Raw genomic sequence first — 230,686 nt, forward strand, 5'->3', positions numbered from 1 at the left:
CGCCCTACGACTGAGCATATTGTTTAGCATCGTACTGGCTGCGCTCGCTTTCTATTTATACTTTTCTTGGTCAAAAGTAGATTCAGTAGCGCAAGTGCAAAGTGCCCCACTGCTCATACAAGCTCAGAAGCTTAATCAGACCATCGAACAAGATATTCAAACTCTGCAGCAGTGCTTAAGTACCGACACTTGTGGTACTAACGAGTTCAATCTAGTTAACTTGAAGCGTGAAATAGATGAATTTCGATCTTTAGCCTCTTTGAACAAAACTGAGTTCAGTTTGGTTGGAGCAACTGAATACACGCAACTGGAATTAGCGATTAACCGCTTCTCCGATAGCGCTAAAGCACGTACCGATGTACTCGATTTATATCTATCACTGACCAACAACTATCTACAGATGGATGACAACTACCGCACCATGTTTAACAACCATGCGAGCGATTTGATGTCTGAGAAAAACGAGTTCTTTGTTTGGTTGTTTATGGTGGTCGTAATACTGGCCGTGATAACGGTTCTATCTAACGCAGTCGCCATGTTGAAGCTGAAAAAATCCAGCTCTAACGAACGCGAAATCGACTACGAGTTCGATGCACTGTATCAAGAACTAAAACAGTTAGATTTACAAAGGCTTGAAGAGCTTCTTAATGAAGTGAGTATCAATCCCAAACAGCGTCAGATCTACTCCCATCTAAAACTGATCTTCAGTAAACTGGAAGACCAAAAGCGCAATAACGATCTCTACAAACAGTTGTATGCACTCATCGGCTATGAGATTCGCGGAATCACCAATACGATTAACGGTGGTGTCCAGTATCTCGTTCAAGAAACCGATGAAAACGGCGTGTTGATGGCGAAGGACATTACCTCTGCATGTAGCACCCTATCTGAGCTAGCAGAAAACTATAATCGATTGATTTCACAGGGTACGGAAAGTAAGTCGAAGGAATTCTCTTTACTTAGCGTGTTGTCTGAATTGATGATTCATATCAGCGCCAAAGTTCAGAGGAACGAAGGTCAACTTGACTGCTTTATCTCTGACAATTTGCCGAATCGAGTGGAAGGCCAATCCACCAGCTTGTTCTGGATATTGTTCCTGCAGCTTTCTAACGCCATCCAACTAAAATCAAACAAGAAGTTGTTCGTGACAATAGAGTCTGGCGCCGCTTCGGATATGGAAAATACACGTGTCACCATCAACCTTAATTTCCTTTCAACGTTAGATGTCTCTGTTGCAAAGCTCAATAAGCTCCATTGGAGCGATCATAAACACCATACCGCTAACACAGACGACTTAGCGAAAAGCGTATTAAAAGATTACGGGTATTACGAAAGTCACTGGTTCCAATCGGGTACACAGGAACGTTTTCAGATCGAGCTTGATCTCAAGGCGAAGAATTTCCATACAGAGAAAACTCGCTTCGACGGCAAGCGTTTACTGCTTTGCGCCAATACACAAGTTCGTATCGATGTAATGAAGAAAATGCTCAGTAACTTGGGGCTTGATATCACTGAAATCCGCACTGCAAATGAGTTATTTTCAGCGGCGAAGACCTTTGGTGAGTACGATGCCATCATGCTGACCGATACATTTGAACCCAACAAGCTGCCATCACTGAGCAAAACGGTGAAATCTCAACTTAAGAATCATCCAAATACCAAGCTGTTGCTGTCTGTAACCAATACTCAGCATGCACAAGAGTGTCACAGCTTCGTCGATAAGATCATCAACTCCCCTGCGATTCCTTATGAGTTTATTCCGAACTTACTCACCATTATGGAAGCAGAAGCATCAGAAGAGCAGATGGAAAACAGTTCATTCCTTATCGTAGAGGATGACCGAGTTCAACAGATCTTACTTAAACGAATTTTGACCAAACAAGAGTATGAACCAGACACGGTTGGCGATGGTGCCGACGCAGTTGAGCACTTCATGAATAAACGTTCTGACATCATCTTCATGGACTGCATTATGCCGGGTATGGGCGGCATTGAAGCGACCAAACGCATTCGCCAGTTTGAACAAGAGAACGAGAAAAACCCTTGTACCATCATAGGGGCAACCGCATTGACCAGCAGTAACGAACACCAGGCTTGTATTGAAGCCGGAATGGATTACGTGATCAGCAAACCTTACAAAAGCGACCAAATCATCAAGGTGATCAACAAGTATGTGGCTGTACAGAAACTTAACTAGCAGCATTATGGCTGCGCTTGCATTCAGCACGATACCTTCAGCATCGGCGACGACCCTGCTTGAGGCGGTCGAACTCGGCCTACAAAACAGCCTGTCTCTTCGCGCCAGTGATAAAGGTGTGGAAGAGAACGAATACAACATTGGGATCAGCCGATCTAAGTTTCTACCTTCGCTTAATGGCGCTGCCGACACGACATGGAATGAGAATGAAACCTTGTTATCAAGTGTGCCTGATGAAACCTCAAGCTATAACTCAAACAGCTACAGCCTTTCTCTTTCCCAATCCATATTCAATCTTGGCGACATTTTTAAATACGGGACGGCAAAGCTCGATTTCAATATCGAAGAAGTGAAGCATGAGAACAAAATTCAAAGCACTATTTCGGAAATCGGTTCACAGTATTTTGAATACCTGAAAAACAACGCTCAAATCAAAGCGACTAAGGTTGAGCTTAAATCGTCTGAGACTCGTGAACATCAGATGCGACGTAACGTAGAGCTAGGAAATACAGCGGCCAGTGAACTGTACGAAGTTATTGCTCAAAAAGAAGGTGTGTCGAATCGATTAAGAACCTTGCAGAAAGATCGCCGTGTCATTCTCAACGGGCTATCCATTCAGATTCAGTACCCTATCACTCCATCACAAGATATATACGAAAGTGTGCCTTTAAAAGAGATAAACGAAAGCGAACAACACTCAATCATGGATCAAGCATTAAAGCTCAACAACGACTTGTTAGTGGCGAAGAAAAACGTCGAGAGAAGCCGTAGAAGCTTAAAAGAGAGCGGTACAAACTTCTTACCTACCGTGTCGCTTTCAGCCAGCTATCGTCATGATGACACCAATAACTACAGCACGGCGAGTGATCCAACACAAACTGGTGAAAGCAACTCTACCAGTGTTGGCTTGAATCTAGCATTGCCTATCTTATCTGGTGGCTCTGATTACTATGGATATCAAAAATCATCGACGGCGATTGAACGCACCGAACTGCTTTATCAAGATTCGCTTTACACCACCCGTAACAGCGTGAACACCTCTGTGCTCAACATTAACGATTTTTCGCAATCGATAAGCAGTTACGAGAACATCATTCGCGCCAACTATGCGTCTTACAAAGGTATTCAAAGGGCATACCAGTTAGGCACCCGTACAATCACCGATTTACTTGCCGCAGAAAGTAAGCTTTTCAGCGCCTTAAGAGATTATGAAAGCGCACGATACGACTACATCATCGAAACCATCAAGCTTGAGCAAGTTAAGGGCGTGCTCTCGATTCAATCGATAGAAAGCATCATGCAATTGATGAGTGATATCGAAGGACGAAACAATCAAGAATTAGTGCCTAAACACCTTCTCTCAACGGAGTCGTTGAAAACAGGAGGTCGCAATGCAAACTGAGCAGTTTTCTCAAAAAATCAATATGGCAGATAAGTGTTATCTGACTTTCTCTACGATAATTTCCACTCTATTTGGCTTGGTACTGCCCTTCTCTATTCTGATCATTTTCGACCGAGTATTACCCAACCAAGCACAGGATACTCTGTTCTTATTATTCGCGATTATCTTGATTTCCGTCTTCCTCGACTATCACTTAAAAAATCAGGAGGAAAAGATATCTTCCGTCATCATGAGGCAGTTTGAGACCAACTTAACCAACAAGGTCTTCCAATCCATCTGTTTGGCTGAGATCTCCAAATTCCGCCGTTTAGAACCGGGGGAATACCTAGAACGGATCTCAACCATTCCTGAGCTGAAAACCTTCTTTGGTGGCGAGTCGGTTCGAGCGCTGATCAACCTTGCCGTCAGCGTAATAACCATCCTTATTATTGGCCTCATCAACATATGGGCTGGCGTGACGCTTCTGATTGCCTCGCTCATTTTAGCTATTTTCGCTTGGAGCCTTTCTAAACAAAAGATTGGCAGCTTACAGAACAAGTCCGATATAGAGGGCTTAACGACGTCCAAAATCATTGAAATCATTTCAAGCCCGCTGGATATCAAAGCGCGAAACATGGAATACCGCGTTGAAAGCCTGATGACACAAATGGTCGAGGAACGTGAAGTTGAAAACATCAAATACGAACAGATTGAATCGAATTTTGGCTTGATCTTAGCGCTCATCCAACAACTCTCAATTGCTTGTGTTGTTGTGGTATTGGCAACAGCCGTGATCAATATGGAGTCAAGTCAAGGCATAATGGCCGCAATAATCATGCTGACCAACCGTTACTTTGCGCCCTACCAACAAGTGATGCGTACCGCGAGCCGTTGGGAATTGAACAAGCTTCACATACAGCGTATCGCCGAGCTTCTTGAACTGGCCGCGTCTGTTGAACATCAACATGAGACAACGGAAGTAGAACGTATTTCTGTTAAATATTCTGAAAATCAGCGTATTGAATTTGAACTCGGACAAGCTTATTTACTGACAGGGAAAAGTGGCACAGGCAAGACCCATCTCGCCAACTGTATTACGCGGCAGAATAGCGATAACAAACTGGATATCATGATTAATGACACGCCTCTGGATGACTTGAACTACAACGTATGGCGTAACAGCGTGCTGATGGTCGATAAAACAAGCTCGTTCGTGGAAGGAACCATTATTGATAACCTAACCTGCTTCCGACCAAGTTTGAATAATACGGCGTTTGCACTGTGCGAGACCATGAACATCAAGGCACAAATCGATGGGCTTCCTGCTGGTTTTTACACAGAACTCAAAGGCCACATGCGCAATCCATTCTCACGCCAAGTAGGTTACGCTTTATTATTGGTTCGCGCCCTGCTCGCCAGTAAGCGTGTATTGATATTTGATGATATCGATTGTGTCTATGATGAGGAATTTGCACGAGTGGTGCTCACCAGTACCGCCTATCGTGCCAATGACAAAATCCTAATCATCGCCAGTAATAAGATGGACAAACTAAACCACCGCCTCAAACGCGTAAAACTTACCGGAGGTGATCAATGAGCATCCTAGTTGACTTCAACAATGTTCCGCAGCGGGTGTTGGACTTTGAAGCAAGTGGTTATGATGAACGCTACAGTCAGTCACCGCTGATTCGTGGCTTAGCTTACACCCTGATAGCACTGGAATGGGAAGGCACGCCGTCTATTCTCAGTGACGCTTTTATTCCTAAACAAAAAGACAGCGACAGTTTTACTGCGACTATAGAGCGTCTTGGATACCGTTGTGATGTGACCAAGCTAAAAACTCTCGAGAATATCGATCAGTACCCTCACCCATGCTTTATTGAGATAGAGAACCTTAGCGCCATTTTCTTAGGTACTAAGGATGGAAAGTTGCTCCTGTTTGATTACACGAACAACAACACCATTGAATACCCAATGTGTAAAAAGCCCTGTTTGCTGATTTCGATTAGCGAATATTCTCGTCTATTCCGCGAACCACCGCCGGAATCGCAAGACAGAAGCAATTGGATAAAATACGCTTTCTATCGTTATAACAACGAACTTAAAAGCTTGATCATACTGAGCTTCGTCATCAGTATACTGGGCGCGTTACAGCCCTTCTTTATTATGAGTGTGTATAACTTCGCGCTAACTTCGAGTTCTCAAGCAACACTCTATTGGCTAACTTTATTTGCCATCATTGTTGGCTTCTCTGAATACTTTTTTAAGAAAATGCGCGTCAACATTATTGCGACCTCCGGTAAAGATCTCGCGGTGCACATCTCACAAGCCGTAATATCGAAACTTCTATGGCTGCCCTACGCGATGACATCAACCGCTGGGGTTTCGTCTCAGTTGGCTCGTTTGAAAGATATCGACACCTTCCGACGCTTAGTGACCGCAGAATCAACGCTTAGCTATTTTGATATGCCGTTTGTAATTGTATTTATCATCGCCATTGCCCTTATGTCGGGTACGGCAGCGCTTGTAGTGATGGGTGGCTTAATCTTGATGTTGGTGTTCTGTGTGTATTCTCGCTATATCTACTCGCAAGCCACATCCAAAAGCTCGCGCGCCAATGCGATGGTCTCGTATCAATGGAATGAAATCCTTCGTGGTATCAAAACTATCCAAGGCCTTCCTTTACTTCGTGTCGTTCAATCTCGTTTCAGTGCTTCACATATGCAAAGCACCAGTGATGCCGAGAACGTTGCCGTGACTAACAGTAAGATTCAGGCTGCTGGCGGCAGTTTGATTCAGGTGATTGGTACTGCAAGTATCGTGACCGCAGTAATCGGAGTAATGGAAGGGACTTCTGATGCTGGTGCGATGCTCGCGACAGTGATATTGGTTTGGAAGGCGTTAGGTCCGATCATGGGTATCTACAACTCAATTTCTAAATTCCAGTCGATTAAGGCTTCATCAGCACAGATAAACAATTTGATGTCGATGAATGACGACAAGCTGACTTTAGAAAAAAGCCCGCCTATTCGCCTGTTCCAAGGTAGCATTGTGGGCAGTGGTGTGAGCCACCGTTACACAGGCGCAGCAACAGGCTTAACCAACCTTGGTTTCAAGGTGCCTCCTAGTGCAAAAGTCGTTATTTGCGGCCCTACTGGCTGTGGGAAGACAACACTCATCTCTATTATTGCTGGCTTAGAAGATCGTTATCAGGGTGCCGTATCTGTCGATGGTTATAACATTAAGCAGTTCAACAGCTATCGCTACCGCACATCGATCAATTACATCCCTTTCAATCTGCACATTTTCGAAGGCTCTTTAGAGACCAACTTCATTTTGCACAATGGGTTGATTCCGAAAGAGAAAATGCAGGAAATGGTGAGCTTCTTCGAACTAGACGAATGGCTACCAGAAGGATTGGCAACGCAATTGAGTGTCGATAAATGCAAAGGCCTTCCCAATGGTATTCAGCAAAAGCTGCGTTTGGCGCTTGGTTTAGGCAACTGTGAGCAATCTCTGATCATCATTGATGAACCCTTTAATGGGGCTGAAAATGAAAACGCGCAGTATTTTAACCGGTTGTTCAGCGATAAGTTGTTGAACAAAACAGTCATTTTTTCAACCAATGATCCCGGTTTGATCGCCACTTCCAATATGAGTTTGGTTCTAGAGCCTGACGGGAATCTTAAATATTTTGGCTTAACAGACAAATACTTAAACAGTTTAAGTTAAACACAGCGATGCTTACTCACAGATTACTCGTTCGATAAATGGATGTAATTGACAAAAACATAAGTGAGAGAGATGATTCGCTCTAAAATCACCGATAACAAGGAAGCAAATGTACACATTCGTTGCAGACAAGCTTGATGTAGCTTACTTATCCGCAATTCCTGAAAACCATCAACTTCAGGACTGCGATGTTCCTGAAGAGGAAATCGAACTTCGAGAGATCGTTGAGGTTTGGTATGAGTGTGCCTTTCTCCCTGCTTTCAACCTTCAGAAAATCGATATCGAGAACAAAGCTGAGCTAACCGTCGTACAAACACATGTTTTGAGCAACGATACGAGTACGCTCGCTTTCCTACTCAAAAACAGAGTGTACCGCGCTGCACTGAATAGAATGCTTGGTATTTGGGCGTTAGAGCCCTCTGCAAAAACGGTGTTAGAGCAACTTCTGTTTGAACTAAGTCTCGATAAAAAGCGTCCTCATTAACTCGCTTTATAAGCTATTCATCAATAAGCATAAAAATTAAACCGACTGACAATCGCTATAAGTTGCTAGTAAGAGAAGATATTTCAAAATAAGCTGTGGAATCACAAGAACTTATACCCCTCCCACACTTCCATTAAATTTACCGTTTCAAGGTTTCCATATCCGCATTTTTATTCTACTGTTTTTATATAAAAACAGTTGGATGGATCCTTATATGGCGATTACGGTCTGGAATAACCTTTCAGTCAAACATAAACTCTTTGGCTTAGTTCTACTTCCCATTTCACTACTGCTCTTTCTAGCAGGCAGACAAGCGTATATTTTAACGACTCAGTTAACCGATTTTGAACGAACCAATCAGTTATCTGTGTATCTTCAAGATATTTCGGTCTTATATCGGAGCACTCTGGCTTCTAGCCCTGAAGAATTCGCGACACAAAGCAGCCAAGTAAAGGCAGAACTAAAAACGCTTTCTCCAGCTATATTTTTAAACACCTCTGATGAAATGAACCAATTGGTTGCAGACTTCAGCGAAGCGACTCTATCAACGATGGAAGCGACTGATAGTTACGATAAATTGGATGCACTTGAATGGCAGAGTGATTTGTACAAACAGTTGCTCCTTGAGATAGAAAAAGTCCCTTTCGAAAACACCAAGCGTGAAATTCAACAGCACCTCACCGCGTTACAACAGCTTGAATGGCTGATGTTTTGGTCAAATGAAGAATTTAAACTGGGTACCTCATTGATTGAGATATTCCAAAATAGCCAAGAATACGATCCAGAACTCGCTGAACAGATCGAAACTCTGAGTGAAAGACAACAACTGTTCCTAGAACGCTTTGTGTCATTGAATGCCAACGAACATCAAGTGTCATTGATGGTTGAAGTGTTTAGAAACGATGTATTTGCTCAAAGCCAAGAGATCCGCAGCGCCCTACTCGACCTAAACGCAATCAGCCAACTGACGCCACAAGAGATTTCAGTCGGATTAGAGGCTATGAGTGCTCGACTCAGCTTATTGCAAAGCCTCGGTAATGTTATCAAGCAAGAGTTCCAACAGGAAGTTGAGCAAGCCATCTATGAAGCGCAAATCCAACGAACACTGTTTATCTCCATCGTTGCTTTGCTCGCGACCATTGTAATGGGATTAACCCTAAGCTTGGCACGACAAGTCACCAACAATCTGAATTTGGTGTTAGCTTTCTTGAAAAGCGAAAATGATGAAACTCGACCTTCTTTGGATAAGCTGATTCAAGGCAAAGACGAACTCAGCCTATTTGCTCAGCAAGTTGAACGGTTGACCATCGAGCGAGAACTTGCAAAAGACAGGCTTACGATAGCGAAAGAAGACGCTGAGCGAGCCAAAGAAGACGCTGAAGAAGCGAAAGATCATGCAATACAAGCTAGCAAAGCGAAAAGCAGCTTCTTAGCCAATATGTCTCATGAAATTCGTACCCCACTCAATGGCGTTATTGGTATTTCCGAGATTCTTGCAGATACCCCACTCACACCCACACAGCGTGATTATGTGGATACGATTGAAACTTCATCCCAACTGCTACTGAGCTTGATCAACGATATCTTAGACTTCTCGAAGATTGAATCTGGCATGCTGTTAATCAGCCCGCACTCGGCGTCGATTAGAGAATCGATATACGACATAGCCTCTATTGTTGCGCCAAAAGCGAAAGAGCAAAAAATATCGGTTAACGTTGATATCAGCCCAGACACACCTGCACGCGTGATGATCGACGATCACCGCTTAAGACAGATCCTAATGAACTTTATGTCGAATGCAGTGAAGTTCACGGCAGAAGGTGGCGTCACATTATCAATCCAAACGCTCGAACAATCTGACGATAATGTCACCATTCGATTTGCCGTTCGCGACACAGGTATTGGTATCGGCAAGCAACAACAGAAACAAATATTCGAGCCCTTTGCTCAAGAAGATGACTCAACTACACGTCAGTTTGGCGGTACTGGTCTTGGCCTCGCCATCAGTACACAGTTGGTCGAACTGATGGGTGGCCAGATTCAGCTCGATTCAGTTAAGGGTAAAGGCAGCTGTTTCTACTTCGACTTAGAATTACCCGTTGACATAATGCTACCTAAACCAAGCACGGCAACCGCTGACATTTATATTCTGGGTAACGAGAGCATGCTTTCTACACGAATAGAATGCGACCTTAACCTTTATGGCTTAAAGGTAACTCAGCGAACGAATAACTCTTCCGCGATGACCGAACAACTCGCGACTCAGAAACACAATAAACCGATTACTGTCGTTTTCGCTGAAGATGATGCATTCCTAGCTAATACCCACGCAGATAACTTAGCTAAGCTGCACCAAAATGGCATCACTATCTGTTTGATACGTTCTTTCTTAAGTGAGCCTGCGGATCTTGGCGACAGCGTTACTGCACAAGTCGCACAACCCCTACTAGGCTTACGTTTAATTAAAGCTATTGAGCTCTGTGATACGCAGGGTTTGGCTGAGCTTTCAGAGGCAAGCCAACTACCTCTAGAGATCCAACACAAAATCCTCATCGTCGAAGACAACAAGATCAACCAAAAAATTGCTGGGCTTCATGTCGGTAAAAGTGGGTTTGAATTCGAGTTCGCTAATAATGGTCAGGAAGCGGTGGACATGTTCACCGCAAACCCTCATTACGCAGTGATACTGATGGACTGTATGATGCCCGTCATGGATGGCTTTGAAGCGACAAGCAACATTCGACGCGTTGAAAAAGAGACCAATGCCACGCGTCGTATCCCTATCATCGCCTTAACCGCCAGTGTGATTGATGATGATATTCAAAAGTGTTTCGACGTAGGTATGGATGACTATGTACCAAAGCCATTCAAATTTGAAATGCTAAAAGAAAAAGTACTTGCCGCCGTTGAAGCGATGCCACTTCCTGCTGCCTACAAAACTAAATCTACGAAAAAACCCACGACCGTAACACCGATTCTTAATGCTGCGGCTAAGCGAACATTGCCAGAAGAAAGAGTACAAAACACGGTTCCGAGTAAATCTGAAAGAATACTGCTCGTCGAAGACAATCGAGTTAACCAAAAAGTCGCTTCTGTGATGTTAACAAAGGCGGGCTACGCGTTTGAAATCGCCGACAACGGGCAAATCGCCGTCGACATGTACCAAAACGACAGTAGCTTCGACATTATTTTAATGGATTGCATGATGCCCGTTATGGACGGCTTCACTGCGACCAAAGAGATCAGAGAGCATGAGAAAAACCTAGGCTTAAGCAAAACTCCTATCATCGCGTTAACCGCCAGTGTTATCGACGATGATATTCAAAAGTGCTTTGATTCAGGCATGGATGGTTATGTAGCGAAGCCCGTAAGAAAAGAAAAGCTATTCCATCAAATAGAAAGTGCGACTTGTTAGGAGATACCCATGGATTGGATTAGAACAATAAAAACACTTCCCCGCAGAGTCATGTTGCCAGTCGCGGTAGGGCTATTAGGAAGCTTGCTTCTTCTCAGCCCTGCTCACGCCGCTGAAGATTATGCCATATTTTCTTTAGATTCTGGTTTTGAAGAGATATCAATAAACAAAGCCAGAAAGCTGTATCGAGGAAAAACCAAACGCCTTAACGGCAAGCGTGTAGAACTATCAGATTGGCCTGAAAACAGCACCGAAAGAGAAGATTTTTATCAGCTGTTACTTGGGAAAAATGCAGCTCAAATGAACGCGCACTGGGCTGGCTTATCTTTCTCAGGGAAAGCGCGTTATCCAAGAGAGATCAAACAGGCCTCAGCTGACAGCTTAGTTAATTGGCTGGACGACAAACCAAATCGTATTGGCTACTCACCACTCTCTTCGGTTCCTCAAAATGCCAACGTCCTATACGTTATAAGTTCGGAGAAATAACATGAAAAAAATAATCACGTCAGTGCTATGTGCTTCAATCGCCTCTCCGGCCTTTGCCATTATTGAACTTACCGATAATTTGTCATTAAGCGGATTTGGCTCTACGTCTTGGGCAAAATCAGATAACGACAATCCTTTAATCATTAACCGCGGTTTTACTGATGAAAACTGTTATGACTGTGATACCACGTTTGGGGTTCAGTTAGACTACTTCTACAACTCATTCAAAGCTTCTGTGCAAGTTGTCAAACCACCTCAGTATGATTGGAGTGATCCTCAATTAGAGTGGGCTTACGTCGGTTACGAGTTTAATGACTTCGATGTCAGTGTTGGACGCTTAAGGCTGCCACTGTTCCTTGCCTCTGAATACTACTATGTCGGTCAAGCCTATATGACGGCGAGACCCCCTACAGAGGTATATAACGCCGTATTAGGTATCACTGCCTTCAATGGTATCAAAGTGAGCTGGACTCATGATGTAAGCGATGAAGCTACCCTACTACTCTCTCCGTTTTTCGGAATTAAAGATAACAATGAAGTCGACTTCAATTCGACAACTGAGCTTGAATTTGAAACCAATCGAATGTTCGGAGCGAACCTGCAGCTTAGTGGTGAAGATTACCGTTGGAACTTATCTTTCCTAGATTCAAATTTTGATCAAACGGTTAAAATCAAAAACATTGGCTCTCTTCCAACAGATGACAATCAGCATATCCAACTTTGGTCTTTGGGTGCAGAATATGAATTTGGTCAAGCTGTGCTTTCAAGTGAGGGGCAAATTAGCGACTTCTCATCATCGATGTATGCAAGCCTTGGTTATCATTTGGGTCAATTTACCCCCTACCTTGTATACGGGGCGCAATTCGACGCCAATGAACACTTAAATGGTAACAGTTATCTTATTGGTGTGGACTACGATGTACTACCAAATGTATCTATCAATGGTGAAATTCAGTACTTTGAAGCTCGTAAATCAAGAGGTGCCTTTATCGAAGATTTCAGTTCACTCAATACTTTTGATGACAAAGACACGATGCTTTACACCGTCATGTTGAGCTTCGTGTTTTAACCCACGATAAAACATCGTGTCCATTCAGAACATTGGTCAGCGCTACTATTAGTCATCAAGAACAATAGTGATTAAAAACAAAAGCCCAAGGTAATCAAATCACCTTGGGCTTTTTAATGCTGGTAAGTAAGCAACGCTTAGTATTTAAATAACACTTTCACGTCACCTGTTACAGCGGTTTCGTCGACATAACCAATTGCGTTGGTTTTTGAAGCAACCGTTGTGATTGCTTCGTTGTAGTCTGCAACCTGGATTGGCGCTTCAGCTTTACCAGTAAAAACGAGTCGAGACCACGCTGATTGAAGTTGTGATTCGCTGCGTCCAGTTGCCACCTCATGAAAGGCTAATCTACCTTCAGAGCCATCAGCCAGCTCGATGACCTGTGCTTTAGTACCATTCGATAGCTTGCTTTTCTTACCCATGAATAACTTTTTAACGTCAGATTTAGATAAAGAATCAACGCCAGCATTATTACCAATCACTACCATTCCAGCAGAAGCGTTAAATGAAAGAACCGCTATGGTTATTGCTGTCAGTAAACTTTTCATGTGGCCTCCTTAGAATACGAAATCAAGACGTGCTGAATAGACAATAGAGCTGTCTTCAAGGTAGTTACCCGTTGCAATATATGGGTTTACTGTTGTTTCAACGTTGCTTTGGAATCCACCACTAGTATCGCGGTAATCCACATACGTCACATCCGCTTTTAAAGACATGTTCTTAGCAAAATCCCAACGGCTACCAACAGAGTAAGAAAGACGCTCGTAATTCATCGACTCTTTAATAGCCGTCGTAGTCATGTTTTCACGTTCTTCGTTGTCTGTTGTTTCAACCCAGCTAACGGAAACGTAAGGTGTAAATTCATTGATTCGGTAACCGACCAAGCCAGAAACCGATTGATAGTCATAAAACTGCCCTTCCAATTGAACATCCGCAGCTTCTACATTAACTAAGAGATCACCATTGTCATATTGAGCACCCAAAGAAATGAACTGACCATCTTGGCTATCTAGCATCGCACCCAATTGACAATACGGGTCTTGTGAATTTTGGAAATCACAAGAAGGGTTTGACTCAGCAACAAAATACGAACCTCGGAAAGTAAAATCATCTACATTCCAGTTAGCGCTAATACCAAACAATTTATCCAGTTTCACTTCACCAACGATTGAATCATCTTCATCGATAGTACCAATCCCAATGACTGGCTGAAGAAGAATACTTGAGTCTTCAAATTCAATTGGAATTAACAGATCTACACCTGTATAGCCTTTCAAGACGATATTTTCATACAGCTCCTGAGAAGGTCTGATCATTGGATACGCATAGCCAAGGTCGGTGTAATCTGAGTAGAAAAACAAAGGTAAACGCAACTTACCTGCTCGAGCTGTGAAAGCCTCAAAATCATAAGAGGCATACGCCATTTCAATTTTTGGCTCATAATCATAACGGCTGTTTGCAACGATTTGCGTCACGAACTTAGCACGTTCATTTACTTGAAAATCAAATTGTAAGCCTGCTAATGTCTCTTGCTCCCAATCTAATTTTTCATCTGTGTAACCCGCATAACCGATCGCGTTATCTGACTTACCGATGCCTACAGAACCAAATCCACTAATTCGAAGATCATCCATGTTTGCAGCATTTGCTCCAAACGCCATACTTACTAGGGCAGCAACCACTGTCTTCTTCATAACTAACTCCAATTGTTATGTGATTTTTCGTTTTTTATATAATTGTTTTTGTATAATCAGCCCATATTTGGGCATACTCCCGCCCTCCTTAAGGCGTAGCCAAAAGGAAGAGGGAATGATTCTAGGGAACTTAACTGACTTTAAAGTGGCCAGTTAGTGTTGAAAGATTACGAGTCACTTTTTGAATATCTTGCGCCACGGCGTCCACTTGCTGAACACTGTTACTGGTGCCTTCTGCCATCTTACGAATTTCTTCGACAAACGTTTCGATACGAGTGGAGGTTTGCTCTTGCTCTTCAGTCGCAGCAGCAATACTTTCGTTTCGTTGGCTAATTTCAGTGATATCTGATGTGATTTTTTGTAGCGAGTTCTCAGCTACCAGGGATTTCTCAACGCAAGTTTCAGCTTTTTTAACACTATCTGAAATAATAGACGATGCAGTTTTAGCTTGGTCTTGCAACTGTAAGAGTACAGATTGAATTTCTTGTGTAGATGATTGAGTTCTTGATGCTAACGTTCTTACTTCATCAGCAACGACAGCGAAACCACGGCCTTGTTCACCAGCGCGTGCAGCTTCAATTGCCGCATTGAGCGCAAGTAAATTGGTTTGCTCTGCAATCGCGCTAATCGACTCAAGTATTGACCCAGCACTTTGTGTGTTGTCATTTAACTGTTTAACCACTTGCGATGCATTACTTACATCATGCGTTAATTCTTGTACGGCTAAAATCGTACTCTTGACTTGCTGTTCTCCTAAGCTTGCTTGCTCGCTCGCACTGGAAGCTGAAGTCGAAGCATCATTAGCGTTCGTAGCGATTTCTCTAGCGGCAAGAAACAATTGGTTTAATGAGCTTGATACTTCTTCAATAGAGAGGTGCTGCTTAGTCGACAACTCACTTGTTACTTGACTTGATTTCACAAGTGAACCAGAGATCGTGTCCAGCTGAGTAACGTTACCTATAGTGTGTGTGACGTTCTGCTGTAAGTGAGAGACAAAGCTATTGAACGACTCTACTAAAGGTTTCAGTTCGTCATTTTTTTCATGCTGCAGACGAACCGTTAAGTCTCCATCTCCTTCAGCAATATCACGCATTTTGTCACTGATATTCGCGAGATCTCTACGTATACCTTTCACCACAAACCAACCAAAGATACACATCGCAAGCATGGCTACAGCACCAGACACGCTCATGATTTGGTTAGCTTTTTTATTGTTTGATTCTAAATCTTGTACCGCGCTTTCAAACTCTGATTGACGAGCCAAAGAAAACTCATGCATACCCAAAGTAAGCTCATCTAAGATTGCGGTGCTCTGTTTTGCAAGACGCCCGGCTTCGCTAAGGCTGATCTCTTCATCTATCATGCCTTGAGCAATTCGGTAAGCTAACTCAAAATATTGATTGGTTTGATTTTGCAGAAGTGCAGATGAGCTCTGTAACGAAGGATCGAGAGAGATTTGAATGTTGAAGTTATTTTGAATCTCAGCAAGAGTTTGCTTGTTCATCTCCAAAATCTCTTCATCGCCTAGAGTCACTGCCAAATTAAAGCGCTCAGCTAATTGAGAAATTAATACACTATTCAATGAAGCCGCATTCATAACCGGATAAGTAACTTGGTCAATTCGATTAACCTGCTGGGTGTTACTGGTTAACGTATCCCCTCCGACAAATAGAATACTAGTAAATCCTACTAGCGACACTAAACATAAAGCCAAAATCCTATTTTTGATCGATAGTGTAAACATAAGCTCCCTTTGCTAAACAGTATGGCGAACCGCACATATATTTTGAACAATAACAGATCTGACCAGTATATCAATCTGTTACAACGAAAATAGTGACAGAAATGTTAATACTATTTATAAACCATCACATAAACGAGAATAACCATATAAATCAGTGGGTATAATTGAGTGCTTTATTAAAAACAAGTTCAACATCAAACTGCACACCTCATCATAAGACTGAAATTCATCATGTTCCAAACTCGCTTTAGTTATTCATGAGTGGGGATTTCACGATAGTTAAATCAATATTAAGAACCCAAGTTTCCTCTTACATTTAGCTTCGTAATAAATTTGAACCACAAAACCCTCTACTATTTAATGGTTCTGTCAGCAGCGTCAGCATTGTGTAAGAAGGCTGAAAACTCACGAACTTCACCGCCTTTATTCAATCAACCTAAGAGCGAATAAACAGATACCTTAAACGGAGAACGCATGCGAATAGCGACTTTATCTTTAAGTTTGGTTTCAGCGGTCGGTTTCGCGGCTGAGCCAAATCCTTTTCCAATTACGCCAGATGAAACTGGCGAAGAGTTTATGGTAAGTGCAACGAATCCATATGTAAGCAGCACTGGGTATTCGGTACTCAAGCAAGGCGGTAATGCGGTCGATGCGATGGTGGCGATGCAGATGACCATGTCGGTGGTTGAACCGGATATGACAGGGATTGGCGGTGGTACTTTTGCGCTGTTTTATCAAAAAGACAAAGATCAATTTCTCGCACTGGATGGGCGTGATGAAGCGCCCTCAAGTGCGACTCCAAATATGTTTATGGAAGATGGTAAAGCACTCAGTCGAAATGAGATTTTAGGACCAAGATCTGTTGCCGTTCCCGGCACGCTTCGTTTGCTCTATAGCACTCATCAACAATACGGAAAGCTACCATGGTCTGAGCTTGTTCAACCCGCGATTGAACTGGCAAGCAAGGGTTACGCGATGAACAGCTACACCTACGACATCGTGGTTCGTGAACAAGAACGATTGATTGAAGATCCAGAAATCGAAGCCCTGTATTGGAGTGACGACCAAATCAAACCAACCGGCACATTGATGAAGAACCCAAAGCTTGCTGACACTCTTAGCAACATTGCTCAACAAGGCGATAAGTACCTTTATGGTGGCGAGTTTGGTAAGCACATCGTTGAAACTGTGAACAGCAGAATCGATGCCGACCACGCAAAGCTCTCTATAGAAGATTTTGCACAATACCAAGTCAAACAGCGTGAGGTTATTGAAAGCGACTACCGAGGCAACAAGATTGTCTCGTTCGGTTATCCAGCCTCTGGTGGCGTGATGGTTGCTCAAAGCCTTGAAATGTTAGAAGCTTATGACTTAGCCGCCATGTCTAAAACTGATGTTGAACCTTGGCGCTTGATGACTGAAGCCATGAGAATCGCCAAAGCCGATCGCATTGCGTATGCAGGTGACTCAGATTACATTGAAGCGCCAATTGCTGCCCTACTCGACAAAACCTACATCGACGAGCGACGTAAGCTCATTCCGGAGAGTGGCATTGCGAAAACAAAACCGAAAGCAGGCAAGCTATCTGATACCGATTACGCTCAATATCAAGGTTTTGAGAGCCAAGATACAGGGCACATATCTATCATCGACAAAGACGGTAATGCCATTGCAATGACCAGTACCGTCGGCACAGGCATGGGGTCAGGGGTAATGGTCGACGGCGTGATTCTTAATGCCCAAATGGCAAATTTCTCCACCAAACCCACAATAAACGGTAAACCGACTCAAAACTCTATTGAAGCAGGTAAGCGACCTCGTTCCGCGATCACCCCGTTAATGGTTATGGATAAAAAAGACGACCTGCGTTTAGTGGTAGGTTCTCCTGGTAGCTCACAAATTCCGGGGTATGTGTTAAAAACCGTGGTTGGTGTTTTAGATTGGGATCTGTCTGCGCAGGAAGCAATTGACCTTCCAAACATCCAATACGGCACCAAGATAGATCGCACCAAACCTTATGACCCAACGGGTTTATTGGTCGAGAAGAAGACTTACGCTGAAATGTTGGTTCCAGAATTTATGCAGCTCGGTTATCCAGTACATGTTATTCCTGTGGTCAGCGGCTTGAACGCCATTGAAATCAAAGATGGCAAAATTCATGGAGCAACAGACAGACGTCGTGCATCTAGCTCTATGGGTGAATAATTAGGCGAAATGAGCCAAGTAATATAGGTGACTAACGATATAGGTGACTAACAATATAAGTGGACAGCAATAGAGATGGGTAAGTAATGAACTTGCCCACTTTTTTCTTTTCCAACCTTTGTTTTGTCTAAGCATTACGTGAATACAAAAAAGCCAGTCGAATATATCGACTGGCTTTAAAGTTTATGCGCTCAGATAATCTAAGTTTATGTACGCGGTTAATCTAAACTTACGAGCTTGAGCTCACTCGTTTTTCTTCTAATTGCTCAATAACATAGTCTGGTGCGACTTTACCTAGCTCTGTCAGGCAATCATCAGTTTTTTCATTACCGTAACGTACGTAGATATCACATACCGCGTATAACTGCTCTGGAGAACCAGAGATCAAATACGCTTTCTCAAAAGATTTAGTCGACTTGTCGATATCCAACTCTTCTTGTAGTACCCCATTCAGATACCAGTAGTAGCTGTTATCTTTTGCAAGTTCTGCTGCCACTTCAATCTCTTTGGCTGCTGCTGCCTTGTCTTCAAGGCGAACCAAAGTTAATGATTTAGAATAGTGCATCGCTGCATTGTCCGGCACGTTCTTCAAACCACGATCCAACACCTCGACCGCTTGTTGATCTTTATTCTGAGCTCGGAAGTTATCCGCGTAGCTCAGCCAAACTTGAGGGTCTTTCCGGTGAGTATTAATCAACTCAAGATAAATCGTTTCCGCTTTATCCCATTCATTGTGCCAACGGAGCACGTCAGCGAACAACAATTGAAACTTTTCAGATTCTTGTGATTCCAAGAATGTGATTAACTCAGCGACGGGTTGTTCAATTTGTGCTTTCTGTTCTTTATCTAACGTATTGTAATCACGTACTAAGTTCGATGTTGCTGAATGACGAACCATAGAATCTGTATCGCTCAGCAAAGGCGAAACTAACGCCCAACGGTGCTCAAGTTGATATGGTGAAGAACCGATAATCGAAGCCTCACGAACTTCAGGGTTTTGATCTTTCAAACCTCTTGCCACCGCCACCAGCGCATTCTGACTTGGGTATGAAGCAAGCTCTTGCAGTGCACCAGTACGATTTTCAACAGATTGGTTCTGATCTTGTGCCATGTAAGACAACTGTTGAATACGGGTTTGAGTGTCCGTCATTTCGAGCACTTGATTGATATTTTTTGCCGGTGCGTCAACAGTTTGCTGAACGCTATTCGCTGCCATTGCTGACGTTGAAATCAATGCGGACGTTGAAACTAATAGAGCAACAGCCGTCGCTAAACTCTTCTTCATCATAGTATTACCTTAAACTGGAGAACTTAGCCTGTCCTTAGACTCGTATCTGATTAAATTTGTCTTGGACCTGTTGTCCCAAAAAACGAGTTAAAACTTGGTCTCGAACGTAGTTTGTTGCGCCTGTTTTGCACGATGTGCCATCAATATTGAGTCACTGAATTTGCCATGAGCAACCGGATGCCCCATCGCACGAGCGATATAAGCCATCGACTTGTCGACATGAGAAAAGAACTTATGCCAACCTGCACATAAGTAGTTCAAGCCCGGTTCACCGGCACGAGTTTTGATAAAGCGGTTTTTAGGACATTCACCATGACAAGCAAACTTGTAGTCACATTGCTGGCACTGACTGGTCAATGTGCGTGATTTAGCGAAACCAAATTTCTGTTGTGGCGCGCTATACGCCAACTCATCAAGATTGTCGTGGTGGATGTTGCCGATTTTGTATTCTGGGTAGACATAGTGGTCGCATGAGAAAACGTCGCCATTTGGCTCCATTGCTAAGCCCTTTCCACATATCTCATTCAGAGTACAAAGCGGGTTAGGACGCCCTATCCATGTTTCTAGACTGGCTTCAAAATACTGAACGAACACTTTACCGATGTCGTTCTTCGCCCACTCATCAAATACAGAAATAAGGAAGTTACCCCAAGCCAAGTCCGACACACACCACGATTCCATGATCGAGTCTTTATGGCCGGGGATCAGGCGTTTATCGCCTTGTTTGAGCTGCTCGCTCACTTGGGATGTTTGTGGCGCAACCGTTCGGAACGTTTTCTGTTCAACGATAGGAATAAACTGCATTTGCGGTGACTTCACCACATCACGTAGGAAGCGATACACCTCAAGTGCATTTTGACTGGTGAGGTTATTCACACAAGTCAGCGTTGCGAACTTCACTTGGTGTTTGTGGAGTAGCTCCACAGCCGCCATCACTTGTTTGAATGTGCCACGGCCTGCTCTGTTAACACGATACGCATTGTGCAGCATTTCAGGGCCATCAATACTCAAGCCGATTAGAAAATTGTTATTTGCTAAGAATCGGCCCCAGTCGTCATTCAATAATGTGCCATTGGTTTGCAAATCGTTTGAGATCAACACACCTTGAGGTCGGTACTTTTTCTGTAGCTCAACCACTCTTTCGAAGTACGCTAAACCTAGCATGGTCGGTTCACCGCCCTGCCATGAAAAGATAATTTCAGGCGTATTTTGACCTTCGATGTATTGTCGGATGTAGGTTTCTAACGTCTCATCATCCATTCTTGGAGAACTGCCTTTCTTGTACTCCAACAAATCTTGCTTACTTAGGTAATAACAATATTTACAGTCAATGTTGCACGCTGCGCCAATTGGCTTAGCCATAACATGCAAGCGTTTAGACGCTTTACCATTGTATTGTGGACCTTGAGTAATGTGCATGATTTACCTACCTATCTTAGTGTCTGTAGCCATCATAATGCCTATTTCAGTCAGTGGCATGTTATACCCTTTATAACCAATAGGAATGACCTTAAACGTTAAAATTGCCCTCTATTTCGAACATTCGAGGCACGTGATGAAATTTTTCAATTACAAACAATTAGCGGCGATCAGCAGCGTCACCATGACTATTTTCCTAAGCGGCTGTGCGAGCGTGCCTACACACCCTATCGCTCAACAAATCGACCAAGAAATGGTGCTAGTTGAAGGTGGTACATTCACCATGGGTTCGAACGATCCTGAAGCGACCAAAGCAGAACGACCAGCGCGAAATATAACTGTAGATAGTTTCTACATTGCGAAGTTTGAGGTAACTCAAGAATTGTTCGAATCGGTGATGGGTTCATCTCTCAGTTATTTCCAAAACCCACAAGTTCCGGTCAATAACTTAAGTTGGCAACAGGCGAACTACTTCGTTGAACAATTGAACGAACTTACGGGTGAAGAATATCGTCTGCCGACTGAAGCTGAATGGGAATTTGCAGCGAAAGGTGGCAACAAGAGCAAAGGCTATACTTACAGTGGTTCCAATAACTTAGATGATGTTGCGTGGTACTCAGCAAATTCTAAAAATAGCGCACATCCAGTCGGGCTAAAGAAGCCAAATGAACTAGGCTTATATGACATGACCGGAAACGTGGGTGAGTTTGTGATTGATGCCTTCGATGACACCTTCTACCGATTCGGTCCAACAGACAATCCTAACAATGCAAAACACAGCGACGTTGGTTTATCACATAAATCGGTTCGCGGTGGCAGCTTTGCTTATGACGAAAATGAATCTGAAAGTTACCGTCGCGACTTCGCAAGCCAATCGATCACTATGTCAGATATGGGCCTGCGTTTAGTTAAGGATACGAACTAACTAAAGATGCCGACGGTTATGACTCAATAATCTTCACAAACAATCCTAAAAATACGATTCGCACTGTACAAACATTAGAAATCTAACCAAATGTTGGAAATCTGACCAAACCTTAGAACTCTGCTGCAATACTGAATAAGGAAACTCTATGCAATACACCAAGCTTTCAGGACTTACACTCGCGTTACTCTGTGCCTTCCCTGTTTCGGCTGCGGAAAAGCCAGATCTAGTCCTTCAAATCACGGTAGATGGCCTGCGCGCAGACCTAATCGAACGATATAAGCACAACTTCGGTGAAGGCGGTTTCCGGTACTTAATGGATGATGGTACTTACTACACCAATGCGAATTACCAACATGGCAACACGGAAACGATCGTGGGGCACGTGTCGCTCGCAACAGGTGCGCCACCGAGCGTACACGGCATGGTAGGTAACGTTTGGTATGACCGTAGCGAAGAGCGTTTGGTGTATAACGTAGAAGACGGTAACTACCAAATGTTGACCTCTGGCGCGGGTGTCGACAAAGCAACAGAGATCGACCCAACGCAGAAGACAGCACAGGGCGATGGACGTTCTCCTGAGCCAATACTTTCCACCACGTTTGGTGACGAGTTGACGATTTCCAATAGTGGCAAATCAAAAGTGTTCGGTGTATCAGTGAAAGATCGCGGCGCCATCTCACTCGCAGGCCATAGCGGCAAAGCGTTTTGGTTTTCGAAAGCACAATCTGAATTTGTTACCAGTAACTATTACTACGACGAATATCCAGACTGGGTATCACGTTGGAATGAGAAAGCCATTGCGAGCCAGTACTCTAAACAAAGTTGGGAACTTTCTTTACCACGTGAGAAATACACCCTTCAAGAACACAATACTGACCACAAGGTGAAGTTAGGTAATTTTGAACGCACCTTCCCTCACCCTTATGGCCCTGCAAGTTACAAGTACTACAGCACAACGTTAACCGTTAGCCCGGCTGGTGATGAGATCACGGAAAACTTTGCAAGCACACTGTTGCTGCAAGAGAAGCTAGGCCAAGGTGACGTGACTGATTACCTGTCTGTGAGTTTCTCATCAAACGACTACGTGGTGCACCTGTATGGCCCTGAAAGCTTAGAAACAGAAGACAACCTAATTCGACTTGATAAGACGATCGCCAAGCTTCTTAAAACCGTTGATAACCAAGTCGGGCTAAAAAATACATTAATTGTATTGTCTGCCGATCATGGTGTCCCTGAATCTTCACCTGCGGCAAATGCGCTTGGCTTCAATCAAGCTCAATACTTCAATAAAGACACACTGCTCTCGAGTGGCGTAGAAAAAAGATTGAAGGATCAATTTGGTTTATCCAAAGACGCCATTCGCTTGTATGCACAGCCTTATATCTATCTGAATCACGATTTAATCGCAGAGAAGAAACTTGACCTAGCTAAAGTGCAGGAAGCGATCGCCGATGAAATAGCGAAAGTGAAAGGTGTGGCGTTTGCAGTATCAAGCAGCGATATTGCAGCCAACCGAGTGCCTGATACTCACGTGATGCAGCTAATCAAAAACAACTACCATCCTGCTCGTTCTGGTGACGTGTATGTGGTATTTGCACCGCGTAGTTACATTAACGACATGGAAGGCCTTCAAATCGCGTCTACACATGGCTCGCCATGGAAGTACGATACGCACGTCCCTGTAATCTTCGCAGGCTACGACGTTGAAGCTCAGAAGATCTCGCGTGCAATCACGCCATACGACATTGCGCCAACACTTTCGAACAAACTGGGTATAACCCAACCAAGTGGCTCTATTGGAGAGGTGTTACAAGAGCTCACTGAGTAGACTATATCCCTAAGGTTTCGTGATCTAGATTTCGAATCCAGAACCCACTCAATAAAAGAGCCGCTTATTATATTCAGACTGATTCAGTCGAAACAGATAAGCGGCTCTTTTTGATTGATAAAGGACAGATCGAATCGAACCTAGTTCTTACCAGAATATCGAAACGCTTCTCTGGTCAGCTGATCCAACTGGTCATCATTCATCTTGTTGTGCACAACCGTGATACGGCCTAAATAAACCAGTGGGACTTCTGCCTCACGCTCTTCCAAGTGAAACTTGATCGCCTCGGCAGTTGCCACACCAAGGTCATCACTCATTCTCATTGGAGTCGCATCCAGTTCATCCGTACGAATCTTTTCAATCTCTTTCGCTGTACCGCCCCAACCTGTCACATAAATTTCAGACAACATGTCGGCATTGTTTAATGCATCCACCGCTCCCATGGTCATCGCAGTATTGGCATTGTGAACCATGGTCACCTCAGGGAAATTACCGAGCACTAAACGGATTCCATCGGCACCGCCTATCTTCTGGTATTGCCCAAAATGCTCATACACTGTTAGCCAATCACCTTTCTCTTCTACGCAATCAATGAAACCTTGCGAGCGTTGAGTATCGGTTATTCCCGGTATCCCACGATTCGCAGAAAATTCCACGTCGTTGCCGAGCTCTTTCACCACATGGTCACACAGAACATCGGCCCCCATCGCGCTTGAAAAATCGAACCAGCTATCCGGTTGATGTTTCCATTGTTCATTAGGCGTGTGAAAAGCCCAAATAAAGGTTTTGAACTCTGTCGAAGCAGACAGTTTTTGAATATTCTCAGCTTGAATACCCAGCTCAGAAGGGCCGAAAATAACGAAGTCGTAAGGGGTTTCAGAGTTCAACACTTGTTCGGTGTATTGGGTCTGCAGTGAGTGCTCAATTTGCCTTGAGGTAAACTCGCTGATCTCAAATGGTAACTCCAAAGCGACGAGCCTTTGCTTCAATGCTGTGTAATTTCTTGTCCAAAAGTCAGAAATATCTGCACTTGGGTAAATTAATGCAATTCTTACCGGTTTTTCTACCGACATTGGAGCCAAAAGAATCGGTTCGCCACTCACAGTCTCTTGAAATTTTTCGAGTTTCTGAGCATCAGCCTCCACCCTTATACGGTCGGACTTGGCGTACAAAGGGAGGGAAAAACACGCTGTCAGTAGGGTTAGCAAGACGTTTTTACAAATTTGACCCGGCATAACTGTTACCAAATGTTTGAATGTTTATTAACATTATTATAAATATAGAGCGATTATAAATTAAAGCGTTTTATAAGCCATATGAATAAGAGATTAAATTTTGCGAGTTTGTTGCTCGCTATTACTTGCTACTCTCAGAGTTTTGCGGGTAATCATGAAGACGATTTCTTCCAATATGCTGAAGAAAAAGTGATGCGTGCGGTTTCCAACCAGCGAACGTGGAATGGCCCCACACAAGGCCCTGCTGTGTGCCATGAAAAGAACGTTATTTTTGTCGCGTCTGATTTACGTAATGGTGGCGTTTATGGCGTTGGGAAAGGCATATCTGAAGCCATTTCTAACATCAATTGGCACCTTAGATTCATCGATGGATTAGGCTCAGAAGTGCGCCAAGGTGCAGCTATCAGGAAAGCGATTGGTTTTGAACCCGATGCCATTGTTTTGGGCGGCATTGACGCTGTCCGACACAAAACCATTTTGAAACAAGCAGAAGATCTGGGAATTGTAGTCATTGGATGGCACGCGACTGAACTTGTCGGTGGTAATCCAGAAATAGGTTTATACACCAACATCACCACCGACCCTCTCGATGTGGCGGAAGTGGCCGCGCTACTCGCGATTGTAAACTCAAACGGTCGAGCGAGAACCGTGGTGTTCACCGACCCTAACTATGAAATCGCGATGATCAAAGCCAACGCGATGGTCAATACCATCAAGCGTTGCAGCACTTGTGATGTACTTGAGCTTAACTATTTACCGCTCGATAAAATTGCCGAGCAAATGCCTGCGACATTAAAGAACCTAGATGAGAAGTACGGCGAGAAAGTCACTCATCTTCTGGCAATCAACGACCTGTACATTGACTATGCTATCCCGTCTTTGGAGTCAAACCTCGAGGAGTACCGGTTAATACCACAAAATATCTCAGCGGGTGATGGTAGCAAGGCCGCGTACAAAAGAATCAATAGCGGTCAATTCCAACTGGCAACAGTACCTGAGCCCTTATATCTACAAGGCTGGCAAATAGTCGACGAACTCAACCGAGCATTTAATCACATGCCGCCAAGTGGCTACTCTGCCCCTGTGCATCTCGTCACGCCCGATAATGTTGAAGAGCTCATCAGCCAGTCAGACAAAGGCATCTACGACCCTAAAAATGGCTACCGTGAAGCGTATCTGAAAATTTGGAAGCCACAATGAAATTACCTCAGATAAACATCACCCAACGACTCATTATTTCGAACCTGCTTTCGCTTTTGATTGTCAGCTTTGCTGTCATCATGGTGATTCGATCTCTGTATTACGTCGAGTCGACGCTTAAAAACGAAACTTCTACACACGTATCAGACTTGATTGTTAACTCTGAAATCAGCCGACGCGTATTTACGCTCACCTCTCGAGTTAAGCTACTTGAACAAACTTTTTTATTCAGTGAAACCACACTGTCGGAAGAAGCATTTAATGTGGATTTCCAGCTTCAACGACTCAGAGACCTATCAACTAACGAAGGTTTCTCGCAAAAAATTGATGCCTTTATCGATAACTTCCACCGTTTCTTAGGCAGTTCGCTCGCATTGAATCGAATTCTAAAACAGACCAATCAGATTGACGCCACCTTAGCCGAACAGCTTGATCAGCTCGAATTTGCGATAGCCGACAGCAAGCTTAGGCACTTAGACCAACCCAATTTCATTCGTTATAACAATGAATTAGATCTTATCAACATGTTGAGAGAGTCGTTCCTCACCTCAGGAAAAATGGTTGGAGACATTCACAGTCGCATCACGCCAGAAACGGAGAAAGTACTGCTTATCGAAGTCGAGAAAGAACTCGATATATTCTTACTCCACTTAGAAAACGTTGATATCGAAACGACGGCGGTTATTGCTGAGAAGAAAAGAATCAATCGAACGGTGAAACGATACAACGCCGCTTTGAAGCGCATTAGAGCTAATCTGGAGCAGCGTTGGTTGGTGATGGCTTCACTCTTAGTCGCTCAAAGCGACCTATTGGAGATGGTAGAAAAAACCGAGTCACGCGTACAAAGCCAAGCCTTAGAATTAACCGACCAGCTTGAAAAAGAGATCGGTTTATCAAGACTAAACGCCATTATTATCAGTTTTTCAGCCGTTGTATTATCGATGTTGTTGGTTCACCACGTTGTTCGACATCACATTCGAAAGCCACTCAATGCACTGAGACATGGCTTCGATCGTCTAGAGTCTGGAAGCCTAAAAAACCCCATTAACTTGGGCCGAAGTGACGAATGGTCTCACTTAGAGAAAGCCTATAATGATATGGCTTCAAGGCTATCTAAAGCATACCTAGACCTCACTGAAGAAAAAAAGAATTTCGACTTCCTCGCCCACCACGATCCACTGACCAGTTTGGCAAATCGACTATTGGCAACGAAACAGTTAGATGAAGAGATCAGGAAATCCTATGAGAACAACGCCTCTTTCTTGCTGTTCTACCTCGACATTGACGAGTTTAAGACCATTAATGATTCTTTAGGGCATGCACCAGGTGACAACTTATTAGTCAATGTCGGGCACATATTGAATAACTTAGTGGGTGATAAAGGCTTTGTTGCGCGAATGGGCGGAGACGAGTTCTTGGTTGTTTACTCAAACATTGGGTTAGACGAAGGCGAACCTATCGCAGACCGCTTAAATCAAGCGTTAAGAAAGCCTTATTACATAGATGATAATTCTATCTTTGTATCGGCGAGTATTGGTGTGTGTGAGTACCCTACTCATGGTTTAGATCGTGAAACTCTAATCAGAAATGCGGACACAGCAATGTATCACGCAAAGCGAAACGGCCGAGATCAATATCGCGTCTACGCGGACGAAATGACTCACGAGGTAAATGACTTGATTGAAACCAACATGGGGCTTCATCAAGCCATTGCCAATGACGAGCTTGAAGTCTTCTTCCAACCCAAAGTCAACTTAGACTCGCAAGACATCATTGGTGCCGAGGCTCTAATACGTTGGCGTCACCCTAAACTGGGCTTATTGCCGCCCGTCGATTTCCTTGAGGTTGCAGAAAAAAGTGATCTCATTATCGACATTGATAAATGGGTATTTAAGAAAGTAGCGAATCTGATTACCGAATGGCAACGCGCGGGAATGGACCTACAGGGCGTAATTTTTTCCATCAACTTCTCAGCGAGAATGTTCTATATGACCGATCTCGCAGACCAGTTACAAGTAATACTCGACGAAACAGATTGTCAGCCTCATCAACTGCTTCTGGAAATCACAGAAAGGGATATGATGCGAGATTTCGATACCTGTTCAAGGACCATCGAGGTACTTCATTCTAAGGGTTACAAGATCGCTATCGATGATTTTGGAACGGGTTATTCTTCGTTGTCGGTGTTGAAGAATCTTTCCGCCGATTGCGTAAAATTAGATCGAAGCTTTATTGAAGATATTAACTCGTCAAAAGTAGATTATGAGATTACTTGCGCGGTTCTGAAGCTCGCGCAAATACTTGATTTCTCAGTAATTGCAGAAGGCCTTGAAACCCAGAATCATGTAACGACTCTGCGCCAGATCGGTTGCAAATACGCTCAAGGCTATTTCTTCGCGCGACCTCTGCCTATTGATGATTGGGTGTCCTACTTCTTGCTTAACTCAGAACAGAGCCCAAAAGAGGCTTAGTATCCGTTATTTAAATTAAACAGTTCAGTAAGTTAAGTTCCTTCACTGATTTATGATTAAACAAGGGCTGCCTTCGGGCAGCACCAAGCGAAACATATCTTACGAGTCCCACCAGACTCTAACTTGTAGGTCAATATCCCGTCCCCTTGTAGTAAACACCGCTTACCTCAGCTCAGGGATACTGGCTTTCTTTCTATTTAAAATTGCGCGAATGCTTTCTATGACCATGCCCTTTAGAAGCTAACTTGATAACTCTTTTGCTGCCGCTTTGAGCTTAGTGCGCAGCCACTTATGGCTAGGTTCGTTAGTGCGACTGGGGTGCCAAATCATACACATATCAAGGTCTTCCAATTCGAATGGCAAAGGCAGAGTTTTAACGTCATATTTTTCAGAAAAGCAACGCACCGATGACATAGGTAGCACTCCAATGTAATCAGAGCCCTCAATAACAGGCAGCATCTCAACAACGCCAGCAGCTCGATAGACTATTCTGCGTTTTTCAAGGTCACTGTAGTGTTCAGAACTCAATAAGCTTCTACGTGCATGCCATCTTGAAACAACCACATGATCAAGTGATAAAAACTGTTCCATATCGATAGTGTCACCAATCGTGGGATGGTCTTTACGGCACACCACCACCAGTTCCTCTTTAGAGATCACCTCATGCTTGAGCATGGTTCTTCCTCTTGGCGTCATATCGATAATGACATCATGTCTTTGAAGCCTTAAATCAGACTCGTAATCTTCCGTAAATAGAGGATGAATTTCTAATGCGATACCAGGTGCGACTTGACTGATTAACTGCATGACTCTTGGCATCATTTCATAACTCGCAGCTGAAACACAGGCAATTGAAAACACGCGGCCAGAGGTTTTAGGGTCAAAATCTCTTGATGCGGATAAGGTAGAAGTAAAGTTTTTAAGCGCAGCAGCCATTGCTGGATAGATATCAATAGCGAATGTGGTTGGCTCTACGCCAGAAGTAGTTCGATGAAACAGTGGCTCGTCATAGATATCTCTCAACCTTGCAAGCGCTTTGCTCACAGCTGGCTGGCTTATATCCATGCGATTAGCAGCCCTAGATAAGTTCTGCTCTTCATAAATAGCGACAAATATAGGAATTAGATTGAGTTCGGTACTTTTCATACAGTTCCATATTAAAGAAGCAGGTCCCCTATAGTAGAGAACCTGCCGATTTTGTTCGATGCGAATAACTAAAGTTTGCTACTTAGTTCTATCTTTTAAGTCTGGCAAGGCTTTAGGGATTTTCAAGCGGTCGAAAATTGAACGAGAATTGCTTGAGTTTGATGTGTCATTGGTTAAGTTACGTAACCCTCTCCACAAACGAGTAAAAACGTTTTTGTCTTCTCGCCCTTGTTGGAGGGATTCACTGTCTTCTAGCCAACGTTTCTGTCCATTCAATTTACCAAGTTGCGCTTTATTCAGTTGTGCTTTATCCAGCTCTAACTGAGAGGTTTCGTTTCGTAATTGACGATAGATAAAGGTTCTTAATGCAGGCCAATTACCTTGCTTAAGTAAACGACGTAGTACCAACCAACTTGGTGTTGGGCGGTTCGCGTAATAACGTTTAACAGAAACAAAGCACGCTACACCGAACAGCAAAGCCAGACCAACGCTAATAAACACTGACATGTAAGCCTTAATGAAAGATTGGACTGTGTGTTTGGCTTCAAACACATTCCCTTTTATCACTACATTTTCAAGGCGTTGATTCTTGCTGTCCCACCACTGAAATGAAAACTCTGGCAACGTAAATTCACCGCCCTGCTGAATAACATAAACCGTCTCCTCAATTCGACTGGAACGGTAGTTACCACGATCTTGAGTATCATCTAAACGATTAGGCTGCGGGTAAGCTTGGTACTGCTGGGTCGATTCATTGTTCAACACGTCCGGAAGTAATACAGAAAGGCTGTCTTTGGCCTTGATGGTTACCGTTCGAGTAATGGCATCGCCTACTTTTAAGTTTTCACTCGAGCGTTGCCATTGTTGCTCTGTATCTACTTCTGTTGCAGAAAACCAAGGCGATTCATTATCAAGTAAACCTGAAGGCAACGAAGCTTCAAACTTAATTGGCTGCGTGTAAAGCGTACCGCCAACGTTAGAACCATCAGGAGCAGAAACTTGGACGCGAACCGGCACGGTTGGAATGACAAACTCGCCAGAAGTCATCGGATAGAGTGTTACTTCCCATCGTTGACGCGACCATGTAGTGCCATTGACCCGTTCCGTGTAGTTCGTCGCGAGTTGGTTACGTTGCTTAGCGATCACGTTAGCGATTTCGATACTGCCGATTCGAGTCCCTCCCGTTAACCAACGCGGCGTCGCCACCTCAATATTCAGAATTACCTGCTCATTAACGCTCACTTTAGTCGGCGTTATCTTATCGCCTGACTTTGGCTTTTCCCCTACCCAAGCGATAAGCTCAACGTCACCACTTTTTTGGAGATCGAAGATATCGGCAGCAGAAGCAACAAAAGGAGAAAACCAACTCAATATAAGAGTCATCGACAGTAACCACTTATGGGTTCTGAATCGCACTCTCTTTGATTGAATGGCTTCAAGAGCTAAATCATATCGACTCATTGGGTTTGCTCCTGTTTTGATGCCTGTTCCGGTTTTGACGCTTGTTCGATGGAAGGTGCAGGGTCTCGTAGCTGAATTTGGAATTTAGATTTTAAGAAGAACTTAGGGTCCGCTTCTACTCGTTTTAACCACTTATCGGCAAGCTCTTGGCTACCCAAAATTTCATTGGCATTAAGCGTTTCCTTGAGCATCAATTCCGCTACCGTTTCTTCTTCAGCGCCATCACCCGTTCGTGGCTGATCGTCTTCGAGTTCTAACGACTCTTCAGGGCCATCTGTGGTTCCGGACTGGCTTTCACTGGTTCGGTTTACCTCTTCGACAATTCCACTAAGTACAGCAAGATTGTTCTCCACATCCGTTCTTAGTTCTGGTGACAGATCCTCTTTCTCGCTTAATGATTTCAAAAGATCTCGCGCGGCAAGGTATTCACGCTGCCTGGCTAACGCGCTCGCCGCGTTGTATAAACCAAGGTCAGTTTTGGTTTGCAGGAATGCACTGTGAGCGAGCTTAAAATCACGAGCATAGTAATAAGCCGCGCCCTTTCGCATTGGGTCAGTAAAATGTTTGGCAGCTTGAAGATATTCTTTCTGATTCAACAGGCGTTGACCTTGCTGATCGGGCGTTAACCATAAGTCCCACCACCATTGAGCTGTTTTGTCCCAAGTAGTAACCGACTCCACCACAACTGGTTTCTCAGCGGTTAAGTTGACTGTTTTCGCCAAAGTGTCTGGTGAATACATGCTGCTTGTGATCATCAAACCAACGACACACCACTGCACCAACCACCCTTTTCTGAACCATAGCAACATAATGAAAGCCATTGGAATAAGCAGTCCATAGCCCATGTCTTTCCAAGGCATTGAAGATTCGCCGTTGAGCTGCATGTTTCTTTCAACCGCTCTGTTCAGTTGTTGGATATCCGAATCATCAACGGTCACTTCAATCACTCGTCCACCCGTCTTACTCGCTAAGTTACGCAGTGAATCTAGGTCGACAGGGTTATCGCTCACCACATTACTGTTTCCTGCGGCGAGAATGAGCAACTGATACGGATTGTCGTTAAAGAAACTCTCGTACGCCCTAATGGTGCTTGGGTTTACACCATCTGATACCAACAGTACAGAAGAGCCTAACTCACCAGACAGTTGCTGATTAATCAGTGGCAGTGCTTCTTCTGCTGACTTACCTGATACCGGCATGATATCGGGCGTGATAGCCGCTAGAAACGGTTCGAATACTTTGCTGTCTTGAGTAACGGGCATCGCGACGTGTGCGCTGCCTGCATAAACCACTAAGCCCGTATTACCGCCTTTCCGAGCTGCCAATAAGTCTCTAATCTTCTGCTTAGATCGTTCCAAGCGACTCGGTGGTAAGTCTTTAGCGAGCATAGATTCACTGTTATCAAGCACAACCAACATCGACGCTTTGTCTTCACCAAAAGGCGAAGCCTCACGCTGCCATGTTGGGCCAGAACAGATAATGATGGCGATAGTTACAATCACCACCAATAGCTTCAATGGCAGCTGCTTACGCCAGCCTGTTTCGCCAATCGTCAATGCATCACGTAAGTGTGCAGGTAGAATGTCTTTCCACGTTGGTTTGGTCTCTTCTCTCCAACGAACCCATAACAGGAAGAACATCGGAATAAAGGCCAACAACCACAAAGGTCGGATAAAATGAAACTGGGTGAATAACTGTTGTAGAGTGAGAGAATCAGGCATCATCCTCTCCTTTCAATTTTTTAGTTTTAGAAGCCAAAAGCGACCTTCTACGTAAAGTCGCCAGACTAAAGGCCGTCAAATACATCACAACAACAATCGCCATTAAGTAATGGTGCAGTCCCTGTTTAGGACGATAAGTGGTACTTTCATATAACTGTGGTTCTAGTTCACCGATTTGAGCGTAAGCTTTGGTAAGTTCGTCGCGGTTAAGTGCCTCAAAGGCTTCGCCACCAGACTCTTGAGCCACTCGTTTGATGGTTTCCATATCCAAAGCCACTTCACCAACGGTTTGTGGGTCACCCATGGCGATCACGTGAATACGAACGCCTTTCGCCTTCGCAACTTTGGCTGCATCAATCGGTTCAACAAAGCTTCCCGTATCATTACCGTCGGTTAGTACGATCACGACCTTCTCTTTTTCGTTGGCATCAACACTTGAATCTTGAACGGCAGCACTTTGCTTTTCGCTTTGTTCAAACACCTTAATCGCCAAGCCAATTGCATCACCTAAGTGCGTGCTTTGCCCTGCCATAGCGACATCGGTTTGATTAAGCAGTTCAAGCCACACATCTTGGTCAGCTGTAAACGGTGTTTGTACAAACGCTGCATCACCAAAAAGAATCAAACCGAGTCGGTCCCCTTTTCGGGTAGTCGCAAAATCAGCCAGCACTTCTTTGGTCGCGTCCAAACGAGATATTTTATCGCCCCGCTTAGAGGTAAAGTCTTGTTCTGCCATTGAGCCAGATAAATCGACCACTACCATCACATCACGACCTAATTGTTCGCGAACTTGCGGCTCACCAAGAATGGTTGGTTTAGCGAGCGCGCACACGACCAATGCCCAAGTAATAATGAGCGTGGTTCGTTGCCACCAGCTTGGTGTTAGCTGGCTTGCCCCTTCAGACGGCGCTTCACCAATAGCTTCAACCAATTCACTGAAAAACGGCACCTTTATGGCCATTTGCTTGGTTCGATAAGCTGGCACAGCGAAGTAGACCAACAAAGGCAGAGGTAACGCAATAAACCACAGCGGATGCGCAAATTCAAAGCTGGAAGATAAAACATCAAACATTGTCTTGCCCCTCAACCGTTACCTGTACATTCGGCTTGTGAAGTTTTAGCCACATCATCGCGGTTTGAATCACCTCTAAACGCTGTTCAAAGCTCAAACGCACATTAGGGTCAATTAGGCTTTGCATCCATAATTCCGAAACTTCATAGGCAAAGAACGCATTGCTGTTTTCACTTGTGTTAGCGCTACCAGGTAGATAAGCGTTTAGACAGTTTACATAGTCTTGTCCAAACAGCTTTGCATTACTGCTGTCTAGGTAACGAAGCACCACTTTCAGTACTTTGAAGGTTCGTTCTGTTGAATTTTTGTCTCGTGCATCCAGTACTATGAGCTCTTGAAGCGCTTCTTTGCGATAACGGTTATTCCACCATTTCTGCGCCAAACGATAAACCAGATAGATAGCGACCAATAACAGAATAACGCCAAAGATCTTCCAGCCGATCGTTTGAGGAGCCCAGCTCACACTGTCAGGAATCGCTACATCGTGCAGTTCGCGGAGGATATAGGTACTTGGAGGCGTATGTTCAACGGCCATTTAGCGCCCTCCCACTAGCTTCTGCAGCTGTGATATGTGATTGCCCGACGTGTCTAATTCTATATAAGGGAGGTTTTTCATCGCCATCAATTTAGCAAGGGACTGTTTCTGAAGTGCCGCTTTCTGAGCAAGACTTTCACTCGCGAGGTTTACCTTAAATTGACTATCCAGATTAAGTTGAAAGCGACCATCACCCACCACCCAGTTTGCGCTTGCAAGATCTTGAGGCAATGACTGTTCTAATGGGTCGGTGACCATAATGGCCAAGATATCGTTGTGTTGCTGTAACTGCTTTAGTCGATCGAGATGTTGTTCTCGGCAATCTCGCCAGTCACTAATGAATATCAAGGTTGATTGCTTGAGTCTCATTCGCTTGATCAGTTCAATCCACTGGCTAAAACCAACACCATCATTGTCACTGACACTCACCCCTAAGCTTTGATTGGCTTTTGCTAGGTGCTTGAGCTGTGCCAGTAAATCAGACTGAGAACGCTGTGCTTTGCTGTGAAATAGCTTTTGGTGTGAAGCTAAAACAAAGCCGACACGGTCGCCGTCTTTAAGCACTCGCCATCCACACAATGCCGCCACTTCGGCAGCCACAACAGATTTCATGGTATTTTGAGAAGCGAAAAACATCGAACTGCGCTGATCAACACAGATCATCACATTTCGGTCTTTCTCTTCGGTGTAACTACGAACATGCGGCTTGCCTGTTCGCATTGTCACTTTCCAATCGAGGTTGCGGATATCATCACCCAATTGATAATGACGCAGTTCCTCGAAATTCAAACCTCGACCGCGAAACAAAGAATTATGTCGTCCTGACAATACGCTGCCTGCCTTTAAATGAGGTAACAGAGAAAACGACTCCGCTTGAGCCTGTATTCGCACTAGCCTTGAATAGTCACAATACAGTCGTGGATCAAGGCCTTGCGATTCGGGAGCTTGTGTTGGCTTCGCCATAACGCCCCCTAGTTATCCGATCTCAACATTATCAAGCAGCTCTTCAACTACTCGTTGATGGTTCACACCATCAGCCAATGCGTCATAAGATAGCGAAAATCGATGGCCTAATACGGTCGGTAGCATTGCTCGCACATCGTCTAACATGACGTGGTCACGCCCTTGTAGCCACGCATAAGCGCGTGCACATTTATCCAAGGAGATTGACGCTCGTGGGCTTGAACCTATCTCAATCCATTTCGATAAGTCTGATTCTGGATAACGCTCAGGTTTTCGTGTCGCCATTACCAAAGCCACGATGTAGTTCTCAACTAAATCGGAAACGGCAATGTCTGGAAGTTGGCGGCGCGCTTCAAGCACCAATTCAGGTTCAATATGCTGTGGAGTTACAAGTTCCGAACTCGTCTCGCTACCAAGTTCCTCACTGCGCACCAGTCGAATGATGTCACGTTCAGCTTCATCTTCTGGATAGTCGACCGTCACTTTCATGATAAAACGGTCCATTTGGGCTTCAGGTAGTGGATACGTACCTTCTTGCTCTACTGGGTTTTGAGTGGCTAGCACCATGAATAGATCTGGCAGAATATGAGTTTGACCGCCCACCGTAATCGTTCCTTCCGCCATGGCTTCAAGCAGAGCCGCTTGTACCTTTGCAGGAGCACGGTTCACTTCATCGGCTAAAACAATACTGTTGAAAATAGGACCCGGTTGAAAGTGCAACTGAGGCTTTCCATCAAGCTCTTGATACACTTCAGTACCCGTTACATCTGATGGCAGGAGATCGGGCGTAAACTGAATACGGCCAAAGCTTGTATTAAGTAAATTCGCCAACGACTTCACCGAACGCGTTTTCGCAGTACCGGGAAGCCCTTCTAGAAGCACATGGCCATTGGTCAATAATCCGATTACCAGAGCCCGAACGACGTGACTCTGACCGATAACACTTTTCTCTGTCTGTTCAATCAGTTGGTTTATTGCTTGTTGCGCATGGTTCATAGGTCTTCCCTTAATTCAATCTGGCTGCGTACATCCTACTCACAAGCCCCATAACTATTAGTTATAAGCACCATAAATTATAAGCGCATAGCCACGTCAATGTTGGCGCTTTATTTCAGCTCAGCTTTCTACTGACTAATTGCTTTCAATTGGTTAATGGCCTCCGGCGGTGCCACTTTGCTCAATGATGAAATACATTGCTCAAACGCCTTTGGTACGCCCGGTATATGGCTGTTTCGCGCCAACACTTCACACTGGGCATACAGGTGCTGTGGGTTGCGGCTAAATTGGTAAGCCTTGTGCAGTGATTGACTTGCCGCAAGCACATCAGATTTCTCCAAAGCCAATCCGTACACATACCAATATTGTGGGTCGGTTTGCGCAGTTTCAGCGGCTTGTTTAAGGTAGTCCGTTGCTTGTTCGTAATCTTTCACTCGAAGCAGAGATAACCCTGTGCTGTATGGCAATACACTCGATTTAGGCTGAGCTTCAATACCTTGCTTCAAGGTCGACAACGCTTTTGCTTCGTTACCTTGCGCTCGATACAAATCCGCCAAGTTGGCGTAGCTGTTCTCGAAATAAGGCTCTATCTCGATAGCACCTAGATAAAACTCAATCGCTTTGTCGTGCTGACCTAAATCTCGGTAAACGTTGCCTAGGTTAGTACGTCCAAACCCTCTATCGGAATTAAATTGCTGTATCTCAATGTACTCTTCCAATGCAGGCTTGATTTGGTCTTTCTGCAGAGGATTCATTTCTCCCCAATAACGCACCAATGCGCCTGCGGTTTCTGAACGAATCGATAATACAGGGTCTTTCAGTAGCGGCTCTAGAATCTGCCAACGGTCAGAGAATGGGAAACCAGACGAGCCTTGCACAACTCCCAAACGGATCATTTCATCATCATGTTTCACCGCTCTTGCTAACGAGATAAGCGTATTCTTACCCATATTACCGCCCAAACGTTCTAAGCTCGATGCACGAATGATATTGCTTAAGCTGGAGTCCTGAGCCGAGTATGCCAACGCATCCTCTGCACCTCGGTGTCCTATTGAATCAGCATAAAAGGCAACGGCAAAATGCTGCTGATTACGATACTTAGAATCTGGGAACCACTCACCGATTTGCTTATCTGCCCACTGGTCGGTTTGATCTTCATGACAGCTAGTACACACGTTCGGCGTTTTAATGTGTTGGCTAATATCAGGACGCGGGATATGCCAACTGTGGTCGCGTCTTGGGTCGACCTCCATGTAAGTCGTCTCAGGCATGTGACAAGTCGTACATTGTGAAGCTTCGGTATTCGCCTCGTGGAAGGTGTGCTTTTCAGGCGTGTACTCTGATGCAATGTGACATTGGCTACACACCGCTTCTTCGGCAATTTTTAGTTCAGCGGTATGTGGATCGTGACAGTTAGTACATGTGACGCCTTTTTCAGCCATCACTGATTGCAAGAAAGATCCGTAAACATAATCTTCATCGTAGATTTGACCATCGTTATGGTAAAGCTCAGGAGTAATCAAGCTCAAACGATACTTATCGAAGAATGAACCGTTCACGTGGTCACCCGTTTCATTTAACTGAGTACGTCGGCTGTGGCATTGAGCACAGGTTTGAACTTGGTTAGTATGGATGATGTCTTTTGGTTGCAGGGTTGAGTTGCCCTCTTGGTAAACCCATTCTTTCACCGACTTCGACAAGTCACGATCAAAGCCATAATGTGACGAGACTTGAGCATCCTTTCCGCCGTTGGCTTTTGCTAGCTGGGCTTGTTTAACGTGCTCGCTTGCAGGGCCATGACAGGCTTCACAACCGACATTAATCTCAGACCAAGTAGTGTTATAGGTATTACTCGCGCTGTCGTAGTTTTTCTCTAGATTCGTTGAGTGGCAATCGGCACACATGAAGTTCCAGTTTTGACCGCTATTGGTCCAGTAGAATTCATCAGTGTTGGTGGTATCCGGGTAGAGGTTAAACCAGCGTTGGCCGCCTTCGCCCTCAGTGCGAGAGTCCCAAGCGAAAGGAATCAACTGTACACGGCCGTCTTCAAACTCAACCATGTACTGTTGTAATGGTTCAAAGGCAAAGGTATAGCTGATTTTGTAATCTTTGAATTGCCCATCTGGGCCTTCGATATTGACCCAGAACTCTTCACCCTTGCGGAAAAATCGGTTGGGTTTACCGCCATGAGTGACCGTTTGATCGTTGAAATTGCCTAATACAGATTCATCTGTAGCGTGTTTCATCGCCATGTCATGATGAGAGCCCTGCCACGCTTCGACTTCTTCACTATGACAATCAACACAAGCTTCCGATCCAACATAGGTGGCTTTAGAGCCGATAGGTAAAACATCAGAGCTAGCGTGTGAAGCTACAGAACTGAGCTTTGAAGTCTCAGTGTTGCTATTAGGAGCTTGCTCGTTGGCATAGGTGCTCAAACTGAACAGCGACAACATAAGTGGAGACAAGATTACGGATAATACTGCGGCTCTCTGGTGTTTCAATCCGTTCACTAGCGAGCACAACCATGCAGACATAACATTCCTTGTTTTTATACATCCTTATGCTTACTAAGGTAGACGTAAAAACGACTAAAATACAATTATTTAGTGGCAATGAGCACGATAGTTGTGATTCATATTCACGACCGGGATTTACTCATCGATATGCGCATAAAAAAAGAGCTCCTAGGAGCTCTTTCGTGTTATCAGTTTAGCTAGGGCAATAGTTTACTTATTATGGTTCTCTTGAAGTTTCTCCATAACCTGATCCAAACTAAAGCTTGCTGCTTTTTGGCGTGGTGGGTATTCGGCAAACGTTTCTAAGAACTCGCCTACATACGCTTGCGCAGGAACGAACATATAAGCATGGTCTAGCAACCAGTCATAATAGGTATTCGACGTAATATCTGCGTTTTCATATGGGTCCATACGCAGGTTAAACAGCTTAGGAAGACGTAACGTCACGAACGGTTCTGACCAAATCTGCATGGTACCCGTTGCACGTTGCTCCATGAACACCGCTTTCCATTGGTTGTAACGAAGCGCCGCTAAATCGCCATCATCGGTAAAGTAGAAGATCTCTGAACGACGGCCTTTTTCTTCTTCACCCGTTAGGTAAGGAAGGAAGTTATAACCATCTAAGTGAACCTTAAACGTTTTATCACCTGCAGTATGACCTTTAAGTAGTTTCTCTTTGATTTGGTCATCACCAGCAGCGGCAACGAAGGTTGGCATCCAGTCCATGTGGTGCATGATTTCATTGGATACTGTTCCAGATTCAATCTTACCAGGCCAACGGACCATTGCTGGTACACGGTATGCGCCTTCCCAGTTAGTGTTTTTCTCACCACGGAATGGGGTTGTACCCGCATCTGGCCAAGAGTTCATGTGTGGGCCGTTATCCGTTGAGTAGAAAACAATCGTGTTGTCTTTGATTCCCAACTCATCCACTTGCTTCAATAGTTGCCCAACGTGTCGATCGTGCTCAACCATACCATCAGCGTAGTTACCGACACCGGTCACACCTTTACTGTCGGCTTTCACGTGCGTTCTAAAGTGCATACGTGTCGCGTTCCACCAAACGAAGAATGGCTTGTCCGCTTTCACTGCGCGATCCATGAAATCAAGTGCCGCGTCTAGTGTTTCTTCATCGACCGTTTCCATACGCTTACGCGTAAGTGGACCCGTATCTTCAATCTTGCCATCAGCGAATGACTTAATGACACCACGCGGACCGAACTTCTTACGAAACTCAGGATCGGTTGGGTAATCTTCATTTTCTGGTTCTTCTTCAGCATTCAGGTGGTAAAGGTTGCCAAAAAATTCGTCAAACCCGTGTGCTGTTGGAAGGAATTCATCTTTATCGCCAAGGTGATTTTTACCAAATTGGCCTGTCATGTAGCCCATAGGTTTCAGCATTTCTGCGATTGTCGCGTCTTCTGCTTGTAAGCCAATGTCTGCGCCCGGCAAGCCTACTTTACTCAAACCCGTTCGTAATACACTTTGTCCCGTAATAAAAGTAGAGCGACCCGCAGTACACGATTGTTCAGCGTAATAATCGGTAAACATCATCCCTTCTTTGGCGATGCTATCAATATTAGGCGTTTTGTAACCCATTAAACCAAAGGTGTATGCACTAACATTAGACTGTCCAATATCATCCCCCCAAATCACGAGAATATTTGGTTTTTCAGCTGCGAATGTGGTGGTGGAAGCCGCCATCATCGCCGTACCCAAAATCGCTAAACGACGTTTAACGCCATATTTCGCTGTCATAGAAACCTCTTCGTAAGTTATTTGCATCCTGCCCTACAACGTATAGTCCATTTTTTAAGCATGCGCGAGGTTCGCTAAGCTATTAATCTTTTTGTCATTTTTATTCAGATACAGGTGCAGAAGTTATCGATAAGGTTTACGGCGACAAACATGATAAGGATCACACATGTTATCTAAGGGTTTCTGGTAACCATCAGCCTAAATTCAATTTAATCAGCAAGTTAACCACACATCATAACGATTGGTTATAAGCACTATAAAAGGACGTAACGGAATTTTGAGAATAACATTTGCTCATCGATGTGTTGTTCTAACGCATTAATCTTAAAAGTGAATCGGAGTCCTTATGGGTACTAAAATTAATAAACTAGCATTAGGTGTTGGCTTATTAGCAGCTTCTTCAGCGGCAACAGCAGCAGAAAAACCAAACATTCTTGCTATCTGGGGTGATGACATTGGTGTATTCAACATCAGTGCATACAACAACGGTATGATGGGGTACGAAACACCTAACATCGACCGTATTGCTAACGAAGGCGCACTATTTACTGACCACTACGGTCAACAATCGTGTACTGCTGGTCGTGCTGCATTCCTAACAGGTCAAGAACCTTTCCGTACTGGTCTATTGACTATCGGCATGCCAGGTTCGGACCACGGTATCCCTGATTGGGCTCCAACGATCGCAGACCTTCTTAAAGAACAAGGCTACATGACAGCTCAGTTCGGTAAGAACCACATGGGTGACCAAGACAAACACCTTCCAACGAACCACGGTTTTGACCAGTTCTTCGGTAACCTGTACCACCTAAACGCAGAAGAAGAGCCAGAGACATACTACTACCCTAAAGACCCTGAGTTCCGTAAAAACTTTGGCCCTCGTGGTGTAATCAAATCGACTTCTGACGGTAAGATTGAAGATACAGGCCCTATGACGCGTAAGCGTATGGAGCATGCGGATGAAGAGTTCCTAGAAGAATCTCTAGCCTTCATGGAAAAAGCCGTGAAAGCTGACAAACCATTCTTCATCTGGCACAACACAACTCGTATGCACGTGTGGACTCGTCTACAAGAAAAATACCAAGGCGCATCTGGTATCAGCATCTACGCTGATGGCATGTTAGAGCACGATGACCAAGTGGGTATCCTTTTAGACAAGCTTGATGAGCTTAAAATCGCAGACAACACTATCGTAATCTACTCTACCGATAACGGTGCAGAAACCGTATCTTGGCCTGATGGTGGTGCTACTTACTTCCACGGTGAGAAAGGTACAACTTACGAAGGTGGCATGCGTGTTCCTCAGCTAGTTCGCTGGCCTGGTACTATCAAACCGGGAACTAAGATCAACGATATCATGGGGCACCAAGACTGGATCCCTACTCTACTAGCAGCCGCTGGTGATGATAAAGTAGTTGATAAGCTAGCGTCTGATAAAGGTGCAACTTACAACGGTAAAAACTGGCGTGTTCACCTAGATGGTTACAACTTCCTACCTTACTTCCAAGGTAAAGAAGAAAAAGGACCTCGTGACAGCATGCTTTACTTCTCTGCTAACGCCGAGCTAAACGCAGTTCGCTGGAATGACTTCAAGATTTCGTTCGCAGTAATGGACGGTAACATTGTTGATGCAGTTCGCTTCCAACCAAACTGGCCTCAAGTTGTTCACCTACGTGCTGACCCATTCGAAAAAGCACCACACGAATCGGGCATGTACCTACGCTGGATGGCAGACAACATGTGGCTATTCGTACCAGTAGGCGGCAAAGTACAAGAGTTCATGAACACGCTATCTGACTACCCAATGCAGCAAAGCCAAGTGTTGAACCCTGGTAACTTCAACCAAAATGCTTACATGCTTCAAGGTAAACTTAAGCAATTAGAAGCGGCAGCAGCGCAAGCTAAATAAGTCCTTCTAGATCATGTAATTCAAGCAGTTTAGAAAGTACATGATGCAATACCAAAGCCGTGGTCACTCTATGCAGTTACCACGGCTTTTCTACGTCTGGCACTTGTTTTCTGTATCTGTATCTTAAAAATCCGAGTTTTATACAACAAGGTCTTTTCGAATTCACCGTTAGGTCACTAACTTGCCCTACGTAACGCGTTGTTTCTAACGATCCCTGTTCCTTGTCATTTAACGATTCAATGACTTCATCTTGCTCCTCTCCTCTTGTTACACCATCTTCTTGCAACATCACCACTATGAAACTAAGTTTATAAATATACACCTCTCATCCACAGGGTGACTAAGGTTTAAATCAGAAGGATTCTGACTTGCCAAAATTATCTAAACTAGATGGAACTAATACTATGAAAACGCCATATTTAGCAGTAATAAGCATCACTGTCATTTGCGTTTCAATAGGCCTACTGGTTTATGACGCCGCTTCTTTAAAGATACACGGCTCAATTGAGCACCAAGAAAATCACTCTCATGCAAACGACCATGATGATTCATACTCTTCAGAACACGACTCAAATACAAACTCACAAGATGCCCAACAAGCGGCATTTCCAGATCAACAAATCTTCCCAATTCCAAATTCGACCGAGATTAACAATGAACTTGCCAAGATAGGTTGGGCGCTATTCAAAGACCCTAACTTATCGTCGAACCGAAGTGTCAGCTGTGAAAGTTGTCATAGCTTAAAAACTAATGGCGCTGAAGTGATTCCTGTTTCCATTGGCGTAAATGGAGCGGGAATGCGAAATTCACTCACCGTTTTTAACGCTGCCTTTAACTACCGATTTTTTTGGGATGGTCGGGTGAATAACCTTGGCGATCAAATCGATGGTCCAGTACACAACGTTGACGAAATGGATTCAAACTGGAAACACATTACGGACTATGTATCTAAATCGAAGACTTACATCAGCCTATTCAAAGAACAATCGACAACCATCAACGAAGCTTCGATTAAGGCTGCACTTATTGAGTTCATGCAAGGGCTAACCACGCCTGATTCTCCTTTCGACCAGTACTTGCGAGGCGATCTTTCAGCGCTGTCTGATAAGGCCAAGCGAGGCTGGGAGGCCTTTCAAGAACAAGGTTGCATTCGCTGTCACCAAGGTACCAATATTGGTGGAGGCATGGTGATGCGATTTGGCTATTTTGGGTTATCAAAAACGGGTTCAGAACGAAGTGAAGACCAAGGTCGATTTATGTTTACAGGACAACCACAAGACAAGCACCTTTTCCGTGTCGCCAGTTTAAGAAACGTGGCGATCACTGCACCTTATTTTCATGATGGTCAAACTGAAACGTTAGAAGAAGCCATCAAAATCATGGGTGAAAGCCAACTCGGTAAAACGTTTGAAAAGCAAACCATTAGTGAGATTAAAACATTTCTAGAAACCTTAACGGGCAGCCGCCCTCAGATGTTAGTGGAGTTTGAAAATGAATAAAATCAGACTCATCTTTTTGCTGTTTTTCTCGCTATTATTGGCTTTGGTTAGCTTAATTATACTGACCTATTCTGAGCACGGGAAAGTATCGGAATATGGAGAATCTGTTCGAGAGCTGGGGCATGAAGTTTTAGAAATGCGCGATCAGATAACCAACGCTGCTCTCGCTGATATTTCGAACCCTTACCAAATTTCGGCTGAGTTAGTCAGCCTAGAAATAGAACTGCAAGAATTAAAGGGTAGCTATCAGGGTGAAAGCATCCACTCAACGTTCTTTCAAGACTTACAAACCACTCAATTACTTGAACGTTTCCACAAAGCCTCGATATCCAATGTCGATACGCTCGACAAGCTCGTAGGGTTGAGTGTCGCTCGTCAGTTCATACTGCAATCCCTAACGCTACAACTCATTGATAGTCATTCAGCAAACCATCGTGAAGCAGCAAGCGAGCTTAATTCAGAAGAGTTAAATGCTCTCTCTACACCGGATATCAATATTCAAAGTGAGCTGCTCGCTAGCGTGTTATTTACAGGCACCCAAATTCAACATCAAGAGATAAGCTCAGAGTTGGCGAACCTGTCTAAAACGTTCACTGAACTCAATCAGCAACAAAGCCAGCTGTTATCTCAAGTTCTTTCGGTACATAGCATGGAGTACCTTGAGCAAATTGAACATCAATTTACCGACCTTCAAGACCAATTAGAAGGCGTCATGGTTAAACTCACCATCACACTAGCACTACTAACCTTCGTGTTCTCGTTCGCCATATTTATCTTCCGGGTCTTTGAATTAAAACGAAACAACCTTGCCTATCAAGAAGCAGCAGACAAAGCAGAAAAAGCCAACGAAGCGAAGTCCTTATTCCTTGCCACCATGAGTCACGAATTAAGAACGCCGATGAATGGCGTACTAGGTATTGCTCAAATTATCAAAGAGGAATCGCAAAACACAGACACTCGTAAGCAAGCACAGATCATCATCGACTCAGGTCAGCACCTCGTCACCATATTGAATGACATTCTTGACTTCTCTAAGGTTGAACAAGGAAAAATGGAACTTGAATACAGCCCATTCTCAGTCACAGACGTGGTTACACATCTTGATAAAACCTTGACGCCTCTTGCAGAGGACAAAGGGCTCACTTTTGCCATCAAGGACAACATACCGACCAATATTCAGTTGGTGGGAGACTCCGCGCGTACGCGTCAGATCTTGTTTAATTTAGCAGGCAATGCAGTTAAATTTACTGAATCAGGTAAAGTCGAAGTTGAATTTTTGATTGCACAGACAATCCCACCAAGCGTTAATATTTTGGTGACTGATACTGGTATTGGCATTGCAGCAGACAAGATAGACCATATATTCACAGCCTTTGAACAAGCCGAGCTTTCCACGACCCGTAAGTTTGGTGGCACAGGATTAGGGCTTTCCATTGTTAAGCAGTTAGTCGAACTGATGGGTGGTACAATTACGGTTACCAGTGAACTTAATCTCGGCACTCGATTTACCATTTCGCTTCCGCTTGAAATGCACGAACTCGAAGAAAAAGTCGTCGTTAAAACACCAACAAAAAACAATCAGGCACTCGACAACTTCTCGGTATTGTTAGTAGAAGACAATAAGATCAACGCAATGGTGATTAGGAAGTTTTGTGAGTCTATAGACTTAACCGTTGAGAACGCCTACGACGGTTTACAAGCCTTAGATAAATTGGCTTCAAACCAATATGACCTAATCATAATGGACAACCACATGCCGAACATGAGCGGTGTTGAAGCGATTCAAAAAATCCGCAAGGAACTCAAGCTGACTACCGTAGTTTTCGCGTGTACAGCCGATGTGTTTAAAGAAGCGCATGACGAATTTATCATGTCCGGGGCTGATTTCGTGCTCACCAAACCATTACAGAAAAACAGCTTACAAAACGCCATCAATGAGTTTCATCATCAGTTTGAGAGCAACCGACATAACTTGGTTAACGTACATAACTTTCCAGACAAAGATGAAAGCAACATCACTATATTAACGCGCCCACCCAAGAACAAACTTCCACTGACGGAAGAAGAGCTTTCTCGAAGCCATTTATTAGCCACTGGTAAGCTTAAATTAGATGAAAAGCTCAAATGCTTAACGTCTCTCGTTGATGACCTAGAAAACGAAATTGATGAATTGATAGAGCTGTTCTCGAGCGCCAGACCCGATGACTTAAATAAAACTTTAAACGCAGTAATAAGCATTGCGTCAAAGTTTGAAATGACGGAAGTACTGGAACTTGCCACTTTCGCTGAACAGATAGCAGAGCGTCAAATCATGCCAGAAGCCGAATTAATCCAACAACTGATCAACCGTTTAATGGTCAACAGCCACCAAGCAACACGCCTAATAAACAAACTCAATCAACAACGTAAAACAGGCTCAATCAACCACGTAAAACGGGCTAAGTGAGATATCACATGACATGGAACTTCAATTTACCCAATACGCGATCAAACGTGCTCTTAGCCCTTGGTGCGACCATTATTTTCGCCGTCGATTACCATGTTCCTTTGGGTGTTGCTATGGCAGTCCCTTACATTACGATTGTGATACTCGCATCGACAACAAGAGACCCATTTTCCACAATCATGTGGGCAATCATCTGCACTTTACTCACCCTATTCGGTTACTACTTGTCTCAATCGGGTAGCGAGACATGGTTTGTCGCTTTCAACCGAGTGATTACTATTTATGCCATTTGGGTTGCTGCTATTGTTCCTATGTACGTCACTCTTCAGCCGCCTCGAAACTCTCCTGAGAGCAATTTAGAAAATCCAGCAGAGGAAACGTTAAGACCGCACCATCGCGCGAACGAAAAAAACACGATTAATACGTTCAAAAATTAGGCTTAGGTTAAGTTTCGGTGAATTTTACCAAATCGAGACAAGACAACTTGAAATACTTCGTTCTGCATGAGATTGTAAAAATATCTCATTAAAATAACTGTATGATTATGAAGACATTACAATCCATTGCACTGCTTTCCACAATTATCGTAGCACCGCACGTGTTAGCTGACGTTGAAATCCAAGTTCCATCAAGTGTTGATATTCTAGCTGTCAACGAAGCTAAGCCAGATCTCGATGGTAGCTTATTCTCTTCTTATAAAACGCTAACCGTTCCGGACGGTCAAAATCAAATCGTATTCCAATATCAACTTGCTTTTGATAAAGGCAACGATCGTGAGTTCATTGATAGCGACGCTATTATTGCAACCTTTAGCGCGACTGACGCCGTATTAACGTTTGATATGCCTAAATACCGTAATACAGCTGAAGCGAAAAAAAGCCTTCAAAACTTAGATTGGAAACTGGTTGATGAAAACCAAAATGCAATCAGTGTTAAGCAAGATAAGCTGATCAAAGATGGCATGCAGATTGGTCGTAAGTACCCGCAAGAAGCGAAGGAATACAACCAAAAAGGCGGCATCGCTGCACTTACACTAGGTACTAGCGCGGGCGCAGCAGCAGTAGCACAACCCGTAACGCTTCCAGCAAAGATTGACGGAAATGCGGCGAATACAGCTGAAGAAATGTTGTATTTCTGGTACGAAAAAGCGGATGCTGAAACGAAGCAGAAATTCAAAGACTACGTGAACAAGTAGCTCAATGGTCTTAATTTAAAAACGAAAGAAGTTGGCGCACTGCCAGCTTCTTTTTTGTCTTCATCTAGATGATTTAGGCTTATATAGATTAAGCAGACTCAGTCGATAACACTTTTCCATCTACTTTTGTTGGCCACCCTAGCGCTTTGTATTCTGCAGCCAGTAAGTGCGCACAGCGGCTAGAAACTCTTGTTTTAATCCAATCACCAAGCCCCAATACTTTATATTCCAATACAGCCATTTTCATAACAATTCTATTCCGCTCTAATTCAATTTATAAATCTAGAGTGAACATTATAGATGTTCTCTTGTAATGTATGTTCCTAAAAGAACACTGTGCATAATTTTTTGAAATATCTAATAAACACTGAAAATCTAGTAATCCAAACGTTAGCTCGTAGTGTTAAAGATTCATGCCTTAATTTCAGCAACAGGATCTCGTATCATCAAATTCATCGGTGAGATATGCTCATACAAGCCCTTAACATCGGTGATAAACACCTTTCCTCTTTGTATCTTAACCAAGCCTTGTTGCTCTATCCCTTTAAGAACTTCGTTTAGCCTAGGTCTTGATATGCCTGTTATCGAACTCAGTTGAATTTGTGAAATATTAATGCTGACGGTTGCCCCCGCGATATTGGTCTGGCGTGCCGCAAGTTCCAACAAGACGTAAATGGTTTTCTGCTCTTTTTCATGAATCGAGGATAAGTAAGCCTGCATCCAAATAGATTGCGCTTTGGTTCCACAGTGAAGTAGCCATTTGTAAACCATGCACTTCCGCTCTGCGAGCTCTAATACCTTACTTGCAGGAAAAAGTACCATAGTGATAGGCTCGACTTCTTCTGCCACTGCAAAGAGGTTGTAGTCAGCATGTATAGACAAAGCACCCATCCAATCTCCCCTTCCAATAACACCACCAGATAAGCTTTTCATGTTTTCCGTAGAAAAACAGATTCCAGCGGAGCCACTTAAAATATAAAAGACACCGGGCAAATTCTGAAACTTTTTTGTAATCTCAAAGCTGTCGACACCCGTTTTAAAAACGGCAATATCAATCAAGCTTTCTATCAAGTCCGCTGACAATTCACACGGCCATTGTATTTGTTCACTGATTGTTGGCTCTAACAACAGTTTGTTCCTCCTCAGACAATCCCTGTGTCTGCTTTTATATGCTTATGCTTATGCTTATGCCTAAGTTGATCTCTATATCAATACAGCGTGACACTGTATATCTACACCTCGTTTAAATGTAGTTCATTAAAGCTTAAGGCAAGATGTTTTTACCTAAATAAAATCATATTTCTTAATGTCTTAAGCCACTTATCTAGCTTAAATCCCGCTTGAGAACCAAAATAAAAACGACCAACATTTGTTGGCCGTTTAAGCTTTCTAAGTCGCTGAATCCTGAGAGTTCGTTCGCATTCACCTTTACCCTAAACTTCGCCTTTAGCTTCAGACTGAAACTTTTAACTTTTAACTTTTAACTTTTAACTTTTGATTTAAGCGAGGTACGCCAAAACAACATCACGATATTGCTGTTTCAATGATTCTTCAATAAAGCTCGCTTCTATAGCATTTAAAGTAAATTGAGCAAGCTCTTGCTCCGTCATCTCATGAGCTAAGCTCACCGCGTTAAAGTTATCCGACATATAACCACCAAAGTATGCGGGGTCGTCCGAGTTAATCGTCACCGCTACGCCTCGTCTTAACAGCTCAACAATATTGTGGTCTTCCATCTCATCGAATACACGCAATTTAATATTAGACAGTGGGCACACGGTCAGCGGCATTTTGGTTTCAATCAATTCGGCTATCAGAGCTTCGTCGGTCATACACTGCACACCATGATCCACTCGGCTCACGCTGAGCATTTCAATCGCATCCACAATGTTTTGAGCAGGCCCTTCTTCTCCTGCATGGGCAACAGTTAAGAAGCCTGCTTGTTTTGCTTGCTGGAATACACGCTTGAACTTCTCTGGTGGGTGCCCTAATTCAGAAGAGTCTAGACCAACTCCGATGATCTTGTCTTGATGCTGCAACACCTCTGCGAACGTTTGAATGGCGCTCTCTTCAGATAAATGGCGCAGAAAACATGCGATGATTTGAGAGGTAATACCCAACTCTTTATGACTCTGTTCAAGCGCACGATGAATGCCGTTAATAACGGTGTCGAATGCAATGCCACGATCGGTATGTGTCTGAGGGTCAAAGAAAATTTCAGTATGGATAACATTGTCGGCTTTACAACGTTCTAAATACGCCCAGGTTAAATCATAGAAGTCTTGTTCAGTGCGCAATGCATCCGCACCTTGATAATAGATATCAAGAAATGACTGCAGGTCATCAAATTCGTATGCGTGTCTTAGCTGCTCTGGGGATGAATAAGGCAGATCAATGCCGTTGCGTTGAGCAAGTTGGAAAAGTAACTCAGGTTCGAGCGAACCTTCAATGTGTAAATGCAACTCTACTTTTGGGAGCCCTTGAATAAATGCGTTCATATTTCACCTACTATGGATTTTAGGTGTGCACTTACTCTGAATAATAGACAGGAGGTTTTCTTGAACGCCATTACAAAGAGTAAGAACACAATTGTGATCTAAACCCTTCGTAATCAGCACTTTGCGGGAGCTGGTAGAGACCCCCAAACCATATCATTGGGGTTATACGAAGCAAACGGTTGCCACTATACATAGTTCAGTGTGAATTTCACTAATCAATTACTCATTAACATAGTAAAAACCGATTTATATAGCAGGAACCCGTTTAGCTCGATATCAGCGATAATCCGGTCGAATTCTCGACATCAGTAACATATCGATATACTTACCCGCTTTGAATGTACTCAGCCTTTTCGCGCCTTCTAACTGAAAACCCACTCGTTCATATAAAGCAATCGCGGAGTGGTTATCTGCATGAACCTCTAACTCAAGACGCACGAGGTTTAGCCAGTTATCGGCTTGATTGATCGCTTCTAGCATTAAAGCCTTACCGACCCCTTTGCCATGCATCTCCGGATTAATCGCTATCGCAAGACCAGCGCAATGTCTGTCTCTCACCTTCGTGGTCATGAATAAAGTAATGTGACCTACGACCTTGCCAGAAACCTCCGCAACTAAAGTGAAATGGTCTGAGTGACCAAACAGTCGCTCCACTTGATCAGAGCTAAGAAAAGGCTTTTGTGAGGTATTCTCTAATACTGACGAGTGTCGATAAATATCAAAAATATCTTGGTTATCGGTGGGTTCAAGATGTCTAATTTGTATTTCCAAAGCGCTTCCTTATCATATTATTTTTGTCCATAAGCTAATTTTTATATTACGGATAGCAACGAGCACCTACAACCTTTGAAGGTGTAAGTGCTCGAAATAATTAAACAAATAGAAAGGCTGCTCTTAAGCTTCTGCTTTGATTAGTTTTGTTGACGTAGTGTGAATATCAGAATTTGTAGTCAACACCAACACTCGCTAATGCTTGTTCAGAGCTGTAAAAGTCAATCTTAGAGTCAATCGACCTTACACCGAGTAATGAAATAAACGACCAATCTTCATAACCCATTAAGCCACCGAACTCATAAGCTAAAAATGCACCGTATTCATTCTCTTCACGTACTTGCCCGTAAATTGGATTCGACTCATCATATTCACGATCACTTGCATCTAGGGTAACAACAAAACCGTGGCGACCGACTCTCTTCGCGTAGTTTAATTCAATTCCATAACTATCGAAGCTGAGTGCTCCTCCTTCTGCGTCTGAGTGGAAATACACCATTGAAGGAACAAATAGACCTGCTTGGTTTGGCAAGATAAAGCGGTACCCTGCTTTGGCGTACACATAGGTTCTTTCCCTATCCAGCAGCACAGCATTTTCCGGAGATAAGCCTTGGCTACCAGATAGCTCTTCATCAACATCAGATTGCCCAAATGCGAGATCCGTTCGAAAACCAGTTCCACCGATATTAGTGAGCTGCAGTCGTCCTACATTACCTTTCACATCCGTTTCATTTCGATTAACGCCAACAGCATACGGATCCGTCCAAGCCTTGCCCGAGATAAGCGTAGGAAGAACAGAAAAATCCAATATTGTGCCTCCAGATAGCTGATGTCGATAACCAATCTCAAAAGCAATGGTACCTGTTGCAATATCCTCTCGAGTGGTACCCGCATACACTTGATGAGTCAGTGACTCACCAAAGGTATATTGAACCGTACCCAAAAAACCGAGTAGCCCTAGATTTTCGCTGTCCCCCTCCTTGGTGTTAGTTGCTTGATTCGCGTCTTGCTCGGTGCTCAAGTTACTGCTGTCAGAAGATACACCCGTCAAGACACTGAAGTTACCACTGAAACCTTCCGTTGGTGCAAGGCCACTATAAGCTGGCATTGAAGCGAATGCCGAAAATACAACTGGTAAAACAAACCTCATATTCACATCCATTAATTGAATAATCACCCGTTAACTATATGTATTAAATTAAAATTATAACAACTATTTAACGGAGACATTCATTCAACTGACGAATTGGGTGTCTAAAAAATAGGTTCAAAGGTGCAATAAGTTGATCTATCGCTTTTAAGCTTTCGTAGAACTTCTCGAAAATAACGGACAAAACTCAAAGGAAGACAATATGTTTACCAAATTAATCAAAACCACATCAGTGCTAGTTGCGACGCTTCTTTTTACGGCTTTTGCTCACGCTAACCACCACGAGATGAAGAAAGACATCGTTGATGTTGCGGCTGAAAACGGCTCTTTCAATACTTTAGTGGCTGCAGTAAAAGCAGCGGACTTAATTGACACATTGAAAGGTGAAGGCCCTTTCACCGTATTAGCTCCCACTGATGAGGCATTTGCTGCGTTACCAGAAGGAACGGTCGACATGTTGTTGAAGCCAGAAAACAAAGACAAATTAGTTGCAGTGCTCACATACCATGTAATACCAGGTAAAATCATGGCCGCTGAAGTTATGAAGTTAAATAGCGCAGTGACGGTTCAAGGCGGTGCGGTAATGATAGCGATAGATGACGGCAACGTAATGATAAACAACGCCAAAGTTATTATGCCAGACGTTGAGGCTAGCAATGGTGTTATCCATGTGATTGACGCTGTGCTGTTGCCTAAATAAGAAATACAATATCGGTCAAAGTCTTTTAAGAGGGTGTGACAGGTCACGCCCTTTTCATCTTTTAACTAAAAAGTTAATAACGGTCTCAAGCCAACCGAGGCTGCCTTTATATCATCAAGAACTATATCAACAAGAACCCGAGTTACACAAACAAACGCCCAAATATTAGAAATGCCGCCATCGACACAACCTTAGTAAATACTACAACCCAAATGCAGTCACCAATACTCGAATGGGTCGCCTTCCCAAGTAGAAAGACAAACAGGATCAATCCTAGAACCCAACCAACGGTCGGAATCAATGACACCAAAGCAACGATTACAGCAATAGTAAGAAGGGATTTAAAGTCTGCGACCACGAAAGACATTTTGGAGGCGATATACATACAGCATGCGGTTATTAATGCGTCCATCACAAACGCTAAAGCTTCGATTCCCACGTTACTTCCTTCACTCAAATTAATTGTAGTGAATATTATCGCTAAAGTGATGATTTTTCTTTAAGAAGAGAATCAAAAGCAGGTGAAAACTGTAACAAAAATGAGATTACCGTTCGTCTGAAGGCACAACCTTTTCCATCACGTAATTGGTCAGCTTTACGCCACGCATTTCGACTTCCTGTTCATTAACCACCTTAAAGCCAAGGTGCTCATAGAAAGGCCTTGCGGTAATGCTTACTTCAGAGAAATATCTCGATATGCCACGAACTCGACCCACAGTGAAAACATGCTCCATCAACGCTTTCCCTACCCCCTTCCCTTGATATTCGTGGTGACAGAAAAAGTGATCAATCAAGCCATTGGGTTGCAGGTCAGTATAGCCAACTACGCAACCATCGAGTTCAGCCACAAAGGGTTGTAACCCATTCATACGCTTTTGCCATAACGCAAAGTCAAAGCTACTGGGTGCCCAAGCTTCTACTTGCTGTTGAGAATAATCTCGAACATTCACGTTACGTACGGTATGAAAGAAGATCTCCCACAGTGCTTTATCATCACTCGCTTGATAGTTTCGAATTCTAACCACGACATACTCCTTTTTGTCTTAAGTTCTTTCAGAGGTGCAAATTGACAGCTGAATCAGCAGGCTCAATAGTCCAAGCTCAACAGGCTCTGTAACCTGTATTCAACAGCCTCAGCTTTAGAACAAGATATCAACGATAAAACACAGCCAACCAGATCGTCACCATGTCTTTGTCCGTACCAATGACCTTGTGCTTTTCTCGTGCAGCGATGTTGATGTAATCCCCTTTTGATAAAGTCACAACGCGTCCATCTTCAAACTCGATGACACCTTTACCTTCAATCACCATCACCCATTCATTCTCATCTTGGTCATACCAACCCTCTTCTGGTGAGCTATGTCCATGCGACAATATCCTTTCGATTCGAACACTGTCGTTCGTAAGCAGGTCATTGAATATTTCATTGGGCATCGACGAAGGAACATCAGCGTAAATATTAGACATCGAACTATCCTAATCCTTGTTAACTGTAATCTGGTGCTGCGCTTTAAATCTTGCGGTTCTTTAACTTAATAAACCGTAGAAAGCCGAAACCTAGGCAGCAACACTCTTTTTGAAGTAAAAACGGTAATAGCCCACTAAGTTACTGCATATAAACAGCGCTTCCATCAGTACGGCTGTTGGAGAGCCAACTAAGTAGTTGTGAACCAACCAAAAACTGGTTCCGATGATCATCAATTCTCTTAATCGTCGGTCATCTCTATTGAAGGCTGCAAAGGTTTGAAATACGGAAGCAAAGCAACTCAATATGCTTGTCAGCCCCGAGTAAGTCACAACCGTTGCGACCACCGACATGGAACAGAACAAATATTTAAACTTAGACGATGTAGAAAACACGCTCGTTAAATAGCGAACAGTGGCAATCGTCATTAGGCTCGCCGCTGTCCATTGTTCGAGAAGAATAAAGTGGCTCGAAATAAGCACGCCAGCAAAGAACAGACAGGTGACGATTTTCTTCCTTTCCTTAAACTGGAATGACAAAAGATCGAAACAGATCGCAATCGCGACTAATACTTGAGAAAGATAAAAGGCTGACACGGTGATTCCTTCAATAATAACATTACGCCGAGCCGTTTCGTTCAACCATGAATAGCCTAAGAAAACTCACATGGTTAATTAAAAATACGGCAGCAGTGATCTAAAGCTTCAACAGAGAACTAAAGTTTCAACACACCACTAATCACAGTGATAGCAGAACCGACTAACTTTATTCGCCCGTTAGATAATAACTCTGTCGACATATAGCCACCACGACGAGACGCCTGATAAGCATTGAAACTACTTTTGTTTAGCTTTTCTGCCCAGTGCTGCGTCAATGCACAATGTGCCGAGCCAGTGACGGGGTCTTCATTAACACCCACCCATGGCGCAAAGTAGCGAGAAACAAAATCAAGTTCAGGATTTGATGGAACTGCCGTTACCACAACACCTCTACCATCCATGCGTTTCAAGGAGTCAAAGTTTGGCGACAAATCCAATAGAACGCGCTCATCAACGACTTCGATTAACTGCTTTGAATCAAACTCTCTAAATGAAACAACTTGGTTGAACTCCAAGCCAAGGTGTTCGAGCAATTCTTGATCGGGTTCCAGACTCGGCGATAAATGAGTGCTAGGAAAATCCAGCGCGATAGACGATTCACGAACCGTGGCAGATAACTCACCAGACAAAGTATCAAATACTACCTTATCACCCGTTTTCACTAACCCTTGCTCTTTCAATACGTGGACGGTTGCCAAAGTACCATGTCCACATAGTTTCACTTCTACTTCTGGCGTGAACCATTTAAGCGTCATAGTGTTAAGCACAAGAAAAGCCGTTTCTGATACCGCCATCTCTTCCGCTATTGAAAACATTAATACTTCATTCAAAGGCTCTTGAGAAATACAAACCCCAGCAGGATTTCCTTTAAAGGCTTGGGTTGTGAACGAATCTACTTGATATATATCTAAACCCACAATGGTTCCTAACTCTAATATTGGATAACTATTGTTGCCTACAATAAGCACAAACACCCTGTGCTACAAGTATTTAACAACAACTTTATTAATACCTTATTTAAGAAGTAAGGAATGATAAACAAAGAGTTATGAAAAGAATTGGTGGATTAAGTAGAAGGTTGAATATAGGGCAGACAAAAGATAAAACTTATCAGCCCTAATAGGAAACAAGCGTACATTTGCGTCTCATAGGCAACATATCTTGCCAAAAGCGTAGGTTACTCAGTAATGATAAATCTACTGACGTACCAGAGCAGATTTCACAATGGTCAAGCCAAGCAGCCCCAGCATGACTCCTGTCACTTTATCAATATAGTAAGCAACACGTGTAAACTCTCGACGAACTTTAGGTGCCGATAAAAGGAATATGATTGCTGCATCCCAGACAAATACAACTACCGTCATCCAAACTCCCAGCCCGAGCTTGAACATAAAGCTTACATCATTATTCAATACCACAGTGAATAAGCTTAAATAGAACAAGAGATTCTTGGGGTTGAGGGCTCCTGATAAGAAACCAGTGATGAACTCCTTTAGGAAAGTCGTTTGGCTCGATGCATTTTCTGGTACCACATCTATATTGTTGTAATTACATTTCTTCGCTCTTATTGCTTGAACAGCAAGATAGACAAGAAACAATCCACCAACAATTTTCAGAGCAATCATAACGGAAACGGATGCCGCTAGAATCGACCCTACTCCAACCAAGCACAAAGCAATATAAACCGCATTCGCACTGGCAATACCGAATGCAACACCTAATGCTTTTCTTCCCTTATTTCGAACGGCACTCTTCACCACTATCACAAAGTCAGGCCCGGGACTCAACAGCGCTAGAAAGTGAGCAATCGCCACGGTAACAAAAATTCCGACTAAACCTGCATCCATAAATCAATATCCTTATTGTAAAAATTAATGCATTATTATTGCATAATTATTAGAGGCTGGGTTTTATTGGTTAAGTGTTAATGTTTAGATACGAAGAGAATCAGACAGACAACACGTTTTCATCAGTCTTGTTAGGTACGAGACTTCCTAATAATAAGCTTTTCAATATTTAGATTATCAAACCACGATTTAGCTTAGTGAGCTTTTGACCAAGGCTCAATAACTCGCTTATTTGGAGTCAGAAAATTGTTGTTCACGTGCAATGCATTAGGTTGTACTAAAATAAGAGGCCTAAATTTGAACTATGTCTCAAGAATTGGGCTACGATTTAATTAATCACAGTACGAAAGGAATCCGTCAGTGAAAACATTCTATGTTTCAATTGTTGCGTCATCATCCTTTTTAACTGGCTCTGCACTTAGCCAAACCCATGAAATTTATCTCTACAATTGGGATGAGTTTTTATCTGATCGTGTCATTACTCAGTTACGCGATACTTACGATATTTCGCTGAAACAACAGTACTTCTCTGATGAGTCAATAAGAGATGAAGTTTTGTTGAGCGAACGTCGAGGCGCTTTTGAACTAGTTATTGTAGAAAGTGTAAAACTTAAAGCGTTAGCCGAACAAAATCTATTCCACAACCTCCAAGACTTGCAACAATCCATTGCAGGAAACTTTGATTCTAGATGGGTTGATGGATGTGGAGATTACGGTATCCCTTATGCTTGGGGGACATCAGGTATCTTGTATCGAAGCGATAAAGTTGCTACTCCCGAATCTTGGAATGCCATTCTTGATCCCGACACAAAAGCCAGTGGCAAAATAAGTATGTATTACGAACCAACAGATTTAGTGAGTACTGCACTGTTGGCACATCAATTTGATCCATTCACGAACAACGAACAAGAACTGCGCGTTGCGTATAAAACCCTACAAACACAGAAGCCGCATCTTGAAAGCAACGAATACGTTATCGATTATATTCACCAGCCTGAACGCCTCTCAAACATTGACCTCGCCTACGGTTATTCAGGCGATAGCTATGCACTCAATGATGCCGAGCCTGGTTCATCTTGGGCATATGTCGTGCCTCAAGAAGGAACAACTTTGTGGCTAGAGTGTATCGCAGCAATTAACAACGGAGCGTTATCTTCACAAGCCACCACAATAATGACATTCTTATCTCAACCCAATATCGCCGCTCAAAACGCGATGGATTCATGGTTTGCAACCCCTAGTACAAAAGCAAAAGAGTTGACATCTCAAGAGTATCAAAATGACCCTGAACTTTTTCCTAGTAAAGAGATATTAGATCGCAGCTACCTATATAAACAATTAGAACCTAATAGCATTCAAATTCGTAACCGTATTGTCGACAGTCTGAGATAATTGATGCCAGTATTGAAAAAGCTGTATTTCGTACTCATACCAACACTGCTATTTGTCTTTACGATAGCGGGAATGGTCACCTATAATTTCGCATCAAACCATGCGAAACATATGTACCTCGACAAAGTACAATCTGACGTTAACACTGCGTTAGTTGCTGCTGAGTATGAACAACTCGGTTTGTCTTTGTTAGTTAAAGATATCGGGTCGTCGTTACAGTTTCTTCGCTACATTCAAAACCCTAGTGATTACACCACCCTGTCTCTCCTTGAAAAACGAGTACTGCGCGTAATAAACCAGAACCACGTTAGCCAATTTGGACAACGTAATATCTACATCATAGATCCCAAGTTTAAATTAACACTGTCTACATTGAGAGCCGACCCTTTCGAAGGGTTAAAAATTCCCGATAATATTTATGAAAAAATCTTCGACATATATACTTCATTGATAAATAAGAACGAACTATCAAACGAAGGTTTTTCTTATATCTCAGTCAGTGGTGAGCTTAGGTACGCTTATGTTGCTGCAATTGATCCTTATTTACTCCCTCAGGATAAACGTGCAAATAACAGTTTAAATCGATACATATTGATTGCCGACGGGCCCTTAAAGCAACTCTCTAGCTTGTTAATCAAATACAACGATGATGACAATATGCAGCTATTGATTGAACCTTCATCAGACGTTGCCAACATCGAAAATACTCAGTTCGTCATCAAGTCCATTGAACAAACTAACGAAAGCATCAATGTACAGATGACAAGCCGTCATCTCATTGCTCAAGTTAACATTCGCGAGAAAAAGTTTAATCATGAGAAAGCCATCATCGCCAAACAGACCCTACTTGGCTGCTTAGCCACTCTATTTATAATCATGTTAATTGTCCACCTGGTTGTGCGATACCAACTTGTGCGCCCCCTCAAAGGCTTATTGCACGAGATATCTATCGGTGGGTTAAAGCTTCGTTATTTCAAGCGGTCGTCTGGGCAAAGTGAAATTGATGGCTTAAAGAACGCGTACATTGACTCGTTGACGGAATTAAAATTCGAAGCTGAGTTTGATCAACTCACTAAGTTAGCCAACCGACGTTCGTTCATACGTCACCTTGATGTACGTTTAAAAAGTTCAATGAACTCACGTTGCTATCTGGTTTGTTGGGATATCATCGATTTCAGAAAAATCAATGATTTATACGGTGCAAAAGTAGGTGATAATGTGCTAATTAGCCTAGCTAAAGCATTGAGAGAAACGCTACAGAACCAACAATCGTCTTTGGGCTTTAGTTGTAGTGATTATTCTCTTGCAAGGCTCGGGGGAAACCAGTTTATTGCCATATTGGAAATCGATGAACATCAATCGATAAGCGAAGAAATTGAGAACATCAACAACACACTGACCGGAACCACTTTCCTTGATTACTATGGATTTAGGCTCTCGGTTGCAACAGGCGTATTGCCTGTCGACACACCAAAATTTGAAGAGATTTGGCATCGATGTATTGATGAGATGTTGATCAATGCTAAGTCTCACAGTGATGGCGAAAGTCGCGTTATTTACGGCGAAGAGTTATTACACACATTAGAGAGACATGATGTCATCGAGAAAAGGCTTTTGGAATGTTGTGAAAGTGACAATTTTGAACTCCGTTTCATGCCTATTCTCAATGCCCAAACACTTCACATCGATGGCGCAGAGTGCCTTATCCGTTGCCCTGCTTTGTTTAGTATTAATGCCGGACCCGATGAATTCATTCCTGTCGCTGAAAAAAGTAATCTAATTTCAAAACTCGACATGTGGGTGATTAGTACCGCAATCAAGAGCTATAAAGAGCTTTCAGAGGTTCACAAGTACGAAGGTACCTTATCCATCAACATTTCAGCAATGGAGTTATATAACCGCAATTTTGCAAATAACATTCGTAAAGTTCTTGAACGATATCAAGTGCCTCCGGCCAAGATTATTATCGAAATTACCGAGACCAGTTATGTCAAAAGTACAAAACTTACGGTTCAAACTATTGAAAACCTCAGAGGCTTAGGACTAAAAGTGTCCCTCGATGATTTTGGTACTGGCTACACCGCATTTAATCAACTTCTCCACTACCCTGTGGATGAGTTAAAGGTGGATAAGAGTTTTATCGATAATATCGTAAACGACAAAGCCGGCCGCAAGATGGTCGAATCAATGATTAACTTAGGCCATTCTTGTGACACTTTAGTTGTCGGTGAGGGTGTGGAATCAATAGAGCAATATCGACATCTCAAAGAGGCGAATTGCGATTTGATACAAGGTTACTTATTCAGCCAACCATTAACATACCTTCAATTTATCGAGTTTGTTCGAGACCATAATCCTCAGGAAATCTTAGACCCTCAATCCACTGTAGATTCTAGTCCTGACGAAAGAATTGTTTCTCTAACTCAGAAAAAATAACCTCAATACATCGCTTCATATTTTCGAATTCGTATTGGTTGCCACTATTATCCGCAGCGCAGAGAGTTCGCCATCTCATCCATCTCATCCATCTCATCCAAGATAAGGTCCGAAGTGAACAAATCAGTTCTGACATTGCTCTTATGGTGAAAATTAAACGAACGAAGAATCCAATTAAAGCGATATCAAGTAGTCAATAGAAACGTAAAACGACTAAATAAAAGATTGGACACGAGCGATACATTGCTCAACCTAAACGCGGCTGAACGAAGAGGAACCGAGCAAAGCGATTAATGAATGGGGAGAATGAATTAAACAGCTCAGGTAAACTCAATAATGCTCTCACATGAAAGAGCATTAACCTTGCATGGTGGTGACCAACTCCATCATGTCTTTAGAACTTATATTTTTCTTATGTCTCACTACAGCGTCAATCATCAATTCTAAATTACCTGCCGAAATATAATCACTGAGCACCTCGTTAAATTTCTCCTGTATTTCACCACTCGCATGTAAGTGATCAGGGATAAAGAACAAAAACTGACTACCACTGCTACGAAACGAAATAGCACTTTCAGGGATCTTTGCCGTAAGAGACTTAGCGGCTGAACTCACGACTAAGTCGCCATATTCAAGCCCATACTTTTGATTAATCTCGCTAAGATTTCTGATTCGCACGAAGTACAGATCGAAGTTGTTGTCTCTCGAGTAATTATTTTTTACAAATTTCATTAGCGAGACTCTATTATGAAATCCTGTAATACAATCGGTCGAACGGAGTTTTCGTTTAGCGGAAAAATCGATATAAAAAATAGCTCCCGTCATCATCAATATTAAAACAAGAAACGCGCTACTGATTTGATGAACCATGACCAATTTGTCGACCATGGAGGTGTTTTCCTCTATCACTGGGCTTTGTAGGCGAAATTTTTCATTAATAAAGCCCACTAACGTGTGATAACAAATATCGATTTTTTTCTGTAACGACTCTTTAGGAAGGACGCCTTCGTTGACTAGCTTAATTGAAGACTCTAACGCCTTAAACTTTTCAAACTCTGTTGTAAAGTAAGGTCTAAAGTTGGCTGACTTAATGAAGTTAGACGATTCAGTGCTGTTTATTAAAATATCAAAACGACTCCAAGTAATATCGTACGCTAACCATAATTCATCATAATCGATGGTGTCAGAGCGACTGACCATCAAGAAGTTGGCGTATTCTTTTACTAACTGAAAAACGAACCACGTTGCTTCATTTTGTCGACTCGAAAAACTCTTATTGATGTCGTTAATACGCGTGACACTGTAGATATTTACGGCGAGCACCACCGCCGCTAAGGATAACACGACAATTTTAATGGCAGCCAATGACAGCAGCTTTTTCATAGTAATCCCTTACAAATGAATATCTCGTATCTGCCAAATCATCTTGGCATGGAAATCCGTATTGTTGATGCTTGGATTTGAAGAAAGTGGATAGATCAACCAATAAGGACCTTTATCTCTTACTGACATAAACTCACCATTTTGTTTGATAGCGATAATCGGATGATAATCATCAAAATCTTCTTTAGGTACGGTAATTTTATAATCGTTCAATGCCACAAACGTCACTTGCGACGATATTGGTAAATCAATGGTTTCAAGAATCGTTTGTAGCGTCACACCACTATAAACCGACTTACCATCAACCCAAGGTAGCAAAGTGGTGATTTCTTTTTGAGGCATTAAAAGAAGTTGGTCCCTACTTAACTCATGTTTTTGACCTAAGTGATCGAAAACCGTTAACTCTGAAGCGGCAAAATTGGAAAACGAAAAAAGCGAGAGGGCAAACAAAAGTACAGTTCTCATTCTAAACTCCATTTAAAAAGGTCACTAAATTCAGTCTAGCCTATATTGAGCATTTGACTTGCCTCGCTATTAGCTAATTTTTTCAATCACATAACTTTCATGTTAATCATATAGCTTTCACGTTAATCGTATAGCTTTCACATTAATTGAAGACTCTCCTCTGCTTTTTCATCAATACCGTATTCAAATCCGCAGTGCGACGCTTCTTACCCTTCAAACATTCTCTGTTTAACGATGTTTATTATCAATAACATTACTTTTCGAACCCGGTAAGTAATCCAATTGACCAGGTAAATACGTATCAAGTTGTAAATTTAATAATAAATATGGCTCAACAAGTAGCGGGAATGCTCAACGCTGCATAACCTTTAATCGAACGAATCTATATTTAGAGCCTTTCCAATAGCTTTCGTTCAGGTTGTCACAGCCAAGCAACACAGTTCTTAAACCAAAAATCGCTTGTTAACTTTAGAACCAAGGGAACCAGTAATGAGTTTAAATACACACAAGTTTAACCCCATAACCGCACTTTCCGTCCTTTTAATGACGCTCGTAACGCATCCAGTTTATGCAGAAGTCGACAATGAAAAATTCGAATTGGGAAAACAAAAAGCCAAGGTATGCATGACCTGTCATGGCGAAGATGGTATCTCGACACAAGATCCCTACCCTAACCTTCGAGGTCAGAAGGTCGGTTACCTCATTTCCTCTTTAAAAGATTACCAGACCAGAGAAAGAACCAGCGGTTTGGCGATACTTATGCAGCAACAAGCCGACACGCTTTCCGATCAAGACATCCGAGATATTTCGTATTTCTACTCTCAATTAGGTCACAAAGCACAAATGGATAACGACTCTCAACTAAGCAACGAATCTCAATAAAGATGCACAGACCAGTATTAAAGAACAACTAGACGACGATTCAAAACTTTAGGCAAGGAGCCTTGCTATGGAACAAGTGACAACGCAATACAGCATTAAGGTCGTGAAATACTTCATCGTCGCATCCTTAGTGTGGGCGATTGTAGGTATGATCATCGGCGTGATTCTCGCCGCGCAATTATATTGGCCAGTCTTAAACTTTGATTCTCAATATTTCCAATTTGGTCGACTGCGCCCACTACATACATCAGGAGTGATTTACGGCTTCGTCGTGAATATCTTGATGGGGACGTCGTTGTACATTGCCCAGCGAACAGGTCATTGTGACTTGTTCAATAAAAGCCTTTCATGGATGGTATTTTGGGGCTGGCAATTCATCTTGTTACTTGCGGTCATTTCCCTCCCCGCAGGCCACACCAGCTCAAAAGAATACGCAGAGCTTGAATGGCCAATCGACTTAATGATTGTACTGGTTTGGGTGCTTTATGCAGTGTTGTTCTTTGGCACCCTAGCTAAGCGGAAGGTCAGCCATATCTTCGTGGCAAACTGGTTCTTTGCTGCTTTTATTATCGTCGTTGCCATGATTTTCATCGTCAACAACCTCGCGATGCCAGTATTGGCGATGAAGTCCTACTCTGTGTTTGCCGGGGCTCAAGATGCGATTGTTCAGTGGTGGTGGGGACATAATGCCGTTGGGTTCTTATTGACAGCAGGTGTGATTGGTATGAATTACTATTTCATACCCAAGGCAGCGGATCGACCTATCTACTCCTATCGTTTATCCGTGATTCACTTCTGGGGCTTAGTCGGCTTTTACACATGGGCCGGAACGCATCACTTAGTTTATTCTTCCGTTCCTATCTGGATTCAAAACATCGGAATCGTGATGTCATTGATCCTTTGGCTCCCTTCATGGGCTGGCGCATTCAATAGCGCAATGACCCTTCTACAAAACAAAGAAAAGCTAAAGTCCGACTACATTCTTTTATTCTTTTTCTCAGCGATTCTTTACTACTGTTTGGCAACATTCGAAGGGCCCCTGCTTGCTATCCGCTGGTTCAACATGGTGGCACACAACACCGAATGGATCATCGGCCACGTACATTCCGCAGCACTAGGCTGGGTTGGAATGTCAGGGATAGCGGTTTTTTACTATTTCATTCCACGCTTATGGGGCCAAACCGATCTTTGGTCACGACGACTCATTAAATGGCACTTCTGGCTTGCTCATGCTGGTGTCGCCATTTATGCGATAGCACTTTGGGTCGCCGGTATCGGTGAGGGTTATATGTGGCTCGCTCAAAATGAAAATGGTGAACTGATTTACAGTTTTGTTGAAGCTATGGACTTTAAAGCACCTTGGTTGTTCTTACGATTCTTTGGTGGTGCATTGTTTGTTCTGGGCTTATTCCTTATGGCATTTAATTTGTTCAAAACGGTTCGTATGCCAGTCGTACATGACGCTAAACATACCGTTAATGAGGGGGCTTAAATGATGAGTAAAGACTTTACACATTCAATCGTCATTTTAATTTTGACCACCGTTGTCGTTGCCTCCTTCTCTCTGTTGGTTTGGGTAGTGCCTAGCATTGTCCGTGGAGACGATATTGCCAAAGGCAGCTTAGCAATGCCGCTCACACCTCTTGAGTTAGCAGGACGAGACATTTACATCAGTGAAGGCTGTCATGTGTGTCACACACAAATGGTTCGCCCTCTAGAGCCTGAAGTGAAACGTAATGGTCGTCCGAACAAAGAAGCAGACGATATCTATGAGTTTCCCAACTTGTGGGGTTCTAAGCGTACGGGGCCTGACCTCACTAACCTAGGTAGAAAGTATTCTGACCAGTGGCATGCTATTCATCTAATTGACCCTCGAAAAGTCGTACCGACATCGATCATGCCCGCCTACCCTTGGTTATTTGAACAGACTCTGTCAGGTGATGACATAAGCGACAAAATGGAGACCCTCCGCATACTTGGCGTTCCTTATACTGACCAAGAAATAGGCGATGCCAGATTACAAATAAGAGGAAAAACCAAAGGTGAAGCTCTGATCCGCTATCTACAAAGCCTGGGTAAAGATACGTCACAGGAGGTATCACAATGAGTGCATTTTGGAATCTATGGGCGGTAATTTTAACCTTAATCTTCTTCGTTCTTATGGTGTCTGTTATCGTTAAATATTGGCGTAGCAATCACCAAGCCGATCAAGACCACACCCTTGGTACTTTTGATGGCATTGAAGAAAAAGATGCGCCACCGCCAAAACTACTCTTTGTTAGCTATGCTATTGCCTTTCTATTGTCTGCTGGCTATTTGGTGCTCTACCCCGGGCTTGGTGAATGGGAAGGGTTAGTCGATTGGAAGCAAAGTGACGACAAACTCAGCTCACCCAGCACAACGTTAAACGAGCAATTCTCTCAAACAACGGAAACCACCCTCGAAGGATTGTCTGGCATACCCGAAATAGTAAACAGCGGACAAATCTTGTTCCAAACTCACTGTGCGGCCTGTCACCGAGATAATGCTCAGGGACAAAAGCACTTCCCTAACCTGATAGACCAAGAATGGCTATATGGTGGTAGTGATGAAGCGATCATTCATTCGATCGCCAAAGGGCGAAATGGCGCGATGCCGGGTTGGAGTGAGATAATGCGACCCGATGAAGTGGCTAAGGTTTCTTACTACTTAGCTTCGCTCAATCAACGCCATACCGATGTTCCAGAAGTGAAAGTCAAAGTCGGCAAAGAGCTGTTTGCAAAATACTGTTCGTCTTGTCACGCCGATGGTTCTATCGCGAACCCGGCGATTGGCGTCCCTGATCTTTCAGATGATATCTGGCTGCACGGAGGGAGTATTGAAGAGATACAACACACTATTAATAAAGGCTTGAACAACCTGATGCCTGCGTTTGATAAACAGCTTACGGAAAACGAGATACTCGCACTGGGTGCTTACATCCGACATGCGGGATCAGAGCAGCAGCAAAGACTCGCGAACCTAGAAGCTCAGTCTGTTGAACGTGGTGAATACCTCGCTTATGCCGGTGACTGTGTCGCGTGTCATAGTGCCGAAGGTGGCGAACCTTTTGCCGGCGGACTGCCTTTTGTGACACCTTTTGGCACCGTCTATTCAACCAATATTACTCCCCACACAACAGAAGGTATTGGTACTTATGACTTTGATAATTTCCGAGCCGCGTTAGTTGCAGGTAAAGGTAAGAATGGTTACCTGTACCCTGCAATGCCTTACACCTCTTATCAATACCTCACCGACCAAGACATGGTCGATTTGTGGGAATACATGCAGTCAATCACCGCGGTGCCTCGCCGCAATGACGACAACAGCATGATGTTCCCATCGAATATACGTCTAGGTCTGCTCGGGTGGAACATTGTGTTCATGGATACCGACCCGATTGACTATCAAGTGCCTGACGAACTTAAATCGGAAGTCGAAAACGTTGAGAAATGGCAACAAGGGAAATATTGGGTTGCTGGTCTTGGACATTGCTCTGAGTGCCATACCCCGCGAAACATTGCTCAAGCTCTGATACCTGAACGTATTTTCCAAGGTAACTTGATTGACGGTTGGAATGCGCCCGATATCACGGCCAACGAGCTGTATGTCGATGGTTGGGATGAAGCGACACTGACCGATTTCTTACACACGGGTCACTCAGACAAAGGTACTGCTTTTGCGGGCATGGCAGACGTAGTGAAAAACAGCCTCAGCTTGATGACACGTGAAGATATAGAGTCGATGTCTTATTACCTACTCAGCGGTGACATCAACAACACCATTGCCAGTGACGCGGTTCCGTTACAGCCTAAAGGGTTTGATGAAGACTCTTACGCGACTGACATTTACACTACGTATCGCCAGACATGTGGAGCTTGTCATGGTGACGATGGTAAAGGACGAGACCCAATTGCCCCTACGCTATTGAATAACGGCATTATCATGCACAGCGCCCCATTCAACACTATTGCGGTGACTGTGCGCGGCCTACAACCCACCTATCTCGACAAAGACAGAAACTTCATGCCAATGGCAAGCTTTGAAGATGTGCTGTCGGATCAAAGGTTGGCTGAGTTGATCACCTTCGTGCGATTGCATCTTGGAGATAGAGAGGAACCCGTCACAGCGGAACACGTACGAGAGGTAAGAGAAACACTTGAAGCAGCAGGTTACGCTGGAGGATTACACACCACACCTGAGATGTACGAAAATCGAGATAAGAACATTAACATTCGCTAGGTTCTCGACGTATTCGAGTAGCTCAGCAAGTAATAAGTAAGTTTTATATTGATTAATAAACCCAAAGGAGACCAGTGCGTCTCCTTTTCTTTTACCATAACCCGAGTTTTCGACACTTTGCCGCACAACACAATTGTAACTAACTGATTACACAATTAAGCAGAGCTGCACATAATGCGATCAATCTCGCAGAACAAAGATGACACCAAGTGCATAATACGCAAAATTTTCTAAAGATGTACTAAGGACAGTTATGGATACAACTACACTCATCTACGATACGTTGGAAGGCCTGTCGAGCGCAAAGCCACAGCAACACGCTCAAATCCGCCAAAATCTATATAACCAATTAGATTTATCATTTGAGAAGCAGTTGGCTTTATATTCATCAGTTCTTGGTCCAGCAAGTGCTGGTAGATTGACCGACTTGGATAGTGCAGTGATGTCTGCACGCAAGATTGTTGGCTTAGAAAACAGCTAAACAACCTTCAACCTATCTCAACTTTAACGCTGCCATTGTGCAGCGTTTTTTTATGGACGCTATTTACGATAAGGACGGTTGGTTACGATAAACGCCGTTAGTTACGATAAATACGGTTAGTTGCGATAAACGCGGTTAAGTAAGATAAGTGCAGTTAGGCCTGTTTTTCAAGTTACACGCATTCTCATTTGGTTAATCTTATGTTCCATTTTTAACAGGTGTGCAACCTCAACAATGGCGCTAATGTTAGTAGCACGTTAACCACACACCGGATGGAAGAATCATGAGAGTACTTATTGAATATACACAAACAGGCAAATATCGTGATCATGCGTGGGAAGCACTAACTATTCGTTCGAAAGGCGAAATTCAAGCTGTGACTCCCTCTTATGCGGCTCAACTTATCGAACAGAACCGCGCCAGCTTATCTACTACTGAGAATCAAGATATCGTCATCCAACCTTAATGAGTTTAGGAACTATCCCTCCCGGTTCTTAAACTCTCTGTTCTGCTAGCTTTAGTGATCAATACGATACTGAGTAAAACAGAGTTTGATGACATAAAAAAAACGCTGCACGGATGCAGCGTTTTCTTGTTTCTAGCGTATCTGATTTCTAACGTAGATAGCCTCTAACGTAGATAGCCTCTAACGTACATAGCTAACGTAGACAGCTTTTAACGTAAACCGTCTAATTATTTTGGCAGGTTCTCTAACGCTTCAACCATCGTCATTAATTTATCGACAATTCTTTCGCCATCCACTCGCAAGCCATTGTGTTCATACTCGTTGGTGACCCACGCTTTTGAATTTGGAATATTCGCCAGTGTTTCACGGCTGTAATCCAGTTCTACGTACATGTCGTCAGCGTAAACGGCGCATGCCATTGGAACAGTATTCTTGCTTAGCTGTTCTGCGTTGTACAAAGAACCCCAATCCGATTTCTCAGCCAGAAGATTGGCCGCTTCACGCAGTGGCTTCAACGTTTCTAGTTGATCGAACATCCATGGGTACACCATTTCTCCGGTAAACCAAAACTCGCTGCCCGTTTGGTAGTTAAAGTGTGGGTACTGCTCGCGCACTCTGTGTGCAGACCAGTTAGACGCTGCACCTTGGCAGTAAATCGATTCATGCAAAATAGCGTAGATTGGGTTCGTTAGGTAGCCCTGCTCTTGCTGCATTTGATTTAAGAAGCTGTAGCTCAACTGCTTGCTTCCGTTCACTTCAACAAACGCACTCTCCAGTGTGAAATACATTGGAAGGTTTGCTTCGCCGCCACCAAGATTAATACCGATCAACTGGAACTGTTCAACTGTAAATACCTGACCGTTTGGTAGTCTTACATCGTTGTTAAGCAGGTAATCAGAGATCTCACGACACATAGCTTGTGCTTGTGGGAACTGAGCAAAGAAAGCTCTGTTTTTGTCTTCTACACGCTTGTAAGTCGCACGATAAACATCATCAGCTTCACGCTCAATAGAAGGAATACCGCCCGTCACATAACAACGCTGCAAGCTCTGTGGGAACAGTGACAAATAACTCAGGGTGCAGAAACCACCAAAGCTTTGACCAATCGTCGACCATTGCTTAACACCGAATTGCTCACGAATCGCTTCAGCGTCACGAACGATATTGTCGGCTCTGAAATGCGTTAAGTACTCGACTTGTTGCTCTGGGGACAGATGCGCCAAAGTTTCATGGCTAGTCACTGTGCTGTTGCCTGTGCCGCGTTGGTCCAGAAGCAGAACACGATAGTTTTGCAATGCACGCTTTAGCCAGCCTGATTGACCGCTTACTCGTGGAGAAGGAAAGCCTGGCCCACCTTGAAAATAGATCAACCACGGCAGTTCTTGTGCGTCTTTTGTAACATCAACCAGTTCACGTGCGAAGACTTGGATCTGTTGTCCATCTTTGGCTTGGTAATCGAGTGGCAACTCAAAAGAGTGCTGACGATACAGGGTGGTTCCATCAATAAAGTTAGCTTGCACGCTTCATTCCTTTTTTATCTGATTCTAAAGTCATCGGTACGAATAAAAACGGCGCCCTTTGGCACCTTTAGTTAGCAAGATACGCATACTAGCTTGTAAATGAAACCGTTTGTTTAACATGAATGTGAAGGTGCTTCGTTTAATTGTTCAATTACCTCTAAACGGGTAACAACGTGTGTCAAAACAGTCAATTTAGAAGGGATTTATCTAACGAGAGATCGAAAGAATAAAGTGAAGCAAACCAAAAGCGAGAGGCAAATAAAAAGAGCTTAACGAGGTGAGGGTACGTTAAGCTCTTTGGTTTTATCTGTGTTGATAAACTAACTGGGTTATTTGTCGTTAATCTATCGAGAATCTATTCGTTCTAATAAATCTATCAAATTTAGCGAATCTAGCGACTACGAAGCCGTTAATTCACCTGCACCTTGAGTCGAACGTTGGCTACTTTCGACAAGGATAGCCGTCGCAGTCTCTTTCAACGCGCCCCACTCTCCATCATCAACCTCAATGCCATCGTTCCACGCTTTCTCTTGAGTTTTAAAAAGCGCTTCTGATTCAATGTGTGTTTGGTAGCCATCTGACAAACGTTCGATATCGAAATCCTGGACGGAAAGTTCGATGGTCATATTGTGGATATGTTCGTCCGATGCCAGTGGCAAATCTGATAAAAACAGTTCTGGAGCAACGCAACCACGGTTAAGAACATACAAAGTGCTCTTAGGGTTAGAGCCGTTGTCCCAACGTGCCATGCACGCGATGCCTTTCGCAGCAAGCTTCACAAGCTCGCTGTACGCTAACCAACGGTTGTGGCAGTTATTTAGCTCAATTTTCAGCGTCTTCTTACCAACCATTTTTTCAATCGAATAGTCCATAATCACAGGAAGATGACAGGCTAAGCTCGCCTTGTGTAGGTCAACTTCAACGGTATTATCGCTGCTCACTTGAATGTCTACAGGGCAATCGTCTTCAAGACCCATAAAGTTGCTCGCATTGTTAAAATGACGAACTCCATCCAAACCGACCATTTGTAAATCTGCCACCATGTTCGCTATCACATCAGCTTCACCACATGTACGACGCATACCCAGAAAGGCTTTATTGACGGCCGCTACCAGTTCATTGTGAGAAACGATCATAACGATTTACCTCCATGTTGAGCGTTGATATGTGTAGTAGCTTTTTGTGAGTCAGCGAGCTCCGCTTCACTTGGTGCTTCACTTGGTAAGACTGGGAACACCCATTCGTCCTGATGAATTTCATCAAGCAATGGCGCTCCTTGGAAAAACGTCACTCGTACCCAGCGATCTGAGCGAGGATCAAACTTAGTCGCACCAAACATTGCTAGCTTACAACGCAGCAAGTGCATTGGAGGCGAATCTTGGTGAAGCACATTCATTTGAATGTCGCCCATCGCTTTGTTACCTAGCGTCCACACTCGGCGTGCAATTGCACGGTGTTGCGGCTGTTTAACAAGGAATTCAGCCAATGAAAGCTCAGGCGCGAATTGCAATAAAGCATGGTACAAACGATAAGCTTGACGGCCAATATCCAACGGCAGTTCACGCTCTTCACCCAGCTCTTCACCTCGAACACCGAGCCTTGGCTCTTCTTTGTCTTGAGAGCGATACCAGAACCAGTAGTTGTTCTCTGCTTTCGTAAAGTCGGTCGTGATCGCCCAGCGATACTTCTCTTCTAGTACAACAAGAAGGTCTTGAATCTTTTTGCCGCTAGGAAGTGACAATGTTTCGCTGCAATTCATTTGCTCTTGATGGGCGTCCACTAATTCTGGGTACAATTCCATCAAGCATGAGATAAGGATTTCTTGGGCTTCCATACTCATTTGCTTAGATTGCTCGACTAACTGCGCCCATGTACCACACTGGCTAACAGACGTTTCTAGCGATTGCTCTGTTTCTTTCAAATCATCAACAGCGGCTTTGTTCAGCTCTTGCTGTGTTTCATTGATGGTAACCACTTGTTCTAAATGACAAATCGCTTTTTTAGCTAATGTACGCAGTGGCTCAATCAACGCCGTATCAGTCTGACTCGCTAACACTTCAGCCAATGCATGTTCACGGGTTGTCATCCACTGATCGACAATACTTGGGTGGTTAATCAGGTATGGCGCCATGCCTAAACCTGTCGCATTACCAACGCCTAGGTAGCGTTGCAATCCACGGTGTAAAGAAATCGCTTGTTCGCCGCCTTGTTGCTCTGCTAGGTAATGAACCCAATCCAAGCTGAACTCACGCAGCATATAAACCGCACACATTTGCGCACTGAACGACTGATTAAAATCTTCATTTTTCTCTAAGATCTTGAAGTCAGCAATACCAAATTTGCCATTACCATAAACTGCGGTGGTTCGTAGGATGTAGCCCACTTCAGCCAGTTCTTTGGGCGTTGGTTGAACACCTTTCGCCAAGTGACTCACGATGTGTTCAAACACACGTACACTTTTGTTTGCTCGCGCTAAAACAAGTACGTTATTTGGATTACGGCCCGCCTCTTGAAGCGGTACATTCGCACGAAGTCTTTCAAGTAGGGTGACATCAACATCACCAAGAACAAGCGCAAACGTTACGTCCCACTTTTCAGCAATGACACGGTCATTTCGTTCGTCATCTGCAATTTCATCGCAAAAAACAACCAAATGATAAACATGGTTTGGCGTCGCTAGCTTATAGATAACGTGACCAAAACCTTGAGCGTCTAATTGCCACTCATGTTTCGTCACTTTCCATTCTTGCTGCGCCATTTTACGAATCAGAGTTCTCACGAAGCTGATGCGTGTTTGGTGCATCGCACCTAGCCTTTCCGGTGCCATGACGACGGTTGCGTCACGTAATGCTGATTCAGTGTAGGTAGAACGATGTGCATCCATTTTGCTCACCACCTTATAGTTATAGGATTTTGCTAGCCATTCAGAACCGATCGTTGCCATCATTTGAAGCATTCGTTGTAACAGTATGCTGGTTAGCTTTCACGTTTTTGATAGTTATTGAGGCAAGCGATCTCGCCCCTTATTATTTGTCCTGACTAGATCGATTGACCTAAATACTTTGCCGTCCGGTGTATCTTCACCGGTACAGGTTTTACTGACTTTCGGATTTCTTGCGGGCCTTAATTACAAGGCCCGCATTTGGTCGTTCTTGCTTTCTATAGACCTTGTTCTTTTGCCATCTTGATTGCGATTTGAGGCGCATTCCAAAGTGAAGGAAGTAAGATTAAGGAAACAGGTACCGCAGTGATAACAATGAACGATTGCAGCGCAGAAATTCCGCCTGAACCAAGGGAAATCAGAATTAAAGCTGTTACCCCCATCATCACACCCCAGAAAGTACGAATAATTGCATTGGGTTCTGTCTCACCACTCACAACAACACTGATGGTGTAAGTCATTGAGTCACCTGTCGTCACGATAAAGATCGTCGTCAGAATCAAGAACAAGATAGACGTAAGCATTGGCATTGGTAGCTGTTGAGTTACCGCCAGTAGAGCGCCTGGTAAGTTAAAACCTTCAAATGCTTTACTTACACTGCCCGGATCTGCGATTTCAAATGCCAGACCTGAACCACCAACAATCGTGAACCAAAAACAAGTAACAAACGGAGCAACAATACTAATGGTTGTCACCAACTGACGAATACTACGACCGCGTGAAATTCGAGCAATGAAGATTGCCATCATTGGTCCGTAACCTAGGAACCAGCCCCAGAAGAACACTGTCCACCAGCTCAACCAACCTTCGTCACCACGGTAAGTCGCCATTGGGATGAAGTTGTCAATCATGCTGCCTACACCTTGGATGTAGCCATTGAAGATGAAGTTCGTTGGACCAAAGATCAGAATGTAGACCATCAATGCCATTGCTAAAATTACGTTGTAACGGCTTAGCATTTGCATCCCGCGGTTAAGACCACTTAATGCAGACAATGTGTAAAGAACGATAGCGAACAAGATGATGATCAGCTGTGTCGTGAAGCCATCTGGAATACCAAACAGTTCGTTCAGTGCGTAGCTCACTTGCAAGCCCAAGAAGCCAATCGGACCGATGGTGCCCGCTGCTACTGCAACAATACAACATGCATCAATCAGTGCGCCGGTATGACCTTTCAGTGCTCTTTCGCCTAAAACTGGGTATAGCAAAATACGAGGCTTAAGAGGCAAGCCTTTGTCGTAGTGAAGGTGCATAACCACAATAGACGTTAAGCTACCAACGATTGCCCATGCGAGAAAACCCCAGTGCATAAACGATTGTGATAATGCGTTTACTGCGCCTTGTTGTGCGTTTTCTTGTGCGCCATACAACGGTGGAGGACTCACATAGTGTGCGATAGGCTCAGCTGCCGCCCAAAACACACCGCCACCCGCAAGTAACGTACAAAAGATGATCGCCATCCAGCGGAAGCCATCCATCTCAGGCTTATCGATGCCACCTAGGATAACCTTGCCTGTTCGCCCTGCCGCTAGGCCAAGACCAATAAGAAAAGTCAGAAGAAGAAGCATTTGCCAATATGGGCCGAACACTTTTACAGACCATGCAAAGCCGGTATTTACTAGGGTAGACAGCAGCTCGCCATCAAACAAAGCAAGGGCTACAAACAGAGCAATAAAGCCGCCGCTGTACCAAAGTGCTGGGTTAGTTAGTCCTAATTTATCTGAGGCAGACTCAGACTGTGTATTTTTACTTGCTGTGTTTGCTTGACCCGCATTTACATTTGAAGATTTCACGCTATTGGTTAAATCAGACATACTCTGACTCCAGAGGTTTCTTTGCAGCCGTCATTAAAATGATGACCACAAGAGGTGTATTTAACACCTGCCCTATTGTTTTTGTGTTGGGCAGGCTAATCCATGTTTGGGTTACCGCGTTGCGAAATAGACCGTTGTTCCTTTTGTATAATTGATATTCTTTTCAATGCTGTTCAAAAAAGCGGTTACTTTTTGCTTTGAGGCTCTAAGCCGTCTTTCAAAAAGTTAAACCAGTTATCGCCTAATACTTGCCCGGCTTCAGACTCACTGAAACCGTGACGCATCAATCCGTTATAGATATTTTCCATACCAGAACTCCCACAGAACCAAGGCAGTGAATCTGGCCAACCTGAGTTATTCGCAGAGCCTTCACCGTAGTCCATAGCCTTCGACCAGCGACCATTTCGCATCCACTCAAGAACGGCTTGAGGTTGGTTTAAGCATAGGTCACTGCCAATACCTAGGTGTTCTACGCCGACCATGTCAGCCGTAGTTGCAACCATTTGGCAGAAATCTTCCAAGGTACATTGGCTGCCGTTTGGTAGGTGGAATGGGTATAAGCTGAATCCGATTAAGCCACCGCGTGCGGTTAGAGCCTTAATCACATCATTTGATTTATTACGCAGTGCATCATGTGCAAACGTCGGATTCGCGTGGCTGATACAAATAGGGCGAGAAGATAGGTCTATCGCCTCAAGTGTTGAACGTTCAGCACTATGAGACATATCGATGATCATACCTACTCGGTTCATCTCTTCGATAGCTTGCTTACCAAAGCGCGTGATACCTGTGTCGTTCTGCTCATAACAACCCGTCGCCAATAAGCTCTGGTTGTTGTACGTCAGCTGCATGATCAAAAGACCCTGCTGACGCATCACTTCGATAAGACCAATCTCATCATCAATTGGCGAACAGTTTTGAGCACCTAGAAAAATGCCGACTTTACCTGTCGCTTTTGCAGTTTCAACATCAGCCATTGAATGTATCGGCATAATAATGTCTGCATTCTGCTCGAATCTTAAGTTCCACTCAGCAAAACGAGATAAAGTCTCACGAGCTGTCTCGTGATAAACCGCGGTAGCGTGAACTGCTGTAATGCCGCTCGCCTTTAGTGTTTGGAAATATTCTCTGTTCCAATTGCAGTATTGCAATCCATCTATAACAATCCGTTGCTGGTACATAACCACTCCTATTGAAAGCTCAGTGTTCTAGCTCGGTTTTGAAAACACGCTCAAATAACATGTTTTCAAAAATGGGTTAAATCACTTACTGGGGGCTCAGTCTTTGAAATCTACATTGATTGAGCGTAATTGGGTTTGGATGTTGGCCTGACTCGATAAATCAGGCCAATTCGATAGCTGGATAGTTAGGGTCTGTTTAACTAATGACTCCAACTATCCCGTTCTAGTTAATAGAAATCTAATTAACAGAAAGCTGCTTAGTAAGGGCGCTGATAAGCTGTCTTAACCACGGTATAGAACTCTTTCGCGTATTGACCTTGCTCACGAGGACCGAAGCTAGACTCTTTACGACCACCAAACGGTACATGGTAATCCGTACCTGCAGTTGGTAGGTTCACCATCACACAACCTGTTTGTGCTTGTTGTTTGAACATCGCACTACTGCGTAGGCTTTGAGTAATGATGCCGCCTGTTAGGCCGAAACGTGTGTCGTTTGTTGTCGCGATAGCTTCTTCTAAGTCAGCAACTCGAATCACACTTGCCATAGGAGCAAACACTTCTTCTTGGTTCACTTCCCAATCGTTCTTAGTATTCAAGAACAAGGTTGGAGACATGTAGAAACCTTCGTGTTTCATGCTCAAACGTTCGCCACCAAATGCTAGCTCACCACCGCTTTGACGTGCTTTCTCAACCCAACCAAGGTTTGCTTCAAGTTGGTTTCCATCGACTACAGGGCCCATGAACACGCCCTCTTCTAGTGCGTGACCGACTTTAAGCTCACTCATGCGTTTGATAAGTGCTTCAACGTATTGGTCGTGAATGCCATCCATTACCACTAGACGAGAAGATGCGGTACATTTTTGACCGGCACCCGAGAATGAACCCGCGATAGTTGCATCTACTGCAGTTTGGATATCTGCATCGTCAGCAATCACTAATGCGTTCTTACTGCCCATTTCTAGTTGGCAACGAACGAAGTTTGGCGCTGTTGCAGCTGCGACTTTACGACCCGTATCAACAGAACCAGTAAAGCTCACACCATTCACGTCTTTAGAGTTGATCAGTGCATCACCAACCTTTGAACCACTACCCAGTACAAGGTTGAACGTGCCTGCAGGCATGCCTTGGCGGTGGATAATCTCGGTTAATGCAACTGCACTTGCTGGTGTTAGGTTTGCAGGTTTCCAGATAACGCTGTTACCGAAAGCCAATGCTGGAGCAATTTTCCAAGCAGCTGTTGCTGTTGGGAAGTTCCAAGGAGAGATGATGCCGATAACACCAACAGCTTCGCGAGTCACTTCTACAGAAACGCCTGGGCGTACTGATTCTGCGTTGTCGCCAATTTGACGAAGCACTTCAGCTGCGAAGTATTGGAAGAACTGGCCTGCACGGTAAATTTCACCACGACCTTCAGCAAAAGGCTTACCTTCTTCACGAGAAAGTAATGTGCCTAGCTCATCACAACGTGCAATCAATTCATCACCAATCGCTTGAAGCACTGCTTGCTTACGTTCAATCGGTGTTCTTTCCCACTCTGGTTGAGCGTGCTTCGCCGCTGAAATCGCTTGTTGAACTTGGTCAGTGCTTGCTTGTGCAAAGTTACCGATGTTTTCAGAAATATCTGATGGGTTAATGTTCGCAACGGTGCTTACACCCGCTTGCCATTCGCCGCCAATGTAAAGTGCGTTTTCTGCTTGAACATTCTGTGTTTGAGTCATCATTCTGTCCTTGTAACGGTTAGGTTGCGGTTGAGTCTGGCAACCATCTGGTTAATTAATAAACTGTTAATATTCAGGTGGTTAATTGCTAAAATAAGATGTATATTTTATTTCTAAAGTGAACCAAGTCGCTTGTATCAATAAACCACTTCAATTCAAAAGAGTTTTGATCCGCAAATAGCTTTAGTTCACAGTCTGATTATTCAGGTTGAGACGCCGATGCATAAACCACGAACTCGACCAGCATCTCTTCTCTTGCTAACCCTGCAACGACGACCGCTGCACGGTTTGGATAAGGTGCATTGAAGTATTCTCCGTATACGCTGTTTACCGTTTTTAAGTATTCACGGTCTGTTACGTAAATCAGAACTTGCAGCACTGAATCCATAGATTCACCTGCACACTCCAACGTATGAACAAGGTTGTTAAAAGTCTGACGCGTTTGCGCTTCAATACCGCCTTCTACTACTGCGCCAGTTTCATCAATTGGAATCTGCGCTGTGTATAGAGTGCCGTTATTAACGATTGCCCACTCTAGTGGTGCTTTTGAAGCAAAAAGCTCGGTTTTTACTGGGTGTTTTTTAGTTTGTGCGTTCACGATTCCATCCAACTTTGTAGCAACTATGTTTCAAGATGGTTAAATACTGCACCTTGACGGCTGATAAATCTAACGGTAAATTTTGTGCATTTGATAAATAAAATCTATCACCTTTAAAAAAGTAAGGTATAGCAAGGCCTAGAGAAGGATTCCTGTCATGAGTATTAAGCTACAACAGTTAAAACATTTTGTTTTAGTGGTCGAAGAAGGCGGATTTAGAGCGGCATCTCACCGAGCAAATCGATCGCAAGCGGCACTTTCCACCTCAATAAAAGAACTGGAAAAAATACTCGGTCAGCCACTGTTTGAAACAGGCAACAAATCAACGCTGACACCTTTCGGAGAAATATGCTTACCAAAAATCATTCAATTCCTGAATGTTTACAAAGCATTAGACAATGACCTGCGCGCAGCCGCGGCAGGACAACAAGGAAGAGTTCGAATAGCGAGCGTGCCATCGGTCGCCGCAAAATTAATCCCTAGTGTTTTAGGGGCCTTTTGTGAGCAGTACCCTAATGTAGAAGTCAGCTTGATTGATGATAATGCGGCAGGTGTGGAAGCGAGACTACTGTCTGGAGAGGTGGATGTTGCCCTCGGAAATAGCTCCCATTTAGAAGAAGAGAGCATCGACTTTACGCCTTTACTTTCCGATCCTATCGGTGTGGTCTGCCTCAAAGACAACCCTATCGCCTCTCAAAAAGAGGGAATCGAATGGCAAACTTTGTTAAAACAACCCTTCATTCGCAACGGTACTTGTACCCTACTTGACCCAACACCTGCACGAATGCTCAGCGAACAGGCTCTGTATTCGGTAGAGAACATCACTTCGTTGTTTTCGGTGTTAGAACTCGGGATAGGCGTGACCACGCTACCTAAGCTGGCTTTCCCAACCAATGAAACCCGTTTGGTGTGGATTCCATTGATTGACCCGCCCTTACAGCGTCAAATCGGTATTTTCAGGTTGGCTGACCGCACGATCTCGCCACAAGCACAGGCCTTTCATGACTTATGTATTCAATACCTAAGCTATGAAGAGTAATAAAGGAACATGATTGAAGGCGCTTCCTATAGGCCTATTGATACGACAAACATCTTTAGATTCCGATTATTTCTGTATTGAAACTGTTATTTCTGGGTCGATGCTCCGCGAATTCGTCTGATAATAATTCGACCCAACCTCAGCGATACCTCTATTTTTTAGTCAATTAACCCGAACTTTCCATCTGCACGTACGTTTCCTCGCCCTCATCATTGACCCTAGATCTTGTTGCATCAGCGGTTGGACGCTGAATTTTTCATCAAATTTTCATCTTGAACCCGGTGCTGGGCGTGTTGATTCGCGTTCCAATACATCAATAATGAAAATATGATAACGATATTAAAAAAAATCAGCTTAATGATAAGGAGCACCATACTGCTATTTCACTACACAAACGAAACCTTCCAATATCAACAAAATCTTGGTTATACCCCGCTTCGAATACCAACCCGTCATCACATTTAGAAAAGACTCTAAGTCATTGAATATGCTTAATTGATAACGTCATATCTTAATATTTTTTCTCTCTAATTTTCTGGGTGAAACCTCCCTTTTCTCGCTATAAACAAAGCATTTTAAATATTCATGGATTTAATAATAGAACTATTACTTTCATAAATGGAAAACACTCATTTCAAAAATGGAATTATTGATGCCGATATTTGTCGTTTTGATCACATAATTTTAGGCGTAGTTTATATTTTGTCGAAACGATAGCGAGTCAGTTTATTTCGTTTAATTTCGTCAGGAGATATAAAGCCAGAAAGATTATTTCTTTGTTAACAAGTAAAGGTTTATTAACAAGTCAAATTGCTATTAACAAGTAAGTGCTAGTAACAAAACATATTCAAACTGTGTTTTATATTAACTTACACTGTTAAATATAGGGTTTTATTATGAGGCTTAATGGGATAAGTAGCGACATCCTTGTTGCTGCTAAAAGAGTTGTTCTCTGCCAAATAGTATTAGCCGTCGGTGTAGTTTTATATGAAGTGTTTTTTGGTAATAAAGTAGATATGGAGTCTTCAGCTTTGGGTGTCGTAATCGCGATGTTACCACCGCTGTTTGGTTTTATATATGCAAGCCTTAAGGTGCACAAGAACCCTAATTATAGTTTACGTGACTTAATGCAAATGAGTCGTGTCGTGAAAATAACCTATACGTTCTTAATGTTTATCTTGGCATTCCAGTTTTTTAAATTGGATAACCCAGTAATATTATACGCGTATATTTTCACAATGATTGGGTACTTCTTAACACCATTTATTACTGCCTCTACAAGATCGGAGTACGTGTAGTATGGATCAAGTCACTACCGCTCACGAATACATAGAGCATCACTTAACCTTCTTAACTACAGGTGATGGTTTCTGGGCGTTCAACATTGACTCAATGTTGGTATCTTGGATCACGGGTTTACTGTTTATTGGAGCTTTTCGATATGTAGTGACCAAGGGCACTAGCGGTGTTCCAGGTCGTTTTCAATGTTTTATCGAGCTTATCTTTGATTTCGTTAACAACCTAGTCAAAGAGATTTTTCAAGCGGAGGATAAATTAATAGGGCCACTGGCATTAACCACTTTTGTTTGGGTGTTGTTAATGAATGCAGTCGACCTATTGCCTATAGATTTAATACCAGGGTTAACTCGTGTAATGGGTTTAGAGCACTTTAGAGACCTACCGACAGCGGATGTAAATATCCCAATGTCGATGGCACTCGGTGTGTTTATTTTATTGTTAACTTATACGTTTAAAAATAAAGGTTTGAAAGGCTTTATCAAAGAGCTAACTACTCAGCCATTTGATAACCCTCTTTTATATCCTGTTAACTTTGCTCTTGAATTAATAACATTAATTTCAAAGCCAATATCGCTAGGCTTACGATTATTCGGAAATATGTATGCAGGCGAGATGATATTCATCCTTATCGCACTAATGCCTTGGTGGATGCAATGGGCACTAAGTGTTCCATGGGCCTTATTCCACATATTAATCGTATTCTTGCAAGCATTTATATTTATGGTACTGACCGTTGTTTATTTAGCAATGGCAACAGAAGAACACCATTAATTAATAACTAAAAAATTAACTAACAAATTATTTATCGGAGATACAAATGGATATCGTAAGCGCAGTTTTATATGTAGCAGGTGCATTACTGATCGGTTTAGGTGCAGCGGGTGCAGCATCTGGTATTGGTAACTTAGCAGGTAAATACCTTGAAGGTGTTGCTCGTCAACCAGACCTTACTCCAATGCTTCGTACTCAATTCTTCATCATGATGGGCCTTGTTGATGCTGTACCGATGATCGGTGTTGGTATCGGTCTATACATCATCTTTGCCGTGGCTTAATTAGAAGCTTTGAAAAGATCGATTTGTAAATAATCAAGATTTAGTGAGGAAGGTATGAACTTAAATGCCAGCATGTTTGGTCAAGCAATCTCATTCGTGATTTTTGTTTGGCTATGCATGAAATATGTATGGCCCCCTCTCACCGCGATGTTAGACGAGCGCCAAAAAGAAATCGCTGATGGTTTACGCCACTCAGAGAATGCAGCGAAAGAGCTAGAACTAGCAAAATCAAATGGCGCACAACTCGTCGCAGATGCGAAAAAGAATGTGACCGAACTGATTGAGCAAGGCAAGAAACGCCGCAACGAAATCATCACCTTAGCTCACCAAGAAGGCGAGCAAGAAAAGGCACGCATCTTAGAACAAGGTAGAGCTGAGCTAGAAGGCGAACGTCAAAAGTTACGCCGTGAACTTCAGGCGGATATGGCAGACGCTGTTATTCAAAGTGCACAGAAATTGATCAGCAAGAACCTAGATTCTGAAACGAACCGAGCGTTAGTTGATCAAATGATAAGCGAACTCTAAACGGAGGCAATATGTCAGATTACACCAATATTGCTCATCCCTACGCTAAAGCATCGTTCGACTTTGCTTTGGGTGAAAACAAGTTACAAGAGTGGCACTCAATGTTGTCCATTCTTGTGACGGTAGCGGAAGAAGAAACGATCGCTAAGCAGATTTCATCAGCAGAAGGTGTTCATACACAGCAATCTGAAGAACTGGTCAATCTCATCATTCACGTTTGCCAAGGACTCGTTGATGACCACGTCATTAATCTCATTAAAGTCTTGGCTGAGAATGGCCGTCTTGCAGTGATAAGAGACTTGTTTAACTTGTTCAGCGACCTAAAGGACGAACATGAACGTGTAATCCCTGTCACTGTCACCAGTTCAGAATTGCTTACACAAGATCAAGTTACATCACTCACTGCTGCACTTGAGAAGAAATTAGAGCGTCAGGTTGAAATGGAACAGGTTATTGATGACTCGCTGGTTGGCGGGATCGTAATCAAGGCGGGTGAAACCGTCATCGATGGTTCTTTGAACACATCAATTAGCCGATTAGCTCATCAACTTCACGCGAGATAGGTAACAATTATGCAATTAAATTCAAACGAAATCAGCGACCTGATTAAAGATCGCATCTCGAAGTTTAATGTGAGCACCGAAGCTCGCAACGAAGGCACCATAGTTTCGGTTCGTGATGGCATCATTACCATTAACGGCCTTGCGGATGTCATGCAGGGTGAGATGATCGAGCTTCCAGGTGGCAAGTACGCTCTTGCACTTAACCTTGACACGCACTCAGTCGGTGCCGTAGTTATGGGCCCCTACACTGACCTATCTGAAGGTATGAAAGTGAAAGGTACTGGCCGTATCTTGGAAGTGCCTGTCGGTAACGGACTGCTTGGCCGTGTAGTGAACACATTAGGCGAGCCAATCGATGGCAAAGGCCCAGTGAGTTGTGACCGACTCGACCCTGTAGAAGTAATTGCACCCGGCGTAATCGAGCGTAAGTCCGTCGATCAGCCAATTCAAACCGGTTATAAAGCCGTTGATACTATGGTGCCTATCGGCCGTGGTCAACGTGAACTTATCATCGGTGACCGTCAGACGGGTAAAACAGCATTAGCTATCGATGCGATCATCAATCAGAAAGATTCTGGCATCAAATGTGTATATGTGGCTATTGGCCAGAAAGCCTCCACTATCGCAAACGTTGTTCGTAAACTCGAAGACCATGATGCGCTTAAAAATACCATCGTTGTTGTGGCGTCAGCATCAGAATCAGCCGCGCTTCAATACCTAGCACCCTATGCAGGTTGCACAATGGGCGAATACTTCCGTGACCGCGGTGAAGATGCACTGATCATCTATGATGACCTATCAAAGCAAGCCGTCGCTTACCGTCAAATCTCATTGCTACTTAAGCGTCCACCGGGTCGTGAAGCCTTCCCTGGCGACGTATTCTACCTCCACTCACGCCTACTAGAACGTGCAGCACGAGTGAATGCGGAATACGTTGAGAAATTCACGAACGGTGAAGTAAAAGGCCAAACAGGCTCATTAACCGCGCTTCCTATCATTGAAACTCAAGCGGGTGACGTATCTGCGTTTGTACCAACCAACGTAATCTCAATTACTGATGGTCAGGTTTTCCTACAAACCCAACTGTTCAACTCAGGCCTACGTCCTGCAGTTGACCCAGGTATCTCGGTATCTCGTGTGGGTGGCGCGGCTCAGTGCAAGATCATCAAGAAACTGTCTGGTGGTATCCGTACATCATTAGCTCAATACCGCGAATTAGCCGCATTTGCTCAGTTCTCTTCTGACTTAGATGACATGACTCGTAAGCAGCTTGACCATGGTGAGCGTGTAACCGAACTGATGAAACAAAAGCAATACTCTCCAATGTCTGTCGCTGAGCAAGCAACGGTTATCTACGCAGCAGAAAAAGGCTATTTGGCTGACGTAGAGTTGAACAAGATTGCGCGTTTTGAAGAAGAATTGATTGCTTACGCGAAAGGTCAAAACCCAGAGTTGTTCGACACCATCAACGCTAATGGTGACTACAACGATGAAATTGATGGCGCTCTTGCAAAGCTTCTCGGTGACTTTGTAGCGTTGAAAGCTTGGTAAACGCTCCGGTTTGTTGGCTGGAAATCAAAACAAATTAGGAGCAGATAATGGCAAATACTAAAGAAATTCGCACCAAGATAGGCAGTGTTAGTAACACTCAGAAAATCACCAGTGCAATGGAGATGGTTGCGGCAAGTAAGATGCGTAAAGTTCAAGACAATATGACGCTAACACGTCCATATGCCGAGAACATGCGTAAAGTTATCTCTCATGTCGCATCAGGGTCGCTGGAATACCAGCACCCCTACCTTCAACAGCGTGAACCAAAACGCGTTGCTTACATCATTATTTCGTCCGATCGAGGCTTATGTGGTGGCTTGAACTCGAACTTGTTCAAGAAAGTGTTAGAAGAAATGGAGATGTGGCGTACCAAAGGCGTTGAAGTAGAAACGACCCTAATTGGTTCAAAAGCTATCTCATTTTTCCAACGCAGCGGCAATGTTATCGCGCAAACGTCAGGTCTTGGTGACGCGCCTAAATTAGAAGACATCTTAGGTACAGTTAACGCGATGCTAGGGCATTACGACGACGAAAAAATCGACAGTTTGTATCTCGTGTATAACCAGTTCATCAACACCATGGTTCAAGAACCAACGACCTTGCAGTTGCTGCCCCACCCTTCAGACTCTGAGGCCGATGGAGGTGCGAAAAAAGCACGTCGTTGGGACTACATCTATGAACAAGCACCAAGAGACATCCTCTCTGAGCTGTTACATCGATACATTGAATCACAAGTGTATCAAGGCATCGTAGAGAGCATTGCCTGTGAGCAAGCAGCCCGAATGGTGGCCATGAAAGCGGCGACCGATAACGCAGGCCAACTCATCGATGATTTGCAGTTGGTATACAACAAAGCGCGACAGGCTGCCATTACCCAAGAACTGAGTGAAATAGTCTCAGGAGCTCAAGCTGTCTAAGGGCAGAAAAGAGTGGGTTAAGAATAGAATTTGAGGATTTAGAGATGAGTGTTGGAAAAATAGTTAAAGTTATCGGCGCGGTGGTAGACGTCGAGTTCAGCGGCGGCAACAGCCCACGCGTTTATGATGCATTGAAAGTGACGAGCGAGGAAGCAAGCTCTCTCGTATTGGAAGTTCAGCAACAACTGGGTGGCAGTATCGTTCGTTGTATTGCAATGGGTACGTCAGATGGCTTGCGCCGCGGCCTAACTGTTGAAAACACAGGTTCTCCGATCACCGTTCCTGTGGGCGAAGAAACCTTAGGCCGTATCATGAACGTTCTTGGTCAGCCTATTGATGAATGTGGTGAAATCGGCCAGAAAGAAAGCTACGAAATTCACCGTGAAGCACCCTCTTATGAAGAGCAAGCAAACAGTACTGAACTTCTAGAAACAGGCGTTAAAGTTATCGACCTTATTTGTCCGTTCGCAAAGGGCGGTAAAATCGGTCTGTTTGGTGGTGCTGGCGTAGGTAAAACCGTCAACATGATGGAGCTTATCAACAACATCGCAAAAGCCCACTCAGGTCTCTCTGTATTTACCGGTGTTGGTGAGCGTACTCGTGAAGGTAACGACTTCTACTACGAGATGAAAGAAGCGGGTGTACTAGACAAAGTAGCCATGGTTTACGGCCAAATGAACGAGCCACCGGGAAACCGTCTGCGTGTTGCACTGACAGGCCTGACTATGGCTGAGCGCTTCCGTGATGAAGGTCGTGACGTACTGTTGTTCATTGATAACATCTACCGTTACACGCTTGCGGGAACAGAAGTATCGGCACTGCTAGGTCGTATGCCTTCAGCAGTAGGTTACCAACCAACGCTGGCTGAAGAGATGGGTGTTCTACAAGAACGTATCACATCAACCAGACAAGGTTCGATCACGTCTATTCAAGCGGTATACGTACCTGCGGATGACTTGACCGATCCATCGCCAGCAACAACCTTTGCTCACTTAGATGCAACCGTTGTACTGTCGCGTAACATCGCGGCATTGGGCCTCTACCCTGCAATCGACCCATTGGATTCGACCTCTCGCCAATTGGACCCGCTTGTGGTTGGCCAAGAGCACTACGACATTGCACAAAAAGTCCAAACAACGCTGCAACGCTACAAAGAGCTAAAGGACATCATCGCGATTCTTGGTATGGATGAGCTGTCTACTGAAGACAAACAGACCGTATCTCGCGCTCGTAAGATTGAACGTTTCTTAACTCAGCCTTACCATGTAGCCGAAGTGTTTACCGGTCAGAAAGGTGTATTTGTACCGCTAAGCGAAACACTAAGAGGCTTTAAAGGCCTGTTAGGCGGCGAATATGACGATATCCCAGAGCAAGCATTCTTGTATTGTGGTTCTATCGACGAAGTGCTTAACAAAGCAAAATCACTCTAAGAGGCAGGTGCACCATGGCTATCGGAATTACAGATAATACATTTCAACTTAATATTGTAAGTGCGGAAGGTACGCTGTTTTCAGGTCCAGCGTATGCCCTAGCCGTTTCTGGCGCTGATGGTGAGCTGGGGATCCGCCCCGGTCACTCCCCGCTTCTCAGTAAGATCAAGCCGGGCGTAACAGTGTTTGTCACAGACCCTAAATCAGAGGGACAAGTGCTGTATGTCTCTGGTGGCATGCTCGAAGTTCAGCCGGATGTGGTAACGGTTTTAGCCGATACCGCCCTGCACGGCCAAGATATTGACCGCGCTCGCGCAGAAGAAGCGAAATACGCAGCTCTAGAGAATATCAATAAGGGCAATGTAGACATCAACTTTGCACAAGCTCAGCTTGAACTCGCAAAAGCCGTTGCCCAGCTTCGCGCATCAGAACTGACGTCTTCTCGCACTCGGCACTGAGAATAGAACTTAGATGCTGGTGCTAGATGTTTAGTGCTTAGTGTTTGATGTGTAAATAGTCTACCCACTTAAAAACAGTTCAAGTGGGTAGACTACATCAAGAACCCTTCTCTCCCTTTCAACCGTCCCTAGTGCATCCTTTTTCACCAGCGCTTACTCCATTACTTCTCTGCAAAACGCGCTTGGTGCGGATCAAGTTCATGACCAAGAGGCTGTGTAAGTGAATGATAAAGCTCTGGCTTACGACCACGAATCCAGCGTCTACCCGTACACATATCTAACTCTTCTGCTTTTAGCTCTGTAATCACCATATCGTTATCAACACTATCGGTCTCAGCAATGATTTCACCGTAAGGGCTCAAGATCATCGCGTTGCCTGTCCTCACTTCGTCCATATCAACACCTACACCATTACTGAACACCACAAAGAGGCCGTTATCGTGCGCTCTTGCAGGCAGCCAACGCATTAGCCACTCGCGACCATTCTTGCCCTGCATCTCAGCACGAATCGCTTCCGGGTTTTCATCTCGCTTAAACCATAACTCTGGGTCAATTCGTTTCATCGCGTTCGGGCTGCGTGATTGGCAACCGCCCGTCTGATGTGGCGCAATCAAATATGTCAGCCCCTTTCAAAGCGGTAATTCGTACGTTCTCGACCAAGTTGTTATCCCAACAAATCAAGATGCCGACTTTGCAACCATGCGGCGTATCGAACACCGTGTATTGGTCTCCGCTACTCATGTGTGGGCTAACGAAGGTGTGCAGTTTACGATGTTTCTGCACCTCGCCATTGGGCATAGCAAATACGTAGGTGTTGTATAGTTCGTCATCGGTGCCCTGCTCTATCAAACCCGCGCCAACACTCATGCCAAATTGTGTTGCTAGCGAAACGAGTTTTTGAGTCGATTCACCGCTCGGTACAGGTTCTGCTAAAGCTTCAATATCCCCCCGCGACAAAGCAGACACATGCCAATAACCGGTGATGCACATCTCTGGGAAGCTGATGATCTCTACGCCACTGTCCGCAGCCTTTTGAACGTATTGCTCTATAACCGATAAGTTATACGCCTTATCACCTGCATGGTGGTTGAATTGAACCGACGCTACTTTGATGTCTCTCTTCATTATTCGCCCTCAAACTTGTCTTTATCGAATTGGTATGAGCTCAGTATAAAAAATCGATTCAATTCCATATAATGAAAGATATTCTTAGTTCAATGAGCATTTGGAATGGAATTTGATTTACTGAAGGCATTCTGCCAGTTGGCCAAATCGGGCAATTACCGTTTGGCGTCAGAACAGCTCTACATTACTCAATCGGCCCTCACTAAAAAGATTCAACGACTTGAATCCAATATTGGGGCGTCTCTGTTTTCTCGTGGTAGGAATGGCGCAGAGCTAACGCATGCAGGCAAAACGTTACTGGCAGAAGCCCAACGTTTGGTTCATTCAATGCAAGCGTTTGAGCAGCTTTCAGGCTCTGTGGTGAACGGAACTCAGGGACATTTGAACATTGGCTTTGGTGTGTCCACTTATCATGAAGCGCCCAAGCTTATTGCGGCTTATAAACAGCAATATCCAGAGGTTCACGTCACCTTAAATGACACACCATCTAAGCAACAGACGAATGAGTTATTGAGCCATGAACTCGATATCAGCTTCAATCGAATACCCGACTCCACGGATTTAAAGAGCCTAACCCTATTCAATGATTCCCTTGTAATAGCAGTACACAAAGATCTTCTCAAGCAAGCGCCGAGCAAAGATCAGATTACCTCTGAGTTAGCGAAATGGCCTTATCTAAAGCTCGCCCAACATCGTGGCCCCGGACTAGACAAGCAGATCCAACAATATTGCCTCGCCAATAAAATCGACCTATCCAAGGCACAAGAAGCCGATGATATTCTCACCCTACTTGCCTTGGTTTCTGCCAATATCGGTTTCACCATTGTACCCAGCAGTGCGCAGTTCATTAGCAATACCGATGTGGAATTCATTACTTTAGAAGGTGAATACGCCACTTGGCCTGTCGAGTTGATATGGAATGGGAAGAGTGAAAATCCACTCCGAGATCGATTTGTGGAGTTTGTGACCCAACAGATGGGAAATGAATCATGAGTCAACAAAGGTGTTTCATGTTTAAGTAGAGTGACAAGACACTCTACTCATGAAAACCTGCTTCTGCCGTTAACTATAAAGGTTCAGGCAGACTTGCTTCGATCCAGCTACAAATATGACGAGCGACCACCTTAGGCTGTTCCATTGTCGATAGGTGGCCACAATCAGGAATGACATGGAGTGATACCTGCTTGATGTGTTTTGCCATTAATAAATGGTTATCTATCGGACACAACAGATCGTCTTTACCTGTGATTATCAGAGTAGGAACCCGAATATCACTGAGTAACGGCCTCGCATCAGGGCGAGCTGCTAATGCTTGAGCATGCGCTTCAAACCGTTCAACACCAATGTTGTTCGCCATTTGAGTGACTCTCTGAGTCAGTTCTTGATTCGCTAGCTGATTAGGGTGAATGAGCACTGGCATCAAAATATCAGGCGTTATTGACTCAAACTCTCCTGCTTTTGCTTTATCTACCAGAGCATTTCTTTTTTCAGAAACCTCCGATTTTTCATCAGCCGCATTGGTATCCATTAAGATCAAGCCTTTCACCCGCTCAGGAGCTTGTCTAAACACTTCAAACGCTAGAATTCCGCCCATGGATAATCCACCGAGAACAAAGCTTTCAGGGGCATTTTCTAAGACCTTACTTGCCAAAGCTTGCATGGATGTTTGCGTTCCTAAGTCACAAGTAAAAGGAGCCACCCAGTTGGGCAGCTCTTTATTGACGTCTTGGAACAACGTTTCATCACACAACAAACCAGGTAGCCATAATAGTGGTACTTCTGGTTTCATCATTCGTTATCCTACAAAGCTTGTGGCTGGTCAGAACCAAGAACGACGTAAGTAAAGCTAGTCCCTCGTAGGTTTTCAAGGCTGTATGACGCACCATCTGGAACACTGAACACATCACCGGTGGTCAGGACGACTTGCGCTTGCTCGCCGTCTTGAACGATGTTTAACAAGGTGTCACCTTCAAAGTTAATCAGCACCTGCTTCTCACTGCGTTTGTGTACTGGGATGCTCGCCCCTTCAGTCAGTTCATAGGCCATGATACTGACGTCATCTACGCTTTTAACTTGGAAGTCATAGCCAGATGATGGGTGTCCTGTTAATGCAAACTGCTTAACACCCGGCTTATCAAAATCACCCGACACTTCTCGGTAATCTTTTTTCAGCGCAACAAACGGCATCATCTGCTCAGCGGTGTAAGTATCAAATTGGCTCAACTCTTCTTCTGTTAACAGTGGCATCAGATCAGAGTCATTTGGAACGGCATCACCGTCAATGGTATCAACCAGTGTGCCGTCTGCTTTCAGGTATAAACCGTAACCTTGGCTATCGGTAATCACACTCGGGTGCCAAACCACGCCACCACCGGAATTATCACCACCTAACACAGAATACATAAAGCCGTAATCGCGCCCTACCACCTCAAAACCTCTGAAAAGGTTAGTAGGAATAGAGATAACATCACCATGCGACAACACAGCTTCATTTTCACCCTCATTGCCCCAATAAAATCTGAATTGACCTTTGAAGACAACGAACAGTTCTGCGGTATGGTGTGAGTGCAGAGAGTTCTTGATACCCGGAGGCTGACCAGCTGCACCGATGTTAAAACCAGCCGTTTCACGAATATGAACATGCTGACGACTGCTTTCCGCGACTCCTGCACCAATAATGCAGAAGTTATCTTTTAGATCGCTGCCTGGAGTGCGCGCATCGATGAATGCACTCGTACCAGGAATCAGTTCCATGTAGCGGACTAAATTGTTATTAATTTTATGTTGTAGGGTCATTCCAAATTCCTTCTTACCTAACCTACGCTCTAGTTAATTCCCCCCAAAGCGCTGATGTTAGATGCGTAAGCCGCGAACCGCAGCTTTACATTAATTACCTAACGGCCTGCCACCATCGACTGCAATGGTGTTACCGGTTGAAAATGTCAGTAGTTCTGCTGCTGCATAAACGGCATTCGCAACCTCGAGATCACTCGCTAATCGTTTTAGCGGTGTTGATTGCTCTTGCGCGTTACGCCACTCATCATCGAGACCTTTGACAAATTCGGTGTCCACTAGGCCTGGAGCCACTGCAAGTACTCGAATATCAGGAGACAAGGCACGCGCTAAAGATCGCGTCATATTCTCAACTGCAGACTTACTCGCGCAGTAAGCCACGTTACTGCCCATTGCCGTTTGTGCCGCAATTGAAGTGATGTTCACCACGCAACCTCTAGCGCTACGAAGTAAAGGTTCGAATGCACGTACCATTGCGAATGGAGCTCGCACATTTACACGGAAGATTTTATCTATTAGCTCATCATTGAGTGACTCTAAATCACTGTGCGCGACAAACTTGGTCATGCCTGCACAGTTCACTAACAAGTCTAAAGAAGTTGACGACTCTTTCACTTGTTCGGCTAATGCACCAATTGCGGAACTGTCTTCAACATTCAGTTGATACATAGCGTGGCCTGAGCCTTCCAAGGTATCTAAGATCGTTTGAGCTGCGCTTTCGTTGCTGTTGTAGGTAAACACAACACGGTAGCCAGATTGCGCGAGCTTGTGACATATGGCGGCACCAATGCCGCCACTGCCGCCTGTAACTAAGGCGAGTTTCGTCATGTTATGCCTCTACCAATTTTTCTTTGTAACGACGAACACGAATATCGGCTTGCTCTTTATGGCCAGCGAAACCTTCTAATGCACATAAGCGAGAGCAGTATTCACCGACTTTCAACGACGCTGATTCTGTTACACGCTGGTAAGTACACGTTTTAATGAATTTACCGACCCAAAGACCGCCCGTGTAACGCGCTGCTTTATTCGTTGGCAAAGTGTGGTTAGTGCCGATGCATTTATCACCGTAAGAAACATTAGTCTCACGACCTAAGAACAACGCACCGTAGTTCGTCATGTTGTCTAAGAAGTACTTAGGATCTTTTGTCATAACTTGTACGTGCTCAGAAGCAAGATCATCGGCCACTTCAACCATCTCTTCATAGCTGTCACACAGGATAACTTGTCCGTAATTTTCCCAAGCCTTACCTGCAATTTCAGCAGTAGGAAGAATAGTCAGCTGACGCTCAACTTCTTTTACCGTCTCTTCTGCAAATGTTTCACTGTTCGTCAAAAGAACAGCTGGAGAGTTATAACCGTGCTCAGCCTGACCCAATAGATCCGCTGCTGCTAATTCAGGGTCACAACCCTCTTCATCAGCAATAACCAATGTTTCTGTTGGACCAGCAAACAAATCGATACCAACACGACCGAACAGTTGGCGTTTTGCTTCTGCAACAAAAGCATTACCTGGACCAACAATCATGTCGACAGGGGCAATCGTCTCGGTACCAAGAGCCATCGCCCCAACCGCTTGAACGCCACCGAAGCAGTAAATTTCGTCTGCACCCGCCATCGCCATCGCCGCAACAATCGCTACATTTGGTTGACCATTAAAAGGAGGAGCGCAAGCAATAACGCGTTTTACACCAGCGACTTTTGCAGTAAGAACACTCATGTGCGCAGAGGCTACCAATGGGTATTTACCACCTGGGATGTAACAACCAACACTGTTTACCGGAACATTTTTGTGCCCTAGTACCACACCTGGCATCGTTTCAACTTCAACATCGTGCATTGAGTCACGTTGGATCTGTGCGAAGTTACGTACTTGTGCTTGTGCGAATTCAATATCGTGCTTGGTTGATTCATCCAGTGCGTCCACACATGCCTGAATTTGCTCATCTGTTAAACGAAACTGCTCCGGAGACCAGTTATCAAATTTCTCTGAAAGTTCACGAACTGCACTGTCACCTTTCTTTTCGATGTCAGAAAGAATGTTCTCAACCGTTTGACGTACTTGCGCGTTGTTTGATGCTGATGCTTCTTCAGTGATGCCGTGTTTTAGAATGCGAGCCATGCGTAATTCTCCTTGTGGCGTATGCCGAGTTTTTGTTAATTGCTATTAATTTCAGAGGTTATTTTTTGTTTCTGTATACTTTTGGATACGAATGCAAAATAAACATAAACATTTTTTTAACACTTGGCAAATCACTATTTAACATGAGCGAATAATTACTAAGCGCCTGTTTTAATAAGTTAAAATCATAAAAATAGACTAGATCACGACATGACACGTTTGAAAAACAATCAATTAATGCCATATTGATCACATTGTTTTTACTCTTTTTTTACAACAACACATGTTAAGTTTTGCATACCTTTGCAATGGAGAGTAAAACAAATGGAAAACTTCAAAGACATACTGAAAAACACAGACCGACTCGGAACGTTCGTCAAAACCCCCCATCCACACATCATCGAGGTGCTTGCATTAGCTGAGCTGCCTTTCGTTGTTTTGGATGCTGAGCACGCACCGTTTGATCGTTCATCATTGGATAGCTGTATTCTTGCCGCTCGAGCCAATCAACTGCCCTGCATAGTTCGGGTTCAAGATAGCCAGCCATCAACCTTATTGAATGCTTTAGATTGTGGTGCGACGGGCATTCAAATCCCTCACGTGTGCAGTGCTGAACAAGCTGAGAAGCTAGTAAAGATGTCTCATTACGGGGAAGGAGGACGCGGCTATGCTGGTTCGAGTCGCGCTGCAAAATACGCAACGAAACCAATGGCTAACCACCTAAAAGACAGTAAGAACAACACCGTGGTGATCGCCCAAATTGAAGACCCAGAAGGCGTAATCAATGCCGATACCATTGCCGCTGTTGACGGTATCGATGCCCTGTTCATCGGCCAAGTAGACTTAGCCGTATCTTATGGCGCTGAGAGCGTAAATGACGAATGTGTTCGAGAAGCGAGCATAAAAATAATCAAAGCAGGTCAACAAGCTAACAAACCTGTAGGTATGTTTGTTGCGAATGCTCAAGCGGCTCGAAACTGGAAAGAGCTTGGAGTCAGTTTCTTTTGTGTGGGCTCTGAACACAAAATGATCATTGATGGCTTTCGAAATGAGCAAAGCGTCATGAATTCATAAATTTTCGTTGTGATTTCAAATGTTACACGTATTGTAATTATCAAACCGAGCTCATTTAGTATCGTGCTGCGCTTGGATTTATCGCGATATAAGGAGATTCCCCATAAAAGCGAAAGTTACCTCTATTGATGTCGCCAAAATGCTCGGCGTTTCTCAATCTACCGTTTCTAGGGCATTTAGCCCAACCGCAAGTATTAGCGAAAAGAAACGCAAAATGGTTATGGATGCTGCAACCAAACTTGGTTACACACCGAATGCCATCGCTCGTGGGCTCATTTCCAATCGCTCAGGATTGGTCGCAATCGCACTTGATAGCGAGTCGAACCCCATGTACGACTTGCAATCGCGTGCACTTGCGATGGAAATCCAAAAGCGTGGCGGTCAAGTTGTTCTTTGCCCTATCGACAAAGATGACTTAGATCTCGCCATCTCACGAGCGATTGAGTACCAAGTTGATGGTTTGATCATCGCCACCAGCCGACTGACTTCACGTGCGTTTGCACAATGTGAGAAGTTTGGCGTTCACTTGAGCCTAATTAACCGATATACCGAAGGCATCAACGCGAATAGCGCAGGCTTAGATAACCAAAAAGCAGGCATGCAAGCCGCAGACTACTTACTTGATAAAGGATATAAACAATTAGCTTACGTGAGTGGCGATGCCGGATCGATGACCAGCGACAAGCGTTGGTTAGGCTTTGCTGAAACCGTGAAATCACGTGAGGCAGCATCACCTATCTTCATCAATTCCAAGTACAGTTTTGAAGCAGGATTAGAAGCGGCCAAAGAGTTGATAGAACACACGTCAAAACCTGACGCTGTCTTCTGTGCCAATGATATCCTCGCGATGGGCGTCATGGATGGCCTAAGACAATTAGGCTTTAGTATTCCTGGGGACTTTGCTGTTATGGGTGTCGACGATATCCCAATGGCATCATGGCCTAGCTATGATCTCACCACCATCGCGCAACCAATCGATAAAATTGTTCAAAGTGCCGTAGAAGACTTGATGCAACGTATTAATGAAAATGCGGATGCCGAAGGTACATATCTATTGGAACCCGGCATCATTATCGAACGCGGTAGTACATCATAAGGTTCTTAAAGGGTTTAGCTGACATCGCTTAAACCCTACCTTGTTAAATTTTCGATGTTCTCCTCATCAATAAATCCAAATAAAATAGAGTAGAAGCCCTAATCTCATATTAGGGCTTCTTTCTGTGACCTCGCCTAAAATTTCGTCGATTCGAATTAACTTCTTTATCACTTTTATGGATTTGTTATTGACTTGTTAGCTGTGTGTTTATATTTTGGATTCGTATGCAAAATAAGGATATGAAGTGCGGAATAAAAAACCCACTGACCAACATGACTCTAATGAATGCACATAAAAAGTCATGTGATGAACAAGGAAGAACAATGAAACGCGCAATCTTTACCTCGATTACTGCCCTCGGCTTAACCCTATCTAGTATGAATACGTTTGCAAGCAACGTCATTCGCCTTGCTCACGATAGCCAAGAAACATCACCAGTGCACAAGGCTATGCTGCACTTTGAAAAAGAGCTTGAAGCTCGCTCGAATGGCGAACTTGAAGTGGAGATCTACCCCGCTCGACAACTCGGCGACGTTCGTGAAACGACAGAACTCGTACAACAAGGCAACTTACAGATGACTTTTGGGGCATCGGTGTTGCTTTCACCTTACGTGCCAGAGTTTAACGTGCTTGATGTGTTCTATCTTTTTGAAGATGAAGAGCAAGCACACAAGGCATTAGACAGTGACAAGATCGGTAAACCACTGCTCACGTCAATGGAATCAAAAGGATTCCACGGCTTAGGTTTCATGGAAGTTGGCTTTCGTAGCATCACAAACAACAAGCAACCGATCGAAAGTATTGAAGATCTTAACAGCTTAAAGATTCGTTCAGCGTCAAACCCAACTCAAATCAGTGCATGGAAATCAGTAGGCACAGCACCTACTCCACTCTCTTGGGGCGAGATCTTTACTTCTCTGCAACAAGGTTTAATCAATTCGCAAGAGAGTGCGGTTTACTCTATCTACGCCGAACGCTTTTACGAAGCACAAGAGTACCTATCGCTCACCAATCATATCTACACCAACTACGTGTTATTCATGAATAAAGAGTTCTGGGACTCTCTACCAAGTGACCAACAAGCGCTAATCAACGAAGTCAGCCAAGAAACAATTGCTAAGCAACGTGAACTGGCCGCTAAGCAAAATCAGGAAGTCATTAAAGAACTGGAAGCCAAAGGCATGACAGTGAATGTGGTACCTACTGACGTTCGTGCTCAGATGAAAGAAAAAATGAATGCCGCCGTGTATCAAGAACTACGCAGCAAAACAGGTGAAGAGCTATTCGACAGCGTGATTACCGAGATAGAACATCTATAAATCACGCGTGTCTCGCATCATCTAGTACCTGTCACCGACAATTAACTTTTAACGATCTGCGAATCGTTAACTCAGGCCTTAAGGGCATTCTATAAACGAATGACCTTTGGCCTGAAAGTCGTGTATTCATTGGCATCAAATGCCCTTTTCAACATCTCTCAGGAGTAACGTATGAAATGGTTTCGACTGTTCGACCGATATTTCGAACCGACACTTATCGTGTTCTCTATTTCGTTAATGACCGCTTTATTATGCTTACAAATTACATTGCGCCTATTCGATGCCTCAATTGCATGGGCAGAAGAACTCGCTCGTTATCTTTTTGTTTGGGCTATGTATTTGAGCATCAGCTACTGCATTCGCGATGACCGACATATCCGTATTCGTCTATTCATCGACAAACTACCGGGCAATTTAACCCACTACAGCCTGATCCTTTCTGACCTTATTTACCTAGCTTTCAGCTGCACGATCGCTTGGTTTGGTTTCAAGGTTATTGGCCGAAGCTTAAAGTTGGGCCAGATCGCCCCAGCAATGGAAATCCCAATTGCATGCTTGTATGCATCCGTTCTTGTGTGTGCCGTCTTGAGTTCCATTCGCTTGGTGGTCAGCATCAACAAGCGCATTTCAATCATTGCTTATTCACCAAAACCCGTTCGACTCACTCAACATCGTTATCGTCACTTAAAAGCCAAACATCGTACTTCTAACCGTTTGTTGGAGCTAAGCTTATGACCTCTGCTTTGTTATTTGGTAGTTTCGGATTACTGCTTCTTATTGGCGTTCCCGTTGGTATCGCACTCGCAGGTGCCAGCATGCTCGCTATATTGAGCCTCCCATTTTTAAACGTTGAATTTTTAGTTCAAGGCTTAGTTACAGGGTTAGATTCCTTCCCTCTTCTTGCTGTCGTGTTATTCACGCTTGCTGGTAACTTAATGAGCCAAGGCGGCATATCTAAACGCCTTCTTCATGTTGCTGAAGTCTTCTTTGGTCACTTTACTGGTGGTTTGGGTATTGTTGCGATCGTAGCGTGTATGTTCTTCGCTTCGATTTCTGGTACGGGGTCTGCAACCGTTGCCGCCATTGGTTTAACCATGATTCCATCTATGGTCAAAAAAGGCTACGATCGCAGTTTCGCTGGCGCACTTATTGCTTCTTCAGGTGGTATTGGGGTGATTATTCCTCCGTCTGTTGTGATGATCGTATACGCAATCACCGCCGAAGTATCCGTCACTAAAATGTTCATGGCAGGTATCGTACCAGGGCTTGTAGTTGGTTTAGTGCTGATCGGTTATTGTTTGATCGTCTCCAAAATTCGGGGCTACAAAGGCAATGATAGAAAAGCAACATGGCCTGAACGCCTTGCGGCATTAAAAGATGCGATATGGGCGATGCTACTACCTGTCATCATTCTTGGTGGTATCTACTCTGGTGTATTCACGCCAACTGAATCCGCAGCAATTGGTGTGTTATACGGCTTGTTTTTCGGCATGTTTGTCTACAAAGAGTTGGATTACAAAAAGGTTGTGAAGATCATTTTAGAATCTTCGTTATTGGTGGGCGCAGTACTTGTGATTGTGGGCGCTTCGGTCACCTTTGGTCGAATCCTAACACTTGAACGTCTGCCAACCGAAATCGCACAGTTCATTCTCTCTATTACGGAAAACAAACTGCTCATCTTGCTATGTATCACCGCATTGCTACTGATCGTCGGTACATTCATGGAGACATTAGCGGCCATTGTTATCTTGACTCCAATCTTATTGCCTATCGTGACAGCATTAGGAATGGACCCAATTCACTTCGGTATCGTGATGATCGTGAACCTAGCCATCGGCTTTGTGACCCCGCCACTCGGAGCTAACCTCTTCATGGCGAGTCAAGTTGGTAATGTCCCCATTGAATCCTTGTCTCGAGCAATCATAGGTTGGATTGGTGCCCTACTCGTCGCTTTGATGCTCATCACCTTTATTCCGGCACTATCTCTCACCTTACCGAATATCTTGGGGTGACAAAGAGAAAAGTTAACAATCTGTATAAACATAAAGTGGGCCAATCGGCTCACTTTTCATTTCCACCTATAGAATGCATACCTATCCAAATCATCCACCAACCCCTTACCCGGTCAAGCTTTGAGCAATGTCAACCGGTTATTATCTAATCAAGATGACCAAATAGTCTTAATATGACTCCTCACACAGTATTGATACGAAGATGTATTAATTGTTAATTATATGTTGCTGTTTATCTCTCTTTTGCCAAAATGGATTCGTATGCAAAAACCAATTCAAACATGGATGGAGTAAATCATGGCATCAGTTTCACTCAAGAACATTAAGAAGTACTGGGACAATTTCACCGCCATTAATGACTTGTCATTGGAAATCAAAGACAAAGAGTTTCTGGTTTTACTAGGCCCATCAGGCTGCGGTAAAACAACGACGATGCGAATGATCGCTGGTCTTGATACACCAAGCGAAGGTGAGGTTTACATTGATGGTGAATACGTCAACGACACTCATCCTAGAGATCGTGATATTGCGATGGTGTTTCAAAGCTACGGCCTATACCCGCAAAAGACCGTATACGGAAACATAGCCTTCCCTCTTGAGATGCAACGCGTACCAAAAGACGAGCTGCATGATCGTGTTATGCGCGCAGCCAAGCGTGTTGAGCTAGAACATCTACTTGACCGAAAGCCTGCGACCCTTTCAGGTGGTCAACGCCAACGTGTTGCGTTGGCTCGTGCAATCGTTCGTGAGCCTCGTATGTTCTTGATGGACGAACCCCTATCCAACCTAGATGCGAAGCTACGCGTTTCCATGCGTGCCCTTCTTAAAAACCTACACCACGAATTTCAGCGTACGACGGTTTACGTAACTCATGACCAAATTGAGGCAATGACGCTTGCGGACCGTGTTGCGGTGCTTTACCAAGGCAAAATTCAACAATTGGACACGCCAAAAGAGATCTACAACAACCCAGCAAGTTTGTTTGTAGCGAGTTTTATTGGCTCTCCAGGTATGAACTTCATTAAAGGCAGCCTGTCTGCGGGTACATTCTCGGGCGTTAGCTGTTCAGTTGAAGGATTTAACACCTCAGACAATGCAGCTGTCACATTAGGGGTACGCCCTGAAGACGTGGCTTTGTGTCCCGTTGAAGAAAGTAATCTTTATGGTGACGTTTATTCCGTTGAGATGACCGGAGAATGCACGCTGATTACCGTTCAGGTTGATGAGCACTACGTTATTTGTCGCACAGACAAACATTGTAAGGTTGGAATGGGCGATCGCGTCGGCTTTAAGTTCAACCTTGATCATACCTACCTTTTCGATACTGAATCTGAACAACGCATTTATCGCGAACAAGCAACCAGCTGTATCCAAGCAGCTTAATCACTTAGATCCGTCGTTGACATGCAATACAGTCATGAACATGCAAAGCCTGACCGCGTTGACACAGCCCTCACGATGGTTATGACCTACATAAATTACGTAGTAAAGGATTACCAAAGATGAAAAGAACATTATCGTTACTCGCCATATGTACTGGCGCTATCTTATCGGCACCAAGCTATGCCGCTTGTGACCTTGGCGACCTAGAAGCTGAAGGGAAAATTTCCCTACTATCGAACAGTTACCCGGTTCTGAAACACTTCTCAGATAAGATGAAAGAGTGCGAAACGTCTAAGTTAGAAATCAAAAACAAGCTGGTTGGTGGCAGTGCAGTTCAAGAGCAAGCACGAATCGTACTTTCAAGCCGTCGTGGTAATTCCCCTTACGATGTTATTCAAGTATCGGCTCAGAGCTACCATGAATTCTTACTAAAAGAACAGATCCAGCCAATCACAGATCTAGTGGAAAAATATTGGGATGAGTACAACCTCGCAGACATTCCACCAAGCATCTGGGACCTGGCAAGACACGACGGTGAAATCTACGCGCTGCCAATCCAGTTGAACATGCAAGAGTTCTTTTATCGCCAAGACTTGTTCGACCAACATAACTTAGAAGTGCCGCATACCTATCAAGAAGTGGTCACAACTGGCCAAGCACTTCAAAAAGCTGGCATCGACTACCCTCTTTCTCAAGCGATGGGTAAAGGTTGGAACCTAGCGACTGAATTCACCAACATCTATTTGTCTTTAGGCGGTCAATATTTTGATGAAGACGGCAAGCCTCTATTTGATGGCGAAAAAGGCGTAGAAGCAGCCAACATTCTTAAATCTTTGTTGCCACTAATGTCTCCAAATGCCCTGTCTCTCTCTAATGATTTAGTGATGGTGAACTTCCAACAAGACAAAGCCGCTATGGGTAACGTATGGGCAACGCGTGCTTCAGAGATGGACAACGATCAAGTATCTAAAGTGGTTGGTAAAGTGAACTACTCAATGGCACCAACGGCGAATAAGAACACCACCATACCGGCTACAAGTATATTCTGGGATGGGTACGTATTCCCGCATCGCCTGAATTCAGACCGCGAACTGGTGTTCAAGATCATGATGGAATCAATGAGCAAAGAAAACATGAAAGAAGGGGCTGAACTGGCTTTCTTGTCTCGTCAATCAGCAAACCAAGTAGAAGGAGAGCAATATCGTTATTTGGGTGCGCTTGCAGAGATGATTGAGCGTGGCGCGAAACCTTTCCCTAGTGAGGGTTACTACGGTTTAGCGCACACAGAGATCGGCAACAAGCTACCTGACGCATTGCGAGGTAGAACTAGCATCGAAGTCGCACTGAACGAAGCAGCAGAAGGCTATTACAAAGAAGCGCGAGCACAAGGTTACATTGACTAAGGAGCAGTCATGAATTTACGTAATTTCCTCGGTTTCTCAGGCCCGTCTATCGCCTCAATGTTGCTGCTCATGGCGGCACCATTAGTGATGACTCTGTACCTGTCTTTGAACCGATTCAACTTTAAAGGCGAACTTCGCTATGTAGGTTTCGAAAACTACTTCGATATCCTTCAAGACGACGCGTTTTGGTCTGCCTTTGAGTTTACTTTCATCTACACAGTTTGCGTCGTCATCAGTGTGCTGGTTCTAGGCTTTATTGTCGCCCTAGCGCTGAACAAACTCAGTCAGAAGGTCCGCGGATTCTTTATGGCTGCAACGCTTTTACCATTCGTGGTAACCCCTGTAGTAGGTACTTTGATCTTCTCGTGGCTGTTCCAAGACTTTGGTTACATCACTTACCTATTAAACCTAGTTGGAATCCAAGTGTACTGGTTCAGCGATGTGTTTGAGTCTCGCGCTTTAATCATCCTCTACGGTATCTGGCAAGTAACGCCGTTCGCTGCGATTGTGTTCTTTGCTGGCTTACAAGCAATACCACAAGATACGTTGGAATCGTCTGTTCTGGATGGCGCCCATCAGTGGGATCAAATTAAACATGTTGTGATACCGGCTCTACAGCCACTCATTCTGTTTATTTCGATGATTTGTATCATGGATGCTTACCGCTTGTTTGACTCAGTTGCGGTAATGACGGGGGGGCTAAATGCGACAGAGACTCTTATGTACTACAACTACCGCGTTGGCATTGTGCAAGACGCTGTGGCAAAAGGAAGCGCCGTTTCAGTATTAACCATGTTAGGCATATTCGTACTACTAATCCCTTTCTTATACCTGACTTACAAAGAGCAAAAAGGAATTCGCACATGAACCCAAGTAACCTAAATATTCAAAAGATAATGGTGTATGGAATCATGGGCTTGTGGGTTCTGTTTTGTGCCTTTCCATTTTTCTGGACTATTATGACGTCCATTAAAACACCGGTTGATGCGTTTTCTAATCCACCAGTTTGGGTTTTCGAACCCACCGCAATGAACTATGCAAACTTATGGCTAGAGTTTGGATTCAGTGAATTCTTGATTAACTCCGTCATCGTTACGCTTGGTGTGGTGGTGATTTCACTGAGCATCGGTTGTTTTGCGGGTTACGCGTTGGCTCGCTACCCAGGTAAATTGGGCTTCTGGTTACTGATGCTAGCGTTGGTGTTCCGTTCACTGCCTCATACCGTATTCTTAATCCCCTACTACGAGTTCACCCGTATGGTTGGGCTTTACGATACGCACATCGTGTTAATCCTTGTACTGGTCGCAATTAACCAACCTTTCACTATCTGGATGATGCGTTCGTTCTTCATGAACATTCCTAAAGAGCTAGAAGAGTCGGCGATGATGGATGGGTGTAATCAATTCCAAGCCTTTGCTAAAGCGATCGTCCCTGTAATGTGGCCGGGCATTATCACGACAGGCTTGTTCACTTTCCTATTGGCTTACAACGAATTCTTAATTCCACTGACGTTAACCGCAACAAATGCAGCAACGATGCCAGTTGCGATATCGCAGTTTGGTGCCGATGACATTAAATACTGGTCTATGACCGCTGCAGGTGCAGTTTCAATCACATTACCGATCGTCGCGCTGATCATTTTCTTCCAGAAAAAGATCGTATCAGGCTTGGTTGCCGGCGCTGTTAAAGGATAAAAGGAGATTACTAATGACACACACATGTGAACACCCAACAACGCCAGATACTGCACCCATGTCACCTCGCCCTGAGCAAGGAGCGCTAACTAATAATAACGACCTGACCAAAACCGATGAAACTCTGCATGTGATCGATTCAATGGTCGATGGACTCAACGACCACGATATCGACAACATGGGACGCTTTTTTGCTGAAAGCTTCCGTTGGATGGGTAACGCAGGTTGCGGCTTCAAAGACAACCTACAAGAGTTCCAAGAAAACTGGCAGCGCCCTTTCCAAGCCGCGTTTTCAGACAAGGTTTGTATTGATGAGGCTCGCCTAACCCAAGGTGAATGGTGTGCAGCGTTTGGCCGCCAAGAGGCGATTCATTCTGGTCCATTTATGGGAATTGAAGCAACCGGTAAGAAAGTGATTATCCGCTACATGGATTTCTGGAAAGTAGTCGACGGCAAGATAGTCGACAACTATGTAATGGTCGATTTCCCTGCCGTTATGGCTCAATTAGGTGTCGATGCTTTCTCTGGTCATGGTTGGGAAAACAAAGACTCCAAAAACAACCCTCTTTACCAAGAACGTTAGAGGTGGTTGATGTCCAATTCTGACAATAAAGAGCGCATTCGTGCGCTCAATAATGTTATGTATGACTTTGAGCTCTCAGCCGTTGAAAGCGAACTGGATGAGTTAATCAGTGATACAGCAACGCTCCAATATGGCTATCCATTCGAACAACTTGCCAATAAACAATCGCTGATATCTGATCTTTATCAACCCTTGCTGCACGCGATACCTGATCTAGAAAAGCGCACCTACATATCCATGGGTGGCGAGGCAAACGGGCAACAATGGGTAGGTTGTGCTGGCTATTACACGGGTCGCTTTCTGGAACCTTGGCTTGATATCCCGCCAACCGGACATCAAGTCTCTATGCGCTTTCATGAGTTCTATCGATTTGAATCCGGCAAGGTAGTCGAAGTTCAAGCACTCTGGGATATTCCTGAACTAATGATGCAGGCAAATGCGTGGCCGATGACACCAAGCCTTGGTAGAGAATGGCACCCACCGGCTCCTGCAACATTGGACGGCATCGTAGGACGAACAAATGCAACACAGGCTGATACAAGCTTAACCATAGTGTCAGAAATGCTGAACGGTTTATCAAAGCACGCTCAAGGCGGTGTGGAAGCCATGAACCTCGACGCTTTCTGGCACCCTAAAATGAGTTGGTACGGGCCTTCTGGAATCGGAACCGGTCGGGGAATCTCTGGGTTTAGAAATTGGCATCAAATACCATTTTTAAATGCCCTGCCCGATCGCCGAACCAAAGAAGGTAATGGATACTTGTTTGCTGACAACAACTACGTTGCCTTTACCGCGTGGCCAGGAATGGAGATGACAGTATCAGGCAGTGGTTGGCTTGGTATCGCGCCATCCAATCAAAACATCACGATGCGAAGCCTCGACTTCTGGCGAGTTGAAGGGGACAAAATTCGAGAAAACTGGGTGTTGGTCGATCTGCTCGACGTCTACCACCAGCTCGGCGTGGATGTTTTTGCAAGAATGATAGAACTCAACAAAGCGCGCTATCGTCAGTTTGAGCGTTAAACACATAATTAAACGAGTGAGTCAGGCTTTAGCTTAGGCTCGCCACGAGAAAGTAACATCAAGGATAGAACAATGACTATGACTGGATTTGCCCCAAAGTGGCAAAATTTCCCCGATTACATATTAGGCATTACCAAAGAGATCTGGGAAGATCGTGGCTTACACACCCTGCATGACTATTACTCTGAAGATATCGTAGTAAGAACCCCTCAAGGCATCGCTGTCGGCAACAAAGACGTGATAAACGCGACTTTGGCAGTGCTTGCTCAATATCCAGACCGAACCCTGTTTGGCGAAGATGTGATTTGGAGCGGTTCGCCAGAACAAGGCATGCTGTCGTCACACCGTATTATTTCGACAGCAACCGACAAAGAAACCGGCACCAAGCTTAAATTTAGAATCATTGCCGACTGTCACGCCATTAATAACCAAATCAACGATGAATGGCTCATCCGAGATCAAGGTTCAATCGCAAGACAACTCGGTTATACACCACAAGCTTACACACAACATTTGATTGACCAAAGTGGCGGAATAGACAAGTGCCAACCGGTGTTCACCCCTGCGTGTGACCAACAAGGTCCTTACTTAGGCGTTGGTAATGACAACCAATGGGGACGCAAGTACGAAGAAATCTTACGCGCCATAATGAACGCTCAACTGAGTGTGATTCCCCAAGAATACGACCGTGCTTGTATTGGAGAATATGCAGGCGGCCAATCTGCCCTGTCACATTCTGAGATCGACCACTTTTGGGTTCAATTACGTTCTTCTTTCCCAAATGCAGAGTTTAAGATTCACCACCGTATTGGTCTTGAAGACGACATGATGTCTCCACGTGCAGCTATCCGATGGTCGCTGCAAGGTAAACACGAAGGTTATGGTGCGTTTGGTCAGCCGACTGGAGCCGAGGTTTACATCATGGGAGCGTGCCATGCAGAGTTCGGCCCTTGGGGGCTTCGCCGTGAATATGTGCTTTACGACGAACTGGCTATTTGGAAACAAATTATCCAGCACACTGGGTAGAATGGAATAACAACGCTTTTGGCAAGATGACGGCTTAACTATAACGCTTAACCGATAAATATCAGCGACAAAAAAGGCTCACTAGATAGTGAGCCTTTTGATATCTGCTTAACGCAAAACCGAGGTTTAACGTTGCTTGTTTTTTAAACAAATGGTTAAAAAAATAGTTTTAGAGCAGCCGTTTAGATCTGTAGTTTAGAAGAATTCGATAGAATTACGGCCGCTTTTATCATCACGTGTTGCCTTTGGCGCATCCGCTTTCTTTTTCGGTTTGTTTTCTTTCTTCTTCTCTTTTTTCTCTTTCTTTGGTTCAGCCGTTGCGCTTAGCATTTCTGCTTTGCTTTTCTTAGATTCTTTCTTCTTAGAATCCTTTTTAGACTGAGCTTTCTTCGCCTTGTTGTCTTTTTTAGGCGCTTCTTTCTTTTTCGTTTTTTCTGATTCTTCTTGTACTGGCTGATCACACACCACTACATAATACTCTTGGTTGAATTCAAAGAAGTCGCCATCGTACATTTTACGACGTTTACGAGTTTCTAATTCACCATTTACCGCAACATAACCTTCAGAAATGATGTGTTTAGCCTCACCGCCACCACTCACTAGGTTAGCAATTTTAAACACCTTGTAGAGCTCGATTGGCTGTGATGAAACATCGATACCAATTGCTTCAATCTCAATCTCTTCGCCTTCTTCGCCCAGCTCTTGGCCTTCGTAGTCAGCGTCTTCGTAATGTTCTTGGTCCATGGTGACCTCTACCTAAATATGTACTTCTGAAATATTGGGCGCAGTGTAATCTTAAAACAACTAAATGACCATGTTGAATTTATAACTCAAGCCGAGGAAACGACAAGGCAAAACACGCACCATCCAAGTAACTTTCACCAACAGTGACATGTGCTTGGTGACGGTCACACACCTGTTTAACAATAGCTAACCCTAAACCATGGCCCGTTTTCCCCTTGTTCCTCGCTGCATTAGCGCTGTAGAAAGGATCAAACAAAAAAGGCCAATGCTCCGCTTCAACGCCTTTGCCGTCATCATGAACCTCAATAACAAATTCATTGTCGGTATACCATAACTCAATAACGATCTTAGTATCAGCAAACTTAAACGCATTCCTTACGATGTTATCCACCGCCCGATTGAATAATTTTAGATCGACATAAAAAGAGGCTGGAATTTTTAATGGCACCTTAATGAGATCGAGGGTTGTCTCTTTCTCCCAAATAGTAAAACGCTCATTTAGCCATTCATTAGCATCAATAGGTTGCTTAAGTAACTCAAAACCTCCCCTTTCCAAGCGGGCGTAATACAACAACTCATCGACCATATCTTCCATTTCTTCGGTATCCGCAAGAATACGAGCTATAGCCTTAGACTGCTGCTTCGTTGGCGCTAAATCACTCAACAACTCAGCTTGCCATTGAATCCGGAATATAGGGGTTCTTAGCTCATGTGCTACCGCATTAGTCAAAGACTTATTACTATTGATTAAATCTCTTATCTTGTCTGCCATAACATTAAAGCTGCGGTTCAACGTCCCCAACTTTATGCTGTTCTTCTCAGATGCTCGCTCTAATAGATCACCATGAGAAAAAGCCACTGTCGCCATTTCAAGGTTGTTTAATCGGCGCTTTATTCTCCAAACTAAAAACAGGCCACTAAATGCAAAACCAGTTATGGCAAAAACCCAAATAAGCCGGTTTTCAAACTTGATTTGCTTCCTCAGGTAAGAATCTTTGTTCTTAGATAACTCATATAACTCATCACTTCCAACCAACCTTAACCAAAGGAAGTATTCGTCATGGTAGTAGACATTTCGGCCTTGTTGCTGAAACGCTTTTCTCACTAATTCTGGAGCGTTATCAAAAGGGATGATTCGCAGGTTCTGCCGAGTCTTATTTGCATAACTTTTTAATAGATTCTGCGTTTCAAGCAAACCTTTTTCGCGGTAAACCACATCAATCAATTCTTGATAAGCTTCTGCTTCATGGTCTCGTAATATGTATTCGTAGTCAGTGCTTAACTTGTAAACAATAAAAGCATAGGAATATATACTCACTAAGAAGATGACAGTCAGTCCCGCTAGGTATTCAAAATAGATACGTCGCATGTTATTTATCAGCCACCGTTACCAACGCTCGGGTACAAACAGGTAGCCTTTACCCCTTACAGTGATGATCTTTTTAGGTGGAACGGTTATATCGTTAAGCTTCTTACGCAAAATGACAATTTTATTGTCGATAAAACGATCAATGCCATCGTAATCGACTCCTCTCAATTGTTGAGTAAGGAAATTACGTGATAACACTTGTTCGGGGGAAGAAGCTAATAACCAAAGCAATTCAAATTCACTCTCAGCTATCGATATATCTTGTCCAACATGCGTACAGGCCTTAGTTGTTCGATTTAGATTTAGTTTGCCAAAAACCAATTCATTTTTATTCACCTCAGCATTCATCGAACTTTCAGGGCCTCGACGTAATAGCATTCGTACTCTCGCCAATAACACTCGTTGACGAATGGGTTTACTAATAAAGTCATCGGCGCCAGTTTCTAGAGCGGCTACATGATCGAAATCATCATCACTCGCCGTTAGAATCAATATTTTTCCATTAAACTGACTTCGCACTTGTCGGCAAATAGTCAGTCCATCAACTTCTGGCAACATGAGATCAAGTAGAACAATATCGGGCTGAATAGTTAAAATTTGCTCACACGCTAATGCTCCATCAGAAATAGTGACGACTTCAAAAGATTGGCTTTCAAAGTACTCCTGTAACATCTCTCTTAAAATGGGGTCGTCTTCTACGATCACGAGTTTCGGGTTGGTCATAAATCCTTTTCACCATGCCTTCTGCTAACTTGCGAACTGCTTATTTATCTAAAAATTCAGCACATTCTTTTACATAGCTTATATTTATAAAAATAACAAAAGTATCTATATAACATATAAATAAAAGGTAATGCAGCTAAAAATAGACCAAAAGCTCTTAATTTTACACTCAAAAAAACCGGTCACCTTAACAAGGTAACCGGTTCTATTTATAAGTTTATTTGAACATTTTATATTTAATCATCATAAATAGGGAGCTGCTCAAATGCACGGCGGAATGATACGTACTCATTTGAACTCCACAGACGAAGCTCCTCTGGGTCGTAGTCATACACTTCTTTGTGAGATGCATTGAGAGAACTTGTATTATTCTCAGTAATTTGGTCACCAAAGATCTGTGCCACGTTAAACATATTATCTAACTCATCGCCTTCAAACTTGCCAATCGCACTGTTTTGTGCCGTTTGTAGGCGAGCTAAAGAGTTACACTTACGCTTCATATGATCTTCATCTGACTCACCATCCACTTTGAAACGCAGACACTTGTTGCCCTCTTCTTCATACTCTTCGAACATACGGTCAAACATAGTCCAACGCGCAAACCCAGTTGTGTCTCGAAGTGCAACCAACGCATCCTTATCACCGATTGCAATAATACGGGCTTCATTGCGATCACGTGTATTTCTAAACACTGACAGAGCATTGCGAACACGGTAAGGCAAGCCATTTAGCTTCTCGACTCGAACCTTTTGATCTTCTTGATACAGGGCACGTGACGCCACAGCATTGGCAAGCGTATTACGTGAGTTCAACGAGTAGTTAACGCCTTTCCATGTAAACTTGACGCCATCAGGGTCAGCAGAACTGCTGTTTGCCAAATTGATATGGATCGAGTCGCTTAAACCTCTCACCGAGTCACTCAAGCCATACTCATTTGCACGGTTGTATTTGTTCAGGTTTTCTAGAAGCGTACCAAAGTAAGGGACTGTTGTATCTTGCGGTGAACCTTCCGTCCAGTATTCAAACGCTTCTTGCCCGCCCATCACAAAATAGCGTTTCATCGGCCACAAGTATGACGGCACAGCTTCAATCGTTTTAGTTAGGCTTTGTTGGTAGCGCAAAACAGTTTCAACGTAATCGCCATTGCCATCAACGAAAATCGCTTGACGTGCTTCTGGTCGGCCTGCTAGATCAGACAAGTGTGTATATAGCTTCGTTATCTTATCCGATAGGTCGATCAGTGCTAAGCTTGAGTTCTCTGTTGAAATATACGGCGAATCACGACGCACCAACATTTGTGCTGCTAGCAATTTATCAGGCCACACACCAAGCAAATCCATGGAGTTAGAGGCTGTTTGATACGGGTTGTTCGCCTTCAAGCTAGCCCAGATATGACCGTCACGAGTCTCCGAACGCATAACAACTTCGTTGCTTTGACCTTTCAACGTTTGAACAAGCTCTTCATCAAAACAGCTTGTTGGAACATCCCGATTTGACGACATACCACTTTGGTATGTTAACCACAGATCAGAAAGCGTTGCGAAACGATAACGGTTTGGTACCCCATCAACACCACTTAGCTCTTCCAACTCACATACTTTGTCGGGTGCCGTTAACACATCAAGGAAGAAGTCTGCAGCCATATTTGCGGCGTTGTAAGTGTCACAAATTGGACGAAGGCCTGCCGACATATTATCAAGTGGTACTGGATTACCACGCCAATCTAGACAGTTATTCTCTGCGATTTCTTCAAAGACTTGTCCCTTATTATTGGTTGTGTCTGCGCCGATGTAACGCGCAAATACAAAATCAATTTCACCAACGTTTTCAACAATGTCACGAATTTTCTGGAACTCATTCATACGCATCCAGAAGTACTCATACTGCTTGTACTGAGTAAACCAATCACGACCGTTTCTGCGGTTTGCCGTTTCGTAACTATCGTAGTAGCGTTGGATACGGAACTCTGTGATTTCAGTGAGAGACGTACCTTCATCAAAGCGATCACAGTTTAAGCTTGTATAGGTATGTTCATCGGTACAGAAACGGTAACTCGCCAGTTCTGGGATATCATCTGTACCCGCATTGGCGCGAAGGTGTGCAATCACGCCAGTAGGGTAAGCATTGTAATCCTCTGTCAACTCTCGGTCGTACTTAGAAAGAGAATAAGTTTTACGGAGTTGAGCACCTGTTTTGTCATTAACTGAATCACCAACAAATTCATTGGTTTCTATTTCACGAGCATAAGCAAATTTAAGTGCAGCTTTATCATATTTACCGAACACAAGTAACTCATCAAAAATCGATGCGCCATAGTCCATAATTGAACTGTAAGCTGCGGGTTTTGCTTGGTGACCCAATGTGCTGCGTGCTAACTCTTCTTCTGTGTAAAAATGCGCTTTGTCTGTCGAACCCATGAAGTTATGACGTAAACCTAAGTTGTGGCCTAATTCATGAATCAAAGTCGACTTAAACATATGCATAGAGATTGCTTCGCTTGCGAGTTTCTGCTGATCAAGATCGAGGTCGTTCCACGTTTTCATGGTGTTCTGCTCGTCATCAGCAAAGAATCCACCATTAGTGTAGTCAATACCTGTGATCAAACCTTTCGCTTTGGTGCTCAGCCACATTGCATCTTCGCTGTAAACGTTCTGCTCAGAGAAACGCTTAAGCATATCTTGACGCTTGTAGAAAGTTTGAAGTGCCAAGTCTTTGCTGTTCACATCAAACTGATGATCAAGGTCAGCTTTCGGGTTTTCATTGACAAATTTACCTTGTCCTACAAACGCCATTTCACCTTCAGTTACAGCAGGAACAAACTGATCTGGCCCACGATCACTTGCGATCATGTCTGTAAAGACATCAATGTCAGTTCGTGGCTCAGCAACCGGTGCTGCGTCATCATCTCCAGCATCAACATTCTGAGTTTCTTCAGAAACAGGTTCTAGTTTCGCAATTTCCTGACGGTTATAACGCAACGCTAAATCATTCCAGTAGCGACGAGTCGTTGTACGAATCACACCAAGGTATTGGTTGACGTGTGCGTGAATAATCTCACCCGTGAGTGGGTTAGTTGCGGAAGGCCCGTAACCCAACAGACCATTATCTACAGGGTCTGCGATAAGGTTAAACACGTTGTAACGAAGGTCACCAGATTGAATACCTGCTTTCGCATCAGTATTTACAATTTTAATTGCCGGCACGCCAGTGCCTTCAAGTGACTCATTTACCTCTTTCATGGTGTCGATCGTCAATTGGCGATACGCTTCATTGCCTTCGTCAAAATAGCTATCACTTAGATGGTAATCAATCGACTCTAAGTTCGGATTGAAACGGTTGATGTAAGCGAAGCGTGAACCTTGTACATCGCTCTCACCTGTGTGGGTTTTCACCGCTTTGCTGTCATTAAAAAAGCCATAATATGCGCTGTCTTGTCCCTGATAATAAACAGGTTCGTAGTTTGAGCTTGCAAGTTTATCTAATTTCACAAGTGAATAGAAAAAACGAGTTTTGAATGACAGACTCTCTAAACTGCCAGACGGGTCGAATTGGTATCTATCATCTGGGTCAGCGGTAAACGTACGCTCGATTTCTACGTTTATCACCCCTCCTTCTGGGTTGTATTCGTATGAAACAACTCGAGGTTCTGCACTTTCGGTTACATTGCTAGCCGTATACCACGTGCTTAATGTATCTTTCGATAGCGGTTCGATGTTTTCGTAGTCAGGGATGAAGTGCGTCGCGTTAGTCCAATCCACGTTTTCATCACTGTTGATCTCTTCTTTGTTCGTACACTCACCGTAACCATTTTCGGCACAGCGATACTGACGGAATTCGCCAGGAATTTTCAATACTGGCACTCGGTTGATCTCAGAACCCCAACGACTTGGCTCCAGTGAATCTACTTTATCGCGATCCAATGCTTCAACATAAATACCGTTAGTTTTGTCAAAGCGCAGTTTAACTAGCTTTGGATCGCCTTGGAAAAAGCCACGCTGAGTCATAGCATAGCGAGGAGCTTCACCAGTCGACGGCATGTACATCCAAAGTGATTCTGTATCTAAAGATTGAACAGAAATCTCTTCGGTTGGTTTTTCATAGGTGTCATAGGCACGATCTTCGGCCCCACACCCGCTGAGGATTGCGGCAATACTTGCTGCGATAATTGCGTGTTTAAACATAATTTACCTATATTTATAATTATATTACATTTTTATTTCTAACTACCTAAATTCAATGCGAACGGAGCAATATTAGAATTGATAGTTAATCACTGCGTAATAAGTTGTTTTCTTTAAATCGACTAAATCATTAAGAGGGTTTGAACCTCTTTCTGGATTGTAATAACTAATGCCATTAGTCAGTCCAGAAGAAATAGAAATACTCTTAGTTATTTGGTAGCCCACCTCTCCCCCATGTAATAGAGTTGGATCAAATGTGTTCCCGCTATAATTCCATGACTGTCTAGGCATTACGAAAATGTTAAAATAGAAGTCTTCTGCAAAAACATAATCAAGAGAAAATTGGCTACTCAATTGGTATTCAATAAGCTGATTACCACCGGCTGTTTTATATTCGTGAAAGTTTTTTCTAAGTAATAACGTATTACTCAATGAAAGCCCTTCAATCCAATTATCGAATGGAGCACTCCACCTGACTTTCAATCTAGTTCCTAACGTTAAATCGTTCCTCCTTGACCATTTGGACGTCGGCAATATTACTCTCACCTCGCCACTCAGTGATGAACCATCAGTTGGTTTGAATAATCCATTGCGCCCCCATGAGATGGACGTATCATTCCAGAACTGCCCCCTAGTCCCATATTCATCACCGTCGGACAAATGGTAACCTGACGCCACTACTTGGAGTCGAGATTTGTCTGAAAACGAATATCGGACAACGCCCGTTGCAGAAGCCGAACGATTTGCTAAAGACGCACTGTCTTCATAACCGTTTCGAGAATAGTCAGCGCTAATGTAACCAGACCAAGGATTTTCATTGTTTTTGGACTCCCACTCATCTTGCAAATTATTTGCTAGGGCGAGCGAAGGCGCCACCAGCATGAACGCTGGCAACATAAGTAGTTTATTCATATTTTCCTTCTTGTATTACACTTCCGTATTATATCTACATTTTCTTTTTCCAGTTTTAAGCCTGTTTAGCTGACCTCGTTGTTTCTATTTTATTCCTTTGAGATGGATGCGTTATTGGAATCGACGCTAATAGAGTTTTTGTATATTCTTCTTTTGGGTTTTTATAAACATCTTCCACACTTCCAAACTCAATTATTTTACCTTTTTTCATTACGACCACATTATCTGAAATGTGCTTAACGACAGAGAGATCGTGTGAAATGAAAATAATGGAAAGGTTCATCTCTTTTTGTATTTTTAGTAATAAATTCAATATCTGTGCTTGCACAGAAACATCTAATGCCGATACTGACTCATCGCAAATCAATAACTTTGGCTTTAATGCTATTGCTCTTGCTATGCCTATACGCTGCCTCTGCCCTCCAGAAAACTCGTGCGGATAACGGGTTACGGCGGAGTGAGGTAATCCGATCTTATCGAGTAGATCTAAAACCCATTGCTTTCGGTCTTTCTTCGAACCAATCCCATGAATAATAAAAGGTTCTTCAAGTATGCCGCCTACTGTATGCCTCTGATTCAATGATTCGAGAGGATCCTGAAATACAATCTGCATATCTCGACGAAGTGGACGCATTCTTTTTGTGCTGTAATGGGTGATGTCTTCGCCTTCAAAAAAGATCTTCCCAGCGGATGGCTCATACAGTTTGAGTAATGTTCTACCAAGCGTACTTTTTCCACAGCCAGACTCTCCAACCAAACCTAACGTCTCACCTTGCTTCACTGAAAATGAAACGCCGTCAACAGCCTTGATTAAATAACCTTTCTTAAATAGATTCTTACCTGATAGAAAATGCTGCTTTAGCCCTTCAATTCTAATGACTTCTGACATAATCAATTCCCCTTATATTCTGGGAATTCATTCAAATCAATTGGGTTAATTTGAATGGTTTGTTTCGGTTCTACATTGAGATCTGGAATTAAGCTCAAGAGTCTTTTTGTATACGGATGTTGTGGGTGATCAAAAAGTTCGAAAATTTCTGCATGCTCAACAATACGTCCGTCATACATCACAGCGACTTCATCGCAAATTTCCGCAACAACGCCTAGATCATGAGTGATAAAGATCACTGCCATCCCGGTCTCTTCTTGAAGCTCTCTTATTAACTCCAAAATGGATGCTTGAACCGTTACATCTAATGCAGTCGTCGGCTCATCGCATATCAAGATGTCAGGCTTACATGCAAGAGCTATCGCAATCATTACCCTTTGTCGCATCCCCCCTGACAGGCTATGAGGGTATTCTTTGAAACGTAGTTTCGGCATTGGAATTTCAACTTTTTCAAGCAAACCAATTGCGTACTCTATCTTTTCAGACTTAGACATCTGGCTATGGTGCAAATCCAGAACCTCGACAATCTGCTTGCCAATTGTCTGAACAGGGTTCAAAGCAGTCATAGGGTCTTGGAAAATGATTGAGATACGATTCCCACGCATCTTATGCATCTCATGTTCAGGCACCTCTGTAAGGTCTGTATCACGATAAATTATTTTTCCAGCCGTGACCTTTCCATAAGGCTTAGGAAGTAGTCCCATAATAGACATTGAAGTTACGCTCTTCCCACTGCCCGACTCCCCAACCAAACCGAGTGTTTGGCCTGATTTCACGTCAAAGGACACACCTTTTAGTATCTTGACAATGCCCTCATCAGTACTGAACTCTGCTTCTAAGTCACGAACTTTTAATACAATATTTTGGTTCATTCCACGGTCATCCTTAGAGCTTATATCTGTCATCAATGATGGTGATGGGTGGATATGCCTTACCTTCTTTAGAAGCCAACTGAGTTTCTTCTTTTAGGTCTGTATCAATCCAGAAATTACTGGTATCTAAAATATTAAACATCGCGCCAGTCTTCTTCGTCATTGGGTTCTTTGGGAACTTCATCCAACGCCAGTAGGCATCTCGTGTATAAGGCACCATATAGCCAGGCACAATGACATACGCATCCTTTATTTTTCTTTGGATGCTCTGAGATAGCTGCTGTTTTCTTTCCATATCAAACTCAGAAATAAACGCCTCAATTTTCTGATCTAGCTCTGGTGAACTAAAATTTGTATGATTATTAGTTTGAGGACGGTTGGCATTTGTCGAGTGAAAATACTCTTTGTATGCTGGTATCTCCCCTCCGCCCATATTAAGAAAAGCAAGCTGGTGTTTTTTCTCGAGAATAAATTTGAATGCAGCAGAGCCATCGACAAGGTTTAAGTTGAGCTCTAAACCAGCTAACTTCGCTTGCTCTTTTAGATAGGCAACTCTTGGTGTCCAAATGTTGTAGCCATATGTAATTTTGAAACTCAAACGAACCCCACTGGCATTCATGCGAATACCATCAGAACCGATACTATCGAAACCTGCAGATTCGAAATAGCCAATCGCAAGTTCAGGTCTAAACGGTGGAGCCTCTACACCCTCTAAATCGTATTTACCGTGTCCAAACCCCATAGCATGAGGTTTTCTAGAGTAATCGCCTCGCAACACGTTTTTGATCATGCCATCAAAATCAGTAGCGTAAGTAATGCCTTTTCGAACATTAATGTTGCTCAGCAGTGGCATGGATGTATTTATCCATAAACCGCCAGCGCCTTGTGGCCTTTGATTGAAGCCCCAGAATTTCTGGATAAAACCATGGTTAAAAGGTTCTGAGCTGGTTTTCTCATGCCACAGTTGAGGCTGTACCATCGCAAACGTGTCTAACTTTCCTTTTTCAAAGTGCTTACGTGCAATATCACTATCACGAATTACCTTGATGCGAAGTTTTTCCACGTTAAATCGGTTTTTATAGTATTTATTTCCGTAACCCCACCAGTTATCACCAACATGTGAAAACGTAATGCTGCGGCCTTTATTTATTTTCGATATGTAATAAGGCGACGTTGTAGGCTCTGACTTGAAGTTATATTTACGAACAAAATTATCATCCATGCCATCCTTATTCCCATCGTTAATATCAACAAAATGATGCTTGGGACGAGGCTGGACTCCATGACTCGGCATATTGATAAGAGCCATAAGTTCATCATTACTTTTAGGCTCGGCCATCGTAATACTGATCGTATAGTCATCGAATTTTTCAACGGCCTTGATGCTGTTGCGGAAAAAGTCGTTATACCAAGGATCAATAATGTCTTTCGAACGGTAATACGTCAGCATAAATAGATAGTCGTCAGCCGTTACGCTCTCTCCGTCAGACCATTTCGCATCAGGATTCAGTTTGAAATAAACTGTCTTGTGATCATCCCCAAATGCCCATTCATTAGCCAGTTGAGGAATCCAACTGTCTGTATTTGGATGTCGTTGCGACAATTTTGGTGTGCCATCCATTAAATAGAAACGGATGCCAGAGTTCGCGTCTGGGCCAACTGAACGCAGTGTTTGTGGAAAGCTAGGCATATAGCTGCGTAATGTGCCTCCGCGCTTAGCTTCATCAGACGCAAATACTGGATCAACCCAGTTACTATGCCATTCCAAATTATCTGGTGTTTGCTGTGCTTGAGCTAGAAAACTCAACAACAAAGCGAATAGTCCATATCTGTACATCATCACTTCCTAGTGCTTATCTATAAACTGTGTATTTTTTCGGGTCAAAGGCTGTTCTTATCGCTTCACCAATGAATGTAACCATGACCAACACACCGACTATTGCGGTCACAACGGAACCAACAATCCATGGGGAATCTAAGTTTGACTTACCTTGCTGAAGAAGCTCCCCCCAACTAGGGGTAGGTGGAATAAGACCTAAACCTAAATAATCCAATGCGGTAAGAGCTGTAATGTTTGCAGCAATAGTGAAAGGGGCCAAAGTAACGATCATTACCATTGTGTTGGGTAAAATATGGTGAAAGATGATCCTTGCTGTTGATGCGCCCAAAGCCTTTGCTGCTAAGACATACTCTCGGGCCGATTCTCTGTAGGTCATCGTCCGCATATACCAAGTAATACCCATCCACCCAAAAGTCACATTAATTAACACGAAAAGCATAAACGTTGGTTGCGCTATCGAAACCAAAATCATGATCACGTAAAGGAACGGAACCATAGACCAAGTTTCAATGATTCTTTGAACAATCAGATCAAACTTGCCACCAAAGAAACCCATTGCACAACCAACTGTTACACCAATGCTGTATGCAATGACCATTGTTATCAGAGCAAATCCCATTGCAGTTCTGAATCCATAAACCAGTCTGGCTAAAATGTCCCGGCCGATTACATCTGTTCCCAAATAGTGTTTTGAGTAGGCACTTGGTGCATGTGGAGGATATTCACCCGAAAAGTCTTGTTCATACGGATTCCAAGGCACTAAAGGTAGAATCGCAAAGTCACCACTATTTTCATCTTGAAGTGCCAATTGGAGTAATCGATAGTTCGCTTCTCCTGACGATTCCAGACCAAATGTCTTACCTGAATAAACATCAGATACAATTGGAAAATAATAATCGCCTTGATAGCGAACAACTAACGCCTTGCTATTAATCAACACTTCTGCGATTAGTGACAAAAACAACATCGCGGACAAAATAATCAGCGACCAGTACCCACGTTTTATTTGTTTAAATCGCTTGAGTTGCTTTAACGTCAACGGGTTCAATTTAATCATCATCACGCTCCAAATTTCACTCTAGGGTCGACCAATGCAACGCAAACGTCTGACAAGATATTGCCGAGTAATAATATGCAGGCGTTGATTGCGACAATACCCATAACCACTGGGTAATCTCTTTCTACAATTGACTCGTAACCAAGCAGGCCTATGCCATTAATATCGAAAATGACCTCAATTAAGAAAGAGCCCGTCATGAAGAAAAGAAGAGAGTTGCCAAAGTGGCTAGCGATTGGAATTAAACTATTGCGTAGTGCGTGTTTACGAATCGCCTCTCTGAAAGGCAAACCTTTAGCGATAGCGGTGCGAATGTAATCTGACGATAAGTTTTCCATCAAATTATTCTTCATGGTCATGGTTAACGTCGCAAAGTCACCTATCAGGTAACAAAGCAAAGGTAAGACCGCATGCCACAAAATATCAGTAATTTGCTCTGAGAAAGTATTGAAGTCGTCAAAGTCATCGTCAACAAAGCCCCCCATTGGGAACCACTCTAAGTGATAACTGAAAAACGTAATAAGAAGCACGCCGACCACATATCCCGGTAAGGCATAGCCGACAAAAATCATGATTGATGAAACAGAATCAAAAACGCTGCCGTGCTTCATCGCCTTAAAATAACCAAGAGGAATAGAGATAAAATAACTAATGAAAAAGGTAACACCACCATACATAACAGAGACTGGCAGGCGCTCAAAAATCATGTCACTGACAGGTTCGTAGTAGCGCGTCGACTCACCTAGATCAAAATGAACAAGTCGAACTAACCATTCGAGATACGCTTCCGTTACCGGTTTATCTAATCCATAAAATTTATTTAGATCAGCAAGCTGATCTTCAGACAGAGCTGAGTTTTGGCCAACGAGACTAGACGCGCCACCACCGTCCCCCTGAGGCTGCATGTTTGCCAGCATCCTCTCAACAGGACCACCAGGGACAAAACGCGTGATCGCGAATATCAAAATCGTAATACCAAGAAACGTAGGTACGACTAAAGCAAAACGTTTCAGTAAATATGCAATCATTCTAACTAGCCAAATTCCATTTAAAGCAATATTCCATCAATTTAATCAATAAAATAAAGTAGTCAAATGGTTACATTCACCTACATTTGCTTACAAATACATTTAACCTAAAACCATCTAAAATTTTGATTTTAGTAATTAAAATCAATGTATTAATGACAATACAAGAAAGAAGTTTTGATTGGGAAAATGTAGAAAAGATTAATTTGTAACCTAGGAATAGAACCATCACGGCAATTCGAACATGTTTGTAAGTTATGTAGAGCTGAAGACTTAACGAAATTCAGTGTCTACAAAGAAAAATCGCCTCTGCAGAACAGAAGCGATTTATTGGTATTCACAAGATAGGTGCTAATTCGATGGGTAATCCACTAACCTAAACACCACCGACATTCGAAAGGCTCACAAGTTGCTTGGTATATTCATGCTGCGGATTACCAAACAAAGTCTCAGTATCGCCCTTCTCTATCACCTCTCCGGCTTTCATCACGATGGTGTAATGACAGAGAGACTTCACCACGTTGAGGTCATGACTAATAAACAAATAAGTTAGGCCATACTTTTCTTGAAGTGACTTGAGTAGATCCAACACTTGCGCTTGAACGGTTCTGTCTAATGACGATGTTGGTTCATCTAGCAAGATAAACTCTGGCTTTAAAATCAAAGCTCGAGCAATCGCGATACGCTGCCTTTGGCCACCTGAAAACTCGTTCGGGTAACGGTGGCGAGTTTCAGGGTCTAGGTCGACCTCTTTCATTACGTCACAGATGCGTTGATCAAGTTCAGTATCATCCAATTGTTGATGCACTAACAAGCCCTCACCGATCACTTGAGCGACTGACATTCTTGGGTTTAACGCAGAGAATGGGTCTTGAAACACCACTTGCATACGGCTTCGAAACGGCAACATCTGTTGTCGGTTTAAGCCTTGAAGTTGTTCGCTCGAATAAGTAATCGAGCCTTCACTCTCCACCAGCTTCAAAATCGCCATACCGGTTGTTGATTTACCCGATCCACTCTCTCCGACTAGGCCGATGGAATGCCCTTTCTTCAGGCTGAACTCCATATCGGTGACGGCTTTAACATGCGAAATAGTACGCTTGAATAAGCCACCAGTAATCGGGAACCAAACACGCAGTTGGTTCACAGCAAGAAGAGGTTTGCTTTCTGCTGATACGGGAACAGGTAATCCTTTTGGATCGGAATTGATGAGTTTCTGAGTGTAAGGGTGAGCAGGCGCGTTAAACAGTGTTTGGCAATCATTGCTTTCAACAAGGCGACCATCTTTCATTACCGCCACTCTGTCGGCAATTTTACGAACGATACTCAAATCATGGGTGATAAAGAGCATCGCCATACCCAGCTCTTGTTGCAGGTCTTTCAACAAATCCAAAATCTGCGCTTGTACCGACACATCCAATGCCGTTGTGGGTTCATCAGCAATAAGCAACTCTGGCTCATTGATCAGTGCCATCGCGATCATCACACGCTGACGTTCGCCACCAGATAGCTCATGTGGGTAAGCTGAAATCTTCTGCTCTGGGTAACGAATACCCACCTTTGATAGCCATTCTATCGCTAAGGCTTGCGCTTTATTGGTTCGCATTCCTCGGTGAATAGAAAGAGTTTCAACCAGCTGCTTACCGACTCGGTGAAGTGGGTTAAGCGAAACCATAGGCTCTTGGAAGATCATGCCGATGCGGCCACCACGAATCCCTCGCAATTGCCTTTCAGAACAACTCAGAATATCGGTGCCAGAGAAATTGATCTTACCGTTTAAGTAATGAGATGAGCCTTTCGGTAACAGCTTTAAAATCGAATTTGCCGTGACCGATTTACCGGAACCACTCTCGCCCACCAGCGCGAGTGTTTCGCCTTTGTATATTTCTAAAGAGACATCTTGCGTCACTTGTTCTATCGAATCTTTTCGGCCGAAACCCACAGACAGTTTATCTATGGTAAGAACTGGAGATGCATTAGAAGCCTCTGCTGTTGACCCTGAAGTAGGAACTGTATTTGAAGTCATAACTTATCCTTACTTCTGTTGATGTGGGTCGAAGGCATCACGCACCGCTTCACCAACGAAGACGAGTAACGTAAGCATCAGAGAAAGTACGACGAAAGCAGAGATGCCAAGCCAAGGCGCTTGCAAGTTAGCTTTACCTTGTGCCAATAGCTCACCTAATGAAGGCGAACCCGCAGGCAAACCAAAGCCCAAGAAATCTAACGACGTTAATGTGGTGACCGACCCGGAAAGGATAAACGGCATCATGGTTAACGACGCCACCATTGCGTTGGGTAACATATGGCGAAGCATAATACGCTTATCATCAACGCCCATCGCTTGCGCGGCTCGCACATAATCGAAATTACGGCAGCGCAAGAACTCGGCCCGAACAATCCCCACAAGACTCATCCAACTGAAGAGAACCATAATACCCAACAACCACCAGAAATTAGGTTCGATAAAGCTAGAGAGGATAATCAGCAAGAACAAAGTCGGCATGCCAGACCAGACTTCGATAAAACGCTGCCCGAGCAAATCGATCCAACCACCGTAATAGCCTTGTGTCGCGCCAACCACTACACCGACAACACTCGATACAATCGTCAGAATAAAACCAAATAACACGGAAATACGGAACCCATAAATAATGCGAGCTAACACATCTCGCCCTTTATCATCGGTTCCTAACCAGTTAACGGAATCAGGTTCCGAAGGCACAGCGCCAGAAATATCGAAGTTTATCGTGTCGTAGCTAAACGGAATGATTGGCCACACGATGTAACCGCTGTCTTCAATGAGTTCGATAACATATGGGTCTTTATAGTCGGCTTCGGTTTCAAACTCGCCACCAAATTCGGTCTCGGCATACTCATTGATAACAGGCACAAACCACTGATTATCATAAGAAACCAAGAGTGGCTTGTCGTTGGCGATAATCTCAGCGAACAGGCTCAATCCAAACAAGATGGTAAATATCCAAAGGGAAATAAAACCACGCTTGTTTGCTTTAAAACGTAACCAACGAGCTTCAGCTAAAGGGTTGTTAAACATTTATTATCAATACCTTGTTATTCATTCGCCATTAACGCGCTTCAAAATCAATTCGAGGATCAACCCAGGTATACGTCAGGTCGGAGATAATGCTCAGCACCAAGCCAAGCAAGGTCATGATATAGAGAGAACTGAACACCACTGGGTAATCTCTCTGAATGGTCGACTCAAAGCCAAGCAGACCAATCCCCTCGAGTGAAAACATCACTTCAATCAACATAGAACCCGTGAAGAAAATACTAATAAATGCACTCGGGAAACCGGCAATAATGATCAACATCGCATTACGGAAAACGTGCTTGTAGAGAATGCTGCTCTCGTCCAAACCTTTCGCTCGGGCGGTCACCACATATTGCTTATTGATCTCATCAAGAAAGGAGTTTTTGGTCAGCATGCTGAGTGTTGCAAAGCCACCGATGACCATAGCAAAAATAGGCAACGCTAAGTGCCAGAAGTAGTCGCCAATTTGCTGATACCAATTGAGCTGGTCGAAGTTACTCGACACGAGTCCACGCAATGGGAACCAACTGAAGTAGTTACCACTGGCGAACAAAATAATCAGAATGATAGCAAATAGGAAGCCCGGCACGGCGTAACCGACAATCACCACCGCGCTTGACCAAATATCAAAGCGAGATCCGTGATGTATCGCTTTCATGATGCCTAAGGGTATCGAAATCACATAGATGATTAACGTACTCCACAACCCTAAAGAAATGGAGACTGGCAGCCGTTCGATGATTAAATCAATAACGTTGCCGCCTTTAAACAAGCTTTCGCCAAAGTTAAAGGTCGCGTAGTTTTTCAACATGTCGAAGTAGCGAACATGAATCGGCTTATCAAAACCAAACTGCTTTTTGATCTCTTCAACCACTTCTGGATCAAGCCCGCGAGAGCCTTTATAGCCACTGGCAGACGCTTGGTCACTTTCACTTAAATCAACTTCTTGTCCACCACCAGAAAAGCGTTCCATGATTCCAGAGTTATGCCCTTCTAACTGAGCAACGGCTTGTTCTACCGGACCTCCTGGGGCAATCTGGATAATGAAAAAGTTGATGGTGATGATCGCCCACAACGTGGGGATCACCAACAGTAAACGCCGAAATATATACGCGGCCATGCTAACTAACTCCTAGCGACGTTTTTCAGGAAGCAATGCCGCCTTCTCTTCTGAAATCCACCATGTATCAATGCCTAAATCGTATTTAGGTAATACATCTGGACGCTCAAACTTGTCCCACATTGCTACGCGGTATTCACCAACGTGCCATTGCGGGATGTTGTAGAAATTCCACTGCAATACACGGTCAAGTGAACGACCTAACGTAAGCAGCTTTTCAGGATGCTGTTGGTTACGCGCAATTTCTTCTGTTAATGCGTCAACCACCGGATCCATCACACCCGCAGTATTGTAAGTAGAATCAATATAGTTAGAGTTCCAAACGATCATTAAGTTCGGGCTAGGATAAGGGTTTGCGGAAAACGATGAAGACACCATATCGAAATCGCGATCACGCAATCGCTTGATGTACTGAGTCGTATCTATGGTACGGATCTTCATCTCGATACCCATACGCTTGAGGTTCTTTTGAACCGGCGTTGCAATACGTTCCGTAGTTGGGCTGTAAATCAACAACTCAAATGACATCGGCTTGCCGGTCTTTTCGTTGGTCATTACTTTGTCTTTCAGCACCCACCCTGACTCTTTCAATAACTTGAAAGCGGTGCGCATTTGGCTACGAATACGGCCGCTACCATCGGTTACTGAAGGTTGAAATTCTTCAGTGAAGACTCTCGGTGGGATTTGATCTTTGTATTGAGACAGCAACTCGACTTCAGCTTCGCTTGGTAAGCCCTTCGCTTCATAGTCAGTGTTTTGGAAGTAACTACGAGTGCGTTTGTATTGACCGTAGAACATGTTCTTGTTCATCCACTCAAAATCCATCGCGTAAGTTAACGCTTCACGCACTTTAGGATCAGAGAACACAGGAGATTGAATGTTGAAGACGAAACCTTGAGTCGTTTCAGGCTTCTCGTGGTTGATCTCTTCTTTAATGATGTAGCCTTTATCGAAGTTTGCACCCGTGTAAGAGTTTGCCCAGAACTTAGCCGAGTTTTCGGTTCGTAGATCGAACTCCCCTGCTTTAAAGGCTTCCAGCATTACCGTGTCGTCTCGGTAGTAATCGTATTGCACTTGTTTAAAGTTATTACGACCCACGTTAACTGGCAGGTCGGCTGCCCAGTAATTGTCATCTAGACCGTAGGTAACACTTTGACCCGATTTATAGCTGATAATTTTGTAAGGGCCGCTTCCTACTGGTGGCTCACTCAGCGGCTCAGACAGTTTTCTGTCTTGCCAATAATGTTTTGGTAGTACACGAGTGCTTTGTGCAAAGCTAAACAGCTTCTCACGATTTGGCTTACTCATCTCAATACGCACAACCAAATCAGAGACAGCGGTTACTGATTCAATTTCTTTGTAATACACGCGATATTGGGGCACACCTTCTTTGGAAAACTTATCGAAGGTGAAGGCGACATCGTGTGCCGTAATAGGTTTACCGTCTTGGAATTTAGCATTTGGGTTGATGTCGATTTCCATCCAAGAGAAGTCGCTTGCGTAACGAATTTTGGAAGCGATCAATGGATAGTACGCATCAATCTCGTCGCTCGGAGAAAACATCAAAGTATCGTAGATTTCCCCTGTATAGCTAGCTGCAACGCCGCGGGAACCGAATCGATTAAAGCTATCGTACGTACCAATGCTGCCATAGGTCACTTTACCTTGCTTTGGCGCATCAGGATTAACGTAATCGAAGTGAGAAAAGTCGGCAGGATATTTTGCTTCACCAAAACCGACCAGTTGAGTGGTTTCAATAACAGTGACAGCAGGAGTTGATTCGGTATCGGAAGCGTAAGTAACAGAGGGTTGTAGAGCAATAAGCGGCAACATGATGGCACATGAGGCTAAGTTAAACCTGAATAACTGAGTGCGCTGCGAGGCTTTGCGTCGAAAAACTGTTCCCATTTGACTCTCCCTTCAAATGTATAAATTCGTTGTATCGCTATAATATCGGTTTTATACGAAAGTCATTATCAGCTTTGTATGCAAGTCGATAAAACAAGTATAGGTTCAAATCTAACATCATGTAATAACTAATAAAACCATCAGCGCTGTATCTCTTACCGTTTATTTACAATTACTCGCCCCTACTCGAAGCAATTGAATGGCACGGTCTAAGAGAAGAGCACTATAATTTGTCTATCTGTTACGGCATGAAGTTCCGTTGTTATGGGACGTTCAATTAAACTAACTTTACCGACAAGTGATATTTAACCCACGAATTGATCAACAATCAGTGCTTTAGTGGAGTATCCTTATCGCCTTGGTCTAAATGGAATGACACTTTGAACAAACCAAACCAAATAACATTCGCAACGTTCAACCTTTTGAACTACCTCGAACCACCGAATGCTTATTATGATTTTGAGAACATCTACAGCTTCGAGGAGTGGCAGAAGAAACAAGGCTGGATGGCTGAAGCGATTGGTTCATTAGATTGTGATGTGATCGGCTTCCAAGAGATATTTAGCCCGCAGTCTTTAGAGCAGTTAATGAATGATCTGGGTTATCCGTACTTTGCGGTTGTCGATTGCCCGCATGTTGAAGATGATTACCTATATACCTCTCCTGTCGTGGGTATCGCCTCTCGCTACCCGATTGAAAAAGTACAGCCGGTTAAACCAGATTCAGAGTTACTTTCAGCCTTCAATCTTAGTGACAGTTTTTCATTCAACCGAACGCCAGTACACGCCACAATTACCTTACCCCATTTGGGCTCGACTGATTGTTATGTGGTGCACTTCAAATCTCAGCGACCTACCGAACCAAAAGGGCAAACTCCAGATAACGCTGATGGCTCTAAAGCCTCGGGCAAACACAAGCCGAAAAGTGACACGTTGACTAGACTTCACCAAGAGCAACTCGGTTCTTGGTTATCAAGTGTTCAGCGCGGCCTAGAAAGCCAGATGCTCCATCAATACATCACCAATCAGCGTTACCAAACCGATCAGCCTGTGGTGTTAATGGGTGACTTTAACAAACCACTGTTTCACGATGAGTTCAAAGGGCTACTAAGTTATTCAATAAACCGAGACGAAAACAGCAAGCATTGGCTTTCCCACTTTCGCTTGAAAGACAGCTGGGATCTCTATCATCAACTGCACGAAGAAGACTTACTAGAGCAACGCAAACCAACACACTATTATGGTGCCTCTGGTTCTGTACTGGACTACATTTTGATGTCCAATGAGTTCGATTGTCAGAACTCATCAAGCTTGATGGAGATCTCTCGCTACACAGTGCTCGACCATCACCTCATCAATCCCAGCTTTGAACACGACCAATTCAGTACTGACCATGCCATCGTTGCTGTCACCGCTCATATCCGTGAAGCCTAGCTGCCCAATTGATATTCGCTTTAAACAGAAGTCTCACCCGCTCTCACTAAAGCAACTCTACTCTACGTAAGGCCTAACAAAACAGATAGAAAAAAGCCGCAGTTCAAAACTGCGGCTGTCCACTTTAGCTAAACGAGTTGAGCCAACCGACGCCCCATTTAGAAGCCGATTTACCATTTGGCAAAGTGTGAAACTTAGAAGTTGTAAGTTGCGCCAACATAAAATGAGTCCAATACAATGTCTCTTTCAACTTTTCTTTTTTGAGCAAACGCACCCTCGTAAGTTTCTATAGTAAAGGCATCAGCTTCGTAACCAAGTCTTAGGCTTAGCTTTGATAACTTTGGTGGTGTAAATTCAATGCCAACACCATAACGTACACCTGTACCTGTATCGTCGAAGTTAGAACTCGTCGGGCTTGAGCCGTCTGCGAATTTCATATCTAAATCTACAGAAGATAAACCAATAGTACCAAATGGACGTAAACCGTTATCAAATGTGTAACCAACGTTCGCTGCTACTGAAGCGATTTGAGGTGTCCACGTAAAGCCATCACTTTTGTCAGCACGGTTCTTTGCTACAACGTCGCCATAATCTGTGTATTGAAGCTCAAGTGATACGATTCGATTAAACTTGTATCCTGCAATCAGGCGGTAAGAATTATCTTCGGCTTCAAAGGTCACTGGAGCTGTAGTTGATGAAACTAAACCACCATCATCAATACCAGAGCTACCGATTGCGCCGCCTAGGTAGAAACCACTGTCTGCTGCTATTACATTGTTTGCTGCAAATGCTGACATCATCGCGATGCTGAAAATTAGTTTGTTGTTCATTACTGATTGACCTTACTTATTGCAAATCAAGATTGTTACGCCTTCCACTGCTGCACAATCCTGTTAGAGTTATCCGACACCCCGTCGAATTGGCAAGCAGGTTAATCTCACAGAAAACAAAAAAATAAATAAAAATATAATCACTTTGTAATTTCAAACAACACAATCAGTTAAAACAAAATAAACTTCTGAATAATAAGCAAATAAAAATCAATCCATTTCTAGACCAGACCTCCCCTTATTTTTCAAACTATCCGATTTTTATATTTTATTGGTAAGGACTTACGAAGGCTTACTTTCAACAGTGACGTTATTTTGCATAATCCGCGCGCTTTATCTGCTATCCCAACCCACTCCTCCACAATGAAGAATGAGAAAGATCGAAAAACAATGAATAACGAAATCCACTTTGGCGACCTAACTCTTAATGTAGATACTCGAAACATCACTAACAAACAGGGGAACAAGATCTATTTACGTCACCACTTGTTTTCCGTGCTTTGTCTACTGTCGAAAAGCGCCGGACAACCCATCCCTAGAAAAGACATCGTGAATGCATGTTGGGGAAACGAAACGGTGCCGACACAAGCACTAACCAATGTCATTTATTGCTTAAGGAATGTTTTTGTTCGCTTGAGAGCATCTAACATCAAAATTGTTACGATTCCTCGATATGGCTATACCTTGTTCGTCATACCCAATACCAATGAAGCCGGTTATGTAGCATCAGAAAACCCTCTTAAAACATCCCCTACAGAATCTGTTCTAAATGTTCCGGTGAGTAAACCTTAGCTCCCTTTTCCTTAAGTTAACGTTACGTTGCCTTACCTTCTTAATTGCCGATGAAAGTGATTGCGATCACCAAAAAACGCCCCATCGAAACGTTTCGATGATCGTTGTCACACTCTAAAACAATCAAACGTGCAAATGATAAATCACACACTATTATCACTATCGAAACGTTTCGATGGCTTTTTCTTGAGTTGTTCTCAACCCATTAAGCGTTATTTTTCGATAGGTCGTGATATGAAAAAAAGTACCCTAATAAACTCTGAGCTCTCTTACCTAGTGGCGACTCTTGGCCATACAGATGAAATCACGATTTGTGATGCAGGGTTGCCGATTCCGGATCATGTGACTCGCATAGACCTTGCTTTGACTCACGGTGTTCCAAGTTTTCAGCAGACAGTAAAAACCATGCTGGATGAATCTCAAATTGAAGGCGTTGTAATCGCAGAAGAGTTTGCGAAAGTAAGCCCAGAGCACCACGCTGCGCTGATTGATTTGATCAAGACAGAAGAAGCGCGTTGCGGCAAACCGCTTTCGATTACTTACATCACTCATGAAGAATTCAAAGAGCGAACGCATGAAAGCCGCGCGGTTATTCGCACTGGTGAATGCACACCATACGCAAATGTTATTTTCCAAGCTGGCGTAACGTTTTAGCTCAAGCGAAACGCAACGACAGCTCAGTGCCATCACTGAACCAAAAACAATGCACATACAGAACAATCAAATACAACTGGCCCCGAGTAAAGGAACCGATATGACTCAAGCCATTTTAGAACTTAGCTCAATTGAGAAAGCCTTCCCTGGTGTTAAAGCACTGGATAAGGCAAGCCTCAACGTTTACCCAGGACGCGTAATGGCGTTAATGGGTGAAAACGGTGCAGGTAAATCAACGCTTATGAAAGTGCTTACGGGTATCTACCACTTGGACAGCGGCACTATCGCTTATCAAGGAAAACCGGCTGCATTTAAAGGACCGCGTGACTCTCAACAAGCAGGCATTAGTATCATTCACCAAGAATTGAACCTAATTCCAGAGTTAACCATCGCCGAGAACATCTTCTTAGGTCGTGAAATCACAGGGACTATGGGTCGCATCTTGTGGAACGAAATGTACCAAGAAGCGGACAAGCTACTTAAGCGCCTTAACGTTAAACACAGTTCAAAAACACCTTTGGGTCATTTAAGCCTTGGTGAACAACAAATGGTAGAGATCGCAAAAGCTCTATCGTTTGAGTCTAAGGTCATCATCATGGATGAACCAACAGATGCGCTTACCGATACCGAAACTGAGTCTCTGTTTAAAGTAATTAACGAACTGCGCGCTGAAGGCTGTGGCATTGTTTACATCTCTCACCGCTTAAAAGAGATCTTTGAGATTTGCGATGACATCACGGTACTTCGTGACGGTAAGTTCATTGGACAGTGTGAAGTAAAAGACACAGACGAAGATGGCCTCATCGAAATGATGGTAGGTCGTAAATTAGACGAACAATATCCACGTATCGGCCAGAGTCACGGTGAAACCTGCCTTGAAGTGATTGGCCTGACCGGTTCTGGTGTTCATGACGTGAGCTTTACGCTAAAACGCGGTGAAATCCTTGGCGTATCTGGCCTAATGGGTGCTGGCCGAACTGAACTGATGAAAGTGATTTACGGTGCACTTCCGAGTGAGCGTGGCGTCATCAACTTAGAAAACAAAACCATTAACCCTGTAAGCCCGAAAGATGGCTTGGCCAATGGCATTGCTTACATCTCTGAAGACCGCAAAGGTGATGGCCTTGTGCTAGGGCTTTCAGTGAAAGAAAACATGTCGTTATGTGCGCTGGATCTGCTGACTAAGAAAGGTCAAATCCAACATAAAGATGAAGTGATTGCAGTTGATGACTTCATCAAGCTTTTCAACATCAAGACCCCGACTCGCGAGCAAATCATTGGTAACCTTTCTGGTGGTAACCAACAAAAAGTAGCCATCGCTAAAGGCTTGATGACCAAACCAAAAGTACTGATTCTTGACGAACCCACTCGTGGTGTCGATGTTGGTGCGAAAAAAGAGATTTACCAACTCATTAATAAATTTAAAGCCGATGGCATGAGCATTATTTTAGTCTCATCTGAAATGCCAGAAGTGTTAGGAATGAGTGACCGCATCATGGTGATGCATGAAGGCCGCATCAGCGGTGAATTTGATGCTAAAGAAGCAAACCAAGAATTATTACTGGCATGTGCGGTCGGTAAAAAGATTAACGAGGACGCAGCATGAGTACTAAAACCATGAGCAAAACAACTGAAACTGAAGCGCCAAAGAAGAAGCCGTTAATCAGCAAAGAATGGCTGATTGATCAAAAATCATTGATTGCTTTGATCTTCCTGATTGTTGTCGTTTCTTTCTTAAATCCAAACTTTTTTACCGTCGATAACATCCTGAACATTCTGCGTCAAACCTCTGTGAATGCAATTATCGCAGTGGGTATGACACTGGTTATCTTAACTGCGGGTATCGACTTGAGTGTCGGCTCTGTACTTGCGCTTTGTGGTGCTTTCGCAGCCAGCATGATTGGCATGGAAATCCCGGTCATGATCGCCGTTCCAACCGCTCTAGTAGCAGGTGCAGCACTGGGTGCTATCAGTGGTGTGATTATCGCCAAGGGTAAAGTTCAAGCTTTCATCGCAACGCTAGTAACCATGACTCTATTGCGCGGCGTAACCATGGTTTACACCGACGGTCGTCCTATCTCAACAGGCTTCACTGAAACAGCAGACGCATTTGCTTGGTTCGGTACAGGCTACGCAATGGGCATCCCTGTTCCAGTATGGATCATGGTCGTGGTATTCGCAGCGGTATGGTACCTACTGAACCACACACGTTTCGGTCGTTATGTTTACGCTCTGGGTGGCAACGAATCAGCAACTCGCCTATCCGGTATCGATGTAGACAAAGTAAAAATCGGCGTTTACGCAATCTGTGGTCTGTTAGCAGCGGTGGCAGGCATCATCGTGGCATCTCGTTTGTCATCAGCTCAACCTACCGCAGGTATGGGTTATGAGCTAGACGCCATCGCCGCGGTAGTACTTGGCGGCACGAGCTTAGCTGGTGGTCGTGGTCGCATCATGGGTACATTGATTGGTGCTCTGATTATCGGCTTCCTAAATAACGCCCTAAACCTATTAGACGTATCTTCTTACTACCAGATGATTGCAAAAGCAGTGGTTATTCTTCTGGCGGTATTGGTCGACAACAAAAACAAGTAACACAAATTAATTTATTCAGTAAACGCAACACCTATTAAAAACAAGACGTAACAATTAAATCAATAAATAACGTAACAACGAGCTAGGATTATCCAACCTAGCTCACCCTACATAAAGGACTTACACCATGAAAAAATTAGCGACTCTTATTTCTGCTGCTCTTCTTTCTACAACGGTATCTGTGTCTGCACAAGCGCAAGATACAATGGCAATCGTTCTGTCTACATTGAACAACCCATTCTTCGTAACCATGAAAGATGGCGCAGAAGCGAAAGCTGAAGAGCTAGGCTACAAGCTTATCGTTCTTGATTCTCAAAACGACCCAAGCAAAGAGCTTTCGAACATTGAAGATCTAACCATTCGTGGTGTTAAAGCAATTCTGATTAATCCTACAGATTCAGATGCAGTATCTAACGCGATTCGCATTGCTAACCGTTCAAACATCCCAGTACTAACGCTAGACCGTGGCGCAAGCCGTGGTGACGTAGTGAGCCACATTGCTTCTGATAACGTAATCGGCGGCGAAATGGCAGGTCACTTCATCATGGAGAAAGTCGGCGAGAAAGCGAAAGTAATCCAACTTGAAGGTATCGCTGGTACTTCTGCTGCTCGTGAACGTGGTGAAGGCTTCATGAACGCAGTAAACGGCAGCGACCTAGAGCTTCTAGCAAGCCAACCTGCTGATTTCGACCGTACTAAAGGTCTGAACGTAATGGAAAACTTGCTTGCAGCTAACCCAGACGTACAAGCAGTATTCGCTCAAAACGATGAAATGGCACTAGGTGCACTTCGCGCAGTTCAAGCTTCAGGTAAAGACGTAATGATCGTTGGCTTTGATGGCACTGACGATGGTATTGCTGCTGTTAACCGTGGCCTACTTGGCGCAACGGTTGCACAACAACCTGACCTAATCGGTTCTTTAGGTGTTGAAATGGCAGACAAAGTACTGAAAGGCGAGACAGTAGACGAGTACGTACCAGTACCTCTAAAAATTGTTGCTAAGTAATTGAATCCAACATCGATTAAATAAAGCAAAAAATAGAGCTACACATAGGCAGGGATTCCCCTATCCCTGCCTTATTTGCCCAACCCAGATAGTGTATCGCTGTTTCTCATAAGTCGTCTAAAAAGACGTGTAATTAACGTAATGAGAAAGACCCATGCATTTTCAAATACGATATATCATAAGGCTCGTATCATGACTCAACTGATTGTTTTAGGTAGCGTTAACGCTGACCACGTACTGCAAGTTCCTTCGTTCCCTCGTCCGGGTGAAACCTTGATTGGCGGTAACTATCAGGTCATCCCTGGCGGAAAAGGCGCAAACCAAGCCGTAGCAGCAGCAAGATTAAACGCAGACATTGGCTTTATCGCCTGTGTTGGTGACGACCCATTTGGCATCAACATTCGTCAAGATTTTGCTAAAGACGGCATCAACATCGATGGCGTTATTGTTGCAGACAACACCCCTACCGGCATCGCTATGATTCAAGTATCGGCAACGGGTGAAAACAGTATTTGTCTATCGGCTGAAGCAAACAACAAATTGACTTGCGACCAAATAGAACCGCATTTGGCTAAAATTCGCGACGCTAAGTATCTGTTAACTCAGCTTGAAACGCCAATCGAAGGCATTGAATACGCAGCGAAAATTGCAAAAGAAAATGGCACTAAAGTTATCTTAAATCCAGCCCCGGCGCGTCCACTCTCAGATACGCTATTGGCTTGTGTTGATGTGATTACACCCAACGAAACAGAAGCGGAAGTGCTAACGGGTATTACAGTAACGGACAACGAATCGGCTCATACTGCAGCATTGGCTTTACATGCGAAAGGCATTGAAACGGTGATGATCACTCTAGGCGCCAAAGGCGTTTGGGTTAGTCATGAAGGTCAAGGTAATGAAGAAAGCAAAGGCGAGCTAATCGCAGGTTTTCGCGTTGAAGCAACGGATACAACCGCAGCAGGCGACACATTCAATGGCGCATTAGTGACAGGACTGCTTGAAGATATGCCATTAGAACGCGCAATTAAATTTGCTCATGCTGCAGCTGCAATTTCAGTGACTCGCTTTGGCGCTCAGACGTCAATTCCAAGCCGAGCTGAAACGGATGCTTTTCTATCAGAACAGCTTTCGGCTTAATGTATTGTTTGGTCTTTAATTAGACCGCACAAATACCCAAGCATAAGCCTCTGTTTTCAGGCAGAATATCGCGCAACGTGGACAAGTATCCCGCAAGGATTTTTTATGGCAACAATGAAAGATGTCGCTCGGATCGCAAAGGTTTCGACTTCTACCGTGAGTCATGTGATCAACAAATCGCGTTTTGTCAGTGAAGAAATAGCTGAACGTGTTAACAGTGTGGCTAAAGAGCTCAATTACGCACCATCTGCATTGGCACGTAGCTTGAAAATGAAGCAAACCAAAACTTTGGGTATGTTGGTTACCACGTCCACTAACCCATTCTTTGGGGAAGTAGTAAAAGGTGTTGAACGTCGTTGCTATGAAAAAGGCTACAACCTTATTTTATGTAATACCGAAGGCGACAGTGAACGCATGAAATCATCCATCGATACTTTGCTGCAAAAGCGTGTCGATGGCTTAATGTTGATGTGCTCAACCCTTGAAGGTCAACATATCGATGTCTTTGATCGATACCCTGAGTTACCTGTCGTAGTAATGGACTGGGGCCCGATGTTATTTGCGAGTGATAAGATTCAAGATAACTCTCATCAAGGTGGCTACATGGCGACTAAGCACTTGATTGATAATGGACACTCTCAAATCGGTTGTATCACCGGCCCATTACACCGCAACCAAGCTTCATCTCGTTATCAAGGTTTCAAACAGGCGATGGAAGAAGCGAACTTCGAGATCAATCCTAAATGGGTTGTTGAATCAAACTTCGAATGTGATGGCGGCTTTGACTCTTACCAAACATTAAAAACCCGTGGCGAAATGCCTTCAGCGCTGTTTATAAGTAATGACATGATGGCAATGGGTGTGATTCACGCAGCAGCGCAAGATGGTACATCGATCCCTAACGATCTTTCTATCATTGGCTACGATGACATCCACTTATCGAAATACATGACACCAGCGTTAAGTACCGTCCACCAGCCAAAACATCGCTTAGGCCAAGCCGCTGTAGATACACTTTTAAACAGACTACAAGCACCTGACTCTGACCCGCAAGTTGTCGAACTTGAACCTACATTAGTAGAACGAAGCAGCGTTAAAGCGATTTAGAGCGCTTTCTAGCAAACCCATTTCCAACAAACCTAAGCAACAAGCCTAAGCAGCCAAACAAAGCAGCAAAGCAAGCAACAAACCAAAATAACAAAGGGCAAGGTTATCTAACCTTGCCCTTTTCGATCCTATTGTATTTCACTTGTCTTGTTAACGACTCAACACAGACGATATCCGCTGTATTTCGTCTAACACATCAATACCATTGTACTGAGGCGCAATAGACAAATCTTCAACCTCTACCGTCTCAACGGCCTGATTTTCCGAGAGTTGAAGTATTACTTCACCTTTAGGGGAATAAACTCTGCTACTACCACAATACGTTGCGGTAAAGGCATCGACTACATCTTGCCCAACACGATTACAAGTGACGATATGGCACCCTTCTTCTAAGGCTCTTGCTTGGGCAATGGCAAAGCTATGATGACCACCAAAATTCGCAGGATGAAGAATAACGTCGACCGACTGATACCCTCTGATGATCTCTGGGAACCAGATATCAAAGCAAATCGCGACGCCAAACTTTAAGCCTTTATGTTCAAAAGTAAGGAGCTCGCTCCCTCTAGAAAAGTATTCTTTGTCGAACTTCGTTTGGCTGACTTTTCGATATTTGTTGCGTAAGCCACAAGCATCCACAACAACGACACTGTTGTAATACTGGCCATCATCTTTCTCTGCGATACCGGCAACGATTAACGTCTGATGTTTCGCCGCAAGCAGAGTTAACGAACCAATAGTAGGGCTGTTATTGAAGTCTTCGCACAGTTCATGAATTTCTGCAGCCTCGTTAAAGATATACCCAGTAGAGAACAGTTCAGGCAGTAACGTGATATCACCCACTGACGCCTCGGCTTCTAAAAGCTCAGAGACTCGCGAGATGTTCTTTTGTTTGTTTTTGTATTCAACTTCAAGCTGAACGAGGGTGATGCTGACATTATTCACAATTGAATCCTTGTTAGGTAACACTTCTAACTGTATTACTTCAAACTAGAGACTGAGAACGACAGAGTAAGACAATCCCCTATCGCTTTCTTATTAACACGTCAAAGGTTGAAGCGAGTGCACACTCAAAAAAGCATTTGCGCTCGGTTATTCCACTATTTAGGTTCTACTTCTAACACTGGCTCTGGCAAGACAGGAGAAGTGCTGTCCATATAGGTTAAGAAGTTTTCCCACACCTCATGCGTTCTTTGTTTAGTCAGGTTAGTTTTGCAAGAAAGTGCCATAAGACCTCGAATCGAACCATCACGCCATTGCGTATACACAGAATCACAATGCGCTGACTGGTAAGCTTGCCAACTCTCCTGAGCCACCTTGATTGAACTGACCAACTCCGCATCATAAGCATTGTGCTCAAAACTCGCGGTAAGGTATTTATCGAGTTCCATTTGTGCAGATTCCAACTTAATAGACGCACAATGATTAATCTCTATTGTTGTCATCGCATTTTCGCAGTCTATAACGTGTTCGCCCGCCAATGTAGAACAAGAAAAATAGGCCAATATTAATGCTGGTATAAATCTTTTCATAAACGTCCTAACTACTGTCATCAGTGAATTTCTTGATTAATTAAAGCACGGCTCAATATTTAAACTCCCTTCAATACTTAGCCATGCAACAACAAAATTTATAGGGTTATAAGCAATTTTTATACGTGTAAAAGTACAAAATAGCACCGATCTAACTAAGAAAAAACGAGATAACACCAAGATTTAACTGGTAAAAATAGAAAACACATTCTTTAAATAAATAACTCATGCGTTCATTCACACTATTTATGCATAAACTTGCGCTACTATCGTTAAGTTTATAAATTAAATTGAATGTTCACCATAATCGGCAACGTTACTCCAACTATGGATATCAAGTACCAACATTTTGCTAAAACATCTTTCTACTTTGCCATTTCGTTCTTTTTTTCGATGGCATTGCTTATTCCTTTTACGCCATCTCATTACCAAACTTTAACCGAAGATTCATCGAGGTTAGTTGAAACGAGGCTTGAAGGAATCCAATCGAGGTTTGACCATTTTCTCTCAGAAATCACGCCTGACCAGCCTTGCAACTCGATTGTTAGACAGCTTCGCCAAAACGTTTTTGATGCCGACTGGGTAAAAGAAGCCGCGGTATTCAATAAGGACAACCTATTTTACTGTTCAACCACCGATGGTGAGGTGTCGTTCCGCCTATTTAGCACCATCAGACAGCGACTCAATGACGCCCCGAATTTAACAACGCTATCGTATTCAAACTCAGCCATCACTCAAGTTCAATCCATCATGCTCATCTTCTCAAACAAAGAGGATATAGGCGTGAGTCTGATGATACCGCCGCACTTCATCTATGACCTCGTAGAAAAAAACCTTAGCAGCCATGGCATTCAAACCAAAGTTGAAGTGATAAAAAGAGATATTTATCCATCGGATACTGACGCGCACATAGCCAAGGTACGAATACAATCGGATGCCTACCCATTTACCATCACGTCATACGTGGGATATCAATATTATATTAACTTCCTGTTGAGTTACTCATGGTTTGGCTTTCTTATGGCTGGAATCATTACCATTAGTCTTCTTTCCATCAAGCATAAACAACAGAGCCAACGTAGCTTGGAGTATTCGCTTTCTAGTGCTTTAAAGAACAACCACCTGCATGTACACATGCAACCTATCGTCAACCAAAATACAACTGAAATAGTAGGCTGTGAGTCACTCCTTAGGTGGAACGACCCTATTGAAGGTAACGTCTCCCCGGCCATATTCATTCCGCTTGCAGAAAGCTTGGGGCTGATAGAAGACCTTACTTACTTTGTGTTGCGTGAAGTGTTGAACACGATCAAACATAATCAAACGCTATTTGAGTCAAAGTACATTAGCGTCAATATAAGCCGGAATGTTGTCTCCAACAGTAACTTCGCAAACAAAGTCATTAGTATTTATAAGAAGAACCCTGACATTCTCAAGCAGGTGGTCTTTGAAGTCACAGAGGATGGTGAATGTTCTGATGCAGATATGATTAAGATTAGAGACAACCTGACTAAGCTGTCGAATATGGGCGTAAGAGTCGCGATTGATGACTTTGGTACTGGCTATGCAGGCTTAGATTTTGTGAGACAATTTCCATTTAGCATTCTAAAAATTGATCGCGTGTTTGTGAAAAATATTTCAGACGAATCAAGCCTTGGCATTCCACTATTAGAATCCATGCTCCAGCTATCACGCACATTAGGCATGCAAGTGATCGTTGAAGGGGTCGAGTATGAGTCACAAGTGAAAATCTTGTCTAAATTAGGCGTCGATTACATCCAAGGCTTCTATTTTTATAAGCCGATGCCGATAAGCCTAACCATCAGCTTGCTCAAGCAGCAACATATCGAATCTAGTCATGAATATCAGGAATCTGAACCCTCTTCACCAGAATTAGATCATTCCTAAATCAAACTAATACGTTTTTGTCACACCGTGTTATGTCACCATTCGTAACGCAAAGGTTGTTAGAGCTCTACTTTTAGAGCTTTAGCCATCTTTTCAGGGTCAAAACCTACCCAACCACACACTATGCATTTGTACACCTAACAATCTAACCTACAATAACAATAGGTTTCGATTGTGTGGAATACGCGTTTTTATGTTTGCGAGTTGGTTTGATGATATTTCTCTACAGAGAAAACTATTAGTTAGCTTTTCCATCCCTATTGCATTAATGGTTCTTGTCTCATTCTCTGTCCATCAAAACACCCAATCAATAGTCGAAGACAACCACTGGGTTGTTCACACTCATAAGGCGATTGCTCGCGCTCAGGAGCTTCTAAACCTAGCCATTGATATGGAAACGGGTAAAAGGGGCTACCTCATCACCGGTGACCCTGTATTCCTTGAGCCTTATCACCTTGCACTTGATGTATGGAACCAAAAAGTTCATACCCTTTGTGAACAAGTAAGCGATAGCCCCAGCCAAGTAGAACGCCTCCGAAATATCGATGCACTTCATAAGCAATGGCTTAAGGAAGCAGGTGAAAAAGAAATCGCCCAGCGTAGCTTGGTCGGCAATGGCACCACTACGATGCAAAATGTGATTGCTTTAACTCAGAAACAAACGGGCAAACAACTTATCGATAAAATTCGTAACGAGATAGCCGAGTTTATTTCAATCGAACAAAAGCTTATTCAAATTCGAGTAAAAGAATCCGATCACTCCGCTAATCAAACCAGTTATGTGCTGTTTCTAGGAACACTTTTTTCAACGTTCATTTCTCTGCTCGTCGCAGCATGGTCATCCAATCGCATTAAGAAACGTATTCACCTACTCCTTAACGCGGCCAATCAAGTGGCGGCTGGTCATTTAAAGCAAGTTGCTTCCATGCTTGACCGAAGCCCCTCAATGAGCGGTAACGATGAGGTTGCTCAACTCACCCACAGTTTCCAGAAAATGGCGACGACTCTGGTTAAAAGTAACAACCAAATGCACGCGTCAAATCGTGATCTCATTGCTGAGCGTAAAAAAGCCGAAGCCGCCGTTAAAGCGAAAAGTGAATTTCTTTCAACGATGAGTCATGAAATACGCACCCCGATGAATGGCGTGCTTGGCATATCGCAGATCATAGCTTCTCAGACTAAAGAACCGGCCACCAAAGAGAACATCGAAGTCATCCTCGATTCGGGTCAACACCTGATGACAATACTCAATGACATCCTAGATTTCTCTAAAGTAGAGGAAAACAAACTCGAACTGGATATTGCTCCCTTTAACTTTGAACAGGTTATTCGACCTGTCTGCAGTGCAATTAAACCGATGGCAGATGAAAAGAGTATCCGTTTAATCATTGATAACGAGGTGCCCAATAACATAGACCTTATTGGTGACTGCGCGAGGTTACGCCAAATCTTGTTTAATTTAGGGGGCAACGCGATAAAGTTTACCAATGAAGGCCACGTGCTGATTCAATTAGCCCTTAACCATCAAGACAATAAGCTCCTTTTATCAATAACGGATACTGGCGTCGGGATCCCGAAAGATAAGCACCTGCATATATTCAACCCGTTCGAACAAGCGGATGCATCCACAACAAGAAAATTTGGTGGTACAGGGCTTGGGTTAGCTATCGTTAAAAAGCTCGTGGAGTTAATGAGAGGTGAGATAACTCTAAACAGTGCCGTTGGGCTAGGGACCAAGTTCCAAGTTTCATTACCTATCACCTGGCAAGAGCACAAATCGACAGAGACTAACCCAGTTCTCATTAGCACTGACGAGCCATTCAATAATCCGTTGAATGTGCTGTTAGTAGAAGACAACCGCATTAACGCCATTGTTGCTAAAGGTTTTTGTGAAAACCTCGGATACCATGTTGAACAGGCAGAAAATGGAAGAATCGCGACAGAATATCTGAAGACAGCAGAATATGACCTCATCTTAATGGACAATCACATGCCTGAAATGAACGGAGTTGAGGCAACACAATTTATTAGACAACAGCTCGGCTTAAACACTCTGATATTTGCTTATACCGCCGATGTGTTTCGCGAGGCTCATGACAGCTTTATTGAAGCGGGTGCAGACCACGTTTTAACAAAGCCGTTGCAACAAGAGAGTTTCTTCGATGCCCTACAGCAGTTTTCTTCACGCCTTCCTAAGCACGCTAACGACGAATCCACGACTGATATAACAAGCAATGTTATCGAACTTCACAGAGAGCCCATTGATAAGCTCAGCCTAACAGAAGAAGAGATCAGTCAATCAGAGGTTATTCAATCGTTTAAAGAAAACCACCACGACTTGATCGTGCTTTTGAAATCAACGTCGAAAGAGCTTGAAGAGTCCATCGATCAACTCATCGAGGCCTATATTCAGCAGGACCTTAAATCTATAAGGAAGACTTTACACTCAGTAAAAGGGATGGCTTTGAACCTCGGGCTAAACATGTTGGCACAACAAGTGATCGCTCTAGAAAAACAAATAAAGCATCAGCAGTTGCCCGAAATAGAGCAACTTCAAAAGCTCATCAACCGCATCTTAGTCAATGAGCATCAAGCTCAACGAATGATAATGGCTTATGCTGCGCCAATAACTTATATACACGGCCAAGTACGCTAAAATCAAGAATTTAAGCCTGACTTCTCGTAGCATACAAACTCTACTTAAGTCTCCATTAACGCTACCCACCATCAAACCCACTAAGCAGACACCCCTTGTTACATAAGGCACTCAAAAATAACGAAAGAAAACGCGAATACGATGGGTCTTCTTTGAAGAATATTTAATTTCATCGCATCGTTGAGTGCATCACAAGGGATATCATGGAAAATAAACTTCAAACCAAACTGGCTACTAGCCTACTGCTTCTGAGAATTGGAATTTTTATCGTCTTCTTGTTCTGGGGCTTGGATAAGATCCTAGTACCAGAGCACGCTACAAAAGTACTGGCTGGCTTTTACGGAATCGACATCTCGGATAATGCGATAATGGCTATGGGGGTCGCGCAATTAGGTTTCTTAGGCGCGTTCGTTGTCGGCATGTGGAAGAAGTACACCTACGGTGCGGTTTTAGTCCTGCACGCAAGTTCAACCTTCGCCTCTTTCGCTAAATACATGGACCCGTTCAATAACCTACTGTTCTTCGCCTCTTGGCCAATGCTCGCAGCCTGTGTCGCACTCTTCTTATTGCGCGACTACGACACTTACAGCGTTTCCAACTAACACAAAGGGCGCCTGTTAATGGCGCCCTGTTTGGTTAGCTTGATTTTTAAATGCTTGTTAGCTTACAACCTCAACCACATCAGGCATATTTTCTAACATCTTAACTACTGACATGAGTTGCTCTTTGTTCTCCGGATAAGCAACAATGTCATTCTGATTATGCTCAAATTGTTTAACGCCCGTATTCATAAACAAGCTCTCAATCAACTCATCCCGAGTATCTTTGTTGCTTTTAGCTTCTCCACCTAATACAGCTATAACTTTATACTGTTTTCGTGCTATTTGCTTACGGTCATTTTTTGACTGAGAACTTTGTAATAAAGACTCAAAACGATCTAATTTATTCAATATATAGGACTGAAAATCGTCTTGAGGATGCAAGTCCTTCATAACCTTATTCTTAGCTGCTCGGTATACGGGATTATCCACTTCTTTGTCATCTAGAGCTTCAAGTGCCATTTTCTTAAGTATAAGTTTTAGCTTTTGAACTCCTGCCATATCATTTTCATAGAAAATAGTTCGTTCATCAGAGATATCGAACGGAAGAACAGTTCCATTTTGCGCAAGGCAAATTACAGGTAACTTAGCTGCATGACGCACAGCTAATTCATACATTACATTTGGGTTAAGTGTGGTTAAATTAGCAATTACCAGATCATCATTAAGTACATGTTCTATGACCTGAGTTGTAATTGATCCTGGTGTATCTATACGATGAGCAACGAACATGTTTAATTCAAGTTCCTTGCAAATAGGCTCAATTACTGCGTCAATCAACCCATCAGCAGAACGTCGTATTTCACTACCATCATTCCCAATGGGGGTTACTACAAAACAATTTTTCATCAAAACCCTCTTAATTCGCTCGTGTAAGCTAACGCCCTCTTAAGGTGTGAGCGACGCAATGCCGAAGCTCCCGCAAACCACCTTAAACACAAAACGCAACGCATAGCAAAAATGCCAAGCGTTGCGAATCACTCTTAAACAGATTGTTAGGTACTCATCGCCACTTACGCGCGAAATTACTTTTCACCACTCTACCGATATAGCTATTCAAACCTTGACCAGCTGTTGCTAATTGCTTCATTTTTTCTACATGCGCAGCACCAGTACTGGTATTTGTGTATAAATAGTAGGCTCCATCGTTAAACCTGACCGTAATTGAATCAATAGCTAGTTCAAAAGAATGAACATTAGAATTGCCACCACGATTTGAGTATCTTTGCATTGAATATCACCATTTAGTGACCCACTGTACGAATACACACTTTTGGAAGTTATAAAAGTTGTTTAGTATTCGAAATGATCTGTGGGTAGTTGTCTACAATTGGGATTGCCGTCCCGTCTAATTGATCCTTATAGGGCTTTGAAAGTTGCCGCTTTCAAAGCCTTTTTACGCTTTGTCCTTTGGTGGACAAGGATCGTTGCCATGACTACTTGCCTTTCTGATTTGTCCATTTTTTCCATGGACTAACATTTCACCTTTTTTGTTTATGCTGACTTGACGAGCAATCTTCTCCGCTTCAGCTTGTGTTTTTGTTACTCGATGAGCTTTAGTAGCACCGCCGCTCTTAACTGCCCAACCATCAGGATGAGGAACTACGTGTGTTGTTTTTCGTGTCATAGAGACTCCTTATTCATTAACAAACTGTCGAAATAGACACTATATATAGTGTTTTTTTTATTTCGACACGGAATATATGGGGACAAAAAAACAACACTCAAGATGTGGATATAGAAAAAATTAAAGACTTTTCAATTGATTGATCAGAATCTCAATTAAATGCAATTGATAGTAAAGGTGATTACAGGTTACTTTGAGCACCTAACGCCTTGCTAAGCGGAAAATAATGGTTGGCTATAATCGCGGAGCGATGGCCAACTGTTATTTTTCCGTTTAAGCAACTTGTTATGTTTAATTTGATACGACATAAGTCTTTGACTCTATATCGCTAATAATAGTTTGAATAAGATCTTCAGTTTTATCTATAAATTCACAAACTAAATGCTCACTCATGATATAGAACTGTGTCTCATTTTCGTTAAGCTCTAATGAATTAAACATATTTAGCATTCTATCCCTATTTTGCTTAACGGTATCTGCATTTTTACCTGCAAACTTTCCATTCTGATGGACAATTTCATTTCTTAAATTCTGAAATTGCCCTATACGTGGCCATATACGCTCTATAGAGGAAAATGATAACCCTACCGTTATTTTTAAGTACTCGACTGCTTTTTTAATAATATTTCCTCCTGAAAGGCCATCATATGAGAAGTCAGCTTTTACCTTAAATTTAACCTCGGTGCATATTTGTGCCAAGGTACTTTCCAAAACGGTATAAACTAAAACGATTGAGGAATGATATAAATAGCTGTTAATAGCCCTTTGCTCCTCTAAGAACATTTCTTGAAGTAGTGATTCATGCTCAGGGTTTTCAATAGAATCTTGATAGATTTGGTCCCCTAGCCTTTCAGTTCGCTCTTCTACAGATTGCGAGGAGAAATTCATATATTCTCGAAGGTATTTAATTTCATATGTAAACCTATTTGTTAATAGGTTCAAATTAAAGGTTACTTCTGAGACGTCTTCTTTCTTTGTGAACATACAAACCTATAATTTAACGTTTAAACATAACGCCGCCTTAAGCGGTGAGTAATAGTTGGCTAAAATGTGCAGCGAAGCGGAACCGAGCCAACTGTTACGAATGATCTTCACCCGATAAAATGGACACCCTATTATCTTTAACCCGTCGTTACTTCATATTCATGCGGGCTTCGATATCCAAGACTTGAGTGCAGTCTATAACGGTTATAAAAATGCTGGATATAACCGGCAAGTTTATCTCTAAGCTGCTTCTCACTTTTAAAACTATTTTTCCTAATTATGTCGCCTTTGAGCGTATGGAAGAACGACTCCACCTCCGCATTATCAGTGCAATGACCTGGACGATTCATACTTGGGACAATTCCATTTTTTGATAATAAAGCTTGAACTTCATGGGCTCGATATTCAGAGCCTCTGTCGGTATGAAACAATAATCGCTCTTGTGGCTTTCGGTTTCTAATTGCCATTCTCAACGAACTCATCGTCAGTTGTGTACTCTTCTTACTACCAAGCGACCAACCGACGATTTTACGCGAGTAAAGGTCGATAACGACCGCTAAATACATCCAACGTTTACCTTGCTTTATATACGTTAGATCTCCAGACCATTGTTGATTAACAGCCGTTGGTTTTGGTGTGTCTTTTTTAATATTCTTAATCGATTGATAAAACCGATGTAGCTTGGCCATTTTCATGTAAATGCGATAACTTCGTGCTCTTAGCCCTTGCTCTCTCATGATCCGAGCCACACGCTTGCGGCTAACCAAAACTCCTTGGCGCCTCAGCTCTGCATGAACTCGTGGGCTGCCGTAAGTCTCTCGACTCTGGGTAAACACTTTAATTATACGCTTCTTCAAAGCCTGCTCTTCTTGATCGTAGCGGCTTGGCTCTCTATGAAGCCATGCATAGTAACCCGACTTAGAAACAGATAGAAAACGGCACATCAATACAATGGAATAACGCTTTTTGTAATGGGCTATGAATCGGAATTTTGTCGATTTTCTTGGGCAACGAATCGTTGCCACTTTTTTAGCAAGTCATTCTCGAGCTTAAGTTGTTCATTCTGACGTTCGAGCTCTGCAATCCGACTAGACTCAGTTTTCTGGCTCGGGATCTGAGTCCTTTTCTTACGTTTATCTTCCATAATAACCCCTTCTCTATAGTCCTTTCGCCATTTAGAAAGCATATAAGGGTGGATATCTAATGATAGCGCCACGCCTTTAACTGTAGCTCCTTCTCGAAGCGAAAGTCGGACAGCAGTTACCTTAAATTCCGTAAGATATTGTTGAGTTTTTTTACCTGATTTATAAGCTGGCATAAACACCTCCAATTGCTATTGAAGGTGTCCACTAGATCGGGTCAACTACAGAATCCGACTTTAAGGCCTTGTTAGCCATTCAATGGCACTCTTTTAGATGTACCATTACTTTGCTTTATCTCAAAAATTTCACAGTGAGGGTAACTATGTTCAATTACTTTGAGTATCTCATCCCTATCTTTTCCCTGAACTTTTGAACCAAATGTCACTGAACTCAGCTCTTCTGGATAAAATAATAAGTCAGAGAATTTTTCTTGATTAGGTGCTGGCCGATTAGTCATAACTCGCCATTCTTTTTCATAAGCCCAGTTAATTTCTTTGTTGAAAAAAATGGCTAAACGAGTGCTCTTATTAAGCGCAGGCGATGGGCCATATAATAGAACATCTAGCGCACTCCCAACTACAGGAGACTCAGGTGTATAAGATACTTTTTCTGCGGCTAAAAATGGAGTGTCTTTTTCTTCTATATGACTGAAACCAAACATGCAACCTTTATGAACATCACCATAGTGTGCCCACATAGTTGAATTATTTTCATCTTCACTGAGACAAAAGCATCTTAATGTACCGTCATTTTTAGATTCAGTAGTTTTTCGTAACCTATCACCGATTTCAGATTCACAGGTTGGAATCTTTTTTTCAATCTCTTTTAATGCATCTTCTTCTGTGTGCTTACTAATATTAAGCTGTAATATTTGCAAAAGGATTTTCTGTGTCCATGGAGAATAAGCTGTAAAATCAACAACATTTTTATTGTAGATAAGATCCACTAAAGTCCTAGCATAGATTAACCACCCTTCATTAAATTCAGGCTCTAAACGAGGCATTCTCTGCATCTCATTGACATCATTAAATTGACAAGGGCTCTGCCAGCGTAATCGGCTAGTTTTAAGTACAATTTTAGCTGTGTCTAATGACATATATTTATATAAATTATTTGGAACTACCAAGCATACTCCTGATGGCTAACGCCGCACTAAGCGGACTAAAATAGTGGGTTATAATGTGTAGCGAAGCGAAACTAACCCACTGTTTTAGTTCCGTTTAAGTGCCTTGTTATGTGGTTGCGCCAAATTGGTTAACCGCACGTTTTAATAAATGGAAATATAAAGCAAACCAGCGTGATTTAACACCACTTATCTACCAACTTTGAACTCCGTAGAAAAAGCGCTCAGAAGAAAACAAAAAACCAAATAAAATAACGCCTGACGAAGGTTAAATAAAACCTATTTTGAATACAAATTACACGCCTTAGAAACTAGCTGACGAATTGAAAAAAAAGCCAATCTCATTTGTAAAACACCGCTATTTTCCCATCGATGAAATACGACAAATCAACCGAAGTAACGGATAAATGAAAACAACGGCCTACTTTTCTAATTTAACAGCACATTTAAGATCCAGCTAGAAAACCGAGATAAATCGGATCTGGTGAACAAAACTCTCTCCTGCGATAGCGCAACACATAACGCTTAAGTATTTATCCGTTGTCGTAGCACAATGGATAAATACCTGTTGGACTTGGCCGCTTCTATCTATGGAATTTGCTTTTTAGGACTGACTTGCGTTCTACTCTTATCATTAAGACAGGTACCCCGTCAGCCGTCCATTTTCCACTTCTAGCCGCCAATTTATCTACAGCGACTATACCCGTTGCATAATCTTTTTAAAAGCGAACAATGCCCCTCTCTCGCCATAACACAACGATAATTTTATTCATTATAATCAGACAACTAGGTCAGTCGGTGCTCTGAAACGACTATCCTAGGTCTAATATTGATGCACACGAGTACCATGCTGTTGCTATGGCAGTTCGGACAACAAGGTTTCTCTTTCAGCACTTCCGATTTATCTGCGGGTCGCTTTCGTAAGCTTTGCCTAATTTCCGCTATCGCTTTTACCCGTACAGCATTAGCTAAAAAGCCATAGTAGCGTATTCGCATTAGCCCTTTAGGCAACACATGTAAAAGTAAGCGTCGAAGTAACTCGCCCGCATTACAACACATTCTTTGCGTCCCATTGGTTCGGTAGTCTTTGTAACTCATCGTGATACGGCCATCCACGTTATAACTTAATTGGTTGGGATTTAACCCGATACGATTGCAATACCGAGATAGATAACCCACTACCGCTGTAGGCTCGTGGAGTACAGGTTTACTGTACACAACCCATCTCTTACTAGCGGCTTCCTCTAATAAATTACTGTGCGTTGCTATCAACTCGCTTACTCGACATAACATCTCTTTCTTAAAGCGAACGGATAAGGCTTTAACCGGAAGCAGGTAACTCTCTTTTCTTGTCGGTTGCCATTGCCGATCTTTTGTAAGCACCCCACTCGGTAACAGGCAATGAATATGAGTATGTTGACTCAGATTTCTTCCCCAAGTGTGAAGAACCATTAATGCTCCTAGTTGACCGACAAGGTGATGCCGCTCATTAGCAAACGCGCATAATGTTGCCCACACTGAATGAAACAAGCATTGATAAACCACCTTAGGATGAGCTTTAACCAGAGCATTGAACTCGTGAGGTAAGGTAAAAACCATATGATGGTAGGCCACAGGTAAAATATCTTGGCTTCGCTTTGTTAGCCATTGCTGTCTCATCTGCTCTTGGCAATTGGGGCAATGACGATCTCGACAAGAGCAGTACCAACGAGTTTCATGACCACATTGCTGACAACGCCAGTCGTAACTGCCCATACGCTCCGTTCGGCAGTCTCTTAAATGGTTAAGCACTTGCCACTGTCTCGGTGTGACTTTGCTTTTATCAAGCTCTTCTAAGCCTTGTGTTAATACGGCTTGGTAAGGAGATAATGCGTTCATTCGCTCTCCTCCCATAGTTGAGCAACTAAGTCGAACTTACTTCCGCCCGAGCTTTCGTTGTGATGACCTATCCAATGGGTGTACCTCAATGTCGTTTTGATATTCGAATGTCCGAGGTAACGCTGCAGAACATTCAAAGGCATGCCCGATTCGAGCTGATGAGTCGCATAAGCGTGCCTCAAGGCGTGTATTCCTCCTAGTTTTCTGACGTTTGCCTCAACTTTTGCTGCTTTGAAGCACTTCTGCAAAGAGCTAATACCCAATGGCTTTTCGGGCTCTAGGCTGGGAAACAGCACTACGGTTGGGTGATAATGACGCCAATAATTTCGAAGATGATTCAGTTGGCTATTACCCAGTGGAACAAAGCGATCTTTTTTACCTTTACCACAATGAATGTGCAGTCGTTTCGCCGTACCATCGATGTCTTTCACGTACAAGCCGACGACCTCACTGACACGTAGGCCACACCCGTAACACATTTCAAGTGCGGTCTGATATTTAAGACTTCGACAATGACTAATGATACTTCTTACTTCCTCGCGATTAAGCAGCTCCGGTATTTTACTGGCACGTTTAATCGGGGGAACCAGTCGCTCTTCAAATTCTCTATTCAAAACGGCACGATAAAAGAACAAGATGGCATTCAAAGCTTGAGCACAAGTACTACTACTTAAGCTCCGCTCTGTGGTGAGCGTACGTAGATACGCACTAATCTGTTGATCGGTGAGTAAATCAGGGGACAGTTCGTAAGTAGTAGATAGATCTTTAACCCAACGTAAATAGCTTGCATGGGTTTTCGGAGAAAAACGGCGAACCGCCATTTCATCGATAAGTTGTTGTCTTAATGGGCTCATGATGTATTCCTTAATCTATGGATACATCATAAGTTTCGTCTATCGGGTAAGTGAGAGGAAAGTCCTCCGCGAAGCGGCTTAGTTCAACAGCTATATTAGACAGAATAATTCTGCATTTTGTCCCTGAAACAATTCTGTCTAGTAATCTAAACCGTTCAGGCGCTGTCTAATAACTCACTTAATAACAGCATCTTACTTGCTTACTTCTTTATCAAATATGACGAAAAGCAGAAAAATCCCATATAGTCTCTGCAAAATGTAGAAAGTGGCTCAATGTGTGAGTGAGTCGTCATCTTGTTGGTTGATTTCTTCACCGCAGCCTAGGCATTTTGGTTCAATATCTGTAGGTAGCATTATGATTAAGCCGCAGTGTGGGCACAGGTCGCCTTGGTTATACATGGTCACTCCTAAGCAGCGCTGAATTCGCCTGTGTATGAAATAAGGCTGGTTTTCTTGCTTTGGCTAATTTAGACATCAACTTACCTCTATCTAGACAATTACAGAGCGGCATACCGATACGTGAATAACATGTAAAACCTGTCGTTTAATCAATCGGTTTCGCATACTTAAAAATAAAAACGCCGACATAAATGTCGGCGTTTGATTTGAAGGTAAGTGGCAAGTAAAGCAATAAAAACATTCGTACTTAAGCCATCTTTTGCTGTTTTAAACCTAATCAGATATCTAACGTACGCTTTGCAAAAACTCCCCAAAAGCTACGTTGAAGTGCAATGGTTTCTCAATGTGGGCATTGTGCGCACAATCGTTAATGATACACAGAGAACTGTGCTCAATACCCTTCCACAATACTGATACCTGCTCATCCCATGGATAAGTTTTATCTGAGTCCGCCCATATAATTAATACTGGCATTCTGTATTGAGAGATATAGGGTTCACCATTCCAACTGTTCATTGCGATGAGTCCGTTTAGATAGGACTGAAACGAAACCTTGTCTGCAAGCTGCATCGATTGCTTGAGTACCTGAGGGGCTAATTCATTTTTAAACCAACTAGACACAGCCCTCTGTTTACTGTCGCCATAGGTAAAAGAGGATGCATTCTTGATGCTCTCTTGTAATGGTTCAAACCTACCAGGCAAGTCGCCTTTCGGTCCTGTTCCGTACAAGGTCAAACTGACGACTTGTTCAGCCCATTTATGCCCAATCTGCTGGGCGACCATTCCTCCCATTGAGTGCCCTATTAGGTGAAAACGCTTTATTCCAAGCAGTGCAAGTTGTGACATGACATCTTTGGCCATCTCTTGAATCGTTTCAAAAGCTGTCTCATCAGAACGATCACCAAAGCCTTTCAAACAAACAGGGACTACTTGCATGTTTTTCTCTAAAAAAGGTACTTGAGCACTCCAATATTCTGGGCCACTTAAAAATCCATGGATCATCACTAGTGGTACGTTAACGTTCATTCATATTACCCCATAACATTTGGTAGCCACACGGCAAGCTGAGGAAAGATAACCATCAGTACAATCAAAAATATGAGAGCACCAATGAAAGGCAAGCAGCCTTTAATGACATCGACAATAGTCAGACGATCTTTCTCAATAGATTGAATAACATACAAATTTAGGCCAACAGGAGGAGTCAATACAGCGACTTCCATCGTTATGGTGTAAATGACACCGAACCAAATCAAGTCAAAGCCTGAAGCTTGAATCAGAGGAAACAAGGTTGGCAGAGTTATGAATGTCATCGAAACAGGCTCTAAGAACATGCCTAAAATAATGTAGAATAAAATAATCAGTGCAAGCGTCGTGTATGGCGATAGTTCCAGAGAAGTAAACAAGCTAGTAAACTCTTGTGGCACTTGATAGTAAGTCATCACAAAACCAAAAAGCACACCAGAAGAAAGTAATAAGCCTAAATAACCCATCGTCTTCATGGTCGCTTTGATTGATTCAAAGAACCCTTTGAGATCCATTCCCCCAACAGTAATAGCAAGTAGCAAGGTAATCACACAAGATACACCTGCCGCTTCAGTAGGGGTCGCGATACCCGCATAGATGGAGACTGTAATAATAAGGCCGATAACCATCACTGGAATTATCGCGCTCAATGCTAACCCCCAAGGGATACTTTCACTATCGTCAGCTTTTGGTACGGATCCTTTTTGTAAGACGCTCCATCCTTTAATGATAAGGAAGAAAAAAGAAACCAAAATTAAGCCCGGTACAACACCTGCAATAAACAATTGCCCGATCGACTGATCTGTCACTATTCCGTAAAAGAGAAGAATCAAACTTGGCGGTAACAGAACGCTGAGTGTTCCTCCAGCCGCGAGCACCCCACTGGCTAGTTTTTTGTCGTAACCAAGGTCTAACATTGCAGGAAGAGCGACGCCACCAATGGTCAACGAGCCAACCATACTTGAACCACATACAGCACCAAACCCAGCGCAGGCACCAACACTCCCGTATGCAGCAGAACCTGTGATTGGTACCTTGCTGTGCATAAACCAATACAGATTGGGCCCTATGTTCGACCGGCCAATCAACTCCCCTAATAACACAAACAGCGGAACCGACAGTAAAACGTAATCTACCCACACTCCCCACATTTTGAGCTCGGCTGTAACAAGTGTTGTAGAAAAAGACTGAATTGAAAGAAGAAACGGAACGGATGCGCCCGCCAATGCAAATGGGATTGGTAAACCCATCACAATAAATAAAATTAGTAGCCCCATCAAGCCGAGACCAACTTCATACCACTCAAGCATATATTATTCTCCAAGCTTTACTTGAGGCACAGAAGTCGTGCCACGAATTGACTCAAGTTTATGCATTATAGAGTCATAGAATTTTAAAATAGAAACCAAAGATAAATTGAGTAATGAAACAAAAACTCCGGCCCAAAAATAGTACTTAGGCCACAGCAATATCTCTGAGGCAGCAAGCGACACATATGACTTAGATAGCCCTTTAAAGGCAGCCAAAGCGAAGAAAACAGAGATAATCATCATCAGTGAGTTATTCGCAATTTCCAGATAGTCTCTTTTCCCTTTAGATAGTTGATCGATAAAAATCGTCACCTTGGGAAAGGCATCTGCCTTGAGTGCGTATGAGAGGCCAACGAACGCTAATGGTACTAGCATCAAAGCCGTTGCTTCTGTAACCATCCCATCAGGACTACCTATTACGTATCGCATGAATACGCCATAGGTAATCCAGAAAGCTTGGACAATAACGATTACACCACCGCAATACAGCAGTACATTCGTTGAAGTATCCAAAGCTTTTCTGAATTTACCTTCCATAGTTTCTATCCCTAGATTGAGTTCGCAGCAAAGAGGTCTTTCATCTTAATTGAAAGCTCTGTTCCACAATCATTCTTCAGTTCGCTTTCCCAAGACGTAGAAATATCAGAAACTAACTTAAGCTTTTGCTCTGAGGTCAGCTCAAGAACCGTACCGCCTTCTTGTTTGGCTTCTGCAATCCTCGCATCTACCCACTTTTCATATTGAGGTTTTAACCAAGCTTCAGTCTCTTTTGCTGCCTCTAATAGCGCTTGCTGATCCGTTTCGGAAAGCGAGTCAAATCGCTCTTTATTCATCATGTACATGATGTTGCCGTAAAATATTCCCGCATCCACCATGTGTGGCATCACATTCCAAAGCTTCCACGAGCTATAGGTTGCTACACCCATATTGATGCCATCAACAACACCACGTTCCGCAGACTGAAACACTTCTTTAGGAGAGATAAAAACTGGCTTGCCTCCCCAACCTTCAATCATCTTGCTCACTAACGGTCCAACAGAACGAACCAACTTGCCGTTTAGATTGGAAAACTCTTCAACAGAATTTACCTGCTCGTTGAACCACCACTCTTGGTCATAAGAGTAGTTAGAGTTCATGAGAGGAACCAAGCCGTTCTGATTCGCCTCCGGAGTAATTAGATCACGATATTGAGAATCCATGTCTAACTGCCCGCTCAAATCAACCGCTGACGGATATAACGAAGTTGTTCGATAACATGAAAGTCGATTATCAGCACTGATCCAACTGATATCCGCAACCCCGCCTTGAACAGCATCAACGCCTTCACTCCAACCATGTAGCGTGGAGGATGGATAGATTCTGACTTTCAGATTCCCGTTGGATTTTGCTTCTGCTATTTCCGCAAATTTTTTAAACCCTTCATACCTGATGTCCGATTCATTCACATAAGTAGAAAGCCTAATTACTTCTTTGCTCATTGCATTGAAAGACAGTAATCCACCAATAATTAAACTGGCTAATTTGATTGATTTTTTCATGTAATCTCCATTTACAACATTTCATTAAATCTTTTTACTGTTAGTATCTCTGTACTAACAGTCACGATTCATGGGTAAGGTCTGATTGAAAAGTCTCACTCCTGTCCATTACTCGTAATTAGGAAAGTCGAAGCTGTCACGATAACCAAATAACGCTTGAGCACCTCCTGTATGCACAAAGACAATGTTCTCGCCCTTCTTAAAGTGACCATTTCGAACTAGGTCAATAAGACCCGCGGCCCCTTTGCCCGAATACACTGGATCAAGCAAAATACCTTCAAAACGAGAGAACATGTTGATCGCTTCGATCGTTGAAGGTGCAGGAATCCCATAGCCTTCGCCAACATAGTCACAATTCGCCACAACATCTTCGCGCTTTACTGCATCTGCAGCGCCCAAGTGCTCAGCGGTACGTTGAGCCAATTTGAAGACATTTCCTTCTTGAGTTGGTTTATCAACGCGTACCCCGATACCAAGAACTGGGATTTGGCTGTTGGTCAAAGCAAAACCGGTAACCAAACCCGCTTGAGTCCCCGCACTGCCCGTCGCATGTACTACATGATCAACCCTAAGGTTCTGGTCATTGCTTTGTTTTAGGATTTCTAATGCACAATCTACATAACCAAGAGCGCCAATATGATTGGAGCCACCGCCAGGTACTATGTAAGGCTTTTTACCTTGAGTGCGCAGTGTCGCAGCCACATCTTCCATTGCAGCGTTCATATCCGTGCCGCCTGGGTACTTAGATAATTGAGCGTTGAAGAGTTGGTCCAGCATTACGTTGCCGTTGAACTTATAATCAGGATCATCACTGGCAGTACGGTCTTCAAGTAAAACCAAACAATCCATGTTCAGTTTGGTTGCGATCGCCGCTGTTTGACGTGCATGATTCGACTGAGTAGCCCCTTGAGTAATGATGGTGTCAGCACCTTGCTCAACGGCGTCCGCCATCAAAAATTCCAGTTTGCGAGTTTTATTACCTCCACCAGCAAGGCCTGTACAATCATCTCTCTTAATCCAGATATTTGGGCCTCCTAACGCTTCACTCAGATTTTCCATTAGCTCTAATGGGGTGTTCAAGTGGGCAAAATTTAAACGAGGATAACGCGATAAATGCATCTCTATTCTCCAATCAGTGTTTCGTTAGTTGTCTGTTTAACACCCAATTACACTAGCCCGTGATATCGCTCGAAAGATAATGCTTTTTGTTAACAGGGGTGTTAACTTTTGTTTAACAAAACATCGGTATTAATAATTTCTGGACAAGGATTCGACACATGGACTTAAAGTGGATTGAGGATTTTTTGCACCTTTCTCAGTACGGAAGTTTCGCAAAAGCAGCAAAGGCCAGAAATATAACTCAACCCGCTTTTGGCAGAAGAATCAAGCTATTAGAAGAATGGGTTGGCACTGACCTTGTAAATAGAAACACCTACCCCGCCACATTCACCAAAGCAGGATTTCGCTTTCTAAAACACGCGAATGATCTCAAGCAACAGATAGACTACGCTCGGTTAGAAACCGTTAGACAAGTTAACAATAATGAAACAAAAGTCACATTTCACACCCAGCATTCACTGTCGGAATATGTAGTGAATAAGATGATTAATGAGTACACCGATGCGTTTAAAACAGTCTTAGTCTACGTGAGCCCAAATAACTTACATGATTCAGTGCAAGCCTTTATCGATAATCGTTCGGACTTTCTTATCGGTCTCTCTTTCAAGGGAAGTCGCCTCTATGTACCGAACCCTGAGGTCGAGTCGGTCACTATTGGGCGTGAACGTCTAATCCCGGTAGTCGCTACCAAAAGTGATGGCGCGGCGCTGTATAAAGATTGCAAAAACTCGAACGTACCTTTACTCAGTTACCCATCGAATACTTTTTTTGCACAAGTATTAGAGAAACACGGCTCAATAGCCCAAAGCCGTTGTAATTTTAATATCGTGTACGAAAACGCCGTCACACACTCTCTTAAATCAATGGCGTTATCAGGCCACGGAGTGGCGTGGTTGCCGGAGGGATTTGTTCAAGAAGAATTAGAACAAGGTTTATTGGTTAGGTTCTCAGAAACCATTTCACCTATTACTGCCAAAATAAAGCTGTATCGCTTCTCGACTGAAGAAATGACAGCTGAAATGTCGACGCTGTGGCACAACTTCAAAACATCGAATGGTGGAACAAAACCCGAAATAGCACCTTGTCACTAAACTAGGGAACCTAAGGGTTCAACGGCATTAACACGATTTATTTGCTAGTTTACAAAAGATAAGTCAGCCAACTCCGACTTATCTTTTATATCAAGTTACCTACTTCGCCATGGTACTCAAAAATTCGGCTTCGAATTCTTCATCAGCTTCTCGGGTTAGGCACTCCACCAGCCAGCTGATGCTTTCATGATCTAGGTTACTGTTCACCACGAACGCTTGTTTCACGCCAAACTCACCAAGCTTGGCTGAACCATAGTTTTTGAACGATTTATTGCCGTGGTAATGGAGCGATTTAACCGCTTCTGCGTTGGGTTCAGGTAATTCATCCAGTGTGTTGGCAAGCTGAATCACTAGCTCCATCGGATTCTTAGATGACGAGATACGATACAAAAAACCGCCCTCTACTTTCTGCCTAACCCAGTAATCAAAACTGCTGCAATCCATCACCTTATCACTGACCAGTGCCGCTTCGCTGCGATAAGCACATGCTTCTAACATCACAGGTGTGTGTTTAAATTCTGGCTGTCCTGAATTGGAATCGGTGTTAGGTAAGATAAGGTCGCAAGGCTTGCTGTCTTTGGCCGTGGTGCCGTTCCAGTGGATCGGCATAAACACCTGCTCTTTACGCATCTCTTGGGTCAATACCAAGCGCGCTTGAGACTCACCTTGAGCACTTTTCACTTTAACAACCTGGTTGGTTTGGTTTGTGCTCGTTTCCAATCCAAATTTCTTGGCGGTTTCAGGGTGAACAGCAATGAACGGCTCGGGAGTGTGGTCTCCAAGTGATGAGGCAAGCCCTGTTCGACTCATAGTGTGCCATTGATCGCGCACTCGTCCGCTGTTCATAATAAGCGGATAATCTGGTGACGATGTCGATAATGGCAAAGCATGTTCAACCGCAACGAACTGGGCTTTTCCTGACTTAGTGAAAAACTCGCCATCAGTGAACATTCGTTTATTTACGATATCTTGCTGTAATTCTAGTACGGGCCATTGCTGGGGTTTTAGCTCGCTATAACCTTTATCGTCCAATTTGGTTAGACCAATTAAACACAGGTCTCGCGTTTTACCGTCAGTATTACCAAGACCCGTCATTTGACAGTACTCTTCAAATATCTGCCCTTCATGACGATAATCAAAGGCATGTTGATGACCCATTTTCTGCGCCACTTCTTTAATCATCCACCAATCAGGTTTAGCTTCACCCGGGCTTGGCAATATGCGGCGCTGCCTTGATATACGGCGCTCGGAGTTGGTCACGGTACCCGATTTTTCACTCCAACCTTGCGCAGGCAACACAACATCGGCCAAGCGTGTGGTTTCAGTATCGGCAATGCAATCTGACACCACCACAAATGGACAGTTTTCTAGCGCTGCTTTCACTCTCGCACTGTCTGGAAGGCTCACCACAGGGTTGGTCGCCATAATCCACACCGCTTTGATCTTGCCTTCAAGCATGTCGTCAAACAACTCGACTGCTTTCAAGCCGGGTTTGGTTGCTAAGTTATCGGTTTGCCAAAAATCACTCACCGTTTGGTGTGATTTCTCACTCCCAAACTCAAAGTGCGCCGCCAGCGTATTCGCTAAACCACCAACTTCGCGACCGCCCATTGCGTTGGGTTGCCCGGTCACAGAGAAAGGCCCCATACCTGCTTGTCCGATTTTTCCGGTGGCTAAATGACAGTTGAGAATAGCGTTCACTTTGTCACAACCTTGGCTCGACTGATTCACGCCCTGAGAATAAATGGTGACGACTTTTTTGTTTGATGCGAACGCACGATAGAAGCGCTCAACCTCTTGTTCCGTTAGCCCGGTCAGCTGGCTGACGCCTTGCTCAGAATTGATGTTTGAATCAGAGTGGTAAACATACTTCTTTGCTGACTCGATCGCTTGTTGGAAGCCTTCTGTGTGCTTGCTTATATAGGCTTCATCAAGTGCATCATTATCCGCTAGGTATGAAAGCAATCCGTTAAACAAGGCCACATCAGAGCCCGATTCAATCGCTAAATGTTGATCTGCTATTTCACATGTGTCGGTATAACGAGGATCTATGACGATCACTTGCAGTTTGGGATTCGCTTGCTTAGCCGCTCTTAACCTTTGAAAAAGAACCGGATGACACCATGCTAAGTTTGAGCCTGTAATCACGACCAAGTCAGTTTGCTCTAAATCTTCATAACAAATAGGCACCGTGTCGCTACCAAATGCACGTTTGTGTCCAACAACGCTCGATGCCATGCAAAGCCTTGAGTTGCTGTCGATGTTTCCGCTGCCAATAAAGCCTTTCATCAGCTTATTGGCAACGTAATAGTCTTCTGTTAACAGTTGGCCAGAGACATAGAACGCAACTGAATCAGGACCGAACTCTTCAATGGTTTGGTTAAACCTATCAGCGACCAATTGAGTGGCGTCATCCCATACGAGTTCGTGTTTTTGTTGATTCTGAATATGAGTAGGCTGAGTAAGACGACCTAAAGGTGTTACGGTTTCACCTAGAGCAATGCCTTTAGTACATAACTTTCCATAATTCGACGGGTGTTCTTTGTCACCGCGCACTTCAAGTTTACCTAATGCAGTGGGCCTCGCTTCTATTCCGCAGCCAACACCACAATAGGCACATGTCGATTTTATCCAGCCACTGTTTGAATCACTCATCCGTTTCTCGCTCAATTATCCATAATTGTATTTATTTAACTCAAGCAAATAACACGCCATTAAATCAAAGAATCACAAACACAACAAAATACAAATAAAAACAACAGCTTATTGAAACAAAAACAATTAAAACTCAGTTCCTAAGAAATGATTGATATGAAAAACTTATTTTTTGCACCATCTTGCTGAATGTTGCACCACAAACGCTCATTTCCATAAATTTAACAAAAAAATTACATACCACTTTAGGGGTAATTACGTGCTACCTGAAAATCTTAATCGATTGAAAAATATGAATTAAATTTTATTTATTTTGCTAAATCATAATTTGGCATCCTCCTTGCTCCACTAGAAACCAAGAGTTAGAAAAACAATTTTTGTTTTCTTGATAATGATGAATTGAGTGGAATCTCAACCCGGTATTCATTTGTTAACCATTAGAAGTTAAACGCTATAAACGTTAACGCTATAAACAATGAAGCCGAGAATAAGGAATGGATTATGAGCAAGAAGAAGATCGTCGTCGTTGGTAACGGTATGGTTGGACACAAATTTATCGACAACATATTGCAGTCAGAAAGTGATGAGTTTGATGTGATTACTTTCAGCGAAGAACCTAGGTTGGCCTACGACCGAGTTCAGCTTACAGCTTACTTCAAGCGCGGAAATGCCGAAGATTTGGCATTAACTAGCGAAGAGTATTACCAAAGCAATGGCGTCAATTACCTTCTCAACGCGAGAGTCGCTCAACTGGATACTGACAATAAGTGCGTTGTGACGGAATCGGGACATACCGAGAGTTATGACACATTGATTCTGGCGACCGGTTCATTCCCTTTTGTTCCCCCTATTCCCGGTAACGACCAAGAACACTGCCACGTTTATCGCACCATCGAAGATTTAGACGCCATTGAATTATCAAGCAAAGGCAGCAAATCGGGCGTGGTGATTGGTGGTGGTCTGCTTGGCTTAGAAGCCGCAAACGCAGTCAAAAACCTTGGCTTAGAAACCCATGTGGTTGAATTCGCGCCTCGCCTAATGGCCGTTCAATTAGATGACGGTGGCGGTGCGCTTTTACGCAGAAAAATTGAAGACCTTGGCGTCCAAGTTCACACTGAGAAGGCAACCTCTGAGATAGTTGCGGGTGAAAACGCTCGCTACAGAATGAACTTTGCAGACGGCACCCACCTTGAAACCGATATGATTGTGTTCTCTGCGGGTATTCGTCCTCAAGATGCCCTAGCTCGTAGCTCTGATATTGCCATTGGTGAACGTGGCGGCATCGTGATTAACGATCATTGCCAAACCAACATCGACAATGTGTATGCGATTGGTGAATGTGCCCTTTGGGACAACAAGATCTTCGGCTTAGTGGCGCCTGGCTATTCAATGGCGAAAGTCGCAGCTACGCATATCATCTCTGATGGAGCGAGCGACACTTCGTTTACTGGTGCCGACATGAGTACCAAACTCAAACTACTTGGTGTTGATGTAGCAAGTATTGGTGAAGTACACGGCCAAACAGAAGGTGCTCAATCGTATACTTATAACGACGAAATCGAGCAAGTTTACAAACGCCTAATCATATCGGCTGATGGCAAGAAGATTGTCGGTGCGGTATTGGTGGGTGACGCCGAAGCTTACGGGTCACTACTGCAAATCAAACAAAATGATATGCCTCTTCCTGAAAATCCATCCGTGCTTATTCTGCCAAACCTCGCGGACGATTCTGGCTCAGCAATGGGCGTTGAAGCTCTGCCTGATAGCGCCGTGATTTGTTCGTGTTTTGATGTGACCAAAGGCGATATCAAAGACGCCGTATCTGCAGGCTGCACCACTATGGCTGCATTAAAAGAAACAACCAATGCTTCAACGGGTTGTGGTGGTTGTTCTGCGCTTGCTAAACAAGTTTTAGACAGTGAACTAAGCAACCTTGGTGTGGAAGTCTCAAACGATATCTGTGAGCACTTTGCGTATTCTCGTCAAGAACTTACCGACATTATCCGCGTCAACAAAATCAAGACATTCGATGAGCTATTAGATTCTCATGGCAATGGATTAGGCTGTACCGTCTGTAAGCCTGCTGTCGGTTCTATTTTGGCTTCTTACTGGAACGATTACATCCTAGAAGATCAGCATATCGAACTGCAAGACACCAACGATATCTACCTAGGCAACATGCAAAAAGACGGCACTTATTCAGTTGTGCCGCGTATTGCAGGCGGTGAAATCACCCCTGACAAATTGATCGTGCTTGGCGAAGTCGCGAAAGAGTTCGACCTTTACACCAAAATCACCGGTGGTCAGCGTGTCGATTTGTTTGGTGCACAGCTTAACGAACTGCCTATCATCTGGAAAAAGCTGATTGACGCAGGTTTCGAAACAGGCCACGCCTACGGTAAGTCGGTTCGTACTGTTAAGTCGTGTGTGGGTAGCACTTGGTGCCGATACGGTATCGACGACAGCGTAGGCTTAGCGATTCGACTAGAGAACCGCTATAAAGGGCTGCGCTCACCACATAAAACCAAGTTTGCAGTTTCTGGCTGTACTCGTGAATGTGCAGAAGCGCAATCGAAAGACTTCGGCATTATCGCGACCGACAAAGGTTGGAACCTCTACATCTGTGGTAACGGCGGTATGCGCCCTCGCCATGGTGATCTTTTCGCTACCGACCTTGATGAAACCACCCTTCTGCAATACATAGACCGCATTCTGATGTTCTACACACGTACCGCAGATCGCCTACAACGTACATCAGTATGGATGGAAAACCTTGAAGGCGGCATTGAATACCTCAAACAAGTCGTGATTGAAGACAAGCTCAATGTTGTTGAAGAACTTGAAGCAGATATCGCCCTCAATATCGAAAAATATCAGTGTGAGTGGAAAACCACCATCGAAAACCCTGAAAAGATGAAACGCTTCCAGCACTACATCAACAGCGAAGAGATGGACACTAGCCTTTCATTCATCAAAGAACGAGAGCAGCGTTTTCCTAAGCCGAGCTTGAGCGATTCATCTGAGAAAGTTCGAAATGAAGCCCTCACCAATTCTGAACAAATTGAAGTTACCGAAGTGTCGTAGATGCCTTTCGTCTGTCATCGCAACTACGCCACTTAACCGAATAATGATTATAAAGCTCATCTTTTGACTAGGAGAAAGTCATGAAAAATTGGACAACCGTATGTAGCACTAAAGATTTAACCCCAAATGGTGGCATTTGCGCCAAAGTTGAAGATAACCAAGTGGCTATCTTTTACTGTAAGCGCAGCGACACGCTTTATGGGCTCTCTAATTACGACCCTGTCGGCAAAGCGAATGTAATGTCACGTGGTATCATTGGTTCATTAAGCGGTGAGCCTTACGTAGCTTCGCCCTTATACAAGCAGCATTACCACTTAGAAACTGGCGCATGCCTTGAACAACCCGAACTCAAGCTCGTTAAATTTGAAGTTCGCAAGCAAGGTGAACACGTACAAGTTCTCGCACCTCTTGCTATCGCCAGTTAATAAATAGCCGACATCATCCTGCAAACGCTTTAAGGCGTGAGCAATTTCGGCATAAAGGTTTAAGCACATTCAAGCGTTAGAATTTCGGAATAACGCACGAGCTAAAACCGGGTAATTTCCAGATTTAAGGGATTTAAACCATGGATAACACAAAATTTTCGCTGCTTTCATTTAAGGGTAAGATGAAAACCTTACACCTAAGTTGGATGGCCTTTTTTATCACCTTTGTTGTGTGGTTCAACTTTGCTCCGCTACTACAAATGGTGAAAACTACGCTTGGTCTTTCTACTGAAGAGATCAAAACACTGCTTATTCTCAACGTTGCGTTAACCATTCCTGCTCGTGTCGCAGTGGGTATGTTAACCGATAGATATGGCCCAAGGTTGGTCTACTCTTCATTACTTGCTGTCTGTTCAATCCCTTGTTTTATGTTTGCGATGGCAGACTCTTTCATTCAAGCGGCTATTGCACGTTTCCTACTTGGCTTCATTGGCGCTGGCTTCGTCGTTGGTATTCGCCTTGTGTCTGAGTGGTTCCCACACAATGAACTGGGTACAGCAGAAGGTATTTACGGCGGTTGGGGTAACTTCGGTTCAGCAGCGGCAGCATTCACGCTTCCAACTCTCGCTCTAGCATTTGGTGGCGAAGACGGTTGGCGTTATGCGGTTGGTATTACTGGCGTAATGAGCTTAGCGTTCTCGTTTGTGTTCTACAAAAACGTAACGGATACACCAAAAGGTTCGACTTACTTCAAGCCTGCTCAAGTAACAGCGATGGAAGTAACATCAAAGGGTGACTTTTTCTTCTTACTTATTATGAAGATCCCGATGTATGCCGCTCTTGCACTACTGACATGGAAACTATCGCCAACCAACATCAACATGCTGTCTGACATGGCGGTTTACTCGGTTTACGCAGGTTTAGCCGCACTTTACGTATACGAAGTGTCACAAGTTTGGAAAGTGAACAAGAACGTGTTTAAAGAAGAAGTGCCAGAGATTCACCAGTACAAATTCAAGCAAGTTGCGGTACTTAACGTATTGTACTTCGCGACATTTGGTTCTGAACTGGCTGTTGTTTCTATGCTGCCACTGTTCTTCTCTGAAACTTTTGAATTAACACCCGTTCTTGCCGGTATGGTTGCATCGGCTTATGCCTTTATGAACCTAATGTCTCGCCCTGGTGGTGGTTGGATTTCAGATAAATTCGGTCGTAAACCAACACTGCTTATTCTAACGATTGGTCTTGCTGTGGGTTACTTTGCAATGGGTCAAGTCGACAGCACATGGCCAGTATGGCTAGCGGTTGTGGCTGCGATGGCGTGTTCTTTCTTCGTACAAGCGGGTGAAGGTGCGGTATTTGCAACAGTCCCTCTGATTAAACGTCGTATGACAGGTCAAATTGCGGGTATGACGGGTGCTTACGGTAACGTAGGTGCGGTGGTTTACCTTACTGTGTTGTCATTCGTGAGCTACCAAACGTTCTTCTTAGTGATTGCTGCAACAGCGGTACTTGGCTTTGTCACTCTGCTGTTCATGGAAGAGCCTAACGGTCAAATTGCCGAAGTAAACGACGACGGCAGTGTCACACTGATCAATGTTTCGAGTTAGTCACAGCACTAGCATGAAGCACTGATATTATTGAATCGGGAGAAGCACCTTAGCAGATACATCAAAGCTAGGTGCTTCGTTCAAAGGCTCTAAGTTCACTAGAGCTTTTGTTCTTTCTCAGATGTGCTCTCAAGCAGATGAGAAAACGGCCAGTTAAGAAGACGGCAGTTAAGAAGAAGACCAGTTATGACAATTTCATTCAGCCAAGGGCAAGTCACCACGCCAGAGTCAAACAACCAAATGACGCTGAAGTTCGGTGGTTACTCAAACAAAGGCATTCGTGATGAAAACCAAGATGCCATCATTGTAAAACACCCTAAAACTCGCGCTGAGCAAGAGTTAAAAGGCAGTGTTGCCTGCATAGCCGATGGTGCGAGTTGCAGTGAACATGGCCAAAAAGCCAGCCATACCAGCGTGATGCAGTTTATTGATGACTACTACGCCACTCCAAAAAGCTGGAGCATTCAGCGCTCGGCGCAAAAGGTCTTAACCTCGCTCAACTCTTGGCTCTTCAACACGTCTGTTTCTAATATTCATCCCGCACAACAAGTGAACCACAATGCCCTAGTTTCGACGTTCAGCAGCGTGATACTCAAATCGAACACCGCGCATATATTCCACGTTGGCGACAGTCGCATTTACTTATTAAGAGATGGAGAATTGCGACAACTGACACGCGACCATACCCGCAAGAACATGGGACAAAAACACTACCTAACACGAGCTTTGGGTATGGATAATCAGCTCAACGTTGACTATCAAACGCTTCCTATTAAGAAAGGCGACTGCTTTATCCTGACATCTGACGGCGTACACGAGTTTGTCTCGCCCAACACATTCAAGGATCACATCGACAAACCAGGAGCGGATTTCGAATACGCGGCACAAACCATCTGCAATGCCGCTTTAGGCTACAATAGTTCCGATAACGTGAGTTGCTTAATAGTCCAAGTCAGTCACCTTCCTAAACCATCACTTATTGAATTCCATGAAAAGCTTGCCAAGCGCGCTATCCCACCCGCTTTAAAGCTTGGGCAAAGTATCGACAACTATATGGTACTCGAGGTGTTGTATGCAGGTTCAAGAAGCCATGTATACCGAGTGATGCAGAAAGAGACACAAACCGAATTCGTCTTGAAAGTACCGTCGGTTCAATACCACGATAACCTAGCACAATTGAGCACTTTTTTTAACGAACAATGGGCAGGGATCCTGCTAAACAACAAGAAAGTAATGAAGGTCTACCCAACGCCAGAACACTCGCAATTCCTATATCAAATCTGCGAATGGGTAGAAGGCATCACGCTGAGACAGTGGATGTACGACAATCCAAAACCTTCACTCAAACAGGTGCGCGATATACTCGATAAAATCACACAAGGTATCCGAGTGCTACAACGTGCGGATATGGTGCACAGAGACTTAAAACCTGAAAACATCATGATTCAACGTGATGGCGAGATTAAAATCATCGACCTTGGGGCTGTATTGGTAAGAGGTATTGAAGAAGGAAGTAAATCAGAGCAAGACTCGGTACCGTTAGGGGCCGTTAATTACATTGCCCCGGAAACCATAAAGCACAATACCGCGACCACAAGTTCGGATCTGTTCTCTATCGCGGTCATCGGGTATGAAATGCTCACAGGCGAACTGCCCTATCCTGAGATGTCTGCACAATCGCTTAAGCAATCTCGTCACCATCAATGGGAATACCAACCGCTGACTCAAAAGCGCACTGACATACCAGCTTGGGTCGATTTGGTTTTGCAAAAAGCCTGTGCCGAATCGCCAAGCGAACGCCACCAAGTGTTAGGGGACTTTGTGGCCGACCTTTACACACCAAACCAAAGCTTGGTGAAAAGCAAAGCCAAGCAACCTTTGATAAACCGAAATCCAATCCAGTTTTGGAAAGTGTTGGCTTTGTTGCTCGGCATTGTTGCGGTCGTAGAGCTGGGTTTATTGTTAAACCCAAGCTAGATACGTTTACGAATTAGCCTAATCTAACCTAGCTTTATCTAAACAAAACGAGTCTAGTCTAGCCTCATATAAACTAATGGCACTTAGCCTCGTCTAACTAAGCTTCTTGGCACTAATTCAATACCCGCTTGGTAACGTTTAGCAGAAGCATTCAAAGCAAGAGCAAAGGCACTATCCGCAATCACCTCAAACTGCTGCGGAAGTGAATGGACCTTAAAGGGCAAGAAATCGAGCAGTCGGTTATCACCAAAAGTCGCCAACTTCACCTGATTAACTAATTCTGGTTTTTCAACCATCACATCCAGTACACCTTCTAGTAAAGTGTAAGACATAGTGACAATCGCATCAGGAACCGTGCCTTTAGCTATCCACTCTTCAAAAACCGCACGCCCAGACTCTCTGTCAAAGTGTTCACCATAGCCCACAATTGTAGATTTGCTTTCTGAGAGTCCAACCTGCTGAGCATACGCTTTGTTAGCTGCTTCAAAACCCAGTTGGCGTTCACGTGAGATATTTAGGTCTGGCAATGCACCTATCAAGCCAACGCTATGAATACTTTCATCGAGAATCGAATGGGTCAGCTCAAACGCAGCTTCGAAATCTTCACTGATCACACAAGCAAAATGCTCGTCATCTAACGGACGGTCAATCGCAATTACGGGTGTGCCTGAATTTTGCAGCTTCAAGTAGAACTCGTTGGCGTCTGGCATTGAGCTCGCCACCAACAACGCATCAATACGACGGCTCACCAAAGCTTCCGCTACTTTGCGTTCGGTTTCAGCATCATCATCAGAACAACCAATCAAAATCTGATAGCCCACTTTACGGGAATTCTGCTCTATCAATTTAGCTAAACGCGCGTAACTGCTGTTTTCCAGATCAGGAATAATCAAACCAAATGAACGGCTATTGCCAGCACGCAGCGACGAAGCAGCATGGTCTGGTCGGTAGTTATACTCTTCCACGACTGCCATTACTTTCTGCTGAGTCTTTTGACTGATTCTGTATTTCTGCGCCTTGCCGTTGATGACATAACTGGCTGTGGTTTTCGATACTCCAGCTAGTTTAGCAATTTCATCAAGTGTCATATGGGTGACCTGTATTTTGTGCGTAGGATCATATAACCAATGATCTGATCCTCGGATTAGTTGAATTATATGCTGAATCGATTCAGTATAAAAGCTGAAAGGATTCAGCAAAATCTGAAAAGTGACTTCAATCATCCTTTTGAATGGATTGAGCGTCATTTGTTGTGATTCAACTTCTCGTTATTAACGAAACTGAAATTACGACACGCAGCAAAACTATTTTGAAAATCAAAATCGGCTTTGCTGAATTTTTTTACACCGAATGCTGAACCGATTCAGCAAGCATGAGGCAACGAGTTAAACTCCATAAATCTTGCTCTAGACTGAATCGTAGCGATACACAAATTCTCAAGCGATACGCTAAAGAGGCACCATGCTTAAATTATCAAAATCTGACATCACTCTTGGTCAAAAGGCCGATGACAAATTCAAAGCTATCCAGAACATTGCTAGCGACCTAACCGCGAAAGGCTTAGTGGATTCTGGCTACGTTGAAGGAATGCTGAACCGTGAAAACCAGAACTCTACGTTCCTAGGTAACGGCATCGCGATTCCTCACGGAACCACTGACACGCGTGGCCTAGTGAAAGAGACAGGCGTTGCGGTACACCACTTCCCTGAAGGTATTGATTGGGCAGACGGCAACCGTGTTTACGTAGCCATTGGTATTGCGGCGAAATCAGACGAGCACTTAGGCATTCTTAAGCAGCTAACGAAAGTGCTAGCGGCAGACGGTGTTGAAGAGAAATTAAAGCAAGCGAAATCAGAAGACGAAATCATCGCACTACTTAACGGCGAAGTTCAGCTAGAAGCCGACCTAGATGCTTCTTTGGTTCAGCTACTGTTCCCTGCAAGCGACATGGTTCAAATGTCGGCAGTTGCAGGCGGCCTACTTAAGAACACAGGTTGCACTGACAATGCATTCGTTGCCGACCTAGTAACAAAAACACCGACTCACCTAGGCCAAGGCCTTTGGTTGTTGGGCAGCGATAAAGGCGTAACTCGCACTGGCGTATCTTTCGTTTCAACAGCTAACCATTGTGAATTCGAAGGCACACCCGTTAAAGCCTTGGTGGCATTTGCTGCTTGTAACAGCGCGCACCAATCTATTTTAGCGAACCTAAGCAAAATGGTTTTCGAAGGTAAACAGCAACAACTGTTAACCGCTGATATTGCACAAGTGATTGGTCTTCTAAAAGGTGAAGCGGTTTCTACAGCCTCTCAAGACGATGACAACTGCGCAGTATTCAAAATCAAAAACGCGCACGGCCTACATGCTCGTCCGGGCGCAATGCTAGTCGCTGAAGCGAAGAAATTCGAATCAACAATCCGCGTTTCAAACCTAGATGGTGACGGAAAAGAAGTGAACGCGAAAAGCTTGATGAAAGTAATCGCGCTTGGCGTTAAACACGGCCACCAGCTTCAGTTTGTTGCTGAAGGTGAAGATGCAGCACAAGCACTTGAATCGATTGGCAAAGCTATCGCTTCAGGCCTTGGCGAAGGTTAAGGAATCGATATGTCTGATAAACAAATCAAAGCCGTTACCGTTACGCTAAACCCTGCTCTCGACCTGACTGGCGCTATCGACGCACTTAATGTGGGTTCAGTGAGCCTAGTGAACAAAGGTTCACTTCATGCAGCTGGCAAAGGCGTAAACGTAGCAAAAGTACTTTCAGAACTTGGCGCGAAAGTGACCCTGACTGGCTTCCTTGGTCGCAATAACGAAGAAGCGTTCTGCCAACTGTTCGAACAGATGGGCGCAACTGACCGCTTCATCCGTGTTGATGGCGCGACTCGTATCAACGTAAAACTGGTTGAGAACTCAGGCCAAGTTAGCGACATCAACTTCCCAGGTGTTCCTGTTGATGCTGACGCTGTTAAAGCGTTTGAAGAAACCTTGTTAGAACTGGCTGAAGACCACGATTACTTCGTGATTGCAGGCAGCTTGCCACAAGGCGTATCGCCAGAGCTTTGCGCTTCTTGGGTACAACGCTTGCGTGACCTAGGTAAAAAGGTGCTGTTCGACAGCAGTCGTGACGCACTTAAAGCCGGTATCAATGCACAGCCTTGGTTAATTAAGCCAAACGATGAAGAGCTATCTCAGCTATTCAACGCAGAACTGACAACACGCGACCAATGCCAACACGCAGGCCAAGCCCTGAGTGAAAAAGGCATCGATAACATCGTGGTATCACTTGGCGCAGAAGGCGTGATGTGGCTTAACCAAGGTGAATGGCTACATGCTCAACCGCCACGTATGCAAGTGGTAAGCACGGTAGGCGCAGGTGACACATTAGTCGCTGGCCTATGTTGGGGTCACATGCAACAGATGCCAAAACCAGAACTTATTAAATTCGCAACCGCCCTATCTGCTCTAGCAGTTTCACAGGTAGGCGTGGGCATCACCAGCCAACAAGAGCTGGATTCAGTACTACAAAATATCCAATTACAGTCGCTTAGTGCTCCAACTAGCCAGTTAGACACAAGCAAATAGGACAAAAGGTTTATTATGAATATTACCATTATCACAGCTTGCCCTAGTGGCGTAGCAAACAGCATCATCGCCGCAGGCTTGTTAGAGCAAGCGACAAAAGCACTGGGTTGGAACGCCGCTATTGAATGTCAATCAAGCGTGCTACCTGACTCAACCGTATCGCAAGACACTATCGACAGCAGCGACGTTGTGGTTATCGCAGCTAACACCAACGTTGATAAAGCGCGCTTTGTCGGTAAGAAAGTGTACCAAGCGGCTATCTCTGAATGCACAGCTGATGCAAAAGCATTTCTAGAAAAAGCGGTAGCAGAAGCAGCGGTATTAGACGCTTCTCAAGTTGAGACTACAGTGGAAGTGACTGGCGCCTCAGCAAACTCTTCTACAGCAGCAAGCACAGGCAGCAAAAAGATCGTAGCGATTACCGCTTGCCCAACGGGTGTTGCACATACCTTTATGGCAGCTGAAGCACTTGAAGCAGAAGGCAAACGCCTAGGTCACCAAATCAAAGTGGAAACTCGCGGCTCTGTAGGTGCGAAGAACCAACTGACAGACCAAGAAATCGCAGACGCTGATCTTGTTATCATCGCAGCCGACATCGATGTTCCTCTGGATCGTTTTAACGGCAAAGCGCTATACAAAACGACAACGGGTCCTGCGCTTAAGAAAACAAAGCAAGAGATGGAAAAAGCGTTCGCAGAAGCTAAATCATACCAACACACAGCTTCTTCAAATTCAGCACCTGCTGACGAGAAGAAAGGCGTGTACAAACATCTAATGACGGGTGTTTCTCACATGCTTCCAGTAGTCGTTGCAGGTGGTTTGATCATCGCACTCTCTTTCGTATTCGGTATTGAAGCGTTTAAAGAAGAAGGCACACTCGCAGCAGCATTGATGACTATCGGTGGTGGTTCTGCATTCGCACTGATGATTCCTGTTCTTGCTGGTTTCATTGCATTCTCGATTGCTGACCGTCCGGGTCTGGCTCCAGGTCTAATCGGCGGTATGCTGGCTAGCTCAACGGGCGCAGGTTTCCTAGGTGGTATCGCAGCAGGTTTCATTGCGGGTTACGCTGCGAAATTCATTGCCGACAAGGTTCAACTTCCACAATCCATGGAAGCCCTCAAGCCAATCCTGATCATTCCGTTTATCGCGAGTTTGTTCACTGGTCTTGTGATGGTTTACATCGTGGGTGGCCCTGTTTCTGGCGTGATGAGCGCAATGACGACTTTCCTAAACAACATGGGAACGTCTAACGCGATTCTTCTGGGTGTGATTCTAGGCGCAATGATGTGTTTCGACCTTGGTGGCCCAGTAAACAAAGCCGCTTACACGTTTGGTGTTGGTCTACTGGCTTCGCAAACTTACGCACCAATGGCCGCTATCATGGCAGCAGGTATGGTTCCAGCTCTAGGTATGGGCCTTGCGACTTTCCTAGTGAAAGACAAGTTTGAAGCAGGCGAACGTGAAGCAGGTAAAGCATCATTCGTTCTTGGCCTATGTTTCATCTCTGAAGGTGCAATCCCATTCGCAGCGAAAGATCCAATGCGTGTTATCCCAGCTTGTATGGCAGGTGGTGCACTAACTGGCGCACTATCAATGATGTTTGGCGCACAGCTAATGGCTCCACACGGCGGCTTGTTCGTACTACTGATTCCTGGTGCTATCTCTCCAGTTCTTATGTACCTAGTGGCGATTGCAGCAGGTACGGCAGTAACAGGCTTCGGTTACGCAGCTCTTAAAAAGATGAGCAGCGATAAAGTAGAAGCCCAAGCTTAATCCCCCAAGCTCTTTAATTTAGAGCGCTTCTGATGCACTGATAATTTAAATGCAACAAATAAAACAAAGGCTCCTCATTTGAGGAGCCTTTTTATTATTCGTGCATTTTCCGGTCGGAATGAGTTGAGTACAATATTGGTATATTTGATTAGCTACTTAGCGTTTCTTCAAATACACCGAGCTCACGACCAAGCCAAATCGCGCGTACTGTGTGGTCTAGCGTTTCTTCACCGCCCGTTACTGGGTGAATCAACACCGACATATCGCCGCGCTCTTGCTCCAACCACTCAACAATGCCCGACTCTTTGTTCGCAAAGTGAATCTCAAACATCGGCATCTTATGTGGCCCAACCAAACGCTGTATTAATGGGAAAGTCTCTAACACATCTTTACGTTCCGATAGAATTTTCTTACGCAGTGTTTCTGCTTGCTCTGCAAAGCGCAGAGGGAAATAGATATGACCGTGGTACATGGCACCATCCTTTAGAATTATGATGTCGCGATTTTATACCTAAACCGCCTTTAATAGCTAAATCTAAATATAATATGCCATCGCTATCGGTTCTAAATAGCGATAGCGCCATGACCTTTTTAACGTCAGGTTCGTTGCCTCCAAGTTAAACCTTAGAGGCCTTTCCCTAACCACAAGCTCGTGTCGAACTATCGGGACAAGTGCTTCTAATCAACTGCATCACAATATTAAACATTACCCCCACCAAAAACAGAGTGATGACAATGCTCGCGCCACTTGGCAAATCGTAATAAGCCGACATCGCTAAGCCCGATAAAATGCCGACGGTACCAATCCCAATACTCGCGATAAAGAAGCGAACGCCTTTATACGCAGCTGCACATAACGCAGGTATCACCAGTAACGCAAACTCCAAATATATCCCAGTCAGCTTTACGGTGATCGGCATCAATATAGCGAAGATAAGATAAAAGCCACTACCCTGCATAAATTCAGGCTTTACGCTAATCAACACCAACATCGCGGTCGTGATTATTGCCAATGGCCAAACGTCATCCCAGGTAGACCACAACAGCTGCCCGTTGAGAATGCCTTGAATAAAATCGGCGCCATGAGGATCTTTGCTGACCAATAGAATCGCTAATGAAGCCGATACCACAAACAAACTTCCTATCATTGGTTCTAAGTGTTGTTTGTAACGCTTTTCCATTAACGCAATTAATCCGCATAGCAACAATGACATAACCCACGGGCCAATCATCTCTGCAAACCAAGAGCCGCTAAACTGTGCATATCGGCTCAACCAATAGTGACTCAAAGCGGCGCCAAGGGCAGCCACTTGCGCGACAGCGAGATCAATAAAGATGATCTGGCGCTTGAGGACTTGCTCTCCGAGCACGATGTTGCCGACTAATGCAATTAATCCACACAATACCGCAGGTGCCAACCAGCCATATTCATTCAACATTACGATCACGTTGATGTATCTGGGTTAACGAGCGTTCTCAGTAACTCGTCAATGACTTGATCGTACATTTGGTCAAGGCTCTGACCTTCTGCAACCGTCAATGGTAGCTGTATCGTAGGCTTGTTGATTTGCTGGTTAAGCCAATTAGCAGGACGTTGGTCTTGATGTGATGAATACACAATCGCATCAAACGAAGCAGGATCCAACTTGGTCAATGACTGTAAATGTGACGTAGTCGGTGATATCCCAGGCTCAGGTTCTAAATCAGCAATTTGCGCCATATCTAACCAGTCAAAGAGGTAACGATATGTAGCATGATACCCGACCACTTTTTTACCTTGTAACGGCTCTGCTTTCGTTTCCCACTCTGCCAATTTATTACGCCAGTTGGCACGAAACTTCATGCCATTTCGCATGTAGATATGTGCATTGTCAGGATCAAGCAGTTGTAAACGCTTGGTGACTTCTCTCGATATAGGAATCATATATTCAGCAGCAAACTGAACATGTGGGTTTCCGTGAGCATGGATGTCTCCCATGCTTCGATCGACATGGTCATGGGTATCAAGCATACCTACCATATCGCTCGCGTATAACATGGTGGGCGCGCTATCTTGAACCGCAGGATTACCACTGCGTACTTGCAGCATTGGTAACCAGCCTACTTCTAATTCAGACCCTGAACACATTGCCATATCTGCTTGACGCATTTTGGCAATAAGTGATGGTCTTGCTTGAACATAATGCGGGTCTTGCTTAGCCGTAGTCGCCGAATAGATGTTGGCATCAGGAGCGTGACTATGAACAAGAGCTTGCCATTCAGGCTCACAAACGAAAATATTCAACGCCATTGCAGACGAAGATGCCATTATAGATGAGGATACAATGGCAACACCTGTTGCCATTGTAAGTAGGAGTTTCCTAGAATGCATGAGCACCGTGCGCCCCAAAGGTCATCACATACTGAAGGGTAAATACGTTATCTGTCTCTTTACTTTGGTTTTCAACGCGAGAGTATTGCGCTCTAACTGTACCAAAATGAGATGAATCCCAAGCGATCATTGCATCTGCTTCTTTGTCGTTCATTGCAGTAAAGTGCATGTGGTCACCATGTGCGTGTCCATCATAGCTTTCTGCTTCACCGTAACGCAGGCCAGCAGACCAGCTTGGGCTAAATCGGTAGACACCCGAGACATAGTAGCCTGCTAATGTATCTGGTGATTCTGCGTCATTTTTGAATTTGTCATCGACGATGCCATCTAACAACATGTATTCAGCAGCAAGCGTGAAGTTTTGGTATTTGTAGTTACCGTTTGGTGCCCACTTCCATACAAAGTCAGCACCGTATAAGTTTGAGCCCGTTACCGCCGCTCCGTGGCTATGATCGTGGTCATGGTCATGCCCGTGATCATGGTCTCCAAACTCACGAACTTTACCGTTTTCATTTCGTAAGTAGCTCAAACCAAACTGCCAGCTTGATGACTCTGAAAAGTCGTCACCTAGCTTAAGAGTTGTAGTGTAAACACCAACGTCAGAGCCATCATCAACAGACGACATCTTACTACCACTTAGCGCTTCAACACCAAACTTCACATACAGATCTGTAGGAAGAACGATGTTTGCACGAACACCATCATCGTAATAATGAGAGCCTAAAAATGTACGGTAAGCGGCAGGACGCTCAACAAAGCTATCGGTATGCATATGTTGGTTATTTAGGTAGCCGAAATCAGACAAGAAACGACCACCTCGAATGCTTAAACCGTAAGGCATCGTCAGTGTTTCAATGAAAGCTTCTTCGAGCAGTAATTCAGTCTCATCATCGTGAGTTTCAATAACCGTAGTCAAAGAGCCATAAAACTTATCATCGATATTCGCAGACATGTTCAGTTCTGTATGACCAAGACCAAAGCCTTCGCCGCGCTCTGAGTTATTACGTTGACCGTCTTGATAATACCCATCAAGAACGACACCAATTTGAGGGTTCGACAACGTGTCGGCAAAAACAGGGGAAACGAGAATGCTACCAACCGCTAGAGAAACCAATTTTTTATTCACAACTTTTTCCTTTCTAAGATACATCACCAATTAATTTATTGTTATGTTATAACATTACAATAAATAGTTAATCGTTGAAATGTAACAAAGTATGAAATAACTCTAATAACAGGGCATTAAATAGGACAAAAGCCATTAATATTCAAGCACATAAACAAAAACAGCAATTGACAAGTGAAAGCGAATAGTAACGGTATTTATCGAAAGACTGATATAAGGAAGGAATGATTCGATGGAACAAAAAACTAGAGTTTGAGTTAACGTTGGCCGCTAAAACAAACTCTAGAGATACTGGTGTCGACTATCGTTTTAAAATCACTACGGGCGTAGCTTTAAAACTCGATCAATGTCTTCCGCGGAATGGCGCTCTGGTACTTGCTCCCATTCTTCGCCAAATGAACGGTTAACCACTCGACCGCGTTGGAAACCTTCACGCGCTTCAAGTTGCTTCGCCCAACGAACAACATTGGTGAAAGACTCAACTTGTAAGAACTCTGCTGCGTCGTAAATTTTGCCAAGTACTAAGTTACCGTACCAAGGCCAAATTGCGATATCTGCAATAGTCAGCTCTTCTCCCGCCACATACGTGTTATTCGCTAACTGTTTGTCTAACACGTCTAGCTGGCGCTTCGCTTCCATCGCAAAACGGTTAATTGGGTACTCTTGCTTTTCATCAGCGTAAGCGTAAAAGTGACCAAAGCCACCACCTAAGAATGGTGCAGAGCCTTGCGCCCAGAACAACCAATTTAATGTTTGAGTGCGATCAGCGCCCTCTTTCGGTAAAAAGTGACCAAACTTTTCGGCCAAGTGCATCAAGATGGATGCCGATTCAAAGACATTCACATCTTCGTCACCAGACTTATCAACAAGCGCTGGTATTTTCGAATTCGGGTTTACACCAACAAAGCCAGAAGAGAACTGTTCAGCTTCACCAATGTTGATCAAGTACGCATCATATTCAGCTTCTTTAACACCTGCAGCTAACAACTCTTCCAGCAAGATGGTGACTTTTTGACCGTTAGGTGTACCAAGGGAATACAATTGAAAAGCATAGTCACCAACAGGAAGCTCTTTATCAAAGCGAGCGCCAGATTCAGGACTATTGATATTTGCCCACTTGTTACCACCATCAGCATCGTTAACCCAAACTTTTGGCGGAGTGTATTGTTCTGACATGATATTTCCTTATTAATATAGGGTAGCTTTAACTGATATTAGGTCACCCACCCTTGGTTAAAACCCCTAAATACAATTTCTTTTCAAACTGTTAAGCATGGCTTATTCCAGAAAGACATAACCTGCTTTATGAGATAGCACACGTAAAAGATAAGTGCTCAATCAAACCTAAGCCCCATATCGGTTAGTACGACACGTTATTTAGTCACGACATTCCTACAGCTTCCAGAAAGCTGTGATAAAATCGGGACATTACAATTGATAAGGATTTGGCAATGTCTTCAGATTACACAGGCTCGAGTGCAGCGTACGCTCGCCAAGAGAAAGGCTACCGCGAAAAAGCACTAAAACTGTACCCTTGGGTTTGCGGTAAATGTGCACGTGAATTTGTTTATTCGAACTTAAGAGAGTTGACCGTTCACCACGTGGATCACGACCATACAAACAACCCTGAAGATGGCAGTAACTGGGAGCTACTGTGCTTGTACTGTCACGATCATGAGCACTCAAAATATACAGATCATGACCGTTATGGCGTGGATGCAAAAGCCCGTTTAGACGATCATCAGTCAGCGACACACAACCCGTTCGCTGATCTAGCGAAGTTGATGAAGAAATAAAACACCTTCAGGGCTGCCTTTGTTTGATGGTAGCGGCTAGATATTAGATAAATAACAAGAAACCCCAGTATGTCACCATACTGGGGTTTCTTTTATCTGCCTTATAGCTAGAGTTCACTCGAGTTAAGGCCAGATCAAAAAGAGCCTTCCGAAGAAGGCTCTTTTTAGAATTCTGTATTAGGTCTGCAATTATGCAGCCGCTTGCTTGCGGGACTCTTCTACCTGCTTAGCGCGTTTTTTTAGCGTCAACTTATCGCGGTATGCAAACCAAACGTAAGACACAACCACTAAGAAGAACAGGTATGACAATGAGAAAATGAACGGCGATTGAATGATATCGTTCGAGATCCCCCAAGAAACACCGACAACTGTCACTGCAATTTTCGCGAAGAAGCCACACATTAATAGCATCAAAGCCAACTGTGGGAAGCGTGTGCTGCGGAATGCAAGCCAGTAACAACTACCCACCGCTAACGCAGCGATATAGAAGCCGAATAAGAAAGAGTGAATATGGTCAGCTGCCGCTAAACCACCAGAAATTGACATCAATAGAATTAAAAACAGTTTCATAATACTCGCCTCACCATAAGTTGGAAACGCATCCTTTCAAATTTGGAATCTTTGTTTGCGTACTATTTTCCCACTTTTCACGGACAACACAACCCCTCAAATCGAACAAAATGTAAGCAAAGGTGCTAACAAAAACCAACTGTAACAACTGGTTAACATTTTGTTTTTAATAGAACTCCGTTACTCCTTGTCTCATATGGACAAAGCTCCACTTAGATTTATTTTGTTACACAAAATTAACCTTAGAAAATAATTAAAATAATTCGTAACTCTGTGATATCCGCACGGAATACGTGGCAATTCAGAAATACTTATCGAAGAACACCTTAAAAAATAGGCTCGCCACGTTAAAAAGAACAAAACAGAAAGGTATTAAATACAATTGCAAAACCAATAAAAAACAATTTATTAACAAGTTTGAGTTTATTTACCAAAAATGGAAAAAGAGATTCCAATCACATTTTTATTGGTTATAATCCGCGCTCTTTTGCGCTGTCTGTTGATAAACGCAAACTAATTTTGAAGAAACAATCACAATAACCCGTCTTTAGTTAAGTGGCTCACCACTGACCAACGACAAAACTGAGAATAAAAATGAGCAAGATTGATAAAGCATCACGTATCCTGCTAGCAGGCTTCTGTATCAACCTTTGTCTTGGCATCCTGTATGCTTGGAGTGTATTTAACAAGGCGCTAGTCACCGAAGCTGGTTGGAGTGCTGCTGAAGCATCTGCACCTTACGCTATTGCAACTATCACATTCTCTGTTTGTCTTCTTGTTGCGGGCATCCTACAAGACCGTATGGGTCCACGTAAGATCCTTATCTTAGGTACAGCGCTTACTGGCCTCGGTATGATTGCTTCTGGTTTCGCTACGACTCCTATGATGCTAAATCTAACGTTTGGTGTGATGACAGGTGCTGGTATCGGCTTTGGCTACGCATGTCTTTCACCATCAGCAATGAAATGGTTCCATTCTTCTAAGAAAGGTATGGTTAACGGTCTAATCGCTGCAGGTTTTGGTCTTGCTGCTATTTACCTAGCACCACTCACTTCTGCGCTAATCGACAGCATGGGTATTCAAACAAGCTTTATGATTCTTGGTGCCGGCGTGCTTGCGATTGCAGTACCTCTAGCAGCAACAATCAATAACCCACCAGCGGATTACACGCCAGCTGAGCCTAAAGTAAAAGCAGGCCAAGCACCTAAGGCAGTTAAGAAGACTGAAGACCTAACGTGGAAAGTAATGCTGAAGACTCCTCAGTTCTACTCTCTATGGATCATGTACGCATTTGCAGCTTCTGTTGGTCTTATGATCATCGGTAACATCACTACGATTGCTAGCGTTCAAGCGAACCTACCAAACGCAGTTTACCTAGCGTCTATCCTTGCTGTATTCAACTCAGGCGGCCGTGTTGCTGCAGGTATGCTTGCAGATAAAATCGGTGGCGTACGTACTCTACTTCTAGCGTTCATCCTTCAAGGTGCGAACATGGCTCTATTCGCTACGTTCAACTCTGAATTCACGCTAATCATTGGCACGGCTATCGCAGCTGTTGGTTACGGTACGCTTCTAGCAGTATTCCCAACACTTACTGCTGAGTTCTACGGCCTGAAAAACTACGGTACTAACTACGGCGTGCTTTACACGGCATGGGGTATCGGCGGCGCTATCGGTGCAGCAGTTGTTGGTTACTCAATGACAAACGGCGAAGGTTACGGCCTAGCTTACACAATCTCTGCAGCTATGATGGCAGTGTGTATTGTTCTTGCAATCGTCACCAAGCCAATCTCTGAAGCTAAAGTTTCTGACCTAAAAGCATCTCAAGCTTAATCGTCAGAAAAGATTGAATTTGTTACTGAAGAGCTTAACCTTAGGGTTAGGCTCTTTTTGTATCAAGCGACTAACCCATTGACGATAGAAACCACTCCTCAGCTCTCCCCTACTTATTATCTCGACAACTTCAATCGACTGATTGAACACGCTCAAACACTCTATCCCGATCTTCTGAGTGACGATGAATGTCGTTGGTTGTCCGCATACAAACGTCTTTCCGTTTCAAGTCAATGCTTAATAGTTCGTTTGCTTTCTCGTAAAGGCCGTTGGTTTCGCAGCGATAAACTCAACTATGTTGAGATCACTGATCTAAATACCGCACTACAAGAGCTCAGCACCGCAGGCTTTATTGCGTTGAGTCATCCCGCCGAGCGACATGACCTTGTCGTTAGCAATGTCGAACTCGGATTGCACTTGCTCACCAAACCAGAGCTGTTGAATTTATTCCCTGCCTTTAAGAGCAACAAAACTGCGAAGAAAGACGAACTCTTGGCGTTGCTCGATCACCAACCTTTTGATCAGTTCCAAAGCCTAGCATTCGATTGTATTTACGTTGTCGAATCTGAAGTTATTGATGTCTTGCTGTTACTGTTTTTTGCTAATACTTATCAAGACTTAAGCCAATTCGTCTTAAGCGATCTTGGGCTCAATACCTTTGAGAACTATTCATTAAGCAAGCAGCGCCGCTTCTTCACTTCCAGAGAGCAACTCAATCAATTGCTCCAGATGCGCGATGTTCAACGCTTGTATTCAGAAGGTGATCGCAAAGACAGTGAGTTTCTTGAGCAGCTTTTACAGTCGATACCTGCGGAATCAGAACACAGAAGCATTGCCAGAAAACGATCGCGTTTGATCAATGATATTGCTCGCGATCTTGAAAGGCTTAGCCTAAACGACCAAGCTGTCTTTTGGTTCAAGCAATCTACACTTCCACCCAGCAGAGAGCGACTTGCTCGCATCTACGACAAACAAAGTGAGCTAGACTTAATGTGTGACATTGTCACGCAAATGAAAGCTACTCCATCGGATGTGTCAGAGTTGGAAGTCGCTATTAAGCTTGAAGACAAGCTACTGCGGAAACAGGGGCACAAAGTTTCACGAACCATAAAACCGAGCTGCAAAGAGATAAAGCTGGAATTAGACCTCAGCCAAACGCGGGTTGAGCTTGCAGTAAAGCAACACTTTGAAAGCCAAGGATGGGATGTTTACTTCTCTGAGAACAGTTTTCTATGTGGCTTATTTGGTTTAGCCTTTTGGGAGGTCATTTTTGCAGATGTTGAAGGCGCCTTTATCAATCGATACCAACATCGACCACTGGATCTGTACCATTCCGATTTTGTAGACAAGCGAGCCGAACAGGTCGAAGCGGTGTTTCAGACTATATTCAAGCATGAGCTGAACCAGTTACTCAATATCTATGACCAGAAGCGCGGTATCGCCAATCCATTTGTTAATTGGAACTACTTCCCCAGATCACTCGTCGAGCACAGTATGGAGGCTATTCCCAACGCCTTGATTGTTGATCTTTTCAAAGTGATATTGAGTGATTTGAAGCTATTTAGAACTGGGATGCCCGATTTGATTACATTCAAGGACAAAGAGTTTCACTGGGTTGAAGTCAAAGGCCCCGGAGACAAACTGCAAGACAACCAATGGCGCTGGATCAAAGAGTTTGAGCGATTATCTGTCCCTTTCTCTGTTTGTTACGTCAATCAGTAAGCCTTAGTTCGACACTCGACACTCCAAACTCGGGTGAGTGACTCACCTCGATAAGTTGCTCAGTCCCATCAAGAACTTATCTATAAGATTGTTAGAACATGAGCATTTTCAATCATTTTCGATATAATTAGAGAAAATGCTTAATATATAAATACGTATGAATTTGAAAAAACTCTTCATTTTAGCTTTTGTTAGCGTCTTCTCAGGTTGTGCCGTCTACGCGGGTTTAAACTTCGACGAACTGTTTGGTAAACAACAAGTTCGCGATCGCCAAGCGCCTATTCTGTCGGCTCAAGCACAGCACTTCATTGATGAAGTAAAGCCCATCATTGATAACCGATGTGTGGTTTGTCACGCTTGCTATGACGCACCTTGCCAGCTCAAAATGTCTTCGGTAGAAGGTATAGACCGAGGTGCGAGCAAAGCACTCGTTTATCAAGGCACCCGTTTAACCGCCTCAGCCCCTACTCGCTTGTTTGAAGATGCTTTAACCACACGAGAGTGGCGCGATGCGGATTTTCATCCAGTTCTCAACGAACGTATGCAGAACTCAACGGCTAACCTGGATGCTGGTATTGTTTCTCGAATGTTGATCCAAAAAGAGAACCACCCACTTCCAGATCAAACCCAGCTTGAAGGTTTCGACTTTTCAACCGATCGCGACCAACAGTGCCCAACTATTGAAGAGTATGCCCAATACGAGAGAGATTACCCGACTTGGGGGATGCCTTATGGGATGCCTAATTTGGACAAAACGGAGTACGCAACCTTGATGAGCTGGCTGGAAAATGGCGCGCTCATGAATGACCACATCCCACTCAATGAAAGTGAGCAAGAGTTGGTCACTATCTATGAAGACTTTCTCAACAAAAGCGACCTTAAAAGCCAACTTTCAGCTCGTTACATCTACGAGCACCTGTTTTTGTCGCATGTCTATTTCTCAGAATTAGAGCAACCGATACGTTTCTTTTCAATCGTTCGCTCAGCAACCCCTCCAGGCCAAGCCGTAGAGCGTATTAGCACCCGTCGCCCTTACAGTGATCCAAAAGTTGACCGTGTTTACTACCGACTCATTCCTGAACAAGGCACAATTGTCGACAAAACGCACATGCCTTTCGCACTCAATAAAGAGCGACTACAAAAGTGGAACACTTGGTTTGTCGATGCTAATTACTCTGTGAAACAACTCCCTAGCTACAACATTGATGTCGCAGCTAACCCTATGACTTCGTTTGAAGCGCTGCCAGTGAACTCGCGCTTTCATTTCATGTTGGACAATGCGCAAAACACCATCATGGCTTTTATCAAAGGGCCGGTGTGTCGTGGTCAACTTGCCTTGAATGTGATTAACGACCGTTTTTGGGTTTTCTTCATTGATCCAGAGAAAGCCGATTTACCAGAAATAAACGCTTTCTACGCCAGCCAGAAGAAAAACTTAAAACTACCTAGCGAGCTAAAAAGTAACACCGTACCAGCGACTAACTGGGTGCGCTACTCTAAGCAACAGGCTCGATACCTAAATGCGAAATCAGACTTCACCAACCAATGGTTCGATAGTGGCGTGAACCTAGACACCGGTATAATTTGGGATGGCGATGGCATCAACCAAAATGCCGCTCTCACCATCTTTAGACACTTCGATAGCGCTTCGGTTGTTCAGGGTTTAGTCGGTTCACAGCCTAAGACAGCATGGATCCTTGATTACGCCTTACTAGAGCGCATTCATTACCTTCTTGTAGCAGGTTTCGATGTGTACGGAAACTTCGGCCACCAGCTGATTACGCGTATGTTTATGGACTTCTTGCGCCTTGAGGGCGAGAGTAACTTCTTAACCCTTCTTCCTAAAGATGTTCGCCATATTGAACACTCAAGCTGGTACAAAAACCAAAGTGCACAACTGAGCGATTACTTGCAACGCAATATCGCCCCTTTCGACCAACCAACAAGTGTGGTTTACAAAACGGCCGATCCTAAGCGTGAACTGCTCAATATGATCAAAGATAAGCTCGCGCCTGTCCTCGATAGTCGTTTTGATATTGTCGAAACAGGTTTTGGTCGAAAGAACGAAGCACTGCTTAACCAAGTGAATCTGATAAAGGGAGTCGGCCTGCGTCATGTTCCTCAGTTAGTGATGATCATGATTGAAGGCGAAAATGGCGAAGAGCAGCTGTTCACCATGATTCACAATAACGCTCACAGCAACATTTCAAGCTTGTTTAATGAAGAAGGTAACCGAGATTACGCCAATGATGACTTAACGCTCGTACGAGGCGTTGTCGGTAGCTACCCTGCCGCCTACCTGTCTTTGACCGAAAGCGAGATACCGACTCTGGTGAAAACTCTGCAAAATTTAAACACAGAAGAAGATTACGTGGCGCTGCTGGATAAGTTTGCGGTACGACGCAGTTCTAACGAGTTCTGGCCGTTCAGTGACCGAGTTCATCGTTGGTATCAACAAGACCAACCGATCGAGTTTGGCTTGTTGGATTACAATCGCTTTGAGAATAGGTAGTAAGCGATAAGCCTTAGTTCAAGCTCTTGAGCCTTGGTTAGCTTGAATGGTTAGCCTTTCATAAAGAGCGCTGACTTGCACGGTATAAAAAATCCTCTGACGAATATTCGTTCAGAGGATTTTTTGACTTGTTGATTAGTTCAAATTTAAAGCAAGCTCACGTCATTAGGCAGAAACATAAGTTAGTAACGCCTCTAACGAGTCTTTAACCAATTCAGATAAAGCGTGGTCGTTATCTCGGTACTGCAATAATGGTTCTTCGCTTGCTTCGATGCACTGACACAAATTGTACAGTGCTAATAAACCCAAACTGCCCGCTGATCCTTTGAGCTTGTGCGCCAAAGACTTCACTTCTCGTCCGTTATCGGCTTCGCTTGCCTCGACTAATTCATTCAAGGTAAGGTTACTGCTCTCCTCGAACAGCACAACGATCTGTTTCATTTTATCCAATCCAAGAATCGATAGGTCACCCTCTATCACTTTGGAATCAATCAGTTTCACTGGAGTGTCTCCTTCATCTTGGGAATCCGTTGTCGTCGTGTACTTGGCTAAAACATCTACCATCTGTGTCAAGCACTCATCACTGTTACCCTTCACAGCACGGTTACCATTTTGCTTACAAACAGCATCGTTTGGATCGGGCTGTGGCAACAATAGTGTTTTACCATCGAGTTGAGCAACAATGAGCTGAGAAAGAGCCTCTTTTTCTAGCGGCTTAGGCAAGAAGCCATCAAAGCCAGACGACAAGTAGCTTTCCACTTCCTCGTTAAACACGTGAGCCGATACTGCGATCATTGGTGGTACTTTGCGTGTTACGTTTTCTTCATTCTCATGCTGAAGCGCATCGTCTTTGAGATGTTGAATCAGCTCTACGCCATCGCAGTCAGGTAAATTGATGTCCACCAGCGCAATATCAAACTCTTGTCCACTGAATATTACTCTCGCTTCTTGTCCGGTTGTCGCTATCACAACATCGTGGCCCAGGTTATTCAAAAAGCCTTCGGCAACAATACAGTTCACAGGGTTGTCTTCAATCAGAAGTACCTTCGCTCGGATACAAGCTTCAATAACCGTTGCTTTCGTTTCAATTTTCTCACCTACTTCAAGTGGCAATGAGAACCAAAACTGACTGCCCTCGCCTTCTTCGGAATGAACACCAATGTCACCATTCATTGCCAACATGATGCTTTTACTGATCGCTAATCCAAGCCCTGTGCCACCGGTTTTGTTGCGACCGCTATCGGTTTGGGTAAAGGCATCAAACAGACAAGCTTGTTCGCTAGCGTCAATACCGACACCGGTATCTGACACTTCAAACATCACTCGATTTTCATCTTCGATATCTAAACTAATGAAGATATCGACCGAGCCACTTTCAGTAAACTTAATCGCGTTACCGACCAAGTTATTCAATATTTGACTGATTCGAGTGACGTCACCACGCCAATAGCGTTGCACGTCACTTTCGATATGAAAATCAAAATTAAGCTTCTTCTCAGCGGCGCGCCCTTCCATTAACTGATAGGTATCTTGAACCATCTGGTAAAGGTCAAAAGAAGCCGCGCGTATTTCTAGATGTCCCGCTTCGATCTTTGAATAATCAAGTACGTCATTCAAAATCGCGAGTAGATTCTTACCACTGCGGTTAATGATGTCCGCATAGCCTGATTGCAGCGGGTCTAAGCCGGTATCTTTAAGCAATCGAGCCGTGCCTAATACGCCATTCATTGGCGTTCGTATTTCATGGCTCATCGTCGCAAGGAAAGCAGACTTAGCACGGCTTGCTTGTTCTGCCGCATTGCGAGCTTTTGCGTGGTTACCCACCTCAACATTCAACTTCTCATTGGTCTTTTGCAGTTGATAGGTTCGGTCTGTGACCAACTCTTCTAAGTGCTCTTTGTGCTCTTCGAGCTCACGTTTTGCCTTAGCTTCGCCAACCGCGACCACTTGTAGTGCTTGCGCTGTGTTTCTGGCAGTGATGATTGCCTCGCCCATATGAGCCAACTCATCATTACCCTTAACCGAGATATCAATATTCAGGCGACCTTGTGCGATAGACATCAAGGCCGATGAGTATTCAGTAAGGCGTTTGACAACCGAGATATACACCACTCGCCAAACGATAAATGCGACGATAACCAAACCAATAACCGAAATCACAGACAGCGACCATTGAGCCAAGTTCAAGGTTGACGTTAGCTCATCAACCGCTTTTTTTGTGCTTCGGTTTGAATCATCAACCAGTTGGTTAACCGTTGTATTCAGCTGAGAGAACAGCTCCAACGTATTTTGCATCAGAAACTCTGACTTTTTGGTGTTCTCATATTGTTCTAGCGAGATATCGAACACGACCTGGCGTTTTCTCAACTCTTCAAGCAACTGAGACATCTGCGCAGAACGAGTCGGATCTTCCACCGCTTTAACGCGGCGCGCCATGATTCTTAGGTTGGATTCGAACTCAGACTGGATTTGATGAATACGTTCAACATTGGTGACGGTCTGAGTTTCTTCAATTTGATTGAGCATCTTAAACGCCAACAAATGCAATTCGTGCAGACGCTCAGACAAATCAAGATCAACTTCAACAAGTGCGTCTAAGGCTTGGTAGGCTCTATCGGTTTCTTTGGTTTCTAGCAGGTCATAGATATGCGTTACGTTAGCAACCGCAATGGTAGCCGTGTTCAAAACTTGGGTTCGCGTGAGCTGCTCTAGCTCTTCGGCAAGTAGACGCATCTCTTCAACACGAGACGTCAATTCCTTGCTTAACCAAAGCTTACGTTCAACCGAGACACCCAGTTCAGCCAGTGTGTTAATAACGCTTTGAACATTGTTTTCGAGTTTATTGAGAAGTTGCGAATCAAAACTGTCGACACCAAGCTCTTTGATATGCTGAAGAAGTGCTTCAAGCTGGCCAAACAACACAGTGCCAGCCTCTTTTCGTTCGGCCTCGTTTCGCGCATTAGAAAGCGTTTGTACCGACGAAATAATACGGTTACTCAACTCAGAAACTTGACGAGCTTCGATCATGGCAGGAAGCGCTGAATCGACGACGTTTCTTTCCGTTTTTGCTACAAAGCTAAAACCAGAAACACCGATCAATGCAGACAATAGAACCAACAGTGCCATCACTAAGAATGAGGCCAGTAGCTTGCGTCCAATACTCGCTGAGGCTAACAACATAAACTTTAAACCTTAAAACGTTCTTCTTTACCCATGCAGAATACGCTATATTTTGCAGTGTTTCTTATCTAAAACCAATAAAACGGCAATTCATGCTATCTAGACCTTTAGCTTCAAAAATCATTCTCTCACTACTGGCCTCAGTAACCTCTGTTGCGAGTGCTAGCGAGCCTTTGAGCCCAATAAAACCTGCCGAAGCCACATCACATAAAGAGAAAATTTGTGCCATTTATCCGCACCTAAAGGATTCTTACTGGTTGTCTGTTAACTACGGCATGGTCTCTGAAGCAGAAAAGCAGCAAGTTGAGCTAAGAGTATTAGAAGCTGGCGGGTACCCAAACATTGGTAAACAAGCCTCACAGCTGGTGCTTTGCACACAATGGGGAGCCGATGCCATTATTTTGGGCACAGTTTCACCCGATGCTTACCATGACAATCTTACGGATTGGGTTGGCTCGACGCCTGTGTTTGCTACGGTGAATGAGTTAACCGTCAATGAAGAACAACAGAAGGTACTGAAAGGTACGGTCGGTGTCGACTGGTATCAAATGGGATTTCAAGTCGGAGAGTTTTTGTCGAAACGACATCCGAAAGGATCAGGCGAAACACCTATCGCCTTGTTACTTGGCCCACAATCAAGTGGCGGTACTAAGCCTGTAGCTCTTGGGTTTTATGATGCAATCAAATCGAGCGATATCAAAATTGCGATAAGCTATTGGGCAGACAACGATAAAGAACTGCAAAGAAACTTAGTACAACAAGTCATCGATCAGCCGGATATTCAATATATTGTCGGAAGCGCAGTCGCGATTGAAGCTGCGATAAGTGAGCTAAGAGCAGCCGGTAAAACCAAAGAAATTGGATTAATTTCAAGTTACCTAAGTCACGGAACCTACCGCGGCTTACTTCGTAACAAGGTGCTTTTTGCACCAACAGATAAAATGGTTGAGCAAGGTCGCTTGTCGGTAAAACAAGCCACCAGTTACTTACGCGGTCAACCTTATGAACAACACAGTGCACCCATGATAGAAGCACTGACACCTGCAACACTCAAAGATCAAATTATCGCCGACTCATTGTCACCTTCTGAGTTTCGTCCGGTATTCAGTGTGAATCCTTAGTGCTATATTGGCTGAAGAACTCAAAACAATAAAAACGAAACAATCATTTAGGGAACATTCATGCAAAAAACGACGCGTACTATGCCAACGCATAAGAATATCGCTTTGGTCGCTCATGACCATTTCAAACCTGAGCTACTTAGATGGGTCAAAGAGAACAAAGAAAAACTACAAAAGCACTTCCTTTATGCAACGGGCACAACGGGTTCTCTACTCAGTAAAGAAACAGGCCTAGCAATTAAGAGCATGATCAGCGGCCCAATGGGCGGTGATCAACAACTTGGTGCGCTTATCTCTGAAGGCAAGATCGATATGATGATTTTCTTCTGGGATCCACTGAATGCCGTACCACATGACCCAGATGTAAAAGCACTGCTTCGTATCGCAAGTGTTTGGAACATCCCAGTGGCAACCAACCGCGCTACCGCTAACTTCCTATTTAACTCTTCACTGCTTGAAGAAGAAGTGATCATTGAGATCCCAGACTACGAAGCGTACCTAGCTGAGCGAACTTAATGGTTCAGCGCTCTTAACTAAGCAGATCGCTTCGTTAAGAACCAAGATAACGTCACAGACTAAAAAGCCTGCTTCATCGCAGGCTTTTTGTTCACCAGAATCTTAACTCGCTACTTGTCACTCCATACCGCCATTTCGTTGCCACTTGGCTCTCTAAAGTGGAAACGTCGCCCGCCGGGGAAACTAAATATCTCGCGATTTACCTCGCCACCAGCATCAAGCACGTCACGCTCGGTTTGCTCAAGATCTTCGCTATAGAAAACCATCAGCGCTGCGCCACTTTCAGCATTCGACGCCAGATCCGCTAAATAGAACCCACCCATTAAGCCTTTCCCTTCAAAAGCAGAATACTCAGGGCCATAGTCTTCAAAGATCCAACCAAACACTTGGCTGAAAAACGCCTTAGTTGCAGCGATGTCTTTCGCAGCAAATTCAATGTAGTTAATGGAGCCGTGTTCCATAGCGGATTCCTTCTGCTTTATGCCTTTTCCTAATGATAATATCTTACGCCCTAATAAGAATAGGTAGCGGGCTTGAAGATCTAATCTTAGACAACTACGCCAAGTGACATCACTTTTTACGAACGACGGGGTAATCAGATCCATGCAGTTCTTGTACAAAACCAGAACCGTCGCCACTGTGTGTGATCCATACTTTCTCTTTTGCTCGCGTCATTGCCACGTAAAATAAGCGACGCTCTTCCGCATAAGGGAACGCGTCTGATGATTCGGTCAATGCGCCATCAATATGCAGCTGTTTCTTCTTCGTCGGGAACTGTCCTTCGTCAACACAAAGAATAATGACAAAGTCCGCCTCTTTACCTTTACTGCCGTGGCAAGTCATGAACTTGATGTCAATGGAGGTAAAGATCTTCTTCCAGTCTTCCAACAACTCTGGCTTGTGGTAATGGTTACGTCCAAGTAGCAATACTGTCTTGCTGGCTTTACCTTTTACTTGCCTATTAATCTGATCCAGGATTTTCTCAACTTCTTTGCTTGGCGCACTGTACACCGCCTTCTGCTTCTGTTGTTTGAAGCTGTTCAGTTCTTTCGGAAGCTGAATCGGGTTTTCCTGCACAAAACGATTGGCAACTGCACCTAACTGATTGTTAAATCGGTAAGTCGTATCTAGGTGATGAATCGTCGAGCTCTCAAAACGATCCTTAAAGCCCGTCGTTAAATCCACATCTGCGCCCGCAAACTGGTAAATCGACTGCCAATCATCACCTACCGCAAAAATAGAAGCTTGGTGTTGCGCTTTCGACTGATTACACAGTGCCTCAACCAAGGCAAGGCGATCTGGCGAGATGTCTTGATACTCATCGATCATGATGAACTTCCAAGGCGAGATAAACTTGCCCTTTTCGACATACTGAGTCGCTCGGCTGATCATGATTGAGAAGTCGATGTGATTCTGTTCTTTCAGTTCTTTTTGCCATGCTGTCACGCATGGCCAACACAGTGAAAGCTCGCTGTTGAGACGCGTGTAGTCTCTGTGATCAATCAACTGCTGTTGCACTTCCTTCTTCGATAAACCCGATGCATTCAACTGCTCAAGCTGCTTTTCAAGCCAACCTATCAACTTGAGGTTTGAAACATGACTACCAAGTTCGTCATCACCTGTTAAATAAGCGATTGGCCACTTAGACAGGTGCTTTTGCCAGCGTTTGAAGTTAGTCGGCGTCATCCAGTGCTTTTTCAACCAATCAATGCACCATGCTTGGCGTTGATTGTCATCGAGAGCTAACGGAGAGATAACCACACGTTCTGGTTCAACCTGATTAAGGATCTTTAAACCCAACTGATGGAAAGTACTCACTTGCACCTTCTCTGCTGATAAACCAATTTTGCTGTTAAGGCGCTGTTTCATCTCTTCCGCTGCTTCGCGACCAAATGCGAGTAATAACAGCTCTTCAGCTTGAGCTTGATGGCTTTGCAATAAATACGCAACGCGAGCTGTAAGAACACTGGTTTTACCCGAGCCAGCGCCCGCTAAAATAAGGTTGTGATCATCATTCATCAAGACCGCATATTGCTGAGATAAATTGAGTGGTGACGATTCACATTGAGCAAACAATACTTCCCAGTTTTGTCTTTCTGTTTCTAACCACTGCTGATTTCGTTCGGCTTGCTTAATTTCCGTCTCAGACAACCATGGCTGCATTCGAGCAATGCGGTTTGGCATACGCTGCGCCGCTTCTTCTAAAGTCATCGTCATGTTTTCTAAACTTGAGTTAACCATGTCGACCCAAGTCTTAACTTTAGAATGCGCTAGGAAAGCAGGAAGTTGCTCAAGACGTGTCAATTCAGCTTCCCATTGAGGAACGTGTTCAGCCAATTGTTCACATTGTGTGTCATGCCACTTCTGATAAGCAGCAACCGATGCGCGTGCAAATTGACGGCATTGTTCCCAAGGTAGGCCTTGTACTAACCAGCTGCGCTGTTTGCCATCTTGTTGATTAGCAAAGAACTGTAACGATCCCCAAAACAATCCGCGTTTTATCGCGATCTTGCCACTCCAAATAGTAAACGGGATTCGTTCTTCACTGCCTACTGAAGATAACAGGAGGCGTGGACCATCAAGTTCGACTTGATGATATTCATTTTGAATAAAAAACTGTGCAGTCTTGTTAGCGCTTAGCTGCATTGGAGTGTGCTCTCTAATTGGGAATATTGAATTTATATCATGATGCTGTGAGAATTAATAATGTCTCACATCTTATCGATGCTTTCATGACCATCTAGGGGCAATTATGGATAAGTATCAAATTCTTGTGCTTGATTTCTGTTAGGATTATGGTTTTAGTGTGTCAAGTGAGCGACTGTGGACTTCTCAGCCAAATTGCGCCTCTATTGGGCGAATAAAACCATAAATTACAGCGTACTAATTCTCATCACTCTACTCGGGGTTGTGGTTCCTGCTTGGTATTATGGACAAAACACACTCATCACACCTTTGATCTTAGGTGTTATTGCTGCGGCTCTTGCTGAAAGTGACGACAGCTTTACCGGGCGTTTGAAAGCACTCACGCTAACCTTTATCTGTTTTGCCGTTGCAGCCTTCTCTATTGAGATTCTGTTCGATACACCGTGGCTGTTCGCGATAGGGCTTTTCGTTTCAACCTTCTCTTTTATTATACTCGGTGCAATAGGCCCTAAATACGCCAGTATCGCGTTTGGTTCACTGCTTGTTGCTATCTATACCATGCTCGGCGCCCATGAGAGCACCAACCTTTGGTTTCAACCGCTTCTACTTTTAACCGGCGCCGCTTGGTACTACTTCATGTCGATGATTTGGCAGATTGTCTGGCCGATGCAGCCCGTACAGCAAAACCTAGCCACGGTGTTCGACCAAATCGGCAATTACATCGGATCAAAAGCGGAACTCTTCTACCCTGTATCTGACCTTATTCCTCAGCCACATCGCATTATTGAAGCTAAGTTAAACGCCAGTACCGTTAATGCACTCAACATGTGTAAAGCAACACTGCTTAACCGATCTAAGCGCGGGCACATTGATGGTCCGAGTGACCGATTCCTAAATACCTATTTCATCGCACAAGACATTCATGAGCGCGTGAGCTCTACCCACTACCGCTATCAAGAGCTGGCAAAGCACTTTGAACGCTCTGATGTGTTGTTTCGATTCAAGTATCTACTCGAAGCCCAAGCCACAGCCTGTAAAGAAGTGGCGAGCTCATTGAAAGTCGGAGCTGAATACCAACATGGCGATAAATCTGTATTAGCACTTGATGAGTTAATGTCTTCGCTTAACCATCTTAACCAACAGAACAAGCCCGAGTGGAAATCACTGCTCAACCAATTAGATTACTTATTCAATAACCTCGCTACCGTCGAGAAGCAGCTCTCGAATATCAGTAACCCGGATGCGGAAAAGTTGGAAGAAGATGTATTGGACGATACCAACCCTCATACTTTGACGGCAATGTGGCACAAGATCAAAGCCAACCTGAATACCGACTCGATGCTGTTTCGTCATGCGATTCGTATGGCAATCACATTGACGCTCGGCTACGGGATCATTCAAGGTTTTGACATAGAGCGTGGCTATTGGATCTTGTTAACGACACTGTTTGTATGCCAGCCAAACTACAGTGCAACACGACAAAAGCTGACGGCTCGTGTCATTGGCACCGTTGCAGGCTTGTTGATTGGCGTACCACTACTGACCTTCTTCCCGTCTCAAGAGAGCCAGTTAGTTTTCATTGTGATCAGTGGCGTGATGTTCTTTGCATTCAGAATCAATAACTACGGGTTCGCGACCGGCTTTATCACGCTGCTTGTACTCTTCTGCTTTAACCAATTAGGGGAAGGCTACGCGGTGGTATTGCCAAGACTAGCGGATACCTTTATCGGTTGTGCCCTCGCCGTACTTGCTGTCATTTACGTGTTGCCTGATTGGCAATCAAAGCGATTGCACAAAGTCATGGCAGATGCGCTCGATTCCAATAAGAACTATCTCGCTCAGATCATTGGCCAGTATCGTGTAGGTAAAAAAGACACCCTTAATTACCGTATTGCGCGCCGCAGTGCACACAATAACGATGCCAACCTGACTGCGGCCATCAGTAGCATGTTGGTTGAACCAGGTAAGTATCGTACCTCTGAAGATGAGAGTTTCCGATTCCTAACCCTTAATCATGCTCTACTCAGTTATATCTCTGCTTTAGGTGCTCACAGAACACGTATCGATGATGAAGCAACACATAAACTAGTGTTAGATGCACATAGAGTAATCCACGAACATCTCGACGCTCTAAATGATCAGCTCTACTCCCACCAAGAACAGTGTGAAGTGAAAAACGCTTACGACCCTGAACTGGATAAACGTCTGAGTGAGTGGCGAGAAGAGGACGAGAGTTCTGTCAGAATGGTTCTACAACAGCTGCATTTGATCTATCGAATGCTTCCAGAATTGCATACCTTAGCGACCAAGTTTGCGGTTAAGGTAAAGATAGATAAGCCGTTTGAAACAGAAGCTTCTTGAACAACAAACAAAATACTGTAAAAACAAAAAGATACCGCCAATCGCTCACCTTTTGATCATTGAGTGTATTTATACATTGCTCTATCCATACCCCAAACTGGGTAGAGCAATTGCTTACCTACCCTTTCATTACAAGGGATGCGGGGATTTTTACATTGTAGGAATTCTCTGACTTTGATTGACCCAACCATAACTTTGCCTAACATTTCTCGGACAAAAAACAACCACAGAAATTTATAGTTGTCTTAGTTTTAGGAAACTTCAAACTTCATTTAATATTCACTTAATCTTGTTTGATTTCCTGAATCAGTAGGCTATGCTCTATAGAGCATATGGATTTGAACAAAGGTCACATTATGAATACACAGCAATTTGAAGTATTTAAGCAGCAAATACAGCTTCTTAGCCCACAGCAATTGAAAGCACTTCAAGGTGAAATCGACGGCAACCTTGAAACGGACCAGCCTTCTCTGCTTACTGATGAAGAGTTAAACGCACTAAATGACCTGTTTAATTAATAGACAGACGTCACTATTTTAGCTTAAGTTCACCGTTTCACCGTAAATTTCACCTGTTCACCATTGCGCTCAAAATATCGTCCGCCTAGACTCATTCAATACGTCAATAAAAGGTTCTGCTATGTCGATATCTGGTATTCAATCTGGTTACGCCATTATTCAGCAGTCAACCAACATGGCTGAAGAAGCCGCAATCGAGCTCAACCAAGCCTCCAAACACTCTCTAGAATCCGATGACGCTTTCCAAACTAGCGATTTCAGCTTTAACCAAATAGAACCTGAACAATCCATTTCGTTTAAAGAGAAAGAACCGGAACCATCTTCATCCTCAACTGATGCACTTATAAAACTGACTCAAAGCGCAAGTTATAACCGCGTTGGTGCGAGTGTGATTGATCGTCAAAACGAAGCCATCGGCAGCCTTCTCGATATCCATATCTAGTTCAATCTCATAGTGAGCATTTTTTGACGAAGTTGTCTTGCTTAGGCGAACAAATTGCTGCTAAACCCATACAAACTGTAACTCATTATATCAGGCGCTTGTTTCTGGCTTATTACTCGGTAGAATCAGCGCAAACCAATTTGCTGCACAAACTTTACTTCATACTATTTATGCCAAAACTAAATCTGCATCGCCGTGACTATGTTTCTATTTTAGGAGGCGACATCTCCGCAGACGCATTAGAAAAAAAGCTTCAGCCTCATTTTGAAAAGCCAGTAAACAAGCTGACACCTAGCCCCTATCTGACAGAAAAAAATCTAGCACGTCGCTGGACAGCTCTCGACAATTTAGATTCTCAACAAGAGCTCCTCGACCCTCATACACAAAGTCAGGTCCAAGCTTATGAGAAAAACATTGAGCACTTTATTGGCACAGTTAAAGTCCCTGTGGGAATATCTGGCCCTTTAAGAGTCAATGGCCTATTTGCTACGGGCGATTACCTCGTCCCACTCGCAACTACAGAAGCAGCGCTTGTTGCGTCTTACAATCGTGGTTCTAAGTTGATTACGGCATGTGGTGGCGCAAGTGCTATGTTGCTCAATGAAGGTGTCACACGTACTCCTGGTTTCGCATTCCAAGGATTAGTTGAAGCCGGACAGTTTGTGGCTTGGGCTGTGACTCAGTATGACCAGTTCAAGATCTTGGCAGAATCAACAACATCACACGGCAAGCTTACCGACATCAATATCAACATAGAAGGTAACCATGTTTATTTGGTGTTTGAATTTCTAACTGGTGATGCTTCTGGTCAAAACATGGTGACCATCGCCACCAATGCAGTCTTTGAGTACATCATAGAAAATACGCCGGTTAAGCCCGATCATGCTTTCCTAGATGGTAACTTGTCAGGCGATAAAAAAGCCAATACTCAAACCTTGCGCAGCGTTCGTGGTAAAAAGGTCACAGCCGAGGTTAATATCTCTGCCGAGCTTGTCGCTAAGTACCTCCACACTACACCAGAGAAAATGGTGCAGTTCGGACAAATGACCACAGTCGGTGGGGCTTTGAGCGGCACGATTGGTATCAATGCTCATTATGCAAATGCACTTGCTGCGCTCTACATTGCGTGCGGCCAAGATGCAGCCTGTGTGGCTGAATCGGCGATTGGTATGACTCGTATGGAGCTCAACAAAGAAGGTGGCCTATACGCTAGCGTAACACTGCCTAATTTAATGCTAGGTACAGTAGGCGGCGGCACTGGTCTACCAAGCCAAAAGGCATGTCTAGATTTACTTGGCCTTCACGGCAATGGTAAATCGCAAGCCTTAGCTGAGGTATGTGCTGCATTATGTTTAGCGGGTGAACTGTCGATTGTAGGCGCGTTTTGCGCAGGTCACTTTTCGCGAGCTCATCACAAATTAGCTCGTTAATAACCTTTATCCAATTTGGCTTGTGAGATTTTGTGGATTGCACAAGAGCACAAGCCACTCTGAATGCGTGAGTCATAAATGGATTACTTACACTTATCTAGAGTGAGCCTTAAGCACCTCACTGCGCTTCATATTATGCTGAACACCCACAGCGTTACTCAAACCTCAGAGCAACTCTTTGTCAGCCCTTCGAGTGTGAGTAAGACATTATCTCAGCTGCGTGACATACTTAACGACGAGCTTTTCTATCGGGACGGCACCAAGCTGATCCCGACGCCATTTGCCTTGCAGGTAGCTCCTACTGTTCACGCGATTCTTTCAAGCATGAACGGACTGCTTCATCAGAAGAGTTTTACCCCTCAAGAATACCAAGGCAGCTTTTCACTTTCGATGCGCGAAAGTACTTTTGAAGTATTCGCGTCCAAGCTGAGCAAAATTACCACTGAACTCGCACCCAAAGCCAAACTCAACATCTATTCGAAGCAACAGCTGGGTTTTGATGCTTTGCTAAGCGGTAAGATCAACTTGATCTTATTGCCCCATGATATTTCCCAGCCACCGACCGATAATAAGGAGCTGGTTTGGGAAACGATTCTTCCAGACGAAATGGTTTGTTTGATGGGCGCAGACCACCCTCTTGCTCAGCAAGAACTGACGATTGAAGGCTACTTAGATTACAAGCACATTGGGATTTTAGATAACGAACTGTCTCAGCCTTACTTTGAGCAAAACTTAGTTCAATGTCATAAGCCAAGAGATATGGCAATATCGGTAGCGGACTTCGGTGCAGCGGCTGTACTGTGTCACCACACGCCTTTCCTATTCACCAGCTCTAAACAGTGGGCTGAACATGCTAAGCAAGCTCAGGGCTTAGTGAGCAAACCCTTGCCTTTTGATTACGGCAAAGTGGCGTATAGCTTGGTGTGGAACAAGCCCAACATGAATGATCAAGCGATCAAATGGTTGTGTGACCTATTTTTAGAGGCTTGATATTTTTAGAGACTTTACGTTCTTAGAAACCTGATTGACCGCAGAAGAAACTTAGAGGTTAAGTATAAACCTCTGGGGTTTGCATTGGCCTTTTAACGATCGTGTAGAGCTTATCGTGAAAGCTCTGCATCTGTTGTTCGGTGCATTTAGGCCAATCTAACGCTTCACCAATCACACCATGATGTTGAAACGCATTCAGTCGAATTCGAACATCATTTGGTAGCGTCTTCAAGTAACGCCCCGCTTGTTCAATTTCATCTTCAAGATCGCTTTTATTCGGAATATGCAGCAACCTAACTTCATGCAGCTTTCCTTTGCCTGCAAGATAATTGATGGTTTCAAACACTCGATGGTTTCCTCTGCCCACCAGCCATTGGTGCGTTTCAGATTGCCATGATTTTAGGTCAATCATCGCGCCATCAAGGTAAGGCAACACCTTGTCCCAGCCTTGCTGTGACAACGAACCGTTACTATCAATAAAGCACGTAAGGTGCGCTAGCTGCGGATCACTTTTAATCGCTTGAAATAGCTCAATGATAAACGGCAACTGCATGGTCGCCTCGCCACCTGAAATAGTGATTCCGCTTAAGAAAAATTGGTTATGCCTGACGAGTTCAAGCACCTCTGAGACCGTCATCGTGGTAATTTTCGGGCTCGACTTATGATCGCAGACATCAATGCACTGATCGCAGTTGGTGCAAACTTCTGGGTCCCACTTAACTTTGCCATCAATCATGCTTAAAGCATTGCTTGGACAGCCACTAACGCAGTCTCCACAATGGTTACAGTGATTAATTGTATGAGGGTTATGGCAAGTAATGCAGTCAAAATTGCAGCCCTGAAGAAACAGCACCAAGCGGTTTCCCGGGCCGTCAACACAAGAAAAGGTCAGCACACGGCTGACCTTCGCTTGTTTTTCTGTCTTATTATTTTTAACCCTAGCCATTTGAGTTGTTAGATCAGAAACTTTCATAATTCACATTGTTCGTATTCGAAACGCCTCACACACATAACACACGCACGTTAGAGCTATTCGTATGTCGGCGACATCTCTAAGCTTGCCACGCGTGGCTTGCGCTCTAGAATGCCCGTATTTTTAGCGGCTTCAGCACCAAGAAAAGTAGTATTGGTGCGTGAACCTTGCTCGTCATATTTAGCAATATCAGACAGCTTAATCATGTAACCCGTCACACGAACCAAATCGTTTGATGCAACGTTAGCCGTGAACTCACGGTAACCCGCCTGAATCGCGCCTTTACACAGGTTAAACATCGCTTCAGGATTTGATTTCACTGTTTCGTCGATGGTTAGAATGTCACTGATACCCGAGGTGTAGAACTTATGGTGACCCGCGGTAGCACGAACGTAAGAGACTGGATCTGGTTCGGTGCCATAAGGAATGCGGACACCCGGAGTTACATCTTCATCTAGGCTAATACCGCCTTGAGCATGCAGCAGAGTTTTACCTTCCAGCCCATATTTCACTTCAGAGCTTTCGACGATATCAGCCAGCTTTTCAGAGATACGGTGACCTAACTGGTTTGCCGACTCATCGTGACCATAGCGCCCTGATTTATCTTCTTTTTCCATCAATATATTGACCGCTTCCGCCATGCCGTAAATACCAAACATGGGCGCAAAGCGATCTTCTTCGATAAGGCCTTCTTTGGTCAGGAAGCCTTCAAAGAAGTTAGACTCTTCATGCAAGAAGCGGCTACGTGCGTTCATCAGTTCGATCATGATGTTGCTGTAGTTAGGCAACACTTGCTGCAAGAAATCTACGCTGTCCTCAGATTTTAGAGCCACTTGCTTAAGGTTCATACGCACCAAGGTGTTTGAACCACCCGCTAAAGGCAAAGAGTTATAGCAGCTCACAATACCAAAACGCTTGTCGCCGTAAGCCTCGGCATGCGCTGGATAGTTTGCGATATGTGGTTTACTGCACTCACAGATATTGCTTGCCGCATGACGAAGTAGATCATCAGGTGTCACAGCAGGGTCGTACATAAAGGTTAGGTTTGGTGCGATCTGCTTCAGTTCAGCATCTACGCACAAAATCGTACGACACACAATGTTGTCGGTCGGGCCGATATTCACATGCATAAAGGCATCTGGCAGTGTGCGGTCCAGCATAATCCAGAACAGCTTAAGCTTTTGATATACCTGCTCATCCGTCAAGTCGCCAACAAATGGCATCAACACATCATCCAATTGACCTAGGTATACCGGAATTGATGTCACAGACGGAACATGGTGGTAAAGGATGGTCAGCATGTTCAATGCTTCATCGAAATTAGTTGCCGCGCTAAGCTCTAAATACTTTGAGCCTTGATGTAAGTATTTAGAATAGTCTGGAAGTACATAGCGCGGCTTAAATGGTGCATGCCCTTCAAACATGTCACATAGCACACCTTGTTGTAGGGCTTGCTCTACTTCGTTGCTTACCGGCATGTACGGCAAGCTTGCTTCAGCTTCTAAGGCAAGATAGCTCGACTTCTGCTTTGGAGACAGGTGGGCATCTGAAATGATATTGCTAAAGCGTTGTTGTTGCTCTGAAAGTTGTGGAGAAGCAGATTGGTGGCTCATGATGAAACCCTTAATATTATTATGGGCTTATTTTATATCTCACTGTTACATTTCCACTAATGAAATGTATGCAAGACTATATTTCCAAAATGGAAATGAGTAATTTATTAATTACCGGAAATTAGCTTATCTATAAACGAAATGGGAAGAAAGAAGCCAGTGTTGGCGTTGATAGTGATAGTGATCGTGATAGTGAAGATCTTGAAAGCACTCACTGGCTCGCCTGTTTGAAACACAAACGACTAAAAATAGAAAACCCACATAACTGACCTTAAGATCGTTGATGTGGGTTTCGTTATTTTAGATGAGCATTACCGGGGCTAGCTCTAGGCATACTCACGATTACAGATGAGGAAGCACTTGTTTACGTCCAACACCCATCAATACCTTTAACTCTCCTTGTGGAGTGTTGATCGAGAACGGCGTTGACACTTCAACCACTGCAAAGCCAGCTGCACTCAGTACATTCTCTGAGCGCTGTTGGCTTACACCGTAGTCTTCGCTGTCGTTCTCTAGGTACCAATCCCAGTGTACAAACGTGCCGTCGTTTTCAAGCAGCGTGTAAATCAGACTGACTGTGTCTTGTAGGTTCGGGATAAAACCACACACCGAAGAAGCTACCACTAGGTCAAACTGGTTTCTGAATGCTGGATGCTGCGCTGCAAGCCCGCGCGATAAAAGATCAACAACAGGTTCAACGTTGGGTAACTCTTTCTTATCTAACTCTTCAATCATCCCTTCAGAGATATCAAGTGCGATGATCTCTTTTGCTAAAGGAGATATTTTCTGGCTGAGTAGTCCTGTACCACAACCAAAATCAAGGACACGGGTTCCGTTTAAATCAACGAGCGGTGTTAACTGGTCAAATACGGACTGTGCGAATACTGCGGTCGCGGGATCTTTATCCCAATCAACGGCGTACTCGTCCCATTGTTTCGCCATCATGGCCTCCATCTTTACTTCTTGTAGGTTCGGAACTTCCCCAGAATAAACCAAATTAGTCAATTCGTCATAGAGTTATCATGCAAAGATGGACTATTTCTAAGATAGTCAGCACAATATTCAGATAATATGCACCGACCCCCGCTCAATATGGAAATGAAATGAACCTTTCTCAAGTCCAAGCCTTTTGTTCCGTTGCTGATTTAGGATCAGTGTCTGAAGCTGCACGCCAGCTAGAGTGCAACCGAACCAAACTCAGCATGTCGATTAAAGCCTTGGAAAAAGAGTTAGATGTCGAGCTGTTCGTGCGCAGCGGAAACCACGTTGAACTTTCTGAAGCGGGTAAAGCCATTTACAAAGATTGCGAAGGCTTGTTGGTGACAGCAGCGCGTATTAAACAGACCTGCTTGCATGTTTCAGGTGAATTTAACGCGGAAATTTGGATTGCACGAGATGACTCCCTACCCGATGGAATGTGGCAGGATTTATCTCACGCCTTAAATAACAAGTACCCTTCTACCTCATTCAACTTCGTTCTCGCGTCGAGCGGCGACTTAGCTAACTTGGTTGAAACTCAGCAAGTCGACTTCGCATTTGGCGTCGATTACGAACGTGTCGATGACCCAAGAATTATCTACAATCCACTTGGTAAGATTCGAATGATGTCTGTGTGTAAGAAAGGACATGATCTAAGTGCGATGCGACGAGTGTCGGATGAAGTATTGAGAAATTCGATGCAAGCGACCATGGTTTATCTCAATGAGAAGGATAATCCTGAGCTTGAGCCCTTCTCTCGCCGTTATATTGGTTTCTCTAGCTTTGACTTCATGTTGGATACAATTTTGCGTGAAGAGGCGTGGGGCGTAATGCCAGAACCATTGATTCGCCATTTATTGCGTGAACAAGAGCTCGCAGTGATCAAACACACGTACGGCTTAACACAAGAAGACTATTGTATGTTTACCGCGGCTGGGATGGCTGAACACCCAGGTATGAATTGGTTAGCGGATCAGATCAGCGATTACTTGTTTGATTTTTAAAGTGTCAGATAATGTTCTATCTCGACACTTAAAATCATCTAACAAATAGAAAGCCCTTTCTTTAAAAGACCATCACGTGATCAACTAAATAGCGTCCGTCTTCTTCAACCAACACCATTTCAGCCACAAACTCGCCTTTCGCAATGGTATACGCTTGCTTCCACACAAAGGCGATAGAATCTGAGCGTCTAAATAGTGCGACCTGCTTTCGTTCAGCAAAAAAACCATTGCTGTGTTGATAATGGTGACATACCTTTTCTAAATATTCCGGCGTAACAATGTCTTTCATCCTTTGGGTAAAGTCTCGACAGTGCTGAGCATGATCAACCTTAGTTGAACCGTCCATCAAGTTATCCATGATCGGGTTAGCAATCACCCACAGTTCGTTATCACTGATATCGTCAAACTTCATATTGATCCATTCCTTGTCCATTCCAATCCGTGCAGTCTCAGTCTCAGTCTCAGTCTCAGTCTCAGCAGAGTCTAGGAAATCAATGAGACCCTAGCGACTAATGTGTTTTATTAATCATAAACGATCCTATTTCAGTTGCACACCATCCCCAAGAAACACTCAACGTCAATTTTACTGACACTGAAGGTTACCAATAAGTGATTGAATAATAACAACTTGAGTATAAAACGAGTTACTGAAATATAAACATCATCAGATAAAGTTTGTAAAGTTAGCTCAATATTAGAACAATGAAGTTATCAAAAACATCTGGAAAATTTTATGTGTGACAGGAAAAGCCAAAACGAAAATCGAGTACTATTGTTCTCAGCCCTTTTAGCATCAGGCTTCGCAGTTGGCGGATTGGTGTTGGGTCTTCTCGTTGGCTCTCTGGTCATAGTATTTGACGGTGTCTATTCTCTTATCAGCTTACTGCTAACTTTATTGTCACTAGCTGCCTCGAAATACATTAATCGCCCATCAGATAGGGAGTTCCCGTTTGGTCGAGCCATCATTGAACCAATTGTGATTGCAATTAAAGCAATTGTGATTCTGCTAGTGGTTAGCTATTCACTTTACTCTGCGATTGGTGCGTTGATGACGGGTGGTCGTGAAGTTGATGCTTCTATCGCAACTCTGTTTGGTATTTTCAACGTACTGGGTTGTGGTTACGCTTGGTGGTACATCGCTAACAAGAGCAAGCGTATTTCTTCAGGTCTGATTCAGGCAGAGTCTAAGCAGTGGCAGATGGATACGCTACTGAGTGTGGCAGTAACGGCTGGTTTCGTAGCAGCTTGGTTAATTACCTTTTCTCCACTTGCAGAATACGCAGTGTATGCCGACCCAATGATGATGTTGCTGATGTCTTTCTACTTCATCAAAGTGCCTTTCGACATGTTACGTGAAGCAATGCGCGAACTGCTTATGATGTCGGCAAACAAAGATATTTGTGACGCGGTAGATAAGAACGTTGTCGCGGTAGACAAAGAAGCGGATCAAGATTTGGAGCTGATGGGTGTGACTAAGGTTGGCCCAGAACTAAGAATTAACGTTGATATTCATACCAACGACCAAGACGCGATTGCGGTCGATGATATTGAACGAACGCGCCGCCAGCTTAAGCGACGCCTATCTAAGATGCCTTATGAGCTTCAATTGAATCTCAATGTTGCGAGTTAAGTTTTCCATAGCAAGCGAGGACACACCTCACCAGAGTACATAAACTCAAATTAAGAGTGAGATTGAACCTTTTTAGAAGCCGACGCCTTTACCGTCGGCTTTTCTCTTGTTACCCACCAGCAAGCGAGTGAACCAACGGTTACCATACAAACGCCCTGCCAAAATGTCATGGTCAACGACAAGCCTAAAATCAACGAAGAGAGTACGGTTGCGAAGATTGGAGTAAAGTACGACATGGTCGCAAGAAATACCATATTTCCACCCAGAATTGCCGTATTCCAAAGCGCATAGCCTGCGCCCATACAAGCGCCAGCTAACGCTAAGTCAATCGCCGCACTCGTTGTCATCACCATGCCTGTTTCATCACTCAATGCGTATTTGATCCACAGAGTGATCGCCGTAGCGATAAAGAAAAACACAATCGCATTCTGTCCTTTAGCAACGCGCTGGGTGTAGTTGCAGTAAACAGCCCAAATAATCGCACCAAAAAACGCCATAGAATAGGTTTTAGGATTAGTCGCAATGTTGGCAGCAATTTGATCAACAGATAGACCTTGATCACCACTAATGCTCCAAGCCACACCGAAGAATGCCAAAAAGATACTTGGATAAACCAACCAGTTAATCTTTTTGTCACTCAGCAGCACCGCAAACAACACCGTCAGTGCCGGCCATAGATAGTTGATTACTGCCATCTCTATGGCTTGATGTCGGCTGTTCGCCATTCCCAATGCCAGAGCCAGGAAAATCTCATAACAAACGAACAAGGCGCCGCCAATCAGCAAGTAAGACTTAGAGAAGCGTGACAACTTTGGTAAACCCATAACACAGACCAACAACAGTGCACTCACCGTGTAAAGACTGGCAGCACCACCAATTGGACCTAGCTGTTCTGAGACACTACGAGACAGAGCAATCAAACAGCTCCATAATAAAATGGCGATAATACCGTAGCAGCTATAACGATGAGATTTCAGCACGCCTTTTCCTTCTCTCTATTGTAATTGGGTAATCAAAATGAGCTTAAAGCAAAGATAAGCTTAAACACCACTATCGATAAGTTGCAGTAAGTAAAAATAAGTAGCCGAGCACATAACTGTACTCGGCTATCAATCATTCACTCAAAAATCTAAAAGCAGTTAGCAGTTATGCCAACAAAAGTGCTTGCAGGTCAGCCAGAGACTTAACCTGATAATGAGGGTTAATTCCTGCTGGCGTCGCTTTCTCTTGGCTGTTCAACCAACAGGTCTCAATACCAAAATCCAAGCCACCTAAAATATCAGAGTGTGGGTTATCCCCGACCATCAATATTCTTTGTTTCGATGGCAATCCAATCAGCTTATGTGCATGTTCAAAAATTTCCGCGTCTGGTTTAGCAACACCGACTTCCTCAGAAATGATCACATGGTCAAAGTAGTCCGTCATTCCGGTACGCTCTAAACGGATAGACTGAAGCTCTGTAAAACCGTTAGTAATGATGCCCATATTCACTTTGCCTTTTAAAGACTCCATCAACTCTTGTGCACCCGGTAACAAAGAACAGATATCCGCCATTGCCGTTAAAAATGCACTGTTTAAAGCAGCGGTTGTTGTTTCAAGTTTTTCAGCCCAGCTTTCGAAGCGCGTATGTTTCAGTTGATCTGCAGTAATGCGGCCATCTTGGTAATCGACCCAAAGTGGTAAGTTAACCTTTTGATAAGCTGAATAATCTTGCTCGCTGAAATCCACACCAAAGCGAGAAAACATCAGCTTCATTCCTTGATAAGCATCAAAATGGAACAAGGTTTCATCTGCATCAAAGAATATCCAATCGTACTTCATTTTATTTCCTATTATTCGCGCTGTTGAGCAGTGCATGCACTGTTTTTGTCGTTGTTTTTATCGTTGCCTCAAAGGGCGGAGCATCACTTTACCCTCAATTTTGTGAGCCTGTATATAAATCTAATAATTTATAGAAAACAAGCCACAAGTCATGATGTATCGCAAATTTTGCCACATATTAAACCAATACCATACAAGAAATACACTTAGGTACCGGGAGGTACTATGAAGCACTTTTTACCGTCGTCTGTCATGCTCACCCCTTTTCTTGTCAAATACTATGACGAGGAGCCAGAAGACACGCTTGATTCTGAAGAGTCACAAGAACCTCAAATTGAATGCGGTGACAACTCAGATAAAAAGTCGACACAAGCCTAACTAGAGCAGCTTTCAATGAAAAACCTTACTTTTCATTGTTATAGAGCGCCATTCTGCTATTGGTTGAGTCAATTTATCACTATCCATTACTGACAAAGAACACAGCCAAAAACCATGAAAACGATTGCTATATGAGCCCTATCACAACGACTAGCCACAAAGTGGTAGTTCGGAATCAAAGTTGTTCCAGATCAATGGTCAACCACTTGAATGCCGACAACATGTAGGAAATTAAAAATCATAATTAACGGAGTTTTCCAATGTCTACTGCATTTTACATCCCTACAATCAACTTCATGGGTACTGGCTGTCTGAAGGATGCTGCTGATAGCATTCAGTCTCAAGGATTCAAAAAAGGTCTGATCGTTACGGATAAGATCCTGAATCAAATTGGCGTAGTTAAGCAGGTACAAGATCTTCTTAGCCAGCGTGGCGTAGACGCAGTTATATTCGACGGTACTCAACCAAACCCAACCATCACTAACGTGAACGATGGCCTTGAATTGCTGACTGACAACAATTGTGATTTTGTTGTTTCTCTAGGTGGCGGTTCTCCACATGACTGTGCAAAAGGTATCGCTCTGGTTGCTTCTAACGGCGGCAAGATTGCTGATTACGAAGGCGTAGACCAGTCTGAAAAGCCAATGATGCCACTGATTGCTATTAACACCACGGCTGGCACGGCATCTGAAATGACACGTTTCTGCATCATTACTGACGAAGCTCGTCACATTAAGATGGCTATCGTTGATAAGCACACAACACCGCTTATCTCAGTAAACGATCCTGAGTTGATGCTTGCTAAACCTGCATCACTAACGGCTGCAACAGGCATGGACGCGTTGACGCACGCAATCGAAGCTTACGTTTCTATCGCAGCAACGCCAATTACAGACGCTGTAGCAATTAAAGCAATCGAGCTTGTGCAAGCACACCTAAGAACCGCGGTAGCGCACGGCGAAGACATTGAAGCTCGTGAACAAATGGCTTACGCACAATTCATGGCGGGTATGGCTTTCAACAATGCTTCACTGGGCTATGTTCACGCAATGGCGCACCAACTGGGCGGTTTCTACGACCTTCCACACGGTGTATGTAACGCTATCTTGCTTCCACACGTTCAACGCTACAACGCACAAGTTTGTCCTGAGCGTCTACGTGATGTGGCAAAAGCAATGGGTGTAAATGTTGAAGGCATGACTGCAGAACAAGGCGCAGAAGCAGCAATCAACGCGATTGTTCAACTTGCAAACGACGTGAACATCCCAACAGGTATCGCTCAACTTGGTGCGAAGCTAGAAGATATCCCAACGCTGTCTGACAACGCACTAAAAGATGCTTGTGGTTTCACTAACCCTAAACAAGCAACACACGAAGAGATCTCAGCAATCTTCGAAGCGGCAATGTAATCTAGATACAAGTCACTTCTTATAGCTAACACAAACGGGCTCACCTTCTGAGCCCGCTTTCTTATTTCTGTACGATGCCTTTCAAATCTTTTCCTTTTCCACTAGCCACTAATCACTAATCACTAATCACTAATCACTAATCACGAAAAAGTCGCATTGTTGCAATCGCTTAGTTATAGTTAAACTATTGATATATAGAATGACAAACAGGTTCCATTGAGTCGTAAGATAGCTAGCACCTCATTATTAGCATCACTTCTTGCATACTCCGCTCAAGCAGTGGAGCAAAATGAGTGCCACAGTCAGCCGTTAGAAGACGTCCCTGTCGAAAAAGCTTACCATTTCCTAAACAGTAAATTTTGCCAACCTGCTCTGTGGTTTGACAGCTTTTTTGTTGATGACCGCATTACCGAAGATGCCAGAGCTGGCACGTCCGTCCGTTGGTATAACGATTTTATTTACTCGGAAGGTGGCGATGTCGACTACTCAACAAAACTCAAGGCGCGTCTGCATCTTCCCTTTGTGAGTAAACGCCTAAAGTTGATCTACGAGTCTGTCAGCGATGAAGAGTTCTTGGATTTTTTTCCGAATGATTCAGATGAATTGGAAAGTGCGTTAGGCCTGCGCTACGACGCCTATGCCAAGGGATATAGCAGCTTCAATATTAAGGCAACATTACGACCACGCATTGAAGCTCGCTATCGTTTTACCTACCCTCTCACAACCGATGTGGTATTCAGACTTACCCAGCGGGTATATCAAGAAAAACAAGAAACTGGCGAGATCACTGACGTCGATTTTGATCTTTCTTTAAGTGATGATTTCTTGGCTCGATGGTCAAGCTTTGCGGGGTATAACGACGATCTCAAAGGTTGGAACTATGGTACGGGATTAACCTTGTATCACTACCTTGCCCAAGACCAAGCACTTCAATATAGCGCTACAATTAATGCAACGGATGAGCCTCATAATCATTACGAATACGCTCAGGTTTCGGTTACTTACCGACAAAACGTATGGAAAGAGTGGCTGTTCTACGAACTCATTCCTCGTTATCAATGGGAACGAGAACCCCATGAGAAACATACCGAAGAAGCCAACATCACCCTTCGGCTTGAAGTCCTGTTCAATAATGTGTAGCTCTATAATGTTTAGTTCAACAACGTATAGTTCAACAGTCTCTAGCTCAACAACGCCTAGTTAGTGTTTGATATATAAGCATCGAGAGATAAGAACAGAGGCACAAAAAAAGCACATCATACGATGTGCTTTTTCAGTTCGATCAAGGCTTAAACTGTAATCTTAACCTTTGTAATTTCTTACTCGCGCCGCTTCTGCTTCACGTTTATCGACAACTGTCTTACCGATTGGCGCTAGCGAGATAACCGCGAGCTTAAGATGTTGAATCGCGAACGGAATACCAATGATGGTAATGAAACACGCCACAGCTGACATGATGTGACCGATTGCTAGCCAGATACCCGCAAATAAGAACCAAATCACGTTACCAATCACGCCTAGCGGGCTCGTACCTATGTCCATTTCATTGGTCAGCTCATCACGAGATATGGCTTCCTGACCAAATGGGAAGAATGAAAAGTTACCCATAACAAAACACGCTCTACCCCATGGAATACCAACGATGGTAAGGAATGCGAGCAGTCCGAAGAACCACCAAGCTAGTCCCATAAATACGCCACCGAACAGAAACCAAATGATGTTTCCTATTGTTTTCATTCTGTATTCTCCAAATCTTGTAATACTGTTTATTTCATATGCCGAGTAAGGCAATACTTGTTCTAATAGGTTCATTATTGTTGAACCTTTATGAACCGTTTATGAATCACTTACATTTTATGTGATTGATACACGCCACGAAACGCCAAATCCACATAGGGCTCATCGATTTTATTTGATACCATGCTCTTAGATTTTTAGTACCACAAAGCTAAACAGCTACAACAACTAATTGAAGGCCGAATTTATGAACAACACTGAGCAACCTAAAAAGAAAATGAAAAACTGGGTGCCAATCGTCTTCTTCGGACTTCTCAGCACAGTCCCAGTGTTCATGTTCTTAGTCGACGTGTACATCAACCAGTATATGTAACAGAGCCGGACATCCTAGCTGTATAAATGGATATAAGAACCCTTTCCTGTATCCATTTCAGTTCCAATTAGATCAGTTTTTCTTCAGTCAGCTCTTCTGTAATCAACTCAGCTCTTCGTTAATCAAATCAGCTCTTCGCTAATAAAATCTAGAATGTCGATCAGCTCATGATCTGGCAAATTTAGTAGGTTATCCCCTACATACCATTCAATCTTACATTGGTTTGGCAACTCACTGATCGCTGGGTTTCCTATCCAAATCTTGTGTTTCTTCGCTATGTTATCTCTCACAATAATGCCGTCTTCATAGCTCACAGGCAAATATAGATGAAGCATGTTGACCTGCGGTTGCTGCGGATTAACAGTGAACAGAGGATAGTCCAATAAGATTTGGTAGATCTGTTTTGTTCGCTCAAACAGCGATGGCATCAACTCTAATCGCTCATCAAACTGCATTGCAGCTGAAACCACATAAGGCGTTCGGTGATAAACGTTACCGCCCTGACGCTTCATCCACGCAGATGCTCTCGCCACAAAGGCTTTATCACCCAGTAACAGTGAACCACCGAGGCCGTTCAGCCCCTTATAAAGCGAAACATAGGCACTATCAAAACCCTTAGCAATTTCGCTGTATGGTTTTTGGTAATACGCGCCGCATTCCCACAAACGCGCACCATCCATATGAAGGTGAATTGATTGTTCTTTGCAATACTGCTTGATCGCTTCAAGCTCATCCCATTCTGGTAACTGGCCGCCTATTTCACGCATGGGTAATTCATATAGAGCGGCTGCAATCTCATCAGGCCACGCCTTTAAGTCATCAACATTCCAAGTGCGAAATACGTTGCCGAGTGGAAGTACATTGAAGCGGTTTTGGAGCTGATACCCTTGGCGTTCATGACGCATAATATGACTCGATTCATGCATCGCCACTATTGGGTTTCTCTTCTCTTGGCACGCAATTTCTAATGCTGTTGGTTGATTCATGGTGCCGGTAATCACAAATACAGCCGCTTCATAACCTAGCAGTTCCGCGACTTTGTTTTCGAAGCTCTCGATAAAATCGCCATCACCATAGGTGTCGTGCTCCACATCATGTGTTTCGCACCATTCAGCCATTTGTGCGAAGGTTTGGGCTGGTGTTGGATCGAAGTGGCCAGAAAGCAGCAAATTACATTGTTGACGCAAGTCCGTGCTCATACCTTTTCCTTTATTCATTGTCGTTCTATGTAGGGTGATTGAATTATTTACGTTAGCCTTCAACGGTGACATAAAGTGCACCTATTCGCTTTTATTATTAGCGAATAATTAGTTTTACTTAGTCATCGGCGGCTTGTGCCGGAAATACTCAAATTGACGGATGTTTTATATAATTAAGTACCTAAAAACACACGCATCTAAATAGATAAGTATGGGCTCATTCGTTGTTGTTCAACCATTCTTCTATTATTGTATATCTATAATTCCAATAAATATTATTCGTTAATGGACAAAGAGGGCTATATGTCGAAAAATCGAGTCTTGGTGCTATTCGCCCACCCTTCTCAGCATCGCTCTGAAGCTAACAAACCCTTATTTGAGCAAGCCAAGCGTATTGAAGGCGTCACCTGTGTCGACCTCTATGCTGAATACCCAACCTTCAAGATCAATATCGATCGTGAGCAGAAACGCCTGTTGGACCATGACATCATCATTTTTCAGTTCCCACTATATTGGTACTCAACACCCGCAATTCTTAAAGAGTGGCAAGACCTCGTCCTAGAATACGGATTTGCTTACGGTACCGACGGTAATGAACTGCAAGGTAAGAGCTTGTTATGCAGTATCACCGCTGGAGGCAAAAAAGAGGCTTATCAGACTGACGGTTATAACCACTTCACCATCCGTGAACTGCTTCACCCAATCGAACAAACGGCGTCTTTGTGCGGCATGAACTACTTGGCTCCATTGGCTTTATTTGGTTCACGTACTGCGTTAGAAGAGGGCCGAATTCAAGATCACGTAAATAGCTACAAATCGCTTTTAGAGGCTTTTGTTGCGGGCGAAGTCGACCTCAAAAAGGCAAGCAAGGCTGAAAAGCTAAACCATTACGTCGATGAATTGATGAGTAGAGGTTAGATCATGACAGGATATTTTCTACAAGCATTTATCTATTTGCTCGCGGCAGTCATCGCCGTCCCTATCGCCAAGAGGCTTGGCCTCGGTTCTGTGCTTGGCTACCTGATTGCCGGTGTAGTGATTGGGCCTATCATTGGATTGGTTGGTGAAGAGACGACAACCATTCAACACTTTGCCGAATTCGGTGTGGTGATGATGTTGTTCTTAGTCGGGCTGGAACTTGAGCCTAAGATGCTTTGGGCAATGAGAAACCGTCTTATGGGGCTCGGCGGCTTACAAGTTGGTGGTACTACCGCGATTGTAATGGGGATTGCTCTGTTCTTCGGGCAACCTTGGACGATCGCGCTGACTATCGGTTTGATCTTCGCACTGTCATCTACCGCGATTGTTCTACAAACATTCAATGAAAAAGGGTTGTCCAAAACCGAAGGGGGCAAGAACGCTTTCTCTGTTCTACTTTTCCAAGATATTGCCGTCATCCCTATGTTGGCGTTCATTCCTCTATTAGCGTTGCCAGAATTAATTGAAGCAGCACAAAGCGCAGTCGCTTCCGCTTCTGATCACCATGAAGAGTTAAGTCTCGTTGCTGGCCTACCCGGTTGGGCTTATGGCCTTGTGATCACGGCATCTATTGCGATTGTTGTTGTCGGCGGACACTTCTTGAGTCGTCCACTGTTCCGCTTTGTTGCAAGCTCAGGCCTGCGTGAAATCTTCACTGCAACCGCACTAATGTTGGTGATTGGTATTGCTGCACTAATGAGCCTAGTCGGCCTATCACCGGCTTTGGGTACCTTCCTTGCGGGTGTGGTATTGGCGAACAGTGAATTCCGCCACGAACTTGAGTCTAATATCGACCCGTTTAAAGGGCTTCTACTTGGCTTGTTCTTTATTACCGTAGGTGCAGGCATCAACTTTGATGTTCTATTCAACGACTTTGGTTTGATCATTGGCCTAACCCTTGGCGTTATGCTACTCAAAGCTTTGGTGCTATTCACACTGGCTCTGATCTTTAAAATCAGAAATAGCGACCGATGGTTGTTTGCGTTGAGCTTGGCGCAAGCCGGTGAATTCGGTTTTGTCCTACTGAGCTTCTCATCCCAAAACCATGTACTGCCAGCCGATATTGTTCAAACACTGTCGCTGGTTGTTGCACTTTCAATGTTCCTAACGCCAGGGTTATTCATTCTATTTGATAAAGTGATACTTCCTCGTTACGAGCAAAAGTCTAACGATCGCGAAGAAGATACCATCGAAGAGAAAGGTACGGTGATCATTGCTGGTATTGGCCGATTCGGTCAGATTGTTAACCGCTTATTGGTATCTAATGACGTCAATACTGTGGTTTTGGATCATCAAGCTAATCAAGTCGACTTACTACGTTCAATCAACATCAAATCTTACTTTGGTGATGCGACTCGTCATGACTTATTACATACCGCTGGTATCGAAGAAGCTGCAATGTTGGTTGTGGCTATCGACAACCAAGACTCAAGCGTTGAATTGGTCAAATACGTTAAACACAACTACCCTAAAGTGAAAATCTTAGCGCGTGCATTCGACCGTGGTCATAGCTACCGTTTAAGAGAAGCAGGTGCAGACTTTGTGGAATCAGAGACCTACCATTCAGCTCTTGAAATGGGCGCAGAAGCCTTGCGTTCTTTGGGTCATCACCCATTCTTTGTTGAACAACAAAAATCGACGTATCAACGTGTTGAAAGCCGTAAGTCTGAAAAGCTCTACCAAGCTTGGTCTGAGGCAGAAGAGAACCCGCGCTACGACAACAACTACCGACAAATCTTCATTCACCTTGAAGAAGCAATGAAAGAAGATATGAAAAAAGACCGTTCAGACAAGCACTCTCGATCTGAGCGAGGTTGGACACCGCCACCGAAAGGCTATGCAGATGGCTTTGAGGAAGAAGAGTCCTAAGCACAACTCTAAATAACGGCGCTAGATAACCATACTAGGCAACCATCAAAAGCGGCTATTTAGGCCGCTTTTTCTTTCATTGCCCCCCTACAAAACGTCAAATGAGCATGAGTAGCGGGTGCTAAAACTCGTAATCCAAAAGATTTATGTGATCTAGCTAAAATTTTTAATTTCTGACCACATGGCAAAAGTGAATTCACTTTTTACATTATTGAAACATTCCAACCTCGCATAAACCACACCATAAACATGGCTATATATGCACTCATTTAGGTCATTCAATCATCGCCCCAATTCATAGCGACCACCCTCCAAGGCTTGAGTTACATTGCATATATCTAAATACGCTGCACAAGCCCCAACCAAACCATTCACCACGTAAATAAGTAGCGTGCTACATTCACAAATTCAACCCGTTAAAATTAACATAAACATTTCAAAATATGTCTATCGTTACAATTTGTAACGAATAGCGGTTATCGGTATAGTCCTGCAATTCAAAAAGTGAGACCTTTGCGCTCACCTTAAAGGAGATATAATAATGATTACTAATGATGCTGTAATAATGGGCATGTTAGCTGTTATTCTTGGCGGTGTTTTTATCACGGAAAGTAGCCAAAATAGCGCACTGAAAAAATTCTACTCGTTCGTTCCGGGTCTATTGCTCTGTTACTTTGTTCCTTCTCTACTGAACAGTTTAGGCATCATCGACGCATCAAACTCTAAGTTATACTTCGTTGCAAGTCGCTACCTCTTACCGAGCGCACTCGTTCTACTGATCATCTCAGCAGACCTACGTAAAATCTTTGGGCTAGGTTCAAAAGCCGTCATCATGTTCCTGACAGGTACTGTCGGTATTATCATTGGTGGCCCATTGGCTATCTTGATCATCGACCAAATTAACCCTGACCTTGTATCTGGTGATGTATGGCGTGGCCTAACAACGGTTGCAGGTTCTTGGATTGGTGGTGGTGCAAACCAAGCCGCAATGAAAGAAGTGTTTGAAGTAGACGACCAATTGTTCTCTGCGATGATTACTGTAGACGTAATCTGTGCCAACATTTGGATGGCAATATTACTTATCATGGCTGGCCGTCAGAAGAAGATTGATGCGTGGTTAAAAGCCGATACTTCATCTATCGAAGACCTAAAAGAAACCGTTTCTAAGTACCAAGAAGAAAATGCTCGCCCGACGACGACGACTGATCTAATGAAGATCACGGGCATTGCATTCGGTCTTACGGGCTTAGCACACTTTTTCAGTGACATGATCGCACCATGGATCTCAACTAACGCTCCTGAGCTAGCGCAATACAGCCTGACTTCTGGGTTCTTTTGGTTAATCGTAATGGTGACTACGTTTGCGCTGATCGCTTCATGCTTCAAATCAACACGTAGCCTTGAGCACAGTGGTGCATCTAAAGTAGGCTCAGCATTCATCTACATCTTAGTTGCAACCATTGGTATGCAAATGGATATCACGGCTATTTTGGATAACCCTGGTTACTTCTTCATCGGTATCACTTGGTTAACTATTCACGCGATTATCATGATTGTGATGGCAAAGCTAATCCGTGCACCACTGTTCTTCATGGCAGTAGGTAGCCAAGCGAACGTAGGCGGTGCTGCATCGGCTCCTATCGTAGCTGCTGCATTCCATCCAGCATTAGCTCCAGTAGGTATTCTAATGGCTGTACTTGGTTATGCACTGGGTACATACGGCGCTTACATCTGTGGCCTAATCATGCAGGCTGCTGCACTAGGTTAATAAGCCTCTAAAACAAAGATGGCTAAAGCAACAACAAGAAAGGCTGAACGATGATCGTTCAGCCTTTTTCGTTTCTAAAACTGTATTTCAAATAACGGCTTAATCGAACAAAGACGCCAGCTTATTTTCCACAACTGGGCTGATATTAAAGCTCAACATAAAATCTGGACGCGTTTCTTCGTCTTTCTCAAGGTAATAATTCGCTTCAATTCCAAACTTCCAAGGACGCCCATTCAAAACCGTTGTTTTACTTACACTTATATTTAACGGAATTTCCGCCTGATCCTTATTCCAGTCATACGAGAATGTCGGCGCAGAACCTATCGTCCAACCTCCTCCTAATATCTCCACCCAAAAGACTTGTGTCGATGTCTTGTTGATTCGAGTATCAGAATGGTCGGCTCCGTCTCCAGAAATACCATACAAGTGGTTTGGGAAAACACCTACAACTCGCTCGCTGCTTGCCTTACCGAACATAAACTCAGGGCCAACAGCAAATTGATCTGCCGTGAGCTCGCTGCTGCCCGTTGGTAAAGAAGCAAAGAGACCGAAAGCGACAATAGTACCGCCCTCCATTTTAGGCGCATAAGCTAAATCAAATGAGATATCTGTAACACCGGACTGATCCATATGCTGCGAGCTTGCTGGTGTATCCATATGGAAATCGTTCTGTACATAAGAGATAGCCGGGCGGAAAATTACTTTATCACCATTGTCCATTGGAAACGGCAATGTCGGCTGTAAGACGGTCGCGAAAGCATCTCCTCCACCATCGTAACCACCTGAATACTGGAGCTTTAAATTAAGGCTAGCATAAGCTGTGTTTGGGTTTGCAAGTTCCTTTGCTGCCTTTTCTGCTGCTTGATCGCTTTCAGATTTCGAAATGTCGACATCAGCGCTAGCAAAATTCGGCGTTAATAATATTCCAGTTATTATCAGTGCAAGTGGTTTACAAGCCATTGGAGCCCTCTTTAAAAATTAAACGCAGTGTATTGCGCGTATTTTAAAGACTAATGAGAGACAAAATGGCCATTAAGTGACAGAAGGGAATTAGCGAAGCCTAGATAAAGAAACAGACAAAGTCTGGATACAAAAATGCCCCAAATCGCTTTGAGGCATTTTTAATTAATCAGGAAGCTCGGGAGTATTTACTCCTTTTGCTTATTCCCAATCTAGAATTACTTTACCAGACATACCAGAGCGCATCATGTCGAAGCCTTTCTGGAAGTCGTCCACTTTGTAGTGGTGAGTAATGATTGGTGTTAGATCTAGGCCAGACTGGATTAGTGAAGCCATCTTGTACCAAGTTTCGAACATCTCACGACCGTAGATACCTTTGATAACCAAGCCTTTAAAGATGACTTGGTTCCAGTCTACTGCCATGTCTGATGGTGGAATACCTAGTAGAGAGATCTTACCGCCGTGGTTCATGTTAGTCAGCATGCTGTTGAACGCAGATGGGTTACCAGACATTTCTAGGCCTACATCGAAGCCCTCAGTCATGCCAAGATCAGCCATTACGTCTTCAAGCTTCTCTTCCATTACGTTTACTGCGCGAGTTACACCCATTTGACGGGCAAGATCTAGGCGGTATTCGTTTACGTCAGTGATTACAACGTGACGAGCACCAACGTGCTTAGCAACAGCAGCAGCCATGATACCGATTGGACCAGCACCAGTAATTAGCACGTCTTCGCCTACTAGGTCGAAAGAAAGCGCTGTGTGTACTGCGTTACCAAACGGGTCAAAGATTGATGCTAGATCGTCAGAGATCTCTGCAGGGATCTTAAATGCGTTGAACGCAGGAATCACAAGGAACTCAGAGAACGCACCAGTGCGGTTTACACCAACACCTGTTGTGTTACGACAAAGGTGAGTACGGCCGCCACGACAGTTACGACAGTGACCACATGTGATGTGACCTTCGCCAGATACACGGTCGCCGATTTCAAAACCACGAACTTCTTGGCCGATGCCAACAACTTCACCCACGTATTCGTGACCTACTACCATAGGTACTGGGATTGTGTTTTGTGACCACTCATCCCAGTTGTAGATGTGTACGTCTGTACCACAAATTGCGGTTTTCTTAATACGGATAAGAAGATCATTATGACCCATTTCAGGTTTTTCAACCTCGGTCATCCAGATGCCTTCTTCAGGCTTAAGCTTAGAAAGTGCTTTAATTTTCATAATGTTATCCAGTTCATCTCGCCTAACAGTAAGGCGAGAATCAAAAATCTATATGTTCTATTGGGTGTTGTTCTATCTAATCAAAGGATGCAAAGGCACCCCTTTAAAATTAGATGATAGCCATGTCTTTACCAACTTGGATGAACGCGTCAATTGCGTGGTCTAGTTGCTCACGTGAGTGTGCTGCAGACATTTGCGTACGGATACGAGCTTGGCCTTTTGGTACTACTGGGAAAGAGAAACCTACCACGTAGATGCCTTTCTCTAGTGCACGCTCTGCGAATTCAGCCGCTACTTTTGCATCACCCAGCATGATTGGAATAATTGCGTGGTCAGCACCGCCCATAGTGAAGCCCGCTTCTTCCATGCGAATACGGAAGTGAGCAGAGTTTTCCCATAGTTGAGTACGTAGGTCGCCAGATTCCGCAAGAAGATCTAGAACGCGGATAGACGCAGATACGATTGCAGGTGCAACAGAGTTAGAGAATAGGTATGGACGAGAACGCTGACGTAACCAGTCGATCACTTCTTTCTTACCAGCAGTGTAACCGCCTGAAGCGCCACCCATTGCTTTACCAAGCGTACCTGTGATGATGTCGATACGGTCAACAACGTTGTGGAACTCGTGAGTACCCGCGCCGTTTTCGCCCATGAAGCCAACTGCGTGAGAGTCATCAACCATCACTAGTGCGCCGTACTTGTCAGCAAGGTCACAGATAGCAGGAAGGTTAGCGACTACGCCGTCCATTGAGAACACACCGTCAGTTACGATAAGCGTGTGACGAGCACCCGCTTCTTTAGCTGCGATAAGTTGTTGCTCTAGCTCTTCCATGTTGTTGTTCGAGTAACGGAAGCGCATTGCTTTACATAGACGAACACCATCAATGATAGATGCGTGGTTTAGAGCATCAGAGATGATTGCGTCTTCTTTACCTAGAATCGTTTCGAATAGGCCAGCGTTTGCATCAAAACAAGATGTGTAAAGGATAGTGTCTTCTTTACCAAGGAACGTAGATAGCTTTTGCTCTAGTTCTTTGTGAGAGTCTTGAGTACCACAGATGAAACGTACTGAAGCCATACCAAAGCCGTGCTGATCCATACCATCTTTAGCTGCTTCGATAAGAGCTGGGTGGTTAGCAAGACCTAAGTAGTTGTTTGCACAGAAGTTTAGTACTTCTTCACCAGTCGAGATAGAAACCGCTGCTTTTTGTGCAGAAGTAATAATGCGCTCTGACTTGTAAAGACCTTCTTCTTTAACTTCTTCGATTTGAGTTTGAATCTGTTGGTAAAATGCAGAAGACATTGTCTATTCCTTCCTAATTATTATTCAGCAGCATCGCGCGCCGCATTATGTAGGGGATGTAAACGATTTCAATTCGATCATTTACACTGTAAAACTTATACCCCTATTCTAGTTGAACATCTCCTTCTCGATTATCCCTTTAGTTGGAAAAACATTAATGAATCACAGGCACTAATAATAGTTCATCCCAGTGACGCAGGGCACATAAACGCTTCTTACCTGTTCTTTTTAACGTCAAATTACCTTCCGTCTCTGTCTAATTTCACATTCATATCAAATATCAATTTTTCATCTCAGAACGATATAGTGATGATTCTCCGATTCTCTCAGAATGTGCGACCGTTACGCCGCGATGCAAATGAGACAAGATGAGAAACAAGCAAATGACCCTATCTGACAACACCATACAAGAAGCTTTCAAGAATGACTGGCACACCTGCTTTTATCAGCCAAAGGTTCAGCCTAGTGTCGAGAAAGTGACTGGGGTTGAAGCGCTATTTCGCCTAGACATTCCAGAGGAAGGGATTTTCTCTCCGGGCGTATTTATCGATCGTGCGTTTGCATTGGGTTATGAAGAAGAGATCTTTTTTAGTGTGCTTGAGCAATCATTAACAGAGGTAAAATCGCTTTCTGTTCACCTGAACTTAGCCGTGAACATCAGTAAGAAAGTACTGGCGAACCCTGATAACGTGCAGAAAGTTCGTGAGTTACTTTGGAATGCGTCTTTCAAGGCAGAACAGCTTACCTTTGAGCTAAGTGAAAATGATCAGTTGGATGAGCAGCTTTGTGAGCAAATTAAGCGCTTTAAGTCTCTGGGTGTCAGAATCTCTATCGACGATTTTGGCATTGGCTATTCAGACATAAATAAGGTGATGGGCCTTAATGTCGATGAAGTGAAGTTCGATAAATCGATTGTGAACAGTATTGAGCCAGCAAGCTCCGACTTGGTTAAGCGCACTCTGGCGTACTGCAAAGAGTCTGGAATCGAAACCGTTGCGGAAGGCGTTGAAGACACAGATACACGTCAACTAATCCACCAGCTAGGTTTTGACAGCTATCAAGGCTTTCTATACTCAAAGCCACTGCCTTTAACTGATCTTAGATTTGTCATGTAGATAGTTGGAACTCAAGTAACGTTAGCTTAAAACAAACTCGACGCTTTTTTTCTTCTGCTTAAGGTCGTGATATCGAATGTACTTGAAGTAGATATCGTGTTTGTTTTGGATGTTTTGAGAGAACGGATTATTCACTAATTTCTTTATATCAGCCTTGAAAAACGGCATGCCGAGCTTGCTCATGTATGGCTCTAAGTAAAGATCATAGAGGAACTGGGACATTGCAGGATCAAGAGTCGGAAAGCGAAATTCAATGCCTGCCAAATTATCTGCCATGTAATCGAAGATCTTGCGTCGAATCACGATGCTAACCGCGCCAACACTGCAAAGCATCTTACTGAGGCCATCGTAAACCACATGACCAATAATGACTCCCTCGAACAAGAAGCAAAGCACCTGCATATCGTCTTTTCTCACGCCAAGATACTGAGCTACCTCGATAAAGTCTTTGCCATAAGTTTTGAGGTGCATCCCTTGAATCGACTTAAGCCTTTTCGCAGGAAGCGAACCCATGTTGTATGACTCTACGCTTGTGACCTCATAGTCGTAGCCAATATCGGCATTAGACGGACGTTCCATATTCTTTGTCGCGGCTTTGACTTGCACCATTTCTTCTACCGAAAAATCATAGTCGACCTGAAAGAAACTCGCGATACCAAGGCGACGAACAAAACTAGGCAGCGTCTTTGCCCTTTCCCACTGACTGACCATTACTTGATTAACACCAAAAAATGCTCGATGAGAATTGGAAAGCAATTCTGAAAATTCTTCCTGTGAAATGGACGCTGATTCACGAAGTCGTTTTAGCTCAATTGGGAAATTGTCTTTATTCATCTGTCACTTACCTAGCTTTTTAACTAGTGTAGTTTACTTATCTCTACTATGACATGATGCATTGGGCATAACCTCGTTTAACCAAAACTCCCCCAGAACTTGGTTGGTATTTGTAGGCAGGTCGCTACAGATAAATGTTAAATCTCGTAGGCCCAGCACTCTTGTTGTATGTCGAGCAGCTCCGACTTACCGCTCTCTAGCTGATAGAGATGGAATTGGCTTAAAGGGGGCGAATACACATGTAACGTAATGAGCGGTTCATCTCCAGCCTGTAGATTCGATATCTGATGGATATCATTATCTTTACTGACGGTCACACTGCCCTCTTGGAAATGAGTCGACTGAGAAGCAAAAATGTGACCATTAGCCGCCGTTTCAAACAAGGTTTCCGTTGCTTGCCCATGTAGAACCTTTACGCCACAAGACGTATTCAAATGATCGTGTATTTTACTTCTTTGTCCATTTAGCCAACTCAAAATTAAAACTTCACAGTGGTCATTTTTGAAAAGCCTTTGTCGACAGTATGTTTCTTTATCAAAACTCGCCAACGACTTGATCTCTTCTTTACTCAGCTCGATGTTATCCAATATGAACCGAATGGAAGCCAGAGACATGGGTTTATTCGCCAGCTGTATTTGGTCCATAAACTCTTGGAAATTAAGCTCATAATCGTTATTAATTAACGCGGCTAACGCGGGAGATTGCGTTGGGGTGATATCAGTACGTTGCAAAATACTTACCTCTGATTATGTTTTTGCTCTTCCGAACTCGAAGTTGAAGTTGAAGTTGAAGTTGAAGTTGAAAGCTCTCTTCGAACGATGAAATATGGCTGATTCGATTCAGCACAAGTTGGGAGGATACTAACACCGTTTAAATTAAATTTAACAAGCAATCACAAGTATTTACATTCATATAACAAAAGCATCTAACAACCAATTTGAATCAACGGAATCGCCATATTGACTTGAGATGTGAATAACTGAGTAATATGAAATAGGAACAACAAAAGAACGGCTTCCATCACGACTACTATTGCGCGTATCAATTGATGAAATTGATTCACAAATTAGAAGATATCACTCACAATCAAGGTTATGGCCACCGTTGAAATCAGTCTAACTGGATACTTATGATTAACCCAAAACTCATCGCCCTACTTCCCGATCTCGCCTCGTTTATCTTAGTTGTGAATGAAGGTAGCTTTACCGCTGCAGCAAAGCAGCTAGGCGTGACACCTTCAGCGTTGAGTAAATTGATCACACGTTTAGAAAAAGCGCTCTCAGTAAAGCTGTTTGAACGTACCACTCGTACATTAATCATCACGCAAGCAGGCCAGTTGGTATACGACCAGAGCGTGGTGATGATCAACGCGGCTCAACAAGCCGTTGAACTGTCTACCTCTGACCATACTGAGCCTGCAGGCTCGATAACGGTAGCGGCGCCTGAAGCCTTCTTGAACTCGGTATTGCAGCCTTTCGTTGTGCCATTTTTAAATCAGTATCCAGAAATCCAACTTAAATTGAGAGCGGCCGATGGTGACATCGATATTTTACGTCAAGGCATCGACATTGCTTTCCGCCTCACTGATAAGCCCGATGAGAGTTTGGTTTTAAAAGAGCTAGGCAAGACGAACCTTGTACTTTGTGCGAGCCCCGACTATCTAGATGCCAAAGGAATTCCTCACCACCCTACCGAGCTTTCTGAGCACGACTGCTTATACCTTGCAGAAACAGATAAAGACCACATTTGGGACTTTCTTAAAGGTGATGAGTTTTATACAGTCCCCGTCAGCGGACGTTACGCTGTGAACCACTCTCAGATGCGATTGAAAGGTGTTAAAGAAGGGCTTGGCGTAGGTATTTTCCATGACTTCGTGATTCAAGATGCATTGGCTGAAGGTTCTGTAGTGCAAGTACTGGAAGATTGGACTATCAAGAGTAACTACCATGGCGCTATCGCGATGCAGTTTGCTCAAACCAAGTACATGCCTGCCCGATTGCGTGTGTTCATTGATTATGCGATGGAACACTTGGGTGACAAGCTGGCAGGAGAAATAAACTAATGCTGAAAGGAATACACCACGCCGCCATTATTTGCTCAGACTATGAAGTCTCTAAACGCTTTTATACAGAAGTTTTAAAGCTTGAAGTGATTGCGGAGAATTATCGTGGAGCGCGTCAATCGTACAAACTTGACTTGGCACTGCCTAATGGCGCTCAAATAGAATTATTCAGCTTCCCTGACGCACCTGAAAGACCAAGCTTTCCGGAAGCTCAAGGGCTGAGACATTTGGCTTTTTGTGTTGATGACGTTCAACATGCCAAAAGCTATTTGGAAGGGCAAGGCATTGAAGTCGAACCGATTCGAGTTGATGAGTTTACGGGGAAATCATTTACGTTTTTCGCAGACCCAGACGGCCTGCCGCTTGAGCTGTATCAGATCTAAAGCTTTATCAGATCTAAAGCTTTATCAAATCTAGCGCTGTATCTAGTCTAAAGTCTTCCTCACAAAAGAATCGCCCATCTGATGAATAAAACGGACTTTCTCAAGTCGAGAAAGTCCGTTTACGTGTCAATTAACTCAACGCGGTCTTGAATCTCTCAACGCGTGAAAACAGTAACCAATCCAATAGCATTGCAGTCACAATCGTTGCACCCGCGAGTGGAAACAGTACCGAAATAACAACCACAGTCACTAAACCCGCTTTCCATAAGCCTGCATCACCAAATTTCGGTGGAGTTCCCAACTTTCTTTGGCCTGAAGGTCTGCGCATCCACCACATTACTCCACCAGTCACTGACACCAAAATGAATGCCAAACAGAACAACGCATTTAGAAGCTTGTTGATGATGCTGATGTCACCTTGGTGCAGAGAAATACCGACGGCTAAGGTTTTGGCGAATAAATTGTAATCTTGCCACGTCACCTCTCTTAGGATGCGCCCTGAATATTGGTCGAGGTGAGTCGTGCGATCTTGGGTTGGATCGATAATGTCACCGCCCATGGTATTCGCAGCCACGGTGTAAACGCCCGTTTCTGAGCGCGGGAAATTGACTTTATATTGCGTAAAACCAAGAGATTGAGCTTTTTCTATCACATCATCAATCGAGAAATTACTCGCAGATAATACATGCTGAGAATGATCTTCACCCATCTTAGAATGATCATGATCTTCAGACGCTTCTTCTACTTGGTGGACATGTTCTGCTGGCTTATCTTGAGACAAAGGCAGTGGCGTTTGCTCTAGGTTCCAAGGCATTTCCTCCTCAGCCCCGTGATTTAAAAAAGCATGCGTTTCGTTAGACAGAGGAATGTCGTCCCACATTTGAGCAGGAAAAGTACTCCATGCTTGCACTAGCTTACCGCCCCAAAAACCTGTCCATGATAATCCCGATAGAATAAATAACAGAAGAATGAATGATAGTGTTCCACCGATGTTCGCATGCAGATCACGCATTAAAACACGCGTTCCTGAACCAAATCGAAGCTTAAGAAAACCAGCGCGGCTAGCGTTATCTCGAGGAAGCCATAAGTAAATGCCACTGATGAGTAACAGAATAGACAAGCTTATTGCGACTTCAATTAGGTAATCACCCCAATCACCAATCAACAAAGTGCCGTGAATGTCATTCGCCAGTTGGTACAGGCTATCGCTGCGCGGGATTTCTCCTACCACTTCACCAGTGTATTGATTCACCGTGGCGAAAACGGAAGTGCCATCTTCAAGCGATACAGAAAATCGGTTCGCAAGATCAGGGACTTTACTCGGTACAAACTGTGTCACCGTACCTTGTGGGTATTGATGCTGTACGGCAGCTAATTGTTGCGACACCTTGATCGGTTCGCCCGATGCAACAATTTCAATCGCGTCTTGATGGAAAGCGAGTTCAATTTCATCATCAAACAACATCACCAAACCAGTAATACTCAACATCAACATGAATGGGATAACGAATAGCCCGGCATAGAAGTGCCAGCGCCAAGTGAGGAAGTAGAGAGTTTTATTGCGGTCTTTGTTTTTTATATTGGTTCTCGAACCGGTTGTTGCACTGCTTGTAGACTGCGAAGTCGCTTGTGCTTTCGCAGAGCTTTGAGATTCATTTCTCAACATTATTATTTCCTTTGACACACGCAAACATACCTTCTGAAGAATCAGAAAGTAATCTGAGCATGTTTAACTTTACTTAATACTTTGTTTTTTAATTATTTTAGAAGGTTAGGTTTAAGCAATATCAAAGGGAGGGCCGCGCGGGGCTTGCCTCGTGTAGCGTTCGCTTAGAGCCAAAAAAGCGTAGCTGTCTGAGACAATAGAACTCAGTCGAGTTGTCAGTAGTGTAGTTGGAAGTTCGTCTTGGTGAAACGTGGAAAAATGGCTAAATGGACACGGCTTTCCTTTGTGAGTATTGGGCTCGCCTTCCTCAATTTGAACCAGTTCAAAGCCGTTGACCGTACATAACGACGCCCATACTCCCGCACTATTACCATGAGCATTGATAACAGGCATTAATGTCACTAGCACCCAGCTTAATGCTGTAGCAAGTAACATGGAGAAGTTGAACGAAGTTCGGCGCATTATTCCTAATCTTTATAAATTTTCCTTATTATGAGGCACTTGTTATATAGGTAAACGTAAAGATTAACATCAGGTTAAAAAATTGAAGCTAACGCACACTCTTTTTAGTTAAAAACTGGTTACAACCAAAGAGCCAAAAGAATGTTACGCACCTATTAGCAGTAACATGTCTAGAAAATAGCAGTAAACTGTTTAGAAAAAAGACAATAAAAAACGCCGCCTTACACCTTCCTCTAGAGAGGGTAATGTAAGACAGCGTTTTAGAAATCGAATCTTGAGGCTTTGCTCTTTGTTACGTATCAAGCAAACTCAATTGATTAGCAAATTAACCGAAGATCTTGCTCCAAATGCTTGGATTACGCTTCTCGTGATACTCTTCACGAAGGCCATCGATAGTACGAAGCTCTTGCTGTGCAGATTCAAATTCACCTTGGTCTAGCTTCTTCTCAATGCTATCAATCGATGCACTGATCTTTTTGAAACCTTCCATGAAGTGTTCTTCTTTCACAATTGGGTAAACACCCGTTTTGAGCTCAGCAACTAGCGTGTCGATACGTACGATAGGCTTTTGCATCTCTTCAATGTTTTGAGCTTCTGCCGCTTGTTTGAACGCAAGCTTCATTTCTTGCATGTTTTTCTTAAGGTCAACATTAGCAAAAGCGTTGCCAGACAATAGCGAAGCAGCGATTAAGCCAGATAAAAGGATTGAGCGAGTTTTCATTGTTTCTCCAGGTGAAGCGATGTCTTTGAAGATAGCGCCATCGTTATTGTGGCACTTCGACTTTATTATTTTCGGCTAGTGTATACAAAAATCCGTCGGGCACAAAAATTGATTGTGTCGAAATGCAAACTAGCTAGCTAACCAATGACTAAAAAGTAAAAAGTAACGGACATTCCATCACTCAAATACCGAAAATTCAGCAATAGATTGGCGACCACGCAATGCTAAAAATGCCAAAAATTGCTGTGGCGAATGAGTGACCACTTTACTCGAATCCACACCTACTTTGTCTAACAATACAGCGACTAAGTCCAAGCCACCGACATCTACGCAGAAATGCGCATCGCTACCTGTCGTAACAAACGCACCTTTCGCTTTCGCTATTCTTGCAATCTCATAACAGCGGTCAACACTGCCAACTCGGCTATTGCCTTTAAGCGTGGTGTTGTTAATTTCGATCGCAACGTTATGTTCCGCCGCACATTGAATCACAGCTTCAAAATCGAAATCAAAATTAGGGTTTCCTAAGTGACCAAGCGCATCAATTCGGCCGCCTTTAATCACATTCAACAATGCTTCTGTATGGGTAGCGACATCCGACGGGCGAAATACTGGCTCATGAAAACTCGCGATCACCCAATCCAAGTTCTTATCCACACTCGGATGAATGTCGATTTCACCCTGTGTGTTCATGATGTTTGACTCGACACCTCGAATAATTGCGACATCTTCAATAAAACGAGGGAGCACACGCTGATTGCTGAAAAACCAATAGTGTGGCGCGCCCGGCATGGATTCTGAATGATCAGTAGTACAAAACATGGCTAAACCGTTTTGCTTCGCCGATTTGGCGTTTTCGATCAGCGTGCTGTAAGCATGGCCACTTGCGTATGTGTGGGTGTGGGTATCTACTTTGAGTTCCATGAATCAATGCTCTCTTCGCTTGGTCAAAAAACGTTTTTCAGAAAGTAACTCTGAGTCTCTTTCTGGAAAGGAGTGCCTGCACCTTTTTCTGAAAAGGAGTGCTTCTGAAAAGGAATGCTTAATGGCAACAATTCGACCAGTTTATCAGCTGAAAGTGACAATTAGCACCTAAACATAAGGGTTTCTTGCGAGTTCATTTACACAGCACGATAATACGTGGCTAACCAGAAGACACTAAAGCTTTTCTTATCTGAGTAAAATCGAACATACTCGGTAATTACGCCAATTTTTTGCAACCTACCCAAGTTCGTCAATACTTAAACCAGTCTACAAACTGGAGTGTTAGATGAGAAGAAGACGATATCCGCTGAGTATCCACATCACTAGCCTTTTCTTAATTTTGACCACTCTTGTCGGTACCGTACTGATTTCAATAAGTTATCGGCACTCTCAAGAACTGCTTTTAGGCACCGTGCGCGAAGTCAGTAATGAACATCGCGATAAGTTGGAATCGGTATTTAAACAAGCTATTGCCCCAGTCATCACAACCTTAAACGTGATGGCAGTGAGCCCGTTTGTTGCTCATCAAACCTCCTCCGTCGAAAAAGAATCTTGGCTTGCTTCGGTCGATATCATCTTCAAACAAAATACTAATTTAGTCGCTCTGTTCTATGGCTCTGAAGATGGTGATTTCAGAATCTTTCGCCCTCTGAGTTCCATTAAACAGAGAGCCGATAACAACGCTCCCGCCAAAGCGACCATGATGGTCAGCAGCACCAATCTAGATGGTGAAAACTTTATTACCTTTCTCGATGGCGCACACCAAGTGATCAGTACCCGACAAGCCGAGAGTAAGTTCAACCCCACGACTCGACCTTGGTTTCGTAACGCAAAGCCTGACGGCTCAATACAACTCTCTGAGCCCTACCTGTTCTATTTCCTGCAAACCAATGGCATCACTCTTTCTAGACGTTCTTTGGATGGCAAGCATGTCGTTGGTGCCGACTTCACGTTGAAATCTCTCTCTTCCCAGATCAGTGAATTGGCCTACTCTCCACAAACCCGACTCGCTCTGTTCGATCAACATTTCAATCTTCTCGGCCAACATCAACTTGATCTATCGATTCCCAAGCTTACCTCCCAGCCTAACGACACAAGTAAAACTGAGAAAACGAATAACCAAACGACGGGGAAACTCTCTGGCAGTGAGCAAGACCAAAGCTTCTTTAATGTGCCCAAACGTGAACAGATGGAAGCATTGAAAGCATCCGTCATAGCACCACTTATCTCCGACGAGGAGAAATTAAACCTCAACCTAAAAAACGTTGAGTACAACTTAAACACTTGGGCATTGACGCTAACGCCTGTTGAGCTCACTCAGAATGTCATTTTATATTTGGCAGAGGCTACGCCACACAATGAGTTGCTCTCTGATCTTATCTCGATGCGTGACAAGCAAGTCGCTGTCGCGATTGGGATGTTGTTCATCTGCTTCGCTATCGTATGGTTTGTTGCTAATAGACTGTCTCAGCCTCTCAATACCCTGATGCAACTCACCGACAACATCGCACGATTTGACTTCAGGCGAACTCATTATCCCAAAAGCATGATTCAAGAAGTGGCTAACCTCGCCCACTCAATTGAGCTGATGGAACACACACTTCATGATCTTATTACGCTACTTCGAGACACGGCAGGTAATCAGGAATTTTCGATCTTAGCCAAAAATATTGCTCATCAAAGCTATTTAATTACCAAAGCAGAAACCATCGTCCTCTTCACTCAATCAAAAGAGAAAGATGTGTTTGATACGGCCGCGAACCTCGCCATTCTTCCCTTTAAGGCCGACATCAATGACTTCATCAAGCACACACCTTGGTTGCTGTGCCAACTTAAATCTGGAGAAACCATCCACTTAAACCGAGAAGACAATGTTCTCAACTATTACCAAGATTCAATCTTCAATTCAGATCTGTACCTGTTTCCACTATTAAACCGTGAGAAGTTGTTGGTGGGTATCGTCGCAATTGGCTATGAAAGACCGATTACTAAGATGCAGTCAGACAAGCACGCCTTCTTACGAGAACTGCTCAGCTTTGCGGAGATAGCCAAAGATAACATTGACCAAATGCAGCAACAGAAAGACATGCTTAATGCCCTTATCGAGTTGATTGCATCAGCTATTGATACCAAATCACCTTACACGGGCGCGCACTGCCAACGAGTGCCTGAACTGACCAAATGGCTGACTCAAGCAACCATTGATGATGACCGTTATTACCCGCAATTCTCATTGGATAGTAAACAGTGGGAAGAGTTAATGCTCGCCGCTTGGCTTCATGACTGCGGTAAAGTCACCACACCTGAATATGTGGTGGACAAAGCAACAAAACTGGAAACGATTTATGACCGAATCCACGAAGTTCGCATGCGCTTCGAGCTGTTAAAGCAACAAGCGGAAACCGACTACTGGAAAGCCATAGCGAACGGAGCGCTTCAAGAGGATCAGCTTAAGGTCCTCGAACAAAGCTTGTCAGAATTGGATGAAGAATTTGCCTTCGTTGCTGAGTGCAACCTTGGTGGAGAGTCGATGACGGACGAACAACTAGAACGCTTAGACCGAATAGCCAAGCGCCAATGGAAACGCACGCTGGATGATCAACTGGGGCTATCATGGTCTGAAAAAGAGAGGTTTAATGAACAACAAGACACGACAGAGAAGAGTGAAGCTGAGCCAGCAAGAAAAGACCAAATACTACCGGTGATGGAACCGCTACTTGCCGATAAGCCTGAGCATAAAATACCGTGGGACAATGGCTTTAGCCCTGCTGATGTATGGCAAGAAGCGTTTGTGCTTAAGCCAGGAGAAGTCAAATACAACCAAGGTGAACTGCACAACTTGAAAGTTCGTCGTGGCACGTTAAACGATGAAGAACGTTTCATGATCAACGATCATATTATTCAAACCTTCACCATGCTTAACAAGCTGCCTTATCCGTCTTACCTCCAGAATATTCCGGATATCGCCAGCGGACACCACGAGCGTATCGACGGCAAGGGCTACCCTAGAGGCTTAAGCGAAGACCAATTACCTCTACCGTCCAGAGCGATGGCCATTGCTGATGTCTTTGAAGCGCTCACCTCTAGTGATCGCCCGTATAAGAAAGGCAAACTCCTAAGCGAATCACTCAATATCATGACCGACATGGCCACCAGCGGTCATATCGATCCCAAGCTGTATTTGCTGTTCTTAGAAAACAAAATCTACGACAAATACGCTGAGCGATTCCTAGAGACTAAACAGCGTTGCGAGATTGAACCAAACGAACACATCGACCGAGTAAAAGAGTACATACGCTCATTATTTTAAGTTTGAGCTAACCATTTAGTCTTTAGGCTATAAGATCAATGATTAGCTTTTAGCCGCAGAATCCAGCACCGCAACGTCCACTACAGTGGCTACCGTCGCTACAGCCACTGTGACTCGCGGTGTTTGCTTGGCTTTTGCTTTGCTGTGTCTCTTCGCTAATAGCGTGTTGGTAACGCTCGCCACAACAATCAGGTTAATGCCAATCATCTGCTGAGTAGAAAACACATCATCAAAGAACAAACCCTGCCATAAGGCGCTAAACAGCATGTTAGTAAAAATCAGTGGTGCCAACTGGGAACCGCTATCTGCAAGCTTATAAGCCTTGGAGCGGAAAATTTGAGTATTGATGGTAAACAGTGCGAGTCCAAATGCACCAAGTCCAATCCAACGCAAGCCATCAAACGACAGCAAAGTCGTTAAAGCTCCATACACACTGTCCCCCTTAAGTATATCTGGTACAGCAGAAACAGAAGTAAACACGAGCATAGGTATAACGAGTATTGCTGCGACTAAAAAGGTCCATGCGTTAAGCTCTGCTGGTGTCAGGCTGGTTTTAGATGCTCGGTACAGACTCACTTGCGAGCCAGAATTAAACACACCCGCTAGAAGTCCAAGCAATAGCGCAGGTCTAAAGAACTCCGAACCAAACTCAAACTGCGACCAATCCCCTGCCATCATCACTACGCCGAAGAATGTAATTGCTAAACATGCGATAGTCGTTGTATGAATCTTGGTTCCGAATATTAATTTTTCTAACAATGGAATAAACAGAGGCCCCGTACTGAATAACACCACACCTTCAACCAGCGTTAAGGTTTGTAGTGAAGTAAGGAAACACCACTGACACGCCACCATAAAGATCGCCCGCATCACTAAAGGTTTCCACATATCGAGTGAAGGTTTCGTTATTTTGTAGAACATCAAGAATAAGAATAAGAACAGACTGGGTAACAAAAAACGCACAAAACTGAGTAACGAGATTGGCATCACTTCAGATAGATACTTGGCCATCAAGCCACTCAAAGACAAACTGAACGTCGACAACAACATGAAAGTCGTCGCCTTGGTAATATCAGACATAATTATCACCTCCTATGACACCTATTTTAGAAGCGTGACGTGATGAAAAATAGCGAGTAATATTAACCATAACTGTAAGGAAAACTTACCAATGAAGAAACTCGTCCCGCTTAAATCCGTTTATGCTTTCATTGCTGTTGCTGAAACCGGCAGTATGACCGACGCTGCTCGAGTGTTGTATGTCAGTCATTCTGCAGTAAGCCAAGCCATCAAATCACTAGAGCTACTGGTTAATAAACCGCTATTTCAGCGAGTAGGTCGTCGTGTTGTTCTTAATGCCGCCGGTAAGCGATATTATCGAAAGGTCGCGCCCGCACTTGAGCAAGTGATAGAAGCCACCGAAGAGCTTGCCAGAACGCCTAACGATCACCGTATCACTCTCAACATGGTGAACTCACTCGCGATGCACTGGTGGATCCCTCGAGTCCCCGAATTCCAAGCATTTGCTCCCTCACTTGATATCCGTATTTCGACATTAACCGGCCCTTTCGATATCGAACAAGAAGGTGT

General features: G+C 43.8%; 193 protein-coding genes, 1 pseudogene and 1 riboswitch (2 of these 195 running past the window's edge). Of the genes and pseudogenes, 94 read left to right on the forward strand and 100 right to left on the reverse strand.

The annotated features are described in order from the left end of the window. The 8 genes from AC3CID_RS20195 to AC3CID_RS20230 all read left to right on the forward strand — a co-directional run. On the forward strand, positions 1-2,197 hold the 3' portion of the coding sequence (locus tag AC3CID_RS20195) for an ATP-binding response regulator (protein ID WP_488527317.1). The gene continues 35 nt to the left of window position 1, outside the view; the window shows 2,197 of its 2,232 coding nt (coding positions 36-2,232); its start codon lies beyond the left edge, outside the window; the stop codon is at positions 2,195-2,197. After that, positions 2,172-3,599, forward strand: a complete 1,428-nt coding sequence (locus AC3CID_RS20200; protein WP_488527318.1) for a TolC family protein — start codon at positions 2,172-2,174, stop codon at positions 3,597-3,599. The genes AC3CID_RS20195 and AC3CID_RS20200 overlap by 26 nt, the downstream gene beginning before the upstream one ends. Further along, positions 3,589-5,175 carry an ABC transporter transmembrane domain-containing protein gene (locus tag AC3CID_RS20205; protein WP_488527319.1) on the forward strand — a complete coding sequence of 529 codons (1,587 nt, stop codon included), beginning with the start codon at positions 3,589-3,591 and terminating at the stop codon, positions 5,173-5,175. Before AC3CID_RS20200 ends, AC3CID_RS20205 begins: the two co-directional genes overlap by 11 nt. Beyond that, positions 5,172-7,310 carry an ATP-binding cassette domain-containing protein gene (locus AC3CID_RS20210; RefSeq protein WP_488527320.1) on the forward strand — a complete coding sequence of 713 codons (2,139 nt, stop codon included), beginning with the start codon at positions 5,172-5,174 and terminating at the stop codon, positions 7,308-7,310. Before AC3CID_RS20205 ends, AC3CID_RS20210 begins: the two co-directional genes overlap by 4 nt. Positions 7,311-7,419: 109 nt before the next feature. Beyond that, complete coding sequence (locus tag AC3CID_RS20215) at positions 7,420-7,794, forward strand: hypothetical protein (protein WP_114635421.1); 375 nt, start codon at positions 7,420-7,422, stop codon at positions 7,792-7,794. Between the two features lie 214 nt (positions 7,795-8,008). Beyond that, positions 8,009-11,209 carry a response regulator gene (locus AC3CID_RS20220; RefSeq protein WP_488527321.1) on the forward strand — a complete coding sequence of 1,067 codons (3,201 nt, stop codon included), beginning with the start codon at positions 8,009-8,011 and terminating at the stop codon, positions 11,207-11,209. A 9-nt stretch (positions 11,210-11,218) separates the two neighbouring features. Beyond that, on the forward strand, positions 11,219-11,695 hold the full coding sequence (locus AC3CID_RS20225) for a hypothetical protein (RefSeq protein WP_488527322.1): 477 nt from the start codon (positions 11,219-11,221) through the stop codon (positions 11,693-11,695). Position 11,696: 1 nt separating this feature from the next. Beyond that, positions 11,697-12,764: a porin family protein gene (locus AC3CID_RS20230; RefSeq protein WP_488527323.1), complete on the forward strand. Its 1,068-nt coding sequence runs from the start codon at positions 11,697-11,699 to the stop codon at positions 12,762-12,764. A 137-nt stretch (positions 12,765-12,901) separates the two neighbouring features. Here the strand turns inward: AC3CID_RS20230 and AC3CID_RS20235 are convergent, their stop codons facing one another. The 3 genes from AC3CID_RS20235 to AC3CID_RS20245 form a co-directional block, all read right to left on the reverse strand. Then, the gene (locus AC3CID_RS20235; RefSeq protein WP_488527324.1) at positions 12,902-13,312 is read right to left on the reverse strand and encodes a phosphate ABC transporter substrate-binding protein; all 411 of its coding nucleotides are present in this window, start codon (positions 13,310-13,312) and stop codon (positions 12,902-12,904) included. A 9-nt stretch (positions 13,313-13,321) separates the two neighbouring features. Further along, entirely contained in the window at positions 13,322-14,458 is a 1,137-nt protein-coding gene (locus AC3CID_RS20240; RefSeq protein WP_341634115.1) for a porin family protein, read from the reverse strand. A gap of 130 nt (positions 14,459-14,588) precedes the next feature. Further along, positions 14,589-16,055 carry a methyl-accepting chemotaxis protein gene (locus AC3CID_RS20245; RefSeq protein WP_054546955.1) on the reverse strand — a complete coding sequence of 489 codons (1,467 nt, stop codon included), beginning with the start codon at positions 16,053-16,055 and terminating at the stop codon, positions 14,589-14,591. Between the two features lie 621 nt (positions 16,056-16,676). Here AC3CID_RS20245 and ggt point away from each other — a divergent pair. Beyond that, positions 16,677-18,407 carry a gamma-glutamyltransferase gene (gene ggt / locus AC3CID_RS20250; RefSeq protein ID WP_488527325.1) on the forward strand — a complete coding sequence of 577 codons (1,731 nt, stop codon included), beginning with the start codon at positions 16,677-16,679 and terminating at the stop codon, positions 18,405-18,407. A gap of 229 nt (positions 18,408-18,636) precedes the next feature. On the opposite strand, the gene AC3CID_RS20255 is transcribed toward ggt, so the two are convergent. Beyond that, positions 18,637-19,695 carry a HEAT repeat domain-containing protein gene (locus AC3CID_RS20255; protein ID WP_488527326.1) on the reverse strand — a complete coding sequence of 353 codons (1,059 nt, stop codon included), beginning with the start codon at positions 19,693-19,695 and terminating at the stop codon, positions 18,637-18,639. An 87-nt stretch (positions 19,696-19,782) separates the two neighbouring features. Then, on the reverse strand, positions 19,783-21,114 hold the full coding sequence (locus AC3CID_RS20260; RefSeq protein ID WP_488527327.1) for an anaerobic sulfatase maturase: 1,332 nt from the start codon (positions 21,112-21,114) through the stop codon (positions 19,783-19,785). A gap of 136 nt (positions 21,115-21,250) precedes the next feature. Between AC3CID_RS20260 and AC3CID_RS20265 the strand changes: the two genes are divergently transcribed. Together AC3CID_RS20265 and AC3CID_RS20270 are read left to right on the forward strand one after the other, a co-directional pair. After that, entirely contained in the window at positions 21,251-22,039 is a 789-nt protein-coding gene (locus AC3CID_RS20265; protein ID WP_054546959.1) for a formylglycine-generating enzyme family protein, read from the forward strand. A gap of 148 nt (positions 22,040-22,187) precedes the next feature. Further along, on the forward strand, positions 22,188-23,870 hold the full coding sequence (locus AC3CID_RS20270) for an alkaline phosphatase family protein (RefSeq protein WP_488527328.1): 1,683 nt from the start codon (positions 22,188-22,190) through the stop codon (positions 23,868-23,870). Between the two features lie 140 nt (positions 23,871-24,010). Here the strand turns inward: AC3CID_RS20270 and AC3CID_RS20275 are convergent, their stop codons facing one another. Next, positions 24,011-25,105: a substrate-binding domain-containing protein gene (locus AC3CID_RS20275; protein WP_029221937.1), complete on the reverse strand. Its 1,095-nt coding sequence runs from the start codon at positions 25,103-25,105 to the stop codon at positions 24,011-24,013. A gap of 81 nt (positions 25,106-25,186) precedes the next feature. Between AC3CID_RS20275 and AC3CID_RS20280 the strand changes: the two genes are divergently transcribed. After that, positions 25,187-26,305: a substrate-binding domain-containing protein gene (locus tag AC3CID_RS20280; protein WP_488527329.1), complete on the forward strand. Its 1,119-nt coding sequence runs from the start codon at positions 25,187-25,189 to the stop codon at positions 26,303-26,305. After that, positions 26,302-28,776 (forward strand): EAL domain-containing protein, encoded by a 2,475-nt coding sequence (locus AC3CID_RS20285; protein ID WP_488527330.1) that lies wholly within the window; start codon positions 26,302-26,304, stop codon positions 28,774-28,776. The genes AC3CID_RS20280 and AC3CID_RS20285 overlap by 4 nt, the downstream gene beginning before the upstream one ends. A 240-nt stretch (positions 28,777-29,016) precedes the next feature. On the opposite strand, the gene AC3CID_RS20290 is transcribed toward AC3CID_RS20285, so the two are convergent. The 9 genes from AC3CID_RS20290 to AC3CID_RS20330 all read right to left on the reverse strand — a co-directional run bounded on the left by AC3CID_RS20290 (position 29,017) and on the right by AC3CID_RS20330 (position 40,947). Next, positions 29,017-29,922, reverse strand: coding sequence for a LysR family transcriptional regulator (locus AC3CID_RS20290; protein WP_171330147.1), 906 nt, complete (start codon positions 29,920-29,922; stop codon positions 29,017-29,019). 78 nt (positions 29,923-30,000) lie between these two features. Continuing rightward, positions 30,001-31,383, reverse strand: a complete 1,383-nt coding sequence (locus tag AC3CID_RS20295; protein ID WP_237298065.1) for a BatD family protein — start codon at positions 31,381-31,383, stop codon at positions 30,001-30,003. Then, complete coding sequence (locus tag AC3CID_RS20300) at positions 31,380-33,104, reverse strand: vWA domain-containing protein (RefSeq protein WP_237298064.1); 1,725 nt, start codon at positions 33,102-33,104, stop codon at positions 31,380-31,382. The genes AC3CID_RS20295 and AC3CID_RS20300 overlap by 4 nt, the downstream gene beginning before the upstream one ends. Beyond that, the gene (locus AC3CID_RS20305; RefSeq protein WP_017082356.1) at positions 33,097-34,176 is read right to left on the reverse strand and encodes a vWA domain-containing protein; all 1,080 of its coding nucleotides are present in this window, start codon (positions 34,174-34,176) and stop codon (positions 33,097-33,099) included. The genes AC3CID_RS20300 and AC3CID_RS20305 overlap by 8 nt, the downstream gene beginning before the upstream one ends. Further along, the gene (locus AC3CID_RS20310) at positions 34,169-34,711 is read right to left on the reverse strand and encodes a DUF4381 domain-containing protein (protein ID WP_237298063.1); all 543 of its coding nucleotides are present in this window, start codon (positions 34,709-34,711) and stop codon (positions 34,169-34,171) included. Before AC3CID_RS20310 ends, AC3CID_RS20305 begins: the two co-directional genes overlap by 8 nt. Continuing rightward, the gene (locus AC3CID_RS20315; RefSeq protein ID WP_237298062.1) at positions 34,712-35,674 is read right to left on the reverse strand and encodes a DUF58 domain-containing protein; all 963 of its coding nucleotides are present in this window, start codon (positions 35,672-35,674) and stop codon (positions 34,712-34,714) included. A 12-nt stretch (positions 35,675-35,686) separates the two neighbouring features. Beyond that, complete coding sequence (locus tag AC3CID_RS20320) at positions 35,687-36,670, reverse strand: AAA family ATPase (protein ID WP_488527331.1); 984 nt, start codon at positions 36,668-36,670, stop codon at positions 35,687-35,689. Positions 36,671-36,798: 128 nt separating this feature from the next. Beyond that, positions 36,799-39,207, reverse strand: a complete 2,409-nt coding sequence (locus AC3CID_RS20325; RefSeq protein ID WP_488527332.1) for a tetratricopeptide repeat protein — start codon at positions 39,205-39,207, stop codon at positions 36,799-36,801. A gap of 192 nt (positions 39,208-39,399) precedes the next feature. After that, the gene (locus AC3CID_RS20330; RefSeq protein ID WP_488527333.1) at positions 39,400-40,947 is read right to left on the reverse strand and encodes an arylsulfatase; all 1,548 of its coding nucleotides are present in this window, start codon (positions 40,945-40,947) and stop codon (positions 39,400-39,402) included. A gap of 346 nt (positions 40,948-41,293) precedes the next feature. On the opposite strand from AC3CID_RS20330, the gene AC3CID_RS20335 reads away from it, so the two are divergent. The 5 genes from AC3CID_RS20335 (at position 41,294) to AC3CID_RS20355 (ending at position 47,996) form a co-directional block, all read left to right on the forward strand. Further along, the gene (locus AC3CID_RS20335; protein ID WP_488527334.1) at positions 41,294-42,856 is read left to right on the forward strand and encodes an arylsulfatase; all 1,563 of its coding nucleotides are present in this window, start codon (positions 41,294-41,296) and stop codon (positions 42,854-42,856) included. Positions 42,857-43,260: 404 nt separating this feature from the next. Then, entirely contained in the window at positions 43,261-44,355 is a 1,095-nt protein-coding gene (locus AC3CID_RS20340; protein WP_488527335.1) for a cytochrome-c peroxidase, read from the forward strand. Then, positions 44,348-46,801: an ATP-binding protein gene (locus tag AC3CID_RS20345; protein WP_488527336.1), complete on the forward strand. Its 2,454-nt coding sequence runs from the start codon at positions 44,348-44,350 to the stop codon at positions 46,799-46,801. The genes AC3CID_RS20340 and AC3CID_RS20345 overlap by 8 nt, the downstream gene beginning before the upstream one ends. Positions 46,802-46,809: 8 nt before the next feature. Further along, complete coding sequence (locus AC3CID_RS20350) at positions 46,810-47,238, forward strand: hypothetical protein (RefSeq protein WP_488527337.1); 429 nt, start codon at positions 46,810-46,812, stop codon at positions 47,236-47,238. A gap of 107 nt (positions 47,239-47,345) precedes the next feature. Next, positions 47,346-47,996 (forward strand): DUF2057 family protein, encoded by a 651-nt coding sequence (locus tag AC3CID_RS20355; RefSeq protein WP_372244163.1) that lies wholly within the window; start codon positions 47,346-47,348, stop codon positions 47,994-47,996. Positions 47,997-48,084: 88 nt separating this feature from the next. On the opposite strand, the gene AC3CID_RS20360 is transcribed toward AC3CID_RS20355, so the two are convergent. The 5 genes from AC3CID_RS20360 to AC3CID_RS20380 form a co-directional block, all read right to left on the reverse strand. After that, positions 48,085-48,243 carry a hypothetical protein gene (locus AC3CID_RS20360; RefSeq protein WP_017070406.1) on the reverse strand — a complete coding sequence of 53 codons (159 nt, stop codon included), beginning with the start codon at positions 48,241-48,243 and terminating at the stop codon, positions 48,085-48,087. 164 nt (positions 48,244-48,407) lie between these two features. Continuing rightward, positions 48,408-49,124 (reverse strand): Crp/Fnr family transcriptional regulator, encoded by a 717-nt coding sequence (locus AC3CID_RS20365; protein ID WP_474356548.1) that lies wholly within the window; start codon positions 49,122-49,124, stop codon positions 48,408-48,410. A 371-nt stretch (positions 49,125-49,495) separates the two neighbouring features. Then, entirely contained in the window at positions 49,496-50,494 is a 999-nt protein-coding gene (locus AC3CID_RS20370; RefSeq protein WP_054546972.1) for an adenosine deaminase, read from the reverse strand. A gap of 90 nt (positions 50,495-50,584) precedes the next feature. Next, positions 50,585-50,684: riboswitch (purine riboswitch) on the reverse strand. 86 nt (positions 50,685-50,770) lie between these two features. Then, positions 50,771-51,265: a GNAT family N-acetyltransferase gene (locus AC3CID_RS20375; RefSeq protein WP_004730462.1), complete on the reverse strand. Its 495-nt coding sequence runs from the start codon at positions 51,263-51,265 to the stop codon at positions 50,771-50,773. Positions 51,266-51,431: 166 nt separating this feature from the next. Beyond that, positions 51,432-52,415: a DUF2860 family protein gene (locus tag AC3CID_RS20380; RefSeq protein WP_488527338.1), complete on the reverse strand. Its 984-nt coding sequence runs from the start codon at positions 52,413-52,415 to the stop codon at positions 51,432-51,434. A 202-nt stretch (positions 52,416-52,617) separates the two neighbouring features. On the opposite strand from AC3CID_RS20380, the gene AC3CID_RS20385 reads away from it, so the two are divergent. Continuing rightward, complete coding sequence (locus AC3CID_RS20385; RefSeq protein WP_488527339.1) at positions 52,618-53,115, forward strand: fasciclin domain-containing protein; 498 nt, start codon at positions 52,618-52,620, stop codon at positions 53,113-53,115. Positions 53,116-53,257: 142 nt separating this feature from the next. On the opposite strand, the gene AC3CID_RS20390 is transcribed toward AC3CID_RS20385, so the two are convergent. From AC3CID_RS20390 to AC3CID_RS20415, 6 genes are all read right to left on the reverse strand, one after another. Next, positions 53,258-53,554 carry a hypothetical protein gene (locus tag AC3CID_RS20390; protein ID WP_004730457.1) on the reverse strand — a complete coding sequence of 99 codons (297 nt, stop codon included), beginning with the start codon at positions 53,552-53,554 and terminating at the stop codon, positions 53,258-53,260. Between the two features lie 106 nt (positions 53,555-53,660). Beyond that, the gene (locus AC3CID_RS20395; protein WP_108156584.1) at positions 53,661-54,140 is read right to left on the reverse strand and encodes a GNAT family N-acetyltransferase; all 480 of its coding nucleotides are present in this window, start codon (positions 54,138-54,140) and stop codon (positions 53,661-53,663) included. Between the two features lie 127 nt (positions 54,141-54,267). Then, a complete protein-coding gene (locus AC3CID_RS20400; protein ID WP_473578088.1) occupies positions 54,268-54,582 on the reverse strand; it encodes a cupin domain-containing protein in 315 nt (104 codons plus the stop codon). Positions 54,583-54,672: 90 nt separating this feature from the next. Beyond that, entirely contained in the window at positions 54,673-55,176 is a 504-nt protein-coding gene (locus AC3CID_RS20405; protein WP_473578086.1) for a YgjV family protein, read from the reverse strand. 119 nt (positions 55,177-55,295) lie between these two features. Next, complete coding sequence (locus tag AC3CID_RS20410; protein ID WP_488527340.1) at positions 55,296-56,096, reverse strand: PhzF family phenazine biosynthesis protein; 801 nt, start codon at positions 56,094-56,096, stop codon at positions 55,296-55,298. Between the two features lie 279 nt (positions 56,097-56,375). Next, the gene (locus AC3CID_RS20415; RefSeq protein WP_017073990.1) at positions 56,376-57,026 is read right to left on the reverse strand and encodes a LysE family translocator; all 651 of its coding nucleotides are present in this window, start codon (positions 57,024-57,026) and stop codon (positions 56,376-56,378) included. Positions 57,027-57,386: 360 nt separating this feature from the next. On the opposite strand from AC3CID_RS20415, the gene AC3CID_RS20420 reads away from it, so the two are divergent. Together AC3CID_RS20420 and AC3CID_RS20425 are read left to right on the forward strand one after the other, a co-directional pair. Beyond that, positions 57,387-58,418, forward strand: coding sequence for an extracellular solute-binding protein (locus AC3CID_RS20420; protein ID WP_341634095.1), 1,032 nt, complete (start codon positions 57,387-57,389; stop codon positions 58,416-58,418). A gap of 3 nt (positions 58,419-58,421) precedes the next feature. Continuing rightward, a complete protein-coding gene (locus AC3CID_RS20425; RefSeq protein WP_065206013.1) occupies positions 58,422-60,854 on the forward strand; it encodes a putative bifunctional diguanylate cyclase/phosphodiesterase in 2,433 nt (810 codons plus the stop codon). 357 nt (positions 60,855-61,211) lie between these two features. Here the strand turns inward: AC3CID_RS20425 and AC3CID_RS20430 are convergent, their stop codons facing one another. Both AC3CID_RS20430 and AC3CID_RS20435 read right to left on the reverse strand, forming a co-directional pair. Further along, a complete protein-coding gene (locus tag AC3CID_RS20430; RefSeq protein ID WP_065206012.1) occupies positions 61,212-62,237 on the reverse strand; it encodes a diguanylate cyclase domain-containing protein in 1,026 nt (341 codons plus the stop codon). Positions 62,238-62,246: 9 nt separating this feature from the next. Further along, positions 62,247-62,702: a putative pterin-binding protein gene (locus AC3CID_RS20435; RefSeq protein ID WP_065206011.1), complete on the reverse strand. Its 456-nt coding sequence runs from the start codon at positions 62,700-62,702 to the stop codon at positions 62,247-62,249. 489 nt (positions 62,703-63,191) lie between these two features. Here AC3CID_RS20435 and AC3CID_RS20440 point away from each other — a divergent pair, with 489 nt between their 5' ends. The 6 genes from AC3CID_RS20440 (at position 63,192) to AC3CID_RS20465 (ending at position 68,791) form a co-directional block, all read left to right on the forward strand. Next, the gene (locus AC3CID_RS20440) at positions 63,192-63,584 is read left to right on the forward strand and encodes a c-type cytochrome (RefSeq protein WP_488527341.1); all 393 of its coding nucleotides are present in this window, start codon (positions 63,192-63,194) and stop codon (positions 63,582-63,584) included. A gap of 67 nt (positions 63,585-63,651) precedes the next feature. Beyond that, positions 63,652-65,076 (forward strand): cytochrome-c oxidase, cbb3-type subunit I, encoded by a 1,425-nt coding sequence (gene ccoN / locus AC3CID_RS20445; RefSeq protein WP_488527342.1) that lies wholly within the window; start codon positions 63,652-63,654, stop codon positions 65,074-65,076. Continuing rightward, positions 65,077-65,691 carry a cbb3-type cytochrome c oxidase subunit II gene (locus AC3CID_RS20450; RefSeq protein WP_488527343.1) on the forward strand — a complete coding sequence of 205 codons (615 nt, stop codon included), beginning with the start codon at positions 65,077-65,079 and terminating at the stop codon, positions 65,689-65,691. After that, a complete protein-coding gene (locus AC3CID_RS20455) occupies positions 65,688-67,844 on the forward strand; it encodes a c-type cytochrome (RefSeq protein ID WP_488527344.1) in 2,157 nt (718 codons plus the stop codon). Before AC3CID_RS20450 ends, AC3CID_RS20455 begins: the two co-directional genes overlap by 4 nt. A gap of 253 nt (positions 67,845-68,097) precedes the next feature. Further along, a complete protein-coding gene (locus tag AC3CID_RS20460; RefSeq protein ID WP_004730426.1) occupies positions 68,098-68,325 on the forward strand; it encodes a PAS factor family protein in 228 nt (75 codons plus the stop codon). A 283-nt stretch (positions 68,326-68,608) separates the two neighbouring features. Next, entirely contained in the window at positions 68,609-68,791 is a 183-nt protein-coding gene (locus AC3CID_RS20465; RefSeq protein ID WP_004730424.1) for a hypothetical protein, read from the forward strand. 227 nt (positions 68,792-69,018) lie between these two features. Here AC3CID_RS20465 and AC3CID_RS20470 read toward each other — a convergent pair whose 3' ends face one another. The 7 genes from AC3CID_RS20470 to AC3CID_RS20500 all read right to left on the reverse strand — a co-directional run bounded on the left by AC3CID_RS20470 (position 69,019) and on the right by AC3CID_RS20500 (position 78,563). Further along, positions 69,019-70,311, reverse strand: a complete 1,293-nt coding sequence (locus tag AC3CID_RS20470; protein ID WP_488527345.1) for an alpha/beta fold hydrolase — start codon at positions 70,309-70,311, stop codon at positions 69,019-69,021. 398 nt (positions 70,312-70,709) lie between these two features. Then, positions 70,710-71,447 carry a DUF3726 domain-containing protein gene (locus tag AC3CID_RS20475; protein ID WP_372195261.1) on the reverse strand — a complete coding sequence of 246 codons (738 nt, stop codon included), beginning with the start codon at positions 71,445-71,447 and terminating at the stop codon, positions 70,710-70,712. Further along, positions 71,444-73,258 carry a hypothetical protein gene (locus AC3CID_RS20480; protein WP_488527346.1) on the reverse strand — a complete coding sequence of 605 codons (1,815 nt, stop codon included), beginning with the start codon at positions 73,256-73,258 and terminating at the stop codon, positions 71,444-71,446. The genes AC3CID_RS20475 and AC3CID_RS20480 overlap by 4 nt, the downstream gene beginning before the upstream one ends. A gap of 212 nt (positions 73,259-73,470) precedes the next feature. Continuing rightward, the gene (locus tag AC3CID_RS20485; RefSeq protein WP_145565452.1) at positions 73,471-75,066 is read right to left on the reverse strand and encodes a BCCT family transporter; all 1,596 of its coding nucleotides are present in this window, start codon (positions 75,064-75,066) and stop codon (positions 73,471-73,473) included. A gap of 185 nt (positions 75,067-75,251) precedes the next feature. Continuing rightward, positions 75,252-76,247 (reverse strand): membrane dipeptidase, encoded by a 996-nt coding sequence (locus AC3CID_RS20490; protein WP_029224917.1) that lies wholly within the window; start codon positions 76,245-76,247, stop codon positions 75,252-75,254. A gap of 257 nt (positions 76,248-76,504) precedes the next feature. Then, positions 76,505-77,965 (reverse strand): aldehyde dehydrogenase family protein, encoded by a 1,461-nt coding sequence (locus tag AC3CID_RS20495; protein ID WP_488527347.1) that lies wholly within the window; start codon positions 77,963-77,965, stop codon positions 76,505-76,507. Positions 77,966-78,164: 199 nt separating this feature from the next. Next, on the reverse strand, positions 78,165-78,563 hold the full coding sequence (locus AC3CID_RS20500; protein ID WP_004730412.1) for a RidA family protein: 399 nt from the start codon (positions 78,561-78,563) through the stop codon (positions 78,165-78,167). A 157-nt stretch (positions 78,564-78,720) separates the two neighbouring features. Between AC3CID_RS20500 and AC3CID_RS20505 the strand changes: the two genes are divergently transcribed. From AC3CID_RS20505 to AC3CID_RS20550, 10 genes are all read left to right on the forward strand, one after another. Beyond that, positions 78,721-79,602 carry a LysR family transcriptional regulator gene (locus AC3CID_RS20505; protein WP_171310614.1) on the forward strand — a complete coding sequence of 294 codons (882 nt, stop codon included), beginning with the start codon at positions 78,721-78,723 and terminating at the stop codon, positions 79,600-79,602. Positions 79,603-80,498: 896 nt separating this feature from the next. Beyond that, the gene (locus tag AC3CID_RS20510; protein WP_004730409.1) at positions 80,499-80,900 is read left to right on the forward strand and encodes a hypothetical protein; all 402 of its coding nucleotides are present in this window, start codon (positions 80,499-80,501) and stop codon (positions 80,898-80,900) included. 1 nt (position 80,901) lies between these two features. Next, on the forward strand, positions 80,902-81,672 hold the full coding sequence (atpB, locus tag AC3CID_RS20515) for a F0F1 ATP synthase subunit A (protein WP_208774916.1): 771 nt from the start codon (positions 80,902-80,904) through the stop codon (positions 81,670-81,672). Positions 81,673-81,718: 46 nt separating this feature from the next. Beyond that, entirely contained in the window at positions 81,719-81,955 is a 237-nt protein-coding gene (atpE, locus tag AC3CID_RS20520; protein WP_004730405.1) for a F0F1 ATP synthase subunit C, read from the forward strand. A gap of 54 nt (positions 81,956-82,009) precedes the next feature. Next, a complete protein-coding gene (locus AC3CID_RS20525) occupies positions 82,010-82,480 on the forward strand; it encodes a F0F1 ATP synthase subunit B (protein WP_004730401.1) in 471 nt (156 codons plus the stop codon). An 11-nt stretch (positions 82,481-82,491) separates the two neighbouring features. Next, positions 82,492-83,043, forward strand: coding sequence for a F0F1 ATP synthase subunit delta (locus tag AC3CID_RS20530; protein WP_004730398.1), 552 nt, complete (start codon positions 82,492-82,494; stop codon positions 83,041-83,043). A 9-nt stretch (positions 83,044-83,052) separates the two neighbouring features. Further along, on the forward strand, positions 83,053-84,594 hold the full coding sequence (gene atpA / locus AC3CID_RS20535; protein WP_009844932.1) for a F0F1 ATP synthase subunit alpha: 1,542 nt from the start codon (positions 83,053-83,055) through the stop codon (positions 84,592-84,594). Positions 84,595-84,641: 47 nt separating this feature from the next. Beyond that, positions 84,642-85,511 carry a F0F1 ATP synthase subunit gamma gene (gene atpG, locus AC3CID_RS20540; RefSeq protein ID WP_012600781.1) on the forward strand — a complete coding sequence of 290 codons (870 nt, stop codon included), beginning with the start codon at positions 84,642-84,644 and terminating at the stop codon, positions 85,509-85,511. A gap of 44 nt (positions 85,512-85,555) precedes the next feature. Beyond that, positions 85,556-86,941, forward strand: coding sequence for a F0F1 ATP synthase subunit beta (gene atpD / locus AC3CID_RS20545; RefSeq protein ID WP_004730394.1), 1,386 nt, complete (start codon positions 85,556-85,558; stop codon positions 86,939-86,941). 14 nt (positions 86,942-86,955) lie between these two features. After that, positions 86,956-87,399: a F0F1 ATP synthase subunit epsilon gene (locus tag AC3CID_RS20550; RefSeq protein ID WP_004730391.1), complete on the forward strand. Its 444-nt coding sequence runs from the start codon at positions 86,956-86,958 to the stop codon at positions 87,397-87,399. 161 nt (positions 87,400-87,560) lie between these two features. Here AC3CID_RS20550 and AC3CID_RS20555 read toward each other — a convergent pair. Then, positions 87,561-88,524: pseudogene (locus AC3CID_RS20555) on the reverse strand (nitrilase family protein). A 105-nt stretch (positions 88,525-88,629) separates the two neighbouring features. Between AC3CID_RS20555 and AC3CID_RS20560 the strand changes: the two are divergent. Continuing rightward, the gene (locus tag AC3CID_RS20560) at positions 88,630-89,517 is read left to right on the forward strand and encodes a LysR family transcriptional regulator (protein WP_488527348.1); all 888 of its coding nucleotides are present in this window, start codon (positions 88,630-88,632) and stop codon (positions 89,515-89,517) included. 73 nt (positions 89,518-89,590) lie between these two features. On the opposite strand, the gene AC3CID_RS20565 is transcribed toward AC3CID_RS20560, so the two are convergent. From AC3CID_RS20565 to hisD, 4 genes are all read right to left on the reverse strand, one after another. After that, on the reverse strand, positions 89,591-90,313 hold the full coding sequence (locus tag AC3CID_RS20565) for an alpha/beta fold hydrolase (protein WP_488527999.1): 723 nt from the start codon (positions 90,311-90,313) through the stop codon (positions 89,591-89,593). Between the two features lie 11 nt (positions 90,314-90,324). Continuing rightward, positions 90,325-91,320 (reverse strand): cupin domain-containing protein, encoded by a 996-nt coding sequence (locus AC3CID_RS20570; protein ID WP_017111911.1) that lies wholly within the window; start codon positions 91,318-91,320, stop codon positions 90,325-90,327. A gap of 90 nt (positions 91,321-91,410) precedes the next feature. Further along, a complete protein-coding gene (locus tag AC3CID_RS20575; RefSeq protein WP_488527349.1) occupies positions 91,411-92,145 on the reverse strand; it encodes an SDR family NAD(P)-dependent oxidoreductase in 735 nt (244 codons plus the stop codon). A gap of 1 nt (position 92,146) precedes the next feature. Then, on the reverse strand, positions 92,147-93,439 hold the full coding sequence (gene hisD, locus AC3CID_RS20580; RefSeq protein WP_488527350.1) for a histidinol dehydrogenase: 1,293 nt from the start codon (positions 93,437-93,439) through the stop codon (positions 92,147-92,149). 324 nt (positions 93,440-93,763) lie between these two features. Between hisD and AC3CID_RS20585 the strand changes: the two genes are divergently transcribed. From AC3CID_RS20585 to AC3CID_RS20640, 12 genes are all read left to right on the forward strand, one after another. Then, positions 93,764-94,513 carry an HpcH/HpaI aldolase family protein gene (locus tag AC3CID_RS20585; RefSeq protein ID WP_488527351.1) on the forward strand — a complete coding sequence of 250 codons (750 nt, stop codon included), beginning with the start codon at positions 93,764-93,766 and terminating at the stop codon, positions 94,511-94,513. Between the two features lie 139 nt (positions 94,514-94,652). Continuing rightward, entirely contained in the window at positions 94,653-95,609 is a 957-nt protein-coding gene (locus AC3CID_RS20590) for a LacI family DNA-binding transcriptional regulator (protein ID WP_488527352.1), read from the forward strand. Positions 95,610-95,932: 323 nt separating this feature from the next. Then, entirely contained in the window at positions 95,933-96,928 is a 996-nt protein-coding gene (locus AC3CID_RS20595; protein WP_102282233.1) for a TRAP transporter substrate-binding protein, read from the forward strand. Positions 96,929-97,099: 171 nt separating this feature from the next. Next, positions 97,100-97,663 (forward strand): TRAP transporter small permease, encoded by a 564-nt coding sequence (locus AC3CID_RS20600; RefSeq protein ID WP_065205990.1) that lies wholly within the window; start codon positions 97,100-97,102, stop codon positions 97,661-97,663. Continuing rightward, the gene (locus AC3CID_RS20605) at positions 97,660-98,940 is read left to right on the forward strand and encodes a TRAP transporter large permease (protein ID WP_479276448.1); all 1,281 of its coding nucleotides are present in this window, start codon (positions 97,660-97,662) and stop codon (positions 98,938-98,940) included. Before AC3CID_RS20600 ends, AC3CID_RS20605 begins: the two co-directional genes overlap by 4 nt. 297 nt (positions 98,941-99,237) lie before the next feature. Further along, on the forward strand, positions 99,238-100,323 hold the full coding sequence (locus AC3CID_RS20610; RefSeq protein WP_488527353.1) for an ABC transporter ATP-binding protein: 1,086 nt from the start codon (positions 99,238-99,240) through the stop codon (positions 100,321-100,323). Between the two features lie 119 nt (positions 100,324-100,442). Next, positions 100,443-101,726 (forward strand): ABC transporter substrate-binding protein, encoded by a 1,284-nt coding sequence (locus AC3CID_RS20615; protein ID WP_065112882.1) that lies wholly within the window; start codon positions 100,443-100,445, stop codon positions 101,724-101,726. Positions 101,727-101,735: 9 nt separating this feature from the next. Further along, entirely contained in the window at positions 101,736-102,593 is an 858-nt protein-coding gene (locus tag AC3CID_RS20620) for a carbohydrate ABC transporter permease (RefSeq protein ID WP_065112881.1), read from the forward strand. Beyond that, entirely contained in the window at positions 102,590-103,420 is an 831-nt protein-coding gene (locus AC3CID_RS20625; protein WP_065112880.1) for a carbohydrate ABC transporter permease, read from the forward strand. The genes AC3CID_RS20620 and AC3CID_RS20625 overlap by 4 nt, the downstream gene beginning before the upstream one ends. Before the next feature lie 13 nt (positions 103,421-103,433). Continuing rightward, entirely contained in the window at positions 103,434-104,003 is a 570-nt protein-coding gene (locus AC3CID_RS20630) for an ester cyclase (protein WP_225998381.1), read from the forward strand. A 9-nt stretch (positions 104,004-104,012) separates the two neighbouring features. Then, positions 104,013-105,026, forward strand: coding sequence for an ester cyclase (locus AC3CID_RS20635; protein ID WP_488527354.1), 1,014 nt, complete (start codon positions 104,013-104,015; stop codon positions 105,024-105,026). Between the two features lie 72 nt (positions 105,027-105,098). Further along, positions 105,099-106,052 (forward strand): nuclear transport factor 2 family protein, encoded by a 954-nt coding sequence (locus tag AC3CID_RS20640; protein WP_488527355.1) that lies wholly within the window; start codon positions 105,099-105,101, stop codon positions 106,050-106,052. 195 nt (positions 106,053-106,247) lie between these two features. Here AC3CID_RS20640 and AC3CID_RS20645 read toward each other — a convergent pair whose 3' ends face one another. The 14 genes from AC3CID_RS20645 to AC3CID_RS20710 all read right to left on the reverse strand — a co-directional run bounded on the left by AC3CID_RS20645 (position 106,248) and on the right by AC3CID_RS20710 (position 125,753). Next, entirely contained in the window at positions 106,248-106,796 is a 549-nt protein-coding gene (locus AC3CID_RS20645; RefSeq protein WP_237289003.1) for an RNA-binding S4 domain-containing protein, read from the reverse strand. 79 nt (positions 106,797-106,875) lie between these two features. Beyond that, the gene (locus tag AC3CID_RS20650) at positions 106,876-108,165 is read right to left on the reverse strand and encodes an ATP-binding protein (protein WP_108123152.1); all 1,290 of its coding nucleotides are present in this window, start codon (positions 108,163-108,165) and stop codon (positions 106,876-106,878) included. An 18-nt stretch (positions 108,166-108,183) separates the two neighbouring features. Continuing rightward, positions 108,184-108,888: a response regulator gene (locus AC3CID_RS20655; RefSeq protein ID WP_145565444.1), complete on the reverse strand. Its 705-nt coding sequence runs from the start codon at positions 108,886-108,888 to the stop codon at positions 108,184-108,186. Positions 108,889-109,124: 236 nt separating this feature from the next. Continuing rightward, complete coding sequence (locus AC3CID_RS20660) at positions 109,125-113,069, reverse strand: zinc-dependent metalloprotease (protein ID WP_473578053.1); 3,945 nt, start codon at positions 113,067-113,069, stop codon at positions 109,125-109,127. Between the two features lie 72 nt (positions 113,070-113,141). Next, entirely contained in the window at positions 113,142-113,981 is an 840-nt protein-coding gene (locus AC3CID_RS20665) for a hypothetical protein (protein ID WP_146453835.1), read from the reverse strand. Between the two features lie 55 nt (positions 113,982-114,036). Continuing rightward, the gene (locus AC3CID_RS20670) at positions 114,037-114,870 is read right to left on the reverse strand and encodes an ABC transporter ATP-binding protein (RefSeq protein WP_428783121.1); all 834 of its coding nucleotides are present in this window, start codon (positions 114,868-114,870) and stop codon (positions 114,037-114,039) included. A 2-nt stretch (positions 114,871-114,872) separates the two neighbouring features. Then, positions 114,873-115,742 carry an ABC transporter ATP-binding protein gene (locus tag AC3CID_RS20675; RefSeq protein WP_171310623.1) on the reverse strand — a complete coding sequence of 290 codons (870 nt, stop codon included), beginning with the start codon at positions 115,740-115,742 and terminating at the stop codon, positions 114,873-114,875. 13 nt (positions 115,743-115,755) lie between these two features. Continuing rightward, on the reverse strand, positions 115,756-117,579 hold the full coding sequence (locus AC3CID_RS20680; RefSeq protein WP_488527356.1) for an extracellular solute-binding protein: 1,824 nt from the start codon (positions 117,577-117,579) through the stop codon (positions 115,756-115,758). A 16-nt stretch (positions 117,580-117,595) separates the two neighbouring features. Next, the gene (locus tag AC3CID_RS20685; protein WP_488528000.1) at positions 117,596-118,639 is read right to left on the reverse strand and encodes an ABC transporter permease; all 1,044 of its coding nucleotides are present in this window, start codon (positions 118,637-118,639) and stop codon (positions 117,596-117,598) included. Between the two features lie 2 nt (positions 118,640-118,641). Beyond that, the gene (locus tag AC3CID_RS20690) at positions 118,642-119,667 is read right to left on the reverse strand and encodes an ABC transporter permease subunit (protein ID WP_017074025.1); all 1,026 of its coding nucleotides are present in this window, start codon (positions 119,665-119,667) and stop codon (positions 118,642-118,644) included. A 376-nt stretch (positions 119,668-120,043) separates the two neighbouring features. Continuing rightward, a complete protein-coding gene (yejF, locus tag AC3CID_RS20695; RefSeq protein ID WP_428785522.1) occupies positions 120,044-121,693 on the reverse strand; it encodes a microcin C ABC transporter ATP-binding protein YejF in 1,650 nt (549 codons plus the stop codon). 9 nt (positions 121,694-121,702) lie between these two features. Continuing rightward, the gene (locus tag AC3CID_RS20700) at positions 121,703-122,725 is read right to left on the reverse strand and encodes an ABC transporter permease (RefSeq protein ID WP_054547001.1); all 1,023 of its coding nucleotides are present in this window, start codon (positions 122,723-122,725) and stop codon (positions 121,703-121,705) included. A gap of 31 nt (positions 122,726-122,756) precedes the next feature. Then, positions 122,757-123,845, reverse strand: a complete 1,089-nt coding sequence (locus tag AC3CID_RS20705) for a microcin C ABC transporter permease YejB (RefSeq protein WP_004730359.1) — start codon at positions 123,843-123,845, stop codon at positions 122,757-122,759. Between the two features lie 12 nt (positions 123,846-123,857). After that, the gene (locus AC3CID_RS20710) at positions 123,858-125,753 is read right to left on the reverse strand and encodes an extracellular solute-binding protein (RefSeq protein WP_065205978.1); all 1,896 of its coding nucleotides are present in this window, start codon (positions 125,751-125,753) and stop codon (positions 123,858-123,860) included. A 380-nt stretch (positions 125,754-126,133) separates the two neighbouring features. Here AC3CID_RS20710 and AC3CID_RS20715 point away from each other — a divergent pair, with 380 nt between their 5' ends. After that, complete coding sequence (locus tag AC3CID_RS20715) at positions 126,134-127,186, forward strand: endonuclease/exonuclease/phosphatase family protein (RefSeq protein WP_488527357.1); 1,053 nt, start codon at positions 126,134-126,136, stop codon at positions 127,184-127,186. A gap of 194 nt (positions 127,187-127,380) precedes the next feature. Here AC3CID_RS20715 and AC3CID_RS20720 read toward each other — a convergent pair whose 3' ends face one another. Then, positions 127,381-128,016: a porin family protein gene (locus AC3CID_RS20720; protein ID WP_171315821.1), complete on the reverse strand. Its 636-nt coding sequence runs from the start codon at positions 128,014-128,016 to the stop codon at positions 127,381-127,383. 390 nt (positions 128,017-128,406) lie between these two features. On the opposite strand from AC3CID_RS20720, the gene AC3CID_RS20725 reads away from it, so the two are divergent. From AC3CID_RS20725 to AC3CID_RS20755, 7 genes are all read left to right on the forward strand, one after another. Beyond that, complete coding sequence (locus AC3CID_RS20725; RefSeq protein WP_114635460.1) at positions 128,407-128,808, forward strand: winged helix-turn-helix domain-containing protein; 402 nt, start codon at positions 128,407-128,409, stop codon at positions 128,806-128,808. Positions 128,809-129,042: 234 nt separating this feature from the next. Further along, on the forward strand, positions 129,043-129,462 hold the full coding sequence (gene rbsD, locus AC3CID_RS20730) for a D-ribose pyranase (protein ID WP_029222043.1): 420 nt from the start codon (positions 129,043-129,045) through the stop codon (positions 129,460-129,462). Between the two features lie 100 nt (positions 129,463-129,562). Continuing rightward, entirely contained in the window at positions 129,563-131,068 is a 1,506-nt protein-coding gene (rbsA, locus tag AC3CID_RS20735; protein ID WP_428783115.1) for a ribose ABC transporter ATP-binding protein RbsA, read from the forward strand. Beyond that, the gene (gene rbsC / locus AC3CID_RS20740) at positions 131,065-132,057 is read left to right on the forward strand and encodes a ribose ABC transporter permease (protein ID WP_017074034.1); all 993 of its coding nucleotides are present in this window, start codon (positions 131,065-131,067) and stop codon (positions 132,055-132,057) included. Before rbsA ends, rbsC begins: the two co-directional genes overlap by 4 nt. A 127-nt stretch (positions 132,058-132,184) precedes the next feature. After that, a complete protein-coding gene (gene rbsB / locus AC3CID_RS20745; protein ID WP_054547007.1) occupies positions 132,185-133,063 on the forward strand; it encodes a ribose ABC transporter substrate-binding protein RbsB in 879 nt (292 codons plus the stop codon). A 192-nt stretch (positions 133,064-133,255) separates the two neighbouring features. Continuing rightward, positions 133,256-134,200: a ribokinase gene (rbsK, locus tag AC3CID_RS20750; protein ID WP_488527358.1), complete on the forward strand. Its 945-nt coding sequence runs from the start codon at positions 133,256-133,258 to the stop codon at positions 134,198-134,200. 105 nt (positions 134,201-134,305) lie between these two features. After that, positions 134,306-135,307: a substrate-binding domain-containing protein gene (locus AC3CID_RS20755; RefSeq protein WP_488527359.1), complete on the forward strand. Its 1,002-nt coding sequence runs from the start codon at positions 134,306-134,308 to the stop codon at positions 135,305-135,307. Positions 135,308-135,457: 150 nt separating this feature from the next. On the opposite strand, the gene AC3CID_RS20760 is transcribed toward AC3CID_RS20755, so the two are convergent. Both AC3CID_RS20760 and AC3CID_RS20765 read right to left on the reverse strand, forming a co-directional pair. Continuing rightward, positions 135,458-136,249, reverse strand: a complete 792-nt coding sequence (locus AC3CID_RS20760) for a carbon-nitrogen hydrolase family protein (RefSeq protein ID WP_488527360.1) — start codon at positions 136,247-136,249, stop codon at positions 135,458-135,460. Positions 136,250-136,404: 155 nt separating this feature from the next. Then, positions 136,405-136,836: a lysozyme inhibitor LprI family protein gene (locus AC3CID_RS20765; RefSeq protein ID WP_488527361.1), complete on the reverse strand. Its 432-nt coding sequence runs from the start codon at positions 136,834-136,836 to the stop codon at positions 136,405-136,407. Positions 136,837-137,163: 327 nt separating this feature from the next. Here AC3CID_RS20765 and AC3CID_RS20770 point away from each other — a divergent pair, with 327 nt between their 5' ends. The 3 genes from AC3CID_RS20770 to AC3CID_RS20780 all read left to right on the forward strand — a co-directional run bounded on the left by AC3CID_RS20770 (position 137,164) and on the right by AC3CID_RS20780 (position 142,002). Further along, positions 137,164-138,744, forward strand: a complete 1,581-nt coding sequence (locus AC3CID_RS20770; RefSeq protein WP_029224922.1) for an EAL domain-containing protein — start codon at positions 137,164-137,166, stop codon at positions 138,742-138,744. A 193-nt stretch (positions 138,745-138,937) separates the two neighbouring features. After that, complete coding sequence (locus AC3CID_RS20775) at positions 138,938-141,400, forward strand: CHASE3 domain-containing protein (RefSeq protein WP_488527362.1); 2,463 nt, start codon at positions 138,938-138,940, stop codon at positions 141,398-141,400. A gap of 203 nt (positions 141,401-141,603) precedes the next feature. After that, positions 141,604-142,002: a hypothetical protein gene (locus AC3CID_RS20780; RefSeq protein ID WP_488527363.1), complete on the forward strand. Its 399-nt coding sequence runs from the start codon at positions 141,604-141,606 to the stop codon at positions 142,000-142,002. Between the two features lie 57 nt (positions 142,003-142,059). Here AC3CID_RS20780 and AC3CID_RS20785 read toward each other — a convergent pair whose 3' ends face one another. From AC3CID_RS20785 to cuyA, 13 genes are all read right to left on the reverse strand, one after another. Beyond that, positions 142,060-142,848 (reverse strand): hypothetical protein, encoded by a 789-nt coding sequence (locus tag AC3CID_RS20785; RefSeq protein WP_488527364.1) that lies wholly within the window; start codon positions 142,846-142,848, stop codon positions 142,060-142,062. A 154-nt stretch (positions 142,849-143,002) separates the two neighbouring features. Continuing rightward, positions 143,003-143,230 carry a hypothetical protein gene (locus tag AC3CID_RS20790; protein ID WP_332222160.1) on the reverse strand — a complete coding sequence of 76 codons (228 nt, stop codon included), beginning with the start codon at positions 143,228-143,230 and terminating at the stop codon, positions 143,003-143,005. Between the two features lie 165 nt (positions 143,231-143,395). Then, on the reverse strand, positions 143,396-143,626 hold the full coding sequence (locus tag AC3CID_RS20795) for a DUF2188 domain-containing protein (protein WP_045070025.1): 231 nt from the start codon (positions 143,624-143,626) through the stop codon (positions 143,396-143,398). 291 nt (positions 143,627-143,917) lie between these two features. Continuing rightward, positions 143,918-144,514 carry a hypothetical protein gene (locus AC3CID_RS20800; RefSeq protein ID WP_488527365.1) on the reverse strand — a complete coding sequence of 199 codons (597 nt, stop codon included), beginning with the start codon at positions 144,512-144,514 and terminating at the stop codon, positions 143,918-143,920. A gap of 233 nt (positions 144,515-144,747) precedes the next feature. After that, positions 144,748-145,928 (reverse strand): IS3-like element ISVisp1 family transposase gene (locus tag AC3CID_RS20805; RefSeq protein WP_488527366.1). Its coding sequence is split into 2 segments (ribosomal slippage): positions 144,748-145,643 and positions 145,643-145,928, totalling 1,182 coding nucleotides; the frame shifts between segments, so codons are not numbered across the junction. Positions 145,929-145,999: 71 nt separating this feature from the next. Continuing rightward, on the reverse strand, positions 146,000-146,878 hold the full coding sequence (locus AC3CID_RS20810; RefSeq protein ID WP_488527367.1) for a DUF2971 domain-containing protein: 879 nt from the start codon (positions 146,876-146,878) through the stop codon (positions 146,000-146,002). Between the two features lie 783 nt (positions 146,879-147,661). Continuing rightward, a complete protein-coding gene (locus tag AC3CID_RS20815) occupies positions 147,662-148,753 on the reverse strand; it encodes an IS91 family transposase (RefSeq protein ID WP_479273237.1) in 1,092 nt (363 codons plus the stop codon). Then, complete coding sequence (locus AC3CID_RS20820; protein ID WP_488527368.1) at positions 148,750-149,607, reverse strand: tyrosine-type recombinase/integrase; 858 nt, start codon at positions 149,605-149,607, stop codon at positions 148,750-148,752. Before AC3CID_RS20820 ends, AC3CID_RS20815 begins: the two co-directional genes overlap by 4 nt. A gap of 684 nt (positions 149,608-150,291) precedes the next feature. Further along, positions 150,292-151,032, reverse strand: a complete 741-nt coding sequence (locus AC3CID_RS20825) for an alpha/beta fold hydrolase (protein ID WP_488527369.1) — start codon at positions 151,030-151,032, stop codon at positions 150,292-150,294. Between the two features lie 5 nt (positions 151,033-151,037). Then, the gene (locus AC3CID_RS20830; RefSeq protein ID WP_145565787.1) at positions 151,038-152,342 is read right to left on the reverse strand and encodes a TRAP transporter large permease; all 1,305 of its coding nucleotides are present in this window, start codon (positions 152,340-152,342) and stop codon (positions 151,038-151,040) included. Between the two features lie 3 nt (positions 152,343-152,345). Further along, positions 152,346-152,879, reverse strand: coding sequence for a TRAP transporter small permease (locus AC3CID_RS20835; RefSeq protein WP_145565788.1), 534 nt, complete (start codon positions 152,877-152,879; stop codon positions 152,346-152,348). Positions 152,880-152,890: 11 nt separating this feature from the next. Next, complete coding sequence (locus AC3CID_RS20840; RefSeq protein WP_145565789.1) at positions 152,891-153,880, reverse strand: TRAP transporter substrate-binding protein; 990 nt, start codon at positions 153,878-153,880, stop codon at positions 152,891-152,893. 108 nt (positions 153,881-153,988) lie between these two features. Next, positions 153,989-154,999: a D-cysteate sulfo-lyase gene (gene cuyA, locus AC3CID_RS20845; protein ID WP_488527370.1), complete on the reverse strand. Its 1,011-nt coding sequence runs from the start codon at positions 154,997-154,999 to the stop codon at positions 153,989-153,991. 158 nt (positions 155,000-155,157) lie between these two features. Here cuyA and AC3CID_RS20850 point away from each other — a divergent pair, with 158 nt between their 5' ends. Beyond that, positions 155,158-156,090, forward strand: coding sequence for a LysR family transcriptional regulator (locus AC3CID_RS20850; RefSeq protein WP_171328224.1), 933 nt, complete (start codon positions 155,158-155,160; stop codon positions 156,088-156,090). A gap of 99 nt (positions 156,091-156,189) precedes the next feature. Here the strand turns inward: AC3CID_RS20850 and AC3CID_RS20855 are convergent, their stop codons facing one another. After that, on the reverse strand, positions 156,190-158,745 hold the full coding sequence (locus AC3CID_RS20855) for a molybdopterin oxidoreductase family protein (RefSeq protein ID WP_488527371.1): 2,556 nt from the start codon (positions 158,743-158,745) through the stop codon (positions 156,190-156,192). Positions 158,746-159,246: 501 nt separating this feature from the next. Between AC3CID_RS20855 and nirB the strand changes: the two genes are divergently transcribed. The 4 genes from nirB to AC3CID_RS20875 all read left to right on the forward strand — a co-directional run bounded on the left by nirB (position 159,247) and on the right by AC3CID_RS20875 (position 165,841). Next, positions 159,247-161,829, forward strand: coding sequence for a nitrite reductase large subunit NirB (nirB, locus tag AC3CID_RS20860; RefSeq protein WP_488527372.1), 2,583 nt, complete (start codon positions 159,247-159,249; stop codon positions 161,827-161,829). 80 nt (positions 161,830-161,909) lie between these two features. Further along, a complete protein-coding gene (gene nirD, locus AC3CID_RS20865; protein ID WP_017074048.1) occupies positions 161,910-162,254 on the forward strand; it encodes a nitrite reductase small subunit NirD in 345 nt (114 codons plus the stop codon). A gap of 140 nt (positions 162,255-162,394) precedes the next feature. Continuing rightward, complete coding sequence (locus AC3CID_RS20870) at positions 162,395-163,864, forward strand: NarK family nitrate/nitrite MFS transporter (RefSeq protein WP_488527373.1); 1,470 nt, start codon at positions 162,395-162,397, stop codon at positions 163,862-163,864. A gap of 186 nt (positions 163,865-164,050) precedes the next feature. Further along, the gene (locus AC3CID_RS20875; RefSeq protein ID WP_488527374.1) at positions 164,051-165,841 is read left to right on the forward strand and encodes a bifunctional protein-serine/threonine kinase/phosphatase; all 1,791 of its coding nucleotides are present in this window, start codon (positions 164,051-164,053) and stop codon (positions 165,839-165,841) included. Positions 165,842-165,924: 83 nt separating this feature from the next. Here AC3CID_RS20875 and cra read toward each other — a convergent pair whose 3' ends face one another. Further along, positions 165,925-166,929, reverse strand: coding sequence for a catabolite repressor/activator (gene cra / locus AC3CID_RS20880; protein ID WP_488527375.1), 1,005 nt, complete (start codon positions 166,927-166,929; stop codon positions 165,925-165,927). Positions 166,930-167,302: 373 nt separating this feature from the next. On the opposite strand from cra, the gene fruB reads away from it, so the two are divergent. Genes fruB through fruA form a run of 3 tightly spaced genes read left to right on the forward strand, consistent with a single transcriptional unit; the run spans position 167,303 to position 171,199 of the window. Further along, positions 167,303-168,436, forward strand: coding sequence for a fused PTS fructose transporter subunit IIA/HPr protein (fruB, locus tag AC3CID_RS20885; RefSeq protein WP_171307915.1), 1,134 nt, complete (start codon positions 167,303-167,305; stop codon positions 168,434-168,436). Positions 168,437-168,445: 9 nt separating this feature from the next. Next, complete coding sequence (pfkB, locus tag AC3CID_RS20890; protein WP_065205954.1) at positions 168,446-169,423, forward strand: 1-phosphofructokinase; 978 nt, start codon at positions 168,446-168,448, stop codon at positions 169,421-169,423. Between the two features lie 15 nt (positions 169,424-169,438). Continuing rightward, entirely contained in the window at positions 169,439-171,199 is a 1,761-nt protein-coding gene (gene fruA, locus AC3CID_RS20895; protein ID WP_488527376.1) for a PTS fructose transporter subunit IIBC, read from the forward strand. 148 nt (positions 171,200-171,347) lie between these two features. On the opposite strand, the gene AC3CID_RS20900 is transcribed toward fruA, so the two are convergent. The 5 genes from AC3CID_RS20900 to yghU form a co-directional block, all read right to left on the reverse strand. After that, positions 171,348-171,671 carry a DOPA 4,5-dioxygenase family protein gene (locus AC3CID_RS20900; RefSeq protein WP_171307917.1) on the reverse strand — a complete coding sequence of 108 codons (324 nt, stop codon included), beginning with the start codon at positions 171,669-171,671 and terminating at the stop codon, positions 171,348-171,350. A gap of 166 nt (positions 171,672-171,837) precedes the next feature. Beyond that, a complete protein-coding gene (locus AC3CID_RS20905; RefSeq protein ID WP_488528001.1) occupies positions 171,838-172,635 on the reverse strand; it encodes a metal ABC transporter permease in 798 nt (265 codons plus the stop codon). Between the two features lie 8 nt (positions 172,636-172,643). Next, entirely contained in the window at positions 172,644-173,543 is a 900-nt protein-coding gene (locus AC3CID_RS20910; RefSeq protein WP_253656732.1) for a metal ABC transporter solute-binding protein, Zn/Mn family, read from the reverse strand. A gap of 16 nt (positions 173,544-173,559) precedes the next feature. Beyond that, a complete protein-coding gene (locus AC3CID_RS20915; protein ID WP_017082521.1) occupies positions 173,560-174,696 on the reverse strand; it encodes a hypothetical protein in 1,137 nt (378 codons plus the stop codon). A 318-nt stretch (positions 174,697-175,014) separates the two neighbouring features. After that, complete coding sequence (gene yghU / locus AC3CID_RS20920; RefSeq protein WP_171307920.1) at positions 175,015-175,872, reverse strand: glutathione-dependent disulfide-bond oxidoreductase; 858 nt, start codon at positions 175,870-175,872, stop codon at positions 175,015-175,017. A 275-nt stretch (positions 175,873-176,147) separates the two neighbouring features. Here yghU and AC3CID_RS20925 point away from each other — a divergent pair, with 275 nt between their 5' ends. Continuing rightward, positions 176,148-176,492 carry a YajD family HNH nuclease gene (locus tag AC3CID_RS20925; RefSeq protein WP_004730279.1) on the forward strand — a complete coding sequence of 115 codons (345 nt, stop codon included), beginning with the start codon at positions 176,148-176,150 and terminating at the stop codon, positions 176,490-176,492. A 189-nt stretch (positions 176,493-176,681) separates the two neighbouring features. On the opposite strand, the gene AC3CID_RS20930 is transcribed toward AC3CID_RS20925, so the two are convergent. Then, positions 176,682-177,062, reverse strand: coding sequence for a hypothetical protein (locus tag AC3CID_RS20930; RefSeq protein ID WP_054547036.1), 381 nt, complete (start codon positions 177,060-177,062; stop codon positions 176,682-176,684). A gap of 594 nt (positions 177,063-177,656) precedes the next feature. On the opposite strand from AC3CID_RS20930, the gene AC3CID_RS20935 reads away from it, so the two are divergent. From AC3CID_RS20935 to AC3CID_RS20945, 3 genes are all read left to right on the forward strand, one after another. After that, a complete protein-coding gene (locus AC3CID_RS20935) occupies positions 177,657-178,895 on the forward strand; it encodes an L-lactate MFS transporter (RefSeq protein ID WP_488527377.1) in 1,239 nt (412 codons plus the stop codon). A 57-nt stretch (positions 178,896-178,952) separates the two neighbouring features. Next, positions 178,953-180,617 carry a VRR-NUC domain-containing protein gene (locus AC3CID_RS20940; protein WP_488527378.1) on the forward strand — a complete coding sequence of 555 codons (1,665 nt, stop codon included), beginning with the start codon at positions 178,953-178,955 and terminating at the stop codon, positions 180,615-180,617. Between the two features lie 157 nt (positions 180,618-180,774). Beyond that, positions 180,775-183,129: a fatty acid cis/trans isomerase gene (locus AC3CID_RS20945; protein ID WP_488527379.1), complete on the forward strand. Its 2,355-nt coding sequence runs from the start codon at positions 180,775-180,777 to the stop codon at positions 183,127-183,129. Positions 183,130-183,294: 165 nt separating this feature from the next. Here AC3CID_RS20945 and torS read toward each other — a convergent pair whose 3' ends face one another. Together torS and AC3CID_RS20955 are read right to left on the reverse strand one after the other, a co-directional pair. Continuing rightward, on the reverse strand, positions 183,295-186,309 hold the full coding sequence (gene torS, locus AC3CID_RS20950; RefSeq protein WP_488527380.1) for a TMAO reductase system sensor histidine kinase/response regulator TorS: 3,015 nt from the start codon (positions 186,307-186,309) through the stop codon (positions 183,295-183,297). A 64-nt stretch (positions 186,310-186,373) separates the two neighbouring features. Next, a complete protein-coding gene (locus AC3CID_RS20955; RefSeq protein ID WP_228010435.1) occupies positions 186,374-186,538 on the reverse strand; it encodes a hypothetical protein in 165 nt (54 codons plus the stop codon). Here AC3CID_RS20955 and torT point away from each other — a divergent pair. Then, the gene (torT, locus tag AC3CID_RS20960) at positions 186,483-187,430 is read left to right on the forward strand and encodes a TMAO reductase system periplasmic protein TorT (RefSeq protein WP_488527381.1); all 948 of its coding nucleotides are present in this window, start codon (positions 186,483-186,485) and stop codon (positions 187,428-187,430) included. The genes AC3CID_RS20955 and torT overlap by 56 nt on opposite strands. A gap of 60 nt (positions 187,431-187,490) precedes the next feature. Next, positions 187,491-187,946, forward strand: coding sequence for a methylglyoxal synthase (locus AC3CID_RS20965; protein ID WP_009844869.1), 456 nt, complete (start codon positions 187,491-187,493; stop codon positions 187,944-187,946). Positions 187,947-188,056: 110 nt separating this feature from the next. Here AC3CID_RS20965 and AC3CID_RS20970 read toward each other — a convergent pair whose 3' ends face one another. Beyond that, positions 188,057-188,407 (reverse strand): VOC family protein, encoded by a 351-nt coding sequence (locus AC3CID_RS20970; protein WP_154723781.1) that lies wholly within the window; start codon positions 188,405-188,407, stop codon positions 188,057-188,059. A gap of 109 nt (positions 188,408-188,516) precedes the next feature. Further along, positions 188,517-190,592: a DNA helicase IV gene (helD, locus tag AC3CID_RS20975; protein ID WP_488527382.1), complete on the reverse strand. Its 2,076-nt coding sequence runs from the start codon at positions 190,590-190,592 to the stop codon at positions 188,517-188,519. 177 nt (positions 190,593-190,769) lie between these two features. Between helD and yccS the strand changes: the two genes are divergently transcribed. From yccS to AC3CID_RS21000, 5 genes are all read left to right on the forward strand, one after another. Beyond that, positions 190,770-192,953: a YccS family putative transporter gene (gene yccS / locus AC3CID_RS20980; protein ID WP_004730255.1), complete on the forward strand. Its 2,184-nt coding sequence runs from the start codon at positions 190,770-190,772 to the stop codon at positions 192,951-192,953. Positions 192,954-193,285: 332 nt separating this feature from the next. Next, positions 193,286-193,471: a hypothetical protein gene (locus AC3CID_RS20985; protein ID WP_004730253.1), complete on the forward strand. Its 186-nt coding sequence runs from the start codon at positions 193,286-193,288 to the stop codon at positions 193,469-193,471. A gap of 121 nt (positions 193,472-193,592) precedes the next feature. Then, entirely contained in the window at positions 193,593-193,913 is a 321-nt protein-coding gene (locus AC3CID_RS20990) for a hypothetical protein (RefSeq protein ID WP_004730251.1), read from the forward strand. A gap of 170 nt (positions 193,914-194,083) precedes the next feature. After that, on the forward strand, positions 194,084-195,343 hold the full coding sequence (locus AC3CID_RS20995; RefSeq protein ID WP_054547176.1) for a hydroxymethylglutaryl-CoA reductase: 1,260 nt from the start codon (positions 194,084-194,086) through the stop codon (positions 195,341-195,343). Positions 195,344-195,421: 78 nt separating this feature from the next. Beyond that, positions 195,422-196,333, forward strand: a complete 912-nt coding sequence (locus AC3CID_RS21000; protein WP_054547044.1) for a LysR family transcriptional regulator — start codon at positions 195,422-195,424, stop codon at positions 196,331-196,333. A 58-nt stretch (positions 196,334-196,391) separates the two neighbouring features. On the opposite strand, the gene AC3CID_RS21005 is transcribed toward AC3CID_RS21000, so the two are convergent. The 3 genes from AC3CID_RS21005 to AC3CID_RS21015 all read right to left on the reverse strand — a co-directional run bounded on the left by AC3CID_RS21005 (position 196,392) and on the right by AC3CID_RS21015 (position 199,861). Beyond that, positions 196,392-197,306, reverse strand: coding sequence for a YjjW family glycine radical enzyme activase (locus tag AC3CID_RS21005; protein ID WP_488527383.1), 915 nt, complete (start codon positions 197,304-197,306; stop codon positions 196,392-196,394). Between the two features lie 56 nt (positions 197,307-197,362). After that, complete coding sequence (locus AC3CID_RS21010; protein ID WP_488527384.1) at positions 197,363-198,919, reverse strand: YjjI family glycine radical enzyme; 1,557 nt, start codon at positions 198,917-198,919, stop codon at positions 197,363-197,365. Positions 198,920-199,261: 342 nt separating this feature from the next. Next, positions 199,262-199,861 carry a class I SAM-dependent DNA methyltransferase gene (locus AC3CID_RS21015; protein ID WP_004730240.1) on the reverse strand — a complete coding sequence of 200 codons (600 nt, stop codon included), beginning with the start codon at positions 199,859-199,861 and terminating at the stop codon, positions 199,262-199,264. A gap of 161 nt (positions 199,862-200,022) precedes the next feature. Here AC3CID_RS21015 and AC3CID_RS21020 point away from each other — a divergent pair, with 161 nt between their 5' ends. Next, complete coding sequence (locus AC3CID_RS21020) at positions 200,023-200,901, forward strand: LysR family transcriptional regulator (RefSeq protein WP_004730238.1); 879 nt, start codon at positions 200,023-200,025, stop codon at positions 200,899-200,901. A gap of 61 nt (positions 200,902-200,962) precedes the next feature. Here the strand turns inward: AC3CID_RS21020 and AC3CID_RS21025 are convergent, their stop codons facing one another. Next, positions 200,963-201,313: a hypothetical protein gene (locus AC3CID_RS21025; RefSeq protein ID WP_004730237.1), complete on the reverse strand. Its 351-nt coding sequence runs from the start codon at positions 201,311-201,313 to the stop codon at positions 200,963-200,965. Between the two features lie 321 nt (positions 201,314-201,634). On the opposite strand from AC3CID_RS21025, the gene AC3CID_RS21030 reads away from it, so the two are divergent. Further along, positions 201,635-202,531, forward strand: a complete 897-nt coding sequence (locus AC3CID_RS21030) for a cation diffusion facilitator family transporter (protein ID WP_171328190.1) — start codon at positions 201,635-201,637, stop codon at positions 202,529-202,531. A 50-nt stretch (positions 202,532-202,581) separates the two neighbouring features. Here the strand turns inward: AC3CID_RS21030 and yddG are convergent, their stop codons facing one another. Together yddG and yjjG are read right to left on the reverse strand one after the other, a co-directional pair. Continuing rightward, a complete protein-coding gene (yddG, locus tag AC3CID_RS21035; protein ID WP_171328188.1) occupies positions 202,582-203,511 on the reverse strand; it encodes an aromatic amino acid DMT transporter YddG in 930 nt (309 codons plus the stop codon). A 166-nt stretch (positions 203,512-203,677) separates the two neighbouring features. Beyond that, positions 203,678-204,352 (reverse strand): pyrimidine 5'-nucleotidase, encoded by a 675-nt coding sequence (gene yjjG, locus AC3CID_RS21040; protein ID WP_102449787.1) that lies wholly within the window; start codon positions 204,350-204,352, stop codon positions 203,678-203,680. 225 nt (positions 204,353-204,577) lie between these two features. Between yjjG and AC3CID_RS21045 the strand changes: the two genes are divergently transcribed. The 3 genes from AC3CID_RS21045 to AC3CID_RS21055 all read left to right on the forward strand — a co-directional run bounded on the left by AC3CID_RS21045 (position 204,578) and on the right by AC3CID_RS21055 (position 207,279). After that, positions 204,578-204,730, forward strand: coding sequence for a hypothetical protein (locus AC3CID_RS21045; RefSeq protein ID WP_162838725.1), 153 nt, complete (start codon positions 204,578-204,580; stop codon positions 204,728-204,730). A 260-nt stretch (positions 204,731-204,990) separates the two neighbouring features. Continuing rightward, entirely contained in the window at positions 204,991-206,139 is a 1,149-nt protein-coding gene (gene yiaY / locus AC3CID_RS21050) for an L-threonine dehydrogenase (protein ID WP_004730228.1), read from the forward strand. Positions 206,140-206,355: 216 nt separating this feature from the next. Next, positions 206,356-207,279 carry a hypothetical protein gene (locus AC3CID_RS21055; RefSeq protein ID WP_488527385.1) on the forward strand — a complete coding sequence of 308 codons (924 nt, stop codon included), beginning with the start codon at positions 206,356-206,358 and terminating at the stop codon, positions 207,277-207,279. A 162-nt stretch (positions 207,280-207,441) separates the two neighbouring features. On the opposite strand, the gene AC3CID_RS21060 is transcribed toward AC3CID_RS21055, so the two are convergent. After that, positions 207,442-207,876 carry a YccF domain-containing protein gene (locus tag AC3CID_RS21060; RefSeq protein WP_004730224.1) on the reverse strand — a complete coding sequence of 145 codons (435 nt, stop codon included), beginning with the start codon at positions 207,874-207,876 and terminating at the stop codon, positions 207,442-207,444. A 247-nt stretch (positions 207,877-208,123) separates the two neighbouring features. On the opposite strand from AC3CID_RS21060, the gene AC3CID_RS21065 reads away from it, so the two are divergent. Next, on the forward strand, positions 208,124-208,249 hold the full coding sequence (locus AC3CID_RS21065) for a hypothetical protein (protein ID WP_017060906.1): 126 nt from the start codon (positions 208,124-208,126) through the stop codon (positions 208,247-208,249). Between the two features lie 122 nt (positions 208,250-208,371). Here AC3CID_RS21065 and AC3CID_RS21070 read toward each other — a convergent pair whose 3' ends face one another. Next, a complete protein-coding gene (locus tag AC3CID_RS21070; protein ID WP_488527386.1) occupies positions 208,372-209,448 on the reverse strand; it encodes a threonine aldolase family protein in 1,077 nt (358 codons plus the stop codon). Positions 209,449-209,751: 303 nt separating this feature from the next. Here AC3CID_RS21070 and AC3CID_RS21075 point away from each other — a divergent pair, with 303 nt between their 5' ends. The 3 genes from AC3CID_RS21075 to AC3CID_RS21085 all read left to right on the forward strand — a co-directional run bounded on the left by AC3CID_RS21075 (position 209,752) and on the right by AC3CID_RS21085 (position 214,063). After that, the gene (locus AC3CID_RS21075) at positions 209,752-210,366 is read left to right on the forward strand and encodes an NAD(P)H-dependent oxidoreductase (RefSeq protein ID WP_488527387.1); all 615 of its coding nucleotides are present in this window, start codon (positions 209,752-209,754) and stop codon (positions 210,364-210,366) included. A 3-nt stretch (positions 210,367-210,369) separates the two neighbouring features. Next, positions 210,370-212,295 carry a monovalent cation:proton antiporter-2 (CPA2) family protein gene (locus AC3CID_RS21080; protein ID WP_488527388.1) on the forward strand — a complete coding sequence of 642 codons (1,926 nt, stop codon included), beginning with the start codon at positions 210,370-210,372 and terminating at the stop codon, positions 212,293-212,295. A 541-nt stretch (positions 212,296-212,836) separates the two neighbouring features. Further along, positions 212,837-214,063 carry a DUF819 family protein gene (locus AC3CID_RS21085; RefSeq protein ID WP_171307935.1) on the forward strand — a complete coding sequence of 409 codons (1,227 nt, stop codon included), beginning with the start codon at positions 212,837-212,839 and terminating at the stop codon, positions 214,061-214,063. Positions 214,064-214,162: 99 nt separating this feature from the next. Here AC3CID_RS21085 and AC3CID_RS21090 read toward each other — a convergent pair whose 3' ends face one another. The 3 genes from AC3CID_RS21090 to AC3CID_RS21100 all read right to left on the reverse strand — a co-directional run bounded on the left by AC3CID_RS21090 (position 214,163) and on the right by AC3CID_RS21100 (position 217,559). Continuing rightward, complete coding sequence (locus tag AC3CID_RS21090; RefSeq protein ID WP_488527389.1) at positions 214,163-215,023, reverse strand: hypothetical protein; 861 nt, start codon at positions 215,021-215,023, stop codon at positions 214,163-214,165. A gap of 201 nt (positions 215,024-215,224) precedes the next feature. After that, positions 215,225-216,256, reverse strand: a complete 1,032-nt coding sequence (tdh, locus tag AC3CID_RS21095) for an L-threonine 3-dehydrogenase (protein ID WP_004730216.1) — start codon at positions 216,254-216,256, stop codon at positions 215,225-215,227. 109 nt (positions 216,257-216,365) lie between these two features. Beyond that, positions 216,366-217,559: a glycine C-acetyltransferase gene (locus tag AC3CID_RS21100; RefSeq protein ID WP_488527390.1), complete on the reverse strand. Its 1,194-nt coding sequence runs from the start codon at positions 217,557-217,559 to the stop codon at positions 216,366-216,368. Between the two features lie 368 nt (positions 217,560-217,927). Here AC3CID_RS21100 and AC3CID_RS21105 point away from each other — a divergent pair, with 368 nt between their 5' ends. Further along, entirely contained in the window at positions 217,928-218,674 is a 747-nt protein-coding gene (locus AC3CID_RS21105; RefSeq protein WP_237289176.1) for an EAL domain-containing protein, read from the forward strand. A gap of 21 nt (positions 218,675-218,695) precedes the next feature. Here AC3CID_RS21105 and AC3CID_RS21110 read toward each other — a convergent pair whose 3' ends face one another. Continuing rightward, complete coding sequence (locus tag AC3CID_RS21110) at positions 218,696-219,508, reverse strand: helix-turn-helix domain-containing protein (RefSeq protein ID WP_054547057.1); 813 nt, start codon at positions 219,506-219,508, stop codon at positions 218,696-218,698. 137 nt (positions 219,509-219,645) lie between these two features. Next, complete coding sequence (locus tag AC3CID_RS21115; protein ID WP_017079740.1) at positions 219,646-220,239, reverse strand: cysteine dioxygenase; 594 nt, start codon at positions 220,237-220,239, stop codon at positions 219,646-219,648. Positions 220,240-220,637: 398 nt separating this feature from the next. Here AC3CID_RS21115 and AC3CID_RS21120 point away from each other — a divergent pair, with 398 nt between their 5' ends. Together AC3CID_RS21120 and gloA2 are read left to right on the forward strand one after the other, a co-directional pair. Then, positions 220,638-221,570 carry a LysR family transcriptional regulator gene (locus tag AC3CID_RS21120; RefSeq protein ID WP_488527391.1) on the forward strand — a complete coding sequence of 311 codons (933 nt, stop codon included), beginning with the start codon at positions 220,638-220,640 and terminating at the stop codon, positions 221,568-221,570. Further along, positions 221,570-221,953 (forward strand): SMU1112c/YaeR family gloxylase I-like metalloprotein, encoded by a 384-nt coding sequence (gene gloA2 / locus AC3CID_RS21125; protein WP_488527392.1) that lies wholly within the window; start codon positions 221,570-221,572, stop codon positions 221,951-221,953. The genes AC3CID_RS21120 and gloA2 overlap by 1 nt, the downstream gene beginning before the upstream one ends. A 130-nt stretch (positions 221,954-222,083) precedes the next feature. Here gloA2 and AC3CID_RS21130 read toward each other — a convergent pair whose 3' ends face one another. The 4 genes from AC3CID_RS21130 to AC3CID_RS21145 form a co-directional block, all read right to left on the reverse strand. Beyond that, positions 222,084-223,619, reverse strand: coding sequence for a PepSY-associated TM helix domain-containing protein (locus tag AC3CID_RS21130; protein ID WP_488527393.1), 1,536 nt, complete (start codon positions 223,617-223,619; stop codon positions 222,084-222,086). A gap of 111 nt (positions 223,620-223,730) precedes the next feature. After that, complete coding sequence (locus tag AC3CID_RS21135) at positions 223,731-224,081, reverse strand: hypothetical protein (RefSeq protein ID WP_017082430.1); 351 nt, start codon at positions 224,079-224,081, stop codon at positions 223,731-223,733. A gap of 325 nt (positions 224,082-224,406) precedes the next feature. Then, positions 224,407-224,802: a cytochrome b562 gene (locus tag AC3CID_RS21140; protein ID WP_488527394.1), complete on the reverse strand. Its 396-nt coding sequence runs from the start codon at positions 224,800-224,802 to the stop codon at positions 224,407-224,409. Positions 224,803-224,979: 177 nt separating this feature from the next. Next, positions 224,980-225,726, reverse strand: coding sequence for a phosphatase (locus AC3CID_RS21145; RefSeq protein WP_102444928.1), 747 nt, complete (start codon positions 225,724-225,726; stop codon positions 224,980-224,982). A 346-nt stretch (positions 225,727-226,072) separates the two neighbouring features. Between AC3CID_RS21145 and AC3CID_RS21150 the strand changes: the two genes are divergently transcribed. Next, positions 226,073-229,096, forward strand: a complete 3,024-nt coding sequence (locus AC3CID_RS21150; protein ID WP_488527395.1) for an HD domain-containing phosphohydrolase — start codon at positions 226,073-226,075, stop codon at positions 229,094-229,096. Positions 229,097-229,138: 42 nt separating this feature from the next. On the opposite strand, the gene AC3CID_RS21155 is transcribed toward AC3CID_RS21150, so the two are convergent. After that, positions 229,139-230,176, reverse strand: coding sequence for a DMT family transporter (locus AC3CID_RS21155; RefSeq protein ID WP_488527396.1), 1,038 nt, complete (start codon positions 230,174-230,176; stop codon positions 229,139-229,141). A gap of 91 nt (positions 230,177-230,267) precedes the next feature. On the opposite strand from AC3CID_RS21155, the gene AC3CID_RS21160 reads away from it, so the two are divergent. Next, on the forward strand, positions 230,268-230,686 hold the start of the coding sequence (locus tag AC3CID_RS21160; protein ID WP_146456112.1) for a LysR substrate-binding domain-containing protein. 508 nt of this gene lie beyond the right edge of the window; the window shows 419 of its 927 coding nt (coding positions 1-419); its start codon is at positions 230,268-230,270; its stop codon lies beyond the right edge, outside the window.

The organism is Vibrio sp. QJM3NY_21, from assembly GCF_057785975.1.

Coding starts and splice junctions, on each gene's coding strand:
- rbsC (WP_017074034.1), top strand. CDS start 131,065: ATGAGTACTAAAACCATGAGCAAAACAACTGAAACTGAAGCGCCAAAG.
- AC3CID_RS20820 (WP_488527368.1), bottom strand. CDS start 149,607: ATGAGCCCATTAAGACAACAACTTATCGATGAAATGGCGGTTCGCCGT.
- AC3CID_RS20575 (WP_488527349.1), bottom strand. CDS start 92,145: ATGACGAAACTCGCCTTAGTTACAGGCGGCAGTGGCGGCATTGGTGCC.
- AC3CID_RS20525 (WP_004730401.1), top strand. CDS start 82,010: ATGAACTTAAATGCCAGCATGTTTGGTCAAGCAATCTCATTCGTGATT.
- AC3CID_RS20650 (WP_108123152.1), bottom strand. CDS start 108,165: ATGCGACGTATCTATTTTGAATACCTAGCGGGACTGACTGTCATCTTC.
- AC3CID_RS21070 (WP_488527386.1), bottom strand. CDS start 209,448: ATGAGCACGGACTTGCGTCAACAATGTAATTTGCTGCTTTCTGGCCAC.
- AC3CID_RS20415 (WP_017073990.1), bottom strand. CDS start 57,026: ATGGATGCAGGTTTAGTCGGAATTTTTGTTACCGTGGCGATTGCTCAC.
- AC3CID_RS20970 (WP_154723781.1), bottom strand. CDS start 188,407: ATGGAACACGGCTCCATTAACTACATTGAATTTGCTGCGAAAGACATC.
- AC3CID_RS20255 (WP_488527326.1), bottom strand. CDS start 19,695: ATGATGAAGAAGAGTTTAGCGACGGCTGTTGCTCTATTAGTTTCAACG.
- yghU (WP_171307920.1), bottom strand. CDS start 175,872: ATGTCAGAACAATACACTCCGCCAAAAGTTTGGGTTAACGATGCTGAT.
- AC3CID_RS20870 (WP_488527373.1), top strand. CDS start 162,395: ATGGATAACACAAAATTTTCGCTGCTTTCATTTAAGGGTAAGATGAAA.
- torS (WP_488527380.1), bottom strand. CDS start 186,309: ATGTTGTTAGCCTCAGCGAGTATTGGACGCAAGCTACTGGCCTCATTC.
- AC3CID_RS20590 (WP_488527352.1), top strand. CDS start 94,653: ATGCTCGGCGTTTCTCAATCTACCGTTTCTAGGGCATTTAGCCCAACC.
- AC3CID_RS20265 (WP_054546959.1), top strand. CDS start 21,251: ATGAAATTTTTCAATTACAAACAATTAGCGGCGATCAGCAGCGTCACC.
- AC3CID_RS20225 (WP_488527322.1), top strand. CDS start 11,219: ATGGATTGGATTAGAACAATAAAAACACTTCCCCGCAGAGTCATGTTG.
- AC3CID_RS20595 (WP_102282233.1), top strand. CDS start 95,933: ATGAAACGCGCAATCTTTACCTCGATTACTGCCCTCGGCTTAACCCTA.
- AC3CID_RS20465 (WP_004730424.1), top strand. CDS start 68,609: ATGAGAGTACTTATTGAATATACACAAACAGGCAAATATCGTGATCAT.
- atpD (WP_004730394.1), top strand. CDS start 85,556: ATGAGTGTTGGAAAAATAGTTAAAGTTATCGGCGCGGTGGTAGACGTC.
- AC3CID_RS21150 (WP_488527395.1), top strand. CDS start 226,073: ATGAGAAGAAGACGATATCCGCTGAGTATCCACATCACTAGCCTTTTC.
- AC3CID_RS20655 (WP_145565444.1), bottom strand. CDS start 108,888: ATGACCAACCCGAAACTCGTGATCGTAGAAGACGACCCCATTTTAAGA.
- AC3CID_RS20220 (WP_488527321.1), top strand. CDS start 8,009: ATGGCGATTACGGTCTGGAATAACCTTTCAGTCAAACATAAACTCTTT.
- AC3CID_RS20705 (WP_004730359.1), bottom strand. CDS start 123,845: ATGGCCGCGTATATATTTCGGCGTTTACTGTTGGTGATCCCCACGTTG.
- AC3CID_RS20295 (WP_237298065.1), bottom strand. CDS start 31,383: ATGAGTCGATATGATTTAGCTCTTGAAGCCATTCAATCAAAGAGAGTG.
- atpG (WP_012600781.1), top strand. CDS start 84,642: ATGGCAAATACTAAAGAAATTCGCACCAAGATAGGCAGTGTTAGTAAC.
- AC3CID_RS20620 (WP_065112881.1), top strand. CDS start 101,736: ATGAATTTACGTAATTTCCTCGGTTTCTCAGGCCCGTCTATCGCCTCA.
- tdh (WP_004730216.1), bottom strand. CDS start 216,256: ATGAAAATTAAAGCACTTTCTAAGCTTAAGCCTGAAGAAGGCATCTGG.
- gloA2 (WP_488527392.1), top strand. CDS start 221,570: ATGCTGAAAGGAATACACCACGCCGCCATTATTTGCTCAGACTATGAA.
- fruB (WP_171307915.1), top strand. CDS start 167,303: ATGCTTAAATTATCAAAATCTGACATCACTCTTGGTCAAAAGGCCGAT.
- yejF (WP_428785522.1), bottom strand. CDS start 121,693: ATGACTTCAAATACAGTTCCTACTTCAGGGTCAACAGCAGAGGCTTCT.
- AC3CID_RS20435 (WP_065206011.1), bottom strand. CDS start 62,702: ATGAGAACTGTACTTTTGTTTGCCCTCTCGCTTTTTTCGTTTTCCAAT.
- AC3CID_RS20900 (WP_171307917.1), bottom strand. CDS start 171,671: ATGTACCACGGTCATATCTATTTCCCTCTGCGCTTTGCAGAGCAAGCA.
- AC3CID_RS21085 (WP_171307935.1), top strand. CDS start 212,837: ATGATTACTAATGATGCTGTAATAATGGGCATGTTAGCTGTTATTCTT.
- AC3CID_RS20680 (WP_488527356.1), bottom strand. CDS start 117,579: ATGTACAGATATGGACTATTCGCTTTGTTGTTGAGTTTTCTAGCTCAA.
- AC3CID_RS20450 (WP_488527343.1), top strand. CDS start 65,077: ATGATGAGTAAAGACTTTACACATTCAATCGTCATTTTAATTTTGACC.
- AC3CID_RS20985 (WP_004730253.1), top strand. CDS start 193,286: ATGGATTTGAACAAAGGTCACATTATGAATACACAGCAATTTGAAGTA.
- AC3CID_RS20245 (WP_054546955.1), bottom strand. CDS start 16,055: ATGAATGCGGCTTCATTGAATAGTGTATTAATTTCTCAATTAGCTGAG.
- atpE (WP_004730405.1), top strand. CDS start 81,719: ATGGATATCGTAAGCGCAGTTTTATATGTAGCAGGTGCATTACTGATC.
- AC3CID_RS20260 (WP_488527327.1), bottom strand. CDS start 21,114: ATGCACATTACTCAAGGTCCACAATACAATGGTAAAGCGTCTAAACGC.
- AC3CID_RS20320 (WP_488527331.1), bottom strand. CDS start 36,670: ATGAACCATGCGCAACAAGCAATAAACCAACTGATTGAACAGACAGAG.
- AC3CID_RS20765 (WP_488527361.1), bottom strand. CDS start 136,836: ATGAAAAGATTTATACCAGCATTAATATTGGCCTATTTTTCTTGTTCT.
- AC3CID_RS20455 (WP_488527344.1), top strand. CDS start 65,688: ATGAGTGCATTTTGGAATCTATGGGCGGTAATTTTAACCTTAATCTTC.
- AC3CID_RS20630 (WP_225998381.1), top strand. CDS start 103,434: ATGACACACACATGTGAACACCCAACAACGCCAGATACTGCACCCATG.
- AC3CID_RS20345 (WP_488527336.1), top strand. CDS start 44,348: ATGAATAAAATCAGACTCATCTTTTTGCTGTTTTTCTCGCTATTATTG.
- AC3CID_RS20570 (WP_017111911.1), bottom strand. CDS start 91,320: ATGACCCTACAACATAAAATTAATAACAATTTAGTCCGCTACATGGAA.
- AC3CID_RS20665 (WP_146453835.1), bottom strand. CDS start 113,981: ATGAATAAACTACTTATGTTGCCAGCGTTCATGCTGGTGGCGCCTTCG.
- rbsA (WP_428783115.1), top strand. CDS start 129,563: ATGACTCAAGCCATTTTAGAACTTAGCTCAATTGAGAAAGCCTTCCCT.
- AC3CID_RS21030 (WP_171328190.1), top strand. CDS start 201,635: ATGTGTGACAGGAAAAGCCAAAACGAAAATCGAGTACTATTGTTCTCA.
- AC3CID_RS20945 (WP_488527379.1), top strand. CDS start 180,775: ATGAATTTGAAAAAACTCTTCATTTTAGCTTTTGTTAGCGTCTTCTCA.
- AC3CID_RS20490 (WP_029224917.1), bottom strand. CDS start 76,247: ATGTACCAGCAACGGATTGTTATAGATGGATTGCAATACTGCAATTGG.
- AC3CID_RS20290 (WP_171330147.1), bottom strand. CDS start 29,922: ATGAAAAGTACCGAACTCAATCTAATTCCTATATTTGTCGCTATTTAT.
- AC3CID_RS21000 (WP_054547044.1), top strand. CDS start 195,422: ATGGATTACTTACACTTATCTAGAGTGAGCCTTAAGCACCTCACTGCG.
- AC3CID_RS21155 (WP_488527396.1), bottom strand. CDS start 230,176: ATGTCTGATATTACCAAGGCGACGACTTTCATGTTGTTGTCGACGTTC.
- AC3CID_RS20790 (WP_332222160.1), bottom strand. CDS start 143,230: ATGCAAAGATACTCAAATCGTGGTGGCAATTCTAATGTTCATTCTTTT.
- AC3CID_RS20610 (WP_488527353.1), top strand. CDS start 99,238: ATGGCATCAGTTTCACTCAAGAACATTAAGAAGTACTGGGACAATTTC.
- nirB (WP_488527372.1), top strand. CDS start 159,247: ATGAGCAAGAAGAAGATCGTCGTCGTTGGTAACGGTATGGTTGGACAC.
- AC3CID_RS20855 (WP_488527371.1), bottom strand. CDS start 158,745: ATGAGTGATTCAAACAGTGGCTGGATAAAATCGACATGTGCCTATTGT.
- AC3CID_RS20335 (WP_488527334.1), top strand. CDS start 41,294: ATGGGTACTAAAATTAATAAACTAGCATTAGGTGTTGGCTTATTAGCA.
- AC3CID_RS20495 (WP_488527347.1), bottom strand. CDS start 77,965: ATGACTCAAACACAGAATGTTCAAGCAGAAAACGCACTTTACATTGGC.
- AC3CID_RS21135 (WP_017082430.1), bottom strand. CDS start 224,081: ATGCGCCGAACTTCGTTCAACTTCTCCATGTTACTTGCTACAGCATTA.
- AC3CID_RS20990 (WP_004730251.1), top strand. CDS start 193,593: ATGTCGATATCTGGTATTCAATCTGGTTACGCCATTATTCAGCAGTCA.
- AC3CID_RS20785 (WP_488527364.1), bottom strand. CDS start 142,848: ATGAAAAATTGTTTTGTAGTAACCCCCATTGGGAATGATGGTAGTGAA.
- AC3CID_RS21065 (WP_017060906.1), top strand. CDS start 208,124: ATGAACAACACTGAGCAACCTAAAAAGAAAATGAAAAACTGGGTGCCA.
- AC3CID_RS20370 (WP_054546972.1), bottom strand. CDS start 50,494: ATGAACGCATTTATTCAAGGGCTCCCAAAAGTAGAGTTGCATTTACAC.
- AC3CID_RS20360 (WP_017070406.1), bottom strand. CDS start 48,243: ATGAAAATGGCTGTATTGGAATATAAAGTATTGGGGCTTGGTGATTGG.
- AC3CID_RS20850 (WP_171328224.1), top strand. CDS start 155,158: ATGGACTTAAAGTGGATTGAGGATTTTTTGCACCTTTCTCAGTACGGA.
- AC3CID_RS20625 (WP_065112880.1), top strand. CDS start 102,590: ATGAACCCAAGTAACCTAAATATTCAAAAGATAATGGTGTATGGAATC.
- AC3CID_RS21020 (WP_004730238.1), top strand. CDS start 200,023: ATGAACCTTTCTCAAGTCCAAGCCTTTTGTTCCGTTGCTGATTTAGGA.
- cuyA (WP_488527370.1), bottom strand. CDS start 154,999: ATGCATTTATCGCGTTATCCTCGTTTAAATTTTGCCCACTTGAACACC.
- AC3CID_RS20930 (WP_054547036.1), bottom strand. CDS start 177,062: ATGAAACTGTTTTTAATTCTATTGATGTCAATTTCTGGTGGTTTAGCG.
- AC3CID_RS20660 (WP_473578053.1), bottom strand. CDS start 113,069: ATGTTTAAACACGCAATTATCGCAGCAAGTATTGCCGCAATCCTCAGC.
- AC3CID_RS20720 (WP_171315821.1), bottom strand. CDS start 128,016: ATGAACAACAAACTAATTTTCAGCATCGCGATGATGTCAGCATTTGCA.
- AC3CID_RS20505 (WP_171310614.1), top strand. CDS start 78,721: ATGAGTATTAAGCTACAACAGTTAAAACATTTTGTTTTAGTGGTCGAA.
- AC3CID_RS20215 (WP_114635421.1), top strand. CDS start 7,420: ATGTACACATTCGTTGCAGACAAGCTTGATGTAGCTTACTTATCCGCA.
- AC3CID_RS20210 (WP_488527320.1), top strand. CDS start 5,172: ATGAGCATCCTAGTTGACTTCAACAATGTTCCGCAGCGGGTGTTGGAC.
- AC3CID_RS20235 (WP_488527324.1), bottom strand. CDS start 13,312: ATGAAAAGTTTACTGACAGCAATAACCATAGCGGTTCTTTCATTTAAC.
- cra (WP_488527375.1), bottom strand. CDS start 166,929: ATGACACTTGATGAAATTGCTAAACTAGCTGGAGTATCGAAAACCACA.
- pfkB (WP_065205954.1), top strand. CDS start 168,446: ATGTCTGATAAACAAATCAAAGCCGTTACCGTTACGCTAAACCCTGCT.
- AC3CID_RS20800 (WP_488527365.1), bottom strand. CDS start 144,514: ATGAATTTCTCCTCGCAATCTGTAGAAGAGCGAACTGAAAGGCTAGGG.
- AC3CID_RS20340 (WP_488527335.1), top strand. CDS start 43,261: ATGAAAACGCCATATTTAGCAGTAATAAGCATCACTGTCATTTGCGTT.
- AC3CID_RS20205 (WP_488527319.1), top strand. CDS start 3,589: ATGCAAACTGAGCAGTTTTCTCAAAAAATCAATATGGCAGATAAGTGT.
- AC3CID_RS20380 (WP_488527338.1), bottom strand. CDS start 52,415: ATGAGGTTTGTTTTACCAGTTGTATTTTCGGCATTCGCTTCAATGCCA.
- AC3CID_RS21005 (WP_488527383.1), bottom strand. CDS start 197,306: ATGAAAGTTTCTGATCTAACAACTCAAATGGCTAGGGTTAAAAATAAT.
- AC3CID_RS20330 (WP_488527333.1), bottom strand. CDS start 40,947: ATGACAGCGAAATATGGCGTTAAACGTCGTTTAGCGATTTTGGGTACG.
- AC3CID_RS20565 (WP_488527999.1), bottom strand. CDS start 90,313: ATGAAACCAGAAGTACCACTATTATGGCTACCTGGTTTGTTGTGTGAT.
- AC3CID_RS20965 (WP_009844869.1), top strand. CDS start 187,491: ATGCAAAAAACGACGCGTACTATGCCAACGCATAAGAATATCGCTTTG.
- AC3CID_RS20925 (WP_004730279.1), top strand. CDS start 176,148: ATGTCTTCAGATTACACAGGCTCGAGTGCAGCGTACGCTCGCCAAGAG.
- AC3CID_RS21100 (WP_488527390.1), bottom strand. CDS start 217,559: ATGTCTTCTGCATTTTACCAACAGATTCAAACTCAAATCGAAGAAGTT.
- AC3CID_RS20600 (WP_065205990.1), top strand. CDS start 97,100: ATGAAATGGTTTCGACTGTTCGACCGATATTTCGAACCGACACTTATC.
- AC3CID_RS20585 (WP_488527351.1), top strand. CDS start 93,764: ATGGAAAACTTCAAAGACATACTGAAAAACACAGACCGACTCGGAACG.
- AC3CID_RS20910 (WP_253656732.1), bottom strand. CDS start 173,543: ATGGCAACAGGTGTTGCCATTGTATCCTCATCTATAATGGCATCTTCG.
- AC3CID_RS20310 (WP_237298063.1), bottom strand. CDS start 34,711: ATGGCCGTTGAACATACGCCTCCAAGTACCTATATCCTCCGCGAACTG.
- AC3CID_RS20300 (WP_237298064.1), bottom strand. CDS start 33,104: ATGCCTGATTCTCTCACTCTACAACAGTTATTCACCCAGTTTCATTTT.
- rbsK (WP_488527358.1), top strand. CDS start 133,256: ATGACTCAACTGATTGTTTTAGGTAGCGTTAACGCTGACCACGTACTG.
- AC3CID_RS20955 (WP_228010435.1), bottom strand. CDS start 186,538: ATGGCACAAATTTTCTCTTTATGTGATGTGGCTTCGGCAGGTTTTATT.
- AC3CID_RS21045 (WP_162838725.1), top strand. CDS start 204,578: ATGAAGCACTTTTTACCGTCGTCTGTCATGCTCACCCCTTTTCTTGTC.
- AC3CID_RS20640 (WP_488527355.1), top strand. CDS start 105,099: ATGACTATGACTGGATTTGCCCCAAAGTGGCAAAATTTCCCCGATTAC.
- fruA (WP_488527376.1), top strand. CDS start 169,439: ATGAATATTACCATTATCACAGCTTGCCCTAGTGGCGTAGCAAACAGC.
- AC3CID_RS20355 (WP_372244163.1), top strand. CDS start 47,346: ATGAAGACATTACAATCCATTGCACTGCTTTCCACAATTATCGTAGCA.
- AC3CID_RS20770 (WP_029224922.1), top strand. CDS start 137,164: ATGGATATCAAGTACCAACATTTTGCTAAAACATCTTTCTACTTTGCC.
- AC3CID_RS20830 (WP_145565787.1), bottom strand. CDS start 152,342: ATGCTTGAGTGGTATGAAGTTGGTCTCGGCTTGATGGGGCTACTAATT.
- atpA (WP_009844932.1), top strand. CDS start 83,053: ATGCAATTAAATTCAAACGAAATCAGCGACCTGATTAAAGATCGCATC.
- AC3CID_RS20485 (WP_145565452.1), bottom strand. CDS start 75,066: ATGTCTGATTTAACCAATAGCGTGAAATCTTCAAATGTAAATGCGGGT.
- AC3CID_RS20440 (WP_488527341.1), top strand. CDS start 63,192: ATGAGTTTAAATACACACAAGTTTAACCCCATAACCGCACTTTCCGTC.
- rbsD (WP_029222043.1), top strand. CDS start 129,043: ATGAAAAAAAGTACCCTAATAAACTCTGAGCTCTCTTACCTAGTGGCG.
- AC3CID_RS20280 (WP_488527329.1), top strand. CDS start 25,187: ATGAATAAGAGATTAAATTTTGCGAGTTTGTTGCTCGCTATTACTTGC.
- AC3CID_RS20605 (WP_479276448.1), top strand. CDS start 97,660: ATGACCTCTGCTTTGTTATTTGGTAGTTTCGGATTACTGCTTCTTATT.
- AC3CID_RS20275 (WP_029221937.1), bottom strand. CDS start 25,105: ATGCCGGGTCAAATTTGTAAAAACGTCTTGCTAACCCTACTGACAGCG.
- AC3CID_RS21010 (WP_488527384.1), bottom strand. CDS start 198,919: ATGAGCCACCAATCTGCTTCTCCACAACTTTCAGAGCAACAACAACGC.
- AC3CID_RS20725 (WP_114635460.1), top strand. CDS start 128,407: ATGAATAACGAAATCCACTTTGGCGACCTAACTCTTAATGTAGATACT.
- rbsB (WP_054547007.1), top strand. CDS start 132,185: ATGAAAAAATTAGCGACTCTTATTTCTGCTGCTCTTCTTTCTACAACG.
- AC3CID_RS20230 (WP_488527323.1), top strand. CDS start 11,697: ATGAAAAAAATAATCACGTCAGTGCTATGTGCTTCAATCGCCTCTCCG.
- nirD (WP_017074048.1), top strand. CDS start 161,910: ATGAAAAATTGGACAACCGTATGTAGCACTAAAGATTTAACCCCAAAT.
- ccoN (WP_488527342.1), top strand. CDS start 63,652: ATGGAACAAGTGACAACGCAATACAGCATTAAGGTCGTGAAATACTTC.
- AC3CID_RS20645 (WP_237289003.1), bottom strand. CDS start 106,796: ATGGACCAAGAACATTACGAAGACGCTGACTACGAAGGCCAAGAGCTG.
- AC3CID_RS20270 (WP_488527328.1), top strand. CDS start 22,188: ATGCAATACACCAAGCTTTCAGGACTTACACTCGCGTTACTCTGTGCC.
- AC3CID_RS21120 (WP_488527391.1), top strand. CDS start 220,638: ATGATTAACCCAAAACTCATCGCCCTACTTCCCGATCTCGCCTCGTTT.
- ggt (WP_488527325.1), top strand. CDS start 16,677: ATGCGAATAGCGACTTTATCTTTAAGTTTGGTTTCAGCGGTCGGTTTC.
- yjjG (WP_102449787.1), bottom strand. CDS start 204,352: ATGAAGTACGATTGGATATTCTTTGATGCAGATGAAACCTTGTTCCAT.
- AC3CID_RS21105 (WP_237289176.1), top strand. CDS start 217,928: ATGAGAAACAAGCAAATGACCCTATCTGACAACACCATACAAGAAGCT.
- AC3CID_RS21090 (WP_488527389.1), bottom strand. CDS start 215,023: ATGGCTTGTAAACCACTTGCACTGATAATAACTGGAATATTATTAACG.
- AC3CID_RS20780 (WP_488527363.1), top strand. CDS start 141,604: ATGGAAAATAAACTTCAAACCAAACTGGCTACTAGCCTACTGCTTCTG.
- AC3CID_RS20315 (WP_237298062.1), bottom strand. CDS start 35,674: ATGGCGAAGCCAACACAAGCTCCCGAATCGCAAGGCCTTGATCCACGA.
- AC3CID_RS21015 (WP_004730240.1), bottom strand. CDS start 199,861: ATGGCGAAACAATGGGACGAGTACGCCGTTGATTGGGATAAAGATCCC.
- AC3CID_RS20425 (WP_065206013.1), top strand. CDS start 58,422: ATGCCAGTATTGAAAAAGCTGTATTTCGTACTCATACCAACACTGCTA.
- AC3CID_RS20755 (WP_488527359.1), top strand. CDS start 134,306: ATGGCAACAATGAAAGATGTCGCTCGGATCGCAAAGGTTTCGACTTCT.
- AC3CID_RS20350 (WP_488527337.1), top strand. CDS start 46,810: ATGACATGGAACTTCAATTTACCCAATACGCGATCAAACGTGCTCTTA.
- yiaY (WP_004730228.1), top strand. CDS start 204,991: ATGTCTACTGCATTTTACATCCCTACAATCAACTTCATGGGTACTGGC.
- AC3CID_RS20475 (WP_372195261.1), bottom strand. CDS start 71,447: ATGATCGTTTCTCACAATGAACTGGTAGCGGCCGTCAATAAAGCCTTT.
- AC3CID_RS20615 (WP_065112882.1), top strand. CDS start 100,443: ATGAAAAGAACATTATCGTTACTCGCCATATGTACTGGCGCTATCTTA.
- AC3CID_RS20430 (WP_065206012.1), bottom strand. CDS start 62,237: ATGAAAAAGCTGCTGTCATTGGCTGCCATTAAAATTGTCGTGTTATCC.
- AC3CID_RS20285 (WP_488527330.1), top strand. CDS start 26,302: ATGAAATTACCTCAGATAAACATCACCCAACGACTCATTATTTCGAAC.
- AC3CID_RS20775 (WP_488527362.1), top strand. CDS start 138,938: ATGTTTGCGAGTTGGTTTGATGATATTTCTCTACAGAGAAAACTATTA.
- AC3CID_RS20685 (WP_488528000.1), bottom strand. CDS start 118,639: ATGATTAAATTGAACCCGTTGACGTTAAAGCAACTCAAGCGATTTAAA.
- AC3CID_RS20400 (WP_473578088.1), bottom strand. CDS start 54,582: ATGTCTAATATTTACGCTGATGTTCCTTCGTCGATGCCCAATGAAATA.
- AC3CID_RS20815 (WP_479273237.1), bottom strand. CDS start 148,753: ATGAACGCATTATCTCCTTACCAAGCCGTATTAACACAAGGCTTAGAA.
- AC3CID_RS20835 (WP_145565788.1), bottom strand. CDS start 152,879: ATGGAAGGTAAATTCAGAAAAGCTTTGGATACTTCAACGAATGTACTG.
- AC3CID_RS20935 (WP_488527377.1), top strand. CDS start 177,657: ATGAGCAAGATTGATAAAGCATCACGTATCCTGCTAGCAGGCTTCTGT.
- AC3CID_RS20710 (WP_065205978.1), bottom strand. CDS start 125,753: ATGGGAACAGTTTTTCGACGCAAAGCCTCGCAGCGCACTCAGTTATTC.
- AC3CID_RS20460 (WP_004730426.1), top strand. CDS start 68,098: ATGGATACAACTACACTCATCTACGATACGTTGGAAGGCCTGTCGAGC.
- AC3CID_RS20305 (WP_017082356.1), bottom strand. CDS start 34,176: ATGTTTGATGTTTTATCTTCCAGCTTTGAATTTGCGCATCCGCTGTGG.
- AC3CID_RS20550 (WP_004730391.1), top strand. CDS start 86,956: ATGGCTATCGGAATTACAGATAATACATTTCAACTTAATATTGTAAGT.
- AC3CID_RS20700 (WP_054547001.1), bottom strand. CDS start 122,725: ATGTTTAACAACCCTTTAGCTGAAGCTCGTTGGTTACGTTTTAAAGCA.
- atpB (WP_208774916.1), top strand. CDS start 80,902: ATGGATCAAGTCACTACCGCTCACGAATACATAGAGCATCACTTAACC.
- AC3CID_RS20995 (WP_054547176.1), top strand. CDS start 194,084: ATGCCAAAACTAAATCTGCATCGCCGTGACTATGTTTCTATTTTAGGA.
- AC3CID_RS21025 (WP_004730237.1), bottom strand. CDS start 201,313: ATGAAGTTTGACGATATCAGTGATAACGAACTGTGGGTGATTGCTAAC.
- AC3CID_RS20670 (WP_428783121.1), bottom strand. CDS start 114,870: ATGTCAGAAGTCATTAGAATTGAAGGGCTAAAGCAGCATTTTCTATCA.
- AC3CID_RS20635 (WP_488527354.1), top strand. CDS start 104,013: ATGTCCAATTCTGACAATAAAGAGCGCATTCGTGCGCTCAATAATGTT.
- AC3CID_RS20385 (WP_488527339.1), top strand. CDS start 52,618: ATGTTTACCAAATTAATCAAAACCACATCAGTGCTAGTTGCGACGCTT.
- AC3CID_RS20840 (WP_145565789.1), bottom strand. CDS start 153,880: ATGAAAAAATCAATCAAATTAGCCAGTTTAATTATTGGTGGATTACTG.
- AC3CID_RS20875 (WP_488527374.1), top strand. CDS start 164,051: ATGACAATTTCATTCAGCCAAGGGCAAGTCACCACGCCAGAGTCAAAC.
- AC3CID_RS20240 (WP_341634115.1), bottom strand. CDS start 14,458: ATGAAGAAGACAGTGGTTGCTGCCCTAGTAAGTATGGCGTTTGGAGCA.
- AC3CID_RS20510 (WP_004730409.1), top strand. CDS start 80,499: ATGAGGCTTAATGGGATAAGTAGCGACATCCTTGTTGCTGCTAAAAGA.
- AC3CID_RS21060 (WP_004730224.1), bottom strand. CDS start 207,876: ATGAAAACAATAGGAAACATCATTTGGTTTCTGTTCGGTGGCGTATTT.
- AC3CID_RS21130 (WP_488527393.1), bottom strand. CDS start 223,619: ATGTTGAGAAATGAATCTCAAAGCTCTGCGAAAGCACAAGCGACTTCG.
- AC3CID_RS21080 (WP_488527388.1), top strand. CDS start 210,370: ATGACAGGATATTTTCTACAAGCATTTATCTATTTGCTCGCGGCAGTC.
- AC3CID_RS21075 (WP_488527387.1), top strand. CDS start 209,752: ATGTCGAAAAATCGAGTCTTGGTGCTATTCGCCCACCCTTCTCAGCAT.
- AC3CID_RS21145 (WP_102444928.1), bottom strand. CDS start 225,726: ATGGAACTCAAAGTAGATACCCACACCCACACATACGCAAGTGGCCAT.
- AC3CID_RS20825 (WP_488527369.1), bottom strand. CDS start 151,032: ATGAACGTTAACGTACCACTAGTGATGATCCATGGATTTTTAAGTGGC.
- AC3CID_RS20480 (WP_488527346.1), bottom strand. CDS start 73,258: ATGATGGCAACGATCGGTTCTGAATGGCTAGCAAAATCCTATAACTAT.
- AC3CID_RS21140 (WP_488527394.1), bottom strand. CDS start 224,802: ATGAAAACTCGCTCAATCCTTTTATCTGGCTTAATCGCTGCTTCGCTA.
- hisD (WP_488527350.1), bottom strand. CDS start 93,439: ATGGCTCGCATTCTAAAACACGGCATCACTGAAGAAGCATCAGCATCA.
- helD (WP_488527382.1), bottom strand. CDS start 190,592: ATGCAGCTAAGCGCTAACAAGACTGCACAGTTTTTTATTCAAAATGAA.
- AC3CID_RS21110 (WP_054547057.1), bottom strand. CDS start 219,508: ATGAATAAAGACAATTTCCCAATTGAGCTAAAACGACTTCGTGAATCA.
- AC3CID_RS20325 (WP_488527332.1), bottom strand. CDS start 39,207: ATGTCTGCATGGTTGTGCTCGCTAGTGAACGGATTGAAACACCAGAGA.
- AC3CID_RS20560 (WP_488527348.1), top strand. CDS start 88,630: ATGGAATTTGATTTACTGAAGGCATTCTGCCAGTTGGCCAAATCGGGC.
- AC3CID_RS20795 (WP_045070025.1), bottom strand. CDS start 143,626: ATGACACGAAAAACAACACACGTAGTTCCTCATCCTGATGGTTGGGCA.
- AC3CID_RS20200 (WP_488527318.1), top strand. CDS start 2,172: ATGTGGCTGTACAGAAACTTAACTAGCAGCATTATGGCTGCGCTTGCA.
- AC3CID_RS20530 (WP_004730398.1), top strand. CDS start 82,492: ATGTCAGATTACACCAATATTGCTCATCCCTACGCTAAAGCATCGTTC.
- AC3CID_RS20675 (WP_171310623.1), bottom strand. CDS start 115,742: ATGAACCAAAATATTGTATTAAAAGTTCGTGACTTAGAAGCAGAGTTC.
- AC3CID_RS20690 (WP_017074025.1), bottom strand. CDS start 119,667: ATGATTGCATATTTACTGAAACGTTTTGCTTTAGTCGTACCTACGTTT.